General features: G+C 63.0%; 239 protein-coding genes, 2 pseudogenes and 1 riboswitch (1 of these 242 only partly in view). Of the genes and pseudogenes, 100 read left to right on the top strand and 141 right to left on the bottom strand.

Annotated elements, in window-relative coordinates; genetic code table 11:
• From fumC to ACWTU9_RS19695, 3 genes are all read left to right on the top strand, one after another.
• Nucleotides 1-533, top strand: partial view of a class II fumarate hydratase gene (gene fumC, locus ACWTU9_RS19705; protein WP_455859710.1) — the 3' portion only. Its footprint begins 865 nt before the window's first position; the window shows 533 of its 1398 coding nt (coding positions 866-1398); the start codon falls outside the window, past its left edge; it ends in the stop codon at nt 531-533.
• 237 nt (nt 534-770) lie between these two features.
• On the top strand, nt 771-1193 hold the full coding sequence (locus ACWTU9_RS19700) for a DoxX family protein (protein WP_454588812.1): 423 nt from the start codon (nt 771-773) through the stop codon (nt 1191-1193).
• 168 nt (nt 1194-1361) lie between these two features.
• The gene (locus tag ACWTU9_RS19695) at nt 1362-1775 is read left to right on the top strand and encodes a DoxX family protein (protein ID WP_455859709.1); all 414 of its coding nucleotides are present in this window, start codon (nt 1362-1364) and stop codon (nt 1773-1775) included.
• 3 nt (nt 1776-1778) lie between these two features.
• Here the strand turns inward: ACWTU9_RS19695 and ppx are convergent, their stop codons facing one another.
• Entirely contained in the window at nt 1779-3311 is a 1533-nt protein-coding gene (gene ppx / locus ACWTU9_RS19690) for an exopolyphosphatase (protein ID WP_455859708.1), read from the bottom strand.
• A complete protein-coding gene (locus tag ACWTU9_RS19685) occupies nt 3311-5512 on the bottom strand; it encodes an RNA degradosome polyphosphate kinase (RefSeq protein WP_455859707.1) in 2202 nt (733 codons plus the stop codon). The genes ppx and ACWTU9_RS19685 overlap by 1 nt, the downstream gene beginning before the upstream one ends.
• Before the next feature lie 237 nt (nt 5513-5749).
• Between ACWTU9_RS19685 and ACWTU9_RS19680 the strand changes: the two genes are divergently transcribed.
• Complete coding sequence (locus ACWTU9_RS19680) at nt 5750-5995, top strand: zinc-finger domain-containing protein (protein ID WP_455859706.1); 246 nt, start codon at nt 5750-5752, stop codon at nt 5993-5995.
• Nucleotides 5996-6014: 19 nt separating this feature from the next.
• On the top strand, nt 6015-7250 hold the full coding sequence (locus ACWTU9_RS19675) for an FAD-dependent monooxygenase (protein ID WP_455859705.1): 1236 nt from the start codon (nt 6015-6017) through the stop codon (nt 7248-7250).
• Nucleotides 7251-7278: 28 nt separating this feature from the next.
• On the opposite strand, the gene ACWTU9_RS19670 is transcribed toward ACWTU9_RS19675, so the two are convergent.
• From ACWTU9_RS19670 to ACWTU9_RS19645, 6 genes are all read right to left on the bottom strand, one after another.
• Nucleotides 7279-7944: a TIGR02117 family protein gene (locus ACWTU9_RS19670; RefSeq protein WP_455859704.1), complete on the bottom strand. Its 666-nt coding sequence runs from the start codon at nt 7942-7944 to the stop codon at nt 7279-7281.
• Nucleotides 7945-8044: 100 nt separating this feature from the next.
• Entirely contained in the window at nt 8045-8848 is an 804-nt protein-coding gene (locus ACWTU9_RS19665) for an amino acid ABC transporter ATP-binding protein (protein WP_454577905.1), read from the bottom strand.
• A 21-nt stretch (nt 8849-8869) separates the two neighbouring features.
• Nucleotides 8870-10027 carry an amino acid ABC transporter permease gene (locus tag ACWTU9_RS19660; RefSeq protein ID WP_352590239.1) on the bottom strand — a complete coding sequence of 386 codons (1158 nt, stop codon included), beginning with the start codon at nt 10025-10027 and terminating at the stop codon, nt 8870-8872.
• 4 nt (nt 10028-10031) lie between these two features.
• A complete protein-coding gene (locus tag ACWTU9_RS19655) occupies nt 10032-11219 on the bottom strand; it encodes an amino acid ABC transporter permease (protein WP_455859703.1) in 1188 nt (395 codons plus the stop codon).
• 62 nt (nt 11220-11281) lie between these two features.
• Nucleotides 11282-12310 (bottom strand): amino acid ABC transporter substrate-binding protein, encoded by a 1029-nt coding sequence (locus ACWTU9_RS19650; protein ID WP_352590233.1) that lies wholly within the window; start codon nt 12308-12310, stop codon nt 11282-11284.
• 91 nt (nt 12311-12401) lie between these two features.
• Nucleotides 12402-12593, bottom strand: a complete 192-nt coding sequence (locus ACWTU9_RS19645; RefSeq protein ID WP_455859702.1) for a hypothetical protein — start codon at nt 12591-12593, stop codon at nt 12402-12404.
• Nucleotides 12594-12782: 189 nt separating this feature from the next.
• On the opposite strand from ACWTU9_RS19645, the gene ACWTU9_RS19640 reads away from it, so the two are divergent.
• From ACWTU9_RS19640 to ACWTU9_RS19630, 3 genes are all read left to right on the top strand, one after another.
• Nucleotides 12783-13952, top strand: coding sequence for a cystathionine beta-lyase (locus ACWTU9_RS19640; RefSeq protein WP_455859701.1), 1170 nt, complete (start codon nt 12783-12785; stop codon nt 13950-13952).
• Between the two features lie 224 nt (nt 13953-14176).
• The gene (locus ACWTU9_RS19635; protein ID WP_455859700.1) at nt 14177-15256 is read left to right on the top strand and encodes an HPP family protein; all 1080 of its coding nucleotides are present in this window, start codon (nt 14177-14179) and stop codon (nt 15254-15256) included.
• Nucleotides 15257-15358: 102 nt separating this feature from the next.
• Nucleotides 15359-15802, top strand: coding sequence for a hypothetical protein (locus ACWTU9_RS19630; RefSeq protein ID WP_455859699.1), 444 nt, complete (start codon nt 15359-15361; stop codon nt 15800-15802).
• Here ACWTU9_RS19630 and ACWTU9_RS19625 read toward each other — a convergent pair.
• Both ACWTU9_RS19625 and ACWTU9_RS19620 read right to left on the bottom strand, forming a co-directional pair.
• Complete coding sequence (locus ACWTU9_RS19625) at nt 15799-17025, bottom strand: anion transporter (protein ID WP_455859698.1); 1227 nt, start codon at nt 17023-17025, stop codon at nt 15799-15801. The two genes, ACWTU9_RS19630 and ACWTU9_RS19625, sit on opposite strands and share 4 nt — an antisense overlap.
• Before the next feature lie 803 nt (nt 17026-17828).
• Entirely contained in the window at nt 17829-18065 is a 237-nt protein-coding gene (locus ACWTU9_RS19620; protein WP_454588796.1) for a hypothetical protein, read from the bottom strand.
• Between the two features lie 346 nt (nt 18066-18411).
• On the opposite strand from ACWTU9_RS19620, the gene ACWTU9_RS19615 reads away from it, so the two are divergent.
• Nucleotides 18412-18666, top strand: coding sequence for a hypothetical protein (locus tag ACWTU9_RS19615; RefSeq protein WP_454588795.1), 255 nt, complete (start codon nt 18412-18414; stop codon nt 18664-18666).
• A 27-nt stretch (nt 18667-18693) separates the two neighbouring features.
• On the opposite strand, the gene ACWTU9_RS19610 is transcribed toward ACWTU9_RS19615, so the two are convergent.
• Complete coding sequence (locus ACWTU9_RS19610; protein ID WP_455859733.1) at nt 18694-20346, bottom strand: PAS domain S-box protein; 1653 nt, start codon at nt 20344-20346, stop codon at nt 18694-18696.
• Between ACWTU9_RS19610 and ACWTU9_RS19605 the strand changes: the two genes are divergently transcribed.
• From ACWTU9_RS19605 to ACWTU9_RS19595, 3 genes are all read left to right on the top strand, one after another.
• Nucleotides 20337-20504 carry a Thivi_2564 family membrane protein gene (locus tag ACWTU9_RS19605; RefSeq protein WP_202292706.1) on the top strand — a complete coding sequence of 56 codons (168 nt, stop codon included), beginning with the start codon at nt 20337-20339 and terminating at the stop codon, nt 20502-20504. The two genes, ACWTU9_RS19610 and ACWTU9_RS19605, sit on opposite strands and share 10 nt — an antisense overlap.
• Before the next feature lie 100 nt (nt 20505-20604).
• Nucleotides 20605-20814, top strand: coding sequence for a hypothetical protein (locus ACWTU9_RS19600; protein ID WP_455859697.1), 210 nt, complete (start codon nt 20605-20607; stop codon nt 20812-20814).
• Between the two features lie 137 nt (nt 20815-20951).
• A complete protein-coding gene (locus ACWTU9_RS19595; protein WP_455859696.1) occupies nt 20952-21431 on the top strand; it encodes a GFA family protein in 480 nt (159 codons plus the stop codon).
• Between the two features lie 622 nt (nt 21432-22053).
• On the opposite strand, the gene ACWTU9_RS19590 is transcribed toward ACWTU9_RS19595, so the two are convergent.
• Nucleotides 22054-22305, bottom strand: coding sequence for a hypothetical protein (locus ACWTU9_RS19590; protein ID WP_455859695.1), 252 nt, complete (start codon nt 22303-22305; stop codon nt 22054-22056).
• 168 nt (nt 22306-22473) lie between these two features.
• On the opposite strand from ACWTU9_RS19590, the gene ACWTU9_RS19585 reads away from it, so the two are divergent.
• Nucleotides 22474-22668 carry a hypothetical protein gene (locus tag ACWTU9_RS19585; RefSeq protein ID WP_455859694.1) on the top strand — a complete coding sequence of 65 codons (195 nt, stop codon included), beginning with the start codon at nt 22474-22476 and terminating at the stop codon, nt 22666-22668.
• 74 nt (nt 22669-22742) lie between these two features.
• On the opposite strand, the gene waaF is transcribed toward ACWTU9_RS19585, so the two are convergent.
• The 9 genes from waaF to ACWTU9_RS19540 form a co-directional block, all read right to left on the bottom strand.
• Entirely contained in the window at nt 22743-23765 is a 1023-nt protein-coding gene (gene waaF / locus ACWTU9_RS19580; RefSeq protein WP_455859693.1) for a lipopolysaccharide heptosyltransferase II, read from the bottom strand.
• A gap of 636 nt (nt 23766-24401) precedes the next feature.
• Complete coding sequence (msrA, locus tag ACWTU9_RS19575; RefSeq protein WP_455859692.1) at nt 24402-24920, bottom strand: peptide-methionine (S)-S-oxide reductase MsrA; 519 nt, start codon at nt 24918-24920, stop codon at nt 24402-24404.
• A 68-nt stretch (nt 24921-24988) separates the two neighbouring features.
• Nucleotides 24989-25312: a hypothetical protein gene (locus ACWTU9_RS19570; protein WP_454588841.1), complete on the bottom strand. Its 324-nt coding sequence runs from the start codon at nt 25310-25312 to the stop codon at nt 24989-24991.
• A gap of 4 nt (nt 25313-25316) precedes the next feature.
• Nucleotides 25317-25508, bottom strand: a complete 192-nt coding sequence (locus ACWTU9_RS19565; protein ID WP_455859691.1) for a hypothetical protein — start codon at nt 25506-25508, stop codon at nt 25317-25319.
• The gene (locus ACWTU9_RS19560) at nt 25493-25732 is read right to left on the bottom strand and encodes an ABC transporter permease (RefSeq protein WP_455859690.1); all 240 of its coding nucleotides are present in this window, start codon (nt 25730-25732) and stop codon (nt 25493-25495) included. The genes ACWTU9_RS19565 and ACWTU9_RS19560 overlap by 16 nt, the downstream gene beginning before the upstream one ends.
• Before the next feature lie 96 nt (nt 25733-25828).
• Entirely contained in the window at nt 25829-26032 is a 204-nt protein-coding gene (locus ACWTU9_RS19555) for a hypothetical protein (protein WP_455859689.1), read from the bottom strand.
• Nucleotides 26029-26712, bottom strand: a complete 684-nt coding sequence (locus ACWTU9_RS19550; RefSeq protein ID WP_455859688.1) for a glycoside hydrolase family 108 protein — start codon at nt 26710-26712, stop codon at nt 26029-26031. The genes ACWTU9_RS19555 and ACWTU9_RS19550 overlap by 4 nt, the downstream gene beginning before the upstream one ends.
• Before the next feature lie 168 nt (nt 26713-26880).
• Nucleotides 26881-27825, bottom strand: a complete 945-nt coding sequence (locus ACWTU9_RS19545) for a glycosyltransferase (protein WP_455859732.1) — start codon at nt 27823-27825, stop codon at nt 26881-26883.
• A 35-nt stretch (nt 27826-27860) separates the two neighbouring features.
• Entirely contained in the window at nt 27861-29684 is a 1824-nt protein-coding gene (locus ACWTU9_RS19540) for a portal protein (RefSeq protein WP_455859687.1), read from the bottom strand.
• A 101-nt stretch (nt 29685-29785) separates the two neighbouring features.
• Between ACWTU9_RS19540 and ACWTU9_RS19535 the strand changes: the two genes are divergently transcribed.
• Complete coding sequence (locus tag ACWTU9_RS19535) at nt 29786-30895, top strand: acyltransferase family protein (protein ID WP_455859686.1); 1110 nt, start codon at nt 29786-29788, stop codon at nt 30893-30895.
• 27 nt (nt 30896-30922) lie between these two features.
• Here ACWTU9_RS19535 and ACWTU9_RS19530 read toward each other — a convergent pair whose 3' ends face one another.
• The 4 genes from ACWTU9_RS19530 to ACWTU9_RS19515 form a co-directional block, all read right to left on the bottom strand.
• Nucleotides 30923-32116, bottom strand: coding sequence for an acyltransferase family protein (locus ACWTU9_RS19530; RefSeq protein WP_455859685.1), 1194 nt, complete (start codon nt 32114-32116; stop codon nt 30923-30925).
• Between the two features lie 405 nt (nt 32117-32521).
• Nucleotides 32522-32671, bottom strand: a complete 150-nt coding sequence (locus tag ACWTU9_RS19525; RefSeq protein ID WP_454577933.1) for a hypothetical protein — start codon at nt 32669-32671, stop codon at nt 32522-32524.
• Nucleotides 32658-33185, bottom strand: coding sequence for a hypothetical protein (locus tag ACWTU9_RS19520; RefSeq protein WP_455859684.1), 528 nt, complete (start codon nt 33183-33185; stop codon nt 32658-32660). Before ACWTU9_RS19520 ends, ACWTU9_RS19525 begins: the two co-directional genes overlap by 14 nt.
• 254 nt (nt 33186-33439) lie before the next feature.
• Nucleotides 33440-33631, bottom strand: coding sequence for a hypothetical protein (locus ACWTU9_RS19515; RefSeq protein ID WP_455859683.1), 192 nt, complete (start codon nt 33629-33631; stop codon nt 33440-33442).
• Between the two features lie 289 nt (nt 33632-33920).
• On the opposite strand from ACWTU9_RS19515, the gene ACWTU9_RS19510 reads away from it, so the two are divergent.
• Nucleotides 33921-34292 (top strand): nuclear transport factor 2 family protein, encoded by a 372-nt coding sequence (locus ACWTU9_RS19510; protein WP_455859682.1) that lies wholly within the window; start codon nt 33921-33923, stop codon nt 34290-34292.
• Nucleotides 34293-34483: 191 nt separating this feature from the next.
• Nucleotides 34484-35287, top strand: a complete 804-nt coding sequence (locus tag ACWTU9_RS19505; RefSeq protein ID WP_455859681.1) for a hypothetical protein — start codon at nt 34484-34486, stop codon at nt 35285-35287.
• 60 nt (nt 35288-35347) lie between these two features.
• Here the strand turns inward: ACWTU9_RS19505 and ACWTU9_RS19500 are convergent, their stop codons facing one another.
• Nucleotides 35348-36103, bottom strand: a complete 756-nt coding sequence (locus ACWTU9_RS19500; RefSeq protein WP_455859680.1) for a phage terminase large subunit family protein — start codon at nt 36101-36103, stop codon at nt 35348-35350.
• An 881-nt stretch (nt 36104-36984) separates the two neighbouring features.
• Here ACWTU9_RS19500 and ACWTU9_RS19495 point away from each other — a divergent pair.
• Nucleotides 36985-37779: a hypothetical protein gene (locus ACWTU9_RS19495; protein WP_455859679.1), complete on the top strand. Its 795-nt coding sequence runs from the start codon at nt 36985-36987 to the stop codon at nt 37777-37779.
• Between the two features lie 161 nt (nt 37780-37940).
• On the opposite strand, the gene ACWTU9_RS19490 is transcribed toward ACWTU9_RS19495, so the two are convergent.
• The 5 genes from ACWTU9_RS19490 to ACWTU9_RS19470 all read right to left on the bottom strand — a co-directional run bounded on the left by ACWTU9_RS19490 (nt 37941) and on the right by ACWTU9_RS19470 (nt 40654).
• Entirely contained in the window at nt 37941-38813 is an 873-nt protein-coding gene (locus tag ACWTU9_RS19490; protein WP_455859678.1) for an MBL fold metallo-hydrolase, read from the bottom strand.
• A 143-nt stretch (nt 38814-38956) separates the two neighbouring features.
• On the bottom strand, nt 38957-39697 hold the full coding sequence (locus tag ACWTU9_RS19485; protein WP_455859731.1) for a terminase large subunit domain-containing protein: 741 nt from the start codon (nt 39695-39697) through the stop codon (nt 38957-38959).
• The gene (locus ACWTU9_RS19480) at nt 39591-39974 is read right to left on the bottom strand and encodes a hypothetical protein (protein ID WP_455859677.1); all 384 of its coding nucleotides are present in this window, start codon (nt 39972-39974) and stop codon (nt 39591-39593) included. The genes ACWTU9_RS19485 and ACWTU9_RS19480 overlap by 107 nt, the downstream gene beginning before the upstream one ends.
• Nucleotides 39967-40236 carry a hypothetical protein gene (locus tag ACWTU9_RS19475; RefSeq protein ID WP_455859676.1) on the bottom strand — a complete coding sequence of 90 codons (270 nt, stop codon included), beginning with the start codon at nt 40234-40236 and terminating at the stop codon, nt 39967-39969. The genes ACWTU9_RS19480 and ACWTU9_RS19475 overlap by 8 nt, the downstream gene beginning before the upstream one ends.
• A gap of 211 nt (nt 40237-40447) precedes the next feature.
• Nucleotides 40448-40654: a hypothetical protein gene (locus tag ACWTU9_RS19470; protein ID WP_455859675.1), complete on the bottom strand. Its 207-nt coding sequence runs from the start codon at nt 40652-40654 to the stop codon at nt 40448-40450.
• 201 nt (nt 40655-40855) lie between these two features.
• Here ACWTU9_RS19470 and ACWTU9_RS19465 point away from each other — a divergent pair, with 201 nt between their 5' ends.
• From ACWTU9_RS19465 to ACWTU9_RS19450, 4 genes are all read left to right on the top strand, one after another.
• Entirely contained in the window at nt 40856-41296 is a 441-nt protein-coding gene (locus ACWTU9_RS19465) for a MucR family transcriptional regulator (protein WP_455859674.1), read from the top strand.
• Between the two features lie 39 nt (nt 41297-41335).
• Entirely contained in the window at nt 41336-41530 is a 195-nt protein-coding gene (locus ACWTU9_RS19460) for a hypothetical protein (RefSeq protein ID WP_454588769.1), read from the top strand.
• Between the two features lie 140 nt (nt 41531-41670).
• Complete coding sequence (locus ACWTU9_RS19455) at nt 41671-41940, top strand: hypothetical protein (protein WP_455859673.1); 270 nt, start codon at nt 41671-41673, stop codon at nt 41938-41940.
• 86 nt (nt 41941-42026) lie between these two features.
• Entirely contained in the window at nt 42027-42332 is a 306-nt protein-coding gene (locus ACWTU9_RS19450) for a hypothetical protein (RefSeq protein WP_455859672.1), read from the top strand.
• A 45-nt stretch (nt 42333-42377) separates the two neighbouring features.
• On the opposite strand, the gene ACWTU9_RS19445 is transcribed toward ACWTU9_RS19450, so the two are convergent.
• The 3 genes from ACWTU9_RS19445 to ACWTU9_RS19435 form a co-directional block, all read right to left on the bottom strand.
• Nucleotides 42378-42731 (bottom strand): hypothetical protein, encoded by a 354-nt coding sequence (locus ACWTU9_RS19445; RefSeq protein WP_454577950.1) that lies wholly within the window; start codon nt 42729-42731, stop codon nt 42378-42380.
• Between the two features lie 130 nt (nt 42732-42861).
• Nucleotides 42862-43275 (bottom strand): DoxX family protein, encoded by a 414-nt coding sequence (locus ACWTU9_RS19440; protein WP_455859671.1) that lies wholly within the window; start codon nt 43273-43275, stop codon nt 42862-42864.
• A 137-nt stretch (nt 43276-43412) separates the two neighbouring features.
• The gene (locus tag ACWTU9_RS19435; RefSeq protein ID WP_352593134.1) at nt 43413-43886 is read right to left on the bottom strand and encodes an Lrp/AsnC family transcriptional regulator; all 474 of its coding nucleotides are present in this window, start codon (nt 43884-43886) and stop codon (nt 43413-43415) included.
• A gap of 113 nt (nt 43887-43999) precedes the next feature.
• On the opposite strand from ACWTU9_RS19435, the gene ACWTU9_RS19430 reads away from it, so the two are divergent.
• Nucleotides 44000-44593, top strand: a complete 594-nt coding sequence (locus ACWTU9_RS19430) for an RBBP9/YdeN family alpha/beta hydrolase (protein WP_455859670.1) — start codon at nt 44000-44002, stop codon at nt 44591-44593.
• Between the two features lie 2 nt (nt 44594-44595).
• Here the strand turns inward: ACWTU9_RS19430 and ACWTU9_RS19425 are convergent, their stop codons facing one another.
• Nucleotides 44596-44760 carry a hypothetical protein gene (locus ACWTU9_RS19425; RefSeq protein ID WP_455859669.1) on the bottom strand — a complete coding sequence of 55 codons (165 nt, stop codon included), beginning with the start codon at nt 44758-44760 and terminating at the stop codon, nt 44596-44598.
• A gap of 81 nt (nt 44761-44841) precedes the next feature.
• Nucleotides 44842-45813, bottom strand: a complete 972-nt coding sequence (locus tag ACWTU9_RS19420; protein WP_455859668.1) for an SDR family oxidoreductase — start codon at nt 45811-45813, stop codon at nt 44842-44844.
• Nucleotides 45814-46002: 189 nt separating this feature from the next.
• Here ACWTU9_RS19420 and ACWTU9_RS19415 point away from each other — a divergent pair, with 189 nt between their 5' ends.
• Both ACWTU9_RS19415 and ACWTU9_RS19410 read left to right on the top strand, forming a co-directional pair.
• On the top strand, nt 46003-46179 hold the full coding sequence (locus ACWTU9_RS19415) for a hypothetical protein (RefSeq protein ID WP_455859667.1): 177 nt from the start codon (nt 46003-46005) through the stop codon (nt 46177-46179).
• Nucleotides 46180-46285: 106 nt separating this feature from the next.
• Complete coding sequence (locus ACWTU9_RS19410) at nt 46286-46666, top strand: DUF982 domain-containing protein (RefSeq protein WP_455859666.1); 381 nt, start codon at nt 46286-46288, stop codon at nt 46664-46666.
• 29 nt (nt 46667-46695) lie between these two features.
• On the opposite strand, the gene ACWTU9_RS19405 is transcribed toward ACWTU9_RS19410, so the two are convergent.
• Nucleotides 46696-47415: a Crp/Fnr family transcriptional regulator gene (locus ACWTU9_RS19405; RefSeq protein WP_455859665.1), complete on the bottom strand. Its 720-nt coding sequence runs from the start codon at nt 47413-47415 to the stop codon at nt 46696-46698.
• 195 nt (nt 47416-47610) lie between these two features.
• Here ACWTU9_RS19405 and ACWTU9_RS19400 point away from each other — a divergent pair, with 195 nt between their 5' ends.
• The 3 genes from ACWTU9_RS19400 to ACWTU9_RS19390 all read left to right on the top strand — a co-directional run bounded on the left by ACWTU9_RS19400 (nt 47611) and on the right by ACWTU9_RS19390 (nt 48848).
• Nucleotides 47611-47841 (top strand): DUF6894 family protein, encoded by a 231-nt coding sequence (locus ACWTU9_RS19400; RefSeq protein ID WP_454588758.1) that lies wholly within the window; start codon nt 47611-47613, stop codon nt 47839-47841.
• A 114-nt stretch (nt 47842-47955) separates the two neighbouring features.
• A complete protein-coding gene (locus ACWTU9_RS19395; RefSeq protein ID WP_455859664.1) occupies nt 47956-48465 on the top strand; it encodes a hypothetical protein in 510 nt (169 codons plus the stop codon).
• 65 nt (nt 48466-48530) lie between these two features.
• Entirely contained in the window at nt 48531-48848 is a 318-nt protein-coding gene (locus tag ACWTU9_RS19390) for a plasmid stabilization protein (protein WP_455859730.1), read from the top strand.
• A gap of 29 nt (nt 48849-48877) precedes the next feature.
• On the opposite strand, the gene ACWTU9_RS19385 is transcribed toward ACWTU9_RS19390, so the two are convergent.
• The 3 genes from ACWTU9_RS19385 to ACWTU9_RS19375 form a co-directional block, all read right to left on the bottom strand.
• Entirely contained in the window at nt 48878-50974 is a 2097-nt protein-coding gene (locus ACWTU9_RS19385; RefSeq protein WP_455859663.1) for an EAL domain-containing protein, read from the bottom strand.
• 140 nt (nt 50975-51114) lie between these two features.
• On the bottom strand, nt 51115-51672 hold the full coding sequence (locus ACWTU9_RS19380) for an RNA polymerase sigma factor (RefSeq protein ID WP_455859662.1): 558 nt from the start codon (nt 51670-51672) through the stop codon (nt 51115-51117).
• A gap of 149 nt (nt 51673-51821) precedes the next feature.
• Nucleotides 51822-52211: a DUF427 domain-containing protein gene (locus tag ACWTU9_RS19375; protein ID WP_455859661.1), complete on the bottom strand. Its 390-nt coding sequence runs from the start codon at nt 52209-52211 to the stop codon at nt 51822-51824.
• Between the two features lie 826 nt (nt 52212-53037).
• Between ACWTU9_RS19375 and ACWTU9_RS19370 the strand changes: the two genes are divergently transcribed.
• From ACWTU9_RS19370 to ACWTU9_RS19355, 4 genes are read left to right on the top strand one after another with little or no spacing between them, the layout of a single operon-like run.
• Nucleotides 53038-53529, top strand: coding sequence for a Csu type fimbrial protein (locus ACWTU9_RS19370; protein WP_455859660.1), 492 nt, complete (start codon nt 53038-53040; stop codon nt 53527-53529).
• A 24-nt stretch (nt 53530-53553) separates the two neighbouring features.
• Nucleotides 53554-54276 carry a fimbrial biogenesis chaperone gene (locus ACWTU9_RS19365; RefSeq protein WP_455859659.1) on the top strand — a complete coding sequence of 241 codons (723 nt, stop codon included), beginning with the start codon at nt 53554-53556 and terminating at the stop codon, nt 54274-54276.
• The gene (locus ACWTU9_RS19360; protein ID WP_455859658.1) at nt 54248-56656 is read left to right on the top strand and encodes a fimbria/pilus outer membrane usher protein; all 2409 of its coding nucleotides are present in this window, start codon (nt 54248-54250) and stop codon (nt 56654-56656) included. Before ACWTU9_RS19365 ends, ACWTU9_RS19360 begins: the two co-directional genes overlap by 29 nt.
• Before the next feature lie 14 nt (nt 56657-56670).
• Nucleotides 56671-57624, top strand: a complete 954-nt coding sequence (locus ACWTU9_RS19355) for a Csu type fimbrial protein (protein ID WP_455859729.1) — start codon at nt 56671-56673, stop codon at nt 57622-57624.
• On the opposite strand, the gene ACWTU9_RS19350 is transcribed toward ACWTU9_RS19355, so the two are convergent.
• The 8 genes from ACWTU9_RS19350 to ACWTU9_RS19315 form a co-directional block, all read right to left on the bottom strand.
• Nucleotides 57618-58598, bottom strand: a complete 981-nt coding sequence (locus ACWTU9_RS19350; RefSeq protein ID WP_455859657.1) for a branched-chain amino acid ABC transporter permease — start codon at nt 58596-58598, stop codon at nt 57618-57620. The genes ACWTU9_RS19355 and ACWTU9_RS19350 overlap by 7 nt on opposite strands.
• 1 nt (nt 58599) lies before the next feature.
• Complete coding sequence (locus ACWTU9_RS19345; protein ID WP_112566970.1) at nt 58600-59487, bottom strand: branched-chain amino acid ABC transporter permease; 888 nt, start codon at nt 59485-59487, stop codon at nt 58600-58602.
• A 4-nt stretch (nt 59488-59491) separates the two neighbouring features.
• Entirely contained in the window at nt 59492-60196 is a 705-nt protein-coding gene (locus ACWTU9_RS19340; RefSeq protein WP_455859656.1) for an ABC transporter ATP-binding protein, read from the bottom strand.
• The gene (locus ACWTU9_RS19335) at nt 60193-60954 is read right to left on the bottom strand and encodes an ABC transporter ATP-binding protein (protein ID WP_455859728.1); all 762 of its coding nucleotides are present in this window, start codon (nt 60952-60954) and stop codon (nt 60193-60195) included. The genes ACWTU9_RS19340 and ACWTU9_RS19335 overlap by 4 nt, the downstream gene beginning before the upstream one ends.
• Before the next feature lie 44 nt (nt 60955-60998).
• Complete coding sequence (locus ACWTU9_RS19330) at nt 60999-62207, bottom strand: ABC transporter substrate-binding protein (RefSeq protein WP_455859655.1); 1209 nt, start codon at nt 62205-62207, stop codon at nt 60999-61001.
• A gap of 214 nt (nt 62208-62421) precedes the next feature.
• Nucleotides 62422-63126 (bottom strand): SDR family NAD(P)-dependent oxidoreductase, encoded by a 705-nt coding sequence (locus tag ACWTU9_RS19325; protein WP_455859654.1) that lies wholly within the window; start codon nt 63124-63126, stop codon nt 62422-62424.
• A 14-nt stretch (nt 63127-63140) separates the two neighbouring features.
• Nucleotides 63141-63740 carry a YdeI/OmpD-associated family protein gene (locus ACWTU9_RS19320; protein WP_455859727.1) on the bottom strand — a complete coding sequence of 200 codons (600 nt, stop codon included), beginning with the start codon at nt 63738-63740 and terminating at the stop codon, nt 63141-63143.
• Between the two features lie 257 nt (nt 63741-63997).
• On the bottom strand, nt 63998-64909 hold the full coding sequence (locus tag ACWTU9_RS19315) for a S1C family serine protease (RefSeq protein WP_454577848.1): 912 nt from the start codon (nt 64907-64909) through the stop codon (nt 63998-64000).
• Here ACWTU9_RS19315 and ACWTU9_RS19310 point away from each other — a divergent pair.
• Both ACWTU9_RS19310 and yghU read left to right on the top strand, forming a co-directional pair.
• Nucleotides 64908-65036 carry a hypothetical protein gene (locus ACWTU9_RS19310; RefSeq protein ID WP_455859653.1) on the top strand — a complete coding sequence of 43 codons (129 nt, stop codon included), beginning with the start codon at nt 64908-64910 and terminating at the stop codon, nt 65034-65036. The two genes, ACWTU9_RS19315 and ACWTU9_RS19310, sit on opposite strands and share 2 nt — an antisense overlap.
• Before the next feature lie 345 nt (nt 65037-65381).
• Entirely contained in the window at nt 65382-66251 is an 870-nt protein-coding gene (gene yghU / locus ACWTU9_RS19305) for a glutathione-dependent disulfide-bond oxidoreductase (RefSeq protein WP_454588745.1), read from the top strand.
• A gap of 175 nt (nt 66252-66426) precedes the next feature.
• Here yghU and ACWTU9_RS19300 read toward each other — a convergent pair whose 3' ends face one another.
• Complete coding sequence (locus ACWTU9_RS19300) at nt 66427-67632, bottom strand: aminotransferase-like domain-containing protein (RefSeq protein ID WP_455859652.1); 1206 nt, start codon at nt 67630-67632, stop codon at nt 66427-66429.
• A 258-nt stretch (nt 67633-67890) separates the two neighbouring features.
• Between ACWTU9_RS19300 and ACWTU9_RS19295 the strand changes: the two genes are divergently transcribed.
• Nucleotides 67891-68631 carry a sulfotransferase family protein gene (locus ACWTU9_RS19295; protein ID WP_455859651.1) on the top strand — a complete coding sequence of 247 codons (741 nt, stop codon included), beginning with the start codon at nt 67891-67893 and terminating at the stop codon, nt 68629-68631.
• Nucleotides 68632-68836: 205 nt separating this feature from the next.
• Here ACWTU9_RS19295 and ACWTU9_RS19290 read toward each other — a convergent pair whose 3' ends face one another.
• Entirely contained in the window at nt 68837-68992 is a 156-nt protein-coding gene (locus ACWTU9_RS19290) for a DUF1127 domain-containing protein (protein ID WP_455859650.1), read from the bottom strand.
• A 519-nt stretch (nt 68993-69511) separates the two neighbouring features.
• On the opposite strand from ACWTU9_RS19290, the gene ACWTU9_RS19285 reads away from it, so the two are divergent.
• Entirely contained in the window at nt 69512-70489 is a 978-nt protein-coding gene (locus ACWTU9_RS19285; protein ID WP_454588743.1) for a nucleoside hydrolase, read from the top strand.
• A gap of 30 nt (nt 70490-70519) precedes the next feature.
• Here ACWTU9_RS19285 and ACWTU9_RS19280 read toward each other — a convergent pair whose 3' ends face one another.
• Nucleotides 70520-71167 (bottom strand): class I SAM-dependent methyltransferase, encoded by a 648-nt coding sequence (locus ACWTU9_RS19280; protein WP_455859649.1) that lies wholly within the window; start codon nt 71165-71167, stop codon nt 70520-70522.
• 181 nt (nt 71168-71348) lie between these two features.
• Between ACWTU9_RS19280 and ACWTU9_RS19275 the strand changes: the two genes are divergently transcribed.
• On the top strand, nt 71349-73520 hold the full coding sequence (locus tag ACWTU9_RS19275; protein ID WP_455859648.1) for an adenylate/guanylate cyclase domain-containing protein: 2172 nt from the start codon (nt 71349-71351) through the stop codon (nt 73518-73520).
• Between the two features lie 12 nt (nt 73521-73532).
• Here the strand turns inward: ACWTU9_RS19275 and ACWTU9_RS19270 are convergent, their stop codons facing one another.
• From ACWTU9_RS19270 to ACWTU9_RS19240, 7 genes are all read right to left on the bottom strand, one after another.
• On the bottom strand, nt 73533-74036 hold the full coding sequence (locus tag ACWTU9_RS19270) for a YHS domain-containing (seleno)protein (protein ID WP_455859647.1): 504 nt from the start codon (nt 74034-74036) through the stop codon (nt 73533-73535).
• A gap of 12 nt (nt 74037-74048) precedes the next feature.
• Nucleotides 74049-74639 carry an ankyrin repeat domain-containing protein gene (locus ACWTU9_RS19265; RefSeq protein ID WP_455859646.1) on the bottom strand — a complete coding sequence of 197 codons (591 nt, stop codon included), beginning with the start codon at nt 74637-74639 and terminating at the stop codon, nt 74049-74051.
• Between the two features lie 146 nt (nt 74640-74785).
• Complete coding sequence (locus ACWTU9_RS19260) at nt 74786-75856, bottom strand: adenylate/guanylate cyclase domain-containing protein (RefSeq protein WP_455859645.1); 1071 nt, start codon at nt 75854-75856, stop codon at nt 74786-74788.
• 3 nt (nt 75857-75859) lie between these two features.
• Nucleotides 75860-76354, bottom strand: a complete 495-nt coding sequence (locus tag ACWTU9_RS19255) for a Rab family GTPase (RefSeq protein ID WP_454577858.1) — start codon at nt 76352-76354, stop codon at nt 75860-75862.
• 11 nt (nt 76355-76365) lie between these two features.
• The gene (locus ACWTU9_RS19250) at nt 76366-79044 is read right to left on the bottom strand and encodes an OmpA family protein (RefSeq protein WP_455859644.1); all 2679 of its coding nucleotides are present in this window, start codon (nt 79042-79044) and stop codon (nt 76366-76368) included.
• Between the two features lie 7 nt (nt 79045-79051).
• Complete coding sequence (locus ACWTU9_RS19245; protein ID WP_455859643.1) at nt 79052-79717, bottom strand: hypothetical protein; 666 nt, start codon at nt 79715-79717, stop codon at nt 79052-79054.
• 306 nt (nt 79718-80023) lie between these two features.
• On the bottom strand, nt 80024-80254 hold the full coding sequence (locus tag ACWTU9_RS19240; RefSeq protein ID WP_454588735.1) for a hypothetical protein: 231 nt from the start codon (nt 80252-80254) through the stop codon (nt 80024-80026).
• A 244-nt stretch (nt 80255-80498) separates the two neighbouring features.
• On the opposite strand from ACWTU9_RS19240, the gene ACWTU9_RS19235 reads away from it, so the two are divergent.
• Nucleotides 80499-81539: an aminopeptidase gene (locus ACWTU9_RS19235; RefSeq protein ID WP_455859726.1), complete on the top strand. Its 1041-nt coding sequence runs from the start codon at nt 80499-80501 to the stop codon at nt 81537-81539.
• Nucleotides 81540-81576: 37 nt separating this feature from the next.
• On the opposite strand, the gene ACWTU9_RS19230 is transcribed toward ACWTU9_RS19235, so the two are convergent.
• A complete protein-coding gene (locus ACWTU9_RS19230; RefSeq protein ID WP_455859642.1) occupies nt 81577-82722 on the bottom strand; it encodes an ROK family protein in 1146 nt (381 codons plus the stop codon).
• Between the two features lie 202 nt (nt 82723-82924).
• On the opposite strand from ACWTU9_RS19230, the gene ACWTU9_RS19225 reads away from it, so the two are divergent.
• The 11 genes and pseudogenes from ACWTU9_RS19225 (at nt 82925) to ACWTU9_RS19175 (ending at nt 93818) form a co-directional block, all read left to right on the top strand.
• Nucleotides 82925-84193: an ABC transporter substrate-binding protein gene (locus tag ACWTU9_RS19225; RefSeq protein ID WP_455859641.1), complete on the top strand. Its 1269-nt coding sequence runs from the start codon at nt 82925-82927 to the stop codon at nt 84191-84193.
• Between the two features lie 73 nt (nt 84194-84266).
• A complete protein-coding gene (locus ACWTU9_RS19220) occupies nt 84267-85202 on the top strand; it encodes a carbohydrate ABC transporter permease (protein WP_455859640.1) in 936 nt (311 codons plus the stop codon).
• Nucleotides 85195-86100: a carbohydrate ABC transporter permease gene (locus ACWTU9_RS19215; RefSeq protein WP_455859639.1), complete on the top strand. Its 906-nt coding sequence runs from the start codon at nt 85195-85197 to the stop codon at nt 86098-86100. The genes ACWTU9_RS19220 and ACWTU9_RS19215 overlap by 8 nt, the downstream gene beginning before the upstream one ends.
• A gap of 67 nt (nt 86101-86167) precedes the next feature.
• Nucleotides 86168-87270: pseudogene (locus tag ACWTU9_RS19210) on the top strand (ABC transporter ATP-binding protein).
• A gap of 22 nt (nt 87271-87292) precedes the next feature.
• Complete coding sequence (locus ACWTU9_RS19205; protein WP_455859638.1) at nt 87293-88060, top strand: SDR family NAD(P)-dependent oxidoreductase; 768 nt, start codon at nt 87293-87295, stop codon at nt 88058-88060.
• Nucleotides 88057-89079, top strand: coding sequence for a sugar phosphate isomerase/epimerase family protein (locus ACWTU9_RS19200; RefSeq protein ID WP_455859637.1), 1023 nt, complete (start codon nt 88057-88059; stop codon nt 89077-89079). Before ACWTU9_RS19205 ends, ACWTU9_RS19200 begins: the two co-directional genes overlap by 4 nt.
• Nucleotides 89079-89891, top strand: coding sequence for an SDR family NAD(P)-dependent oxidoreductase (locus tag ACWTU9_RS19195; protein ID WP_013897049.1), 813 nt, complete (start codon nt 89079-89081; stop codon nt 89889-89891). Before ACWTU9_RS19200 ends, ACWTU9_RS19195 begins: the two co-directional genes overlap by 1 nt.
• Nucleotides 89892-90332: 441 nt before the next feature.
• Nucleotides 90333-91175: a hypothetical protein gene (locus tag ACWTU9_RS19190; RefSeq protein ID WP_455859636.1), complete on the top strand. Its 843-nt coding sequence runs from the start codon at nt 90333-90335 to the stop codon at nt 91173-91175.
• Between the two features lie 464 nt (nt 91176-91639).
• A complete protein-coding gene (locus ACWTU9_RS19185; RefSeq protein WP_455859635.1) occupies nt 91640-92995 on the top strand; it encodes a selenium-binding family protein in 1356 nt (451 codons plus the stop codon).
• Complete coding sequence (locus tag ACWTU9_RS19180; protein WP_454573488.1) at nt 92992-93363, top strand: 2Fe-2S iron-sulfur cluster-binding protein; 372 nt, start codon at nt 92992-92994, stop codon at nt 93361-93363. The genes ACWTU9_RS19185 and ACWTU9_RS19180 overlap by 4 nt, the downstream gene beginning before the upstream one ends.
• A gap of 5 nt (nt 93364-93368) precedes the next feature.
• Nucleotides 93369-93818 carry a CoA-binding protein gene (locus ACWTU9_RS19175; RefSeq protein WP_454573511.1) on the top strand — a complete coding sequence of 150 codons (450 nt, stop codon included), beginning with the start codon at nt 93369-93371 and terminating at the stop codon, nt 93816-93818.
• A gap of 73 nt (nt 93819-93891) precedes the next feature.
• Here the strand turns inward: ACWTU9_RS19175 and ACWTU9_RS19170 are convergent, their stop codons facing one another.
• The 23 genes from ACWTU9_RS19170 to ACWTU9_RS19060 form a co-directional block, all read right to left on the bottom strand.
• Nucleotides 93892-95121, bottom strand: coding sequence for an NAD(P)-binding domain-containing protein (locus ACWTU9_RS19170; protein ID WP_455859634.1), 1230 nt, complete (start codon nt 95119-95121; stop codon nt 93892-93894).
• Nucleotides 95122-95180: 59 nt separating this feature from the next.
• Nucleotides 95181-95738: an OsmC family protein gene (locus tag ACWTU9_RS19165; RefSeq protein ID WP_023679231.1), complete on the bottom strand. Its 558-nt coding sequence runs from the start codon at nt 95736-95738 to the stop codon at nt 95181-95183.
• Nucleotides 95739-96083: 345 nt separating this feature from the next.
• Nucleotides 96084-96254 carry a hypothetical protein gene (locus tag ACWTU9_RS19160; protein ID WP_455859633.1) on the bottom strand — a complete coding sequence of 57 codons (171 nt, stop codon included), beginning with the start codon at nt 96252-96254 and terminating at the stop codon, nt 96084-96086.
• Between the two features lie 81 nt (nt 96255-96335).
• Nucleotides 96336-97643: a mechanosensitive ion channel family protein gene (locus ACWTU9_RS19155; RefSeq protein ID WP_455859632.1), complete on the bottom strand. Its 1308-nt coding sequence runs from the start codon at nt 97641-97643 to the stop codon at nt 96336-96338.
• A gap of 173 nt (nt 97644-97816) precedes the next feature.
• Nucleotides 97817-98785 carry a substrate-binding domain-containing protein gene (locus tag ACWTU9_RS19150; RefSeq protein ID WP_454588720.1) on the bottom strand — a complete coding sequence of 323 codons (969 nt, stop codon included), beginning with the start codon at nt 98783-98785 and terminating at the stop codon, nt 97817-97819.
• 127 nt (nt 98786-98912) lie between these two features.
• Nucleotides 98913-99965, bottom strand: a complete 1053-nt coding sequence (locus ACWTU9_RS19145) for an ABC transporter permease (protein ID WP_455859631.1) — start codon at nt 99963-99965, stop codon at nt 98913-98915.
• Nucleotides 99965-101482 carry a sugar ABC transporter ATP-binding protein gene (locus ACWTU9_RS19140; protein WP_455859630.1) on the bottom strand — a complete coding sequence of 506 codons (1518 nt, stop codon included), beginning with the start codon at nt 101480-101482 and terminating at the stop codon, nt 99965-99967. Before ACWTU9_RS19140 ends, ACWTU9_RS19145 begins: the two co-directional genes overlap by 1 nt.
• The gene (locus ACWTU9_RS19135; protein ID WP_455859629.1) at nt 101479-102492 is read right to left on the bottom strand and encodes a LacI family DNA-binding transcriptional regulator; all 1014 of its coding nucleotides are present in this window, start codon (nt 102490-102492) and stop codon (nt 101479-101481) included. The genes ACWTU9_RS19140 and ACWTU9_RS19135 overlap by 4 nt, the downstream gene beginning before the upstream one ends.
• A 347-nt stretch (nt 102493-102839) precedes the next feature.
• Entirely contained in the window at nt 102840-103295 is a 456-nt protein-coding gene (locus ACWTU9_RS19130) for a GFA family protein (RefSeq protein ID WP_455859628.1), read from the bottom strand.
• A 23-nt stretch (nt 103296-103318) separates the two neighbouring features.
• Nucleotides 103319-103852: an isochorismatase family protein gene (locus ACWTU9_RS19125; protein WP_455859627.1), complete on the bottom strand. Its 534-nt coding sequence runs from the start codon at nt 103850-103852 to the stop codon at nt 103319-103321.
• An 82-nt stretch (nt 103853-103934) separates the two neighbouring features.
• The gene (locus ACWTU9_RS19120; RefSeq protein WP_455859626.1) at nt 103935-105947 is read right to left on the bottom strand and encodes an amidase; all 2013 of its coding nucleotides are present in this window, start codon (nt 105945-105947) and stop codon (nt 103935-103937) included.
• Between the two features lie 207 nt (nt 105948-106154).
• Nucleotides 106155-107402: an ABC transporter permease gene (locus ACWTU9_RS19115; RefSeq protein ID WP_455859625.1), complete on the bottom strand. Its 1248-nt coding sequence runs from the start codon at nt 107400-107402 to the stop codon at nt 106155-106157.
• Nucleotides 107403-107442: 40 nt separating this feature from the next.
• The gene (locus ACWTU9_RS19110; protein WP_455859624.1) at nt 107443-108153 is read right to left on the bottom strand and encodes an ABC transporter ATP-binding protein; all 711 of its coding nucleotides are present in this window, start codon (nt 108151-108153) and stop codon (nt 107443-107445) included.
• 5 nt (nt 108154-108158) lie between these two features.
• Nucleotides 108159-108617 (bottom strand): hypothetical protein, encoded by a 459-nt coding sequence (locus ACWTU9_RS19105; protein ID WP_455859623.1) that lies wholly within the window; start codon nt 108615-108617, stop codon nt 108159-108161.
• A gap of 123 nt (nt 108618-108740) precedes the next feature.
• Nucleotides 108741-110483 carry an alkaline phosphatase gene (locus ACWTU9_RS19100; protein WP_455859622.1) on the bottom strand — a complete coding sequence of 581 codons (1743 nt, stop codon included), beginning with the start codon at nt 110481-110483 and terminating at the stop codon, nt 108741-108743.
• A gap of 212 nt (nt 110484-110695) precedes the next feature.
• Nucleotides 110696-111451: a WD40 repeat domain-containing protein gene (locus ACWTU9_RS19095; protein ID WP_455859621.1), complete on the bottom strand. Its 756-nt coding sequence runs from the start codon at nt 111449-111451 to the stop codon at nt 110696-110698.
• Nucleotides 111452-111477: 26 nt separating this feature from the next.
• Nucleotides 111478-112275 (bottom strand): WD40 repeat domain-containing protein, encoded by a 798-nt coding sequence (locus tag ACWTU9_RS19090; RefSeq protein ID WP_455859620.1) that lies wholly within the window; start codon nt 112273-112275, stop codon nt 111478-111480.
• Nucleotides 112276-112393: 118 nt separating this feature from the next.
• Nucleotides 112394-113164, bottom strand: coding sequence for an exodeoxyribonuclease III (gene xth / locus ACWTU9_RS19085; RefSeq protein ID WP_455859619.1), 771 nt, complete (start codon nt 113162-113164; stop codon nt 112394-112396).
• 3 nt (nt 113165-113167) lie between these two features.
• Nucleotides 113168-113812 (bottom strand): alpha/beta hydrolase family protein, encoded by a 645-nt coding sequence (locus ACWTU9_RS19080; RefSeq protein ID WP_455859618.1) that lies wholly within the window; start codon nt 113810-113812, stop codon nt 113168-113170.
• Nucleotides 113813-114004: 192 nt separating this feature from the next.
• Nucleotides 114005-115141 carry a tetratricopeptide repeat protein gene (locus ACWTU9_RS19075; protein WP_455859617.1) on the bottom strand — a complete coding sequence of 379 codons (1137 nt, stop codon included), beginning with the start codon at nt 115139-115141 and terminating at the stop codon, nt 114005-114007.
• Nucleotides 115138-116058, bottom strand: a complete 921-nt coding sequence (ku, locus tag ACWTU9_RS19070; protein ID WP_455859616.1) for a non-homologous end joining protein Ku — start codon at nt 116056-116058, stop codon at nt 115138-115140. Before ku ends, ACWTU9_RS19075 begins: the two co-directional genes overlap by 4 nt.
• 354 nt (nt 116059-116412) lie before the next feature.
• Nucleotides 116413-118899 carry a DNA ligase D gene (gene ligD, locus ACWTU9_RS19065; protein WP_455859615.1) on the bottom strand — a complete coding sequence of 829 codons (2487 nt, stop codon included), beginning with the start codon at nt 118897-118899 and terminating at the stop codon, nt 116413-116415.
• A gap of 247 nt (nt 118900-119146) precedes the next feature.
• Nucleotides 119147-119371: a hypothetical protein gene (locus ACWTU9_RS19060; protein WP_454588702.1), complete on the bottom strand. Its 225-nt coding sequence runs from the start codon at nt 119369-119371 to the stop codon at nt 119147-119149.
• 258 nt (nt 119372-119629) lie between these two features.
• Here ACWTU9_RS19060 and ACWTU9_RS19055 point away from each other — a divergent pair, with 258 nt between their 5' ends.
• Together ACWTU9_RS19055 and ACWTU9_RS19050 are read left to right on the top strand one after the other, a co-directional pair.
• Complete coding sequence (locus ACWTU9_RS19055) at nt 119630-120637, top strand: aldo/keto reductase (RefSeq protein WP_455859614.1); 1008 nt, start codon at nt 119630-119632, stop codon at nt 120635-120637.
• A 67-nt stretch (nt 120638-120704) separates the two neighbouring features.
• Nucleotides 120705-121202 (top strand): N-acetyltransferase family protein, encoded by a 498-nt coding sequence (locus ACWTU9_RS19050; protein WP_455859613.1) that lies wholly within the window; start codon nt 120705-120707, stop codon nt 121200-121202.
• A gap of 10 nt (nt 121203-121212) precedes the next feature.
• Here the strand turns inward: ACWTU9_RS19050 and ACWTU9_RS19045 are convergent, their stop codons facing one another.
• The 6 genes from ACWTU9_RS19045 to ACWTU9_RS19020 form a co-directional block, all read right to left on the bottom strand.
• The gene (locus ACWTU9_RS19045) at nt 121213-121455 is read right to left on the bottom strand and encodes a hypothetical protein (protein WP_454588699.1); all 243 of its coding nucleotides are present in this window, start codon (nt 121453-121455) and stop codon (nt 121213-121215) included.
• A 147-nt stretch (nt 121456-121602) separates the two neighbouring features.
• On the bottom strand, nt 121603-122232 hold the full coding sequence (locus ACWTU9_RS19040; protein ID WP_454588832.1) for a glutathione S-transferase family protein: 630 nt from the start codon (nt 122230-122232) through the stop codon (nt 121603-121605).
• Between the two features lie 93 nt (nt 122233-122325).
• Nucleotides 122326-123336 carry a LacI family DNA-binding transcriptional regulator gene (locus ACWTU9_RS19035; protein ID WP_454578305.1) on the bottom strand — a complete coding sequence of 337 codons (1011 nt, stop codon included), beginning with the start codon at nt 123334-123336 and terminating at the stop codon, nt 122326-122328.
• A 142-nt stretch (nt 123337-123478) separates the two neighbouring features.
• Nucleotides 123479-124486, bottom strand: a complete 1008-nt coding sequence (locus tag ACWTU9_RS19030) for a zinc-dependent alcohol dehydrogenase family protein (RefSeq protein WP_454588698.1) — start codon at nt 124484-124486, stop codon at nt 123479-123481.
• 41 nt (nt 124487-124527) lie between these two features.
• Nucleotides 124528-125298, bottom strand: a complete 771-nt coding sequence (locus ACWTU9_RS19025) for an L-iditol 2-dehydrogenase (protein ID WP_454578292.1) — start codon at nt 125296-125298, stop codon at nt 124528-124530.
• A gap of 197 nt (nt 125299-125495) precedes the next feature.
• A complete protein-coding gene (locus ACWTU9_RS19020; protein WP_455859612.1) occupies nt 125496-126815 on the bottom strand; it encodes an ABC transporter substrate-binding protein in 1320 nt (439 codons plus the stop codon).
• A 324-nt stretch (nt 126816-127139) separates the two neighbouring features.
• Between ACWTU9_RS19020 and ACWTU9_RS19015 the strand changes: the two genes are divergently transcribed.
• The 3 genes from ACWTU9_RS19015 to ACWTU9_RS19005 all read left to right on the top strand — a co-directional run bounded on the left by ACWTU9_RS19015 (nt 127140) and on the right by ACWTU9_RS19005 (nt 130064).
• Entirely contained in the window at nt 127140-128120 is a 981-nt protein-coding gene (locus ACWTU9_RS19015) for a tagatose kinase (protein WP_455859611.1), read from the top strand.
• A complete protein-coding gene (locus tag ACWTU9_RS19010) occupies nt 128117-129394 on the top strand; it encodes a D-tagatose-bisphosphate aldolase, class II, non-catalytic subunit (protein ID WP_455859610.1) in 1278 nt (425 codons plus the stop codon). Before ACWTU9_RS19015 ends, ACWTU9_RS19010 begins: the two co-directional genes overlap by 4 nt.
• A 79-nt stretch (nt 129395-129473) precedes the next feature.
• Nucleotides 129474-130064: a DUF922 domain-containing Zn-dependent protease gene (locus tag ACWTU9_RS19005; protein WP_455859609.1), complete on the top strand. Its 591-nt coding sequence runs from the start codon at nt 129474-129476 to the stop codon at nt 130062-130064.
• Between the two features lie 92 nt (nt 130065-130156).
• On the opposite strand, the gene ACWTU9_RS19000 is transcribed toward ACWTU9_RS19005, so the two are convergent.
• Entirely contained in the window at nt 130157-130861 is a 705-nt protein-coding gene (locus tag ACWTU9_RS19000) for an SDR family oxidoreductase (protein WP_455859608.1), read from the bottom strand.
• A 121-nt stretch (nt 130862-130982) separates the two neighbouring features.
• Between ACWTU9_RS19000 and gcvA the strand changes: the two genes are divergently transcribed.
• Nucleotides 130983-131888: a transcriptional regulator GcvA gene (gcvA, locus tag ACWTU9_RS18995; RefSeq protein ID WP_455859607.1), complete on the top strand. Its 906-nt coding sequence runs from the start codon at nt 130983-130985 to the stop codon at nt 131886-131888.
• A 14-nt stretch (nt 131889-131902) separates the two neighbouring features.
• Here gcvA and ACWTU9_RS18990 read toward each other — a convergent pair whose 3' ends face one another.
• Complete coding sequence (locus ACWTU9_RS18990; protein WP_455859606.1) at nt 131903-133006, bottom strand: flavin-containing monooxygenase; 1104 nt, start codon at nt 133004-133006, stop codon at nt 131903-131905.
• Nucleotides 133007-133064: 58 nt separating this feature from the next.
• The gene (locus ACWTU9_RS18985) at nt 133065-133727 is read right to left on the bottom strand and encodes a GntR family transcriptional regulator (RefSeq protein ID WP_455859605.1); all 663 of its coding nucleotides are present in this window, start codon (nt 133725-133727) and stop codon (nt 133065-133067) included.
• Nucleotides 133728-133859: 132 nt separating this feature from the next.
• On the opposite strand from ACWTU9_RS18985, the gene ACWTU9_RS18980 reads away from it, so the two are divergent.
• Nucleotides 133860-134312 (top strand): FAD-dependent oxidoreductase, encoded by a 453-nt coding sequence (locus tag ACWTU9_RS18980; RefSeq protein WP_455859604.1) that lies wholly within the window; start codon nt 133860-133862, stop codon nt 134310-134312.
• A gap of 35 nt (nt 134313-134347) precedes the next feature.
• Here ACWTU9_RS18980 and ACWTU9_RS18975 read toward each other — a convergent pair whose 3' ends face one another.
• On the bottom strand, nt 134348-134794 hold the full coding sequence (locus tag ACWTU9_RS18975; protein WP_455859603.1) for a winged helix-turn-helix transcriptional regulator: 447 nt from the start codon (nt 134792-134794) through the stop codon (nt 134348-134350).
• 119 nt (nt 134795-134913) lie between these two features.
• Between ACWTU9_RS18975 and ACWTU9_RS18970 the strand changes: the two genes are divergently transcribed.
• Nucleotides 134914-135498: a dihydrofolate reductase family protein gene (locus ACWTU9_RS18970; protein WP_455859602.1), complete on the top strand. Its 585-nt coding sequence runs from the start codon at nt 134914-134916 to the stop codon at nt 135496-135498.
• A 92-nt stretch (nt 135499-135590) separates the two neighbouring features.
• On the opposite strand, the gene ACWTU9_RS18965 is transcribed toward ACWTU9_RS18970, so the two are convergent.
• Nucleotides 135591-136019 carry a VOC family protein gene (locus tag ACWTU9_RS18965; RefSeq protein WP_454588831.1) on the bottom strand — a complete coding sequence of 143 codons (429 nt, stop codon included), beginning with the start codon at nt 136017-136019 and terminating at the stop codon, nt 135591-135593.
• A gap of 235 nt (nt 136020-136254) precedes the next feature.
• Here ACWTU9_RS18965 and ACWTU9_RS18960 point away from each other — a divergent pair, with 235 nt between their 5' ends.
• Nucleotides 136255-137466: an MFS transporter gene (locus tag ACWTU9_RS18960; protein ID WP_454588686.1), complete on the top strand. Its 1212-nt coding sequence runs from the start codon at nt 136255-136257 to the stop codon at nt 137464-137466.
• A 139-nt stretch (nt 137467-137605) separates the two neighbouring features.
• Entirely contained in the window at nt 137606-138235 is a 630-nt protein-coding gene (locus tag ACWTU9_RS18955; RefSeq protein WP_455859601.1) for an ankyrin repeat domain-containing protein, read from the top strand.
• A 148-nt stretch (nt 138236-138383) separates the two neighbouring features.
• On the opposite strand, the gene ACWTU9_RS18950 is transcribed toward ACWTU9_RS18955, so the two are convergent.
• The 3 genes from ACWTU9_RS18950 to ACWTU9_RS18940 all read right to left on the bottom strand — a co-directional run bounded on the left by ACWTU9_RS18950 (nt 138384) and on the right by ACWTU9_RS18940 (nt 139931).
• Nucleotides 138384-138686, bottom strand: a complete 303-nt coding sequence (locus ACWTU9_RS18950; RefSeq protein ID WP_142868601.1) for a DUF1330 domain-containing protein — start codon at nt 138684-138686, stop codon at nt 138384-138386.
• A gap of 15 nt (nt 138687-138701) precedes the next feature.
• Nucleotides 138702-139238: a GNAT family N-acetyltransferase gene (locus ACWTU9_RS18945; RefSeq protein WP_455859600.1), complete on the bottom strand. Its 537-nt coding sequence runs from the start codon at nt 139236-139238 to the stop codon at nt 138702-138704.
• A 102-nt stretch (nt 139239-139340) separates the two neighbouring features.
• Complete coding sequence (locus ACWTU9_RS18940; protein WP_455859599.1) at nt 139341-139931, bottom strand: hypothetical protein; 591 nt, start codon at nt 139929-139931, stop codon at nt 139341-139343.
• 244 nt (nt 139932-140175) lie between these two features.
• Between ACWTU9_RS18940 and ACWTU9_RS18935 the strand changes: the two genes are divergently transcribed.
• The gene (locus ACWTU9_RS18935; RefSeq protein WP_454588682.1) at nt 140176-140364 is read left to right on the top strand and encodes a hypothetical protein; all 189 of its coding nucleotides are present in this window, start codon (nt 140176-140178) and stop codon (nt 140362-140364) included.
• A gap of 39 nt (nt 140365-140403) precedes the next feature.
• The gene (locus tag ACWTU9_RS18930) at nt 140404-140628 is read left to right on the top strand and encodes a hypothetical protein (protein WP_455859598.1); all 225 of its coding nucleotides are present in this window, start codon (nt 140404-140406) and stop codon (nt 140626-140628) included.
• Between the two features lie 56 nt (nt 140629-140684).
• On the opposite strand, the gene ACWTU9_RS18925 is transcribed toward ACWTU9_RS18930, so the two are convergent.
• The 8 genes from ACWTU9_RS18925 to ACWTU9_RS18890 all read right to left on the bottom strand — a co-directional run bounded on the left by ACWTU9_RS18925 (nt 140685) and on the right by ACWTU9_RS18890 (nt 149958).
• On the bottom strand, nt 140685-141353 hold the full coding sequence (locus ACWTU9_RS18925) for an ATP-dependent DNA ligase (protein WP_455859597.1): 669 nt from the start codon (nt 141351-141353) through the stop codon (nt 140685-140687).
• A 273-nt stretch (nt 141354-141626) separates the two neighbouring features.
• Nucleotides 141627-141965 carry a slr1659 superfamily regulator gene (locus ACWTU9_RS18920; RefSeq protein ID WP_454577313.1) on the bottom strand — a complete coding sequence of 113 codons (339 nt, stop codon included), beginning with the start codon at nt 141963-141965 and terminating at the stop codon, nt 141627-141629.
• A gap of 18 nt (nt 141966-141983) precedes the next feature.
• Complete coding sequence (locus tag ACWTU9_RS18915) at nt 141984-142544, bottom strand: slr1658 superfamily regulator (protein ID WP_454577314.1); 561 nt, start codon at nt 142542-142544, stop codon at nt 141984-141986.
• A gap of 2 nt (nt 142545-142546) precedes the next feature.
• The gene (locus ACWTU9_RS18910) at nt 142547-144913 is read right to left on the bottom strand and encodes a SpoIIE family protein phosphatase (RefSeq protein ID WP_455859596.1); all 2367 of its coding nucleotides are present in this window, start codon (nt 144911-144913) and stop codon (nt 142547-142549) included.
• Complete coding sequence (locus ACWTU9_RS18905) at nt 144910-146088, bottom strand: methyltransferase domain-containing protein (RefSeq protein WP_455859595.1); 1179 nt, start codon at nt 146086-146088, stop codon at nt 144910-144912. Before ACWTU9_RS18905 ends, ACWTU9_RS18910 begins: the two co-directional genes overlap by 4 nt.
• The gene (locus ACWTU9_RS18900; RefSeq protein ID WP_455859594.1) at nt 146085-146606 is read right to left on the bottom strand and encodes a ubiquinone biosynthesis methyltransferase UbiE; all 522 of its coding nucleotides are present in this window, start codon (nt 146604-146606) and stop codon (nt 146085-146087) included. Before ACWTU9_RS18900 ends, ACWTU9_RS18905 begins: the two co-directional genes overlap by 4 nt.
• 175 nt (nt 146607-146781) lie before the next feature.
• Nucleotides 146782-148524: a putative bifunctional diguanylate cyclase/phosphodiesterase gene (locus ACWTU9_RS18895; RefSeq protein WP_455859593.1), complete on the bottom strand. Its 1743-nt coding sequence runs from the start codon at nt 148522-148524 to the stop codon at nt 146782-146784.
• 291 nt (nt 148525-148815) lie between these two features.
• Nucleotides 148816-149958: a helix-turn-helix domain-containing protein gene (locus tag ACWTU9_RS18890; protein ID WP_455859592.1), complete on the bottom strand. Its 1143-nt coding sequence runs from the start codon at nt 149956-149958 to the stop codon at nt 148816-148818.
• A gap of 302 nt (nt 149959-150260) precedes the next feature.
• Here ACWTU9_RS18890 and ACWTU9_RS18885 point away from each other — a divergent pair, with 302 nt between their 5' ends.
• The gene (locus ACWTU9_RS18885) at nt 150261-150563 is read left to right on the top strand and encodes a hypothetical protein (RefSeq protein WP_455859591.1); all 303 of its coding nucleotides are present in this window, start codon (nt 150261-150263) and stop codon (nt 150561-150563) included.
• A 483-nt stretch (nt 150564-151046) separates the two neighbouring features.
• Entirely contained in the window at nt 151047-151778 is a 732-nt protein-coding gene (locus ACWTU9_RS18880) for a DUF2270 domain-containing protein (protein ID WP_455859590.1), read from the top strand.
• Nucleotides 151779-151906: 128 nt separating this feature from the next.
• On the opposite strand, the gene ACWTU9_RS18875 is transcribed toward ACWTU9_RS18880, so the two are convergent.
• Nucleotides 151907-152569 (bottom strand): sulfotransferase family protein, encoded by a 663-nt coding sequence (locus ACWTU9_RS18875; protein ID WP_455859589.1) that lies wholly within the window; start codon nt 152567-152569, stop codon nt 151907-151909.
• A 367-nt stretch (nt 152570-152936) separates the two neighbouring features.
• Here ACWTU9_RS18875 and ACWTU9_RS18870 point away from each other — a divergent pair, with 367 nt between their 5' ends.
• Nucleotides 152937-153242 carry a hypothetical protein gene (locus tag ACWTU9_RS18870; RefSeq protein WP_454577323.1) on the top strand — a complete coding sequence of 102 codons (306 nt, stop codon included), beginning with the start codon at nt 152937-152939 and terminating at the stop codon, nt 153240-153242.
• A 42-nt stretch (nt 153243-153284) separates the two neighbouring features.
• On the opposite strand, the gene ACWTU9_RS18865 is transcribed toward ACWTU9_RS18870, so the two are convergent.
• A complete protein-coding gene (locus tag ACWTU9_RS18865) occupies nt 153285-153917 on the bottom strand; it encodes a Vgb family protein (protein WP_455859588.1) in 633 nt (210 codons plus the stop codon).
• 34 nt (nt 153918-153951) lie between these two features.
• Nucleotides 153952-155172 carry a helix-turn-helix domain-containing protein gene (locus ACWTU9_RS18860; protein WP_455859587.1) on the bottom strand — a complete coding sequence of 407 codons (1221 nt, stop codon included), beginning with the start codon at nt 155170-155172 and terminating at the stop codon, nt 153952-153954.
• A gap of 375 nt (nt 155173-155547) precedes the next feature.
• Here ACWTU9_RS18860 and ACWTU9_RS18855 point away from each other — a divergent pair, with 375 nt between their 5' ends.
• From ACWTU9_RS18855 to ACWTU9_RS18835, 5 genes are all read left to right on the top strand, one after another.
• Nucleotides 155548-156300, top strand: a complete 753-nt coding sequence (locus ACWTU9_RS18855; RefSeq protein ID WP_455859586.1) for a DUF899 domain-containing protein — start codon at nt 155548-155550, stop codon at nt 156298-156300.
• Between the two features lie 103 nt (nt 156301-156403).
• Nucleotides 156404-156676: a hypothetical protein gene (locus ACWTU9_RS18850; RefSeq protein WP_455859585.1), complete on the top strand. Its 273-nt coding sequence runs from the start codon at nt 156404-156406 to the stop codon at nt 156674-156676.
• 37 nt (nt 156677-156713) lie between these two features.
• Nucleotides 156714-157718, top strand: a complete 1005-nt coding sequence (locus ACWTU9_RS18845) for a zinc-dependent alcohol dehydrogenase family protein (protein ID WP_455859584.1) — start codon at nt 156714-156716, stop codon at nt 157716-157718.
• Between the two features lie 264 nt (nt 157719-157982).
• Entirely contained in the window at nt 157983-160532 is a 2550-nt protein-coding gene (locus tag ACWTU9_RS18840; RefSeq protein ID WP_455859583.1) for a caspase family protein, read from the top strand.
• A 12-nt stretch (nt 160533-160544) separates the two neighbouring features.
• The gene (locus ACWTU9_RS18835; protein ID WP_455859582.1) at nt 160545-160826 is read left to right on the top strand and encodes a hypothetical protein; all 282 of its coding nucleotides are present in this window, start codon (nt 160545-160547) and stop codon (nt 160824-160826) included.
• A 24-nt stretch (nt 160827-160850) separates the two neighbouring features.
• Here the strand turns inward: ACWTU9_RS18835 and ACWTU9_RS18830 are convergent, their stop codons facing one another.
• Nucleotides 160851-161213, bottom strand: coding sequence for a hypothetical protein (locus ACWTU9_RS18830; protein WP_455859581.1), 363 nt, complete (start codon nt 161211-161213; stop codon nt 160851-160853).
• Nucleotides 161214-161347: 134 nt separating this feature from the next.
• Between ACWTU9_RS18830 and ACWTU9_RS18825 the strand changes: the two genes are divergently transcribed.
• The gene (locus ACWTU9_RS18825; protein WP_455859580.1) at nt 161348-163444 is read left to right on the top strand and encodes an alpha/beta fold hydrolase; all 2097 of its coding nucleotides are present in this window, start codon (nt 161348-161350) and stop codon (nt 163442-163444) included.
• Nucleotides 163445-163453: 9 nt separating this feature from the next.
• Here ACWTU9_RS18825 and ACWTU9_RS18820 read toward each other — a convergent pair whose 3' ends face one another.
• Nucleotides 163454-164080: a TetR/AcrR family transcriptional regulator gene (locus tag ACWTU9_RS18820; RefSeq protein ID WP_455859579.1), complete on the bottom strand. Its 627-nt coding sequence runs from the start codon at nt 164078-164080 to the stop codon at nt 163454-163456.
• Nucleotides 164081-164332: 252 nt separating this feature from the next.
• Here ACWTU9_RS18820 and ACWTU9_RS18815 point away from each other — a divergent pair, with 252 nt between their 5' ends.
• The 3 genes from ACWTU9_RS18815 to ACWTU9_RS18805 are packed head-to-tail and all read left to right on the top strand — an operon-like array spanning nt 164333 to nt 168104.
• Nucleotides 164333-164827 (top strand): (2Fe-2S)-binding protein, encoded by a 495-nt coding sequence (locus tag ACWTU9_RS18815; RefSeq protein WP_455859578.1) that lies wholly within the window; start codon nt 164333-164335, stop codon nt 164825-164827.
• Nucleotides 164824-165807 carry an FAD binding domain-containing protein gene (locus ACWTU9_RS18810; protein ID WP_455859577.1) on the top strand — a complete coding sequence of 328 codons (984 nt, stop codon included), beginning with the start codon at nt 164824-164826 and terminating at the stop codon, nt 165805-165807. The genes ACWTU9_RS18815 and ACWTU9_RS18810 overlap by 4 nt, the downstream gene beginning before the upstream one ends.
• Complete coding sequence (locus ACWTU9_RS18805; protein WP_455859576.1) at nt 165804-168104, top strand: xanthine dehydrogenase family protein molybdopterin-binding subunit; 2301 nt, start codon at nt 165804-165806, stop codon at nt 168102-168104. The genes ACWTU9_RS18810 and ACWTU9_RS18805 overlap by 4 nt, the downstream gene beginning before the upstream one ends.
• A gap of 173 nt (nt 168105-168277) precedes the next feature.
• On the opposite strand, the gene ACWTU9_RS18800 is transcribed toward ACWTU9_RS18805, so the two are convergent.
• Nucleotides 168278-169288 carry a zinc-dependent alcohol dehydrogenase family protein gene (locus ACWTU9_RS18800; protein ID WP_455859575.1) on the bottom strand — a complete coding sequence of 337 codons (1011 nt, stop codon included), beginning with the start codon at nt 169286-169288 and terminating at the stop codon, nt 168278-168280.
• Nucleotides 169289-169385: 97 nt separating this feature from the next.
• Between ACWTU9_RS18800 and ACWTU9_RS18795 the strand changes: the two genes are divergently transcribed.
• The gene (locus ACWTU9_RS18795; protein ID WP_455859574.1) at nt 169386-170315 is read left to right on the top strand and encodes a LysR family transcriptional regulator; all 930 of its coding nucleotides are present in this window, start codon (nt 169386-169388) and stop codon (nt 170313-170315) included.
• A gap of 72 nt (nt 170316-170387) precedes the next feature.
• On the opposite strand, the gene ACWTU9_RS18790 is transcribed toward ACWTU9_RS18795, so the two are convergent.
• The 3 genes from ACWTU9_RS18790 to ACWTU9_RS18780 all read right to left on the bottom strand — a co-directional run bounded on the left by ACWTU9_RS18790 (nt 170388) and on the right by ACWTU9_RS18780 (nt 173746).
• Nucleotides 170388-171515 carry a hypothetical protein gene (locus ACWTU9_RS18790; RefSeq protein WP_455859573.1) on the bottom strand — a complete coding sequence of 376 codons (1128 nt, stop codon included), beginning with the start codon at nt 171513-171515 and terminating at the stop codon, nt 170388-170390.
• 90 nt (nt 171516-171605) lie between these two features.
• Nucleotides 171606-172367 carry a slipin family protein gene (locus tag ACWTU9_RS18785; RefSeq protein ID WP_455859572.1) on the bottom strand — a complete coding sequence of 254 codons (762 nt, stop codon included), beginning with the start codon at nt 172365-172367 and terminating at the stop codon, nt 171606-171608.
• Nucleotides 172364-173746, bottom strand: a complete 1383-nt coding sequence (locus tag ACWTU9_RS18780) for an NfeD family protein (protein WP_455859571.1) — start codon at nt 173744-173746, stop codon at nt 172364-172366. Before ACWTU9_RS18780 ends, ACWTU9_RS18785 begins: the two co-directional genes overlap by 4 nt.
• Nucleotides 173747-173949: 203 nt before the next feature.
• Here ACWTU9_RS18780 and ACWTU9_RS18775 point away from each other — a divergent pair, with 203 nt between their 5' ends.
• The 7 genes from ACWTU9_RS18775 to ACWTU9_RS18745 all read left to right on the top strand — a co-directional run bounded on the left by ACWTU9_RS18775 (nt 173950) and on the right by ACWTU9_RS18745 (nt 180453).
• Nucleotides 173950-174447 carry a hypothetical protein gene (locus ACWTU9_RS18775; RefSeq protein ID WP_455859570.1) on the top strand — a complete coding sequence of 166 codons (498 nt, stop codon included), beginning with the start codon at nt 173950-173952 and terminating at the stop codon, nt 174445-174447.
• Nucleotides 174448-174598: 151 nt separating this feature from the next.
• Entirely contained in the window at nt 174599-175201 is a 603-nt protein-coding gene (locus ACWTU9_RS18770) for a CDP-alcohol phosphatidyltransferase family protein (protein ID WP_455859569.1), read from the top strand.
• Nucleotides 175202-175242: 41 nt separating this feature from the next.
• On the top strand, nt 175243-177024 hold the full coding sequence (locus tag ACWTU9_RS18765; RefSeq protein ID WP_455859725.1) for a bifunctional alpha/beta hydrolase/class I SAM-dependent methyltransferase: 1782 nt from the start codon (nt 175243-175245) through the stop codon (nt 177022-177024).
• A gap of 4 nt (nt 177025-177028) precedes the next feature.
• The gene (locus ACWTU9_RS18760; RefSeq protein WP_455859568.1) at nt 177029-178375 is read left to right on the top strand and encodes a phosphatase PAP2/dual specificity phosphatase family protein; all 1347 of its coding nucleotides are present in this window, start codon (nt 177029-177031) and stop codon (nt 178373-178375) included.
• Nucleotides 178372-178803: a hypothetical protein gene (locus tag ACWTU9_RS18755; protein WP_455859567.1), complete on the top strand. Its 432-nt coding sequence runs from the start codon at nt 178372-178374 to the stop codon at nt 178801-178803. Before ACWTU9_RS18760 ends, ACWTU9_RS18755 begins: the two co-directional genes overlap by 4 nt.
• A gap of 8 nt (nt 178804-178811) precedes the next feature.
• Nucleotides 178812-179480 carry a lysophospholipid acyltransferase family protein gene (locus ACWTU9_RS18750; protein WP_455859566.1) on the top strand — a complete coding sequence of 223 codons (669 nt, stop codon included), beginning with the start codon at nt 178812-178814 and terminating at the stop codon, nt 179478-179480.
• Between the two features lie 40 nt (nt 179481-179520).
• Nucleotides 179521-180453, top strand: coding sequence for a phosphatidate cytidylyltransferase (locus tag ACWTU9_RS18745; protein WP_455859724.1), 933 nt, complete (start codon nt 179521-179523; stop codon nt 180451-180453).
• A 16-nt stretch (nt 180454-180469) separates the two neighbouring features.
• Here ACWTU9_RS18745 and ACWTU9_RS18740 read toward each other — a convergent pair whose 3' ends face one another.
• The 6 genes from ACWTU9_RS18740 to ACWTU9_RS18715 form a co-directional block, all read right to left on the bottom strand.
• Complete coding sequence (locus ACWTU9_RS18740) at nt 180470-182077, bottom strand: FGGY-family carbohydrate kinase (RefSeq protein ID WP_455859565.1); 1608 nt, start codon at nt 182075-182077, stop codon at nt 180470-180472.
• A gap of 156 nt (nt 182078-182233) precedes the next feature.
• Entirely contained in the window at nt 182234-182962 is a 729-nt protein-coding gene (locus ACWTU9_RS18735; RefSeq protein WP_455859564.1) for an SDR family oxidoreductase, read from the bottom strand.
• A gap of 81 nt (nt 182963-183043) precedes the next feature.
• A complete protein-coding gene (locus ACWTU9_RS18730; RefSeq protein ID WP_454577348.1) occupies nt 183044-184303 on the bottom strand; it encodes a sugar ABC transporter permease in 1260 nt (419 codons plus the stop codon).
• Nucleotides 184300-185121, bottom strand: coding sequence for an ATP-binding cassette domain-containing protein (locus ACWTU9_RS18725; RefSeq protein WP_454577349.1), 822 nt, complete (start codon nt 185119-185121; stop codon nt 184300-184302). Before ACWTU9_RS18725 ends, ACWTU9_RS18730 begins: the two co-directional genes overlap by 4 nt.
• Nucleotides 185122-185273: 152 nt before the next feature.
• The gene (locus ACWTU9_RS18720; protein WP_455859563.1) at nt 185274-186338 is read right to left on the bottom strand and encodes an ABC transporter substrate-binding protein; all 1065 of its coding nucleotides are present in this window, start codon (nt 186336-186338) and stop codon (nt 185274-185276) included.
• A gap of 230 nt (nt 186339-186568) precedes the next feature.
• Entirely contained in the window at nt 186569-187453 is an 885-nt protein-coding gene (locus ACWTU9_RS18715) for a helix-turn-helix domain-containing protein (protein WP_455859562.1), read from the bottom strand.
• Nucleotides 187454-187783: 330 nt separating this feature from the next.
• Here ACWTU9_RS18715 and ACWTU9_RS18710 point away from each other — a divergent pair, with 330 nt between their 5' ends.
• Together ACWTU9_RS18710 and ACWTU9_RS18705 are read left to right on the top strand one after the other, a co-directional pair.
• A complete protein-coding gene (locus ACWTU9_RS18710; protein WP_454588646.1) occupies nt 187784-187969 on the top strand; it encodes a hypothetical protein in 186 nt (61 codons plus the stop codon).
• A gap of 9 nt (nt 187970-187978) precedes the next feature.
• On the top strand, nt 187979-189001 hold the full coding sequence (locus ACWTU9_RS18705; RefSeq protein ID WP_455859561.1) for a LuxR family transcriptional regulator: 1023 nt from the start codon (nt 187979-187981) through the stop codon (nt 188999-189001).
• A 109-nt stretch (nt 189002-189110) separates the two neighbouring features.
• Here ACWTU9_RS18705 and ACWTU9_RS18700 read toward each other — a convergent pair whose 3' ends face one another.
• Nucleotides 189111-190658, bottom strand: a complete 1548-nt coding sequence (locus ACWTU9_RS18700) for a winged helix-turn-helix domain-containing tetratricopeptide repeat protein (protein ID WP_455859560.1) — start codon at nt 190656-190658, stop codon at nt 189111-189113.
• 204 nt (nt 190659-190862) lie between these two features.
• Between ACWTU9_RS18700 and ACWTU9_RS18695 the strand changes: the two genes are divergently transcribed.
• The 5 genes from ACWTU9_RS18695 (at nt 190863) to ACWTU9_RS18675 (ending at nt 195532) form a co-directional block, all read left to right on the top strand.
• Entirely contained in the window at nt 190863-191177 is a 315-nt protein-coding gene (locus tag ACWTU9_RS18695) for a hypothetical protein (protein ID WP_455859559.1), read from the top strand.
• A gap of 501 nt (nt 191178-191678) precedes the next feature.
• Nucleotides 191679-192740, top strand: a complete 1062-nt coding sequence (locus tag ACWTU9_RS18690; RefSeq protein WP_455859558.1) for a maleylacetate reductase — start codon at nt 191679-191681, stop codon at nt 192738-192740.
• Between the two features lie 259 nt (nt 192741-192999).
• A complete protein-coding gene (locus ACWTU9_RS18685) occupies nt 193000-193881 on the top strand; it encodes a metal ABC transporter solute-binding protein, Zn/Mn family (protein WP_455859557.1) in 882 nt (293 codons plus the stop codon).
• Between the two features lie 42 nt (nt 193882-193923).
• On the top strand, nt 193924-194718 hold the full coding sequence (locus tag ACWTU9_RS18680) for a metal ABC transporter ATP-binding protein (protein ID WP_455859556.1): 795 nt from the start codon (nt 193924-193926) through the stop codon (nt 194716-194718).
• A complete protein-coding gene (locus ACWTU9_RS18675; protein ID WP_455859555.1) occupies nt 194702-195532 on the top strand; it encodes a metal ABC transporter permease in 831 nt (276 codons plus the stop codon). Before ACWTU9_RS18680 ends, ACWTU9_RS18675 begins: the two co-directional genes overlap by 17 nt.
• A 531-nt stretch (nt 195533-196063) precedes the next feature.
• Here the strand turns inward: ACWTU9_RS18675 and ACWTU9_RS18670 are convergent.
• Nucleotides 196064-196312, bottom strand: a complete 249-nt coding sequence (locus ACWTU9_RS18670) for a hypothetical protein (RefSeq protein WP_455859554.1) — start codon at nt 196310-196312, stop codon at nt 196064-196066.
• 117 nt (nt 196313-196429) lie between these two features.
• A complete protein-coding gene (locus ACWTU9_RS18665; RefSeq protein WP_455859553.1) occupies nt 196430-196783 on the bottom strand; it encodes a cupin domain-containing protein in 354 nt (117 codons plus the stop codon).
• A 187-nt stretch (nt 196784-196970) separates the two neighbouring features.
• On the opposite strand from ACWTU9_RS18665, the gene ACWTU9_RS18660 reads away from it, so the two are divergent.
• Entirely contained in the window at nt 196971-198779 is a 1809-nt protein-coding gene (locus ACWTU9_RS18660) for an acyltransferase family protein (RefSeq protein ID WP_455859552.1), read from the top strand.
• The gene (locus ACWTU9_RS18655; RefSeq protein ID WP_455859551.1) at nt 198752-198925 is read left to right on the top strand and encodes an SGNH hydrolase domain-containing protein; all 174 of its coding nucleotides are present in this window, start codon (nt 198752-198754) and stop codon (nt 198923-198925) included. Before ACWTU9_RS18660 ends, ACWTU9_RS18655 begins: the two co-directional genes overlap by 28 nt.
• A 176-nt stretch (nt 198926-199101) precedes the next feature.
• Here the strand turns inward: ACWTU9_RS18655 and ACWTU9_RS18650 are convergent, their stop codons facing one another.
• The 3 genes from ACWTU9_RS18650 to ACWTU9_RS18640 all read right to left on the bottom strand — a co-directional run bounded on the left by ACWTU9_RS18650 (nt 199102) and on the right by ACWTU9_RS18640 (nt 201326).
• The gene (locus ACWTU9_RS18650) at nt 199102-199983 is read right to left on the bottom strand and encodes a transglutaminase family protein (RefSeq protein WP_455859550.1); all 882 of its coding nucleotides are present in this window, start codon (nt 199981-199983) and stop codon (nt 199102-199104) included.
• An 87-nt stretch (nt 199984-200070) separates the two neighbouring features.
• The gene (locus ACWTU9_RS18645) at nt 200071-200247 is read right to left on the bottom strand and encodes a hypothetical protein (protein WP_455859549.1); all 177 of its coding nucleotides are present in this window, start codon (nt 200245-200247) and stop codon (nt 200071-200073) included.
• Between the two features lie 227 nt (nt 200248-200474).
• Nucleotides 200475-201326, bottom strand: a complete 852-nt coding sequence (locus ACWTU9_RS18640; protein ID WP_455859548.1) for a hypothetical protein — start codon at nt 201324-201326, stop codon at nt 200475-200477.
• Between the two features lie 179 nt (nt 201327-201505).
• On the opposite strand from ACWTU9_RS18640, the gene ACWTU9_RS18635 reads away from it, so the two are divergent.
• Nucleotides 201506-202804 carry a DUF763 domain-containing protein gene (locus ACWTU9_RS18635; protein ID WP_455859547.1) on the top strand — a complete coding sequence of 433 codons (1299 nt, stop codon included), beginning with the start codon at nt 201506-201508 and terminating at the stop codon, nt 202802-202804.
• Nucleotides 202805-203040: 236 nt separating this feature from the next.
• Entirely contained in the window at nt 203041-203349 is a 309-nt protein-coding gene (locus ACWTU9_RS18630; RefSeq protein WP_455859546.1) for a hypothetical protein, read from the top strand.
• Between the two features lie 67 nt (nt 203350-203416).
• Here the strand turns inward: ACWTU9_RS18630 and ACWTU9_RS18625 are convergent, their stop codons facing one another.
• From ACWTU9_RS18625 to ACWTU9_RS18615, 3 genes are all read right to left on the bottom strand, one after another.
• On the bottom strand, nt 203417-204016 hold the full coding sequence (locus tag ACWTU9_RS18625) for a DUF6456 domain-containing protein (protein WP_455859545.1): 600 nt from the start codon (nt 204014-204016) through the stop codon (nt 203417-203419).
• A 248-nt stretch (nt 204017-204264) separates the two neighbouring features.
• Nucleotides 204265-204954 carry a GcrA cell cycle regulator gene (locus tag ACWTU9_RS18620; RefSeq protein WP_455859544.1) on the bottom strand — a complete coding sequence of 230 codons (690 nt, stop codon included), beginning with the start codon at nt 204952-204954 and terminating at the stop codon, nt 204265-204267.
• 82 nt (nt 204955-205036) lie between these two features.
• On the bottom strand, nt 205037-205378 hold the full coding sequence (locus ACWTU9_RS18615) for a hypothetical protein (RefSeq protein ID WP_455859543.1): 342 nt from the start codon (nt 205376-205378) through the stop codon (nt 205037-205039).
• An 80-nt stretch (nt 205379-205458) separates the two neighbouring features.
• Here ACWTU9_RS18615 and ACWTU9_RS18610 point away from each other — a divergent pair, with 80 nt between their 5' ends.
• The gene (locus ACWTU9_RS18610) at nt 205459-206121 is read left to right on the top strand and encodes a LexA family transcriptional regulator (protein WP_455859542.1); all 663 of its coding nucleotides are present in this window, start codon (nt 205459-205461) and stop codon (nt 206119-206121) included.
• Between the two features lie 27 nt (nt 206122-206148).
• On the opposite strand, the gene ACWTU9_RS18605 is transcribed toward ACWTU9_RS18610, so the two are convergent.
• From ACWTU9_RS18605 to ACWTU9_RS18590, 4 genes are all read right to left on the bottom strand, one after another.
• Nucleotides 206149-207156, bottom strand: a complete 1008-nt coding sequence (locus ACWTU9_RS18605) for an ABC transporter substrate-binding protein (RefSeq protein WP_455859541.1) — start codon at nt 207154-207156, stop codon at nt 206149-206151.
• The gene (locus ACWTU9_RS18600; RefSeq protein WP_455859540.1) at nt 207153-207935 is read right to left on the bottom strand and encodes an ABC transporter ATP-binding protein; all 783 of its coding nucleotides are present in this window, start codon (nt 207933-207935) and stop codon (nt 207153-207155) included. Before ACWTU9_RS18600 ends, ACWTU9_RS18605 begins: the two co-directional genes overlap by 4 nt.
• Nucleotides 207932-208729, bottom strand: coding sequence for an ABC transporter permease (locus ACWTU9_RS18595; protein ID WP_455859539.1), 798 nt, complete (start codon nt 208727-208729; stop codon nt 207932-207934). The genes ACWTU9_RS18600 and ACWTU9_RS18595 overlap by 4 nt, the downstream gene beginning before the upstream one ends.
• A gap of 174 nt (nt 208730-208903) precedes the next feature.
• The gene (locus ACWTU9_RS18590; RefSeq protein WP_454577374.1) at nt 208904-209512 is read right to left on the bottom strand and encodes a YkoF family thiamine/hydroxymethylpyrimidine-binding protein; all 609 of its coding nucleotides are present in this window, start codon (nt 209510-209512) and stop codon (nt 208904-208906) included.
• A riboswitch (TPP riboswitch) is annotated at nt 209503-209615 on the bottom strand. (Overlaps the previous gene by 10 nt.)
• Before the next feature lie 195 nt (nt 209616-209810).
• Here ACWTU9_RS18590 and ACWTU9_RS18585 point away from each other — a divergent pair.
• Nucleotides 209811-210176 carry a hypothetical protein gene (locus ACWTU9_RS18585; RefSeq protein WP_454588626.1) on the top strand — a complete coding sequence of 122 codons (366 nt, stop codon included), beginning with the start codon at nt 209811-209813 and terminating at the stop codon, nt 210174-210176.
• Between the two features lie 136 nt (nt 210177-210312).
• On the opposite strand, the gene ACWTU9_RS18580 is transcribed toward ACWTU9_RS18585, so the two are convergent.
• The 3 genes from ACWTU9_RS18580 to ACWTU9_RS18570 all read right to left on the bottom strand — a co-directional run bounded on the left by ACWTU9_RS18580 (nt 210313) and on the right by ACWTU9_RS18570 (nt 211281).
• Entirely contained in the window at nt 210313-210552 is a 240-nt protein-coding gene (locus tag ACWTU9_RS18580) for a DUF2934 domain-containing protein (RefSeq protein ID WP_454588625.1), read from the bottom strand.
• Between the two features lie 92 nt (nt 210553-210644).
• Nucleotides 210645-210848, bottom strand: coding sequence for a hypothetical protein (locus ACWTU9_RS18575; RefSeq protein WP_454577377.1), 204 nt, complete (start codon nt 210846-210848; stop codon nt 210645-210647).
• A 103-nt stretch (nt 210849-210951) separates the two neighbouring features.
• The gene (locus tag ACWTU9_RS18570; protein WP_455859538.1) at nt 210952-211281 is read right to left on the bottom strand and encodes a DUF1236 domain-containing protein; all 330 of its coding nucleotides are present in this window, start codon (nt 211279-211281) and stop codon (nt 210952-210954) included.
• Between the two features lie 211 nt (nt 211282-211492).
• Here ACWTU9_RS18570 and ACWTU9_RS18565 point away from each other — a divergent pair, with 211 nt between their 5' ends.
• Nucleotides 211493-211852 carry a DUF982 domain-containing protein gene (locus ACWTU9_RS18565; RefSeq protein ID WP_455859537.1) on the top strand — a complete coding sequence of 120 codons (360 nt, stop codon included), beginning with the start codon at nt 211493-211495 and terminating at the stop codon, nt 211850-211852.
• Here the strand turns inward: ACWTU9_RS18565 and ACWTU9_RS18560 are convergent.
• Nucleotides 211812-212111 carry a hypothetical protein gene (locus ACWTU9_RS18560; RefSeq protein WP_455859536.1) on the bottom strand — a complete coding sequence of 100 codons (300 nt, stop codon included), beginning with the start codon at nt 212109-212111 and terminating at the stop codon, nt 211812-211814. The two genes, ACWTU9_RS18565 and ACWTU9_RS18560, sit on opposite strands and share 41 nt — an antisense overlap.
• Nucleotides 212112-212298: 187 nt before the next feature.
• Between ACWTU9_RS18560 and ACWTU9_RS18555 the strand changes: the two genes are divergently transcribed.
• The 3 genes from ACWTU9_RS18555 (at nt 212299) to ACWTU9_RS18545 (ending at nt 213204) form a co-directional block, all read left to right on the top strand.
• Complete coding sequence (locus ACWTU9_RS18555; protein WP_455859535.1) at nt 212299-212571, top strand: hypothetical protein; 273 nt, start codon at nt 212299-212301, stop codon at nt 212569-212571.
• A gap of 97 nt (nt 212572-212668) precedes the next feature.
• Nucleotides 212669-212953 carry a PRC-barrel domain containing protein gene (locus ACWTU9_RS18550; RefSeq protein WP_455859534.1) on the top strand — a complete coding sequence of 95 codons (285 nt, stop codon included), beginning with the start codon at nt 212669-212671 and terminating at the stop codon, nt 212951-212953.
• A gap of 101 nt (nt 212954-213054) precedes the next feature.
• The gene (locus ACWTU9_RS18545; protein ID WP_142870100.1) at nt 213055-213204 is read left to right on the top strand and encodes a hypothetical protein; all 150 of its coding nucleotides are present in this window, start codon (nt 213055-213057) and stop codon (nt 213202-213204) included.
• A 101-nt stretch (nt 213205-213305) separates the two neighbouring features.
• Here ACWTU9_RS18545 and ACWTU9_RS18540 read toward each other — a convergent pair whose 3' ends face one another.
• The 4 genes from ACWTU9_RS18540 to ACWTU9_RS18525 all read right to left on the bottom strand — a co-directional run bounded on the left by ACWTU9_RS18540 (nt 213306) and on the right by ACWTU9_RS18525 (nt 215814).
• Complete coding sequence (locus ACWTU9_RS18540; protein ID WP_455859533.1) at nt 213306-213524, bottom strand: hypothetical protein; 219 nt, start codon at nt 213522-213524, stop codon at nt 213306-213308.
• Between the two features lie 270 nt (nt 213525-213794).
• A complete protein-coding gene (locus ACWTU9_RS18535; protein ID WP_455859532.1) occupies nt 213795-214202 on the bottom strand; it encodes a hypothetical protein in 408 nt (135 codons plus the stop codon).
• A 186-nt stretch (nt 214203-214388) separates the two neighbouring features.
• Entirely contained in the window at nt 214389-215138 is a 750-nt protein-coding gene (locus ACWTU9_RS18530; RefSeq protein ID WP_455859531.1) for a hypothetical protein, read from the bottom strand.
• Nucleotides 215139-215577: 439 nt separating this feature from the next.
• Nucleotides 215578-215814 carry a hypothetical protein gene (locus ACWTU9_RS18525; RefSeq protein WP_454577387.1) on the bottom strand — a complete coding sequence of 79 codons (237 nt, stop codon included), beginning with the start codon at nt 215812-215814 and terminating at the stop codon, nt 215578-215580.
• A gap of 230 nt (nt 215815-216044) precedes the next feature.
• Here ACWTU9_RS18525 and dinB point away from each other — a divergent pair, with 230 nt between their 5' ends.
• The gene (dinB, locus tag ACWTU9_RS18520; protein WP_455859530.1) at nt 216045-217286 is read left to right on the top strand and encodes a DNA polymerase IV; all 1242 of its coding nucleotides are present in this window, start codon (nt 216045-216047) and stop codon (nt 217284-217286) included.
• A gap of 3 nt (nt 217287-217289) precedes the next feature.
• Here the strand turns inward: dinB and ACWTU9_RS18515 are convergent, their stop codons facing one another.
• Complete coding sequence (locus ACWTU9_RS18515; RefSeq protein ID WP_455859529.1) at nt 217290-217559, bottom strand: excalibur calcium-binding domain-containing protein; 270 nt, start codon at nt 217557-217559, stop codon at nt 217290-217292.
• A gap of 208 nt (nt 217560-217767) precedes the next feature.
• On the opposite strand from ACWTU9_RS18515, the gene ACWTU9_RS18510 reads away from it, so the two are divergent.
• The gene (locus ACWTU9_RS18510; protein WP_455859528.1) at nt 217768-219144 is read left to right on the top strand and encodes a sensor histidine kinase; all 1377 of its coding nucleotides are present in this window, start codon (nt 217768-217770) and stop codon (nt 219142-219144) included.
• Nucleotides 219141-219243, top strand: a pseudogene (locus ACWTU9_RS18505) (DNA-binding response regulator); the annotation flags it as partial. The gene ACWTU9_RS18510 and the pseudogene ACWTU9_RS18505, both read left to right, overlap by 4 nt.

The following is a 219243-nucleotide window of genomic DNA, read 5'->3' as shown; positions in this document are numbered from 1 at the left end:
CACTCTTCAAGATCGCCAACGACATCCGCTTCCTCGGATCCGGCCCGCGCTCGGGCCTCGGCGAACTGTCGCTGCCGGAAAACGAGCCGGGCTCCTCGATCATGCCGGGCAAGGTCAACCCGACCCAGTGCGAGGCGATGACGCAGGTCTGCGTGCAGGTCTTCGGCAACAACGCCTCGCTGACCTTCGCCGGCAGCCAGGGCCATTTCGAGCTCAACGTCTACAACCCGCTGATGGCCTACAATTTCCTGCAGTCGGTGCAATTGCTCGCTGACGCCTCGATCTCCTTCACCGACAATTGCGTCGTCGGCATCGAGGCGCGCGAGGACAACATCAAGGCGGCACTCAACCGCTCTCTTATGCTGGTGACGGCGCTGGCGCCGACCATCGGCTACGACAATGCCGCCAGGATCGCGAAGACCGCGCACAAGAAAGGCACCACCTTGCGCGAGGAAGCGCTGGCGACCGGGCTGGTCAGCGAGGCCGATTACGACCGGCTGGTGCGGCCGGAGGACATGACCCATCCAGGATAGGCGATTCCGGGGGAAGTGCGTAGCGCTTCCCCTTGTGGAACTGCGTCGCCAGAAGCCAGGGATTTGGTGGCGGGAGAATTTGCTCCCGCTTCGCCATTGCCCGACATGAATTTCGCGTCCGCAGCCCGATCACCAAAATGTGCGAACTGTGAACAATGTGTCGCCCGATAGACGGCTTTGGTGAACAGTCGGCTTACTCTACATGATGGGTCATTCAACCCTATCTGGAGTACCGCCATGACCATCAGCTCTTCCACCGCAGGCGCCGGCACCGCGTCCAACAGCTCCACCACCATCCTGCTCGGCCGCGTCCTGCTCGCCGCCATCTTCCTGCTTTCCGGCTTCGGCAAGCTCACCGCGATTGCCGGCACCGCTGGCTACTTCGGCAGCCTCGGCCTGCCGCTGCCGACCGTGACGGCCATTGTCGTCGGCCTCATCGAACTCGTCGGTGGTCTCGCCATCCTCGTCGGCTTCCAGACGCGGATCGTCGCCTGGGTGCTGGCCATCTTCACCGTAGCCACCGGTCTGGTTGCCCATATGAACTGGGCCGATCAGATGCAGATGATCAACTTCCTCAAGAACCTCGCCATTACTGGCGGTTTCCTCGTGCTGGCCTCCTCGGGCGCCGGCGCCTATTCGATCGACGCCAAGCGCGGCTGAGCCGTCTCGAAATAGCTGGAACAAGAAGGCGGCGCGGAATTTTCCGCGCCGCTTTTTCGTTATCTGTCTAGCCACGCATCCCGAATTACCTGCATTTCTGCTAGGATCGGGACGTACGGAGGAGGGACAGAGCCACCCGGCCCTGCCCTTCGGCATCGGAGGTACGGCATGCCCCGCGACGTATTGCTTCTGCTTTCCAGGCTGCTGCTCGCCGCCCTGTTCGTTCCTTCCGGCTACCACGCGCTTGCCGACATTGCCGGCACGACCGGCTACTTCTCCGGCCTCGGCCTGCCACTGCCGGCGCTGGCCGCCTGGGGCACGGGCTTGTTCGAACTGATCGCCGGCCTCTTGATCCTGGTCGGCTTTCAGACACCGCTGGTCGCGCTGCTGCTTGCCGCTTTCTGCATCGTCGCGGGTTCAATCGGCCATTACGGCCAGGGCGGCGACGATCCAATGCTCGCCTTTATGCACCAGCAGATGCTGATGAAGGATATAGCCATCGCCGGCGGCTTCCTGGCGCTGGCCATGGCTGGTGCCGGCGCCTGGTCGATCGACGGACGAATGGCTGCTGGCCGCGCCTGAAGCTTACTTCACCGACACGCTCGGTCCGCCCTCGACTGCCAGCACCAGCCGGCGGTTGGTGATCCGTGCCAGTTGCGCCAGGCGACCGGCCGGTCGCTCGCCATAAAGATCAGAGAGTGATGCCGGCAGCACCAAGGCTAGCGCGCCATTGGGGCGGCTTTCCCATTTCAGCCGCGGCATGACGCCAGGCATTGCCGCGGTCAGCAGGTAGACGACGCGCAGCATCGCCGCCAAGGTGCGAGCCCGCTCCAGATAGCGCGGCGTCGCCAGCCCGCGGATTTCCGGCGCTGCCTCGTTGAACACACCCTCGTGGCGGAACAGGCCGACCAGCGCCAGGAAGGCGCGACCGGGATGGTCTACGCCGATGAAGGAGGCGTGGGCGATGATGTTGAGCGACTGCTTGCCGCGATATTCCGGGTGCGCGCGCCAGCCGATATCGGCCAGCAGGCACGCGGCATGGCGATAACGCGCCTCGTCCTCGGTCTCGTCGATGCCGAAAGCGGCAAAGGCCCTGCCCGTCCATTCGACAAGCTCATGGGCATGGGTGACCGAGCGCGAGCGCAGCTGGGCCAACTCCTCCGAAGCCGAGATCAGCGGATCGGCCTTCTGCTCGGCCGCACCCAGCAGCGAATAGAGAAAGCCCTCGCGCACGCCGAGCGCCGAGACGATGATCTTCGACGGCTGCATTGCCGCCATGATTTCCTGGAGCACGATGGCGCCATAGGGCAGCAACGAGCGGCGGTTCTTGGAAACGCCTTCGATACCCCTGACCTTCTCGATCTCGGCTTTCGCGACCTGTTTGAGGAAGTTCGCCGCACTGTCGGCGCTGATTTCGTAGTGGTGCATGACACCGAGCGGATAGTTGCTCATTTCCATGTGCAGCCGGGCGAGATTTCGCCAGGTGCCGCCGACCGCATAGAAGGCCCTGCCCTGCCCGCCCTTCAAGAGCTTCGCCCGCGCCAGTTCCTCGCGCGTGATCTTTGCCGCCTGGGCAAGCGAGTTCTTCGCCATGTCCTGCAGGCGCAGGCCGCCGAGCGGCAGCGTGATGCCGTCGCCGATCGCCTCACCGCTGACGTCGATCAGTTCCAGGCTGCCGCCGCCAAGGTCGCCGGCAATGCCGTTGGCCGGGTGGAAGCCGGAAATGACACCGAGCGCCGAATAGTGGGCTTCCTGGCGGCCGCTCAGCACCCGGATCTCGGTCTTGAGCACGTCTTCGGCGCGGTGAATGAAGTCGGGGCCGTTGACCGCCTCGCGAGCGGCGGCGGTGGCCAGCACATATATATGCTCGGCGTCGACTTGATCCGAAAGGGCGCGGAATCGCCGAAACTCCTCCATCGAGCGCGTTACCGCCTCGGGATCGAGCTTGCCGGTCGAAACGATGCCGCGGCCGAGGCCGGCCAGCATCTTTTCGTTGAACAGCGTGGTCGGCGAACGCGCCAGGCCTTCATAGATGACAAGGCGGATCGAGTTCGAGCCGATGTCGATGACGGACAGCGGTCGGCGATCCTGAAGCCGGCCCTGGGAAGTTGCAATCATCAGCCGGACGCTGCAGCGTTTTTCTTGCGGCGCTTGAACTGCGCGATGCGCTTGGGCGCATGCGACTTCAGCGCATCGCCACGTCCGGACAGGCTAGGATTGGTCATGAAATATTCCTGCGCGTTGAACGGTTCCTCACCCTCCTCCAGCACCACGCGCCGGGAGGTTCCGTCAGCCAATACGTCGAAACTTTGCTGGTTGTCCATGATGTTGCCCAGCATGATCTGGCCAAGTATCTGTTCATGCACAGTTGGATTGGTGATCGGCACCATGGTCTCGACACGGCGGTCGAGATTGCGCGGCATCAGGTCGGCCGAGGAGATGTAGACGATCGCCTCGTCTGAGGGCAGGCCATGGCCGTTGCCGAAGCAGTAGATGCGGCTGTGTTCGAGGAAACGGCCGACGATCGACTTGACCCTGATGTTTTCCGACAGGCCCGGCACCTGCGGCCGCAGGCAGCAGATGCCGCGCACGACGAGGTCGACCTCGACGCCGGCGCGGCTGGCGTCATAGAGCGCGTCGATGATGTTGGGATCGACGAGCGCATTCATCTTCATCCAGATGCGCGCCGGCCGGCCAGCCAGGGCATAGGCGATCTCATCGGCAATGTGCTTCAGGATGCGGCTGCGCAGCGTAAACGGCGAGATCGCAATCCGCATCTCGTCGGTCGGCTCGGCATAACCGGTGATGAAGTTGAACAGCTGGGCGACGTCGCGGGCAATCGTCGGATCGGTGGTGAAGAAGGACAGGTCGGTGTAGATGCGCGCGGTGACCGGATGATAGTTGCCGGTGCCCAGATGCACATAGTTGCGCAGCTTGCCGTCTTCCCGCCGCACTACCAGCGACATTTTCGCGTGCGTCTTCAGTTCGAGGAAGCCGAACACGACCTGAACGCCGGCGCGCTCGAGATCGCGCGCCCAGCGGATGTTGGCTTCCTCGTCGAAGCGCGCCTTGAGCTCAACCAGGGCGGTCACCGACTTGCCGGCCTCTGCGGCATCGACCAGCGCGCGCACGATCGGGCTGTCGTTGGAGGTGCGATAGAGTGTCTGCTTGATCGCCACCACTTCCGGGTCGGCCATCGCCTGGCGCAGGAACTGCACCACCACGTCGAAGGATTCGTAGGGGTGGTGGACGACGATGTCCTTCTCGCGGATGGCGGCAAAACAATCGCCGCCATGCTCGCGGATGCGCTCGGGAAAGCGCGGATTGTAGGGCCTGAACTTGAGGTCGTCGCGCGGCACGGCGACGACCTCGGAAATCTGGCTAAGCGCCAGCGGGCCGGTCAAAACGCTGATGCGGCTCGAAGAGACGCCAAGCTCGCCGGCAACGAAATCGCGCAACTCGCCGGGCATCAACTTGTCGAATTCGATGCGGATGACCGAACCGCGGCGGCGGCGCTTCAGCGCCGTCTCGAACAGGCGCACGAGGTCCTCGGACTCCTCCTCGACCTCGATATCGCTGTCCCGGATGATGCGGAAGGTGCCGGAGCCCTTGACCTCATAGCCGGGGAACAGCTTGCCGATATAGAGGCCGACCGCTTCCTCGAGCGGGATGAAGCGGACATGCTGCTTGCGGTCGGGCAGGCGGATGAAGCGCTTCAGCGCCACCGGCAGGCGCAGAAGCGCGCTCATCTCCTCGCCATTCTTGCGATGGCGCAATTGCAGCGCCATCGAGAAGCCGAGATTGGGAATGAACGGGAAGGGATGCGCCGGGTCGATCGACAGCGGGGTCAGCACCGGGAATACCTGGTCCTGGAAATGGTCCTCCAGCCAGACCTTCTCATCCTTGGTCAGTGCATCGCGGGTGATGCTCTCAATACCTTCCTTGTTGAGCAGCAGCATCAGCGCCGACAGGCTGTTCTGCTGGTCCTCCTGCAGCCGCTCGACCTCGCGCAAAAGCTGTTCGAGTTGCTGCTCGGGCGTGCGCCCGTCGGGGCTCTTGAGCGCGATGCCTTCGCGCACCTGGCCGGCAAGACCAGCGACGCGGACCATGAAGAATTCATCGAGATTGGCGGCCGAGATAGACAGGAAACGGACACGTTCGAGCAGCGGGTGGTGCTCGTTCTGCGATTCCTCGAGAACGCGCCGGTTGAACTGCAGCCAGGAGAATTCGCGGTTGACGAAACGGTCGGGATTGCCGCCCTCGGGGCTCGCCACCTCGACATTGATGAATTCGCTCTGCACCGGCTTCAGTTCATTCATGGTTTCCTGCCCGCAACCGTTCCTTTTGGAGCACCGCATATGCCGAGATGGCCACGGACGCTCTAACATCAATTTGTGACGCGTGATCCGTCGCGGAATCGCTCGGCTTCCGGGGTCATGCGCTTAACCGGCTCAACTTATCCTCTGCCAGCCTTTTGCGACAGTTTCATTTCATCGATCTTGCAAACAGAGCTGTTATGATCCAGATGCAGACGAGACTGCGTTAAGGAGACGATGATGGCAGGCGGTTCCATTCCCCATTTCCAGAACGATGCCGGCCATCCGGCGATCGACATCGGTGTCAGGGAATTCATGTGCACCGGTGCCAACCCACCTTTCGATCATCCCCACGTGTTTCTCGACATGGGCGACGACAATGAAAAGGTCTGCCCCTATTGCTCGACGCTCTACCGCTATTCGGCGAAGCTGAAGGCGACGGACACCCAGCCGCCCGGCTGCCTCTATATCGACCAGGCCGCCTGATCTTCCGCGGCAAAGCCCGATGGAAGACGTCAGGTCCCGGCAGGTCATAATCGCCGGGGCCGGCGTCGCCGGGTTGACGGCAGCCCTCGCCTTCGCCGAACGCGGGTATCCGATAAAACTGTTGGAACAGGCGTCGCACCTCGAAGCGGCCGGCGCCGGCATCCAGCTTTCGCCCAACGCAACACGCATTCTTCGAAAACTCGGCGTGCTCGACCGGCTGCTGCCGGCGGCCTTGCGGCCGGAAGCGGTGGTGCTAAAGGACGCGGCGACGCTGCGCGAACTGGCGCGGGTGCCACTTGGGCAAGCGGCCGAAGCGCGCTGGCAGGCGCCGTATCTTGTTGCCCACCGCGCCGATCTGCAGGCGGCACTGCTGGCGCAAGTCGCAGAACAGCCTGGGGTTGAGCTCGTCACCGGCGCGCGGGTCACAGGTATCGCCGTCAACGCGCAAGATGTTGCCGTGACCGCCGAGGTGGATGGCCGCGCGATCGAGGCACGCGGCCGGCTGCTGGTCGGCGCCGACGGCGTCTGGTCGTCGGTCCGGGCGCAGCTTACGAGCAAGGAACCGGCTTTCGGCAAAAGCCGCTTCTCGGGCGAACTCGCTTGGCGGGCCACGGTCGCGGCCGAGGGTGCCGCCGGAGAAGCCTTTGCCGCCATCGCCGCCGCCGACTGCGTCACCACGTTCTTGCATCCCGGCTTCCACATGGTCGCCTATCCCGTCAGCGAAGGTCGCGCCTTCAATCTCGCCGCCTTCACCAAGGGCGAGCGTATTGCGGAGAGCTGGTCGGGCCGTGCCGACCCAGCTGTTCTCGACGGCGCCACGCGCGGCACAACGCCGGGCCTGGCGAGGCTTGTGGCGCTGGCCGGCCCCTGGACGGCGTTTCCGATCCACACCGTCGAACGAACGCGGTGGACGAGCCCGCAAGGCATCGCCCTGATCGGCGACGCCGCGCATGCAATGACGCCGTTTGCGGCACAAGGTGCGGCCATGGCGATCGAAGATGCGTTCACGCTCGCCGCTGTCATCGCCGATTTCCCCGCCGATCTAGCGGGAAGTCTTCAGATCTGGGAAAACCTGCGGCGGCCACGGGTCGCCAAAGCCGCACGTCGCGGCGCCGTCAACCGCCTGGCCTGGCATGCCTGGGGGCCGGTGGCTGCCGCCCGCAACCTGTTCCTGTCCATGCGCTCGCCCGAAAAGCTCGCGGCCGATCTCGACTGGCTCTACGGCTGGGAGCCGCAGAAAACCATCCGGCGCTAGACGTCGCCGGGATGCCTATCGTTTTCAGCTAGTTATACAACCGCATCGACAGGCCGAGCGAGGCCGGTAGCGGGTTCCACCAGCCGGTGCGAAGGCCGGCGGTGCGCAGACCCGCAGCCGTCCAGGTGTTGCAGCCGACCAGCGCGTTGAAATGGCCGTTCGCCTCGTAGAAGCGGTCAAAGCTGGAATAGGCTGCGTTCTCGATGACGATCGGACCGTTCGGTCCTTGCTGGAAACTCGCGTCGATGTAATCGAGCAGTGCCGCAAAACGCTTCTCATCAATGTCGAAGCCGGCGACATCAGGGTGCGGTTCGGCGATGGCGCCCGCGATATCGACATGCATGACCGAGGCATCCAAGGTCAGCGCTTTGAGCACCGGCACTGCTTTCAGCTCAGACCAGCTCGGCGTCTCCAGATAGAAGGCGCGGCCACCCCAGCCAAAGACGATGTAGCGCACCTCGGGAGCGTCCGCAGGGATGCTGGCATCGACCAGAAAACGAAAACGCTGGCGCACGGCATCATCGACGGGAATGGCGATGTCGGTGTGGATCGGGTTCTTCAGCACCAGAATGTGGCGCGTGCCCTCACCCGCAGCGGCCGCCGGCCAGAGCGGGCGCGGCACCAAAGTGCCGAGTGTTGCAGCAAGCACGACCGCGACAACCAGCAAGGCCAGGAAACGCAGGGCTTTTCTCATGCGGCGGCGGCTTTGCTGTTTCCCGACGTCATCGTCCGGCCCAGATAGCAAAAAAGCCCGGCCGCATTGCGGCCGGGCTCTTTGGTTTGGATGAAAATGCTCAGTGCAGGATCTGTGACAAGAAGAGCTTCGTGCGCTCATGGCGCGGATGGTCGAAGAACTCGGCCGGCGTGTTCTGTTCGACGATCTGGCCCTGATCCATGAAGATCACCCGGTTGGCGACCTTGCGGGCAAAGCCCATTTCGTGGGTGACGCACAGCATGGTCATGCCTTCCTCGGCAAGGCCCACCATCGTCTCCAGCACTTCCTTGATCATTTCGGGATCAAGCGCCGAGGTCGGCTCGTCGAACAGCATGATGCGCGGGTTCATGCAAAGCGAACGCGCGATCGCCACGCGCTGCTGCTGGCCGCCCGACAGCTGGCCCGGATATTTGTTGGCCTGCTCCGGGATTTTCACGCGCTTGAGGAAGTGCATGGCGATTTCCTCGGCCTGCTTCTTCGGCGTCTTGCGCACCCAGATCGGCGCCAGCGTGCAGTTCTCGAGGATGGTCAGGTGCGGAAACAGGTTGAAGTGCTGGAACACCATGCCGACCTCGCGGCGCACCTCGTCGATCTTTTTGAGATCGTTGGTCAGTTCCTTGCCGTCGACGATGATCTTTCCCTTCTGGTGTTCCTCCAGCCGGTTGATGCAGCGGATCATGGTCGACTTGCCGGAGCCCGAGGGACCGCAGATGACGATGCGCTCGCCGCGCATCACCTTCAGGTTGATGTCCTTCAGCACATGGAACTCGCCATACCATTTGTGCATGCCGATGATGTCGATGGCGACATCGGTGGCCGAGATGTGCATCTTCTTGGCGTCGACCTTGATCTCTTCGGCGCTGACGGCGTTTTCTATGGCCATGGCAGGTTCCCCTTTTTGTTTTTAGCGTTTGTGGCCGGTGTCGAGCCGGCGTTCCGTGTACATCGAATAACGCGACATGCCGAAGCAGAACAGCCAGAAGACGAAGGCAGCGAAGATGAGGCCAGATCTCGCGGTCTGCGGCGTCGCCCAATTGGCGTCCGCGAAGTTCTGCTTGACGACGCCAAGCAGGTCGAACATCGAGATGATGATCACCAGGCTGGTGTCCTTGAACATGCCTATGAAGGTGTTGACGATGCCGGGAATGACCAGCTTCAGCGCTTGCGGCAGTACGATCAGCGTCATCTTCTGCCAGTAGCCTAGGCCAAGTGAATCCGCGCCCTCGTACTGACCCTTGGGGATCGCCTGCAGACCACCGCGTATCACTTCGGCCATGTAGGCAGCGGCAAACAACGACACACCGATCAACGCCCTCAGGTACTTGTCGAAGGAAACGCCCGCAGGCAGGAACAGCGGCAGCATGACGCTGGCGAAGAATAGAACTGTGATCAGCGGGATGCCGCGAACGAACTCGATGAAGATCACGCACAGCGTCTTGACGATCGGCATCTTGGAGCGTCGGCCGAGCGCCAGCACGATCCCCATCGGCAGCGACACGGCAATACCGACAAAGGACAGGCTGAGCGTCACCAGCAACCCACCCCACAGCTGCGTCTCGACATGGGGCAGGCCAAACATACCGCCAACCAGCAGCACGAAGGCGACGATCGGCAGCACCAGGAACAGAAGAATGGCGTTCAATCCCTTGCGCGGCACGCGTGGGATCAGCAGCGGCACCAGCAGCGCCACGAACAGGATGGCGACCAGGATCGGCCGCCAGCGTTCTTCGATCGGATAACGGCCAAGCATCAACTGACCGAACTTGGCGTTGACGAAGGCCCAGCAGGCGCCGGACCAGCCGTCCGGCTGGATGCCGCCTTGCGCTGCCGTGGCGCATACCGTGCGATCCGGCCCCACCCATTGGGCGTTGATGAAGGCCCAGTTGATGATGGGCGGCACGATCATCACCACCAGCGCAATGGCCAGTACAGTCAGGATGACGTCGCCCACCGAACCGACCAGGTTCTTGCGAACCCATGCCAAAGGCCCCCGCACTCCGGCCGGCGCCTGTTGCGCCAGTGCCATTTCGGTGCGTACCCAGGAGGTATCATGTTCCTGCATGGCCTTACCTCTCCACCAGCGCCATCCTGGCGTTGACCACATTCATGACTGTGGAGGTCACCAGGCTGATTATGAGGTAGACGACCATCATGATCAGCACGCCCTCGACCGCCTGGCCGGTCTGGTTCAGCACAGTGCCGGCGATTGCCGTCAGGTCCGGGTAGCCGATGGCGATGGCCAGCGACGAGTTCTTGGTCAGATTGAGATACTGACTGGTCAACGGCGGGATGACGATGCGCATGGCCTGAGGAACGACGACAAGCCGCAGGATCGATCCCGGCCGCAGCCCAAGCGCGCCAGCGGCCTCGGTCTGGCCCTTGCTGACGCCGAGAATGCCTGCGCGCACGATCTCGGCAATGAAGGAAGCCGTGTAGAATGACAGCGCCAGATAGAGCGACAGGAACTCGGGTCCGATCTGGAAGCCGCCGGTCAGGTTGAAGGTCGACTGTTTGGGAAAATCGAAGCTCAGCGGAAAGCCGCTCAGTGCGTAGGCCAGCAATGGCAGGCCGACGATCAGCGCCAGCGAAGTCCACAACACCGGGAATTGCTGGCCGGTCGCCATTTGCCGCTGGCGCGCCGTGCGGGCTACGAACCACGCCATGGCGATGCCGACAAGCAAAGCGACGAAGATCAGCCAGGAACCTTCGCCCCAGATCGCCCGTGGAAAATAGAAACCGCGCTGGTTGAGGAAAGAGCCGAACGGCAAATTGAAACTGTCGCGAGGCGCCGGCAGCACCGCCAGCACGCCTGAATACCAGAAGAAAATCACCAGCAGCGGCGGGATATTGCGGAACACCTCAACATAAACGGTGCAAATCTTGCGAATCAGCCAGTTTCGCGACAAGCGGCCGATACCGATGACAAAGCCGATGACGGTCGCGGTGACGATGCCGGCAACGGCGACGATGATGGTGTTGATCAGCCCGACAATGATGGCATCGCCATAGGTCGAGTCCGAGGTATAAGCGATTGGCCTGACTGGGATGTCGAACCCGGCGCGGTTTTTCAGGAAGCTGAACCCGGAAGCGATATGCAGGCGCTGCAGATTCTCGATAACGTTGTGGACGATCCACCAGACGCCCGCCACCAGCAAGATGACAACCACCGCCTGGAAAAAAATCCCGCGGACTTTTGGATCGTTGATGAAGGAACCTCGGCTCGGCTCCTCGCGAAGAACTTCCTGCGACGCCATTGGACCATCCCTGGAAAGAGAAACCGGAAGGCAGACGATCTGCCTTCCGGATCACATTTCGATCAGCGGATCGGTGGCGCGTATTGAAGGCCGCCCTTGGTCCACAGCGCATTGATGCCGCGCGCGATCTTCAGCGGGCTGCCGGTGCCGACATTGCGCTCGAACATCTCGCCGTAATTGCCCACGGCCTTGACGATGTTGACGACCCAGTCATTGCTCACGCCGAGGTCGGTGCCGATCTTGGTTTCGGCTTCCTGACCGAGCACGCGCTTGATCTCCGGATTATCCGAGGTCTTCAGTTCCTCGACATTGGCCTGCGTGATGCCCAGTTCCTCCGCCTGCAACAGCGCGAAGTAAGTCCACTTGACGATGTGGTACCACTGGTCGTCACCCTGGCGCACTGCCGGACCGAGCGGCTCCTTGGAGATGATCTCGGGCAGCACGACATGATCGGCTGGCGCACTGAGCGTCAGGCGGATGCCGTAGAGACCCGACTGGTCGGTGGTGTAGACGTCGCAGCGGCCGGCGTCATAGGCGGCGTTGACCTCTTCCAGCTTTTCGAAGACGACCGGATTGTACTCCATCTTGTTCGCCTTGAAGTAGTCGGCGAGGTTGAGCTCCGTCGTCGTGCCGCTCTGCACGCAGACCGCCGCGCCCGAAAGCTGCAGCGCGGAATTGACGCCCGGCAGCTTCTTGGCGTTGATCATGAAGCCCTGGCCGTCATAGTAGGTGACGCCGATGAAGTTCAGGCCGAGCGCCGTATCGCGATTGATGGTCCAGGTGGTGTTGCGCGACAGGATATCGATCTCGCCCGACTGCAGCGCAGTGAAGCGCTCCTTGGCGCTAAGCGGGGTGAACTTGACCTTGGTGCCGTCGCCGAAGACGGCAGCCGCGACAGCGCGGCAGAAATCAGCATCGATGCCTTTCCAGTCGCCCTTGTCGTCAGGCGCCGAGAAACCGGCCAGACCAGTCGAGACACCGCACTGGATGAAGCCCTTCGCCTTGACGTCATCGAGCGTGGTCGCCGACGCAGCCGAAGCCATCCATCCAAGCGCAGCGGCGCCGAGAATGCCAATTGCAATGTGTTTCATAACCCACAGACCCTTTTCTGTTTTTCAGGTAAACCCTGATCCTCAGGCAAATCCTGATCTTTTTCCCGCGTGAACCCGGCTCCCATCCGGCTCATTCCCGGAACCCCGCGTCGTAACCGACGCCCGGCCCCTCCCATTCACGAACTGCATCGAAGGCGATTATTCCTGTGAGGTCAAGGGAAATGACCGATTCACGACAGCTTTGAAAACCAATTGCCGCGAATGCCTGAAATGCGCACAAGAGCACCAGGAAATCGGCAACCCGTGCAAACAAATCAGTCAAAGAAGCAGCCGCACAAGTCTATAGCTCGCGACAGACTCCGCCGTCACTATAGCGATGCTTTGTTGGAGGCGCGAACCGCGATGGATTGGCCCATGTAAACCCCACCGCTTGGCGGGTCCACGGCTGTTGCGCGGGCTTTGCCACCGCTTTATGGCTGATCTCCTGACATCCTTTGACAGGCGGCAAACCATGACGACAGACGGCAGCGAACTAGGCATAAACACGCGGCTTGCCCATTCAGGCAACAATCCGCACGACTATTTCGGCTTCGTCAATCCGCCTGTCGTGCATGCCTCGACCGTGCTTTACCCCAACGCGACGACGATGGCGGCGCGCAGCCAGAAATATACCTACGGCACGCGCGGTACGCCGACCACCGACGCGCTGGCGCATGCGATCGACGCGCTGGAAGGCTCGGCCGGCACCATAATTGTGCCGTCGGGCTTGGCGGCGGTGACGATCCCACTGCTGGCTTTCCTTTCGGCGGGCGATCACGTCCTGATCGTCGATTCGGTCTATCACCCGACGCGCAATTTCGCCGACACGATGCTGAAGCGGCTGGGCGTCGAGGTCGAGTATTACGACCCGCATGCCGGCGCCGGCATCGCCAAGCTGATCAAGCCCAACACCAAGGTCGTGCTCACGGAATCGCCGGCCTCAAACACCTTCGAGGTGCAGGACGTCCCGGCCATCGCCAAGGCAGCGCACGCGGCCGGCGCCATCGTCATGATGGACAATACCTGGGCGACGCCGCTCTATTTCCGCCCGCTCGACCATGGCGTCGATATCTCGATCCATGCGGCGACAAAGTACCCGGCCGGCCATTCCGACGTGCTGCTGGGCACGGTGTCGGCCAATGCCGACTGCTGGAAGCAGCTTTGCGAGACGTTCTACACGATGGGCTGCTGCGCCGGCCCAGACGACGTCTACCAGGTGCTGCGCGGCCTGCGCACGATGGGTGTGCGGCTCGATCACCACCAGAAGAGCGCGCTTGCCATCGCCGCCTGGCTGGAAGGCCAACCCGGCGTTGCGCGCGTGCTGCACCCCGCGCTCCCCAGCCATCCCGACCATGCCGTGTGGAAGCGCGATTTTTCCGGCTCGAGCGGCATCTTTTCCATCGTGCTCAAGGGCGGCGGCCAGAAACAGCAGCATGCATTCCTCGATGCGCTGAAGATCTTCGGCCTCGGCTATTCCTGGGGCGGCTATGAGAGCCTTGCCGTGCCGGTCTTCCTCGGCGACCGCATCGTCGCCAAAGGCCCCTATGACGGCCCGCTCATCCGCCTGCAGATCGGGCTCGAGGATGTCGAGGATCTCAAGGCCGACATTCTTCGCGGGCTGACCGCTGCCGCAGCTGCCTGAGCGGCAGCCTGCCGCGCTGAATCCGCAAACCGGCACAGGGACTGAAAAGACTGGCCACGAGGCTTATGAGACGCCCGATGTCGCAAAGCCGCTCATTGCATGATCGCGCGCAATGTTATTTCCCCAATACGCGCTTTTCCGGATTGGATTGACTTTCAAAGTCGACAGTCGAGCGTCATTGCAGAGCGCTTCGAGCCGCACTTTCCGCTAATCCCGAGCTTGCCATGGCCTTTCGTCTCTTTGTTCCCATTCTCGCAGGCGCGACGCTGCGCGAGCGCATCATCGCCTGTATCGGCGCGATGATCGGGATCGCGCTGACCGGCGCGATTGGCGGGCTGGTGTTGGGCAGCGGCCCGCATGTGCCGCTGCTGGTGGCCCCGATGGGCGCGTCGGCGGTGTTGCTTTTCGCGGTGCCGGCGAGCCCGCTGGCGCAGCCGTGGTCGATCATCGGCGGCAATACTCTATCCGCGCTGGTCGGCGTGATCGTGGCGCATTTCGTGCACGAGCCTGTCCTGGCCGCCGGCATCGCCGTGGCGCTGGCGATCGCCACCATGTCGTTCGCGCGCTGCCTGCATCCGCCGGGCGGGGCAGTGGCGCTGACGGCGGTGTTCGGCGGACCGGCCGTGATCAGCGCCGGCTTCCTGTTTCCCTTCGTGCCGGTGGCGCTGAACTCGATGGTGCTGGTGGCGCTCGGCTACGGGTTCCACAGGCTGTCGCGACGCAGCTACCCGCACCGGCCCGCGCCTGCCGCCAACAGCCACGGAACGGCAGACCAGCCGGCTGTGCAGCGCGTGGGCTTCCGGCCCGAGGACGTCGATGCCGCACTCAGCACATTGGACGAGACCTTCGACATCGACCGTGGCGATCTCGAACGGCTGCTGCGCCAGGTCGAACTGCAGGCGATGGTCCGCTCGCACCGGACGTTGCTTTGCGCCGACATCATGTCCCGCGATGTGGTGTCGGTGCCTGAACAGGCTTCGGTCGACGAGGCCCGGCAGCAACTCCTGGATCACAATATCCGTACCTTGCCGGTGGTCGACGCAGAGGCGAAGCTGGTTGGCGCCGTTGGCCTGCGCGAGTTGACGAAGGCCACCGACACGGTGAAGGGGGTCATGTCGAATGCCGCAACCGCTTCGCCCGACACACCGGCGATGCGCCTGCTTCCCGTGCTCACCGACGGACGCAGCCATGCCGTGGTCATCATCGACAGCGAGCGGCGCATCCTCGGCCTGATCACGCAGACCGATCTCCTGGCCGCAGCGGCGCGGGTACAGGCGGCAGACAAAGGACTGGCAGCGGCCTAGTATAGGCGGCTTTAGGCAGACTGGCAGAAACAAGCCGGGAACCTTTCCCTGGCCTGCGAGTCCAATGTCCAGGCCAACCATCTGTCTAGAGGTCCGGTCACGATGAACAAGTTTGCAACACAAGCCGCGGCATCCGACACTGTGTCAGGCGACATGGCGCTGGTGCGCCGGGCGATGGCGCGCGAGGCCGGCGCCTTCCGCGCCAAGGTCGAAGCGATCTTCACCAATCTGGCGCGGGTGGCGAAGAATCCGAAATGGAAAGGCTGCGGCTTTCTGCGCACAGCAGCCGAACTCGCTTCAATGCCCGGACATCCCGCCGTCAAGGCCGGGTCACGGCACAAGAAGAATTTCGAGACCTGGCTGACCGGTGAGCTCTCCGGCCACGGCGTCGCAGAGCCGCAGACCCTGGCGCGCGAAATCGTGCTTTTGATGGACGGCGCCTTCTCGATCATGCTGATCCACCGCAACCCCGACTATGTCGAGGCGGCGGGATATGCCGCTGCAACGCTGGTTCGGGCACGGTCGGGACGAAACACCGGCTCCTAAAAGCCAGCCGCCAGCCAGGCCGTGCCGGCAGCAAGGGTCAGCAGCGTCAACGGCAGGCCGACCTTGAAGAAGGCTGTGAAGGACAGCTGTTTGCCGGCGGCCCGCGCCTGTTCGGCGACGATCAAATTGGCGACCGAGCCGAGCAAGGTGAAGTTGCCTGCCAACGTTGAACTCATGGCCACCACCAGCCAGGCCCGCTCGGGGTTTTCAAGGCCGGGTATGAACGGCCTCAGCGCCAGTACCGCCGGAACATTGCTCATGATGTTGGAAAGCACAGCCGTAAAGCCCGACAGCCGCCAGACGTCGTCCAGCCCAAGGTTCTTGGCGGAAGCGATGATATCAGGCGTAAGCAGCGTTTTCTCGGCGCCAGCGACAACAATGAACAGGCCGGCGAACATGAACAGCAGCGGCCCGTCGATCTCACGGTAGATTCGTGCGGGCTTGATGGCCCGGGTGAGCAGCAGGATGGCGCCGCCGATGAGTGCTGCCTTGGCAACCGGAACGCCGGCGAAGAACGCGACCGCCAGGCCGAGGCAGACAATGACTGCCTTCAGCACCTGTCCGGGCAGCATGCGGCCGCGATAGACTTCCGGACTGAGTTCGGCACTGCGCGCGAATTCGCTGCGGTAGACGATGCGCACGATGATGATGACGGCGACGAGGCCGAACAGGGCAACCGGCGCAAGTGCTGCCGAAAAGGCCGGATAGGAAATTCCCGACAGCGCACCAATGACCATGTTCTGCGGGTTGCCGGTGATGGTAGCGACGCTGCCGCAGTTGGACGCGGTGGCGGTAGCGATCAGATAGGGAATGGGATTGCGGTTGATGACACGGGTGACGTGGACGACGATTGGCGCCATGACCAGGCAGATCGCGTCGTTGACAAGAAACGCCGACAGGACGCCGGTGAGGAGTGTCACCATCACCAGAAGTATGAACGGCGCATGCGCATGCTCGATAGCGTAGGCGCCGAGGGCGCGGAAGGCACCCGAAACCTTCAAATGTGCAACGACGATCATCATACCAAGCAGCAGCGTGATGGTGTCGAAATTGATGGCGCGATAGGCCTCTTCCATACTGAGCGCGCCGATGGCGATCATCGCCGCACCGCCGAGCAAGGCGATCCCTGCCCGGTCGAGACGCAGGCCCGGGATGCGGCCGATGGCGACGCCGGCATAGGTCAGGATGAGGATCAGCAATGCCGCGGCGCCCATCGATGTCATTGGCTGACCATTCCTGTTCAAACGAACCGACGCCGGAATGGATTGTTCCCGCTCAGGCATTGGCCGCGCAGCTTTAACGCCGCTCCAGCAAAGCGAAAGCGCCTATGATCATCCGGATGTGAAAATCGGTGGGCAAAATCATGGGCCGACCGACGCCGGGAGCGGCCGGAACATTGTCCTGACAACGGCCGAGATTGCGAATGAGACAAGCGCTGTGGCCTGCCGCGGCCGGACATCGCCATTCGCGAAACGTCACTGTTGCCAAGGTCATGGTTTATATAATTAAATTCTAATTTATCCTTTCCGGGTATGGATAGTTTAGCCGTATTTAGGCCTTGGGGTTTTCACATGGTCCTTGAGAGGGAATGCCGCGTTTCGGAGAACGACACCTTTCTGGCGCGCCCGATGGAATGTCCGCGTTGCCAGGGAGCCCGCAAGATCTTTGTTTGCGCCCGGTGGATGAGTTCGAATGGCCATTGCTGCCCCGGAGGAACGCACCGGCTTAGCTGCCCAGGTCACAGTGTCGCGTGCCTGGAGTGCGGCGGACGGGAATCGTGAGCTGATTTGAAAACGATCCTGACAAGGCTGGCCGGAGACGTCCGGCATGTTCCGTTTCCGCATGCCTGTGAGCAAGTCTCCTGGAAACGAAAAAAGCCCCCCTCGGCGAACCGGAGCGGGCTTGCAGCCATAGCGGTAAGTTTTGTTTCGGTGCGAGCAGGCCGCGAGCGTTTTCCGCTCCACGGCCGCATATAGCCCATAACGGCACTTCCAGACGAGGCGATTGATGGTTGGTCGCCGCCGGATTATTCGCCCGACGATCCGTCGCCATTGGCGCTGCTGCCCAGAATTCCAAAGTCCTGCGACTTCGCTCCTTGGCCAGCAGTCAGGAACCCATCCGCATCCAGGCCGCGCCGCAGCAATTCCCGCACGGCCGCGGACCGGCTTGGCATGCGCTTTTCGAAACGCCAGTTTTCCAAGGCAGCCAATTCCTCGGCTGTCAGCATGATCTGCAATCGCTCCGGTCGTTCCAGATCGGCCATTTTGCGCTCCAACCGCCGGGACCAAAATAAGACGAGTTAGTATGTACCTCAGGAACAGTATAGTTAGTGGTCGCCGCATAGCGCGTCAAGAGCGGCTGATTGGCAACCCACATTCAAGACCAACGATGCGAACGAAGCGTCGATTGCACAACCCTCATCATCTACTAACTAATTGATTTATTTATGAATATTGACGATTTTTCTTGCCATCCGATTTTGATGGGCGCATCTTGATCAAGAAGGACAAATAGCTCCTGAAAGGGAGGGTTCCATGAGATACGGATATTCAGCTCAGCTACGCGAGGATCTCAATTCACGGGTCCTGGCGGCCCTACGATCCCGCGGAATGGTCAACATCGCCACTGTGGCAGAGGACGTGCGAACGCATAATTTGGACGAGAACATTGCTCTTGAGGACGTCGAGCGGCTCGTGATGCAAGTGGCCCAACTCTATGGCGCGGCGATGGAACTCGACGGCCTGACTGCCGTCGAGGCGGGGCGATTCACATCGCTTCCGGACAATCCGCACGAACTGCATGGCATCGACAGATCCGACGTCATCAGTGGCCAGGCTGCGCCACCTGCCCGGTTGGAAGGATAAGCGCGTGCGCTCGGAGCGCGAGCCGCTTTAATCCGCTACAATATCGGCGAAAGAGGTTTGGACGGAGGCCAACGGCGCTTCGAGAGTCCAGACTACACCGTCTTCCTTGAACTCCAACAGTCCGGTGCCGCTGAGAGCCAGTGGCGCAACCCGCTTAAGCACAACAGAGCCGAAACCACGGCGCGCAATTGCGCCCAAGCGCGGCCCGTCCAGTTCACCCCATATCAGACGAAAGATTTCGGCGCCGTTGGCTGCCCGGATCACGTCCCATTCGACTTCGACTCGTCCGCCGTGGCGCGAAAGTGCTCCGTGCTTTGCCGAATTGGTGGCCAGCTCGTGGAAGGCGATGCCGAGATACTGGACGGCATTTGGCTGAAGTGTGATCGCTGGTCCAGCCATCGACAGGCGATCCTGCGCCGCAAAAGGCTTGAGTTGCGCTTTGATCAGGTCGCCAACGGTGGCGCCGCGCCATTCGGCGTCGACCAGGAGATCATGGGATTGCGAAAGGGCCGAGATGCGCTCTCGCACCTGCTCTAGGAAAATCGCCGGCGTGCCAGCCGATTTGCTGGTCTCGCGGATCATCGAAATGATGACCGAATATTGGTTCTTCACGCGATGGTTGACTTCACGCATAAGCAGGCGGATACGCCGCTCGCTTTCCTTGTGGGAGCTGATGTCGCGGGCGATCTTGGAAGCGCCGATGATACGCCCGATGCCATCGCGGATCGGCGAGATGGTCAGCGAGACCGGGATCGAGGTGCCGCCCTTGCGTAAGCGGATGGTCTCGTATGTCGGCACGCGCTCTCCGGCACGTATGCGGGAGATAATCGAGGTCTCCTCGCCGAGGCGGTCAGGCGGAATGAGCATTGTCACCGGCCGGCCGATTGCCTCGGAGGGCGTGTAGCCGAACAAATGTTCCGCCGCATCGTTCCAGCTGGTGATGATGCCGTTGATGTCTTTCGAAACGATCGCGTCCATGGACGATTCGACAATCGCGGCCAGTCGCATTCGCGCCTCGTCGGCCTGCGTCTGCATGCGCAGATCGAGCAGCGTGTTGATGGCGCCGACAACCTGACCCGATTCGTTGCGAAGCAGGCGAGGGTAAGCCCTGAACGGAATGAGTTCGCCATCTGGCTGCTCCGCAATTGCCTGGCCCCACGGAATATCGCGTTCCTCCAGCATGGAAACTGCCATTGGGCACTCGCCGTGCGCCATCGGCCGACCGTCGAAATGACGGAGCTTCCACGAGCCGCACCAGAGATCTCGGCCGATGACCGGCTTATGTCCCCACAAATCGGCCGCGGCATCGTTGAAGAATGTGATACGGCCCTGTCTGTCGATAGTGTAGACAGCGACCGGGAGAGCCCGCATCAGATCGGCGGAGGAAAATCCCGCAATTCCTGCCTCCATTTGTTGGATGGAGTCCGCATGTTCCCCTGCCACGTAATCCCCTGTCTGTTCGATTTTCAACGGCCTGCCTCGACCACTGAATGCGCGCGAGAGGTTTCGGTTCCACTCGCCGACACCAACTCTGGTCTCGGCAGCGGCAATTGGGGTCGCCGGACCTTGCTTTCGCAACCATCCCCTTCGCGCTGACAGGAACCAATCGATAAGTCCAAGCGTTTGCCGCTGCGTACTTTTTTCATACATAGCCAAACGGAGTGAGGGACATGGCTTCATCAGCACTTATCGGCATCCTGATCACCTTTCTGGTGATCATCCTGGTGCTTTATCTCGTCCAGCGCCTGCCGCTCGATGGCCGCACGAGGCAGATCGCGCAGATCGTTGTCATCATTATCGGCATCATTTCGTTGCTGAAATATCTGGCGGTGTTCTAGTATAAGGACCGCTATGACATTCCAAAGGCTCGCATGGTCCGTCGCAACAGCGTTGGTTGCCGCAACAACCACGGCATACGCGCGACCGGACACGCGCACGATGACTTGCGATGAGACGCAGCGCCTGATCCAGAGCCATCGCTCGGCGGTGCTGACGACAGGCCGAAACACTTACGATCGCTACGTCCGCCAATTCGGCAACGACTGCGACTGGCCGGAGGTGCCGGTTGCCGCCTCCGTTCCAACACGTGATGGGCAATGCCGCGTCTATTGGTGCCGGGAGCCGGTGTTCGACTTCCCGAACGGATAGAACCAACTGGGTGCTGAGGGCGCCAGCAAACGCAGTCCGGGCGGCGACATGGAACCCTTGCGCTCCGCGTGAATTGATTCTGCGCATGGCGCTGCGGGGTGTAGCGGTGTGATGCCCAACAAGTCGGAGGAGCGGTCATGGCCACTGATACGAGGCGAAGCGGCAGCTGCCTTTGTGGCGGCATCCAGTTTTCGGTGATGGGAGACCCGTTTCGGGTTGGCCTTTGCCATTGCAAGGACTGCCGCAAGGCGAGCGGGTCGACTTTTTCGGCATTTGCGGTGTGGCCGCTCGAGGCGTTTGAAACGGCGGGTATCGTCAGCAGCTATGGTGACAGAAGCTTTTGCCCAACCTGTGGCGGCCGGGTCCCTTTGGTTCGTGAGAATGAGGTGGAGGTGACGATTGGCAGCCTCGACGAGGTCCCCACCGAAGGACTGGAGCCCAGCTATGAACTCTGGGTCAACCGCCGCGAACACTGGTTGCAACCGTCGCCAGGTGCCCGGCAGTTCGAGCATGACCGTGAGGAAGACGAGGCGAAAAACGATGGCCTGACAGCCGATCTGATTCCTGACGGGGCCGAGACACTCGCAAGCAACTTGCCGCAACGCAAATCGGCCTAGCGCACGCGATGCAGACGGCCTTGGCCGGTCGACAAGTAGGAATTCGTTCTCGAACACCGCCCGATGCGCTGTCCGATCGCCGCGCAACCATGGGATGGCCCATGGCTCGCTCCACGCAAGTGTCCTTTTGCAACCGGCGATCGATCTACTGGGTGGTTGGCTCCGCTCACTTGGATTTCGTCTTGCGGTTGCAGAGCGGCGCTGCGTTTTGTTTAAAAACGAGAGCTTAGACCACGCAAAATGGTCACGTCAATTAATCTGTCCAAGTATGTTTTTGGCATGACATAACGAAATCTTGTCACCTCGTACAAAAGGACAATTTGTTTATTTCCTTTTTTGTTACACAGTGTGGCGAATCTTGAGGCCGAATGGGGCGGTTTTCATGCAGCCAGCGCCTGGGCAGCGTCGCGGTCCGCACGTGCAGCATCCACCGATTGACGGGTTCTGGACCTGGGATATCAAGCGCAGCCGTGCTTACGGCGACGCCAATCTTTCCGACTATCTCGGGCTGACGCTCGACGAGTTTTCGCATGGCGCATCGACCGAAAGATGCATGCAGAGCGTCGACGCCGAGGATCGTCTCCGGGTGCATGAGGCGCAAATCGACTTGGAGCAGATCTTGTTAGCTTGTGCGGGAGCGGAGTTCAGCCGTCACCATGCGGGCAAAATGGCTTTGAGGCGAGCGGCCCTCCAGCAGGCTGGCGCGCTCAAGAGCAGCGTCGCCGTAAAACTTCACCAACACCGCCGCGGCGCTGGCGGCGTCGACCCTGAGCCGGCCAAGATCGTGCCCGTCCCGACTGGACGATACGCTGTCGGCAATGACATCCAGCATGGCCTGCAACTTGTTGGAGAAACTGCCCTCGTCTTCGTGCATCGTCGCGGTCCGATTGGCGGCGTAAAATATCGACATTTTTGCAAAAAGCGCAATAGGGTCGTTGATCGAGCGCTAATACAACCTGATACAGCTCCACCGTGAGCTTCACCGCAATCTTCATGCAAGCATAGCCGGCGCAAAGTTCATGCGCAGACATTGGGGGCACCGATGGACCAGCCGAGCAAGATGGAGAATCTGCAGTTCGCGCAAGGGATACTGCGGGAACTTCGGCAGAAAGCCGAAGCCGATGGCGAGAAGCTTCTGACCTATCTCATCGACATGGCTTACCTTGAAGCCAGCGATCGCATCCGCGCGCACTGGATCGGCAATCACGAGCCCGAAAGCCGCAGGGCGAAGGGGTAACGCCGAAACGGAGCGATGGTGGCGCCCCTCACGGGCGCGTTTTGGATGAGGCGCTGGAGCCCTCCAAACCACCGTCAGTTGTGAATGCCGGATGAAAGGCCAGCCAGCGCCTCCCTCACCCGGGTTTCGCTGATCCCGCGCGTATCCTTGACCCAGCTGGGCGTCGAGAGCGGTGGCTCGATAAAGCGAACATGGTTGTTTACGGGACCGTGCACATAGGGGCGATTTAGCCCGTAGATAAGCGCACATGGAACGTTCAGGGCAGCGGCGGCGTGCGAAATGCCGCCATCAACCCCGAGGAATATGGTCGACGCCGCGATCTGGCACATTGCGTCAGCAATCGACGGGGTCGAGGTGAAGTCGATTGCCGCAGGAATGGCGGCGCGGATTTTTGCAGCGCCGGCCCGCTCGCGCGGTCCGCCGACAATCCAGATTGCCCAGCCGCGATCATGGTGGTCTCTGGCGACGGAGATGAAGCGCTCGATGGGCCACGAGCGGAAATTTTCGATGTCTGCCGTATAGAGTGCCAGCGCCGGCTGGCCGGCATCGATCTTCTGGCGCCGGCGCCATTCGTCCAGCTCGGCCGGATCGACGACAAGCCGGGGCGCCGGCCATTCTGTGCCCGCAGCCGGCTTTTCGCCAAGAGAGGCAATCGAGCAGACCTCCTCGAAGAGCCGCGTCTTGCGCGGGCCGAAAGCCCATAGATGCGCCAACCAGCCGGCGGGGAAACGATTGAGGAGGCCGAATTGCAATTCCTGCGGATAGCCGACGCGCTCCTCAATGCCGGCCATGAACGCCATCAGCGCCGCCTTGGTGCTGCTGGTCATCAGATAGGCCGTCCCGTAGTTCTCCTTTCGCAACTCGCCGACAAGGCGGCCGCGCTCTGCAAAACCTGGCCGCTGATGACGCTTGGCAAGCGCCCAGCCCTTCCGGACGTGCGGCATCAGACGCGCCAGCGGCGCGGCGACCGGCGAGGTGACGACATCGATGGGGCGATCAGGAAATCGCTCGGCAATGATCTGGATAGCGGAGTGGCAACGGACGAAGTCGCCAACTGCCGGAAAGCCGACGAAGAGGATTGGATCACCGGTCGTCAAGGAAGCGCTTCGCCGTAGGAGACGCGGAGTGTAGAGGTCCGGCGGATCGGTTGCGCGGCATTGGGGATTGGTCGACGCGTGCTGGATCCCGTAAAGCGCTGGGCTTGCACCGACAGACGAACCATCTCCGTTGCCAGCCATTCGACCTGACGCTGAATCCCGCCGTAACCCCGGCAGGGTATTACGCCCTTCAAAACGAGCGTCACCCGCATTGACCTTGCCTCACAGTCCTCTCAAAGACGGTTCAGTTGCGTCACGGGCTTGGCATTGTCAAGGTCACGCCAGAATCGCGAAAAGCCGCGCCCACTGTCAGTGTTGCGCCTCTATCACCGAGTTACGGAATCGTTAATCAGCGCTTGCTACTATGCCCAATGACCAAGAATCTCGGCAATGCATCCAGGACCATCCCCAGGCAACAGCCAAAGAGTTCCGCTCTTGGTCGGCTGGCGCCTGCGCTGTTTCCGCTGGCCGTCGTCGCGCTTGGATACATGATCGGCCATCAATTCTTCGGCTTCTAGGCCAACCCTCTCCAGATGCGCTCGCGGCGGAAACGCCGCGAACAAACGCAAAAAACGCCACACCCTTCGGGTGCGGCGTTCTCAACTCTGATACCAGTATCGGCCGGTTGTGGCTGGGCTATGAAACTGCCTTTTCGCGGACCGGAAGCTTCCAGCCCGGCCTGACAAAGTGGCAGGTGTAGCCGTTGGGATATTTCTCGAGATAGTCCTGATGCTCGGGCTCGGCCTCCCAGAAATCGCCCACCGGCGCCAGTTCGGTGACGACCTTGCCCGGCCATAGCCCGGAGGCATTGACATCGGCAATGGTGTCCTCGGCGACGCGCTTCTGCTCGTCGCTGGTGTAGAAGATCGCCGAGCGATAGCTCATTCCGACATCATTGCCCTGACGGTTCCTGGTGGTTGGATCGTGGATCTGGAAAAACGATTCGAGCAGCGTGCGAAAGCTGATCCTGGCGGGATCGAAAACGATCTCGATGGCTTCAGCATGGGTGCCGTGGTTGCGGTAGCTGGCGTTGGGCACATCGCCGCCGCTATAACCGACTCGGGTCGAGTTCACGCCGGGATAGCGCCGGATCAAATCCTGCATGCCCCAGAAACAGCCGCCGGCAAGCACTGCACGTTCGGTGGACGTCGCCATATCATACCTCCTTTGGATTGCTCCTTAAGTAGGCATTGTCGCTGGCTTCTTCCAGCACCTCAAGTGGATCACTCGTTGCCTGCCGAGCCGAACCGCCGCACGATCACCTCGAAGACGATGTCGGAGATCCACATGGCCGAGACGCCGATCAAGAAGGCGGCGGCGAGCGTCGTGGTGTCGTCGGCGGGATCAGGGATAGGCAACCCTGTCGCCTTGAACCAGGCAACGGCGGGCAGCGTCAGATAGGCGGCCGCCAGCGCGCCGCAGATCGGCGAGGCGATCATCTCGCGCAGCTTGTAGCGATGGCGCGACAGCGCTCGCAGCACACCGCCGGCTAAACCGGCGGCGACGACAGGGCCCTTGATGCCAAGCATGTCGAAGAGGTCGTGCATCGGCTTAAGGCCTCCACCCGCAAAGTTTTTGTCCTTTGCGGTTGTGCGTCAAAAGCGCCCGCGCCTCGGCATCCGAGAGCGCATCGACGGCTTTGGCCGACAGGTGCAACGGGCTCGAGACCGTGCAGAAGCCGCCCGGAGCAGTCGTGCATCCGGCCAGCGCCACGAGCAGCGCAATCATCAATCCCTTGCCCATGATTTCAGCTCCTTTCGAACGGCGTCCGCCGGGAGTGCGCCGATATCGTTCTGCACCTGGTCGGCGACCGCGCGCGCCGCGGCTTCGGCGGCCGCCTGTCTGCCGCGCTCGGCCCTGGCCCCAGCCAGACGCTGGTGAAAGCCCCAGCCGAGGGCGGCAATGACGGATGCGAAGAAGCCCAGCAGCGCTTTGTTGCCGAGCAGGAAGGCCAGCAGCGCGCTCACAGCAGCCACCCGGCGATGATTCCGGCCGCAAAGCCGATCGCATAGGGTCTGGCGGCTTCGAGATAGGCGATGAGCAGTTGTTGAAACCCTTCCATGTCAGTGCTCCCAGCCGAATTTGCGAGAAAGCCAGCGCCAGGTCTCGGTGACTGAGGCGATCGCAAGACCGGCGGCGATTTCCAGACCGGCCTGAATGTCGGGGTCGGAAGAAAGTGCTGCCGCGTCATCTGCGCCAAGCAGGCCGCGCGCCACCAGGACACCGGCGCCGTAGCGCAAGATAATGCGGATGAGAACGGCGATCATGTCGGGCTCCTTGCGAAGATGGATTGCAGGATCTGAAACAGCGCCCGCCAGAGGCGTTCAGCAGGGGGCACGGCGGGCGCGGACGACGGCATGATGTCGGGCACGGATGACAGAATGGCCGGACTGGCTGGACCCCGTGGATCCGCCGAGGACGCCGAAGCGGACTGAGAGGCAGACATCAGCAGCGCCTGCGAACGGACCGACCGGACGCGGTCGCTCCAGCCCTTGCCGAAAACCGGCCAGGTCGGCAGCCGTCGCAGGAATGCCAGGCGGGCGTCGCAAAGGTCATCGATGACTGCGCCCGTCGGCCTGGCGCCGACGGCGCTCAGCGTGGCCGGGCCGACCCTGCCGTCCTGCACCGCGCCTACCGCAGCCTGCAGAAATTTCGTCGCCCTGCCCGGCCCGCTGTTCACGGCAAAGTCGAACACGGCATAGTCGACGCCGCCGGGAAGCTGGGCACCGGCAACGGCGTCCCAATAAAAGCGGCGATAGACGGTTGCGACCTGCTCGTCGCTGATCCTGCGCAGATCGGCCTTGCTGGCATCCGCCTTCACATAGCGGCGGAAGTTGGCCAGCGTCACACCCTTCATGGTGGCGCCGCCCGGATCAGCCGGATTGTCGGACCAACCGCCTTCCGATTTGAGGACGAGCGAAAGCGCCCGCGCGAAATTGCGGTCCATGGAAGTGCCTCTTTGGTTGTGGGATTTAGCTAGGAGACTTTAGCTGGTCACAAATCGAAGAAAGGAGACGAGTGTCCCATCAACCCGTATCTGTGCAGACCGCCATGTCGGTCCCACCAAAAGGCTTCCTTGCAGGATAGGAATTTGGATGGAACAGCTAAAGAGGGTTCACGGAAGCGCTTCGCCATCAAGGATGCGTTTATAGAGTTCCAAGTAGGCCTTTGCGGTCTTCTCGATCGGAAATCTTTCGGCAGCCGATTCACGGCATGTTCGCGCGGAAATACTGTCGATCTCATTGAGAACGCGAGCAAACTCCTCATCGGTTTCAAAGAAACGCCCGCTGTCTGCATCAACCGTTTCTGCAAGCGCCCCCCACCGTGTGGTTAGCACGGGGGTCCCGCACAGCATTGCTTCGACCGGGGCCATGCCGAACGGCTCTACCCAAGAGATCGGGTTAAGGAATGCGCGCGCCTCGCCGAGCAATCGCAGTTTCTCGTCGCCATCGACGGTGCCGTGGAAACGGTAGCGCCACGACAAGCTCTTGAAGAAAAGGCCGTCTTTCCGGGTCTGGCTGCGCCCTAGCAACTTCCATCTCGATCCGCCCGCAATATCGAGTTCGAAGTTGAATTTCTTCGCCAGACCAACGGCCCGGTTGAGGCCTTTCCCGGCCCTTGCGATGCCGCCTAGAAACAACAGCCGGTCAACTTTTCGATCAGCGAGCCGGTAGGCATCCACCGGGAAGCCGTTATAAACAAACGTTTCTCGGTTGTGCTGGCGCGCGTGGCTGGCGCTGACAAAGCTGAAATTCAGCCCCTCCCTCGGGGCGTTCGGAACATAGCCGTGCAGGGTGTAAAGCGCACGATATGGGCACTCTACATCATACCAGCCATTGAAATGCACGATGTCAGTATTAGCAGGGATCGCCGCCAGGCATTCTGCTTGTGACGAAGCCTGTCGCACCTCGCAACGCGGATGGCTGGACCCCACTCCGGCAATCAGTGTGATTTGATGTCCGAGAGATACGAGTGCGCTAGCTAGCCAATCGATTTGCCGCTGGGTGCCGCCATAGCCTCTGGAGGGTATTTTGCCTTGCACCGCAATAGTAATATGCATTTCCAACGTTTAGACCGTTGCTCATATTTGGCAAGCTAGGCCCACGCCCTCACAACGAGTTTCCAGCTCGCGTTCGTTATATCGTTAAAACCGGCTCCAGCCTTGTTGAGGATTTTGATTGAGCCAGCAGCGCTGCCAACCCGTACATTTAAATTGGTTGCATCCGGCACAATGCTAATAGCTTGAACGGTCGCATCAGTTGTATTGAGAGCAGGGTTGATGGGTATCTCATCACCAACCGCGTACCCCGAATTGGCCGTAGTACATTGGATGAAGGCTGCATAGAGCGGCGGCTTGACTCCAAGTCCATGGGCAAGGATGAGAGAGCCGCCGGCCGTCAGCGTTTGTGGGGCGCTTTCGAACGATTTGGTAAACGGTAGCGTCCCCCACTGCGGGGCTGACCCGCCGCTGTTCATTAGAAGGGCCTGACTTGCCGTTCCCTTAGCGAGGCGCCCCCAGGTTCCCACACCTGTCCCGTAGATGACGTCTCCGGCAACTGCCGTGCCGATGCCGGCCAGAGCGCTGAGAACGGCCGAAGCCGACTGATACACTGTTGACAGAGCTGCAACGGCAGCCGCGACAAACCCTGTCGTCGCAAGTTGCGTCGTGTTGGTGCCCGGCGCCGCCGTAGGTGCAGCCGGCACTCCCGTGAAGGTCGGGCTCGCTTTCGGCGCCAGGCTCGATACCGCAATCCCGCTGTCTTTGGCCGACTTGCCGGTAGTTCCGTTGAAGGTCGCGATGTTGTCGGCGACGGCGGAGGCCGGGCCGGCGATGAGGTCGCTCGCCTTGACCCCGCCGTCCTTCCCCACCTTGCCCGTCGTGCCGGCGAAGGTGACGATGTTGTCGGTCACCGAGGACGCCGGCCCTGAAAAATCCCCCGTCCCCGTCCCGTCCGCTCCCTTGTCTCCGGCGCGGTCGAACATCAGCCAGATGCCGTTCACCGTCGTCGGCAAGGTGCCGGCGCCGCTGATGTAGGTGAGCGTCAGTTTGCGATAGGAATCGCCCTCATAGCGGCGCCAGTTGAAGGTCGACACCGGGAAGGAACGGAAACCGCTTTCGCGCACGATCTCCTCCTCCTCCTCGATGACGTGCCAGGAGCCGAACGCCATGTCGAGATATTGGGTGCGGCCACCTTGAGCGTACATCTGGCGCTCGTCGCGCGGCTGGATGCACTGGATCAGCGAGATCTTGGTCTCGCATTTTGCGGGATCGTCGACCAGCGCCTTGATGCGCGCCGGCAGCTTGTCGTAGCCGAGCAGCTGTGCGGCCTGCCTTGCGGTGCGCTCGTAGCGGCGGTGGAAAATATCGACTTGGCCCCAGCGGTTGCGAGCCAGATAGCCTTCGGCCACCGGGATCGAGGCATAGCGGATCAGCGTCGCGCCAAAACCCTCCTCGGCATAGAGATAGGCCGGGCCATAGCGCACGACATTCCTGAGGCAGGCCTGCGTCGCCGGCACGAAATTCGAATTGGCGGAGTAGCGCAGCGCAAACAGGAAATCGCGCAAGCCTTCAGCCCACTCCTTCTCCTCATCGGTCTCCTCGTCATTCATCTCGGCGGTGGTCAGCCCGTGCCATTTTTCCGACTGCGGGATGATCAGGCTTTCGAGCCCGGCGGCGAGCCGGTTGGCGGCCGAGTTGATGGTGTTGGCATAGACGCGGGACCCGCGCCGTTCCTGCCGCTCGGCCTGCGAACTCAGCCCGCCGGTCCGGCGGCCGCTCCAGACTTCGGGCGCGTCGGGGTCGCAAAATTCCGCCACCTGCTCCCACACCGCCTCATACTGGCTGCGCTCGGTCTCGAGCTCGGACTGGCGGGAGAGAATATCGCGGGCACGGCTGATCGAGCCCTCTGCATTGGCCATGTGGGGCTCCTGGGTGTGAGTTGAGTGTGCGCCGCAAAACTTTCTTGTGCATCGCAGCAATCGGTGCGTAGATAGGCACAGTAAAAACTGACGGAAACGGGATGACCGAGACGCGAGATTCAAGGACCGCCCACTTCGACGCCCTGCATGGACTTAGGGGCATTGCTGCTGTCCTGGTGATGCTAGGCCACTTCGCCGAATATACGGGCCGGCGATATGATCTGGCGCCTTCAGGGTTCCTTGCCGTGGACCTGTTTTTTCTGCTGAGCGGATTCGTGATCGCCCACGCCTACGACGACAAGTTCCGAAGAGGGATGTCATTCCGGGACTTCGCGGAGACCCGTCTTCTCAGGCTCTACCCGCTCTACTTCGCCGCACTCGGCCTGGCCATGATCGGCGTCGCTGCAGTCATCGCAACACAAGGGCTCGGTGCTTATTCGCGGCTGGATTTGCTTGCAACCCTTGGGTTTTCCGTTCTTTTTCTGCCCACGCCGCCGTCGCTCTCGACGGCTCCCGACCTGCTTTTCCCGCTTGATGGCCCGGCATGGTCGCTGTTTTATGAACTCGTCGCCAATGCCTTTTTTGCCGCGTTGGCCACAAGGCTGGTTGCGCGCTCGCTGGCCGTCATCGTCGGCGTTGGCTTACTGGCCCTGGTGCTGATGGCCTGGCATGGTATCGCACTTGGCGGCGGCGCCTACTTCGACAACACGATCGCGGCTCCCGCCCGGATCGTCTTCTCGTTCTTTCTCGGGGTCTTTCTCAACCGGTATGCGACCGGGGACAGCCGGGACGGCAATCTCTATATGATGTTCCTGCTGGTGCTGTGCGGAGCGCTGATGACCTTCGATCCCGGCGAACATGTCCAGCTATACAGCCTGGTGGTTATCGTCCTGATCTGGCCCTGGCTCGTTCTCGTGGCCTCGCGCCTGCGGCTTTCCGGTTTCTGGCGCTGGATTGCGCTGTTCTCCGGCAACATCTCCTACGCCATCTATGTCCTTCACACGCCCCTCATCCGCCTTTCGAACGCCGCGGTCGAAGCCGTGACCGACATCTCATGGAACGAACACGGCCTGCCGTTCGTCCTGGCGACATCCACCCTGATCATCGTCGTCTCGGCATTCGCCCATTATGTCTACGACAAGAATATCCGCGCCCTGCTGCGGCATTGGCTTTCGCTTCGCCGCGCACGCGAGGGCGTGACCCAGTTCTAGTTCGAGGAGATCGGCTGGCTTCGCGCCCTACTCCGCCGGCGTCCTCTCCAGCGCCGCCGTGCCGCCCTTGCGGCCAAAGCGCTGGACGACGAAGCGGCCCGCCTTCTGGCCGGGGACCTCGATCAGGTTGTAGGTGATCCAGGACATGAGGGTCACCGTCGGCAGGACAACGGCAACGACGATCGCGAAGCGCAACGGCGCCGCCAGTTCGTGGCCGTATTGGCTGATGACGAAGGCCGCGACGGGCTGCAGCACCAGCAGGTGGATCAGGTAGATGCTGAAGGAAAGCTCTCCCATTAGATGGAAGAACCGGTTGCTGAGCGTCACGGCGATCGTCCGCGCCAGCATTCCCGCCTTTCCCGGCAGCATGCGGTAGAGAACCAGCGCAAAGAAGCCCGCCACCAGCGCTTCACGCACCAGAAGCTTGCCGAGCCCCTGCTCGCCGCCAAAGGGCAGCGCCGCCAAAAGCAGCGCCAGTGCCAGGTACAGGATAGGCCGGGGCTGGCTCTGATGCACGATGCCGGCAAGCAGCATCCCGCACAGGAATATCTGCATCTTCAGCGGCAGAAACGACGGCATCGGAAAATGGATCGACAACAGCCGCATCGCAAACACGATGGCGCAGCCGACGGCCGCGACCAGGATGGCGCTCCTGATCCAGTCCAGCCTGCGCACCAGCAGCATGACGGCCGGGAACACGGCATAAAACTGCATCTCCAGCCCCAGGCTCCAGTCGGGCAGCGGCGTGCGGTAGGCGAGGTTCGGCACCAGACCGAACAGGAAGGTGAGATGGGCAAGGATGTTCTTCAGGCTGCCGTCGAGGTAGCGTTCGGGCGCCTGGTGCGATCTCGAGAGGAAATCGTCGATGATGATCCTGCAATCGTAGACATAGGGGCCAAGCGCCAGCGCCAGGAAAAGCATGACATAAAACAGCGGCGCGATCCGGAAATAGCGGCGCGTCCAGAATTTCAGCCAGGTTTGCGGCCTTTGCCAGGGTTCCTTGTCCTGGCGCAGCTGATAGTGGAACACCATCAGGAAGCCGGACAGCATGATGAACAGGTCGACGCCAAGATCCGGCTCGCCGACGATCGGAATTCGCCAGCCGGTCAAAAGCAGGCAGTGCCCGACCAGCACCCAGATCGCCGCAAGCGCGCGAAGCCCGTCCAGGCATTCGATGCGCGACGACCTGATATCCGTGATGCTGGTTTCGTAGCTGGCCATGTTGCACTGCAGCATGGCGCTTGAGGAGCGATTGTCAACCCGTGGAGAGATGACGAATTGCGGTTGGATGTTATGGTTTAGGAGATCGTGTTCTCCCATAGCGTTGGCCATTGCGAGATGAAGAGGAAGCGCGGCGGTGATTAGCAATCTCCCCCCTTGTGGGGGAGATGTCCGGCAGGACAGAGGGGGGCGTGAAGGATCGCAGCGTCACCGCCCTTTCAGATGCAATGCCGTGGAAGGCTAAGCGGATAGGTCGGCGGGACAGCGCCCCCCTCTGCCCTGCCGGGCATCTCCCCCACAAGGGGGGAGATCAGGCTCACCGCCGCTTCAGCAGCCTCGCGTGCCGCCGCCAGTACCACCACGCCAGCACGCGCTTCCTGAAACTGCGCTTCATCGCGGTCATGGTCATACCCCCAGAAGCACGCGGCGCTGGCCGGTGAGGTCGCCGGGCGCGAGGTCGGTCTTCACCGTGCTTGCCGTGCCCTGGTTGCGTTCGAGCTCGGCCCTCAGCGCCGCCTCGCGCGCCTGCACGTCCTTGTCTTCAGGTGTCGGCACCGGCGGCAGCGGTTTCAGTGCGGGTGGTTTTTGAAACAGACACATGGTTCCAGCCTTCTCTTGTCCAGTCATAGAGGAAAAAATCTTCGCCGTTCCTGCCGTAACCCGGCAGCCGGCAGCGCTGCGTGGCGCCCAGCCGGCCGAGCCAGCGCAGCGCCAATTCATTGGCGGCCAGCGCCCGCGCCTCGACCCGCCAGGCGCCCCGCGCCGCCACCTGCGGCCCCAGCACGGCATGGAAGTGCGCGGTGATGCCAGGCACGCAGCGCCTCATCCGGCGCGTGCCCCAGCTCCAGGCGATCCACAGCCCGCTGCGCTGTTCGGCAGCGCCGAAGCCGGCCTCCGGATTGCCGTCGAGCTCGGCGACCCAGGCAAAGCCCTGCAGCGCCGTCAGCGCCAGCAGGGCCGGCGACCAATGGTCGAGCTGGCAGTCGATCTCGGCCCGATCCTCGGGGCGCAGATTGGCGGCGATGTAGGAGAGATCGCGCAGCGTGGCGGGAATGATGCGAAGGGTCATGGGCGGACCTTCGTCAGTCGGAGGCCAGGCCATCGTCAAACAAAAGGAAGTGCGACGTCTCCACCCTTCGTCATCCTATGGCGGAGCAAGGAGCGAAGCGACGCGGCGCAGACCATAGGATCCATGCCGTGACCTGCGAGCGAAGCGGCGGTGCAGAATTCTGATGCGCCGCATCCGTCGGCGACGGTCGCGGCATGGATCCTCGGGTCAAGCCCGAGGATGACGAAGCGTGAGGCATCGCCCCGAGTGAATGCTCAGTCTCGGCTCAGCTTGGCGGACATACGGTTGTCCATGTCGGTCAGCTTGGCCAGAATGCCTTCCTGCGCCCGCACCATCGCCTGCTGAACGTGGATGAGTTTGAATGTGAGCCAAATTTGGATTGCGAGATAAATCAGGAATGGCAGCCAGGAAATGAAGTACGCGAGCAGTGAATTTTCAGATTCCATAATACCCCCGAATTATTGATGCCGTGACATGCTCTATTGCCGACTGGCACGCGTGAAGGCAACAAGCTTCCATTATCGAATTACGGAATTACGGTGACAGTGCACCTATTTTCAGTCCCTCAGTGTCGAGGTTCAATCCAGCAACATCGCGCGACCAAAAAACGTACACTGCCACCGCAATTCGAATGCGGGTCCCGCTATCCGATGGAGTGTCGAAGGCCTTGACCGGCCCCGCCGCCAGTGACCTACTTCGGACGCGCACGCTATCGGTTATCCAGGAGACGGGCGAATGGACATTCGATCGACACTGACGGAGCTATGCGAAGCCTTCAACGCGCACGACCTCGATCGCATCATGGCGTTCTTTGCCGACGACTGCGTCCTGGAAATGCCGAGAGGAAGCAACCCCTGGGGCTCGCGCTTCGAGGGCAAGCAGAACGTGCGCGCCGCGCTGGCGACACGCTTCGAAGGCCTGCCCGATGTCCACTACGGCGACGGCGAGCATTTCGTCGATGCGGCTGCAGATACCGGCATGTCGAAATGGCTCCTCACCGGCACCACCCGCGAAGGCGTGAAAAAGGAGGTCCGGGGTTGCGACTTCTACACATTTCGCGACGGCAAGGTGATCCGCAAGGATTCTTACTGGAAGATCGTGGAGTAGAGTCGGATGTTGGCGCGCTGACGAACCCAGTCGGCCGGGTGCCAAAACCACCTTGCGCATGACGCTAGTGATTTCCATCAACCACTCTCAATAATTGTGTGAAATGATGATAATCCTGCCAAGACTCTCCTGCGACATAGCCAAGGTCGCTTGTATCTGCTGAAATGCGGGTTGCTTTAGAGGGGCAGCAAATGGTCAGTGATATTGATGAATTTTTCGAAGAATATGGCGAGCTGGCAGATTTTGCTGCCCAAGCCCATTGGCAACAAGTTCCACAACAACTTAGACGCTTTCTTGCGTCGCTCGACGTCTCTCCTTATCCGATCTCTCAAAGAATCAAATGGCTTCAATCCCTTACAAATTGGGAAGAAATTCAAAAGAATTACCTTAAAAAACAGAGCGGAATAGGCACCGGGCATGTCACATGGCCAGAACAGCAAGAGATGCGGCTGGCTAGCCAACTGCTTCTTTTTGAGCAGATGGCGCTTGAGAACCTACGACCTGAGCTTTTCGCTCGAGAATTTTACTCCTCCGCTCGGAATGTGAACGAGGGAACGCAAGAAATGCTAAATCAAGCATTTCGACCGTTCGTGTATGAGCTTAGGCGTTATCTTAAGCGAAACATCGACATAGCAGTACCTGAGATAGAGGAGATTTCGTTTCCCAAGCCAATTTTCGTTCCAGCCTCCGATAGGACTATCACTGTTGATCACAATTCACCTGATTACGCCGAAGTTTCTAACACACTTAAGAATTTAGAGGCAGCAATTCGAGAAAGTAACAACTATGATGATATGGACGACAAGGATCAGAGAATAGCGGAGATCCGCGCTGGGAGACGTCTCTTGGAAGCAGTGAAAGTGCGCGCCGATGCTTTACACGCACTCCTCTATCAAGGACTCAAATATCTCGCCAAAAAATTTGCAGACGTCACAATTGGGAAGATCGCAACAGCAGCCCTTCTATTGCTTGGTAGGTGGACCGGGCTGTGGTAATTGCAGTTTTTACGGACTCTGAGTTCCTACGCGGAGGCGGCGAAGGGGTAGTATAGATCCTCACCGAAAAGCCCCCAGCGGATCGCTCTGTCCCGCTGGCCGCCGCGCGCTCTTGAACTCCGCCGGATCGACCACCGCTTCGCGCAGCATCATCACGCCATAGCGGGTGGCGGCCATCAGGTCGTCGCGCAGTTTCACCACCTGGCCGTGCTTGCGATGGTAAAGGCGGAATTCCTCAAACCAGGGCAGCAGCGTCGAAAACACCTTGAAGCGGCCGGACTGCATGCGGTCGAGCATGTCCATCAGCCCGGCCTCGACCGAGACCGAGCCGTCGGTGAAGCGGGCGTGACCGGTGAGCATGTTCAGCCCATGCGCGGCATATTGCCTGGCGAGCGCTGTGCCCGCCCCTTCCAGCGTCTCGCGGCGGCCGTCGCGCGGCCAGGCCCATGGCAGCCATTCGCCCCACGGCTTCAGCGCCAGCACCTGCATGGCCGGGGTCTGCTGCGAAGCGCGGGCCGCCTTGGTGACGTAGACGACATCAGCCTCCGTATCCCACGCGAGCTCGACGGCAGCGGACGGATGATCCCAGCCGAAATCGAGCGCGCCGAGCCTCGGCCACCAGCGCGGCAGCCGGAACGGCTCGCAGGCGATCATGTCCTCGGCGACCGGAAAGATGCGGCCGGAGCCGAGAACCGGAATACCCTTGGCCCGGGCCTCGCGCTCATGCTCAGGATAGGCGGCAACGATCGCGGCGCGCTCGTCCGGCGAATAGTGCCCCGCATCGTCGATGGTCATGAAGGTGACGTGACGGCTCATCTGCACACCCGATCCACCAGCCAGTGGTTGAACCGGCAGGCTGTTGTGTCATGCATGGGAAATCGCGACGAGGATAGCGAGCTTCGGAGCATTCATCCGACGTCTCGGTGTTGGGTCAATTTGAAATTGGTGAGAGCAGAAGCTGCGCGAGCTGACCGTCGATAGGAAAGTGGATTTGCGGCGTGGACAGCATGTGGATTACCTCTTTCGTCCGTTCGTCCGCGAACTCGATGTCATCTCGCATTTCAACGAGTTCGGCCCACTGCTCTACGTCCTTCGCGTCAAGGTTCCCCGCCAGAAAGCGTAAGAGAACGCTTCTAATGTGATTGTAGGTTAGCCTGACGAGCGATTTTGGATAATCCCAGGGAAGCGGCGCCAGGAGCGCCTTAATCTCAGTAACCGGCCGATCCAAGTCAACCAATGATCGAATGATAGAACGCCGTTCTTCCTCTCGCATGCTCAAGTGCCAACCGATGCTTGTTGCGCTAACGCTCCATCTTGTCGATGCGTTCGCTGAGGGCCTTCACCGCTACCGTATTTTCCCGAATGTCTTTGGCGATCTCGTTCGCGGCATTTGCCATGACGGTCCTGGATTGGCCGCCTGTTCATGAATCTGAGCCCTCGGTTAACCCGTGGCGCCAGTCTACTTGCGGATCGCGATTCCACAACTGCCGAGACGGCAGCGCGGCGGAGGGCGTGGGTTCAGGTCGGAAGTATCGGAAGGAAGCTGCTCCCACTCATCTTCCCCTTTGCGGTTTCATGCGGTAGGTCTTGCCCTGCATCGGCGACGCCGATGCGTATCGGGCCGGAGCATTGAGCGCGGCCTCTCCTCTACGCGGGTGGGAAAGCCACTCTTTGCCATGACAGATTTATTCGAGGCGATGCGCCTGTCCGCCGAGGACAGCGAGACCGCGCATCTTTTCTTCAGCGAAGGCGGCAAGATTCTGGTGCCGCTCGGCAAACCGACAAATGCAATGACAGGTCAGGAGATGCTGGAGCGGCTGCTCTCCGGTGACGACGACGGCACGCTTGCCAACGATCTTCTTGGCGAGCTTGGCAAGACGGTTCCGTTGGAAAGCCTGCGTCTCCTGCTCATATCGGACAATGCCGAGACACGATCGGCGGGCGCGTTTATCGCCACGTTTCAAAACCAGAACATAAGTTCGATGGTGGGCGAGCTAGCTGCGCTGCTTGGCCATGACAATCCGCGCACGCGCTTCGATGCCGTGGAGTGTATCTTGCGATGCAGCACGCGTGAACATGGCGACCATCTCGCCCGGGCGTTGTTTGCACTTGCGGATGAGCATGACGGTGTGCGCATGGGGGCCGTCCAGTTCGTGAGCTTTGCAAAGGATTGGCAATTGAAATTTGCGCGCCAGCAGGCCGCACGGCTCAGGCCGCAAACAGCGTTTTCGGCGATAGAAGACGTTTCCGGGCAATGGCGAGACGATGCCTCAGGCATGATCCGTGCGATGCTCGACCATGCAGAGCCTGTGGTGCGGCGTTACGGCCTGGGGCTGGCCAGTCGGGCGAGATTGGTGGTCGTTGATGCCTATGTCGAATGGGCGCGCGCGTCCACCGATCCTGAGATCAGCAAACTGGCGACGGATTGCCTCGAGCACAACCAGATATCGCACCATGCCGTCTGGCATTCATCATTGCCGGCAGTCGCCTGAATTGCCGCTGCCGAGCGGTGGCACAGGAGGCGAAGTGAGCTTCGCAGAACCTGGTTCCTCGCCCCCACGAATGTGGGGGAGAGGTGGCTCGGCGAAGCCGAGACGGAGAGGGGAATGGCGCTGCCCGCCGTTCGGGTTCGCATGGTCGGCGTCCTCGGCGACTACGGCGGCTGATCCTCGAACCAGAACGATGACTGGCGTCGCGAGATAGTTCCCACCGACGGTAAGGGAAAATGCGATGTCATGACGAGGCGGCCATTGTCCGAGCAAGCCTCCAGGAATGCCCACCGCGTCCGACGTGCCTGGTCAGGCTCTGCGTCGTACCGAAAATTCCAGTCGGGGTATATGCACTGCATCGGCCAATGCATGAGGTCGCCGGAAAACACGGCCTCCACTCCTTGCGATTTTATTCTGATGGCTACGTGCCCCGCAGTATGGCCGGGCGTCGGCTCCAGCCACACCTCGTCATCGAGCGCATGATCCATGTCGACGAATACAGCTCGACCAGCCTCGACAATGGGCAACACGTTGTCTTCATAGGTCCGTTCGTCAGCATCGCCGGAGGCCGCCTGTGCGACTTCAAACTCGCGCCGCGCCATAATGTAGCGAGCATTCGGAAATGTTGGGACCCAGCGCCCGTCGACCAGTCGTGTATTCCAGCCGCAATGGTCGATGTGAAGATGGGTGCACAGGACATAGTCAATCTGTTCGGGCGTCACGCCTGCATTCTTCAACTGCTCGAGAAAGGTGTCATCGTTGCGGTTGTGCCAATGCGGAAAGTACTTGAATGTCTTGTTGTTGCCGACGCAGCTATCGACGAGGATGATGTGGCGCCTGGTGCGAACTAGATAACTTTGGATGGGAATAATAAGTCGGCCGCTTGCCGGGGATATCGACCGAGGCGTGAGCCAGTGAAGATGCGGTTTGATTGCCTCGTCTGTGCAATCGGGGAACCATTCCGACGGCGTCCGCAGAGGGTCGCACATCTCCAGAATTCTGGTTACCCTGATATTCCCGATTCTCCAGTCATCCACTGATGCGATCCTCCTTCGAACGAGGACGGATAGCTAAAGATAACATCCGCGGCAGCTGGCGTCAGAAATTTCTGCCCAGGAGAAGGAGGCGCTCGCGATGTAGCCGCGCTTGCGATCGGGTACCAAGCGTTAGATCCTAACCACTAGTCCTTTACCAAGCTGTTGACGTGGTCGGCCGACAAAAACCGCAGCACCACATCGCTCATCCCCAGCAGCGGCGTAAACGTCACGATCGTAATGCCGCCGGTAGCGTTGGTGCGGGTCAGGCCTTCTGAATAGATGTCGAGCGGCGGTTCTTCATCGAACCAGACGCCGTGCAGCGTTTCGCCCTGCCATTTTTCGCGGCCCTTCTCATAGCTTTTGAACGACAGCACCGATTCATCGGCCTGCACGTCGCCGCCGCCGCCCCAGCGCACCACGATGCTGTCGAGCGCACCGGGCGCACTGCGGCCCATGGTGGTGTGCAGGATGGCATCGGCCGGGATCATGCCGGTGCCCCAAGCTGCCTGCTGCTGCGGCGGGCCGACCAGCACGCGCTGCGGATTGTCGCGCGTGCCCTCGCCGGTCACGCCGGCCGCCCAAAGCCGCACGGCGGTGTCGAAGGTCTTGCCTTGCCACCACCAGGGATAGCGCCCGGTGAGGTGCATGGCCCATTCGGCGCCGCCGGCCCGGGTCTTGCCGAGCTGGTTGCCGGCCATGAACAGCCGTTCGCGGTTGATTGCGCCAGCGGCGTGGAATTCCGCCTGGCGTTCATACGGGCGGTAAGCCGCGAGCTGGTTATTCCTGCGCCTGCGATCCAGCTCCTGCAGCAGCGCCAGATAGTGCCTGCGCGCCGCTATCGCCCGGCTTGTCGCCGAACGGCCCGAGAACGGCTTCAAGGCCACGGATGCGGCGGCGGATCTCGTCATCGCTCAGGGCTTCCAGATTGTCGGTGGAGGCATGAATATCCCTGGCCAGATCCTTAGGCAGCACCGATTGCACGATCTTCAAATACTGGTCGGGCTTGTCGGCCCTGACCGCCGCAATGACACCGGCGCCATGGGTGCGGAAATCGGCGCGCACCGCGTCGAGAAAATCATCGCCAAGCGTCTTTTTCGTCCGCTTCGCGCCGGCGGCCGGCTTGCGGTCATTGCCGGTACGCGGTTTTGTCCGCTCAGCCATGATCGGAAATCCCGACCGGCTCCGCCTGGGCGGCCGGCCTGGTCGGTCGCTTGGTCTTGCCGGACCTGCGCCGCTTTGCCTTCGCCGGTTTGCGGGTGGCCTTGCGGCTGGCAGCATCGGCTGCCGCGTCGCCCCGTTTTGCGGGCACTGCTTTAAGCTTCGCCCGGGCAAGATCGATAGCCCTGCCGCCGCCCGCGCCGCGCGGGAAGCCGAAGCCGCCAATGGCATCGACAGGACCGCCGCGAACCATGCCGATCAGCACGCCAGCTACGACCGGCTCGATGCGGCCGGCACGCGCCTGCGGGCAGCGCCTTCGAACACGCCGATGGCGCTGACGACCTCGCGTCCGTCATCGTCGACGATGATGGTGGCATAGCGGCTGGACATGGGGGCCTCGCAGATACAATGAACCGAAGATGGCGTTCCTTCGCGCCCCCCTGTCCTGCCGGACATCTCCCCCACAAGGAGGGAGATCAGATGTCACGACGGCTTTCGCCAATTGCCGGCGTTGCAGGCATGATCGGTGGGCCGAAGCTGCCAATCTCCTTGGGGGGGGAGATGTCCGGGACGACACACGAGCGCGCTGTCCCGCCGATATTGGACTGCGCGAAAAGCGGCGCTTTTGCTTCCGCATGGCCTGAAAAAACAAAACCCGCCTCGGCGGCGGGTTGTTGGCGCAAATCAGCACCATGGAGAAATCATACGATAGCTGCCCTCACCCGTCAATAGGAAATAAGAAACAATTCCTACATCAGCCAGAGACTCTGCGATGTTAGCGCTACCATATTCGGCGTCAAGTCATATGCATATGTGCTAAAGTGCCATCCCGCCGGCGGGCTTTGTCTGATAGTTTATAGTTTGGCATCATGGGGGTAAAAGCCATGTCTGACGACAAAATCCGAAATATAAATTTGACGGCCGACATCGTCGCGGCATTCGTGCGCAACAATTCAGTGCCTCCGGAAGGCTTGCCGGCGTTGATCGAGAGCGTCAATTCCGCCCTGGCGGCCGTGGACAATCCGGTTGCTCCCCCGCAACCTGCACAGGAGCCCGCCGTCAATCGCAAGCGTTCGGTGACGCCGAATTTCATCTACTGCCTCGAGGACGGCAAAAAATTCAGGTCGCTGCGGCGCCATCTCGGCTCGGCCCATGGCATGACGCCGGAGGCCTATCGCACCAAATGGGACCTGCCCGGCGACTATCCGATGACGGCGCCCAGCTACGCCGCCAAGCGATCCGAGCTGGCAAAGGAGTTCGGGCTCGGCATCCGGACAGAGGCGCCGGCCGCCAAAGCGTCGGCCAAGCGCAAGACCAAGGCGTAACGCGACGTCCCTGCGCCGTTCGCCGTCCGGAGGTCGATCATGGTGGCCGACGAGCCCAATGACGTTCGTGTCGAGCGCGTCGATCGCCGTCAATGGGCGGTGCTGGTTGCCGAGAATGGCACGGTGACCCAGCGCCTGTTCGAAGCCCAGGCCGCGGCCGAGGATTTTGCCGATGGCGAGCGGACAAGGCTCGGCCTGCCCGCCAGGCCGCCGGCGGAGGATCCGCTGGCCTGAGCGTGATGATCGTCAGCTGGCTGCGGGATATCGCCTGAATTTGCGGCGGATCGGTGGGACAGCCTTCCAACAGGCATCGACCGACTGGTCATTAGCTGGCGCTTATGGGATCATTCCAATCCGACTCGGGGGAGTGCGGGATGGACAAACCAGCCATGGCATCCGTGTTCAGGATGCGGCATGCGCCAGCCACTGTTTCGGGCGTTCGCAGCGTCGGCCAGGGACAGGCCGATCCGGTCATCGGCAGACGGCCGCTCGGCGACGCGATCCGCTTCGTCATCGACGCCCACCCCCACTACGACATCACCGCCGTTTCGATCGCCTATGGCGACGGCTCGGCCCCGCGCCTCGGCAGCAGGGAGGTCAAGGCGCTATGGGCCGAGTATGGCCGCCGCTGGATGGAAGAATAGGATCGCGCCCGAGCCTTCCCGGCAATCGTCACCCTGGATCGGAACGGAGGCTCGCGCGTTGAGCCTGAAACAATGGGAGCAAAGCCATGAATGTCGCCAATCTGCAACTCGAGGGCCTGCTGATGGCCGTCGCTTCGATCAACCAGGTGCTGGTGCGCAAGGGCGTGCTTACCGTTGAGGAGATCGACATCGCGCTGCGCAAGGCCGAAGCCGGCGAAACCGGCGAAGAGCGCTCCAACGGCATGTCGGCGTCGAGCCGCGATGCCGTCAACTTCCCGATCCGGCTCCTGGAGCTGGCCAACCAATGCCAGCCGGAGACCGACATGCCATCCTTCTCCAAACTGGCCCGCATGGTCGGCCAGATGAAGGAACCGTATAACGATCAGATGTGAGGCGGCCCTACCCGCAGCCGTGACCAGCCCGCGAGGCGGCTGATCTCAATACCGTCCCTGCAGGATCTTGATGAGCTTGCTGTTGTCAGCGCTGGGCGAGAGCATCTTGCGATAGTCGGCGTAGGTGATCTTGCCATTGGCCAGCGCATTGAGGAGCCGGTTGCAGAAGGCGGTTTCATATCTTGCCGGGCTGACATTCATGAGTGCAGACAAATTGTTCTTGTCGGACTGCGGAGTGGCTCGTTGGTCGGCAACGCAATCGTTGATGACAGAGCGCTTGGCGGCCGGGCTGCCGAGACCGGCATGCATGGTTTCGAACTCTCCCTCCGTCATGGAGGTGCAACCGGCAACCAACGACATTCCGACAACAACGACAGCAAAACGTATGGCTATGTTCATGAATTCCCCCTTGGACCTGGCACCGTGCTTATCGCGCCAAAACACGCAAGTACAGTGACAATATCGTCGTATTCGGCCGCAAGGCTTAGGGCAGGCTAGTCGCCGTCGCTCCGGCCTAGGGGAGAGACATTCACGCCCTGCCGAGCTTCGACGCCAGAACGCTGCCCGGTCCATGCACCGCGGCAAACAGCAGGCCGGCGGCGAACGGGAAATGGGACATGAAGGCGCCGAACTCGGCCTGGTCCGCGGCCCAGTGCGACGGACCGTGGAAGGCAAAGCCGAGGAAGACCACGTAGACCGCGCCGATCAGCGCTGCCGGGGTCAGGAAGGCGCCGGTCAGGAAGGCGATCACCAGCAGCGTTTCGAGGATCGCCGCGCACCAGGCCAGAAACAGTGGGAACGGGAAGCCGGCGGCGGCGATGTAGCCGGCGGTCGCTCCCATATCCATGAACTTGAAGGCCACGGCCATCACGAACATGGCAGCGAAGATCAGGCGGGCGATGAGGATGACCGCGGTCTGCCACGGCGATTGAACGGTTTCCATAATGTCCTCCAAGGTTTGCAATGGGTTTCGCTCCAAGGACGGGCGGCACGCCGCCGATCCGACATCATCCGGCAAAAAACTTGGCGGGCAAAGCCAGGAGTCTCGCAGGCGCCATCTCCCGACAGCCGGCACGTTGCTCAGAGCTTCGCCATCAACTCCCGTCCCAGCCGCTTCGGCGGCTCGGCCCGCAGCACCACATTCGTGGTCACCGCGCCGTAGCGGCCAATAGCATCGACGATGCTTTCAAGATCGGGCGGCGAAGGGACGACGACCTTGACCAGAAAGCAATCCTCGCCGGTCACTCGCAGCACCTCGACCACTTCGGGCATGGCAGCGAACTTCTTCAGGCAGGTCTGGATATGCTCATGCGTGGTGCGCAGGCGTATCATCGCCATGGTGCCGAGACCAAGGGCGGCGGGATCGATCGCCGCCCGGTAGCCGGCGATGATGCCGCGCTCCTCCAGCCGCTTCACCCTTTCCGAGGTGGCGGGCTGGGACAGGCCGACGCGCCGGCCGAGTTCGGAAATGCCGATGCGGCCATCCTCCTGCATGATCTCGATGATCGCCATGTCGGTGGGGTCGAGCCGCGGCCGATAATCGCCATTTGCCATGAGTACCTTCAATCCATCGGAATTCTTCGTCGTTTTCCGATGATCTCTCATTCCGCCGATCAGGAGAAGACCTAGAATTGGGCGCTATCGCACCCAAGGAGACACGACTTTCCATGACCGACTTCATCATCCTGCCGGGCAGCGGCGGATCGGGCGAGGCCCATTGGCAGACACGCTGGCAGCGGACCAACCCGGCGATGCGCCGTTTCAGCCCGGCAAGCTGGGACCTGCCGGATTTCGACGACTGGGTGGCCGCTCTCGACGCCGCGGTATCACAGGCAACAACGCCGCCGGTTCTCATCGCCCACAGCCTCAGCTGCCTGTTGGTGGCGCATTGGCAGCTGGTGTCGAGCCGCCCGGTCGGCGGCGCGTTTCTGGTTGCGGTTCCCGATCCGGCGTCGCCGGTGTTTCCCGCTTACGGAATTCCCTTCGCCGACGCGTCGCGCGGTCCGCTCCGCTTTCCTTCGCTGGTCGTCGCCAGCACCGATGATCCTTACGACCCGCATGGCTATGCCAAGGCGAAGGCCGGGCAATGGGGCAGCGCGCTGCACAGCGCCGGGCCGCTCGGCCATATCAACAGCGACAGCGGCCTTGGCGAATGGCCGGAAGGAATGGAGCTGCTTATGGCTTTCGTCGGAAGCATCGAGTTGAAGGGCGATTGTCGAGCATCGCCGCCAAAGGCCGACGATCTTCGCACAATGTCCTGAATTCAGGTGGCTGGAAATCTCTCACGCACAGAGCCCTGCCCCTCCTGCTCCTCGCGCTGGCGCTCGGCGTCGGCTTTACGCTTCGGGCAATCCTCGTAGTCGTGGTCGCGCGAGCCGCAGTAGGAGCAGCATTTTGCCGGCGGGTCGGGGCGCAGCGTCGTGGCCATGCACTAGAATGCACGAAAAGTCATCCGGTTGCAGCAGCGCCCGCGACGTCACTGCCCGGATGCGTCACCGCCAGCCAGCCCTCAATACCCGCCGACGATCGGCAGGATCTCGCCGGTGATGTAGCTTGAGCATTGCGGCGAGGCCAGGAACACATAGGCCGGCGCGATCTCCTCCGGCTGGGCCGGGCGCTTCATCGGCGTCTTGGCGCCGAATTGCGAGACATCGGCTGCCTGTTTGTCGGACGGATTGAGCGGCGTCCAGACCGGCCCCGGCGCCACCGCGTTGACGCGGATGCCCTTGCCTATCAGATTGCCCGACAGCGCCCGGGTGAAGGCATGGATGCCGCCCTTGGTCATCGAATAGTCGACCAGCTCCCTGGAGCCGTCGATGCCGGTGACCGAACCGGTGTTGACGATGGCCGAGCCCGGCTTCATATGCGCCACCGCTTCCTGGGCCATATGGAAATAGCCGTAGAGGTTGGTCTTCAGCGTGGTGTCGAAATGCTCCTCGGTGAGGTCGGCAAAGTCTGCCGAATGGACCTGGAAGGCGGCATTGTTGACCAGCACGTCCAGCCTGCCGAGCTGCTTGACCGTGCGCTCCACCGCGCGGCGGCAGAAGGCTCGGCTGGCGACATCGCCGCGCAGCGCCAGGCAGCGCCGGCCCTCCGCCTCGACCGCCTGCTTGGTCACCTCGGCATCCCTGTCTTCGCTGAGATAAACGATGGCGACGTCGGCGCCTTCACGCGCAAACAACAGTGCCACGGCGCGGCCGATGCCGGAATCGCCGCCAGTGATCAGCGCCACCTTGCCGTCAAGTTTCTTCGAGCCCTCCCAGAACGGCGCGTCATAAAGCGGCGCCGGCTTTATCTCGCCTTCCTCGCCGGGCTTGGGATGATGCTGCTTGGGAAAAGGCGGCTCCGGATAGAGCCGAGCGCCGGCCTGCATGGCGGCCGATGATTTAGCCTTCGGCTTGCGGCGATCGTCGGTATCGACCTTGCGCTGCACGCTGCGCTGCTTGTGCACCGCCTTCGAGGTTTCCGATTTGGTCAGCATGGGATTCTCCTTCCGTGTCGAAGGACAACGCGTGTCAGCCAAAAAGGTTGGCCGAGCAAAAAGGTCGCGGCAGGTGCTGCGCGCCCGCGAGCGCATTCGTCCGGCCTACATCAAAGTTAAATGCGAGGCACAGGCATCAGGTGGTAGGTGGGTGCGACAGGGGGACTCTAAAACTCTCGGGAGGAGTCCATGGACGTTCTAGATCTGGTTGCCAAACTGTCGGCCGCGGTACTGCGCCGGCGCGCCGCATCTCCGCCAATACTGTTCCGGCCGATCCGCCATTCGCTCGCCGACATCCCGTTGAAGACGCAGTCGCGACCGCCCTACCGGCCACGCCAACCGATCCGGCCGGCAAGCAATATGTAGCTTGCGCAGGCCGCAACCACTTCGCGGTTTCCTCGTTTATGGCGATCCCGTTTACGGAGGCTATGCATGAAATCAATACGGACAAACAATCCCATTCTCGTCCTGGGTGCAGCTGCATTTCTGGCCGCGCCTTTCGCCGGGCTTTTGTGGCGGACGCGCGAATGGTTCGGATGGTGAATTTCTCATGAGCCGATTTCTTCCCCTGACGATCAAATTCGTGGACTACAGTACGATGACGGTGTCGTCGATCGCCGACGCCAGGAAGGCGCTGGGCGGAACATGGAAAAACAAGGAAGCAGTTGCCTACAAGGCGGCCGTCAGGCTGGTGGATGACGCTTTGAACGGCATCTGCCGCCCCGACATTGCCTTTGCCGCTTTCAAGAATGCCGCCGCCCAACAGGGCCTGCTGAAGCCGGCGAAGCCAAGTGCCGCCCTTGCCATGCTCGACGAATTGGCGTCGCTGGACGGTCAGACAAAAACCGGCTGAGACGTTGCGTCCTCACCGCTCTGCGATCCCTACCTCGGCTCGCGGTTCATGCTGAGGTAGGTCGGGTCGAACTCGGCGATCTCGACAAGCCGCTGCCAGTCCACAATCGTCACCGTGTAATTTGCCCAGCCAATCACGCCGAGCCTTCGCAACGCGCCGATGACCCGGTTCATATGGACGATCGACAGCCCCAGCACGTCAGCCAGCTCGGCTTGCGACAAGGGCAGCCGGAAACTCATGCCGCTGGTCTGCTTGACCACCTGAAGCCGAACGAACAGCTCGCACACCAGATGCGCCAGATGCGAGGTCTTGGAGCGCCGGCCCATGGCCACGATCCATTCGCGGTGGATGGCGCCGTCGACGAGCGTGTCCAGCCACAGCAACCTTGTCAGATGCGGCGCCTGTTCGGTGATGGCCCGCAGCCGGCTGTGATCGGCAGCGATCACCCGGCATGGCGACAAAGCGATGATGCCATGGTCCATGGTCTTGAGCAGAAAGGCGTGCAGGTCGACAAAATCGCCGGGCACCTGCAGCGAGGTGAACTGCCGGCCGCCATCCTCCAGCACCTTGTAGCGAGCAGCCAGGCCCTCGATGATGAGCGTGCTGTAGCCGGGTCTCGATCCCTCGGCAACGATGTCCTGGCCGGTGGCAAAATCGAGCTCGACGGTCATGGCGCCGGCGAGCAGCCCCTTCTCCTCCTCGGAGAGGGCGTCATGCTGGCCAAGGTTCAGATAGAGCGACTCTAGCATCGATGGTTTTTCCATCCCAATGGGTGGAGAAGAACTGGTGGGCCTAGCTCAACGCCGCAGCTCGGGTGCGGTTGCATCTATGATGGCGCGCCGGCATCTTGCTCAGACGATTGCGAGAAATCTGTTTGGGAATCAGGCGGATGGAACCATGAGCGAGAAGGGGGATTTACCGTTCTCATGCAGGGAATGCCGCACATGGAACGGTTCTACTTCGATCTGTATAATACCGAAAACCAGTTCGATGAGGTGGGACAGCTGTTTCCAAACCGAGAGCGCGCGGGAGCAGAGGCCCTGCGCATATTGCATGATGTCGCCCGGGACGAGATGCCGGAAGGCGAGCACCGGCGGATCACCGTCAAGATGCTGAACGAGAACAGGCAACAGATCTTCGAAGCATCGTTGACGATGGAGTCGCTTTGGAGTTGAGCGTGGCGGCCTTGTCGACCACCGCATGGAACCTCTTGCCCTCCCCCCAGTTTCCTAAGGAGGGCCCAGCGGCAGAAGCTGCTGGCCCAGTTGATTGGCTGGAGGCACGAACCTATGTCCTTGCAAAAGCTTCATCCCGAGCAGGTCGACGCGACACGCGACCATGCCTATTCGACCTTTGCCCCGGTGCTCATCGGTTCGCTGACCAAGCGGCTGGCGCGCTGTCAAGGAACCAAGGAACTCGGCGGTCTGGAGAAGTCCCTGATCCGCCTGATCGAAAACTCCGACGTGTCCGACGTCAATGAGCCGCAAGCCGAGGCGATGAGAGAGTTCGCCATCGAGCTGGTGGTGTCGACGATATCAGAGGCCCGCGCCCACCCAGACAGCAAGAGCGATGTCGAGGCGGTCAGCGAGCGCCGCGCGGAAGGCCGCTCGGAGAATCCCGACACGCTCGAAGAACAGCTTCAATCCGGGCTCGAGGACAGCTTTCCCGCCAGTGATCCGCCAGCCGTTGTCTCGACCTCGATTTCCGGCGGGTCGAAGGATCTTGTCGGCACCGACGAGGTGTTGCGCCGCAAGAAGGAGGCCGCGCAGCGCAAGCAGGAAAAGGCCGACGCCAACTAGGCCGAGGATTGCTCTCAAGCGGGCATGCGGATGACGACTGTCCGCATCATGTAGACGAAGGGACAATGCCGCGTGGAGATAAATCGAAATATACCGACAAGCAGGAGCGTAAGGCCGACCATATCGCCGAAGGCTACGAGCATCGAGGCGTCTCTGAAAAAGAGGCCGAACGTCGTGCTTGGGCGACGGTGAACAAAGACGATGGCGGCGGCAAGAAAGAAGGCGGTTCGGGCCGCGGCAAAGACACCGGTCATCCGGCCGCGCACAAGGGCGGCAAGCTCGGCGGCAATGCGTCAGCCTCGCGCTCTTCGACCAGCAAGTCGGCGTCGGCAAAGAAGGCCGCAGCAACTCGCAAGCGCAACGATAGCCACGCGCACCGCTGAGTGCCGATCTCCCACAAGGGCTTGCCCGTTCAGCCGAACCGCTTGTACGGCGCCTTCGCGGTCGCCCTTTCAACGATCCCCTCCAGCGGCTCCGGCCGGTGCAGCAGAAAACCCTGGCCGTAGGCGACGCCCATGTCGCGCAAAATGTCGAGCGCGGCCTGCTGTTCGATCTTTTCGGCAACCACCGAACAGCCAAGGCTCCTGGCGATGCCGGATATGGCCGAGGCGATCTCGCGGTCGAAGCGGCTTTGCGCAATGTTCTGGATGAACGAGCCGTCGATCTTGATCTGATCGACGGGAAAGCGGCGCAGATATTCGAACGAGCTCATGCCGGCGCCGAAATCGTCGAGGCTGACACGGCATTGCCGCTCGCGCGCCTTGCGCACGAACTGTTCGGCGGCGTCGAAATTCGTGACGGCCGCCGTCTCGGTGATCTCGAAGCCGATGCCGGAGTGCGGCGCCCCGGTCTCGGCGATGACGGCGTCGACGAAATCCCACAAAAGCGGGTCGCTCAGCGTCTGCGCCGACAGGTTGAAGCCAAGCGTGATGACGCCCGATTTCATCGCCGGGCCGTGCTGCGACAGTGCGGTCCTGATGATCCAGCGGTCGAGCCGCGAGGCGATGCCGAAGCGCTCGGCAACCGGAATGAACTCGCCCGGCGGGATAAGCTTGCCATTGCGCCCGGCAAGCCGCGCCAGCACTTCGACATGGCGGCTCTCCCGCCAGGGCAGACCCAGCAGGTGGATTTCCTGGCCGAACAGTTTCAGCCGCCCGTCATCCATGGCGTCGACCGTGTCGGCGGCGACGCGGGCGGCGTTGAGGCCGCCGGAACCCGACGCGGCGTCGGCCGAAAACACCGCAAAGCGATTGCGCCCCGCTGCCTTGGCGGCGTAGCAGGCGTCGTCGGCGCAGGCCAGCGCATCGGCCACCGTCGTGGTGGTGTCGTCGACAAAGGCGATCCCGATGCTGGCTGCGAGCTTGCGCGACGTCACCGGCAGGCCGAGGTCGGCATCGCTGACCGCTGCAAGAATGGCCTCGGCCAGCGTCTCCGCCGCGGCCGGTTCGCAATTGGGCACCAGCAGCGCGAACTCGTCGCCGCCAAGGCGGGCGGCACGCGCCGATGCCGGCAGGCAGCCCAGGATGCCGGCGGCGATGCCCTTCAGCGCCAGGTCGCCGGCGGCGTGGCCGGCAAAGTCGTTGAGCGCCTTGAAGTAGTCGAGATCGACATAGAACACCGCCAGCGGCAGCAGCCGCTTCGCTGCGATGTGCTCGGCCAGCAGCCGGTCGAAGGCGGCGCGGTTGAACAGGCCGGTCAGCGCATCGTGGTGCGCGGCGTAGGCGAGTTCGCGTTCGCGCTTCTTGTCCTCGGTGATGTCGCGCACGGTGCCGAGAATCTGGCCCGCGGAGTCCGGGTCCGCGATGAAGCGCACCAGCGATTCGACATGGCGGACTTCGCCATCGCGCCTGATGATGCGGTATTGCGAGGCAACGACTTCATCCGACACAACCGGCGCCAGATGGGCGCGCTCGGTGGCGACCTTGTCGTCGGGGTGCAGATAGGTGTGCCAGAGTTCGGCAGCCACCTCGTCGGTATCGGCGACGAGGCCGAAGATCTCCCTGGTGCGGGCGTCCCAATAGCTCTTGTTGGCATCGATATCGTGATGCCAGATGCCGGTGCCGCTGGCCGCCAGCGCCAGGCGGAAGCGCACATTGACACGCTCCAGTTCGGCTTCGGCTTCCTTCTGCCGGCTGATGTCGGTCTGGACGCCCATCAGCCTGACTGGCTTGCCTGTTTCGTCACGCTCGACAATGCCGCCGCGGTCCAGCACCCAGATCCAGTGGCCGTCCTTGTGCTTCAGGCGCAGCTCGGTCTCGATCGATGCGGTCAGGCCGGCAATGTGGCGCTCGCCGCTGGTCAACGCCCGCTCGCGGTCGTCGGGATGCGTCAGCTTCAGCCACAGATCGCTGGTGTTGGCAAGCTCGCCATCCTCATAGCCGAGCATGTGCGACCAGGTCGGCGAATAGAAACAGTCGCCGCTCAAAATATCCCAGTCCCATACGCCGAGATGAGCGCTTTCGAGCGCCAGCGCCCAGAACTCGCTGTTGCGTCTTTTCTCTTCAGCCATGCCTTGGTTTCGTCCACCCCATTCCCGCCAATATGCACAGAAGCAGACAAGAAACCGTTACCGGCGCACCCGTATGAGGCCGCAATGCCTGCAATCGGGCCTTGTCATGGGGCGTGGCGTGATCGTGCGATGGGGGTTCGTCATGCCATGGGCGCTCTGATGGGACCCGTCCGGCCCGGACCGGGCTCGACGATCCTTATCGCGCGGCGGCGCGCATTGTCCTCGAGCAGGCCGCGCAGTTCCTCCCGGCCGCGCGCAATGCGCGACATCAGCGTGCCGGCCCGTACGCCGAGCATCTCGGCGGCCTCGGCATAGGAAAAGCCCTCGATGGCAACCATGGTCAGCGCGGCACGGCGGTCGGGGCTGATCGCCTGCAGCGCGTCGATGATCTCGCGGGCCGCGACATTCTCCAGCTGGTCGGCGGGAGAGGCCTGCACCTCGCCGGCTTCCAGCGGCAGCATCGAGGCTTCGCCGCGCCGGTTCACCTTGCGCATCTGGTCGATGAACAGATGATGCATGATCGTGAACAGCCATTTTCGCGGGCTCTCTCCCGTCTGCCAGTTGTCCAGCCGCAGCAGCGCCCGTTCCAGGCAGTCCTGGACGAGATCGTCGGCGGAATCGCGATCGCGCAGCAGCGAGCGCGCATAGCGCCGCAGACGCGGGATTTCGTCGAGAATAGCTTTCTGCTTTTCGTCCATGACCTTTTGTCTTTGTCGGCATGCCGTTGCCGCAGAACCGCAGCGACCTTGGGTCAGGGCAACTTTGGCTGGCATGAAAGTTCCTCTGTTCATGCCTGTCGTTGGCTCCAAAAACGCGAAGCACTTCTGGACGACAGGCACGACCCCGCTCAGCGCGGCGCAGCATCGATGGTGACCCGGTCGGGATAGAAGGCGCCGTGGTCGCGTATCTCAGCCATTTCGTCGAAAGGCCGCTCGTAGGCCCACATCGCGTCCTTGCCGGCTTCACCCGCCGGCAGCACGTTCCAGTAGCTGGCGTCGCCCTTGTAGGGGCACAGCGTCGACAGTTCCGTCCTCCTGAGCTTGCGGAAGTCGATGTCCTCGAACGGGATGTAGAAGCTGAAGGGATAGGGCGGCTCGGTCACCAATTTGGCTTTCGCCGAGGAGGCGATGATGGCGCCATTGGCAAACACGACGACACGCCCCTTGAAGGACACGATGGTAATCACCTTGCCGGGATTGCGCCTGAAGCCCGGTGACGGGTTCACATGCCGATCCATGGCCATTCTCCTTGTCCCGTTGGTTCGAAATCTTGAAGGCATCTCAAGCTCAGAGCTCGCCGGCCGGCGGCGCGGCCATTGCCGTCCCGGAGGACAGCTTCCGGCGTTTTTCGAGGCTTGGCTTTTCACAGGTCTTCTTCATCGTTCTTCCTTGACGTCTGGCAGTCGGCCGGCGCTCCTGCCAGCCTTATGATCATGGCTCCAAGGGACAACAGGCGCATCTCCCGTCCGGGCGATGCGCGGCCGCCGGAAATCGGGGCGGGCGTGACAGCAATGAGTCGCATGTGTTCCCCCGCGACCGGACGGCGGTGGATTTATCTCAGCCGGGACGGCGATGCTTGGGCTGGGCGGAACACGGTTTTGGGGAATGCGGCCCTGTCAGCACGATTGCCAGGCTTGAGCAGGCCGGGTGCGGTTGGGCACCCAGCGGCGCGGCGACGGCGATGGCCGAATGGCGTCGGTAGAGGCCGCGAAATAATCGATAATAAGAGACGACAGGTCAGACTCTATCAAATCAAGATGATTTTCCAATGTTTTCGCATTTTCGTCAAAAAGACCAAAATAAATTATCGATAGACAATTCTTCACTTTCAAAATATGTCAATTTTACCCCTGTTAACCAAATATTAACCAAAGTTATCTGATAGTCTTTGAGTTATCCGCCTATTGTAATTCGAATCTAAGTTGCAATAATCATTTCGCAGTTCGCTTTGATATTGCCGATATGGTTGATGTCTTTGCGAGGTATGCAGCGGGAGGAGCTGCAGGGGTGAAATCCGGTCAGGACTGTTTGCGAGGAACGGTCTGCCCGACGGAGGACATACGCATGAGATTGCTGAAATACGCATTGCTGCTAGGGGCATCGCTTCTTCCCGCCCTGCCCGCGATCTCGGCGACCGCGACAGGCAGCATGAATGTCAAAATTACCATTACCGACGAATGCAAGGTGCAGACGGCAAGCGATCTCGATTTCGGCACGCATGGCGTCATCGATGCGGATATCGACCAGACCAGCACCATCAATGTGCAATGCACGACCGGCAAGTCTTATAATGTAGGTCTGAGCGCCGGAGGCGGCTCGGGCGCGACCGTGGCGGTCCGCAAGATGACCGGGCCAGCGGCGGCGACGATCAACTACACCATCTACAGGGAAAGCACCCGCACACAGCTCTGGGGCACCACGATCCCCACCGAAACGGTCGGCGGAACCGGCAATGGAGCTGTTCAGCCCCTGACGGTCTACGGGCGCGTTCCGGCCCAGACGACGCCGGCGGCAGGCCTCTACACCGACACCGTTGCGATCACCATAACGTACTGACCGACGACGCCATACGAGGACGACATGCGATCCATGCTTTCATGCATCGGCGCCACGGCTGTGCTGTTGCTGTGCGCTGGCCTTTCACACGCCGCTTCGCTCCGGGTGGCGCCGACGAATCTCGAGCTCACCGCGCCCGACAGCGCGGCGGTCCTCAACCTCGGCAATGACGATGCCAAGCGGCCGATCAACGTGCAGATCCGGGTGTTCGCCTGGAGCCAGGCCGGCGGGATCGAAACGCTGACGCCGACCTCGGACGTCGTCGCCAGCCCACCGTCGACCAAACTGGCGCCCAATGCCCAATACGTGGTTCGCGTCGTGCGCGTCTCGAAGGCGCCGGTGCGGGCCGAGGAGAGCTACCGCATCATCGTCGACGAGCTGCCCGACCCCTCACGCCGCAAGGCCGGCACGGTTGCGTTGGCGCTGCGCTATTCGGTGCCGGTGTTTTTCCGCAATCCCGATGCGGCGGCGCCGGCAGTTGCATGGAGCATCTCGCGCAACGGAGGCAGCCTCGTGCTTAGCGCCAGCAACAGCGGCGAGAGCCGCTTCCGCCTGTCCAATCTGTCGGTGACCCAGAACGGCAAGAAGCTCGGCAGCCGAAACGGGCTGGTCGGCTATGTGCTGGGAGGCGCGACCATGCAGTGGCCGATCGGCAGCTCAAAATCGCTGTCGGCGGGCTCGGTGCTCTTGAAGGCACAGAGCGATGTTGGACCCTTCGATGCAAAAGTTGCAGTCAAGGGCAAGTAGCATCGCTGTCATCGTCGCGTTCGCGACTTTTACACCCTGCTCGGCGGTGCGATCGCAAGAGTTGCCGGCCGGTACCGACATTGAAGAGCCCGACCAGGGACGCAGCCTCTATCTGGAGGTGTTCATCAACGACGCGCCGACAAAACTCATCGGCAACTTCACCGAGATGCCGGATGGCGGCCTGGCGGCGACGCCGCAAGAGCTGAAGGAGGTCGGACTGAAACCGCCGGAGGGTGCTGCCGACGCCGGCGGTCTGGTCAGGCTCGACCAGCTGGCGGACGTGTCGTTTCAGATCGACGAGGCGGCGCAGCGCCTCTATGTCACCGCCGCCAATGACAGCCGCGAGGCGCGCATGGTCGATCTCGGCTTGCGCTTGCAGGACCGGCCGGCGCCGCAATCGGGCTATGGCGCGGTGCTCAACTACTCGCTGTTTGCCAGCTCAAACACACTGTTCGATGGCGACAACGAACTGTTCCAGGGCATCTCGGGCGGCTTCGACGCGCGCGCGTTCAGCCCGTGGGGAACGCTCGGCCAGTCTTTCATCGCCGGCTATTCCGACGGCCGGCTCAGCGGCTTCACGCGGCTGAACACCACCTGGAGCTATTCCGACCCCGACCGGCTGATGACCTACCGGGCCGGCGACTTCGTTTCGGGCGGATTGTCGTGGACGCGTCCAGTCTATCTCGGCGGCATCCAGGCGCAGCGCAATTTCAGCCTGCGCTCGGACCTGGTGACATTGCCGCTACCCTCCTTCGGCGGCACGGCGGCGGTGCCGTCGACGCTCGAGGTCTATACGCAAAACGTGCGAACCTATTCCGGCGACATCCAGGCCGGGCCGTTCCAGGTCACCAATCTGCCGGTGTTCACCGGCGCCGGCCAGGCGCAGGTGGTGCTGCGCGACAGCCTCGGCCGCGAGATATCCGCCACCTTGCCGTTCTATGCCTCCAGCATGCTGTTGCGTCAGGGGCTACTCGATTTCTCCGTCGAGGCAGGCATGGCGCGGCGCAATTTCGGCATCTCCTCCGACGACTATGACGGCCGCGTCATGGGCGTCGCCACCGCGCGCTACGGGCTGACCGACCAGCTGACGCTGGAGGCCCATGCCGAGGGCGGCGCCGATCTGATCAATGGCGGCATTGGCGCGGCCTTTCCCCTCGGGCCTTACGGTGCCGCCTCGGTGGCGATGGCCGGCAGCCATCATGACGGGCGCACCGGCTCGCTGGTCAACGCCAGCGTGGAGTTCGGCTATGACGGCTGGGCTCTCAACGCCCGCATGCGGCGCGCCTTCGGTGGCTATGAGGACATCGCCTCGGTGACGGCACTGCCGGTCATTGTCGACCCCGACGATTTCAGCCGGTTCAGCGCTGGCGTGCCGCGCGCCGTCGACCAGGTGACGCTGAGCGTGCCGACGCCGCTCGATTTTTCCAGCCTCAACCTGTCCTACACCCATCTCAAGACCGCCGAGGGCGAGACCAGCCAGATCGTCGGCCTGTCCTACAGCCAGTCAATTTTCAGGCGCAGCACGGTCTATGCCACCGCCTTTGCCGATCTCGACGACAATGACTCCTATGGCGTGTTTGCCGGGATTTCCATCCCGTTCGACAATGACGTGACGGTCTCGACCGGCGTCGAGCAAGGCCCTGACGGCGTCAACATCGTCGCCGACATCGCCAAGTCGGACCGGGCCGAGGACGGCAGCATCGGCTGGCGATTGCGCACCTCGGAAGGCGAAACGCCGAACCGCTCGGCCGCGGTGAGCTACCGGGCGCCGTTTGCGCGTTTCGAGGCTGGCGGGCAGCAATTCGACAAGGACTTTCGCGTCACCGGGCAGATGGACGGCGCCATCGCAGTCGCGGGTGGCGGTGTGTTCGCCACAACCCGCATCGACGATGCCTTTGCCGTGGTCGATGTCGGCACGCCCGATGTCGAGGTGCTGCACCAGAACCGGCCGGTCGGAAAGACCGACAGCAGGGGCCGCATCCTGGTCACCGGGCTCAATTCCTATGAGCTCAATACGGTGTCGATCGACCCCAAGAATCTGCCGGTCGATGCCGACGTTCCGGCCACCAAGGAGACCGTCGTTCCGGCCGACCGCAACGGCGTGGTGCTGAAGTTCGGCGTGTCGGAGGCGGCGCAGGCAGCGCTTGTCACGCTGTTAGATGCAAGCGGCACGCCGCTCGAGGCCGGGCTTTCCGGACGGCTGGAGGGTGGCAAGGAAGACTTCGTCGTCGGCTATGACGGGCAGGCCTACATCAAGGGTCTGTCGCGGCAGAACGCCGTCCAGGTCGATCGCGTCGACGGCACGTCGTGCCGGGCAAGTTTCGCCTTCGAGGCGGCGCGCGGCCGGCAGGTGACGATCAAGGATGTGGTGTGCCAATGACGATGCGAAGCCAGATGCTGCGCGCCGTACTCGTCGCCTTCCTGGCGCTGCTGCCGTCGCTTGCCCTGGCGCAAAGCTGCAGCTTTACCGTCACCAACTTGAATTTCGGCGCCGTCGACACGCTGTCGGGCAGCGCGGCCACATCGACGGCCACCCTCAGCGTGACCTGCAGCGGCAGCCTGCCGTTGCTGCTGCCCATCCTCGTCTGTCCGCATCTCGCCGCCGGCACCGGCGGCGCAACCTCGGCGGCAGCAAGGCAGATGCTGAGCGGCGCCAACAGCCTCGACTACCAGATCTATTCGGACCCGGCGATGAGCGTCGTCTGGGGCTCCTATGCCTGGGCCTATGCCTCGCGCCCTCCGCCGCTGCTGCTGAGCCCCAGTATCCTCGGCAACTCATCCGGCACCTTGACGCTCTATGGCCGGGTCCCCGGCGGGCAGGCAACCGTTCCGCCCGGCACCTATCTGTCGACGTTTTCGGGCGGGCATGTCGAGTTCCGCTACCGGACAACCCTGCTGGGCAGCAATTGCGACACCGGCTTGGGCACCCTGGCCGCCTCTCCGACCTTCACCATCAACGCCACGATTGCGGCCAACTGCCTGGTCACCACCCAGAACATCGATTTCGGCTCCAAGGGCGTGCTCGACGCCAATGTCGATGCCACCGGCCAGGTTTCGGTCACCTGCACCCCGTCCACCGCCTATACGGTCTCGCTCAATGGCGGCACCACCGGCGGCACACCGACCACTCGCAAGATGTCGAAGGGGGCTGAGCGGGTAACCTACGGCCTCTACAAGGACAACGCCCGCTCGCAGCCCTGGGGCGACGCAGGAACGCCGGGAAGCACGGTCGCCGGCACCGGCACCGGCATCGCGCAGCCCCTCACCGTCTATGGCCGCGTGCCGCCGCAGACAACGCCCTCGGCCGGCGTCTATACCGACACGGTGGTGGTCACGATCACCTATTGAGCGCGGCTGCCGTCAGCCGGCGTTAGCCAGCGCGCATAAAACTCGCCGACGATGCCGCGGCGGAAGACGAGCACGCAGATCATGAAGATCAGGCCGGTGGCGATGGTGACCGGAAACCCCGAGGTGGCGAGCGTGTTTTCCAGGCCGACGACGAGGCCGGCGCCGACGACAGGACCGACCATGGTGCCGATGCCGCCAAGCAGCGTCATCAAGATCACCTCGCCCGACATCTGCCAGGTGACGTCGGTGAGCGTGGCGAACTGGAAGACGATCGCCTTGGTCGCGCCGGCAAGCCCGGCGAGCGCTGCCGACATGACGAAGGCGGCGAGCTTGTAGCGGCCGACCGAATAGCCGAGCGAAATGGCGCGGTTCTCGTTCTCGCGGATCGAACGCAGGATCATGCCGAAGGGCGAGTTGACGATGCGCCAGACGGCGAAAACGCCGATGAGGAAAACGGCAAGCACGAAAAAGTACATGTTGAGCGTGACGTTGAGATCGACGACGCCGAAGAGATGTCCGCGCGGCACGCCCTGGATGCCGTCCTCGCCTTCGGTGAACGGCGCCTGGACACAGAAGAAGTAGAACATCTGCGCCAGCGCCAGTGTGATCATCGAGAAATAGATGCCCTGCCGGCGGATGGCGAGGAAGCCCATGACCAGCCCGAGCACAGCCGCGCCGGCGGTGCCGAGCAGGATGCCGGCTTCCGGTGGCCAGCCCCATGCCTTGACGGCGTAGGCACAGAAATAGGCGGCGGCGCCGTAGAAGGTGGCGTGGCCGAAGGACAACAGCCCGGTATAGCCGAGCAACAGGTTGAAGGCACAGGCAAACAGCGCGAAGCACAGCATCTTCATCAGGAAGATGGGGTAGACGAAGAAGGGCGCGGCGATGAGCGCCAGTATGGCCAATGCTATCAGTACCCGCTCAAGCCGAACGGAAGCGGCGGTACGCTGTTCGTGAAGGGTCGCCTCGCTCATCTCAGGCATCCCTTCCAAACAGGCCGGCCGGGCGCAAGAGCAGCACGATCGCCATGATGACGAAGACGACGAGGTTCGATGCCTCGGGATAGAACACCTTGGTCAGGCCTTCGGCGAGACCGAGCATGTAGCCGGTGACGATGGCGCCGAGGATCGAGCCCATGCCTCCGACCACGACGACGGCGAAGACGACGATGATGAGATCGGAGCCCATCAGCGGGCTGACCTGGTAGACGGGTGCTGCGAGGATGCCTGCCAGGCCGGCAAGGGCCGCACCCAGCCCGTAGGTGAGCGTGAGCAGCAACGGCACGTTGACGCCGAAGGCTTGCACCAGCTCCGGGTTCTCGGTCGCGGCGCGCAGGTAGGAGCCGAGCCTGGTCTTTTCGATCAGCAGCCAGGTGCCGATGCAGACGATGAGCGAAGCCACCACCACCCAGCCGCGATAGTTGGGCAGGAACATGAAGCCGAGATTGGTGCCGCCGGCGAGTTGCGACGGCACGGCGTAGGGATTGCCGGACACACCGTAGTAGAAACGGAAGACGCCTTCGATGACCAGCGCCAGGCCGAAGGTGAAGAGCAGGCCGTAGAGCGGATCGAGACGGTAAAGCCGCGACAGCGCCAGGCGCTCCACCGCCATGCCGAATACACCGACGACGAGCGGCACCAGGACCAGCGCCGGCCAGTAGCCGATGCCCAGATGAACGAGCATCAGATAGCCGATGAAGGCGCCGAACATGTAGAGCGCGCCATGGGCGAAATTGATGATGCGCAAGAGGCCGAATATAACGGCCAGTCCAAGGCTGAGCATGGCATAGAAGGAGCCGTTGATCAGCCCGACCAGCATCTGGCCGAGCAAGGCCTGGACGGGGATGCCGAAGATCATCGTCATGGCGTCATACCCCAAGCACCTCGTGCAGCTGTTCGGTGTGAGCGGAAAGCTCGCTTACGGCAAAACCCTCCACCACCTTGCCATGCTCCATCAGGTAGAAGCGGTCGGCGATGCGGGCGGCGAAGCGGAAATTCTGCTCGACGAGCAGGATGGTCATGCCGCGCTTTTTCAAGGTGGCCAGCAATTCACCGATGCGCTGGACGATGACCGGCGCCAGGCCCTCGGTCGGCTCGTCGAGCAGCAGCATCTGCACGCCGGTCCGCAGGATGCGGGCGATGGCCAGCATCTGCTGCTCGCCGCCGGAGAGTTTCGTCCCGGGGCTGCTGCGACGCTCCTTGAGGTTGGGGAAGAGATCGAAGATTTCCTCGACGCTCATGCCGCCCTTGGCCACCACCGGCGGCAGGATCAGGTTCTCGTCGACGGTGAGCGTGGCGAAGATGCCGCGCTCCTCCGGCACGAAGCCCAGGCCCTTATGGGCAACACGATGCAATGGCAGGCGCATCAGGTCGCTGCCGTCGAAGGTGACGCTGCCGCTGCGCTTGCGTACCAGCCCCATGATGGCGCGCAGCGTGGTGGTCTTGCCGACGCCGTTGCGGCCGAGCAGCGTCACCGTCTCGCCACGGAAGACGTCAAGGTCGACGCCATGCAGGGCATGGCCCTCGCCATACCAGGCGTGGAGTTCGCGCACGGCCAGCAGCGGCTCACTCATGCCCGGTCCTCTGGCTCGGTCCCCATGTAAGCGACGCGGACGCGCTCGTCGCTGCTTACAGTCGCATAGTCGCCGGCGGCGAGCACCTGGCCGCGCTGCATCACCGTTATCCAGTCGCAGAGATCGGCAACGACGGTGAGATTGTGCTCGACCATCAGCACGGCGCGCTCCCTGGCCAGCGAGCGGATGATGCCGGAGATGGCGCCGACATCCTCGTGCCCCATGCCGGCCATCGGCTCGTCGAGCAGCAGCACCTTCGGATCGAGCGCCAGCGTGGTGGCGATCTCGAGCACGCGCTTCCTGCCATAGGAGAGATCGCCGGCCAGACGATGCGCGACATCGTCGAGGCCGACGATGGCGAGCAGTTCGCGCGCCCGTGGCGTGAGTTCGTCGAGCGCTGACAGCGAGCGCCAGAACTGGAAGCCCAGCCCGCTCGGCCGCTGCAGGGCGACGCGCACATTGTCCAGCACGCTGAAGTGCGGAAAGATCGCCGAGATCTGGAACGAGCGGACGAGGCCCATGCGCGCCACCTTGGCCGGCGCGGTGCGGGTGATGTCGTTGCCGAGCAGTTCGATCCTGCCGCTGCTCGGCTGCAGGAATTTGGTCAACAGGTTGAAGATCGTCGTCTTGCCGGCGCCGTTCGGCCCGATCAGCGCATGGATCTGGCCATGGTGGACGTCGAGGTCGACATTGTTGACGGCAACGAAACCGGCAAAGTCGCGCCTGAGACCGCGGGCGGAAAGCACCACCCGCGGCATCTGATCTTTGCCGTCCGCGCGGACGGCGGCTGCGGTCTCCAGCGTCACTTGGTGACGAGCGGGCAACCGCTGTCTTCGGCCTTGATGAAGGCCTTGTCGCCCGGAATGGTCGCCAGGTAAGTGTAGTAGTCCCAGTCCTTCTTGCTCTCCTCGGGCTTTTTGACCTGATAGAGATACATGTCGTGCACCATCGAGCCGTCAGCCTGCACCTTGCCGTTGGCGGTGAAGACGTCGTCGACCGGCAGTTCGTGCAACTGCTTGGCCACCGCCTCCGTCTCGTCGGTGCCGGCCTTGTCGATGGCCTTCAGATATTGCAGCACAGCCGAATAAGTGCCGGCCTGGACCATGTTGGGCATGCGGTTGGTGCGCTTGAAGAAGCGGTCGGCAAAGTCACGGCTTTTGTCGTCGCGGTCCCAGTAAAAACCTTCGGTCAGCACAACGCCCTGCGCCGCCTGCAGGCCGAGCCCATGCACTTCGGCAAGGGTGAACAAAAGCGCCGCCAGCCGCTGGCCGCCGGCGACGATGCCGAACTCGGCCGCCTGCTTGATGGTGTTGGACGTGTCGAGACCGGCATTGGCGAGGCCGACGACCTTGGCGCCGGAGGACTGCGCCTGCAGCAGGAAGGAGGAATAGTCGGTGGAGCCCAAGGGATAGCGCACCTCGCCGAGCACCTTGCCGCCGCTTGATTCAACCAGCTTTGTGGTCTGCTCCTTCAGCGAATAGCCGAAGGCATAGTCGACGGTGATGAAATACCAGCTGTCGCCGCCCTGCTGGACCAGCGCGCCACCGGTGCCGACCGCCTGGGAATGGGTATCGTAGACCCAGTGGAAGCCATAGGGCGAGCACTGCTTGCCGGTGAGATCGGCCGATGCGGCGCCGGTGACGATGTCGATCTTCTTCTTTTCCTTGGACAGCCCTTGGACGGCCAGCGCCACCGAGGATGTCGTCAGCTCCATGATCGCATCGACTTGTTCGGTGTCGTACCACTGGCGTGCAATGTTGGAGGCGATGTCGGGCTTGTTCTGGTGGTCGGCGTTGACGATCTCGATCGGCGCGCCTTGCACCTTGCCGCCAAAATCCTCGACCGCCATCTTGGCGGCCTCGACCGACCATTTGCCGCCGAAATCGGCATAGACACCCGACTGGTCGTTGAGGATGCCGATCTTGACCTTGCCGTCGGAAATTTCGCCGGCCGCCGCCGGCATCGCAGTCGCCGCAAGCAGCGCGGCTGAAACGAGATAGGATGCTTTCACAGGTAATTCCTCCCATATGGCCAACCACGGGGAACGCGGTTGCCTCGCAATGGTTCAACAGTTCTGTCCCGATTCTCGCTGAAAGTTCGGGCGGTCGCGCCCGCCACTCCTCCTCTAGCGCCCTCCGCCCTGGGTGCATCGGGAGCCTAGCATCACATATCGCAAGGCGAGAATGCTATTTTGGTAGCATGGCGCAGGGTGCGCGGCGGCTTCTTCACCACGGCAATCTTTTGCCGTCGCGGAAGAAGCCGCCAGTCGGGCCGTCATCCGGCAAGGTGGCGGCCCAGACGATGCCCGCTGCGCCTTGCGCCACCGGGCGGCCGCCAGGACCGCCCATGTCGGTCGCCACCCAGCCGGGGCAGATGGCGTTGACCAGCACGCCGGCGCCTCGCAATTCGGCCGCCAGGATCAAGGTCAGCGCGTTGAGCGTCGCCTTGGTCGTCGAATAAGCCGGCGCGCCGGCGCCCATCGAAGCGAGCGAACCGCCCTCGGAGGAGATGTTGACCAGCCTGCCATGACCGGACGTGCCGAGCAGCGGCGCACAGGCGGCCGCGACGCGCCAGGCGCCGAAGACATTGGTCTCGAAGGCTTCGCGGATCACCGTCCAGTCCGGTTTGAGCGCCCGCGAGCGTGGGTCGTAGTGGATGGCGGCATTGTTGACCAGCACATCGAGCCGGCCGAAACGGCGCTCGATTTCAGCCGCCGCAAGTGCTGCCGCGTCGACTGCTGCGACATCCAGCGCGATCGCTTCCACCTTGCCGCCTAGCTGTCTTGCCGCCGCCTCGCCCTTGGCGAGATCGCGCGAGCCGAGCAGCACGGTGAAACCAAGCGCTGCGAGCTGTCGGCCGGTCTCCAGGCCAATGCCGCGATTACCGCCGGTGACGAGTGCGACCTTGCCGGAATGGAGTGCGGTGGTCATCGCTCGGTCCTCAGTCACTTCTTCCCTTGCGGATAGATCGTCTCGCCGCGCTTCAGCATCTCGACGAAAGCCTCGATCTTCTTCTTGCGGCCCGCCTCGGTTTTCATGTTGTGGGTTCGAAACGCCAGCGCGAAGCGGTTCTGGGCGGAAAGCTTCGCCAGCATCTCTTTCGCCTTGGGTTCGGCATCGATGGCGGTCTGCAATTCGTCGGGGATCTTCATGTCCTTGCCGCTGGCATAGGCGCGATCCCAGCGGCCGTCGGCCTTGGCCGCTTCGACCTGTTTCAGTCCGTATTCGGTCATCCGGCCCTCCTCGACCAGGCGAGCGACATTGTCGATGTTGATCTTGCTCCAGATGCTCTTTTTGCCGCGCGGCGTGTAGCGCTGCAGAAAGCTCTTGTCGTCGAGCGACTTGCGCACCGCATCGATCCAGCCGAAGCACAGCATCACGTCAATGGCCTGCTTGGGCGTGATCGAGGCGAGGCCCGAGCCGACCTTGTGCACCTTGATCCAGACCTCGGTCTCGCTGGCATGGTTCTCCCGCAGCCAAGCGTAAAAGCTTTCCGGATCGGGGAATTCGCAAACCTTGCCAGGATCGACCTTGATCGGCGCCATCATCACCTCGTTCGTTGCCGCACCTGATATACCGGCGGTCGATGCCAGTTTTCGTCAGCAGACCTCCGCAGGGCAAGCATCGGGCCCCCTTCCCTTCTCCCCTGTGGGAGAAGGTGGATCGGCGCTTTAGCGCCGAGACGGATGAGGGGTGTTCCAGCGGAGTGAGACGTCGGCGTTCCCTGGAACACCCCTCATCCGTCTTGCCGCTTCGCGGCAATCCACCTTCCCCCACAAGGGGGGAAGGATGAGGCGCTCATTCACTGCAGATGCGGCTTCTTCAGAAAGCTGTTGCGGTCGGCGGATTTGACACGCAGCCAGGTTTCGCGGCCGTCGCGCACCACCCTTAGCGGGATCTCCGACCCGGCGGGGTTCTGCCATAGCTTGCGGTAGAAATCGGCGAGCCCATCGACCTCGCCGTCGCGCACGTCGGAGATGATGTCGCCCTGGCGCAGACCGGCCTTGGCGGCTGGGCCGCCTTCGGCAACGCTCATCACTATCACGGCGCCGTTGGACTCCGCCGAGAAGGCGCCGAGCCACGGCCGTGGCGGCTTCGCCACCTGGCCGCGCGTCAGGAGGTCGTCGAGGATTGGCGTCAGAAGATTGATCGGCACGACCATGTTGATGTCGGCGACCTCACCATTGCGGCTCATCTGCAACAGCAGCGAGCCGATGCCGAGCAGGCTGCCATCCTGGCCGATCAGCGCCGCCCCGCCCCAGGACGGATGCGCCGGCGCGATGAAGATCGCCTCGTCGAGCAGGTATTCCCAATAGCCGGCGAATTCCTGCTTGGTGACGATGTGCGCCTTGACCGAGCGGCCGGTGCCGTCGGCAAACACCACGGGGTCGCCGACCTTGGCTTTTTCGGCGTCGCCGAGCGCCACCGCCGGCAGGCCGAGCGGCGCCAGCGCCTGCACCAGGCCGAAGCCGGTTTCCTGGTCGTAGGCCAGCGCGTGCGCCGGCACGACGCGTCCATCCTGATCTGTCAGCCAGACTTCTTCGGCCTCGGTGATGAGGTAGCCGATGGTGAGCACCAGCCCGTCGCCGCGGATAACCACGCCGCTGCCTTCCCGGCGCGTGCCCAAGGCGTTCGCCGTAAAAGCGTCATCGGGAACCGTGGCACGCACGGCGACGACCGAACGCAAGAGCGGGGAAAGAGGATCTATGGGCATGCTTACATCCTGGCAGGCGGAGATCACCCTCTATAGGTATGCCACGATGGGCGAGGCGCAAGGGCGAGAGCGGCTCGCGCAGCGAACGAAAAGCCAATTGCTCGGCTTTTCGAGCTTCGAGCGGTGAAGGCCCGGTCCGCCTTCGGGCGGATCAAAAGGTCCAGTGGACCTTTTGAAGGGGCTGAACGCCTGAAGGGCTGGGAGCCTTGCGAAGGGCCGGGCGTCGAGACAATCATCTCCGGACATCATTTTCAGAGGCCAGCGCTGCCCCTCATCCGCCCTTCGGGCACCTTCTCCCCGTGAACGGGGCGAAGGAAAAGGCACCGACATTGATAATAGTTCAACGGAAGTTGAACCTTTCTGAATTGCACCTATCTCTGTCAGTATCTACGTTCCGCCGACTTTTTCCGCCATCAGTCTCGCGCCGTCGCGCACGCCGTTTCCGCCCCGTCAGATCCAAGGAACTCCTCGCATGACCGAATACACCCCGCCGAAAGTCTGGAGTTGGAAGAAACCCAATGGCGGCACGTTCGCCAGCATCAATCGGCCGATCGCCGGGCCGACGCATGACAAGGTGCTGCCGGTGGGCAAGCATCCGCTGCAGCTCTACTCGCTGGCGACGCCGAACGGCGTCAAGGTGACTGTCATGCTGGAGGAACTGCTGGCGCTCGGCCACAAGGGGGCCGAATACGACGCCTGGCTGATCCGCATCAACGATGGCGACCAGTTCGGCTCGGGCTTCGTCGACATCAATCCCAATTCCAAGATCCCGGCGCTGCTGGACCGCAGCGGCAAGACGCCGGTTCGCGTCTTCGAGTCCGGCTCGATCCTTCTGTACCTGGCGGAAAAGTTCGGCGAGTTCCTGCCGACCGAACAGCCGGCGCGTGCCGAGACGTTGTCCTGGCTGTTCTGGCAGATGGGTTCGGCACCCTATCTCGGCGGCGGTTTCGGCCATTTCTACGCCTATGCGCCGGAGAAATTCGAATACGCCATCGACCGCTTTTCCATGGAGACCAAGCGCCAGCTCGACGTGCTCGACCGGCGGTTGGCGGTATCAGAATATCTCGGCGGTGCCGGCTATTCGATCGCCGACATGGCGGTGTGGCCCTGGTATGGCGGGCTGGCGCTCGGCCGCATGTACAATGACTCCGGCGAGTTCCTGTCGGTGCAGGACTATGAGCACGTGCAGCGCTGGGCCAAGGCGATCGACGCCCGCCCGACGGTGCAGCGCGGCCGCATGGTCAACCGCGCCTTCGGCGACCCGACCATGCAGCTGCACGAACGCCACGACGCCAGTGATTTCGAGACCAAGACGCAGGATAAGTTGGTGGCGGCGGAGTGAAGCTGTCGATCTCCCCCCTCGAGGGGGAGATGTCGCCGAAGGCGACAGAGGGGGTCGGTCCGACCGGGCTCGGCCCCCACAACAAATGAAGGCTGGGGTAGATAAGGGTCGGCGCCCTGTGCGCGGCGACCCCTTCTGGCCTGCCGGCCATCTCCCCCTCAAGGGGGGAGATTAGCTACCCCATCAACCTCGCCAGTCTCGGCACACCCTCGCCCACCGCCCGGCTGTCGGCCAGCGTAAAGCTCATCCGCATCGTGTTGCGTCCCGAGCCGTCGGCGTGGAAAGCATTGCCCGGCACGAAGGCGACGCGGGCTTCCTTGACCGAGCGGGCGAGCAGCGCTGTGGCGTCCGCGCCTTCGGGGAGCGTCAGCCAGACGAACATGCCGCCTTCGGGGCGGCTCCAGCTCACGCCGTCGGGCATTTCGGCCTCGAGCGCGGCAAGCAGAGCGTCGCGGCGACCGCGGTAGGCGCCGATCAGCTTTTCCACCTGGCCGTCGTATACGGCCTCGGAGACGCGGTGCATGACCAGCTGGTTGATCGAGGGGCTGTGCAGGTCCGACGCCTGCTTCATCAGCACCAGGCGCTCGACGACGCGGCGCGGCGCGCAGACCCAGCCGACGCGCATGCCCGGCGACAGAATCTTTGAGAACGAACCGCAATAGAGCGTGCGGGCATTGTCGATACCGCCCGAGCGCTCGCAGTCGAGCGCCAGGATCGGCGGCTCGCCTTCACCGTCATAGCGCAGCGCGCGATAGGCGGCGTCCTCGATCACGGCGATGTCGAGCTCACCCGAGAGATCGAGCACCGCCTCGCGTTGCGCGCGGTTCAGCGTCTCGCCGGTCGGATTGGCGAAATCCGGCACGAGATAGGCGAACTTTACCTTGCCGCCGGCAGCGGAAGCCGCCGCCTGGTAGGCGGCCGGCGTCATGTTGCCGCCGTCCGGCGTCAGCCGGTCGTAGCGCGGCTCATAGGCGTTGAAGGCCTGCAGCGCGCCGAGATAGGTCGGCCACGTCACCAGCGCGGTGTCGCCGGGCGACAGAAACAGTTTGCCGAGATAATCGAGCGCCTGCTGCGAGCCGGAGGTGATGAAGATGTTGTGCTCGTCGCAGCCGATGCCGAGCTTGCCCATCTGGCCGGCCAACCAGCGCCGCAGCGGCAGATAGCCTTCCGAGACCTGGTATTGCAGTGCTGTGCCCGCATCCGGGCCGCCGAGCACCGAGGCATAGGCATCGGCGATGGCCTGCGAGGGAAACAAAGCCGGATCGGGAATGCCGCCGGCAAACGAGATGATGTCGGGCTGGTCGAGCAGTTTCAGCAGCTCGCGGATTTCCGACGCCTTCATGCGCGAGGCGCGCGATGCCAACAGGTCCATCAAACTCATCAGCCCACCTCCCGGGATACGGCGTCTGGTCCGGCATGATCGTTCCGGCCATGCGAATTTAGGTCAATCTAGCTGACCTATTATCAGGCTCCCTCACCCGCTGGAATAGCCAGAAAGCCGTTCCGCGTGGCCCAGGCGAAAAAGCAGAGACATTTTTATCGCTGCGCGGGGAAAATTGTTGCGCGCATGAAAGGGCGGATGCAACCTTCGTTTCGATCGGGACGGCGTAAGAAGAAGCCCGATCCCAGGGGGGATAAAATGACACTCGAGCTTATCGGGGCCGGCTTCGGCCGCACCGGCACATGGTCGACCTTTGCCGCGTTGAACAGACTCGGCCTTCCCAGCTACCACATGCAGGAAGTCATCCTCAACAAGGCCAACAAGGGCCATCTCGACTTCTGGCGCAAGGTGGCGAACAGCCCGCCCGGCAGCCAGCATGACTGGAACCGGGTCTTTGCCAACTACAAGGCGACGGTCGACAATCCCGGCTGCTGCGTGTGGCGCGAATTGATGGCCGCGTATCCCGACGCCAAGGTGCTGCTCACCCTGCATCCGCGCGGTGCCGAAGCCTGGTACGACAGCACCATCGACACGATCTACTTCACCGAGACGCTATGGCAGTTCAAGGTACTGGAATGGCTGACGCCGTTCGGCCGCAAGTTCGGCGACATGTCGCACAAGCTGGTGTGGGGCCGCACGCTTGCCGGCGTGATGGACGACCGCGCCAAGGCCGTGGCCCGCTACAACGCCTACACCGAAGAGGTGAAGGCCGCCGTGCCGCCGGAAAAGCTCCTGGTGTTCAAGGTCAGCGAAGGCTGGGCGCCGCTGTGCGACTTCCTCGGCGTACCGCTGCCCAACGAGCCCTTCCCCAACCTCAACGACCGCGAAAGCGTCAAGAAGATCATCGGCGACGTCATCAAGGGCAGCTACATCATGCTGGGGCTGTCGGTCGCGGCGATCGTGCTTGTGCTCGCGGCGCTGTGGTGGTGGCTGGGGTAGCGCTTCAGCTACTTGCGCGTGATCCACTCGAGGAGGTCCGGCTCGACGTCTTCGTGGCCGGTCAGGTCGCGCACTAGCGAGGCGGCAAGCGCACGCCACCGCTCTTCGGAACATTGCCTTCCACGACCGGACGCGACGATCCCGCCTTCCCTTTGCCAGAGGGCTGCGCACGTGTGCGATTTCGGCGCTGCGACCACTGCCTCGCCTAGAACGGCAGCCTTATCTCGTCGATCGCCTTCGACTCCGTCCAGCCAATGTCCTTCTGGATCTCCGTCGGCAACGCATTCAGTGCCCGCACGGTCTTCCTGTGCTTGCTGGCGCGCGCGAAGGCGGCGCCAATTCTGGTGAGACTTTCAAACATCGGTAACCCCTATGCAGCAGCAGAGCGTTGCCTCGGGCAGGCTCTTGAACCGCTGATGTAACCGATCGATTACGCGGCAACGGTGAAACGCTTCACGTAGCGATGCCGGCCGGAAACATTTGTATGCAAATTAGTTGGGGAATGTGAGAGGCGCTACGAAGGGCCAGAGAACCCACATCCAACGATGTCAGACACTTGGCTCGCTGGCCTGACGTGTCGATTCAACCGCCGTTGGCAAGCCCTTATTCCGGAGCCTGCGAATCTCCGGATGGGGCTTGCTGGGCGGTCTGGGCAGACAGCCGGCCTTTGCGGAAGAGCGTCGGTTTTGAATATTCTTTCTTCATGCCGGCATCCTCCGGCCTGGCGTTGGAAATAGCAAGGCCCCTCCCGCGACCTGGCCAAGCTGCCGGCGTCGGGCAGAGCGGGTTGGCACTACATCTGTTGAGAATCAGAACCTTGACGACGCAAACACGCCAGTCTCTTGTTCCGGCAAGCTCGGTCGAGGGAGGAGGTACCACCATGGAAAAGATCATCCTGGACTGCGACCCTGGGCATGATGATGCTATCGCCATCCTGCTGGCGGCAGGCAATCCAAACATCGATCTCCTCGGCATCACGACGGTTTCGGGCAACCACAATGTCGAGAACACCACGCGCAACGCGCTTTCCGTCTGCACCGCCTATGGCATCAAGGTGCCGGTGGCGAAAGGCTCTCCCGGCCCGCTCCTCATCGACCAGGTGCTGGCCATCGAGATCCATGGCGAGACCGGGCTCGACGGCCCCGTGCTGCCGCCGGCCTCTTTCGAGCTCGACAAGCGCCACGCCGTCGACTTCATCATCGACACGGTCATGGCGCATGAGCCGAAGACGATCACGCTGGTGCCGGTCGGTCCCTATACCAACATCGCGCTTGCCGTGCGCAAGGACCCGCGCATCGTCGAGCGGGTGAAAGGGGTCGTCGCGATGGGCGGCGCCTATACCAGGGGCAACATCACGCCCGCGGCGGAGTTCAACATCTATGGCGATCCGGAAGCAGCCGACGTGGTGTTCCGGGCCAAATGGGACGTCACCATGGTGGGTCTCGACCTGACGCAGACTCAGGCCCTGGCAAGTCCGGATCTTCAGGACAGGGTGCGCGCCGTCGGCGGCCCGATGGCCAAGTTCATCCTCGATATATGGGAGTTCATCGCGACCACCCATGGCGGCCTGCTGCAAATCGAGTATCCCGCCATACATGATGCATGCTGCGTCGCGGCCCTGATCGATCCCACCATCATCACCACCGAGAAAGCCGATATCCGCGTCGAGCTCGCGGGACGGTGGACCAAGGGCATGACGGTCTGCAATTTCGAGAAAATGGGCGGCATGCGCCATTTCGGAGGCTCGGCGAGCGAGCAGACCGACTTCCGCCACACCGTGGCGATGAAGCTCGACCATCCGAAATTCTGCGATCTGATTGTGGATGCGCTGGAGCGGCTCACCAGGCAGAAGGCGTGACGGCTGACCGTGGCCGCAGAAGAACCCGGCCTATAGCTTCCTGAAAAAGCCCGAGAGAATATTCGGCCCCGCCTCGCCCGGCCGCAGCCTGATCCCGTCCTCGAAGCCATTCAACGTCACGCATTCAAAGCCATGGTGCGCGAGCAGCGCCACCAGCGAGTCCCGGTCGAAATGGTGCAAATGCTCGTTGGGCAGACGCATGCGCCACGTCTCGAACCACGCGTCGCCATCGGCGCCGAGCTCACGCCAGCGGCAATAGGGCACGGCGATGGCCAAATGACGGGTCTGAAGGCGTGCGAGGAAACCCAGGTCGGGGATGTGCTCGAGCACGTCGAACATGGCGACGAGGTCCCACGAGCCGGCGAGCGCCTCATCCCAGTCGACAAAGCGCACGCCCTTGGGCAGCGGAAACCTGGTGACGTCGCAGCCGGCGCAATCGGCAACCCCGGTAATCTTCGCGGCTTCGATAAACGTGCCGGTGCCATAGCCGATCTCCAGCACGGACCGCGGTATTTCACCGGTGATGCCCAGCACCCAGCCAAGCCGCTGAAAGCCGAGCTTGATGGTGCGATCGCTCAGATCCTCGTAGTAGGACATGTATTTCTTGTCGTACTTGATCGGCGTGACGTCGATCTGGTGGATCACGCCAAACCAGTCCACCTCGTAATTGTCCAGCATTGGCGTACGGTCCCCCGGGAGTGCGAAGCCTTACATCGTGGAGCTAAACGCAAAGTAAGTGGCCAGGGGGTACGTGGTTGCATTGACCGCTGCCCCAAGGGGCCGAGCATGCTCGCAATCAAAGAAGTACTAGAATACGCTCGTCGGCGAAGCTTTGACTAGGGAGACGGGACACCCGCAAATGGAGCGACGGCTCACCGCAATCCTTGCTGCCGATGTGGTTGGCTACAGCCGCCTCATGGGCGAGGACGAGGTAGGCACGCTCGAACGATTGAAGGGTTGCCGTCGCGAATTGGTCGACCCCGCGATCAAGGAATTCCACGGTCGCATTATCAAGCTCATGGGCGATGGAGCGCTGGTCGAGTTCGCGAGTGTCGTCGATGCCGTCCAGTGTGCTGCCGCGATTCAGCGCCGGATGGCTGTCCGAGACCAGGGCACCTCCGGCGCCCGTCACATCCGGTTTCGCATCGGGGTCAATCTTGGCGACGTCATCGTTGAGGAAAATGACATCTACGGCGATGGCGTCAACATCGCCGCGCGCCTCGAGGCTATGGCCGAGCCTGGGGGTGTATGTATCTCGGGCACGGCATTCGATCATGCGGTCCACAAGGTGGAGGTCGGCTTTGCCAGTCTTGGCGAGCAGCGCCTCAAGAACATCGCCGATCCGGTTCGCGCATATCGTTTGCTGCTCGATCCCGCAGCATCGGGAAAGGTCACGGCCGCGCCACACCGGCCAGGCCCACGCGTCATGATCCTGGCAGCCGCCGCCCTGGCGATTGCCGCGCTTGCCGGCATTTTCGCGTGGCAGAAGTTCTCGATGCCATCGCGGCCATCCGTTGCCGTGCTGCCGTTTACAAACCTCGGCGGCGATCCAGGCCAGGACTATTTCGCTGACGGCATCACCGAGGATCTGATCACCGACCTCACCAAGCTTTCCGGTCTCGATGTCATCGCCCGCAATTCCGTCTTCGCCTACAAGAACAAGCCGGTGGCGCTGGCGGACGTCGCGCGCGACCTTGGCGTGCGCTACGTCGTCGAGGGCAGCGTCCGCCGCACCGGCGAGCAGATCCGCCTCAATGCCCAGCTCATCGATACGGCAACAGGCGACAATCTGTGGGCCAACCGGTTCGACCGTGGCATGGCCGGCGTATTTGCCGTCCAGGAAGAGATGAGCGGGGAGATCGCCAAAGCGCTCGGCGTGCAGCCTTCGGCAGCGGAAAGCGAGCGCATGGCACGCCCGCCGACCGAAAACCTCGAAGCCTACGACTACTATCTTCAAGCCGAGACGGCGTCACGCAGCGTCCTGCAGGCCGGGCTGCGGGAGGCGCTTGCGCTCTATGAGAAGGCGGAGGGGCTCGACCCAGCTTTCGCGGAAGCCTTTGCGGCCGACGCCCGCACGACAGTTTATATCTGGCGCGAGGCCATCAACGACATCATGCAGAGCGCGCCCGCGCGCAAGCGAGCCTACGAGAAGGCGAGCCGGGCTTTGGAGCTCGAACCGGACCTTTCGTCGCCCTATGCCATTCTCGGTATCATGCAAGTCGTGAATCGCCGCTACGAAGATGCGATTGCCTCTGCCAGGAAGGCTGTTTCAATCGGTCCGGGCGATGCAGAGGCGCAAGCAGCCCTCGGATATGTCCAGTTATGCGCCGGCAATTATGCCGAGGCAGCCGCAGCGGTCGAGACTGCGCTCAGGCTCGATCCCAACCTTTCACCCATCAACCGGGAAACCGCCGGGCTGGTTTTTCTGCTCCAGGGGAATGTCGAGAAAGCGATCGAGACTCTCGAACGCACCCGCGACGATGCGCCCACGGTTGGCAACTTTCGGTTTACACTCGCCGCGGCGTATGTCCTCGGCGGCCGTCTACCGGATGCGAAAGCCGAAATCGCGGCTGGGCTCCACCTCATAGCAGGGTCCAGCTACGTAGACTCTTTGGCCGGGTGGCAGATGACTCATGCACATTTCCGGAACCCGAAGGATCTGGCGATCCTCGTCGACGCACTGCGCCGGGCAGGCCTACCCCAATGGCGCTATGGCTTTACCCCGGACGAGCACGACCAGTTGAAGGGTGCCGAGATCGCGGCCCTCGTCGTTGGCCATACATTGCAAGGCCAGATCGAACCCGGTCTCCAACCAGCCTTCCTTCAGATCGGGAACGACGGCAAGGCAGCCTTCCGCACGACGACGCGGCTGGTCACAGAGACCGTCTACGTCGATGGCGATCTCTTATGCGAGCAGAGCGAGAACCTGTTCGGGCGCCCCGACTGCGGTCCCGTCTACAGACGCACTGCCGGCAAAGGCTACTCCTATGCCAACACAAGCAAGGTGTTTCACTTCACGGTCGTCCAGTAGGCGAACCTGGTGTCAGTGATACTTGTCGAGCTCCAAATTGGCCGCGACCTGCGGCCAATTTGCATCGGCTTTCGGAATGTTTTCAGCCGCATGCGCGGCGAAATCGTCCGCATTGTCGACGTCGTAGATCAGGTAGAGTTTGCCGTCGATAATCTTGAATGCTTCCGGATCGACATTGACCGTGACCCCACCGCCCACGACTTCGCCGGCACAGTAGCCGCCATATTGAGGAGCGTACTTGACCGGTTCGCTCATGAACATTTCCTGGTGCTTCTTGCTGGCGAAATGCCAAGGGGTCCCCAGCCATTCATAAGTGTATTCTTCGGAGCCCTTCACGGCCTTGCCGTCAGTGAAGTAAGCGACCGTGTCGTAGCCCATGATCGCCACACCGCCGAAATAGCCGGTGTTCACCGAATCGTCGGCCCGGGCCGATCCCGCGCCGGCAACCGCAGCGACTGCGACCAGGGCAGCCGCCCCCAGATTCCGAACCAGTCGTGACTTGATCATTGTGCTCATCTGCATCCTCCTTCAATCGTGGATCTCGGCGCACTTCGCCGCGTTCGCCTCGCCAAGGATTTTGGCTTGGCAGGTAGCACCATGGCGTTTCAACAGTCGTAAGATGTCCTTGTTGCCCTTCCAGAATGCGCGCGATGTCGGCATGTAGCCATGAGCCTCGGGATGGTTCACATCGGCACCTTTGGCGATAAGGAACTCGGCCAGTTCAAGGTGGTTTTCCTCGACGGCCACCAACAACGGCGTAGCGCCCGCCTTGTTAGCGGCATCGTCGAGCACCGCGCCTTTTTCCAAAAGCAGCCTGGCGATCGGCAGGCTGCCCGAGAAGGCCGCCGCATGAAGCGGGGTAAAGCCGCCCGAGTTACGCGCCATGACGTCGGCGCCCTTGCCCATCAGGAATTCGGCGATTTCGGGCTGGTTGTCGAGCGCTGCAGCGAGGAGCAGGGTTGCCTTGTCGCGTGCCCGGCTGTCGACCTCGGCACCGCCCGCCAAGGCTTGCTCCACCGCACCCTTGTCTCCGGCGGCGATGGAGTCGAACAAATGCTCACCTGCGGCTGCTGTCGTAGCCGCCAATACCAGCATACCAAGTGCCAGCATTCCGCGCATGACGTAGAAATAGCATATTAGCTTGGGGCCATACAAGCTGGATAGGGCTCACCGGGACAGATGCCGGCGGACGGCGCCGCCGGGCTGGCTGGCTGGCTGACTTCAGACGCTACGGGCTGCAGAGTCGGCAGTGCCAAGCGGTTAAATCAGGCCGGGAGCCGCCACATTCGCACGCGACCGGCGCCACGCAATTCCGTTTCCTCGAGTGGGTCGCAAGCAAATTTTGGTCCGAGCAGTTGGCGCGTTGCGTCAGAAATGCGGATTTCATCGGGCTCCGCGGACGTTTGAATACGTGAAGCGAGATTAACGGTCTCGCCCCACAGGTCATAAGCGAACCGCCTCTTGCCTATGACGCCCGCGACGATCGGCCCTGAGTGAATTCCAATTCTGAGCCTTATCGGTTCTCCTGCGAAACGTTCGCGCTTGACCGCCTTGCGCAGCTCAAGCGCATAGCGCGCGAGGGCCTTTGCATGATCGGATCGCGCGGTGGGCAGGCCACTGACCACCATCACACAATCGCCGATTGTCTTGATCTTTTCGCAGCCGTATCGTTCAGAGAGCCGATCCGCCGCCTTGAAGAAGTAATTCAGAATAGCCAGCGTCGTCACGGCTCCGACGCTCCGCGCTCTTTCCGTAAAACCGACGATGTCGGCAAAAAGCACACTCACCTCTGCGTGGTTGTCGGCAATCTTCTTGTGCGCTTTTAACCGCTCCGCGATCGACGCCGGAAGAATGTTGAGGAGCAGGTTTTCGGCGCGCTGGTATTCACGCGCCAATCCCTCCTGGCTCTTCCTCAACGCCTCGTTCGCCGATTGTAATTTCTCGTTGAGTTGACGCTCCCTTTCTTGCAGGAGCGTCATCTCATAAGCTTTCTGTTGAAGCCGCTGCCTGTTGGCGCGTTCGACGCTGGCGTCAAGAAAGAGCAGCCACACGTAGGCGTCGTCAGCAAAAAAATGAAGGTCCGCGACACGCCCGCTGGGCAGCTCGACCATGGGAATATGAAACGGAAGCTCCGGGCAAGGCAGCAGCCCTTCCATGAACTCAAGCTGCTCGGCAACAGGCTTGCCAATGCGAAGCGACGACAGTCCGTGATGTTCGACATTACCCCCCTTCGCAGCTACGCAAAGCTGGGCGTCGATTTTCACATAAGCGACAGAGTGCCCATTGTAGAAGAAACTGAAAATCCAATTTACGACTTCTTTTGGCAATCCATGCATGGTCTATTTTGCGACCATCAAAGCAAGTTGATGAAACGCATCATCAACATGCTGACCTGAGAGCGCACTTGTCAGATAGATTTGCCATCCACGCTGCCTCAGTTCGTCAATCTCACTATCCGATATTTCCCATCGATCGGCCAGATCGGATTTGTTGATCAGCAATACAAACGGCATAGCGCCGAACTCGGCCTCGACCCGTTCGCGCAGCGTGACCGCCACCGCAAGGGTGGCGGCGCGGGTTCCATCGACGACAAGGACGAGCCCGGTTGCACCGCGAACATAGCTGACGCGGAATGAGCCGATATCGTCTTCGCCGGCCAGATCCCACAAAATCAGATCCACGGTTTTGCCCGGGAGTTCGACACTCTTCTTGTCGATTTTCACTCCCACCGTGGTCAGGTAGGTTTCTGAAAAGATGCTTTGCACAAACCTGCGAACCAGACTCGTCTTTCCGACAGCGAAGCCGCCCAGCATGCAGATCTTTTTTTGCAACATGTCGGGCTCCGCTAGTCCAGGTTCACAGTAATCGAAACCCGGCGATTGGTGGAGCTCCCGTTTTGACTATTTTCAGGCACCAGCGGCTCAAACGTGCCCGCGCCCCGAACCAGCAGCAGTTCCGGAGCGACGCCGCGCTTGTTGAGAAGCGCACGAACTGTCTCGGCGCGGGCGGCGCTGATCGACGCGTTGGCCGTCTCGCGGCCCGTGGTGTCCGAATGGCCGGTCAACATGAACCGCGCTGTTACGCCTGACTTGCGGGCATTTTGGGCGAATACCTTTATTTGATCCGCCAACCTGTCGAGAACCGGCGTCTGCTCTGGCCCCGGCACAACCTTGCCGGAAGAGAAGAAGATATCGGTCGTCTGGATGGCCTCTCTCAAATAATTCAGTTCTGCAAGATTCAGCTCGCTCAGCTGCGAGACATCCAGAACCACTCCGTCCGCCGAAAGTTGTTCGGCGGCGGCCTGCGCCCGGCTGATCCAGCCGGCAGGAGCCTCACCGACGGCAACGATGCGACCCTGGACGATCGAAAGCTGAACCGATTTCGGCGGGTTTAGCGACGCCGTCAGCCGCTTCACCACGAACTTCGGATCAAGGCTCTGGTAGAATTGCCACTGTGAATGAACCCGGGCAGGATCAACCTGCGTTCCGGACAGCAGAGCTTGCGGGTCGACGGCAAGCGGGTCTCTCAGGCCAGAAATGTAGAAATGTCCGCCCCTTGCCGTTTGTTGGGCGACGATGATGCCCGGTTGAGCCTCAAGTCGCGAGACATAATACTGCCAGTGCTCCGCCGAGCGTGCATCGGGACTCACGTCACGAACCCTGGAGATGTCGAATTCCGGTCCGCCTGCCGAAAGCTGTCGAGCCGCTGCGCGCGCCCGATCTATCCAGGTGTCGGGGGCCTCACCCTCGGCAACGATGCGATCATTGACGACCGAAAGTCGTACTGTATCCGGCGGATACAGCGACGCCGTCAGCCGCTTCAACACGAACTCCGGCTCAAGGCTCTCATAGAACTGCCATTGCGAATGAACCTGGGCGGGATCGACCTGCGTGCCGGACAACAGCGACTGCGGGTCGGCGCCAAGCGGGTCTCTCAAGCCGGCGATATAGAATTGGCCATCGCGTATCTTTTGTTCTGCAACGATGATGCCCGGCTGGGTCTCCAGCCGTGACACATAGGCCTGCCAGCGCTCCGCCGCTCGTACTTCAGGGCTTACGTCACGGACCCCGGAGATATCGAAGACCGGCCCGCCTGCCGAAAGCTGCCGGGCCGCTGCGCGCGCCCGATCTATCCAGGTGTCGGGCGCCTCGCCTTCGGCAACGATGCGATCATTGACGATCGACAGTCGTACTGAATCCGGCGGAGCCAGCGACGCCGTCAGCCGCTTCAACACGAACTCGGGTTCAAGGCTCTGATAGAATTGCCACTGCGAATGAACCTGGGCGGGATCGACCTCAGTTCCGGACAACAGCGACTGCGGGTCGGCGGCAAGCGGGTCTCTCAAGCCGGCAATGTAGAATTGGCCATCGCGCACCTGTTGTTCGGCAACGATAATGCCCGGCTGGGCCTCCAGTCGCGACACGTAAGCCTGCCAGCGCGACACGTAAGCCTGCCAGCGCTGCGCTGATTGCCAGGAAAGAAAGTACCAGCCGCCTGCCAGACTCAAAAGCAGCAGAGCCACGGCCGCCACCAGCCACGGAAATCCCTCGTTTGATTCCTCCTGCTTCAGCTCGACGCAGGTCTGCAACTGCGTCTCTACGCCAATCAACTGCGAACCGTCGCCGTCAAACTGTTCTAGAGCCTGTGAGCTTTCCTCATGGATGCGAAGCAATACATCGCGAATTATGTCGTGCAATTCCTCCGGCGGATTTCCCCGGATCACCGAAACCAGGGTCGCAAACGGTCCAACTTCCGACCAGAGTCGAAGGTCGCCGAAACGAATAGTGTCCAGGCCGCTCTGCTCTTTCTCGTTAAACGAGTCCTTCACAAAATCCTGAATTGCACTAAGCATCGAGGAAATGAGCTGAGGATCTTCGCTCGTCGCATTATCGGCCGTCACATGCGCTATCAAAAGCCCGGAATTGCGATGAATGAGAAAGGCATGCTCTATACGATAGACAAGAGAATGCTTCAGAACAACTTGCGAGAAACTAGCGCCCGTTCTCCAAGCTTCAAATCTCCACTTGAGGCCATGCCAGGTAAATATATGCCTTAAAGTTTCATTCAGCGACTGAAAGGTCTGGTCGATCTTTTCCCCGATCGACTTGCGAATTGCCGGCAGAAACACCGGGTATAATATATCCGTCAGTGTGCGCGGGCTCTTCTGGATCGACCGCTGCACAGCCCTTTCGACAGCTGGCGCAAGCGCCTCGCCGAGTTGCGTGTGAGACGCTCGCGCTGTCGCACTGGGAAGAACGTCGCCCACTGCTGCCGCAAGCTGCTCCGGTTCGTCCAGCAGATGCGTGACTCGTGAAAGCTCCGAAATTTCGCGGCTGACCAGCAACTGGCGCAGCGTTTCCATGCGAGGATCGGCGGTTGGAACTGCCTCGAAACGCGCACGGTAGTCCGGATCAACGTTCCGGGCAATTTCGATCAAAAGACGAGCCAGAGCCTCGCGATCAATCTCTGTATCGTTCGAGGCTGTTCTTTTCGGTAGGTTGAGTGGGTCGACGGTTGACGTCAAGGTCCCATCAACTCACTTTCCAGCTACGGTCCGAGTTGCTCTTGCTGCCGACCGGATCCTGATTCAGAGCTTTTGCAACCTCGACAAACAGGCCAGCCAAAAGATTTCGGTCGGTCTTGACGTTGCTGAGATCGGCAAACATTTTCTCGATCAGCATCTGAACGCCTTCATTCTTCTGCTTGATTTCCTCACGCAGCGAATGATCGTTTCGATTTATCCGGTCCGAAACGTCGCGCTCAAGCGCGCTCAGTTGATCCGACAGAGCGCGCACCTGCTTTTCAAGTGCCTGGTTTTGCTCGCGAAGATTCCGGTCAATCTCCTTGTCGGCGTCGGCTCGCGAATCTTTTTCGGTCCGCAACTGCGCCGCAAGCGAATCGATCTGCTTCTTTGCATTCGACTCGTACATTTCGAGATTACGCTTGGCTTCGGATTCGACATCCTTGAAGCGCTGCAAGACCCGTTCTTCAAGCTTGGAAAAACGGCGGTCATAGTCCTGCATCTGGTTGCCGAACAGCAGATCACGTATCTTGTCGACACCTACGGCGTCGCCGGCGCCGCCGTTCTCACGAGCCTGGACTCCCAGGAAGTTCAGCCCGTTACCTTCTGCGTTACCTAGGAGATTTGCGTCCGCCTTCTTTTCTGAAGAAACGGTATTCGTAGATTCCTTTGCCATGCTTTTGCCCTTCCATCTGAACACCTGCCACGGTGTAAAACCCCATAAAAAACAGAGCATGTCAGCAAAATACCCGGCTCGCAAGCGGGTATCTCTTGACTTAGGCTGATTCGTGAGGCAGCCGGTTGCCGCGTCGCCGACTCAACAACGGACGTTTGGGGCGAGCCATTTCAAATGGCGGCGGCGACAACTGCAATATTGCGCTCAGTATTGCTCGGCAAGGAGTGCGTCACCAATTATACCGCAACACTGCGGGCGTTTCCGGCCTGGGTTTTTTCCAGGAGCTAGTCGACGCGTGCGGCTCTGCTAGTTCGAAAAGCTCACGCTCACGCCGCGCTGCCTAAAATAAGCCTGCATCAACTTGCGGCCCTGGCGGTTGTTCTGCGCCAACTTGCTGGGATCGAACACCGCCTGTTTTATCCCTTCCCGTGCCAGCGCCGCCTTGAGCGTCGCGATATGGGCGTCGATGTCGGCATTGTCGGCCCGAAGCGAGGCATAAATGCTCTCGGTCGCCTGGGCCACGGTCGGTTCGCTCACAGCTGTCGTCCTTTGGTTGATCGAGCGGCGGCTTAACACAGATTCGCGGCTCCGCCGATACCGGTGGACCTCCGTCCGTCGAAGGCGAATGGCCGCATTGCCAAACCTGCCGAAGTCGAAAGTCCGACCCCTGCCCCTGTAGAGCTTGACGAAAATCGGTGGGCCTGTTTGAGAGCGGAGGATCGAGACATCGATTCATGGGGAGATGGGCAAGGGTGGGCAAACCGTGAAGCGCGTTTTTCGGATGCTTGCCGCGGTGATTATGGCGTCCGCAGTGGCCGGCTGCACAAGCATTTCCTATTACGCGCAGTCGCTGGAGGGCCATGTGCAGATCATGGCGGCGCGCAGGAATGTCGGGAAACTCATTCATGATCCTTCGACGCCCAAGGCCTTGCGCGCCAAACTGACATCGGCGAGCGCCATAAGGCGGTTTGCGACTGATGAACTGGCGCTGCCCGACAACAGCAGCTACCGCAGCTATGTCGACATCCATCGGGACGCCGTGACCTGGGCGGTTTTTGCCGCGCCGCAATTCTCGCTCACGCCACGCACATGGTGCTTTCCGGTTTTTGGCTGCGTTCCGTATCGGGGTTACTTCTCGCGGAAATCCGCTGCTGAGAACGCAGTCGAGCTTCATCGACAGGGGCTCGACGTCTATGTCTCGGGGGTCACCGCCTATTCCACACTGGGCTGGTCCAGTGATCCGCTGCTGAGCACCATGCTACGTCAGGACGACACCTATCTGGCGAGCCTTGTTTTTCACGAGCTGGCGCATCAGCGCCTCTATGTGGATGGCGATTCCGCATTCAACGAGGCGTTCGCCGTTGCCGTCGAAACCACCGGCGTCAGGAAGTGGCTCCGCGCCGCCGGCGATCGGGCCGGATTGCGCCGCTACGAAGCCGATCGCAAGCGCAGCGCCGATTTTCTCGGACTGGTGTCGAAAACGCGCGACGAGTTAAGGCAGGTCTACGAAAGTCCCCGCACGCCGGAGCAGATGACGGCTGCCAAAGCAGCCGTCATCGACAGGCTGCGGATGCGCTACCGGCAGATGCGCAACAAAAACTGGGCCGGATACCGGGGATACGACGCCTGGTTCAATGCCCCGATCAACAACGCAAAGCTCGCCGCGACTTCTGTCTACGGTGAACAGGTTCCGGCCTTTCTTCGCTTGTTCGACTTGTGTTCGGGCGATTATCCCAGGTTTTACGCTTCTGTCCGGCGGATCGCGGATCTGCGGCAACCTTCCCGCTCCGAAGCGCTCAAGGCGGCCGATACGTGCAATTGATTTGAACGAGCACGGGGCTCCGGCCTGATGCTGACGATCAGCCCAGCGACAGTTCCTTCGTCTGGTGTCTCAGCACGAGGCCGACCGCGCCGAGCAAGGCATCGTTCTCGGTGTGCTTGCCGACGATTATGCGTGTGCGCAGGGCCGGAGCGACATCGCGGGACTTGATGAGCGTATGGCGCTCATAGGACGCGACCAGCGGCGTCAACAGAATGTCGCCTGCCAAAGCCATGTGGCCGCCGATGATGATAAGCGGCGGATTGAGCACCGAGCCGATCAGGCCGAGCCCGCGGCCTGCGGTCTCGGCGGTATCCTCGATCATCCGCAACGCCCTGACGTCGCCCTCTTCGGCCATGGTGATGACATCGTCCATGGTGACTTGCCGCCGCACGACACGTGAAATCTGTTCCAGTGGCCGGGCAAAGCTTGCATAGAGCTCCAGACATCCGCGATTGCCGCACCGGCAGAGATCGCCGCCGGGATCGATGCTGATGTGCCCGAATTCGCCGGCGCCGCCGGCGATGCCCGTCACCAGCCGGCCTTGCTGGACAATGGCTCCGCCGACACCCAGATCGATCTTGAACAGCACGAAATCGTCCTGGCCGACGGCCGCCCCCCACATCAGCTCGGCAATGGCCGAGCAGTTGCTCTCATTGTCGGCGAAGATCGGCTGTTCCAGGACGGGCCCGAACACATCCCGTATGTTGACGCCGGCCCATGTTGGAACCATGCTCGCGCGCAGCACAACTCCATCGCGGCTGACCGGGCCGGAGACGGAGACACCAACCCCCAGGAGCCCCGCCACCGGCAGACCGTTTTCCTTGTAAGATTGGGCAATTGCCGATTTGACCATCTGGGCCGCCTGTTGCGGCTGGTAGTCCAGAGGCATCGAGATAGTTTGTTCGGCAATGACGGAATGCGAGACATCGGCGACGATGAGCCGTATCTCCTGAAGAGCCAGGTGAATTCCGACGCAGGTGCCCGCTGTCGGATTGAGCGTAACGGCCGCGGCTGGTCTGCCGATACCTCTGATACCATCGCTGCTGGCGGGGGCTTCGATCACCATCCCCGACTTTCTCAAGCCGTTGAGCGCAGTCGAGACCGTCGAGCGCGCCAGACCGGTGACGCGTGCGATCTGCGACGCCGAGAGGCCGCCGCGCTCGCTCAGGCAGCGCACGATCATGCTCTCCGGCGACGCGGACGGTCTGTCGATCAGCCAGGTTCTAAGCGAAGGTTTTGTCATGGACCAACATAAACACCGTTGACTGATGGCTTCAATATGTCATCTTGGAAAGAACTCGAGATTAACGCATCTCGCCGGCAGCGGCTTCAAACCGCGGCCATAAGCGGTCGATACGAACCGTGCAACCATATGGGAGTGAACCATGAAATCCGTCATGACCGCCTTCGCGGTCGCTGCTGCTGCGTGCACCTTTTTCGCCGGGGCCGCCTTGGCCGAACCCAAGACAAACCTTTTGCATCAATGGGCGACCGGATCGGACGCCCAGGCGATCGCCAAGCTCGGCGAGATGTTCACCGCCAAGGGCGGCAAGTGGGAACAGACCTCGATCGCCGGCCACACGGCCAATACGCTGGCCAAGCTGCGCGCCGACGTGATCGCCGGCAATGCGCCGCCTGCCGTGCAGCTCAAAGGCCCGGAAATCGCCGAGTGGAACGAGACCGGCATGACCGCCGACCTCGATGAACTGGCGGCCTCGGAAGGATGGGAGAAAGTGGTTGCGCCGGAATTGCTTCCGGTGATGAAGCCGACCGGCAAATGGGTCGCCGCGCCCATGAACATCCACCGCATCAACTGGCTGTGGGCCTCGCCGAAGGTCATGCAGGCCGCCGGCGTCACGGAAATGCCCAAGACGTGGGCCGAGTTCAATGCGGCCTGCGACAAGATCGTCGCCTCGGGCAAGATCTGCATCTCGCATTCGACCGCCGACTGGACGGATTCGACGGTGTTCGAGGTCGTGCTCTACGGCCAGGATATCGATCTCTATCGCAAGGCCTTCGTCGAAGGCGATGTCGAATCCATGCGCAGCCCGGGCATGGTCAAGGCCTTCGAGCAGATGCGCCTGATGACGAGCAAGTACATGGATCCCGGCATGGTCGGCCGCGACTGGGATTCGATGTCGGCGCTCGTCGGCAAGGGCGACGCGGCGTTCCACATCATGGGCGACTGGACGATCGGCCTTTTGACCGCCGCCGGCTTCAAGGAAGGCACCGACTATGTCTGCGCCCAGGCGCCGACCGATTGGGGCAAACCCGGCTTCATCCTCAACTCGGACTCGGTCGTGTTCTTCAAGCAGAAGGACCAGGATTACATCGACGGCCAGAAGCTGCTTGCCAGCCTGATACTGTCGCCCGACTTCCAGACGGTCTTCAACCAGGCCAAGGGCTCGATCCCCTCACGCCTGGATATCGATCTGTCGAAGGGCTTCAATCCGTGCCAGCAGCTCTCGCAGAAGGATCTGCAGGCGTCGATCAAGGAGGGCACGCTGGTCCGCTCGATGGCGCACAACATGACCATCCCGCAGAAGATGCGCGGCGCGATCATGGACTCCATCACCGAGTTCGTGGCCACGCCCGACATGTCAGCCGAGGACGGCGCCAATGCGATGGCCGACGCGGCTGAAGCACAGAAATAGACGGGAACGGCCGGGCGCGCGATCCGCGCCCGGCCATCCTCCACATCAGTCCCGCGCCAGTCCAGTGCTCTGAATGTCAAACCACGACCTGATCCTGTCGGTCCCGCCGCCCGCCCGCCCCTGGCGCGAGCGGCTGGGCTCCTCGGTGCCCCTGCTGGTGCTCGGCCCCTCGCTTGTGGCGAGCTTCGTCTACGTCTTCGTGTTCACCGGCTGGACGCTCTACATCTCGCTGTCGAACTCCTCGCTGCTACCGACCTACGGCTTCGTCGGCCTCGACAACTACGCGTCGCTATGGGCGAACCGGCGCTGGAACATCGCCTACAACAACCTCTTTATCTTCAGCGGTTTCTACATTGTCGGCTCGATGGCCGTGGGACTGCTGCTGGCGATCCTGATCGACCAGCGCGTGCGCGGCGAAGCGGTCTGGCGCACGATCTTCCTCTACCCGCTGGCCGTCTCCTTCATCGTCACCGGCACGGTCTGGAGCTGGCTTTACAACCCGGTCGACGGCATCCAGGCGCTGGTGCGCGGTTTCGGCTGGACGAGCTTCAGTTTCGCACTCGCCAGCGACCGGCACTATGCGATCTACGCGGTGATCATCACCGGTGTCTGGCAGGCCTCGGGCTTTGCCATGGCGCTCTTCCTGGCCGGTCTGCGTTCGGTGGATCAGGACCTCGTCAAGGCCGCGCAGATCGACGGCGCATCGACCTTCCGCATCTATCGCAAAGTGCTTCTGCCAACGATTGCGCCGATCTTCCTGGCGGTCGCCGTCATCCAGATCCAGTTCGCCATCAAGACCTTCGACCTCGTGGCGGCCCTGACGAAAGGCGGCCCGGGGATTTCGACCACCTTCCCCGCCATCTACGTCTATGACCTGATGTTCCAACGCGGCCAGATCGGCGAAGGTGCGGCGGCCGCCATCATGATGCTTGCCGCTCTTGCCGTGGTGCTGGTGCCCTATTCGTTCTGGGTGGTCTGGCGGCGGCGCAAGGAAGCCGGCCATGGCTGACGTCGTGCTGGACCAGTCGCTCGATCGTCGCGCTGCCACGGTTGCGGCGCGCAGGCATTTCCTTGCCCGCTTCGTCATCTATGGGCTGCTGGTCGTCTTCGCGGCGATCTACCTGATCCCATTGCTGGTCGTGGTTCTGAATTCATTCCGCGATCAGCAGGAGATCGCGCGCAACGGATTGATCTCGCTGCCGCGTAGCTTCCGCCTCGAAGCCTGGGGCCAGGCCTGGAGCACCTATTGCATCGGCGGCACCTGCGAGGGCATGCAGCGCAACTTCTACAACTCCCTGAAAATGACGATCCCGGCGACGATCATCTCGACGGCGGTCGGCGCGATGAACGGTTACATCCTGTCGAAATGGCGTTTCAAGGGTTCGGAAGCGCTGTTCACCTGCATGCTGCTCGGCGTCTTCATTCCGGGCCAGATCTCGTTGATGCCGTGGGCGTTCATCCTCGGCAATCTGGGCCTCAGCAATTCGGTCTACGGGCTTGTCCTCATCCACGTCATCCAGGGCATTTCGTTCACAACCCTGTTTTGCCGCAACTATTACGTCAGCATCCCCGACGATCTCATCAAGGCGGCGCGCATCGACGGCGCCGGCTTCTGGCGCATCTTCCGCAAGATCATTCTGCCGCTGTCCTCACCGATCCTGATCGTCACGGTGATCTGGCAGTTCACCGGCATCTGGAACGAATATCTGTTCGGTGTCGTCTTCACCTCCGGGCAGCAACAGCCGATCACAGCCGCGCTCGTCGCGCTGACGGCAAGCGGCACCAACGTGCGCGCCTACGACGTCATGAGCGCCGCCGTGCTGATCGGCGCGCTGCCGCCGCTGCTGATCTATCTCTTCGGCGGCAAGTATTTCGTCCGCGGTCTGACCCAGGGTGCAATCAAGTGAGCCGCGATCAAGTGAATGGAGCCTGTCTCATGTCGCCTGTCGCTCCGTCCGCCAGGAAGGGCATCGCATGTCGACATTGACCATCCGATCCCTGCGCAAGAACTTCGGCGCGGTCGAGGTGCTGAAGGGCATCGATCTCGAGGCTGAGAACGGCGAGTTCATCGCGCTGGTCGGACCGTCCGGCTGCGGCAAGTCCACCTTGCTGGCGATGATCGCCGGGCTGGAATCTGTTACCTCCGGCGAGATCCGCATCGACGGAAGGCTGGTCAATTCGGTTGCGCCGAAGGACCGCGACATCGCCATGGTGTTCCAGTCCTACGCGCTTTACCCGACGATGACGGTGCGCGAGAACATCACCTTCGGCATGGAAAGCCGCCGCGTGCCGAAGCCGCAGCAGAACGAGGCGGTCAAGCGGGTCGCGGCCTTCCTGCAGATCGAACCGCTGCTTGGGCGCAAGCCCGGACAGCTCTCGGGCGGCCAGCGCCAGCGCGTCGCGATGGGCCGGGCGCTGGTGCGTGATCCGAAACTGTTCCTGTTCGACGAGCCGCTCTCCAATCTCGACGCCAAGCTGCGCGTCGACATGCGCACCGAAAGAAGCTGCATCACCGCGTCGGCAAGACGACGGTCTACGTCACCCATGACCAGGTCGAGGCGATGACGCTCGCATCGCGCATCGCCGTGATGCATCAGGGCGAGGTTCAGCAATTCGATGAGCCCGCCACGATCTACAACCGTCCGGCCAACATGTTCGTCGCCGGCTTCATGGGTTCGCCGGCGATGAATTTTCTGCCGGCCGAACTGAGCGAGGAAGGCGGTCGCCCCGCCGTTGCCTTGCAGACCGCCGACGGCAAGACGGCCAGCCTGCCGATCGTCCAGAAGCTTCCATCCGATACGCCACGACAGCTCGTGCTCGGCATCCGGCCGGAGCACATCTACCGGTTCGATCCCGATCTTGCGCGCCGCAAGCCAGGCATCGCGCAAATCGATGCCGTGGTCGAACTGGTCGAGCCAACAGGTGCCGAGACCATGGCCGTTCTGCGCCTGGGCGGCAAGGAGATCACCGGCCGTTTCGACCCCGACGGCACGCCGCTTATGGGCGAGACGGTGACGCTCGGCATCGACATGGCGCGCGCCTGCTTGTTCGACCCGACGACCCAACGCCTGATCTGACCTGATCTGAAAGAGTTCCGCATTGTCCTTCGCCACCTATCCGAGCCTGACTGAGCGTGTCGTGCTGATCACCGGCGGCGCGTCGGGCATCGGCGCCGACACGGTCCGCGCCTTCGCCGCCAATGGCGCATGGGTCGCGTTTCTCGATCTGCAGCAGGAGGCCGGCGAGGCGCTCGCGCGTGAACTCGCCTCTACGGCAGCATACGCACCATTGTTCCTGCGCTGCGACGTGACGGACATCCCTGCCCTCCAGGCCGCGATCGGCACGGTGCGCGACCGCCTCGGGCCTGTCGCGGTGCTGGTCAACAACGCCGCCGACGACAATCGCCACCCCGTCGCCGAAGTGACGCAGGAATATTGGGACCACGCCCAGGACGTGAATCTGCGGCACCACTTCTTTGCCGCCCAGGCCGTGCATCCGCACATGAAGCAGCTGGGCTTCGGTTCGATCGTTAATTTTTCCTCGATCGCCTGGCGTTTCGGCGCGGCTGACATAGCGCCCTATGCGACGGCCAAGGCTGGCGTGATCGGGCTGACATTCGCGCTGGCGCGGGCGTTCGGGCCTGACAACATCCGCGTCAACGCCATCGAGCCGGGCGCCGTCATCACCGACCGGCAAAGGCAGCTTTGGTTCAAGACGCAGGCCTCGGTCGACCAGGTCGTGCAGCGCCAGATGATCCGCCACGTTCTGCTCGGCGACGAGATCGCACGTACGGTGCTGTTCCTGGCCGCCGACGACAGCCGAATGATCACCAAGCAGTCGATCACCGTGGATGCCGGCCTTCGATGACCCAACGCGAAACAAAGGATCGCATCATGCTCGAGGTCGGCCTGAACCCCTACGGCTTGACCTATCATCTCGGCCTCCAGGGTCGCGGCACGCCACGCGCCAATCCCAGCCCGGCAGGGCTCGAAGGTTTCATCGCGCTGGCGACCGACCTCGGCGCGCGTGTGCTGGAGATCTGGGTGCCATGGCTGAGCGAGCTTTCCGACGACGCGGTGATCGCGCTGCGCGAGCGGCTCGCCGGCCTTGGCATGACGCCGATCGTCAGCGGCGGCCTTCTGGTGGGCGAACCGCTCGACGATGCCTTTCGGGCCGCGCGCCTGCTCGAGGCCAAGATCATCCGGACAGCGCTGACGCCGGTTCTGTGCGGCGACCGCAACGCCGCCGGCGCGAAGTGGAGCGAGTACGCCGGCATCATTCGAGACAGATTGAGGCAATGGGGTCCGCGCGCGAATGCCGAAGGCTACACCCTTGCCATCGAAAACCACCAGGATTTCACCAGCGGGGAACTCGTCGATTTTTGTGCGCTTGGCGGCGACGGCCTCGGCGTCACCTTCGACACAGGCAACACATTCCCGGTCGGCGAAGCGCCGCTCGATTTTACGCGGCGGATCGCACCCTATGTCCGCCATGTCCACCTCAAGGACTACCGCGTGCAGTTCACGAGCGAAGGCTACCGGCTGATCCGTTGCGCCATCGGCGATGGCGCGGTGCCGTTTGCCGAGTTGTTCGCGATTCTTGGCCAACACCACGATCGCATGACCGCCGTTCTCGAACCCGGCGCCCTGGAGGCGCGGCATGTCCGCTTCCTGCGCGACGACTGGTGGCACGGCTATCCGCAGAAGTCGGCGCGCGAGTTTGCCGCCTGTCTGGCGGCAGCCCAGCGCAACCGGCTGCCCGACGATGCCGACTACCGCACCCCGTGGGAGCGCGAGGACGACGTTTCACTGGTTTCCTATGAGCTCGACATGATCCGGCGCAGCGCCGCCAACATGCGCAACCTTGGTTTAGCGGAGAATATCTGATGACGACACGTGAACTCGATGGATTGACCGCCTTCGTCACCGGCTCCGGCCGTGGGCTCGGCCGCGTAATGGCCGAGCGCCTGGCGGAACTCGGCGCCAATGTCGCGATCCACGACATGGACGAAACGGCGCCGGCCAAATATGGCGAGTTCGCCAATCTCGGCGAGGTCGTCGAGCGCCTGAAACGGCATGGCACGAAGGTCACCTCGGTGACCGGCAACATTGGCGATCAGAAAGCGGTGGCCGAGATGAAGCGCAAGATCGAGGCCGATCTCGGCGACGTGCATGTGCTGGTCAATTGTGCCGGCGGCGACATCGGCGCCAAGGGCGGCAAGCCGAACCCGAACAACGCGCTGGACATCGAGCTGGACGACATCCGCGTGCTGACCGAGAACAATCTGATCGGCACGATGCTGGTCTGCCAGGCCTTCGTGCCGCCGATGAAGCAGCGCGGCGGCGGCTCCGTCATCAACATCGCGTCGGCGGCGGCCCATCTCGGCTGCTCGCCCGAGGTCGTCTACTCCACATTGAAGGCCGCGGTGGTGCACTACACGCGCTGCCTGGCCAAGGAACTGATCGACGACGGCGTGCGCATCAATGCGGTCAGCCCCGGCGCCACCAAGACGGCACGCTTCCAGGCGACCCGCGTGGTCGATCCCGAACGCATGGATTCGAGCAGGAAATCGCTGAACCGCTATGCCGAACCGGAAGAGATCGCCGAGGCGGTAGCCTTCCTCGCCGGTCCGCGCGCGCGCTTCATCAACGGCCAGGTCATCCGCGTCGATGGCGGTTTCACGATCTTTCCGGGGTGAGTCGTGCCACCGGCGGCCGCAGGGAAATCGCATATGGCGGCGCCAGCCCCCCTCCCGTCCGCTACGCGGCCACCTCTCCCCCACTTTGTGGGGGCGAGGAAACGCTAATCACGGATGTCGCGGCCTTGAAAAGCTTGGGTTCCTCGCCCCCACCAGAGTGGGGGAGAGGTGGCTCGGCGAAGCCGAGACGGAGCGGGGGAGCGCCATATACGATTGCCCTGCCCTGCTGCCCGCGTGAACTTACCCCCATCGAGCGCGTAGGACGGTACCATCGCCGCCCTGCCCCCGGGGTATGGACGAATCCAATCATGCGCCATATTGATGGTGACGCGGTCTGCCGTGGCGCTTTCCTCGCCAAAGCAGGCGACGTTCGTTCAATGACGCTGCGCCGGGCGCCTTTGACGCCGCCCTGCAAAAGTGTCGATACCGGGGGACCTGGTCATGACTGACGACAACAAGCCGGCCGCAGATGTTACCAAGGATTGGCAAGCAACGCAGGGCCAGAAGGCCGGCGCTACGCGCCTCCGGCTTTTCGCCGCGCTGTCATGGATCATTGCCATTGGCGGCGAAATCGCCGGGATTGTCCTGCTCTACAAGCACAAGTTCGACAACGGAAACCTGCCGCTGCTGATCGGCATTCTGGTCGGCATCGCGATTTTCGCCATCGCCGGCAGCATGCTGTGGAAGGCGGCCAACAGGAAGGACCCGGCTAAGGCATCCGAACCGTTCCGGTTCTTCGTCCAGAACCAGCTCGGCGCGATCATCACGCTGATTGCCTTCCTGCCGCTGGTTCTCTTGATCCTCAACGACAAGAACATGGACCCGAAGAGCAAGAAAATTGCCGGCGGCGTCGGCGCGGTGCTCGCCGTGGTTGCGACGCTGCTCGGCGTCAGTTACCAGCCCCCGTCGGTCGAGCAGTACACCCAGGACATGAACGCGTGCGCGACCCAGATCAAGGCGGGGCAGCCGACCACGGCCTGTTCGCCCGAGGTCGCCGCCCAGGCGCAGGCGATCGCCACCGACTCCACCACGGTGGCCGATGCGACGAAGGACGCGGCACACCCCAATGGCCAGGATGTCGTCTACTGGATCGCGCCGGAAAACGGCGCCGCGAAGTCCGACACGGAGCATGTCTTCCACCTCTGCGCAGCCGTCAGCCCGCTGAAGGACAAGACCGTCAACAGCGGCTCGGTGACGGAAGCCTACGCCCAGAACGCCATCCGCATCACCAAGCAGATCGAGATGGAACAGAAGCAGTGCGGGTTCACGACCACGGCGCCGTGAATGAGGCTGCGTTGTGGAGCTGATAGACAGCTAAGTGGCGTGCCCGAAGGCGGGCGAGAGAACAGGCACGTGCCTACAGGATGCCAGCCGCGCTATGAGCGGACATCTCGGAACCGAGGCTGAATGTCTCATTTGGAGCCGGAAGCGGACTGGCAGCTTTAAGGCTCGGAGCGGGAGAAGCGGACCTTTGAGCGCCGTGCGTATATCGACGTGACCTGACCAGTTGCTGACCTGCATATGGTTCGCTGCCATACGATCCGATGATGAGTGGGCCGCTGCAAGGGTTCTCAATAATCTTCGAGCGGTCAATACGTGGCGTCCACGGGGGCTCTGTCGCCAAGTTGTACGTCACCTGCGCACTTCACAAGCCACCCCGACCATAGCGCCAATGCCAAGCATGCACTAACATTCCAGTCGACCCCGTTGGGGCTGGCCAGTGATCTGTTCAAATTGGGGAAGTACCCATGACCAATCATTGCTGTGGACCGGGCTATGCTTCTCCAGCCGAGGCGATGACGGCACCTCGCGAAAAGCTGCTCTATACGATTGCCATCTACACCGGCACGGGCATTCAGAAGCCGGACTATCTGTGCACCATCGATGTCGACCCGGAGAGTTCGACCTACAGCCAGGTGATTTCGCGTTTGCAAATGCCGGGCATTGGCGATGAGCTTCATCACTCGGGCTGGAATGCCTGTTCGTCGTGCCATGGCGATGCGAGCATGGAGCGGAAATATCTGATCGTGCCGGGTGTGCGCTCGTCCAATCTGCATATTGTCGATTGTGGTACCGATCCCCACAATCCGACCCTGTTCAAGGTCATAGACGGCGCTGAAATCAAAGCCAGGACCAACCTGTCGGCACCACACACGGTGCATTGCCTCGGCTCGGACATCATCGTTTCCATGCTTGGTGACGCCCAGGGCAATGCCCCCGGCGGCTATTTGCAGCTCAGCAAGGAGTTCGAAATTGTCGGCCGCTGGGAAAACTCCATGGGCGGCATCAAGTTCGGTTATGATTTCTGGTACCAGCCGCGACACAACGTAATGGTCAGTTCGGAGTGGGCCGCGCCCAATACCTTCATGCCTGGTTTTGACCTGGAAGAGGTTGGCCATTTGAAATATGGCCGAGAGATCCATTTCTGGGATTTTGAGAAGAAGGAGCCAAGCCAGACATTCTATCTCGGTGAAGACGGCTTGATCCCACTGGAAGTGCGATTCCATCACAATCCCGACAGCAGTCACGGCTTTGTTGGCGCGGCCCTTTCTGCAAATATCATCCATTGGTGGAAGGACGCGGCGGGGGACTGGCAATGGGAGAAAATTGTCGATGTCGGCAATGAGCCGCATCCGGAATGGCCGATACCAATACCGGGCGTGATCTCAGTCATTTTGCTCAGCATGGACGATAGATACCTCTATCTGTGCAACTGGTTGCATGGCGACATTCGTCAATACGACATCTCGGACCCTCACAACGCCAAGCTTACCGGACAAGTGTGGATGGGCGGACTTCTCGGCCGTGCGCCTGAGGTCAATGGCGTGAAAGTGACTGGCGGGCCTCAGATGATACAGCTCAGCCTCGACGGCAAGCGCCTCTATGTGACGACCTCACTCTTCTCGACCTGGGATAATCAGTTCTATCCGGAAATCCGCACCAATGGCGGATGCATGCTAATGGTCAACTGCGATACGGAAAACGGCGGCATGGAAATCGATCCGCTGTTTGTCGTCGATTTCGGCAGGGAACCAAATGGACCAAGCCGCTGTCACGAAACCCGCTATCCCGGCGGTGATTGCACGAGTGACATCTGGGTATGACCAGCTTCACCATCACCCTCGCCAATCAAGGCGGTGCGGCCTTCGACGTCGATCACCGCAAGCCCCTCTTGCAAAGCCTGCGCGAGCACGGCGTGGATCTGCCGTATGGGTGCAAGTATGGCGGCTGCATAACCTGTGCAGCCAAAATAATCAGCGGCAAAGTCGATCAAAAAGCGCAGCGAGCGCTGAACAACCGCCAGATTAACAATGGCTATATAATCCTCTGCGTCGCCCGCCCTATGAGCGACTGCACGCTGGAGGTCGGCGTTGAGAGTCACGACAAGCTCTATCGCAACCCCTTCCTTGACCCGCTGGCCGCTCATGAATTGAAAGCCGATATCGCGACCCCGCTGGACGACAAGACATGACCCATATGAATCATGATGAGCCCTATTCGGAGGCTTATCTGCAAGACATTCTGAAATCGGTCAAAACCATCGCGATGGTGGGGGCCAGCCCCGATAAAACCAAATTTTCCTATGGTGTTCTCAGGGTGCTCCACGAAACCGGCTATGACATGATCCCGGTCAACCCCAGTTCCGGCCTGGATGAAATTCGAGGGCTTAAGGTGTACCCATCACTGGCGGCCATCGACCGGCCCGTCGATATGGTTGAGGTTTTTCGCCGCTCCGAAGATCTGCTGGAGGTTGCACAGGAGGCCATCGCGATCAATGCAAAGGTTCTGTGGGCTCAGATTGGGGTGCGCGACGACACTGCCGCCCGGTTGGCGGAGGAAGCGGGCTTGAAAGTGGTGATGAACCGCTGTCCCAAGATCGAGTTGTTCCGCCCCTTCTGGAAGCCGAAGCTGCATTTGGGAATATGACTGCAGGGGCGCAGATTTCGGGGTTGTCACGGCAACCAACCTGTTTCCTCTGGGGTCTCAGACGTTGATGCTGCTAGCAGACTGAATTTTGCCCGAGGTACGATGCCAGATGATCGCTGAGATCACGTGCGTCGTCGCCAGCGCCGTCGATCAGAGCAGACTTACGGCGGCGCAGAAATTGCGTCCCCATCAGGTACAGGCCCGGATGTTCCACTACACCGCCGTCGTGACGGACCTGGCCCTTGCGGTCGAGGACCGGCAGTTCCAGCCAGGAGTAGTCCGGCCGGTAGCCGGTGGCCCAGATGATCGTCCTGATAGCGCCTCCGGCAAGATCGAGGCCGAGCGGCGGGTTGTCCTCGACACGGGTCGGCGGCGGGCGATCCGGCGGCCCGACCGTAGCGTCCAGGCCGTTGGCGCGCGCCCATTCGTCGATGAGGTCGAGCAGCCGGGCCATCTTAAGGTCGGAAAGCGCGCACATGTTGCGCAACGACCCCGCAAACTGGGCCTTGCCGTCTTCGGTGATGCCGGCAAGACGACCGATGAGCCGGACGCCGAGGTCGTCGAGCGCATTGAGGTCGAGGGTGGTGCGGTCGGACGTGCCGGCAAGCTGCAGCGAAGGAACCCGTCGCGCCCGCCTGATGTCGTCCACCTCGTCGTAACGCTCGTCGAGCACGCCGGCGGCGTCCATCCACCATTCCAGGTCCTTGCCGCGATACACGCGGGGCGCCCGGATGTGCTCGCCCACCGACAGGGTCACTTGACGCCCCGAACGCTGCAGCTCCTGTGCGATCTGGGTGCCGCTCGACGACGCGCCCACCACCATCACGCCACCGTCGGCGACCTGACGCGGATTGCGGTAGGACTGTGCCGTCAGCATGGCGACCGACGGTGGCACGCGGCTGGCTACGTCGGGCAGGCGCGCGATGTTGCACGCGCCCGACGCCAGTACGACGGTCCGACACCGCCACTCGCCGCGGTCCGTGCGCACAAGATATCCCGCCCCGTCGCTGCGAACCGAGGTAACCGTCGTGTGGGTTCTGACCGGAGCCGAGATCACCTTGGCATAGTTCCCGAGGAAGTCGATCACCTCAGGCATCGTCCGGTAGCCGTCGGGATCGTCACCGTCATAGCGGAAGCCCGGCAGCCGGCTCTGCCAGTTCGGGGTGAGCAGCCGCAGTGAATCCCATCGCTCGGTGCGCCAGGTATTGGCGATCTCGCCGCGCTCCAGCAGCACATGCTCGATAGAGCGCTCCGCCAGGCAGCGGCTCATTGCGAGCCCCGCGTGCCCCGCGCCGACGATCACTGTGGTGACGGAACTAATCGCACCCTCTCATCAGAAGAGTCTACGGTTCGAAGCGCCTTTCAGTTCACCACGACCGTGACGTTCGTCGGATTGGTGACAATGTCATAGACCGCCGACCGCTTCTGCGACTGAGCGACGATAGCCTCGATGTCCTCGCGCTTGGCGTCGGCGTCGATGTTGTATTTCACCGTGATGCCGCTGAAGCCGTTGCGCACGTCGCTGTCGATGCCGAGTATTCCGGCGAGATCCATGTCGCCTTCGATGGTCGCCTTCACCGACTTCAACTGGATGTTTCGGTTCTGGGCAACCGCGGCGATGCCGGCGGTCAGGCAACTCGCCAGTCCGACAAGCACGTATTCAACGGGCGTGGCGCCCTTGTCCTGGGAAGCGAAGACCTCCGGATGGTCTGCGTCGAATGTGAAAGTGGTCTTGCGATGCTGGTCCTCGCCGAGACCGTAGAAGCTCTCGACCGACGAATGGCTGTGGGTGCCATCCTTCCATTCGCAGGCCGCGCGCCACTTGAACTGCGCCGCCTCCGGGGCGTTGGTAAGCGCTTCGCGTGCGCCGAGCAGCGCCTCTACGTTAACGCCGTTGTTTGCCTGTACTTCGGAAGCCATAATTATTGTCCTCCCTACCTTGCACTGGCTCAAAAACCCGACCGATCTCACTGACCTCCCGATCAGATTTTACCATGGCGCGGCATGCTATGGGTCGCGAAGCATTTCTTCAAGTTGTTTCCGCGGCGGAATGTTCGCCCTCGTGTACCGAGTTGCGCCTTTGCAGGCTCTGGCGCGACCACGACCTTCAGCGTGGTCAATTGCAGTGTCTGCTTCCGGACGGAGGCAAAGTTCCTATGGCCGACATGAGGCGCGTAGCGGCCATTACCCGTAACTTGCCGCAACGCAACAAGGCCCCTTCCGGGCCTTGCACATCAACCTCAGTGTCAGGCTCTAATCGCCCCCTCACTTCCCCATCATCGACTTCGCATTCTCGGCCGTGATCGCGGTGGTCTCCACCGTCACCATCGGCTCAACCTCCGTCGCGCAATCCAGCAGGATCTTCTTCGACATCTCGATCGCTTCCTTGGCACCCGTCGGGTAGGTGAAGGTCGCGGCCCAGTCGCCCTTGGCCACCGCCTCGATGCCGCCGGCCGTAGCGAGAGGACAAGGTGGCCAGTCCGCCTCGCCTCTTCTTCCGCATCAACATCTAGAAGATCACTGGTCGTCGTGCCCTCGTCTGACCGGCCCAGCCTCTTTCATGATGATCTCGCGATGCGGATAGGGGATGCTTATGCCGTTTGCCTTGAACGTGTCCCACAGCGCCAGCAGCACCTTGCCGCGCACGTTGGTCAGGCCTTGCTGTGGGTCGCGGATCCAGAAGCGCAGGACGAAGTTCAGCGAGGAGTCGCCGAAGTCCGTCAGCCAGCAGACAGGCCGCCGGTCGGCCTCAACCCGGCCGACGCTGATCGCGGCCTCTATCGCCAGTTCGCTGACCTTGTGCGGATCGGCGTCGTAGGAGACGCCGAAGTTCACGTCGAGGCGCACGAGGTTGTCGCTGAACGACCAGTTGATGACCCTCTGGGTGATGAAGTCCTCGTTGGGGATCAGGAATTCGCGGCCGTCGCGCGTCACCACCGAGACGAAGCGCGCCCGCAATTCGCGTATCCAGCCGAAGGTGCCTTCGAGCGAAATCGTGTCGCCCGGCTTGATCGACTTGTCGAGCAGGATGATCACACCGGAGACGAAATTCGAAACAACCTTCTGCAGCCCGAAAGCGAGACCGACACCAACGGCGCCGGAAAACACCGTCAGCGCCGTCAGGTCGAGGCCGACGGCCGAAAGTGCCACGGCGCCGGCCACCAGCACGAGGCCGATCTTGGCGACCTTGCCGACGAGGACGCGGATCGACGGTGTCAGCTCCTCGGAGAGGCGGACGCGCTCATCGATGTAATTGCCGGTGACCACCGCAAGCCAGACCGTGGCGATCAGGAGCAGCGCCGCCTTCAGCACCATGAGGGTCGAAAGGCGAACCGCGCCCAGAGGGATAGCCAGGCTGTCGAGGAAGGCGGCCGCCTCATTACTGATACCCAGTATGACAAGGGCCGCGTAGATCCAGGCCAGCCAACCCAGAGTGCGCGCGACGAGGCGGTTGCGAATGATGCGCGACAGCACGGTCGCAAACAGCCACGCCAGCGAGAGCAACAGCGCGACGAGCAGGAGATGGGTGCGGCTCGGCCAGGTGATGACGAGCAACAGGTTGAGCGCGGCAAACAGGAAGATAATGAACAGGATCCAGTCGGTGCGCCGCAACAGCGCGATGACGACCCTTAACAGTCCAGGATGACCCTTGATCTGGCGTGCCTGGTTCTCGACGAGAGGCTCGACCCGCAGCGCCGCCAGCTTCGCCACCACAAAGAGCGAGGCGATGATGCCGACCTGATAGACGAACCATGGCGTGGCGGCATAGTCGAACCATCCGCCGGCCCAGGCCAGCGCTCTATCGATGGCGTCGCGAAAATCCATTGCCACACGACCACTTGGCTAACGAACTGCAACTCGCGGCCCACAATGTCGTCGGCCTTGTGATTGGTCAAGTTGAGCTTGAGGACCGCTTTGTGAGCGGCAGCGGCGGAACAAACGTGGCAAGGCCCGCGAGGGGGGCCTTGCCACTGATTCTTGCAAGATGATCGCCAGCCCTACTTCCCCATCATCGACTTCGCATTCTCCGCCGTGATCGCGGTGGTCTCCACCGTCACCGTCGGCTCCACCGACGTCGCGCAGTCGAGCAGGATCTTCTTTGACATCTCGATCGCTTCCTTGGCGCCCGTCGGGTAGGTGAAGGTCGCGGCCCAGTCGCCCTTGGCCACGGCCTCGATGCCGCCGGCCGGGCCCGGCAGGCCGTCTGTGCCGATGATCTTAACGTCCTTGCCGGCGCCCTTGGCGGCGAGCAGCGCGCCGGCGGCCATCATGTCGTTGGAGGCGTAGAGCACCTTGATGTCGGGGTGCGCCTGCAGCATGGCGGCGAAGGCGACTTGCGCTTTGTCCGGCACCCAGTCGGCGGCCTGCTCGGCCACCACCTGGATCTTGGCGTTTTCCTTCACCCCGTCCTTGAAGCCGTTGAGGCGTTCGACCGCCGGCGTCGAGCTCGGCAGGCCTTCCAGCACCGCCGCCTCGCCCCCATCGGGCAGCAGGGTCTTAGCGGTGTATTTGCCGGCTTCCATGGCGATCTTGTAATTGTCGCCGCCGATGAAGGCGGTGTAGTCCTTGCCGGGGTCGCCGACCGTCTTGCGGTCGAGCTCGATGACCGGGATGCCGGCATCCATGGCGCGCTTCACCGCCGGCGTCAGCGGTGCGGCCTCGAAGGGCGAGATCAAGAGGATGTCGACCTTCTGGGTGATGAAATTGTCGACCTGCGAGGTCTGCGTGTTGACGTTGCCGGCGCCGTCGGCGATCTGCAGCGTGAAACCAGGCACTTCCTTGGCCGCCGCCTCCAGCTCGTCATTGACGTGCTGACGGTAGGGCTCGGCATTGTTGGCCTGCGAAAAGCCGATGATGAACTGGCCGTCCTTGGCGCAGGCTTTCACCATTGGATCGGCGGCGTAGGCCGTTCCCGCTACGCACAGGCACGAGCCTGCCAGAAGCACGGTCGATAAGATCGTTTTCATACTCACTCTCCTCCTCGTCGGGCCGGGGCCAGACCTTGGTTGACGTTCCTGCTTTTTGCCGTCTTCCTCCTTGTTTGTTGATGCATGTCGTTATCGCAAAACCGATGTCACTTTTGCGCGACATGCACTAACGACCCAACCCCTCGCGGCGGCGAACGAGGGATTGAAGCACTGCCGCCAGCACGATGATCGCGGCGGTCGCGAGCAGCTGCATGGCGGGGGTGATGTTGTTGAGCTGCAGGATGTTGGCGAGTGCGCCCAGCATGATGGTGCCGGCAACGGTGCCGACCATGGAGCCGGCGCCGCCGAACAGGCTGGTGCCGCCGATGACCACGGCGGCTATTGCCGTCAGCTCATAACCCATGCCGTCATTGGCGCTGCCGAAATTGAACTGGCCGGCATGCACGATGCCGGCAAGGGCGGCGGCAAAGCCGGTGATGGCATAGACCGAGATCTTCACCATCGACACCGGCACGCCGGAAATGCGCGCGGCGCGCTCATTGCCGCCGACGGCAAAGACATAGCGGCCGAAGCGCGTGGTGTTGAGCACGATGGTGGCGAGCGCGGCGAAGACGATGAAGACAAGCGTGGCCACCGGCACGGTGTTGTTGAACAGCCGCTCGCCCAGCACGGCAAACACCGGCGGCGCCAGGCCCGGCCCGTCGCCATAGGAAATGTTGATGTACTGGTTGCCCGAGACGACCAGCGCCAGGCCGCGTGCGGCCTGCAGGCCGGCCAGCGTGACGATGAAAGGTTCCAGCCTGAAGCGGGTGGAAATGGTGCCCTGGATGGCGCCGAAGACGATGCCCATGACCAGCACGGCGAGGATGGTGGGGATCAGCCCGAAGCCGCCGGAGATCATCATCGATGCGGTGACGACGCTGGACAGGCCCAGCACCGCGCCGACCGACAGGTCGATGCCGGCGGTGATGATGACGAAGGTCATGCCGATGGCGATGATGCCGGTCTCCGACACGGCGCGCACGATGTTGGCGATGTTGTCGGGGTTGAGGAACAGGATTTCGCCATGGCGGCGCGGCGAGAAGATGATGCCGCCGATCGCCACCAGCACCAGGCCGATCAGGCTCTGGAAGCGCACGATGAGCGCCAGCGGGTCGCGATGTTTTTGAGGCGCCGCCATCACGGGCGCGCTTGCCGCCGAAATCTTGTCGTCAGACATCAGGCCTCCCTGCCATTTGCCGCGGCCAGCACCGTGTGCTCGTCGACGCCGCCCATGAATTCCGCCACATTGCGCCCCTGGCGCAGCACCACGATGCGGTCGCACAGGCCGATCAGTTCCGGCATTTCGCTGGAGGCGACCAGTATGCCGAGCCCTTGCGCCGCGAGTGCCCTGAGCCGCGCGTAAATCTCGCCCTTGGCGCCGACATCGACGCCACGCGTCGGCTCGTCGAGCAGCAGCAGGCGCGGGTTGCCGAGGATCTCCTTGGCCAGAACCACCTTCTGCTGGTTGCCGCCCGACAGCGCGCCGACGGCGATGTCGGGGTTCTTCGGGCGAATATCGAACTGGCCGAAGGATTGTTTCACCGCTTCCGCCTGACGGCTTGGCGACATTAGGCCGGCCGGCGAGATGCGACGGATGACCGACATCACCAGATTGAGGCCGACCGCCATGCGCAGCATCAAGCCTGAGCCCCTGCGGTCGTCGGTGACGAAGGCGATGCCCGCGTGGCGGGCGGCCTTGATGGAATCGAGTCTCACCGCCTGGCCCGATATAGCGACCTCGCCTTCCCAGCGGCCCGACAGGCCGGTACCGTAGAGCGCGGATAAGAGTTCGGTGCGCCCTGCCCCCATAATGCCGGCGAGACCGACGATCTCGCCTTCATGGACATCGAGCGAAACGCCTTGCGGCGCCTGCCAGCCGGCGCTGTCGCGGGCGAGCTTGAAGCTGGCGTTCCTCAGGCTGAGCAGCGGCTTGCCCGCCCCTTTGGCGCGTTGCGGATAGAGCTCGTCCAAGGGACGCCCGACCAGCAGCCGCACCAACTCGGCCTGCGGCGCGTGCGGCTCGGTGATGCCGGCGACACGGCCGTCGCGCATCACCGTCACCCGGTCGGCAATGCCTGGCACTTCCTCCAGCCGGTGCGAGATATAGACGATGCCGACGCCGGTGGCGGCGAGCTTGCGCATGATGTCGAACAGACGCTCGACTTCGCCGACGGTAAGGGCCGCCGTCGGCTCGTCCATGATCAGCACGCGCGAGGCGTAAGACAGCGCCTTGACGATCGCCACCACCTGGCGCTGGCCGATCGACAGGTCGGCCACCATCGCCCCTGGATCGATGGCGATCTCGATCGCTTCCAGCCGCTTCTTCGCCTCGCGGCGCATCGCCGGCACGTCGAGGAAGCCGCCGGGACGCATCAGCTCACGGCCGAGGAACAGGTTGGCCGCGACGTCGAGCGACGGCACCAGGTCGAGTTCCTGGAAGATGGTGGCGATGCCCGCGGCCTGCGCCTCGCGCGGGTTGTTGAAGCGCACCGGTTTTCCGTCGATCTCGATCGTGCCTTCGTCCGGCGTGTAGACGCCCGACAGAAGATTCATCAGCGTCGACTTGCCGGCGCCGTTTTCGCCGAGCAGTGCGTGGATCTCGCCCGCCTTCAGGTCGAAGTCGACGCCGCGCAGCGCCTGCACGCCGCCGAAGCGTTTGACGGCGCCGGTCATGACCAGAAGCGGCGCGGTCATGTTGACCTCGTATCGGCTAGCCTCGCGCAGGATTGCCGCGCGTGCAAGGTCGCCTGCAGCCGCACCGAGCGCGGCGCGGATCCGATCGCCGCGATGCGGGCGCTGAGCAGAGCCGCCGCCTGCCTGCCGATCTCGGTGCAGGGCTGCTCGATCAGTGTCAGCCTTGGCTCGAAACAGTCGGCCCATTCGAAATCGTCGAAGCCGACCAGCGACAGATCGCGCGGGATGATGAGACCCTTTTCGCGTATGGCGCGGACTGCCCCGATCGTCGTCATGTTGTTGCCGGTAACCAATGCGGTGGGCGGCGTGGGCAGCGACAGAATCGCATGCGTCGATGCGGTCGCTGCCGCCGTGTCGACATTCTCTGGCGAGACATAGTGCGGCAGGGTCTCAAGTCCATTGGCCGCCAGCGAGGCCTGGAACGCCTCGATGCGCTCGCGCGTCGTCGCCAGCCCCGGCTGGCCGGCGATGTAGCCGATGCGCTTGTGGCCGAAGGAAGCGACATGGTCGATCAGCGCGCGCATCGCCGTGTCGTTCTCGACGCCGATCTGGTCGAAGCGATCATCGGCGAAACGGTCGATCAGAACGCATGGCACCTTCTTGTCGGCGAGATAGTCGATGGCGCGTTGCGGCGAACCCGACGGCGCCAGGATGACTCCGTCGACGCGGCGCTGGTGGAAGGCGCGCACGACCTGCAATTCGCGGTCCGGGTCTTCCTGCGTGTCGGAGAGAAACACCATCAGGCCAAGCCGCGCGCACTCGGCCTCGACCGCGCAGATGATGTCGGTGAAATAGGGATTGGAAATCGCCGAGATGGCCAGGCCGACGCTGTTGGTGGTCGACGCTTTCAGCGACCGTGCCAACTCGTTGGGCTGATAGCCCATAGCGGCAATGGCATCGTTGATCAGCTTCGCCTTCTCCAGCGAAACGAAGCGGGTGTTGTTGACGACATGAGAGACGGTCGACACCGACACGCCGGCGCGCCGCGCCACTTCAGCCATTGTCGGCAATAAAACTCAGCGCTTGCAAGCGCTCCTCCCTATGCCTTTCCCGTCCGCTCTGTCGGCGGATTTCGGGGAAGCTTAGGGTGATCGAAACGTTTGCGCAATCGATTCGATGGATTTTTTCCTTCTCCCCTGTGGGAGAAGGTGGATCGGCGCGCAGCGCCGAGACGGATGAGGGGTGTTCCAGCGGAATGAGACGCTGGCGTTCCTGTTGCCAAGCAGCGGATGCGGATGAACGTGTGCGCCAAGCTGGAGCACCCCTCATCCGACCTCGCTTCGCGAGGCCACCGCCCTGGGGCGAGCCACGGGTCTCGCCCCGTCCTTCGGACCCCCCAGGGGGAGAAGGTAGGCGCTCAGTCTTCAGCTTCCGCAAACTCCGCCACCAGCCCCTCATACGCCTCGAAGGCCGGCAGCGCTTCGTAGCTATGCACGGCCGGCGTCGTCGCCCAGGGCAGTTTCTCGCTGGTCCAGGTTTCGATGAATGGCGTGAACCAGCCGTGTTCGTCGAGCATGGTCGGGCGCAGATTGACGAACCAGTCGAGCCCTTCCGGACGGGTGAACATCCAGCTCATGCAATGCGGGCAGAAATAGTGGTGCGAGGCGCCGTGCAAGCCGCCGATCACCGGCTCGCCCTGCGTGATTTCGAAGCCGTCCGAGGGAATGGCGGCGCTTAGCGAATAGGCGCTGGCCGACATGGTCTGGCAGCCGGTGCAATGGCAGGCCATGGTGAGCAAGGGGGCTGAAGAAATCCAGAGCCGCACGCGTCCGCAGCGGCAGCCGCCTTCGGCCGGCAAGGTCAGGCTTGGCAAATTGGTCTCCTGTCTCTGGTCGCTCAGCCCGTCAACACCTTCGTCGTCACCAGCGTGACGCCATCTTCGGCGAAGGCCGCATTATAGCGCGCGACGATGTCCGGGGCGGTTTCGCCCTCGGCATCCAGCGTAGAGTGGGCGTCGGACACGATGGTTACGGCGAGGCCTTCAGCCAGCGCGCCCTTGACGGTGCCGGCGATGCAGAAATCGGTTTGCGCGCCGGCGAGCACGACTTCGCCAGCACCCTGCCCGGCCACCCATGCGCCAAGCTCGGGATTGGAGAAGGCGTTGCGGACGTTCTTGGAGAATGTCGGCTCGTCCTTGGCCTGGCCGAGTTCCGGCCATACCGGCCAACCCGGCTCGCCCGGCGCCAGCGGATCGCCGGCCGGCCCGTCATGCCTGACGAAGGCAACCTTGCGGCCCTCGCGCCGCGCCCAGTCGAGCAGCGAACGGGTGCGCGCGGCAATGCCCGGCGCATCATGGATCGGCGGCTCGACGCGCCCGTCGAACATGTTGGTCTGGAGATCGATGACGATGAGGGGAGCGAGATTTGACATGGCGCGAAGATAGCGCGGGAGGTGGATGGGTCAAGCGGCGAAGCTGCTGATCTCCCCCCTCGTGGGGGAGATTAGCTCAACCTCACCCGATCCCACCAGTTACCACATACGCACCGGCAGTGCGTCCATCCGGCAGACGCACTATTGCCGTGACAATTGATCCATAGGGGCCGCGCCAGATGCTGTGGGTTCGCGCATGCTCGACGGCCGGCACCAGGATGCTGCCGTGAAAGCTTCTGCCGCTTTGCTGCATGGCGACGGGTTCGCCGTTGACATGGACCTTGATGCCTTCCGTGTCGATGGCGGCATCGAGTTCAACCATCACGGCGATCTCCGCCTGGTCTCCTTGATGTCTCGTTTCGGCAGTTAGCGTGAGCACCGGCAGCGGCACATCGCTGGCCCGCGATCCACCGCGCGCTGCAAACACATCGCCCGGCAATTCGGGCGTGCGCGACGGACTGGTGCGGCGCTTCGCCGAGCGCTCGAAATCGCCGGCGAATTGCAGCAGCCGCACATCGTCATAGGCCTTGCCGGCAAATGTCAGTCCGACCGGCATACCGATATCGGCCATCGTGCCCATCGGCACGGTGACGGTCGGGATGCCGAGATGGCGCCAGACCAGATTGCCGTTGGCGACCCAGGTGCCATTGCGCCAGGCAAGGGCTGCCGAGGCGTCATTGACATCGGCATCGGCCAGCCCGACGTCGGCGACAGCCGGCAGCACCACGGCGTCGAGCCTGTTGGCATCCAGCCAATCCTCGAAGTCGATCCGGCGCGTTGCCTCCAATCCCTTGAGCCCTTCCGCCAGCGTGGGGATGTCCTGGAATGGCGTCACGCCCTGCCTGGCGCGGGTGACATAGTCGGCCAGATCGAACCCGTCATCGCCATAGCGGTCGGGCAGCGTGCCCGGCGGTTGCGGGAAAATCTTTGCGCCGTCTACCGCGGTCAGATCGGGGATGGCGGGATCGGCATTGGCGCGCAGAAAATCGTCCCAGGCCCAGATGCAGAGGTCCCAGATTTCGTGCTCCGCAAAACCTTCAGGCACCAGCCCGCGCTCGACCATGGTTTTCGCGCCCGGACGATCGCGCTCGTAATTGGAGACGACAGGGAAATCGACCTCGATCACCTCAGCGCCGAGCCGTTCGAGATCGCGCGCCGCCTGCTGCCAGAGGTCGAGCACCGAGGCGCGGGTCTCGATCGGCCGCGTGGCATCGGCATCCTTGCCGATATACATTTTCGGCACGCCGAGGCACTTGCCTTTAAGCGATCCTTCCAGCTTCAGCGCCGTGTACCTTGGCGGCCTGACATCCCCGCCGTTCGGGATCGTCACCCAAGGCTGCATACGCCAGAAATCGCCACGCGTCTCGTCATCGTCGGCGACGATCACATCGAGCAGTTCGAGCATGTCGGCCATGCTGCGCGTATGCGGCACCACCACATCCATGGTCGGCACCAGCGGCCAGTTGCCCCGAACCGAAATGACGCCGCGCGACGGCGTGTAGGCGACCAGCGAGTTGTTGGAGGCCGGCGCCCGCCCCGACGACCATGTCTCTTCACCCAGCCCGAAGGCAGCGAAGCTCGCGGCCGTCGCCGTGCCCGAACCGTTGGAGGAGCCGGAGGCAAAGGCGGCGGTCAGGTACTCGGCATTGTAAGGGCTTTCGGCGCGGCCATAGACGCCGCGCTGCATGCCGCCATTGGCCATTGGCGGTATGTTGGTCAGCCCGATCAGCACAGCCCCGCCGGCCCGCAGCTGGGCGATGGTGAAAGCGTCCTCATTGGCAACGAGATGCTCGAAGGCCGGCGATCCGGCAGCCACCGTCATGCCCCTCACCTTGTAGCTGTCCTTGGCGGTGTAGGGGATGCCGTCGAGCGGCCCGAGCGTGGTGCCCTTCGCGCGGCGCAGGTCGGAGGCGGCAGCCTCGTCGAACATTTGCGGATTGAGCACCGGCACGGCGTTGAGCGCGATGCCATGGCGGTCGTAACGCGCGATGCGCCTGAGATAGGCACCGACCAGTTCGACGCTGGTGACGGTGTCGGACTCCAGCGCGCTGCGCAGGTCGGCGATGGAGGCTTCGACGAGGTGGAGAGTGGGCATGGCAGGTTTGCTCGGCTGGCGTTCCTTCACACCCCCCTCTGCCCTGCCGGGCATCTCCCCCGCAAGGGGGGAGATTGGCTGTCATCCATGCTTTCGCCATTTAGCGGTATTCAAGATGGGCAGAGGCGCCCGAACTGCTGATCTCCCCCCTTGCGGGGGAGATGGCCGGCAGGCCAGAGGGGGGTGTTCAAGCGCCCAACCTCGGGCTCAGTTCCTCAGCGCCTGCGCCGGCGATTGCCGATAGGCCAGCACCGACGGCACCACCGCGGCCAAGCCAGCCACGACAAGCAGGATCAGCGCCGAGCTCATATCCTCGATGCGGAACATCACCGGCATCGAAAAGCCGCTCATTTCGCCCATCGTATGGGCGATGGTTCGAGCCGCGATATAGCCGAAGAGAAAACCGAGCAAAACCCCGGCGCCGACGATGACGAAGGTTTCCACCCAGACGATCCCGAACACCACCGAACGCGGCGCGCCGAAGGCGCGCAAGGCGCCGATCTGGTGCCGTCGCTGCAGAATATGGACGATGACGACCAGAAGGGTTGCCGCCGCGACGAGGAATTGCGCGCCGGCCGCCACCATGGACAGGATGCGCCTTGCATCACCGAGGGTTCCGTAAAGCCGGGTCAGCACTTCGCCGGGAAAGACCGCCAGCGTGCGGTCGCTGCGATACTGTTGGCGCAGCTTGTAGGCGTCGGCGACGGTGTGCGGTTTCACCACGATTGCCGGCAGGCCGGGCGCCGAAGGATCGAGAACGGCATCGGGGTTGATCGGCGCATCGAAACCGTGCGGTGCGGCACCGTCTTGTGCGTCAACCTGCTCGACAAGTGCTGCAATTCCGGCGCGTCCATTCTCGTGTTCATGGATATGCCAGACCGCCTCGATCGGCACGATGATCGCCCGGTCCCAGGCCGTACCCGTAGGGCTGAGGCGGCCGACAATCGCATAGGTGAAATCATTGTGGATCTCGGTCGCCGCATGGAGCTGTCCATGCGCGGGATGGAAGCGGGCGCCGACGCTTTTGGGAACCGAGGCGCCGACCAGCGCATCGCCAAGCAGCGCAAATGTGCGGCCTTCGGAGACGCCGCCCAGTCCGTCGACCAGCGCCTGCGTGGTGCCGACGATCGGGAAGTTTTCGACAAAGTCACCGAAACCGACCGGCGCTGCCCAGGCCACCCGCTTGTCCTTCACGAGACCGGCCAGCACATCGCCCGGCATCAGCGACAGCGGCGCCGCCTGCAGAAACACGGAGGACAGCACCAGCTGGGTTTCGCTGCCCGGCACCCCGATCACCAGGTCGAAAGCATCCGCCGCTTGCGCGCTGCCCAATCGCAGCGCCCGCTCACTGAGCGTGACGGCAACGCCGAGCGCGGTCGCCAGCGCAATCAGCAACGCCACGGCCGTCACGCCGATCCAGTGTCGCCTCAGATCCGCGGCGATGAAGCGGAGCATCGGCTATTCCTTTCTCCCACGGGCTTTTCCATCTGCGAGGTCAGAAAGCTTCATCGCGCTCGGCCATCTCCTGCGACGCGCCGGTATCGCGCGTCACCTGACCGGCTTCCAGGCGGATGATCCGGTCCAGCCTTTCGATCAGCCGTTTCTCGTGACTGGCGACGATGAGGGTGGTTCCCGCCTCTACCGCCAATTGCAGCAACAGGTTCGCCACCGCAATTCCGGAATCGGAATCGAGGCTGGCGGTCGGCTCGTCGGCGACGACAATGGCCGGTCTTGTCACCAACGCTCTGGCAACAGCGACCCGCTGCATCTGTCCCCGCGACATGGTTTCGACCGGCTGGCCGGGACGCTCAATTTCGACCCGTTCGAGCAGCCGCAGTCCTTCCGCCTTCAGTTCGGACACGGGGCGGACCCTTGACAACCTGCCGGGCAGCAGGACGTTTTCCAGCGCCGACAGGCCGGGGCACAGATAAAACTCCTGCATGACCAGGCCGACATTCGCGGAACGCCAGCGGTCACGCCTGGCTTCGGAGAGGCTGGAAAGTTCGGTGTCGCGCCAGCGCACCGAGCCATGGCGTATCCTTTCCAGCCCGGTCACGATGTTGATGAACGTCGTCTTGCCCGATCCCGAGGGCCCGGTGACGGCGACTTTTTCACCAGGTCGGATGTCCAGCGCGGGCACAGTGAGCGCAGGCTTCTCAAGGTCGCGGAAGGAAACCCGCAAATCGCGGACGGACAGGCCAAGCATGATCGCTACGCCCGGCGGAAATGCGCGTCGACGATGCGCAAAAGGCTGACGAAGCCGGTTTCTGGGTCGGTCCAGGAGCCGGTTTCCAGCCTGCCTGCCACTTCAATGAGGGCGTTTGCCTGTTCGAAGGTTTGCGCCTGGTCGAGATAGATGACGACGATGTTGTCGGGCCAGTCGGCGTCGGACGAGCAGAACGGACACAGCGCCATCGGTATCTCGGTCAGGACGAAGAATTTCGCCTCGGCTTTCAGCGGCGGCGCCATGAAACCCTGCATTGTGACGTCCTGGCCGGCAAGGCTTTTGACTTTGTCGGAGAAGGTCATGCCGAGCACGCCGATCTTGCCGTAGAGGTCATCGAAGGTGAGCGGCGCGGCGGCTGCGGACGCGGCGCGCAAAGCCCAGGAAAAACAGACCGCAGCCGAACCGAGCAGCGTGCCGCGGCGGGTAATCGGTCTGCACGCCATGATCCGCAGTCCTCCTTGTCAGGCCCGGGCGCCGTCAGCGCCCGAACCGCCGTCCCGGCCCGCTTCATCCGCAGCCCTGCGAAAGCGAATGGAGCGGCCGGAATCAATCATAGCCCGCGCGGCTCAGTTCGTCGCCGGCGCAAGTCCCAAGGCATCGGCCAGCACGCGGTAAACGTCGCTCTCTTCCATGTAGCCCTTGAAGCCTTCGGCGCCTGGGCCGGTGGCCTGCAGCACGACGTCATCGACGGCATGAACGGCGCTTTCGGCGTTCTTCGGCAAATTGCCTTTGCGCAGCACGGCGCCGGGTACGTCCTTGTACTTCTCGTTGGCGACGTATTCCTTGGCCTCGTTCTGCACCGTCGGCACGAACGGGCCGTCGAGCTTCGGACGGAAGGTCTCGTAATAGTCGGGGAAGTTGGCGCCGAAGATCGCCAGACGGCGCGAGACATCGACGCTGTCGGGATAGCCGTCGCCATTCTTGTCCTCGTAATTCGGGAAGCCCGCGTCGGCATAGACCCCGACCTTGTCGCGCATCTCCGGACCCGGCTTGTTGTCGTCGATGGTGCCAAAGATGGAGACGCTGTGGGTGTGGTCGCCGGTGACGACGATCATGGTGTCGGGGTGGGTCTTGGCGAATTCCATGGCAACGCCGACCGCCTTGTCGAACTCGATGACCTCGACCATGGAGCGCTCCCAGTCCATCGGATGCGACATCTTGTCGATCAAGGCGCCTTCGACCATCAGGAAGAAGCCGTCCGGGTTTTTCGACAGTTCACCGAGCGCGACATTGGTCATTTCGACCAGGCCCGGCTGATTGGGGAAGGTTTCCACAGTGCCCTTCTTGAGGAAATCGCGGTCGAGCGTGACGTCCATGTTGCCGGTGTGGAACAGGCCGAGGATCTTGCCGGTGTTGGTCTTGGACGCGGCCTCGAGTTCGGTTTTGTCGGTGGCAAGGGCGTATCCGGCATCCCGGAATTTTGCGACGTAGTCGGTGTCGTCCTTGCGCTTGGAGCCGGCCGTGCTCTGCGGCAGGAAATAGGCGGAGCCGCCGCCGAGGATGACGTCAGGCTGCGTCTGATAAAACATGCCGACGATGTCGGCCTTGTCGCTGCGGCTGCGCGTATGGGAGACGACGGCTGCGGGGGTGGCGTCCTCGACCTCGGCCGTCGAGACGACGCCGATCGACTTCTTGCCGGTGCGCCGCAGAGCCTCGGCGATGGTCTCGACCTTCGGGTCATCCTGGCTCGGCTTGGTGCGGTCGGCATAGACGCCGAGCGCGTTCACCGCCGTCTTGTGGCCGGTCATGTAGGCCGACATCGTGTTGGCGCTGTCGGTGGCGATGGCGTTCGTCGATGACGTGCCGATGAAGGCCATATGGTCGAGATCGTCCATGTTGAGCCGGCCGTTCGCCTTGCCTTCGGTCATGCCCTTGGACATGATCCGCGCGCCGGTGCGATGCGCGACGGAGAGGCCGTCGCCGAGCAGGAAGATGACGTTCTTGGCACGAGGCGTCGCGGACGTTCCGAACACATCCCATTTGACGGACTTGGTCTCGTCGCCGGCCTTGGCTTCGATCTCATAGGTGCCGGGCTGGCTGATGCTGGCGGCCCGGATCAGGATGGCGGAGGCATCGACCCCCTCTTCCTTGTTCACGAACTCGACCTTTTTGCCGAGGACCTCTTCGGCCGGCTTGCCGTTGATCGTCACCATGACCTGGTCGGGGGTGACGACCTTGTCGAATTCGACCTTCAGGTCGAAGGGAGACTGGGCGAGGATGGTGGCGCGGTCGAGAGGATAGATCGTGGCTGCGCCAGCAGCGCTGACAAGACTTGTCGTAACGGCGAGCGCGATGAGGGGGCGAAGCATATGTGACCTCCAAAATTGACTGGTAAAAGACAGTTTTTGGTATTCGCTGCCGATGTCTGTTGTATGACAGAATCTTGCTAGGACCGCTCACATTCTCGCGTAGTCCAAAGCCGGTTGAAACAGGATTGAACGAAGCTGGCTGCCGGCCTTCTCCCAGGTGTGGGGGATCAGCCGTTATGCACGCCTGCTCCAACCGACCAACACGCCCCCCGCTACTGCGGCGCTCCGGCGAACAGGATTTCGCTGTCGCCTGTTGCCGGCCAATCCCTGATGGTGCGGTCGTCGCCGCCGGTGAGCAGCGTGCCGTCGGGGGCGAAGGCGACGGCGTAGATCGGACCGGTGCGGCTGTCGAACATGGCGATCTGGCTGCCGGTGTCGACATCCCATAGCCGCGCCGTGCCGTCGAGCGAGCCGGATGCCAGGCGCTTGCCGTCGGCCGACAGCGCCAGCGTATAGACGGTGCCTTCGTGGCCCTCGAAGCGGCGCACCTCCTTGAAGGTGTCGAGGTCCCAGAGCTTGATCGTGTAATCGCCGCTGCCGGTGATGACGTGATGGCCGTCGGCGGTGAAGACGGCGCCGTAGGTGCCCTGCTCGTGGCCGTGCCAGCTGCGCAATTGCTTGCCGCTTTCGACGTCCCAGAATTTCAGCGTGCCGTCGATGGAGCCGCTCAGCGCGCGCGTGCCGTCGGGCGAGATGGCGACCGTGCTGATCGGCCAGTCGTGCCCGGTCATCACATGCAGCGCGGATTTGTTGACGAGGTCCCAGACGATGACGTTGCCGGTGTCGTGACCGCTGACAGCGCGCTTGCCGTCCGGGCTGATGGCCAGCTTGCGCACGCCGCCATTGTCGCCCGACGAGAAGACATGCAGCACCATGCCGTCGGCGAGTTTTCGCAGCACGATCTCGCCGTCGTCGCCGGCGGTCAGCGCGGTGGCGCGGTCGGGCATGAACAGCGCCGTGCGCGCCATGTCCTTGTGCTCACCGAGGTTGCGGATCAGCCGCTTGCGGCGATGTCCCAGAGCTTGATCATGTGGTCGGTGCTGGCGCTCATGATATCGCGGCCGTCAGCCGACACGGCGAGCCAGACGACGGCATCGCGGTGGCCGTCGGGCTCGGTCGGCAGCGGCAGTTCGGCCGGCGGCAAGGGCGCCACGGTTTCCGGTGGCGAAGGAAGTGCGGCTTGTGGCGGCGAGGCCGGAGCCGGCGGCGGTGCTGCCTCCGGCGGCGGTGTCGCCGGAGCAAGAGCGACCTCGGGCGGCGGCTCCGGCGCCGAAGGCGGTTGGACCGGAGGCTCTGGCGGGTTGGTTGCCTGTACGGGTGGCGGAGCGGCTTGCGCGGGTGGTGTCGGCGCAGCGGGCGGCGTCGCCGGCGCGCCGGCTATGTCCTTCGGTTCGTTGCTCTTGGGTTCGGCGGGCTCTTTCGGCGCGGCCACCTCACCGCCCGGGCCAGCACCACGCCAAGGGCCGAACCGATCGGCCAGCAACGCCAGGACGACAATCGCCGGTAGAACCAGGAAGGTTCGCCGCAGCTTTGGCCTGCCGGGGTTTTGCACCTCCGCCACCCGACCGAACAGCGGCGTGCCCGACAGGTGGTTCGGAGGTGCCGGCAACGCACCGGCAAAAAACAAGATCGCCCCGACCACGCAGGCCGCGCCCGCAACGAACAAGGCAACTGGGCGAATGGATGCGAAGGAAGCAGCAATACTTGCATCGCCTTGCGCCAGACGCTGCATGGCGAAACAGACCACGCCAATCGCCAGCAAGAGCAATGCAAGCGCCCTGTCCCTGTTCATTGGCTCTCCCCTCGGGCCGCGCACTTCGCGGCCCACCCGTTCATGAGACTAGCGACGAAATGCGTATGGCAAAATGCTTGGTATGAAAGTGGTTGAGATCACGCAGCCTCGGCCAAGCTCACTTCAACTCCACCCATACCGGCGCGTGGTCGCTGGCGCCGTCCTCACCCCTGATATCGCGGTCGATACCGGCAGCTTTGAGGCGGCGCGCCAGTGTCTTGGACAGCAAGATGTGGTCGAGCCTCAAGCCAGCGTCGCGCGGCCAGCGGTTACGGCGGTAGTCCCAGAAAGTGTAGAGCGTTTCCTTCGGGTATTTCTTGCGCAGCGCATCGGTCCAGCCCTGCTCGAGCAGCCGCCGGAACGATGCGCGGCTCTCCGGCTGCACCAACGCATTGTCGTCATAGGAGCGGGTGGCGTAGATGTCGCGTGGCTCGGGCACGATGTTGTAGTCGCCGACCAGCGCCACCGGCAGGTCGGTGTCAAACAGCTCACCGGCATGCGCCTCCAGCCTTTCATGCCAGGCCAGTTTGTACTGGAATTTCGGCCCCGGCTGCGGGTTGCCATTGGGCGCATAGAGGCAGGCGATGACGACACCGTTCACGGCCGCCTCGATGTAGCGGCTCTGCCTGTCGGCCTCATCGCCCGGCAGGGCGTCACGGGTCAGCACCGGTTCGGATCCTCGCGCGAGTATGGCGACGCCATTCCAGGTCGGCTCGCCCTTCCACACGGCGCCGTAGCCGGCATCGGCCAAGGCGGTGCGCGGAAACTGCGTGTCGCGCGCCTTCAACTCCTGCAGGCAGACCACATCGGGTTTGGCCTTTGCCAGCCATGCCAGCAGGTTTTGCAGCCGGTTGTTGATGTTGTTGATGTTGAAAGAGGCGAGTTTCATCGGTCAGGAGGCGATCCTGTCCGCCCATGCCTTCACAGTTTCCGCCAGCGTCTTCAGATGATCCGCCGTCGAGAAGCCGGAGATTGCCTTGCGCGGCTTCAGATCGTGGTCGCCGTCCTCCAGCCAGATGACCTCGATAGCATCGGAAAGACCGTAGGTCGCGACCTCTTCCCTGGCGCCGAACTCGTCGCGTGTGCCCTGGAAGATCAGCGTCGGCGTCTTCAAGCCGACAAGATGCTTCGTCCGCAGTTGCTCCGGCTTGGCCGGCGGATGGAAGGGATAGCCGAGGCAGATGAGGCCGGCGATCTCGCCCTTGGCGAACATCTCGTCGGCGACCATCGAGGCGACGCGGCCGCCCATCGACTTGCCGCCGATGATGAGCTTTCCGGTGACGCCCCTGGCGCGCAGGTCGGCGATCGCCTTGATGTATTCGGGGTTGACGGTCTCGGCGCGCGGTGGCGGCTTGCGCTGGCCATAGCGGCGCGCCGCCATATAGTGGAATTCGAAGCGTGCGACCTGGAAGCCGGCAGTGGCAAGCGCCTTGGCGGTAGCGGTCATCGAGGGGGAATCCATCGACGCGCCGGCGCCATGGGCAAGCAGGACGGTGACGGGGGCGGTGTCGTGGCCGTCGAAGAGGAAGCTGGTCATGGGGTGGCCTTCCTACTGAGGCCGAGTTCCGTCACACCCCCCTCTGCCCTGCCGGGCATCTCCCCCGCAAGGGGGGAGATTGGCGGGTCAGGCGCCTTGCCCAACCGCGCAACGATGGAGATAGGCGAAGGCCGCGAAGCGCTTGATCTCCCCCCTTGCGGGGGAGATGGCCGACAGGCCAGAGGGGAGTGCTCAAGCGCGAACATCTCTCTCCCCCGCCAGCTGCAAATCCACGAACTGTATTCCCTTCTGCGCAGTCCGCGCCCATTCGCTGTCCGCGTCGAGTTCGAGATAGCGCACCCAGTTCTTGCGAGCCTCCGCCAGATTGCCGGCGTCGAATTCCAGACGGGCAAGGTTGAAGACCGGATCGGCATAGGTCTTGTCGAGCGCGATCGCCTTTTGCAGGTGCCGGCGCGCCGACGCGATCTTGCCCTCGTCGCTCATCAGGCCGGCGAGGTTGAACCACGCCTCGACGAAGGCCGGGTCGAGCTTTATCGCCCTTGCATAGTCGTGCGCGGCCTCGCTGACACGGCCGGCGCCGCGCAGGCAGTTGGCGCGGTTGAAGGCGGCGATGGCGTCGCTCGGATCGATGCTAAGGCAGCGCTGGTAAAGGAACGCGGCCTGCTCGTGGTCGCCCTGCTCTTCCGCGCTTTCAGCCTCTGCGAACAAGTCCTCCAGCGTATCGTCGCCGGCAGCACTTGCGCTGCCGAGATCGAACAGCAACTGGCCGTCGAGTTCGCTCTGGCCGCCTTCGAGATAGATCGCATCGGGCCGGCCATGCTGCGAGCCGACATTGAGGGACTTGGCGGTGAGCGAGGCGACCGGACCGGAGCGGTGCACCGAGCGGGCAATCGCGCCCCATGAGGCGCCGCCGGCCACCAGCCCGGCATATTTGCGGGCGAGGATGAGGTCGCGGAAGGAGTAGGGTTCGCCATCATGCTCGAAAGCGTCGAAAAGGCTGAGCAGGTCGAGGTCGGCGCCCGACAGTTTTGACTGGTCGATGAGTGACTGCCTGGACAGCGAGGACGCCTCCGGCGTCTTCATCAGGCTGAGCAGGCGTAGGAAGCCATTTTCGCTAAGGAGCGTTCGCCCGGCGGCGCGCTCGGCCGAGACGCGGCGCTCTATCTCGGCATCACCGGCCTTCGCCATGCCAGCCTTGGCAAGCAGCGTGCGTCCGAAGACGACGTGGGTGGTGCGCCGGGTGATGCCGCGCCGCAATTGGCCGTGCCGCCGTTCGACCTCGCGCGCGGCGAGCCGCAGCGGAAATGCCGCCAGCGCGCCGATGGTGCCGAAGTCGGCGCCGGAGGTTATACCGGTGGGCGCCGTCACCCCTTGCTCTTGCCGACGGCCTTGAGCAGGTTGGCCTTCAACGGGTTTTCCTTGGCGGCACCTGCTCCACTCTTTGCAGCGCTTGCCTTGGCGGCCGGCTTCTCAGTCTCATCGGCTTTGCTCTTCGACTTGGCAGGCGGCTTGGCCGATTGGGAGAGGCTGGCCTTCAGCGCATCCATCAGGTTGATGACATTGCCGCGTTCGGGGGCGGCCGCAATGATCGGCTTGTGGCCCTTGAGCTTCTCGCGGATCATCGACATCAGTGCGATCTCGTAGCGGTCCTCATAGTTCTTCGGGTCGAAGGTGGTTTCCTTCTGCTTGATCAGCGCTTCGGCGAGCTGCAGCATTTCGGCGTCGGGTTTTCCCGCCGGGATATTGCCGAAATATTCAGCCGTGCCGCGTACTTCGTTCGGGTTCCTCAAGGTACACACGAACATGCCGTTTTCGCGGGCACCGATCGTCACCACGCGCTCGCGGCTGGACAGGACAAGGCGGGCGATGGCGAGCTTGCCGGACTTGCGCATGGCTTCGCGCAGCACGGCGAAGGTTTCCTCGGCCATGGCGCCATCCGGAGCCATATAGTACGGCGCATCCTGGTAGATGACGTCGACCTCGTCTTCATCGACGAAGGCCTCTATGTTCATCGTGTGGTTGGATTCGATCCTGACCGTATCGAGGTCGGCATCATCGATGATGATGTACTGCTTGTCCTCGTACTCGTAGCCCTTGACCAGATCCGAACGCTCGACCAGCCCCAGCTCAGGGTCGACCGGCTTCATGTTGATGCGATTGTGGGTCTTCTTGTGCAGCTGATTGAACGAGATCCGCTCGCTGGTCGTCGTTGCCGGATAGAGCCGGACCGGACAGCTGACGAGGCTGAGCTTGAGGTAACCTTTCCAACTTGCCCTGGGCGCCATGAACTCTCTCCTACGCGGCCATGCACTGACACACCGATGCAGCGCTTCGTCCGGAGGACGAATGGCGCTGCCAAAATCCTACATCGATCCCTGACGCTACATCAAATTCCTGACTAAATGTTTCAAGGGCTCAGGCGAGAGGATAATTCAAATTGTCTGGAGCGTCGATGGCGCAGCACCGGTTCCTCGCCCCCGCGGAGCGGGGGAGAGGTGGCTCGGCGAAGCCGAGACGGAGAGGGGGATGGCGCAAGCCTGAGTGTTTCCAAGGGGCGTCTGAACCTTGGAGCGTCGGCGCAAGCCCCCTCTCCGTCCGCTACGCGGACACCTCTCCCCCACGTTGTGGGGGCGAGGAACCTAGATTTTGAAGGCTGGCAAGTCCCGGGCAAAATCATCGATGTCCGCCCAGGGATCGCCCGAAGTCGCCAGGAGGCCCGGCAGCGAGGAATAGTTCAGATCCTGCGGCGCATCGATGGTCTCCAGGTCGCTCCAACTCACCGGCGTCGAGGCCGGCAGGTTGGTGCGGGCGCGCAGCGAATAGGGGGCGGCGGAGGTGTGGCCGCGCGCGTTGCGGTGATAGTCGATAAAAATGCGCCGCTTGCGGTTTTCCTTGCCCATGGTGGTGGTGAAGGTGTGGGGCGCGCTGGCCGCCAGATGGGTGGATATGGCGCTGGTCGCCTGGTGCAGCTTCTTCCAGTTCTGCTTGCCGGTCACCGGCACCGTGATGTGGATACCGCTGCCGCCCGATGTTTTTGCAAAAGGCACCAGCCCCAGCCCCTCCAGCTCGCCCTTGATGTGGACGGCGGCTTCGACCACTTCGCGCCACGAAATTCCCTCGCCCGGATCGAGGTCCAGCACGATCTGGTCGGGCTTGTCGAGATGGGTGCGATGCGTGCCCCAGGTGTGGAACTCGACGACGCCGAACTGCGCCAGCGCCAGATAGCCTTTGGCGCCTTCGACCGACAGATAGGACTTGACCTCGCCTTCGGAATTGGCGGTCTCGAAAGTGACGACGGAAGGCGGCATGCCGGTGAAGGCGTGGCGCTGAAAGAAACAGTCCTTCGGCAGGCCGGTCGGGCAGCGCACCAGCGACACCGGGCGGCCCATAATGTGCGGCAGCATGAAGTCGCCGACCAGCGCGTAATAGACGGCGATGTCGAGTTTGGTCGGCCCTGTCTTGCCAAACAGCCGCCGCTCCGGATTGGTCACCCAGATTGTGGCGAGGTCTGCCTCGGCGATCAGCCGTCTGCGCTTCGGCGACACCGGCGTCGACAGGCCGACATCGCGCAACCCACGGAACACGCCATGGCGCAACGCATTGTCGGCCGTGCGGTTGGCATAGTGGATGCGCGCCGACAGCAGCGGCCGCACCCATTTCATCTCGCGCATGATCTCGCGCGGCACGCCGTCGGGCGCCGTCGCGCCATCGCGCAGCGGTTCCAGCCTTGCGAGCAATTCCGCTGCCGTCGCGGCATCGAAGCCAGTGCCGACCTTGCCGCGATAGTGCAGTTCGCCATCCTCGAATTCGGCCATACCGAGCGCGGCCAGCCCTTCGGCCGCGTCGGAGACGGTGTAGCCGGCAATGATGAAATCGCCATTCTGCAGCGCCTTGACCTTGGTCCAGCTCTTGGTGCGGCCACTCTGGTAGATGGCGTCGGCGCGCTTGGACACGACGCCTTCCAGCCCAAGATTCGAGGCCTGCTCGTAGAGCCCTTGCCCGTCGCCCTCGACATGATCGCTCAACTGGATGGCGGAGTTGGCGCCGAGGCCGGCAAGCAGTTCGGCAAGCAGCGCCTTGCGCTTTGCGAGCGGCGCCCTGCGCAGATCCCAGCCGTCGAGATGCAAGAGATCGAAGGCGTAGAAATGCAATTTGGAGCCGGCACCCGCCGACAGCGCATCCTGCAGTAGGGCGAAACGGGAAATGCCCTTGCCGTCCAGCACCATGATCTCGCCGTCGATGATCGCCTGGTCGAGAGGCAGCTTTGCAAAGGCCTGCGGCAGGTCGCCGTAGCGCTTCGTCCAGTCGATACCACCGCGGGTGATCAGCCGGACCTCACCACCCGCAATATGCGCCATGGTGCGATAGCCGTCGAATTTTATCTCATGCAGCCAGAGCTCGCCCGTATCCTCCACTGGCCCGCCTGGTGGCTTCGGCACCTGGGTTGCGAGTTGCGGCTCGATGCGCGACGGCGGATCGCCTCTGACAGCGCCGGGCAGCGCGCCGGGTTTCAGCGCGCCGGGTTTGGGCGGCAGGCGGGCCGGCTTCTTCGGCGGCGCCACCAGCTCCTCGATGCGCTTGCCCGATTTCACGCTTTCCGGCCGCGCTTCCAGGATATCGAGGCTGGTATCAGCGGCGAGGTCGCGCTCCTTGAACAGCAGCCAGTTCTTCTTGTTCTCGTCTTCGCCGGGCTTGGGCTTCAGCCGGGTCAGCATCCAGCCGCCATTGAGTTTTTCGCCCGCCAGCCGGAACTTGAACGCGCCGGTGCGCAAACTCTTGTCGACATCGTCCATCGGCGCCCAGGTGCCGGTGTCCCAGACGATCATCGGCCCGCCGCCATATTCGCCTTCGGGAATGACACCTTCGAAGTCGATATATTCGAGCGGATGGTCCTCGGTCTCGACGGCGAGCCGCTTGTTGGCCGGGTTGAGCGAAGGCCCGCGCGGCACCGCCCAGCTTTTCAGCACGCCGCCGACCTGCAGGCGCAGATCGTAATGGTCGGCGGTGGCGTGATGCTTGTGCACGACGAAGCGGTTGCCGTCGCCGGAAATGAGCCCGCCAGCCGGTTCCGGGGTGCGGCTGAATTCGCGCTTGGCGCGGTAGGATTTGAGCTTGGAGGGAGGCATGAGTTAGACGGGAGCGGCGGCATGGCCGGCTTGCAGGCGTCGCGTTCCTTCACACCCCCCTCTGGCCTGCCGGCCATCTCCCCCGCAAGGGGGGAGATCGGATGACGCGTATGCCTTCGTCAATTTCCAGCGATGCAAAAAGGGAGCCGGCGGCAAAACGGCTAATCTCCCTCCTTGTGGAGGAGATGTCCGGCAGGACAGAGGGGGGTGCTGTCCCGCCAACCTTGCCCTCTTCATCCTGGAATGCTCAATCGTCGGCGGCTGGCATCAAGTCCAGCTCGGCCGGAGTCAGCCCCTGTTGCAGCTGGCTCAGCCGGAATTCATCGACCCAGTAGGCCTCGCCATCGACCAGCACGCGGGCCGAGTAGACCCCACCGGAAAAGCTTTGCGCGGTGATGTACACCTTGTGGCGGTCAAGCGCCTTGCGCACCGCGGCGCGTTTGGACTTCTGGCTGGCGACGGGACTGACCATGAACCGCTCACACACAACAACCGCAAGACATGGCGGCCCCTCAAGGATGCTGGAGATCGGCTGTTCTGTCAATTTTGGACTGCCAACCAGTCTGGCGGCAGCACGATCCGGCGGCAGCAAAAAAGCCCGCTGCGGGCCCCACATGCCCGGGGACGCTGGGCGTGATGCCCTATGCTATCGATCCTGAATCGGCCGAGCGTCTCTGGAAATTGAGCGAGCGGCTTCTATAGTTTCTCCGTGCTCTCAAGGAGAACAGCAATGACCCTCAGAACCCGCAAACTCGGCAGCCAAGGGCTGCAAGTGTCGGCGATCGGCCTCGGCTGCATGGGCATGAGCCAGTCTTACGGTCCGGCCGACGAGGCAGAATCGATCGCCACATTGCACCGCGCCATCGAACTGGGCTGTACCTTCCTCGACACGGCGGAAGTCTACGGCGCCTATGCCAATGAAGAATTGCTCGGGCGAGCGCTGAAGGGCCGGCGCGATGAGGTGACCATTGCCACCAAATTCGGCTTCCGCATCGAAAACGGCAGACAGGTCGGCACGGAGCGGGACAGCCGGCCCGACCATATTCGCGAGGCGCTCGAAGGCTCGCTGAAGCGGCTCGGCACCGACCATGTCGACCTCTACTACCAGCACCGCGTCGACCCTGCGGTACCGATGGAAGACGTCGCCGGTACGATCGGCCGCCTGGTTGCCGAAGGCAAGGTGCGCTTCTTCGGCCTGTCGGAGGCAGGCGCGGCCAACATCAGCCGCGCGCATGCGGTGCACCCGGTGTCGGCGCTGCAGAGCGAATATTCGCTTTGGGAGCGCAACCTGGAGCCGGAGATCATCCCGTTGCTCGAAAAGCTCGGCATCGGCCTGGTGCCGTTCGCGCCGCTCGGCCGCGGCTTCCTCGCCGGCGAGGTCAAGCGCGCCGAGGAGTACCCCGAAGGCGATTTCCGCCGCGGCGACCCGCGCTACCAGGGCGCCAATTTCGACACCAACGTCGCCGCAGCCGCCGCGGTGCAAGAGGTCGCAGCTGCGAAGGGAGTGAAACCCGCACAGATCGCGCTGGCCTGGGTGCTCGCCAAGGGCGACAGGTTCGGCATCGACATCGTGCCGATTCCCGGCACCAAGCGGCGCAAGTATCTGGAGGAGAATGTCGCGGCGGCGGCGATCAAGCTCGAACCCACCGAAATGGCTGCGCTTAGCGCGGCGCTTGCGCCGGGCAAGGTCGCAGGCCCGCGCTACAATGAGCGGGTGATGACGACGATCGATCGGTAGGACGATCCTTTTTTCGCACCCTGCGCGGCTCTTGATTGCCGGCGCGATCTCGGCATGATCGCAGGCGATGACCCAGATCAGAGCCATGACCGCAAAAGACGTGCCGTCGGTGTCGCGCCTGTTGGGCGAATCCTGGCGGCGCACCTATTCACCGATCATGGGATCCGAGACCACCGCGCGGCTCTCCGACGGCAGGCACGCGCCTGAGCGGCTGGCTGAGGAACTCAGCGATGACAACAAGATGTCGTTCGTGGCCGAGCGGCCGGACGGGTCGATCGCCGGTTATGCGATGGCGGCGATGGACGATCGTGGCGATGTCATGCTCGACCGGCTGCATATCGACAAGACCGAGTTCGGCAGCGGGCTCGCCACCGACCTGCTGCACGCCGTGCTCGCCGCCCATGCCGGCATTCCCTCGATTGCGCTGGAAGTGATCGAAGGCAATGACCGGGCGATCGCCTTCTACCGCAAGCACGGCTTCGAGGCGGTCGAGCGCCGGCCGGCCGCGCACGGCGTCGCCGGCCACGCCTCGCTGATCATGCGCAGGCTGCTGTCGAGGGCGTAGAAGTGAGGCCCTACTGAAACCCCATCGCCGGCGCCACCGGGCCATCCTCGTCCTCGGGCATGTCGAGGATCTCGATCAGCCGCGCCACCTTCGTTCCAGGCAAGGGGCGGCCTTCGTTGACCAGCGCCTCGTCGGCGCCAAGCCAGGCGAAGGCCTCGCGCAGTTCTTCAAGGCTAGCGCCGGTCAGCGCGATGTCGGCAATGACCGCCTCGTCTACCGGGCCTAACACCGAAATGATGTCGTCGCGTGTCATGGTCACCTCCATGCAAGGTGCCGGCCTGTCGTCGAGATGACGCCGGGATGCGGCATCCAGCCGGCGGATTGCGAGCTCGAACCCCGCCGACAGACAGAATCTGGGTCTTGTTTTCGGTGAGACAAGGTGAACGCGCGGCTTTTGCCGTCAGGCATTGGAATGCGGATCGATGCCGTAGGCATGCACGGGATAGCCGGGACCGATGGCAGCCGCCACTCGATCCATCCAGGCGAGGACAGCCGGATAGTCCGCCAGCGCGAAGGCGCAATCTTCGGCCAGGTGGCCGTAGGCATAGACGGCGATGTCGGCGACGGTGAGCGTGTCGCCGACAAGGAACGGCGTATCGTTCAGGCTGCGCTCCAGCGCGGCGAGCGTGCGGGCGCTGGCTTCGCGCTTGGCCGCGACCATCGCCTGGTTGCGCTCCAGCCTTCCGGTCAGCGTCCAGAAACGCAGCGACCCGATAACCGGCTCGACATGGTACTGTTCGAAGAACAGCCATTGCATGATCTTGGCGTTGACATAGCGGTCGGCCGGCAGAAACGGCGTGCCCTCGGCGAGGTAAATGAGGATCGCATTCGATTCAGCGATCGCGCGGCCATCCTCCAACTCAAGCACCGGGACGGCACCGGCCGGGTTGAGCTTCAGGAAGGCGTCGGTGTGGCTCTCACCCTCGAAGATCGACACCAGGCGGCTGTCATAAGGAATGTCGAGCAGCCCCAGTACAACTCTTGCCTTCCAGCCGTTTTGCGATGGCAGGTAATCATGAAGCGTGAGCATGGCTGTCCTTCGCTGCGGTCGCCGCCAGCCATGCATGGGATCCGCGACAGTTGCCACCCGAATCCTGCGATATGAACGCAGGAGATCGGCTACTTACGCCGAACTGCGCAGCATCAGCTCGGCGTTGAGCAGTATGCGCGCGCCTGCCCGCTTTGCGGCGGACGCGTCCTCATCCAGCCGCTCGAGCAGCAGGCCGATGGCGAGGCGGCCGATCTCGTTGTAATTCTGCGCTACTGTGGTGATCGGCGGGCAGGCATAGCGCGACAGCGGATGGTCGTCATGGCCGGCGACCCTGAAGTCGCAATCCGCCCCGTGGCCGACCTTCAGTCCGAGCTGGAAGGCGGCGCCGAGCACGCCGAAGGCGACGCGATCGTTGGCGCACAGCACGGTTTTGGTCGGAAAGCCGCTACTTTTCAGGATGCGCATCGCCTCGTCATAGCCGAACTTTTCGAAATCCCACGAGCGCACGTCCTCGACCGGCACGATCGACGGCGTCATCTTGAACTGCCGCATGGCCTCGACATAGGCGTCCTGGCGCGCCGAGGCATTGTTGTTGACCAGAGGCATGGCGAAGTAGCAGGGCGGCTCGCCGGAGCGGCAGAGATAATCGACGATCAGCCTGAAACTCTGCCGGTTGTCGGTGCCGACGAAGGAGGATGTCTCGTCGAGCGGCGAGTCGACATAGATCAGCGGGATGCTCGATCCGAGCTCGGCCAGGATGCGGTGGTGTGACTGCACGCCGAGCGGCGCGATAATGGCGCCGGCAATGTTCATCGAGCGAAACGTCTGGATCGCCTGGTCCTCCATTTCGGCGCGGCCGTCGGAGGACAGCACGAAGGCCAGGAAGCCGGCCTCGTTGGCGATCAGCTCGATGCGGCGGGTCAGCGCCATGTAGAACGGGTCGGTCGAGTTCGGGATGATGACGCCGAGGATGTTGCTGCGGCGGCGGTTGAGGTTGACCGCGAACATGCTCGGCCGGAAATCGGATTTCTTCAGCGCCGCCTCGATGGCGCTGCGGGTGTTCTTGCGGACGGAACTAGGGTCGTTGAAATATTTGGAGACGGTAGTGCGAGACAAGCCGACGAAGTCCGAGAAATCCTCCATCGTCCTTATCGTCTTTGCCATCTGCCGCCCCTGTTCGACCTTCCCGTCCCTGTCTACGTGAGTCACCCTGCCGCGCAAAGCAGCAAGGTTTCACCGGTGGTAGAGCCAGTTTGCCGGTTCATGACGTGCCGTGCATCCTCATTCAAATATCAGCCGCAAACTGGACTTTCATCGTCGCTGGATCGCCGCTCGTCTTGGCGAAGAAGGGCAGCATTTCGGCAAGCGGTAAGCGGTGGCTGACCAGCCTCGCCATGGTGCCGTCGTCGCGCTTGAGGATGTCGAGCGCCTGCGGGATGTTGCGGTTCAGCGAATGCGAGCCGGCCAGCCTGATCTGCCGGCGGAAGATCTCGAACGGCGCCACCGAGATCCTGGCATCGGGGGGGCAGACGCCGAAGACGAGTGCCGTGCCGCCATCCGCGGTGAAGCCGATCATGCCTTCGACCACTTTGGCGACGCCGGTGGCGTCGGCGACGAAATCGAAGCACCGCGCCTTTGCCGAAAGCACCTGCGATCCAGACATTAGCGGCTCTAGTCCGAGCGCCTCGGCGAAGGCAAGGCGCGGCTCGCTGAGGTCGGCGACAGCCACCTTTGCCACCCCCGTCGCCTTCAGCGACAGCGCCAGCAGCAGACCGATCGGCCCGGCGCCGAAGACCAGTGCGGTGGCTGGCATGCGCTGCTCGATGCCGGCGGCGCCGAGGCCGTTGAGCACGCAGGCAAGCGGCTCGGCCAATGCGGCGGTGGCGAAGCCGAGTTCGCCGATATCATACAGATGATCGACGGCGACGAGGCTGAACTCGGCGAAGCCGCCGTCCTCGGTCACGCCATAGGCTTTGAGCGAAGCGCACAGATTGGCGAGACCCTTCCTGCAGCTGGCGCAATGGCCGCAAGGTATGTTGGGGTCGACGGCGACCCGGTCGCCGGGCCGCACGGCGGTGACGTCTCCCGCGACGGCTTCGACGACACCGGCATATTCATGGCCGGGAACGAGGGGGAACGCTCCCTCGCCATAGCGGCCATGCAGCACCTCGATGTCGGTGTGGCAGAGGCCGGCGGCACGGACCCGCACCAGCGCATGCCCGGGCGCGATGTCTGGCAAATCCAGCTCCGCCATGCCGGCAATACCAGCGCCGGAAAATCGGATGGCTTTCATTGTGTCCTCTCGTCTTGACGTTCCGAGTGGGCGCCGGCGTCTCAACTCATCCAGTTGCCGCCGTCGACATTGTAGGTCTGGGCCAGGATGTAGTCGCTGTCGGAAGAGGCGAGAAAGACGGCGAGGCCGGCAACGTCCTCGGGCCGCGCGAAACGGCCGATGGGCACGGATTTCGCCACCGCCGCTTTCTTCTCGCCGGGCTTCAATCCCTCCCAGCGGGCGAAGTGGGCATCGACGACTTCCCAATGTTCGCCGTCGACGACGCCGGGGGCGATGGCATTGACGTTGATGCCATGCTTGACCAGCGCCAGTGCCGCTGATTGCGTCGCCGAAATGATCGCCGCCTTGGAGGCGCAGTAAAGCGTCACGAGAGCTTCACCGCGGCGGCCGGCCTGGCTCGCCATGTTGATGATCTTGCCGCCGCGGCCGCGCGCGATCATGACATTGGCCACCGCCTTCATCACGAACAGCGGGGCCTTGAGATTGATGTCGAAGACACGGTCATAGCTTGCTTCGGTGATATCGGTGATCGGCGCCATGTCGAAGATGGCCGCGTTGTTGACGAGTATATCGATGCCGCCGAATTTCTTATCGATCTCGGCCACGACAGTCTCGATCGCATCGAGGTCGGTGACGTCGAGCCAGACGGCGCTTGCCGCCGGACCGATTGCGGCGGCCGCCTTGGTCGCGCGATCGATGTCGATGTCGGCGATCACAACTTTGGCGCCTTCGCGGACAAAGGCTTGCGCGAAGCCCAGCCCGATGCCGCGCGCGCCGCCTGTGATCAGGGCAATCTTGTCGGTCAGCTTCATTGCGATTTTTTCCCGAGTTTCAAGAAACGATATCCGGGCCGCCAGGCGGCGGCCAGTGCGTGGCCTTTTGGAGAACGCACGGACCCTAAAATGCTCTGGCGGGGTCCGTGCATCCTCCCGGCCTGCTGCAACGGGAGGTCTGGACAGGCCGGGATCGCCAGGAGCGGCACACGCTCCGCTCCTGGCGTTGCTATTGCCTATTTGATGTAGCCGGCCTCGGTCATGGTCCGCTCCACTTCGGTCTGAGCGCCGGCCAGCACGTCGTCGACCGACTTCTGGCCGGTGACGGCGGCGGCGACCGCCTGGCCGACCTCGGTGCCAATGCCTTGGAACTCAGGGATGGCAACGAACTGGATGCCGGTATAAGGCACCGGATCCTTGGTCTGCTTGGTTGGGTCGGCGGATTCGATCGCCGAAAGCACCGTCGCGGCGAAGGGCGCGGCCTTCTGGTAGTCCGCGCTGGCATAGGTGGATTTGCGCGTTCCCGGAGGTGCCGCGACCCAGCCCTCGGTCTCGCCGACGCGCTGGACATAGGCTTTCGAGGTCGCCCACTTGACGAAGGACTTCGCGGCGTCCGCCTTCTTGGACGAGGCCGGGATGGCGAGGCTCCATGCCCAGCCCCAGGCCGAGCCGTTGGGCGTGACCGCCACCGGCGCCTTGGCGAAGGCCACCTTGTCGGCGACCTTGCTCTGCTTCGGATCGTAGACGCGGCCCGCCGCCGAGGTGGCGTCGATCCACATGGCGCAATGGCCCGACGCGAACAGCGTCTGGTTCTCGTTGAAGCCGTTGGAGCTGACGCCCGGAGGACCGTCCTTCTTCATCGTGTCGACATACCAGCCGATCGCCTTCTTCCACTCGGGCGAATTGATCTGCGGCTTCCAGTCCATGTCGAACCAGCGGCCACCGAATGTGTTCACCAGCGTGCCGACGAAGGCCATGTTCTCGCCCCAGCCCGGCTTGCCGCGCAGGCAGAGCCCATATTGTTCCTTCGACTTGTCAGTGAGCTTGTCGGCGAATTCCGTGATCTGGTCGTAGGTCGGCTGCTCCGGCATCTTCAGGCCGGCGGCGTCGAAAAGGTCCTTGCGGTAGAGCGTGAACGAGCTTTCGGCATAGAATGGCACGGCATAGAGATTGCCGTCGACTGTCAGGCCGCTGCGCACCGGCGTGATCAGATCGTCATAGTCATAATCGTCGCCGAGATCGTTGAGGGACGTCAGCCAGCCTGCCTTGCCCCAGATCGGCGTCTCATAGCCGCCGATAGTGAGAACATCGAACTGGCCGGCCTTGGTGGCGATGTCGGTTGTGACGCGTTCGCGCAGAACGTTCTCCTCCAGCACCACCCAGTTGACCTTGTTTCCGGTCGCCTTCTCCCATTCCGGCGACAGCTTCTGCATGATGATCATGTCGCCATTGTTGACCGTGGCAACCGTGATTTCCGTGGCGAGCGCCGCGCCCGTCGCGAGCGCCGAAGCAGCGGCCGACACGGCGAGAATTCCGATAAGCTTACACGTTGGCATTTGCGATTCCTCCCTTACGAATGCGCATGAATAACTGAACATGCGTGTATATTTCATTGCGCTACAAAACATCCACTGTCAAGGCATAAATGGCGGGAATTTTGTCACGACGGCCACGCTTCATGCATGGCTGTGCGCAGACAGGCGCGTTGATAAAGTCACCGACCCGCCACATAAAATGTACATGCGTATAGTTTTGCCTTGACTTTGCTTTCGCCGCGATTTACCTCGACCCACAGCCAGGCGCTATCGTGCGGTCCACCGCGGACCGCATCGCGTGCGGCTCTGGGAGGGAAGGCTTTGGGGGAGACGAAATTGCAGGCAATGAGCCGCCGCAGGGAGATCGCCGCCGAGGCCGTGGGACCAACGATTGTCGCCGGCGAAATCCTGGTCGAGATCATGGCGATAGAACGGGGTTTTGGCTTCGTTGAGCCGCAGACCCTGGTCGGGCCATTCCCTAGCGGCGCACCGGCAATCTTCATTGACCAAGTGGCAAGGCTGGGCGGCAGCGCCGGGCTGATCGGCTGCGTCGGCCGCGACGATTTCGGAACGACCAATCTGGAGAGACTGAAGCGCGACGGCGTCGACGTTTCGGCCGTTGATGTCAGCGACCGCTACCCCACCGGAAGCGCGTTCGTACGCTACCGACCCGATGGCGGCCGCGACTTTGTCTACAACATCGCCGAATCCGCCGCCGGGCAGATCCGCCTTACCGCCGCTGCACGCCTGCTGGCGGATAGAGCCGGCCATTTGCACATCATGGGATCGACGCTGTCGGTTGCCGGGCTGAGGGAAATCGTCACCTACGCCGTGCAAGCAGTGCGCGCCCGCGGCGGCTCGACTTCTTTCGATCCGAATATGCGCAAGGAGCTGATCGCCGGCGCCGATGGCACGCTGTTTTCAGCACTGGTCGACGATGCCGACCTGCTGCTGCCGTCCGGCGACGAGCTCTCCGCCGCGGCCGGCGTCGATGACGAACGCCAGGCGGTGGCGGCGCTGATCGCCAGGGGGGTCGGCGAGATCGTACTGAAGCGCGGCGCTGCCGGCTCTTCCTATTTCGGGGCCGACGGCACCAGGATCGATTGCGCGGGCTTCGTGGTCGAGGAAGTGGACCCGACCGGCGCCGGCGACTGTTTCGGCGCGACCTACCTGACCTGCCGGCGCGGCGGGATGGAGCCGGCCAAGGCGCTGTTTTATGCCAATGCGGCCGGCGCCCGCAACGTCACGCGGCAAGGCCCGATGGAGGGCGTTGCCGGCTTCGACGGGCTTGACGACTTCATCGCCGGTACAGCGAGGCAGACATGACGATCAATTCGCTTGCAGGGCTCGCCAGCGCGCGGGCAAACGGATCGCCTTACGGCGTAACCTCGATCTGCTCGGCGCATCCGCTGGTGATCCAGACGGCGATACGGCGTGCGGTCTCCGACGAACAGGCCAGCCTGCTGATCGAGGCGACCTGCAACCAGGTCAACCAGTTCGGTGGCTACACAGGGATGACGCCCGACCTGTTCGTCGCCTTTGTGCTGGAGATCGCCGGCAAGGAGGGGCTGGAGGCCTCGCGCATCATCTTCGGCGGTGATCACCTGGGACCCAACCCTTGGCGCACCGAGCCGGCGGCGCAGGCGATGGCCAAGGCCGAAGCCATGGTCACGGCTTACGTCTGGGCGGGCTTCAGCAAGATCCACCTCGACGCCTCGATGGGCTGCGCGGGCGAGCCCGCCGCGCTCGACGACGAAACCATCGCCACGCGGGCGGCGCGGCTCGCCAGGGCGGCCGAAAAGGCAGCGCGCGAATCCGGCGGCGTGCCACCCGTCTACATCATCGGCACCGAGGTTCCCGCGCCCGGGGGCGTTGACCACGCGATCAGTGACCTGAAACCCACCGAAGCGGCGGCGGCGCGCCGCACGATAGAGGTTCATCGCGAAATCTTCGCCCGGGAGGGCGTCGCCGAAGCATTCGGCCGCGTCATCGCCGTGGTGGTGCAGCCAGGCGTGGAGTTCGGCAGCCGGAATGTCATCGCCTACAGGTCCGAGGCGTCGAAGGCGCTGACCGGACTGCTCGACGAGGAACCGACGCTGGTCTACGAGGCGCATTCCACCGACTACCAGAGCCGCGCGGCGCTGACGGCGCTCGTCCAAAGCGGCTTTCCCATCCTCAAGGTAGGCCCAGGCCTGACATTTGCCTTGCGCGAGGCGCTCTACGGGCTCGACCTGATCGCCTCCGAAATCGTCGCGGACTATGGCGAGAGATCGCTAGCACGCACAATGGAGCGGGTGATGCTGGCGTCGCCCGGCAATTGGCACAGTCACTATCATGGCGATGAGAAGAGCCTTCGTCTGCAGCGCCACTACAGCTACAGCGACCGGATCCGCTATTATTGGAGCAACCCCACTGCTGTCGCCGCCGTTGGCCGCCTGCGCGCGGCTTTGAATGGCATCGCCATTCCGGAAACGCTGATGCGGCAGTTCCTGCCGACGCTGCCGGCCGGACTTGGACCGGCTGGCAATCCCGAGGCGATTTTTCACGCGGCGATCGGTCAGGTGCTCGCCGACTACGACGCCGCCTGCCGCGGCGGTTGAATCCTGCAACGGCTTTGTCAGCTGCCGCGCCCAATGCTAGAGCGAAGTGCATAACCCATGGCAGCCCTTTGACATCAGCATGAAACCAGTCGTTTTGTTCGTCCAGCTCGCGGCCTTGTCCCTCGCCTCGCCTGCACGCGCGGACTGGAAGCCGCTCGAGAAGGTCGAGACCTACGCCATATCGGGCCAAAGCGGCCCCGAACTCTATGCATCGATCGGCGAAGCGGGCCCGTTGCTCGGCAAAGGGCGGGTCATTGCGCACACCAATTTCAAGCTGACCTGGACCAGGGACTACAAGCCGCAAGGCGGCGCCTGCATGCTGCGATCGGCGCGACCGAAACTCATCATCACCTACACCTTGCCCAAACCCGCCGCGTCGCTGTCGCCTGCCGTGCAAAAGAGCTGGGAGACTTTCGCCGCCGGGCTCGCCGCCCATGAAAAGGTGCATGGCGCAGCCATCGTCGAGATGGTGCACAAGATCGAAGCCGTGAGCGTCGGCCTGACGATCGCCGATGACCCCGGCTGCAGCAAGATCCGGGCCGAGCTGACCCGGCAGCTTGCCAAAATCTCGCTGGCGCAGCGGCAGGCCAGCCGGGACTTCGACAAGGTCGAATTCGGTCCCGGCGGCAATCTGCGGCAGCTGGTTTTCAATCTGATGACCGGGAAATAGCGCCCATCGCGAACAGAGTCAGAATGCCGCTCTATCTCCTTGTTTGATCGCGATCTTTTGCGATCTGGTGATTACGTCTTGACCTGCTTTGATCAGATGGCGCGGATGATGCCGCCGTCGACGCGGATGTTCTGGCCAGTGATGTAGCCGGCGCCTTCCGAAGCGAGGAAGGCAATGGTGGCGGCAATTTCCTCAGAGGTGCCATAGCGCTGCATCGGCACCGAGTCGCGGCGCTCCTCGGTGGCCGGCAGGCTGTCGATCCAGCCGGGCAGCACATTGTTCATGCGCACGTTGTCGGCGGCATAGGTGTTGGCGAAGATCTTGGTATAAGCGGCGAGACCGGCGCGGAACACAGCGGATGTCGGGAACATCGGGCTCGGCTCAACCACCCAGGCCGTCGAGATGTTGATGATGGCGCCGGCCTTCTGCTTGACCATTTGCGGCGCCACGATGCGCACCGGGCGGATGACGTTGAGCAGATAGACGTCCATGCCGGTGTGCCACTGCTCGTCCGTGATCTCCAGGATCGGCGCGCGCGGCCCGTGGCCACCGCTGTTGACCAGCACGTCGATGCGTCCGTAGCGCTGGAGCGTCAGGTCGACAAGCTCCTGCAGATCGTCATTTGACTGGTTGGAGCCGGTGACGCCGAAGCCGCCAAGTTCCTTGGCCAAGGCCTCGCCCTTGCCGGAGGAAGACAGGATCGCAACCTTGAAGCCATCCGCCGCCAGGCGCTTGGCCGCTGCCGCGCCCATGCCGCTGCCACCGGCCACGATCACTGCCACTTTTTCTACACTCATCTGATTTTCCTTCATGGGTTGGCGAGACGTGATGTTTCCGGGCTTTGACCAATGCTATAATCGGTTTTGTTAGCTGGTGCGAACCAGAAAGCCTGAAATCAAGCTGTAGAAAAACTCCTGCATGCCCGAAGCATTCTTGAGCCTGCCGCCGTTGAATGCGCTGCGCGCCTTCGAAGCCGCCGCGCGTCACCTCAACTTCCGCATCGCCGCGGAGGAATTGAACGTGACGCAAGGCGCGGTGGCGCAGCACATACGCGGGCTGGAAGCCGATCTCGGCGCAAAACTGTTCGAGCGGCTGCCGCGCGGGCTGGCACTGACCGATCAAGGCCGCGCGTATGTGCCCAACATACGCCGCGCCTTCGACCTGATCTCGGAGGCGACCTTGCTGCTGCGGCCCGAACCGGCGCGGCTGACGATCAGCGTCACGCCGAGTTTTGCGACCAAATGGCTGATCCCGAAACTGCCGGAGTTCGTCGCGCACAATCCGCTTGTCGACCTCAGGATTCTTGCCAGCGAAAGCCTGTCGAGTTTCCAGGCTGATGGCGTCGACATTGCCGTCAGGCAAGGCCGTCCGCCCTTCGGCGCCGGGCTGATGGTCGACCTTTTGTTTCCACAGCAGATCGTCGCCATCTGCAGCCCTTCGCTGCTGCCGACCGGCGCGAACGAGATCGCGCCGACCGATATCCAACATCACGTCCTGCTGCACGATGGGCACAATCTGTGGCCGGAGTTCATGGAAAAAGCGCTCGGCTTGAAGATGGCCACTGAAGCGAAACGCATGCGCTTCAACCAAACCGGCCTGGCGATCGACGCGGCCATAGCCGGCCAAGGCATCGCACTGGCCAGCCGTTTTCTGGTCGCAGCCGACATTGCCGCCGGCCGACTGGTGCAACCAATCAAAGCGGAGATGCGCGGCACGCAGGATTTCCATGTCGTGGTGCCACGCAAGCAGCGCCACCCCGAGCCGACGCAAGCGGTGCGGCAATGGCTGCTGGATGAGGGGGATCAGTTAGCGCCCTCGTTGTGAATGCTGCCTCTCGTTCATCCCCGCCGCGCAATGTCAGCCGCCACCGCCTTCGCCTCCCTGCCAATCTCCCGCAACAGGCCGGTGACCGGGTTGTAGAAGCCAACGAGATAGAGGCCGAGTTCGGACGACCTTGCATTGACGCCGCTGCGCTCCGGCCGCAGTTCCGCCGGCAGGAACTTTTCGTAGCCCGGACGGTAGCCGGTGGCGAGGATGACGGCGTCGAAATTCTGCTGCCTCCCGTCGGCGAACTCCGCGCCACGCTCGGTGAAATGCGCTACATCAGGCGCGATCTTGATGGCGCCTTTGGTGATCGCGTCGACCGTGCCGACATCGATGACCGGGATGCGGCCGACCTCGTCGATCTGCTGCAGGATGCCTTGCTTGGGTCGCACGATGCCGTATTTTTCGAGCTTGCCCAGCGCGAAATCGAGAATGATCGGGAACATCCAGTCGTTCAGCGCCTGCGGCATTGGCCGGCTGGCGATGCCGACCATCTGGATCGGCACGCCGAACAGCTGGCGCGGCACGATGTGGACGCCCTTGCGCACCGAAATGGTCGGCCTGGCGCCATTCTCGGCAAGGTCCAGCGCGATCTCGGCGCCGGTGTTGCCCATGCCGACAATCAGCACCGAGCGGCCGGCAAAGGGCGCGGCCTCTGTGTACTCGGCGCTGTGCAGCACCTCGCCCTTGAAAGCCTCGATGCCGGCGAGCCGGGGCACGATCGGCTCGGCATTGTTGCCACTGGCGACGACGACATGGCGCGCGCTCAGACTGTCCGATTGTGTCTCGATCCGAAACCGGCTGTCCTCGCGGCGGATGGTTTTCACCGTCTCGCCGAAGCGCGGCTCGAGATCGAATTTTTGCGCATAGTCGTCGAGATAGCGGACCACCTGCTCGCGCGGCACGTAGCGCGGATAATCGCGCGGGAATGGCAGGAACGGCAGTGAGGAGAAAGAGTTAACCGTATGCAGATGCAGCCGCCGATAGTGCCGTCGCCAGGCGGGCGCCACCTGCCCGGCTTTTTCGAGGATGACGAAATCCACCCCTGCCCGCTTCAGGCAGGCGCCGACCGCCAGGCCGGCGGGGCCGGCGCCGACAATGACCACAGGCGTGTCCAAGCGATTCTCCTCCCGCAAGCCTGGCTGAGGCTATGCGCAGAGGCGCAGGCGGGACAAGTCACCCGTTCCGCAATATCCCGGCCTTGGCCAGCGTTTCCATGCCATCGCGGAGATGTTTCTTCAGCACGCGCACGGCTTCCGCCGCGTCGCGCTTGCGGCAGGCGGCGAGCAGTTCGCGGTGTTCAGCCTGCGAGACGCCGCGATAGTCGAGGCTGGACAGGAGCATACGGACATAACGGTCGGCGGCATTGTGGTGCGCTTCGATCAGGCCGAGCAGCCGGGCGTTGCCGCAGGCGCTGTAGAGCGCCAGATGGAAGGTCCGGTTCAGCACGCCCCAACGGGTGACATCGGGCTCAGCGTCGATGCGGGCGAGCACCTGCGCTGCCTCGTCGAGCTTTTCACTGCCAAGCACTGGGACAGACAGGTTGAGCGCCTGGCTTTCGAGCAGGTCGCGCAAGGCAAAGATCTCCCTGATCTCGGTGGCGTCCATGCAGGCAACATGCGCACCTTTGGTCGGGTGGATCTGGACGATGCCTTCGGCCTCGAGCTGGCGCAGCGCGTCGCGGATCGGCATCCGGCTGAAGCCGAAGCGCAGCGCAAGCTCGTCCTGGCGCAGCGCCGTGCCGTCCGCCAGGCTACCGTCGACGATCGCCTCGCGCAGCACATTGGCGACCTGTTCGGCCACCGTCTGCGGCCGCTGCATTTCGGCAAATCCAACCATGCGATCCCTCCCAGCTGCTTCAGCGGCTCCTGCCGCCAACGTCCTGGGCGCTGCCCTTCATCCGCCTGCCGCCGCCAGACGTTCGAAAGCCAGGCCATTGGCTCTTCATCCGTACGCGTACACTCCGAGATTGTGACGGAGAGAAGGCCAAAGCTGCTGCCCCGGCACTCGCTCCCCAGTTCCTCAAAGGAAGGCAAACGCCGCCGACGGCGGCCACCTTACATAACAAACATGAGCTTGCGCGAATATATCCAGACTCGGCGCCAGCCTACCTTTCGCGATCTGGTGCGCAACACCGATATGGCTGCCTGCATCGCGGCACGCACGCTGCGCATGCTGCCCGGTCTCGGCTTACCCCGGATGACGAATGTCTATCCCGGCAACCGCCCGATGCTGTCAGACGGGCTGCCAGTCGACGGCCGCACCGCTATCGAGGGGCTCTATGTGCATTGCGGCATGGGCTCGATCGGCAGGCATGCCGCCCCCGCCACAGCGCGCTGGGTGGCAGACGCCGTGCTTTCGGGCGACGACAATCCGAAGCAGATATGGCTCAGGCCACAGCGATTTGCGGGATGGGAAGGATGAGGCTGGGCGACATCGTGTCGATGTAGCCCGGGCCGTCACCGCGAAGAGGAAGCCAGCGTTGCGCCCTGGCCGATATGCTCGGCGCGCAGCTTCTTCTTCATCTGCTCGAGCGCCGCCTCGCCGCCCGCCGCCAGCTCCTCGGCGATCCTGGCCAGTTCGTTATCGGCGTTGCGGTATTTGCTGCCCCAGGCGCCGAGGGTCGCCAGCACCGGCAACAGATCGATGCCGGCCTCGGTCAGCCGATAGATCGCCTTGAGCTTGTGGGTGGGGTCGTCGCTTTTGGTGACAATGCCCTCATCCTGCAAGGTCTGCAGCCGCTCGGCCAGCGTGCGCGACGAGATGCCCTCGTCGGACAGCAAAAACTCCCGGAAGTGAGTCTTCCCCGCGAAAATCAGGTCGCGGACAATCAGCAGCGTCCAGCGGTCGCCAAGCAATTCGAGTGACAGGCTGATGGGGCAACCGGATCTTTCCCTTGTCGACATATCTGTGGTTCCATTTTTAAATCACTTTACTATTGACATCATTTTTTCCTTGCGTCAATGATTTCAGAAGTAAACCATATCCACCGAGGCGTCGCGCCGATCGAATGAGGAGAGAGACGATGGGAAAGCTGATCCTGCAAATGCAGATGTCGGTCGACGGTTTTGTCGGCGCTGCCGGCGACGAGCACTGGCAGCTCTGGGAATGGGGCGACAACTGCCCCTGGGACGACGAATTGAAGCAGGATTTCAACGCCGTATTCGCCGGCATCGACACCATCCTGCTCAGCCGCAAGATGGCCGAAGAGGGTTACCTCACCCATTGGGGCAATGCGGCGAAGAACTATCCGCGCGACGGCTTCTACGCCTTTGCGCAGCGCATCGTCGAGGCGCGCAAGGTGGTGCTGAGCGACAAGCTCACGGCGTCGCGGTGGGAGCGAACCACGCTTGCCAGCGGCGACCTGCCGCGCGAGGTCAAGGCGCTGAAATCCGAGGGCGGCCGCGATATGGCGGTGTTCGGCGGTGCGGGCTTTGCCTCGGCGCTGATTGCGGCGGGACTGGTCGACGAATTCCAGCTGTTCATCAATCCGGCAGCGCTCGGCGACGGCGAGCGGATTTTCGACCAGGGCGGGTTCAGGAAACTGCGCCTCGTCGGCTCGAAAGCCTATGCCTGCGGCATGGTGGTCAACCGCTACGCCCCGGCTTGATCTGGTTCAATGTCTGAATCGGTAAACCGCTGCAACTCCTTGTTTTCAAGAGAATTCTGGTGGAGACCGCCGGGAAATTTCTTGGAACTGCCCTAGAAATTGATCTCGACCGAAGCAGCGCTCCGCTTGGCCTGACCGTGAAACACCGCCTCGATGTTGTTGCCGTCGGGGTCGAGCAGAAAGGCTGCGTAGTAGCCGGGATGGTAGGGCCGCTCGCCTGGCGCACCATTGTCGGCGCCGCCGGCATCCAGGCCCACTTTGTAGAAGGCATCGACCATGGCGCTGTCCCTGGCCTGGAAGGCCAGGTGATGGCGCCCGGTCAGTTGTCCCCTCGCTGCCCGGCTGTCGAGACTGGAGATGAACAATTCGTCGGCCCAGAAATAGTCCTCGGCCTCGCCACCGATCGGAACACCAAGCACCTTGAACACCGCTTCATAGAAGCGCCGGCTGGCTTTGAGATCTCTGACCACCAGCTGGATGTGGTCGATGAGGCGGCCGCGATGCAGCTCCATGAGCGATATCTCCCGTTCACGAGACCCACAAAGCTAGCGCCGCAGATCGGCTCGTCAATTCGGAAGGGAATTTTTGGCGCTTGCGCCGCCTGCCTTCGCCATTCCGGATGGACTTCCGCGCAGACTGGATAAAAAATGCAACCGGATTGTCGGATTCGATGTCGGACCAACGTCCTTCGGACGCAAGCGGCGCAACGGAGCTGGAAAAAGTCGCGCCGCATCGAACCGATTTCGGGAGAAGACCATGAACAATTCCTACCGTTGGGTGATCGTCGCCGCCGGCGCGCTGATGACCTGTGTGGCGCTCGGCGCGATGTTTTCGCTGGCAATCTTTCTCGAGCCGATGGCGCTCGACACCAACTGGTCGCGCACCGGCATTTCCACTGCCATGACGCTGAACTTCCTGGTGATGGGCGTTGGCGGTTTCGCCTGGGGCGCGGTCTATGACCGCGTCGGTGCCCGTCCCGTCGTCCTCGCCGGCGCGGTGCTGCTCGGCCTGTCGCTGGTGGTGGCGAGCCGCGCCCAATCGCTGCTGGTCTTCCAGCTGAGCTACGGCGTGATCGTCGGGCTGGCGGCCAGCGCTTTCTTCGCGCCGATGATCGCGCTGACCACCGCCTGGTTCGACACCCATCGCAGCCTTGCCGTGTCGCTGGTCTCGGCTGGCATGGGCGTGGCGCCGATGACCATCTCGCCCTTCGCGCGCTGGCTGATCACCGCCTATGACTGGCGTACCGCCATGTTCGACATCGGCATCATGGCCTGGGTGCTGTTGCTGCCCGCCGTCTTGCTGGTGCGCCAGCCGCAGGTGGCGGCCGCGGCAGCGGATGGCGGCGCGCCCGCGCCTGTCGCGGACGATCCCGGCTTTAGCGTCGGCCAGGCGCTGCGCTCGCCGCAGTTCCTGGTGCTGGGGATGACCTTCTTCGCCTGCTGCGCGGCGCATTCGGGGCCGATCTTCCACATGGTGAGCTATGCCATGTCCTGCGGCGTGGCGCCGATGGCCGCGGTGTCGATCTACAGCGTCGAGGGCCTTGCCGGCCTTGGCGGCCGCGTGCTCTACGGCGTGCTCGGCGACAGGCTGGGCGCCAAGCCGGTGCTGATCGTGGGCCTCGTCATCCAGGCGGTGGTGATCGCCGCCTACCTCGCCGTCGGCAATCTCGAGCAGTTCTATCTCTTGGCCATCATCTTCGGCGCCACCTATGGCGGCGTCATGCCGCTCTATGCGGTGCTGGCGCGCGACTATTTCGGGCCGCGCATCATCGGGACGGTGCTTGGCGCCGCGACCCTGTTGTCCAGCCTCGGCATGTCGTTCGGGCCGCTCGCCGGCGGCATGATCTTCGACGCCTATGCCAGCTATTCCTGGCTGTTCATCGGCTCGGCACTGATCGGCCTGGGCGCGGCCGGCATCGCCATTGCCTTCCCGCCGCAGCCCAGCCGGGAACGGCTGCAGGCGGCTTGAAATCCCTGGTTCCCGCGCTGGCAGCGCGGAAATCTGTTTGCCCCACGCATGCGATTGTGAAAGGCTTCCGGCAGAAATACCGCACGCCGGCCATGTCGGCGTGCGAGCCTAGCCAAGTCTGTTCACGGAGGCAGTTGCAGTGGGCCTGGAAGCCGAGGACGCGAGAGGCTGGTCGACCCTGTTGGGTGCGGCGGAGAAAGGCGACATCGAGACCCTCCGCGCCGAGTTGGTGGCCGGGGCTGACATCAATCAGACCGATGAGGGCGGCTGGTCGGCGTTGCATCTGGCGGCCCACAACGCCCGCGGCCCGGTGCTCGAAGCGCTGATTTCGCATCCGCAGATCGACGTGAATTCCAGGAACAAGTGGAAGAGCACGCCGCTCAGCCTCGCCGCGGCCAAGGGACACCACGCAGCCGTAACGGCACTGGTCAAGCATCCCGACATCGATATCGACGCACGCGCCGACTATTATGGCCGGACGGCGCTGATCGAGGCGGCAAGGACCGGGCATCTGGATATCGTCAAGCTGCTCGTCGAACACGGCGCCGACGTCAATGCGGCCGACAAGACCGGCCGCAACAGCGCGCTCATCGAGGCGATCAAGGGCCGACATTACGACGTGGCGCAATATCTGCTGGAAACGAGGAAGGTGAACTTCCTCAACAAGGACATGCGGCTCAATGCCTTGATCTGGGCCGGAAGCACCCGCAACGCCGAGCTTATCGAGAAGCTGGAAGCCGCGATCCACGCTTTCTTCGAAGGCAAGTAAGCGCGGCTGATCGCTCCGCCACATTTCTCCCAGCGCGACAGATCATGGCCTAGAGCTTTTCACCGTTTCACGGAAACGGTGAACCGCTCTATCTCTTTTTTTACGCAATTCCGGGCGGAAAACCACACACATTTTTCCTGGAATTGCTCTAGGTCGGCGACAAAGCGATCCCTTCGACAGCCAGGATGCGTGTCCTGGCGCTGCGAAAGCGGATCTCCTTCAAACGCTCGTATTCCGGTGAATCATACCAGGCCGAAAGCGATGCCATGTCGGGAAATTCGATGATGACGAGGCGGTGCGGGTGCCAGTCGCCCTCGAACACCTTGGTCGCGCCGCCGCGCGCAAGATAGCGGCCGCCGTAGCGCTCCTCGGTGGCCGGAACCTCACGCCGGTATTGATCGAATACGGCCGCGTCGGTGATATCGACATCGGCAATCAGATAGGCCGCCATCGGCGTTCTCCCCTCTCAAATCGTCTTCCACATTTTCAGGATCGGAACCGGCGCGCCGCCGCTGCCGTCGAAGAACTTTTCGCCCGGCTGATAGCCGCAGGCCCGATAGAGCGGCTCCCCGGCCATGGTCGCCCCGAGCTCGACGCGGCGAAAGCCTTCCTCCCTTGCCGCGCTCTCGCAAATGGCGAGGATCAGTCGGCCAACGCCACGCCGAACGAAATCGGGATGCGTATACATCGCCCTGACACGCGCCGTGTCCTTGGCGGGATCGAGCAATGCCGCATTGCGTCCGTGCGACTGATCGCCACCATATAGCGTCGCGCGCCGGCTCCAGCCGCCGCAACCAGCAAGAGCCCCACTGCAGGTCACGACAAAATAGGTTCCATCATCGATGAGCTGCGTGTCCAGGCCCATGATCGTACGGCTGGATTCGATCTGGGCGTCGTCGAGGAAGGGTTTCTGCAGCTCGGCAATCGCCAGCGCCATCAGCGCCGAAATTCCCGCGATGTCGTCGCGTGTCGCTCTCCGGTACTGCAACTCCTGGCCAACCATCAGGGCAATCCCAAGGCCCGTAGACAATGGCGATACTATATTAGAATTGCTTATACTGAAGCTGAATTCGGAAGACGGACTGCCAGAATATGGATTCCCGCCCTATGGAAGTGGGGTAGGATCCCGGCCTCCAACGCCGGCCTCCACCGTCCTTGCGACCACCCAGCGGTGCTTGCCGATCTTGCGGACGCGCTGAAAACCTTGGCGTTCAAACATCGCCAGCGTGCCATTGTGCAGGAAGGCTCCAGCGACCGAGCGGCCTTCCGCATCCTCGGGATAGCTTTCCACCGTGCCGCCGCCGAGGCGGGCGATCTCGGCGAGCGCGCCGGCCAGCGCCGCTGCTGCGATGCCCTTGCCGCGATAGGCCTTGTCGGAGAAGAAGCAGGTGATGCGCCAGTCCGGCAGGCGCGTCAGCCCTTCCTCATAGGCGCGCCGGTGCTTTATGCGCGGCAACTCCTGCGTCGGGCCGAACTGGCACCAGCCGACACAGGCCGCGCCGTCGAAAACGAGGGCCGCATGTGCATGGCCCTCGCGGACCCGGGCCTCCTTCTCGGCGCGGTTCCCGGCAGCGCCGACGCCTTTGGCGTGGAAGGCCATGCACCAGCAGCCGCCCCAGACGCCATTGTGCCGCTCGACCAGCGTGGCGAATTGCGACCATGTGGTCTCGTCGAGGGGTTTTGCGCTGAAGCTCATCGTGACCTCGTGAGCGACGAAGAATAACCGATCTGAAAAAACTTTGAAGCAAGGCGTCGAAAGCTCCGACATCTTCCTGCCGGAACAACGGCTGCGGCCGACATAGGTTGTAGTACAGGTTTCTCGCCATCCAGCACGTCCGGTGAGGTCAGGACAATTCGATTCAAATGCGGCTGTGGATGTTTGCTTTCGGGTAAAGCGAGTCGCACATGTTCGGCGCACGGCGGGCAACAAGGAGAAGCTCATGAAAAGCGACTTTGCCGCCGCCCGGCTGCATCTGGAGCGGGCCTGCCACTATCTGCGCGGCGACGGCGAAACCAGCAGAGAGGCCCTTGCGGCGCTCGACCTGTTGATCGAGAGGATCGTTGCGGCCCAGTACACACCGCCGGTCGCGGAGGTGTTGGATTTTCCACGGTCGGCAAGGCTGCGGTAGTCCCACGAAGAGGCCGCTTCGGATAGGAGCGGCCTCGGCATGCCATCGGCTGACGAGGCGCTCAAGCAATTCATGGAGCACCAGCATCGCCGCATCCGTCGGGATTTCCTGGTCCTCGAGCGCAACAAGAACGTCGTAGCCAATGCCGCCGACGAAGAGCACAAGATCGGCGAAAAATTCGAACACGATCCCCGCAATGAAATCGGCCAGACGCTGGAGCAGCTGGTATCGGCCGCGAAAGCGAGTGTGGACATCAAGGGCTGAATGCTGCCCTGGCTGTCCGAATTGCAATCAGCTCGGCCGATGTACCTCTCTCGCCGTCACGCGTGGCCATCAGGGCCATTGGAGCCGTGCCAGGCTCGCGGATGACGTCCGGCAATTCGGAAATCGCCTTCCTCGAAATATCCGACCTTCAGCCATGTGGTCGACGGTCCGCTCCGGTAGCGGCTGTCGGCGCGCTTCGAGATGATGCCCTCAAGCCCGATCTTGTCGATAGTGCGGAGGATCGCCAGTGCATCGCCGTCGAAATGCTCGCTGTACCGGATCTTGCCGGCGCCAGGCTCAACCAGTTGCCACAGCGCCTGCTTGCGCTGCAGTAGGCGCAAGGGAGCAAGATTGTGCCCATCGAGATGGAGGATGTCGAACGCCACGAACACCAGCCGGCTCGGCTCATTCCAGATCGCGGCTTCCAGCGCAGGGCAATCGGGAGCGCCCTGCTCGCCGGCTACAATGACCTCGCCGTCGAGAATGGCAGCCCTGCATGGCAGCTCGACTGCCAGCGCGATGGGCCAGTATTTTGCCGTCCAGTCATGGCCGTTCTTGCTGAAAAGACGCACGCCGCCTTGATCGATGATGAGCTGCGTCCGATAGCCGTCGAACTTGACCTCGTGAACCCATCCCTCATCATCGGGCGGTTTCTCGACCAGAGTCGGGATCTGCGGCGGAATGAACTCCAGCCGGCCGCCGGTGACCTTGCCACGCTTACTCAATAACGGACACCTTTGATAGCGTAGCGGGAGGCGTTGTCGGCACAGGCAGCGACACCCCAGCTATCTGGACGCCTGCCGCCTGTGCCGAGCCCCCGCCAGACCCATATTGGGAGCATCTACGGACGAGGCCGGAATGTCGTTAGCTTCGCATCCTAATACTTGTCCTGGCGTACATATCTCGCTCGGCGCGGCGCTGTTGCGCCGTCCCCACCTTGGCCTGTGCTATCCAGAATTGTCGCAGCCTACGCAGTCCTTTGACTTCGGACGACTAGGTCAGTCCATCAAAAGCACCACAGCGGGATGCAGCTTTTTCAGATTCGGCAATGATTTCGACTGCCAGGGTATGTCGGGCGTCCCACGCACGACAAGTCGAACATCAGGATGCTTGCGCACCTCGATGGTGAATTTCGCCAGCAGGTTGATGCCGGAAGAGTTGAGAAAGTGAAGGTCCTTCAGATTGAGTGTAATGGAAGCGGGATTTGAGGCAAGAACACTGGTCGCCAAGGCCGTGATGGGCGCACCGGCCTCGGAGCTGGCAAGCCGCATTGCGCCGTCGAAGAAAATATCGCTTCCTTCGTTCCACACGCGGTAGTCGTCTGTCTTGATTTCCATGGCCTGGCTTCGCTTCTTCTAGTTGCGCGTTTGCGAGATCGGAATGGAGGCATAGGTTTCCAGGCAAATCCGATCGCCTTCGTCGGCGGAGCTGAATATCCAGGCCAGGCGTGCGCCATAGTCGCTCATCAACGTCAGCAATCCGAGTCCGGAGCGTGACACGTCGGGGCTCGCTGCATTCTCTTCAATTCGCTGTATCAGCAGGTCTCTGGGGTCGCCAACCGTGATGTCCGCCAGGAGGTTCTTGAACTCGGATGCGTTTTCACCATCGACGTCATTCGAGACCTTGAGCTTGAAGCACTCCGAATCCATCGACGCCTCGATCACGATCTCACCTGGTGCGCGAAATTTGACGGCGTTCTCGATGAGCTCGTTGACCAGATATCCTATGCTGTGCCGCACTTCGAGGTAGTCATTGCGGGACGACCGGAAGCGCAACGCGAAAAGATCGGCGATGAAGTCCGAGGTCGTGGCACAATGACGCCAACTCAAGTCGAGAGGTCCGTCGAACAGCCGCACGCGACTGACGCTCTCCTTCATCCCGATTGCGATGTCAGGGGTCCCGAACAACGTTGTCATTGCTATGTGTGCCTTATGATCACGAGGGTGATGTCGTCATGGATCTTCTGGACTCCGATATGGGCCATCAGATCGTCGATGATCCCGGTCTTGATGTCCTCGGCGCTGCCGCCTTGACGTTTTCTTGCGCTCTGGCAGAGGCGCTCGAACCCGAATAGCCTTTTGTCCTGATCCTCCGCCTCGGTCACACCGTCGGTGTGCAGAACGATCACGTCGCCACTCTCGAACAGGATGTCACGCGTGTCGATGAACTTCGAGATGTCATTCTCCAGGCCAACCGGCATACCCAGGTCAAGCGTATCGATGCGTTCGACTTCCCCGTCCGCACGCACGACGAGAACGTCCTCATGCTGGCCGGATAGCGTTACCCGCTCATCCTCGAAGTCAAGGAAGGCCAGCGAGAGATGCTTGTCGGTGTTCGTCCGCTCGATGTTCTTGTAGATCGCCCTGTTCAGCCGATCCAGAAACTGATGCGGATTCTCTTCGTTGGTCTCCTGCAGCGCGCGTGCGACAGATTGGACCATCAGCATCAGCACGCCACTCTCGAGACCATGACCGGTCACGTCGCCAATGCCGATCTTGACCCGTGACCCGTTCTGCAGGACGTCGTAGTAATCACCGCCGACCTCGTCGGCCGGCCGCATGTAGGCGGCGATCTCCAGCCCCGGAATCGCTTGGAGTTCGATTGGTTTCGGCAGGACCATCATCTGGATCTGCCTGGCAACCGCGAGTTCGGCACCGAGGCGGACGTTCTCGTCCCGCAACTTTTCGTTGAGCGCGGATATTTCCTGGTTTGCGTCCCCGAGTTCCCTGGTTCGATCGTCGACGAGCTGCTCGAGGTTTTCGGTGTGAAAGCTGATTTCCTCAGCCATCCGGTTGAAGGCGATCCCTGCCGCTCCAACCTCGTCGCGCGTCGGAATGCTCACCCGGACGGAATAGTCCTTGGACTGGAGCCGCTGGGCGGCGCCGGCAAGCGCCCTGAGGCCCGCAGTGATCCGCTTCGAAATTCCGAGCACGGCCGCGAAAACAATCAGAAGCGAAACGATGATCGCCCCGATCTGAAACGCCAGGATACGATTGGTTGCGCGAGAAATACTCTCCTGCGCGGCGAACAGGGATGCATAGATCTCCCGTTCGGGCACGACGATCCCGACCGACATCGTTTCGGACTTGATCGGTCCCGAACTCCAAAGATTGGTCGGCTTCAATCTCTTGAGGACAACAATGTAGGGAACGTGCTCGCCCTTGTTGTCGAGCATGATATGCTGGATGACACCGTCATTGTTCTGGTCGAGCGGCAGCGACGCGATAGCCGGCTGCGTACTTCCCCGCAGCGACCTTTCCAGACCGGTGACGCCCTGCGTGCCCGCATCGCTCGAGGAAATCAGGCCGATGATCGCCTGGCCCGACGGATTGATCGCCACCACGTTGCCAGTCGACATCGTGAGGAAGCCGAACCCGGTTTCAGCGATCTTCACCTTTTCGACGACTTCCGCGAGCTGATCGAGAGTGATGTCCGCCCCTGCCGTACCGGCGATACCGGTGCGATCGCGCGTCCACAACGGGTGGAAAAAGCTGACGATCAGCTTTCCCGTGATTGCATCGGTGTAAGGCGCTGTCTGGGTGATATCGTCGGCGACCGGACGCGAGGCTGGATCCCTGGCCCATTGCTGCCATGAACCATAGATTCCCGGAAAGAAGAACTCCCAGAACTCCGCCTTGTTGTGGCCCGGATAGAGCTTGTCGAAGGTCTGTGCCTGGTCCGTATACGGCACTGTCCTGAAGATCGGCCGTTCTTTTGGACCAATATAGTACATTTGCAGTTTGGACGACCCGCTGGCCATGAGAGTCGGCGCGACGAGATCGATGACGGTACTGTCTTCTATCTCCTTCTGAACGCCCGGCAGCGGTGTGTGGTCGGCGCCCAGCAGGTAGCCCCAGACACTGACCACGGAAGGCGCGCCTGGCAGATTCTGCGCCCAATCGCCCTGCGCGTCGTAGACGATTTTCACGGAGTCGGGCGCCTCATGCGACAGCGTCGCGCCGACCTGTTGCTGCCGCGCCGGATCGTCGATCTGGGCCTGCAGCACGCCGGCCAGCGCCTTGACGTCGCCATGAACCCGATCGAGCAACAGGTCGACGCTCAACGCCGTCGATTGGGCATAGGAACGAATGTATTCCTGGTTCGCGGTCGTCAGGCCCTCACCGACTTCCGATGTGGCGTCGCGCGACAGCTTTTGAACGTTCCAAAGCGCCAGACCACCGCTCAGCAGGAGGTCGAACAGGACGGCGCCGCCAACGACCAATACGAATTTCGCTCGAAAGGAGCGCAGGCCGAAGCGCGGTGTAGGCTCAGCGTCGGCTTTCATTGCGGTCGTCGCCCCGATGCGACCCAGATCGGCCAGCCCGCATAACCCTTGGGGTGGAGCGCGGCGAAAATGTGGTCCTGGAAGCCCTGCCGGAACCGTGCGACGAACTCCGGTCCGTCACCACGTCTGGTCGCCATCTCGCCCGCATAGACATCCGCCCAGGCTACAATGACATCGGCGAAGTCCTGCGGATCGCCGTCCAGGTTGGTGACCATGAAGGTCTCGACACGTATATCCTCGAATCCGGATTCGATCAGGTATCGCCGACTCTTCGGCCCAAGCTCGACGTCCATCTCGAAATGTCCGAACAGTTTCGCCACCTCGTTGTAGGTCCAGCGAATGCTTTCAGAGCGCGGCTCGCCAAGGCAATGCGAGTTCTTCTCGTTGGTGATGTAGACCCGCCCGCCCGGCTTGCATATGCGGTAGAGTTCCTTGAGGATGAGTTCAGGCCGGTTGAAGATCTGAAGGGAATGCCGGCAGGTGACCAGGTCGAACTGGGCCTCGTCGAGCAGCATCTCCGACGCATCGCCATAGGTATATTCGATGCCCCGGATATCGAATTCCCGCATCACGCGTCGAGCATAGCTGAGGCTTGACATGGAGTGGTCGAGGGCGACGATCCGCGATGGCTGGAACTCCTTCTGCACAAGCACGGCGAAATCGCCGATCCCGCAACAGATGTCGGCCATGACGATGCCGGGCCTCATGCCGTGTCGCGGCAAGATTGCGCGCTCGTGGCGCCAGGTCATCTTTGTCTGCGTGCGGAGGATCGGAACGAACCCGCCCTCCTCGAGGAAGCCCTGCCCCGGATAGAATTCGCTGTCATACTCCTCGACCGTGATATTCGGTTCGATTCCGCCCAGGCGACCGAATTTTCGCGAGGTCCATCCGACGACGCTTGACGTGATGACGACGAATTTGAGATCGGGCCGAGCGCGGCAGGCGTCGATGATGATCCTCGAAAAAGCGTGAAACGCGGCGTTGTTCATCTGCGTCAGTCGTCTGACATTGACGTAAAGGACGCCGCGCACACGGCCGATCGCATCGCGGAGCAATGCTATGCTGGGCCCAAGCTCATCGATCGCCTGAGGTCGGACCACCCCGGATATGGAGAACTCCTGGTTGTTGGCGTCGTATTGCGCCTTGAAGCGTGGGAGGAGGTCGTAGGGGTTCAATGTTGCAGCCCCTCAAGCGGAAGATCCACGACAAGCTTGATTGCATCACCATCGGCTTCCTCGACCCTGAGTGTGGCGTTGTACTCGACGGCCAGTTCCAGGAGCACGACCTCCCGGCTGGCCGAGAGGTCGCCAGACACCGAATTGAGGTATCGCTCCCTGGCCTCCGTTCCTGCGACGTGTGACACGGCTTCTTCGTAGAATTGGCGCTCCTCTGGCACGCATGGGAGTGTCAGCTCGATCCTGTCCGTCGCGCCGTGGCGGGACACCCTGCATGCCAGTTCACCACCGGCATGGCGCGTACGAAAGGCGACTTCCAGCAATTCATTGAGGGCAGAGGAAAAGAGATTTGAATGCCGAACCGAGTCTGATCTGTTTTGACTGATCATCCGGGCCAGGTATGTCGAGACATAATCGCAGTGTCTCCAGGCGGAGACGAAAGCTTTGATGTCCATGTCGATCTGGATCATGGGCGCAAAAGTCGGCTCGCCAGCCAGCTCATGATGAACAGGTCCCATCGGCATCCTCCCCTTGTTCCATCAGCATTGAATCCTCGGGGGGGATGGCCTCCGCGAGGACAAGGTTCAGCGCGCACCTGATGAGTCAGTCTCGCACCGACTCGAAGAATTGCGCGGTATCTGCCTTGATCGTTCTATGAATCTCCACTTCACCGTTAACAAAAGGTGCAAGGCGCTAGAGCGCCCGATTTGATCCCTCCATGGCCCGTACCACTCTCAGCGGGGACCGCCTGATGAAATCGCTGATCGCGTCGACGCCAAGTGGTCGCCCCAGGAAATTACCTTGCAGACAATCGCAATTTTCCTTGATCAGCCACCTTACCTGTGCCGACGTCTCGACCCCCTCGGCAGTGACATTTATTCCCAGGCCGTGTGCCAGATTCATGATTGATCGCACGATCGTTTGGCTTTTGAGATCGGTCTCCAGGTCCGCAATAAAGTACTGATCGATCTTCAAGGTATCGAAGGGAAAGTTCTTAAGGTAGCTTAACGATGAGTAGTATGTTCCGAAATCGTCCAGAGAAATTCGTATTCCCAAGACGTTCAGAGTATTCAAGGTGTCGATATTGTCGATCGTCTTCTCAAGCAGGACCGTCTCGGTTATCTCAAATTCAAGTCTGTCGGCTTCGATTCCGACTGCGTCGATGATCTGAGCGACGGTGTCCGTCAGCGAACCGCTAAGGAACTGAGCTGGTGACAGGTTCACTGCGACGGTCAGCGAGGAAGGCCACGTCAATGCCTGGCGACAAGCTTCCTCGAGCACCCATCGTCCAATGTCGTCCATTAGCCCGTCGGCTTCGGCGATCGGTATGAACACGTTGGGCGGAATGATTCCGACCTCCGGGTGCCGCCACCGCAGCAGCGCTTCGAAACCGATCACTGAGGAGGGAGGCCGAATGAGCGGCTGATACTCCAGATAAAGCTCGCCTCGCTCCAGCGCGGTTCGAAGGCTGCGTCTCAGATTCTCGCGTTGCTCGAGCAAGAGCAGCATCGAGCGGTTGAATGTTCGAGCGCAGCCGCGTCCGTCTGTCTTGGCCGCGTAAAGAGCAATGTCTGCGGCTTTCATCAACTGTTCGCCATCGGTCCCGTGCTCCGGCCCGAAAGCAATCCCGATACTCGAGCCGACGAAGACAGGAATGCCGTTGATGACGAACGGGTTCTTGAAAGCGTCGACCAGCGATCCAGCGAGGCGCTCAGCCTCTGCGGGCTGCTCCTTTCCCAATTGAATGACAGCGAACTCATCCCCGGCATACCGGTATGCGGATTCGCCGTCCTGTAGCGCGTCGCGGATACGACCCGCCGCGAGTTGAAGAAGAGTGTCGCCTGCGCCATGGCCAAGCGTGTCGTTGACCGCTTTGAAATCGTCAAGGTCGATTTGCAGAAGGGCGGCTTTCGGCTCTGATCCGCCGAGGGCGGCCATTGCGAGCTGCAGCCGATCGCCGAATCGCCGGCGATTCTGCAGTCCGGTCAGCACGTCGTGTGTCGCTTGATGGAGCAGAGTTACATGCTCTTGCTCCTCTACCACGCTCCGCCCTTCGCGCCCCCTTGATTCGATGATTCCCACGCCATTTGCAGTGGCGAAGACGAAAGCGGACCGTGGCGATTCATCCGATGATCGCGGCAAATCAATGCTTGCCGGTGAGCCGCCATGGAACACACGAAGAAATTCGTCACGATACTTCGCATCGAGGAAGCTCGGGTAAATCTCCCAAACGGCGGCACCCGGCACCACCGCGCCTCCGTACACGCCTTTGAGTTTGGCTGCGTAGTGCGTCAGACAGAAGTCGCGATCATAAAACGACAAAAATTCGGTCGTGTACGCCAAAAGATCAGCGAGCAGCGCTTCGGCGGGACGTGATGCATCGCCTGCGGAAGGCCTCTCACTCTCCGTGCCGACCCCTGTTGCCTCCGGATGCAATAGCCACCTCCATAGGCGGTTAGAATCTAGGCCCCCAGTTCAGAAATAGCATAACTGTCAAGCTTCGCAAGCATTCAACTCGCAATCTCAACAACAATCGCGTGCTGCGTAGTTGCAATGCATGCTTCCTGTGATTGGTAGCGATAACGATGAACAGTTGGTTAATAAACCGGAATTGGCTATATGACTGATAGCGCGGTGGACGGGCCACGGATATTCTGGTTCATGTGGCGGCGTGATCTTTCCCGCCCCTGTGTGACTCCGCCCGCATCAACCCATTCCAATCGGTAATCAGCTTCCGAGCGCCTTTAGCCAACCTTCAAAGGAAGGGGCCTCGTCGTGCCCAGCAGGCGAAACGAAGTGGGCAGGGCGCGGCAACACCACAGTAGTGCGGCCTTCGCGCGGGCTGTAACCGAATTCCTTGCTGAATGCCCGGCTGAAATTGGCGGCTGAACTAAACCCGAAGGCTTCGGCAATTTCAACAATGCGCCGGCTGTCCGCCGGATCGCTAAGGGCAATATGGGCTGCCAGAAGCCGGCGGCTTTGTATGTAATGGAGAACACCACCGCTTGGTTCGAACAACTGATAGAGACGAGAGCGCGATACGCCGAGCGCCCGGCACATTGAATCCGGTGTCAGATGAGGCGTATCCAGATTGTTTTGGACGTATCGGCGCGCTCGCTCCATCAGCGCGACACCCGCCAATTGTTCAGCGGCGGCAGCATGTTCCGCCGGTGGCGCGAGGCAGGCAATGATCATGCTGCGTGTTGCGTGAACGATGCGGGGCAGATCTTCGGCCGTGAGACTGCGCAGTCTTGCTTCGACGCTGTTGACGTAGTCAACCAAGAGGCTGGCAAAGTTGCCGAGCAGAATTGAATTGTTCTTCGCGTCGAGGGTTGCTGCCACATCAGAGAACAAATCACGCGGCAGATAGAGAAAGAGACTTTCGGAGTCCGTTGTCCTCCCGCGAAACGGATAGCCAAGCGACCTGATCTCCAATCTGCCCGGCTGGCCTTCTGCAACGCGGCGATCGACCTCCGTCCAAGACCGGCCCGTACGTGGCAAGGCGATATACCAGTGATCGATCGAACTGGAGCGAAGCTTGGCGGCAGAACGGATGTAACTATGTGCCGGAGCGTGCTGTTGGACGATGAGCATGCCACCGAGGTTCCAAGCCGTGTGGTCGGCGGGAAAGCCATCGTCCGGCGACTTGTCATCCGGCAACTTCACCTCGACAAGCGGAGCCAAGTGCGCTTGCCAGGTGGCGAATTGATCCTCTGGCGCCAGTTCGAGCGTTGAAAAGGACAAAGGCTGGAGCGCCGGTCCGAGTGGCGAAGTTGACTCGTTATGAGATTGAGCTTCGCGCGGCCAACGACGTCGATCACGCTCCGGAGGCTGCTTCGCAGGAGTCTTGCCTTGCCTTTTTGCGTCCATCGCGTGGTGCCATATCCGAATCGGGTATGCCCATGCCCCTCGTAATCATGTGGTGTATCCGGGGCATCTGGCAAGACTTTGAGGCCTATATCGACAACCAGCCGGATCAGGCCGTTCGGTGACCACAGCCGAAACGACCGCCAACGGCAGCGGAACTCGCTTCGACAGAGCAGGCGATCACGCTGAGTTACAGCAAGAAATGCATTCCGAGATAAGTTTCTGGATGCGTCGCTAACGACACTCTTCAGCCCGCTGCATATACATTTGACCATTGTGGAAGCGTATTTGGGGAGACCGTCGAAATGAACGCAAAGCTCAACAGCGAAGCTCGTCGCAAGATAATTCTTGACGGATACATCAACAACGAGCCGTTGAAGGATATTGCGGCCAGGATCGGATGCTCACTGGCAAGTTTGAAAGTCACAGCCAGTAAAATCGGCTGCACTCGAACTCCGAAGGAGGCGGCCGATTTTAGGCGCGGCTTTCGTATCCCCGAAAACAAGCGACATGATTACTACCAGTTGATGAACATTGGTCAATATAAAGCTCGTGAGTGCGCGCAAATTTTGGGACTGCTAACCGTTCAATCGTCAGGAAATGAGTAAACTCACCGCAATACACTGTCGACGATATTATCGCTGGAGCATTCCATCGCCTCAGCGGCTCGTCGGACAGCGGGCCCTGAAAGGTTCGCACAAATGCCGCATGGGCGCTTCAACCGCACCTGCCTCAGCCCCCACGATCTGGCTATTTGCGAACACGTGTTCAATCAGGTCTGCGCGGACGAGAATCTAGACCCTTTGGACCCGGACGCCGAAATCCTGGCGATGATGGTTGTGGCCATTTTTCGAAATGCTCACACCAACGAGCACGAATTGCTGGAAGCGGTCAGGTCTCGTCGGCGAAGAGTTGCGGGAGGCGGGCGCTAGCGCACCGCATTCGATCGCGTAGCCGGGCGGGCCGGGCTGAGCATAAACCCCTCCAAGGAAAGAGGCTGGAACGTTTCGGACCGCCGCGCGTTGCGTTTATTGGGGTGAAGGCCGGCTTGTTTCGGCCGGCCACGGCGTTAGGGAGGCGCGTGGCGGGGAATGTCGCAGGTCAAGACCTTTAAGCCCGACGAAGCAGCGGCCGCGCCGCGGGTCTCCGATGCGTTCGCGCTGAAGCTCACCTCATCGGAACTCGCGACCACCATGTCACATTTCCACCGCGCTGAAATCGCCCGCATGGCCGGCTGGCGCGACAGGCTCGACCGGACCAGCAACTGGGCGATCACCGTCGTCGCCGCAATGCTCTCAGTCTCGTTGTCGACACCCAGCGCCCATCACGGGGTGCTGCTGTTCGCCATGCTCTTGATCACGCTGCTTCTGTGGATCGAGGCGAGGCGCTATCGCTTCTTCGACGTCTACCGGGCCAGGGTGCGCCAGTTCGAGCGCTATTATTTTGCGCAGATCTTCTCGCCGCAACCCGACTACGCCTCTAACTGGCTGGCCATCGTCGGCGAAGGCCTGCGTGCGCCGCGCTTCCTGATCTCGCAGCGCGCGGCTTTGGTACGCCGGCTGCGCCGCAACTACGTTTTCATGTACACGATCCTGATGCTGGCCTGGGTGCTGAAAATCACCACGCCCAGCCTGCAGCGCGAAGGATCGCCGATCGGCTTCGGCGCGTCATTCCTCGACGCCGCGCGCGTGGCGCAGCTCGGCCCTGTTCCGGGCATCTATGTCGTGTGCATGGTCGGGTTGCTCTACGTCGGCATGCTTGCCGCCGCTTTCCTTATCTCGAGCGACGAGGGCGAGCTGTCGCATGGCACCGTGCACGTCTGAATCATAGTCCCGAAGGCGCAATCCGGTTTCTGCTGCGCTGATCTTCAGCAGATATTGTCGACCATCATTGCGGTCGGTTGCGGCGGGGTTGAAGACCCATCTCAACCCAAGCGCGTGCGCGACCTTGCTCAGGGTTGCCGGTTCAGCCCAAATTGCGCCCGAAACTCCCTGGTGTCGTTGCGATTGGGATAGGGCTGGTCGGGCACTGGAACGCGCAGATGCGCGCACAGCGTGTCCCAGCCGTCGCCCAGTTTGTGGACCAGCAGCCGCTCCGGCGGCACCGTCGCCATGACCGCGGCGACGTTGGCTTCGTAGATGGCAATCGCGGTCGCGCGATCCTGCGCCCTGCCGCCGAAGACCTGCTTGGCGATCAAGGAAATGCCCAGCGCCTCCTGATCCTGGAGCTGGCTGATGCCGGCCAGGATGGTCTTCTCGAAACTCTGCCACCAGCTTTCCGGCGAGCGCCAGGTGAGGATGACCGGGGCGTCCGGATAGACCTCGACCAGCTCGCGCCAATAATGCGCCGATGGCCAGTCCATGCAGGAGGCATAGCCGGCAAACAGCTCGCTCCAATCAGACGCAGCACCCTTCGCCAGCGCGCGCCAAAGCCGCTTCTGCTCCTCGTTGGCGATGACTTCGGACATGTGATGACAGGGGCCAAGGCCCAGGATGGTCAGCGCTTCGCGCATCGAATCTGTTCCGGTGCGGCCAAAGCCCGCTCCAATCACCTTGATCGACATGCCCATTTCCCTGGTTCGAACCGCCGAGGTCGGCTGATCGGCCTCGGCCACGAAGGCACTGTCTTGCCTGGGCAGCTAGAATGCAGGCCGCCGGAGGACATGGCAATCGACAAAGCCGAGCGATGCGGGCACGGCGTCCGCCCACTGCCATACTCATATCGGGGCCAATTCGATCGGCGGCGGCGCGGTGGTCAAAGTCAGCGAGCGTCTGCGGCTACGGACCGAATATCTCTTCGACCGGTACAAGTCGATCGACATCGCCGTCGACGGCGCCGTCTCGCCGCGTAGCGGACGAAGTGCCAGCGCCGGACGCTTGTCCGGCGTGCGTTCGCCAACGATATCTCATCTTGCACAAAGTTCGGGTTGACCGCTGCCGGGCACGCGGCGACTATCGTTGCAACGTGCAGGAGGATACGCAATGGACGAACCCGATCGCTGGCGGCACATGGCGAGCGCGCCCAAGGACGGCAGCCGCATCCTGGTTACGGTGCGACCGTCCGAGCAGGGACCTGCGGAGGTTGACCTCGCTTACTGGTCGCGCGCCGACCAGTTCGGCACAGAAGGCTGGCGCTCCTCCGATTCGTCGCCGGGACGCGTGATCGAATATCCCGAACCGGAGCTGAAATGCTGGATGCCGCTGCCGACGGCCAATCTGAGCCGGGCTTCGATGCCGGCGCCATGGGCGGGCGAAGACGCCCAGCAACTCGACGGCTCAGGGATTTGATGCCGGCAGACAGTTACACGGCCTAAACGCCGCCGCAGCAGCCTATTTCGGGCGACGTACCGCGCGCACCATGCCGCCGGGACCGCTGCCGCAGAAGAAACGGTCGCCGCCGTCGGATTCGAGCCCCGACACGCCTTTCCCCGCCGGCATGTCGAGCCGCTCCAGCACCTTTCCGGTCTGCGGGTCGACGCGCCGGACATCGCTATGGTCACCCTCCCAGGTGCCGTGCCACAGCTCACCATCCACCCAGGTCACTCCGGTGACGAAGCGGTTGGACTCGATGGTGCGCAGGATTTTCCCGGTTTCGGGATCGATCTGGTGGATCTTGCGCTCACGGTTCTGGCCAACCCACAGCGTGCCCTCGGCCCAGGTCATGCCGGAATCGCGGCCGCCGCCGGGCGCCGGAATGGTGGCCAGCACCTGCCCCGTGTCGGGGTCGATCTTGTGGATGCGATCCCTGGCCAGTTGAAACAGATGCCGACCATCATAGGCGGTGCCGGCATGGGCGGCGACATCGATCGAGCGCAGCGTCTCACCGCTTGCCGGATCGAAGGCGGTCAGCCGGTCGCCGGCGGCAAACCAGACATTTTGTCCGTCGAAGCTCACGCCATGCACGGTGTCGACATCAGGAAAAGGTCCGTATTCGCGCAGGATTTCAGCTGCTGAATGTTTCATGTCTTGATCCTCGACCATGGCCACAGAACCCTATCTAGCCGTTCGGCAGGGGTGCCGGGAGTAACAAGGTGGTCGTGAAGCCGGCCACGGGCGGCGTCATCCAGCGGCGCGCGGGACCATGGCCGAACGACTGCACCTTGCCGGCCTCGGCGAGCTGATCGAGCGCTCGCTGCACGCTGCGCTGGCCGGCGCCGAGTGCCAGCGCCAATGCCGAACTTGCCCAGGCTTCGCCATCAGCCAGGAGGGCCAGCACCGCCGCGTGCCGCTCCTCGATCGGCCGCGCCAGCACCGCCACTTCGCCTGCCTGGCGCGGCGCCAGCGCAAAGCCCTGGCTGGTCGCCCCGATGGCGGCCAGCGGCCGCAATTCGGCGCGCAGGCGGCCGATCTCGACCCGCAGCCTGGCGCGGTGCGATTCATCCGCGTGCCTGCCGCCAAAGGCGCGGGCAATCAGCGTCGCCCTCGACACATCCGCCGGCCACGCTTCGGCAAGCGCGCGCGCCAGCGCAAACAGCACCGGGCGCGTCGCCAGCGAGACCGTGGTTTCCTGCTTGCGCACGACATAGCGGAACGTATCGACGACCAGCGCCGACGACGCCACCAGCGCCTCGACATCCTCGAGCAGCAGCAGGCGTTCCTCGCCACCAGCGATCAGCCGGGCCGCCGGCGTGTCCAGCGCCAGGAAGGCGCGGTCGACCTCGGCCATAAGGCCCGGAATGCCGGCCCGGCGTGCGGCATGGCGCGCCCACTCCAATGCCTGGCGAGCGGCTTTCGTCTTCAGACGTCGCATGGCGATGCCGGCAACAGCCAGTTCGTGCGCGGCGCGTGACGCCGGCGGAAGCGGCGCCGGATCGAGGCCGGCCAGCACGTCTTCAGCCTCGTCGAGCCGACCGATGAGCAGCAGGCGCCGCACCTTGAGATGCCCGGCATGCGCGGCGTTCAGCCGGTCGCCATGCTTTTCCAATGTCGCCCGCGCCGCATCGAGAGCCTTCGCCGGCCAGCCGAGGTCGCGCGAGACCAGCGCGATCTCGGCTTCGGCGACGACGCATCTGGCGCGCGCCACCGCCTCCTTCGTACCGAAGGCACGGGCGGCCCGCCGCAGCAGTGCTTTGGCGCGATCGAGATCGCCGAGCTGCGCCATCGCAATGCCGCGCAGCGCCAGCGCCGGCGCATCCTCGCGCAAGGCGACGCGGTCGAGTGCGGCCAGCGGATCACCCGCGGCCAGCGCCAGCCCTGCCGCGGTGATCAGCGAGTCCATTCAAATCCCGTCACACTTGTAACTCCCACCCCGGCGTTGCTCGGCCCTAACTTAAGTCACCGTCGCCAAGCAGCAAGTCGGGACGAGACCCTAGCCATCTGGACTGGCAGGAGACACCCCGGGCGACGTTGACGGAAATATGGGCATTCGTTAGCCTGAGCATCTCAGATAAACGTATTAAGCTTCTCAATGAGGAAAACCGACTATGCCTACTTTCGAGGATCTTGAGCACACTGCGCGCCCCCGCCACCCTTGCTGCGGTGGCCCGCCTGCAAATCCCGTCACATTTGTAACTCCGCTCTCGCCGCCCCGCGGCCCTACGCTACCTCACGATCAGCAGACAACGACGCGCCGCAACGGCAAAGGAGACGAGCAATGACCAAGCACGTGGCAATGAAGACCCCGCCAATCGTTTCAAGGCAGGAATGGGAAGCCGAGCGCGAAAAGATGCTGGTGAAGGAGAAGGCGACGATGCGCGCCAGGGATGCGCTGTCGGCCGAGCGCCGGCGCATGCCTTGGATGGAAGTCGACAAGGCCTATGTATTCGAAGGCCCCAACGGCAAGGCAAGCCTGCTCGATCTGTTCGAAGGCCGCCGTCAGTTGATCGTCTACCGGGCTTTCTACGAACCCGGCGTCCATGGCTGGCCCGAACATGCCTGCCGCGGCTGTTCGCTCGGCGCCGACCAGGTCGGCCATCTCGCCCATCTCAACGCCCGCAACACTACGCTTGCCTATGCCTCGCGCGCGCCGCAGGCTGATATTGTAACGCTGAAGAAGCGGATGGGCTGGGGGATGCCCTGGTACACCATCACCGACAGCTTCGACAAAGACTTCGGCGTCGACGAATGGCACGGCCACAACGTGTTCATCCAGGATGGCAAGAAGGTGTTCCGCACCTACTTCATCAACAGCCGCGGCGACGAGCAGATGGGAACCGTCTGGAGCTATCTCGACGCCACGCCGCTCGGCCGCCAGGAAGTGTGGGAAGATTCGCCCGAAGGCTATCCGCAGACCGAGCTCTACAGCTGGTGGAACTGGCATGACAATTATGACGCCGGGCCCGACAAGAGATGGGAAGAAGTGTCCGCAGCCGGCGAGGCCGCGTTCCGGGACAAAGACGGCAAGTAAGGACTTATAGCGACGCCCATCCAGCGTCGTTTCCTCTCCCCGCCTATGGCGAGGGAGAGGAAACCAGGTCCACAAGGCACTGACCATCAAGGGAACTATGGCCATGAGCGACATCGGCACTGGAATCAGCAGCGAGATTCCTCAAACCACTGGCGCGGCTCATCTTGGCATCGCCGACTGGCTATGCCTCGCCGCGGCGCCGACATTCGCTGTAATGGCGCTGCTCACCTGCATGCACACTGGCGACGGCGTCATATCGTGCCTGGGCGCCAATGCCTCCATGCTGACCGGCATGCCGCTGATGTATCTGCTGATGAGCGCCTTCCATCTGGCGCCATGGCTGCGCGTGATTTCCGGCCGGCCGGTCCGGCAATAGCACCGCATTCTGCCCCCCGGCACGTCGGAGAAAGGCAATGAAGCTGGTCAGGCTGAGAGCGCCGGGCGGGTTGGACAGGCTCGACCTGGTCGAGGAGGATCATCCGCAGCCCGGGCCTGGCGAAATGCTGGTCAGGATCCGCGCCTGCTCGCTCAACATGCGCGACGATTTCGCCGTACAAGGCAAGGTGCCGCTTGCCGACCGCCGCGTGCCGCTGTCGGACGGCGCCGGCGAGGTGATTGCTGTCGGCGACGGCGTCGACACGTTCAAGTCCGGCGACTGCGTCGTCAGCACCTTCTATCCCGGTTGGCTGGGCGGCGACATGGCATCAGAGACAAGGCGCGACATTCCGGGCGACAGTTTCGACGGCTTTGCCAGCGAGTATGTGTGCATGCCGGCGCAGGCCTTCACCAGGGCGCCGGCTGGCTATACGCATGCCGAGGCGGCAACCCTCACCTGCACCGGCGTCACCGCCTGGCGAGGCCTGGTGACATGCGGCAAGGTCAAGCCCGGCGATACCGTGCTGATCCTCGGCACCGGCAGCGTGTCGCTGTTTGCGCTGCAATTTTCCAAAGCCGCCGGCGCCCGGGTCATCGCCACGTCGTCCGACGGAGAAAAGCTGGAGAAGCTGAGACGTCTCGGGGCCGACAGTGTCATCAACTACAAGGTGGTTCCGGACTGGGGCGGCAAGGCCAGGGAACTGACGGACGGACGCGGCGTCGATCACGTGATCGAGGTCGGCGGACCCGCGACACTGACGCAGTCGATAGCCGCCTGTCGGACAGGCGGACACATCGCCCTCATCGGTGTCCTGACCGGCTTTGCGGCCGAGGTTTCAATCCCGGCGCTCTTCTCGAACCAGATCCGCATCAGCGGGATTTCCATCGGCAGCAAAGCCGACCAGGAAAACATGATCCGGGCGATCGAGGTCAACCATCTGAAGCCTGTCATCGACAGCAGCTTTCCACTGCAGGACATCGCCGCAGCGTTCAGGCACTACGAAGCGCAGAAGCATTTCGGCAAGATCTGCCTCGACGTTTGACCCTCGCTCCCTGGCCGCAGCCCGACAGTCCCTGGCGTCGGACGGCGCATTCGGCACGTCGATGCGAACTGTGAGACTTGTCACATACTCGCTCCTGAAGCGCGTGCTAATGCCACCATGATCGGCGCCGAAAGAAATCGCCTGCCATGGTCTGGCGGTGACGGGCCTTTCACTTTATCCTGTGGCAGGTTGCATACTGTCAACGGACCCTGATGCCGCAAGCGGTGTTCTCGTCGGCGTCAGGCAGCGGCCAGGGGTTTTGCCATGCTCCGACTTTGCGGATTCATCGCTGCCTTCATCCTCGTCAGCCTCACAACCTTTGAGGCCTGCGCCGATCGAAGGGTCGCTCTCGTCATCGGCAATTCCGAATACCGTGACATCCCGGCACTCAAGAATCCGGCCAAGGATGCCGAGGATGTGTCGGCCACGTTCCGGCTGGCGGGCTTCGAGGTTTTCGTCGCTGAGAACCTCACCAAGCAGCAGTTCGAAGGCCAGTTCCGGGACTATCTGGCCGCCGTCGATGGCGCAGATCTCGCCGTCGTCTACTATTCCGGGCACGGCTTTCAGATCGGCGGCGAGAATTTCCTGATACCGGTCGATGCCTCGCTGAAGAAAGCGGCCGATATCGAGGTCCAGGCTATCAAGCTCAACGATGTGCTGGAGCAGTTGCGCTCGAAGTCGAAAATCCAGGTGATCATCCTCGACGCCTGCCGCAACAATCCCTTCCCGCGCAACAATTACTGGCTGCGTGACCAGCTTGTCACCGCCGGCAACACCGGGCTGGCGCAGGTGCGCAGCTCGCTCAACACGCTGATCGCCTTTGCCACCGAACCGGGCGCCGTCGCCTATGACGGCAGCGGTGACCTCAGCCCGTTTTCATCGGCCTTTTCGCGGCGCGCGCTGGCACCGAACCAGGAAATCCGCACGGTCATGTCGGCGGTGCGCCGCGATGTCGTGCAAGCCACCAACGGCATGCAGGTGCCTTGGGAAAACTCCTCGCTGATCGACGACGTGGTGCTGGTGCGCCGCAGCAACCGGCCTTCGCTGCCGCCAGTGCTGGAGAAGGTGGTGCTGTCGGGGGTCGGTCCTGTCGCCCTCGGCCTGCCGGAGCCAGTCGATGTCGATGGCGGCGCCATCACCGTCAGCATCGAAAGGCCACCCGCAATGGGCCGCCTGATCCTGGACGGCAAGGAGGTCGCGGTGGGCGAACCGATCGCGGGCAAGGACCTGCCGCGCCTGCAAATGGATGTCCCCAAGGGAGCCGCTACGCAGGACGAGGTGGATATGCTGGCCTATGCCACGCATGACAATTGGGGCGGCGGAAGCCAGGGCATATTGGTGTTCCGCGTCAAGAGCGGCGAAGGTGCCGCAGGCCAACAGATCATGGCCTCGCTCGAGGCCGAGCAGCAGCAACAGGTGCTGGAGCGCGGCATCCACATCACGGGTGCTGCCGAAGCGATCGAGAACCGCAAACTTGATGTTCCCGTCGGTGTCGGACCGGTTGCGCTCAATCTGGATTTCCCGACCGACGATCCGGCGGTCAGCCTGAAGGTCTCGGGATATCCGGCAACGGGAACGCTGTCGCTGCCGGATCGGACGCTCTCGCCACAATCGAGCTTGTTGGCCGGTGAAGTCGACCATCTTCGTTACGAGCCGCAGATCGGCGCCAACGCGCCGATCGTGGTTGGTTTCGAAATCCGCGCCGATAACAGTTCGTCCAAACCGGCGACGATGAAGATCTCGCCTGCGGTCGATGCCTGCGATACCGCGGCCGGCGAACCGCTCGACCTGCAAGGCGTGGTGCCCGGCCTGCTGCCGAACGAGATCGGCACCGGTGCCGTGGCGGCCTGCGAGGCCGCGGTGAAGACCTATCCCGATGTCGCCCGCTTCCGCTACGAACTCGGCCGCGCACTGCTTGCAGCCGGCAGGGTCGGCGAGGCCAAGGCAGCCATCGAGGACGCCGCCAAGAAAGGGCATGTTCGCGCCGTCTTCGAACTCGGCTACCTCAACGCGACGGGAACCGGAACGGCCATCGACCGCACCCAGGCCAACGCCCTCTACAAGGCTGCCGCCGACAAGGGCGATCCCTACGGTATGACGTCGTGGGGCCGCGCTTTGTTCAACGGCTATGGCGTCAACCGCGATACGGCCAAGGGCCTGGACCTGCTGCTCAAGGCGGCGGCCATGGGGCACACTTATGCCATGAACGATCTTGCCGCGATCTTCACCGAGGGCCGCAACGGCGTGCCTGCCGATCCGGCCCGCGCCGTCGCCTTCCTGCAGGCCGGCGTCCAGCGCCAAGACATGTATTCGATGAACCTGCTCGGCCGCAATTACCTCGCCGGCCAGGGCATCGACAAGGATCCGAAGACAGCGCAGGCGCTATTCCAGCAGGCCACCGATCTTGGCCAGCCCTACGCTCCCGGCAGTCTCGCCCGCATGTACAGGGACGGCGTCGGCGTGCGCCAGGACCCGGCGGAAGCGCAACGACTGTTCGAACTGGCGACCGCGCGCGGCGATCCGTCCAGTGCCTATGATCGCGCGGCGCTTGAAATGGCGAAAGGCGACACGGCCGATCAGGCTGTCGCGGTGCGTTTCCTGGCGTTCGCGGTCGCGCTCGACCTGCGCAAGGAACTTCCGGACGCCAAAAAGGGCCTGGCGCAGTTCGGGACGAAGCCGAAAACGGTAGCCTTGGACGCGCTGCGTCAAGAGCTCAAGTCGAAGATCCCCCCGTCCGGTTCGCTGGACACGCAACTGGTCAATGCGGCCCGGGGGGTCTGGGAAGAAGCCAATCCGCGTCGGGACTTGTTCTGAACAATGGAGGCCATGGTGGGCAAGGCATTGAAGCAGATTTTCATCGGAACAATTTTCTCCGGTATCCTCGCCGGGCTCATGGGCTGCACGTCGGTGTCGCCGATGTTTGAGCCGGCGCCGCCGGTGAAGCATCCCAAGGTGGTCCGCGTAGCGCCTCAGCCGAAGGTGATCCGATACAAGAAAGCGGCCACCGGCAAGGTGATCAAGCCGACGGAAGAGACTCCGCCAAAGCCGCCTGTCATTCCGGCTCTCGGCGGTGGCGGTGGCGGTGGCGGTGGCGGTGGCTGGGGTTAACGTCAACCAAAGCAGGCGCCCTGCTCACCGGCCCCAAAGGGTCTTGCTGAATTCCGCATGGGCCTTGGACAACGTCAAGCCGACGTCCTCCATCCAGGCCACGGCATTGGCCGGGCCGCGGACATTTGGGCGCAGTGCTGCACGGAAAGCGCAGCGGACGAACGCTGCCAATGCGGAGGCTGTGACCGCCGCCGGATCGAGCCTGCGAGCCATCGATGCCCGATGGGCCTGTTGCGTTTCGAGATAGCGGGCCAGCGCAATGTCGTGCCGCGACGGCGCGCCAACCTCCTGCCGGTCGCGCTCGGGGTGGTCATGCCAGATGGGCCATTCCGTCGAGCCGGGGTGTTGCACGGTGTCCTCCTGCGAAAAGAGATCCAGTGCGGACAATCTCCTCAACCGTCGTGAGAAACGCGTGCGAACCGGCGTGATGGAATCGTGAAAAGCGCTTCGGCGGCGGAAATAAGTGTTGAAATGGCGTAAGCTTGAGCGGATCGTCGGCGGCAGTGACCGTGGCGGATCCGATGACCGGGCCTTATCTTCACCTGCTGGGTGGTTTCGACTTTACGGGCGTGGGGGACGCGGTTCCGGCCATCAGCCGCAAGGCACGTGCGATGGTCGCCTATCTCGCACTCCAGTCGGGGCATTCGCAGTCGCGCGAGAAGCTGGCGACCCTGCTCTGGGGCATCAACAGCGAGGCGCAGGCGCGAATGAGCCTGCGGCAAGCGGTATCGTCCGTCAGGAAGGCCATGCAGGCGTGCGGCGGCGGCCGCTTCCTCACCGAGGGCGACAGCGTCGCTCTGCATCTCGACGGCCTTGATTTCGATGTCGCGCGGTTCGAGGCGCTGGTCGCGAGCCCGGCACCCGAAGACCTCGAACTGGCGCTCAATGTCTACCGCGGCGACCTGCTCGACGGTTTCGGTCTGAAGGAGGAGCCATTCGAGGACTGGCTGAGGATCGAACGCGAGAGGCTGCGGGCTTTGGCCGTCGCAGCGCTGGACAGGCTCGTCGCGCATTATGCCGCAACGAACGATCCCGCCGCATGCGTGCGCGTGGCGACACGCCTGCTGGCCATGGAGCCGCTGAGGGAGGACGTCCACCGCGCCCTGATGCGCGCCTATGCGGCGCAAGGCCGGACCAATCTCGCGCTGAAGCAATATGAGCAATGCCGCACTGCGCTTCTACGCGATCTCAAGCTGCACCCCGAGCCGGAGACGCGGCAATTGTTCGAGACGCTGCGGACACGCCGCACGATAGAGCCGGCACGCCCAGGCACGGCCGATATGGATGATGCTACCGGCTTCGCCGACCAACTCACGCGGCCGCAGACCCGCTACGTCAAATCGGCCGGGATCAACATCGCTTATCAGGTGACCGGCGACGGGCCGATCGACCTGATCTATGTGCCGGGATGGGTCTCCAACCTCGACCATGCCTGGGCTTCGCCGCGGCTTTCGCATGTACTCCGGCGGCTCGGCACTTTCTCGCGCCTGATACGCATGGACAAGCGCGGCACGGGGCTGTCCGACCGCAATGTCGGTTTACCGACGCTGGAAGAACGGATGGAAGACGTGCGGGCGGTGCTGGATGCGGTCGGCTCGAAGCGCACGGTGCTGTTCGGCAGTTCCGAGGGCGGCCCGATGTGCATGCTGTTCGCGGCGACCTATCCCGAGCGCACCGCGGCACTCGTGCTCAATGGAGCCTACGCCAGCGGCAGATGGTCGAAAGACTATCCCTGGGCGAAGACAAGCGCGCAGGTGGAAGGAGATCTGGCGCTCGTCGAGAGAGAGTGGGGAGCGGCGGCGGATATGAGCAACGCAGCGCCCAGTCTGATGAGCGACACGTTCGAGACAGAATGGTTCGCGACCTATCTCAGGAATTCAGCCTCGCCCGCCGACGCGATCGCGCTGTGGCGCTGGGGAACCGAAATCGATGTTCGCGACATTCTGCCTGCCATCCATGTTCCCACGCTGATCGCGCAGGCGACAGGCGACCGCTGGGTAAAGCGGGAAGAAGGACGCTACCTGGCGACACATATCGAATGCGCCAGATACGTCGAGTTCGCCGGTCGCGACCACGTGATCTGGGGAGAGAATTCCGATCGCCTTGTCGACGAAATCCAGGCTTTCGTCACCAGCGCCTTGCCGGCGGCTCCAGGCGAACGGCTGCTGGTGTCGGTGCTGTCCCTCGATATGACGGGCTCGCCTTTCGGCATCGAGCCGGCCGAGCGCCACGCCGAGGCGCTCCATGGTGAAATCCTCGCGGCCGAAGGCAGAGAGATCAGCCGATCGAACGGCAAGGTGCTCGCGGTGTTCCAGCGGCCAACGCGGTCGATCCAGTGCGCGATCTCCATTCGCGATCGCTTCCGGCGATCCGGTGTCGAAGTCCGCTCGGCGGTGCATATCGGCGAGTGCGAGCAGCGCGGCCACCAATTTTCCGGCGCGGCGATCGAGCTGTCGTTGCGGCTGCTCGATCATGCGCAGCCAGGCGAAATCATCGCGTCACGCACGGTGCGCGATCTCGTGGTCGGCTCCGGCCTTCGGTTCGAAGAGCGTGGCGAAATGGCAGCAAGTGGGCTGCCCGGCGCGTTTCTGGTCTATTCGGTCGATGGAGCGGCTTGAGCCGACAAGTCACCTCTTCCTCGCCCCAAATCGCAGCCCGTCCATCAGCAGCTTGACCAGCCGGCGCGAGCGGTCGCGCCAGTCCTTGGTGTCGGGGGCCGAGTAGATGCCGCCGAGCGCATGCAGCACGTCGGAAGCGTCGACATCGCTGCGGATCGAACCTTCGGCCGCCGCCGCCTCGACCAGTTGCCGCAACGCCAGCGACACCCGGCCCGACAAGTCGGAAAACACGGCGGAATTGGTGTTGAACAGGATGCGCAGGCTGGCCGCCAGGCCGCGCTTGGTGGCGATGTAATCGACGAAGCGCTGCATCCACTGTTCCAGCGCCATGTCGGCCGGATGGTGGCTGGCGAGGTCGTCGGCGGCCGCGCAGAGTGCTTCGACTTCCCGCCGATAGACCACTTCGACCAGATGCTCGCGGGTTGGGAAATGCCGGTAGAGCGTGCCGATGCCGACACCCGCCTGGCGCGCGATCTCCTCCAGCGAGGCATCGACGCCCTGCTCGGCAAAAGCCTTCGCTGCCACTTCGACCAGCCGATCGCGGTTGCGCTGGGCGTCGGCACGCAGCGGCTTTGGCGCTGCGGCTTCGCGCTTCTCGTCGGCGGTTTTGTGCAGGTCGTCCAATTTTTTCTCCACTCAACGCACATATGGGGCTTGAACCATGACAGTTCAGCCCCCACGTTAAATAAACGGAGGCGCCTCCGCTTTAGTGGAGTGCCTTTATCATATAACCAGGGGATGCGGTATGTCACGTGCTGAAGGACCGAAAGCTTCCCCTGCCCGCTGGAGAACCGGCGCGGCGAAGCTGGCGCGCTCTTGCCGCCCTTGCCGTCGCCCACCCAACCCATTTCAAACCCCTAGCGTCAAGCAACTGGAGCCAGACGCCTCATGACCGACCAAACCACCTCCACCACCATCCCGATCCATCTCACCGTCAACGGCCACGACCATAAACTGCAGGTCGAGCCGCGGGTCACCCTGCTCGACGCGCTGCGTGACCGCCTCGACCTGACCGGCACCAAGAAGGGTTGCGACCAGGGCCAGTGCGGCGCCTGCACAGTGCATGTCGACGGTGAACGTGTGCTCGCCTGCCTGACGCTTGCCGCACAAGTCGAAGGCCGCGAGATCACCACCATCGAAGGGCTGGCCGGTAAAGATGGCACGCTCAACGCCGTGCAAGCCGCCTTCCTCGACCGGGACGCCTTCCAATGCGGTTACTGCACGCCGGGACAGATCATGTCGGCGGTCGCCTGCATCCGCGAAGGCCATGCCGGCTCGGATGACGAAATCCGCGAATACATGGCCGGCAATCTGTGCCGCTGCGGCGCCTATCCGCACATCGTCGCCGCCGTGCGCCAGGCGGCACTGGAGGTCGCGTCATGAGGGATTTTTCGTACGTTCGCGCTGCTACACTCGATGCCGCACGGCAGGCAGCCGCCCTGCCTGGCGCCATACTGCTTGCCGGCGGCACGACGCTGGTCGATCTCGCCAAATGCGGCGTCGCCGAACCCGACAACCTGGTCGACATCACCCATCTCAAAGGGCTCGACGCCATCAAGGTCGACGCTGACGGTGCCCTGATCGGCGCGCTGGCCAAGATGAGCCACGTTGCCGACCACGCCGAGATCAAGAGCAGCTTTCCCGCGGTCTCCGAGGCGCTGTGGCAGGCGGCCTCGGCGCAACTCCGCAACATGGCGACCATTGGCGGCAATCTGATGCAGCGCACGCGCTGCCCCTACTTCCGTGATCCCACGAATTTCTCCGCTTGCAACAAGCGCTCACCCGGCAGTGGTTGCTCGGCGATCGGCGGCGTCACCCGTGGCCATGCCGTGCTCGGCACCAGCGACGCTTGCATCGCCATGTATCCCGGTGACCTCGCCACCGCGCTGGTCGCCTTCGACGCCACCGTGCATCTTGGCGAACGCCAGGTCGCGGTCGACGACTTTTTTCTCCTGCCCGGCGCCACGCCCGACAGGGAACACGCCATCGAGCCGGGCGAGATGATCACCGCCATCAGCATACCGGCTTCCGCCTCCGCCAGGCGTTCGACCTATCTGAAAGTCCGGGACCGGCAGTCCTATGAGTTCGCCGCTGCAAGTGCGGCGGTCGGCATCGACTTCGAAGCCGATGGCCGCACCATCCGCGACCTGCGCGTCGCGCTCGGCGGCATCGCGACAAAGCCGTGGCGGGCGCGTGCCGTCGAGGCGGCGCTTAAAGGCAAGGTGTTGGACGAAGACACGGTGCGCACCGCCAGCCTGCTCGCCGTCGAAGGCGCCGTCGACCACGGCGCCAATCACTACAAGATCGAACTGGCGCCGCGCGTCGTCGCCCGCGCCATCCTCAAGACGGGAGCCATGGCATGACCATTCACGACCCCAGAACCCGGCACGGCGACGCTTCGGACGGCACTGTCGATCAGGTCGGTGGGCGGCTGTCGCGCGTCGACGGCCCGGCCAAGATCACCGGCGCGGCGAAATACGCGGTCGAGCAGCAGCTGGAGGGCCTCGCCTATGGCGTGCTGGTCGAAAGCACGATTGCCTCAGGCAAGGTCCGTTCCATCGACACGTCAGCCGCCGAGGCAGCCCTTGGCGTGCTCAAGGTGCTGACACCGGACACGATCATGAGCCTCAAGACCGCATCCGATTGGTTCGGCACACCGCCGCCGGACAAGCCCTACTGCCCGCTGGGGCGCGACATCACTTTTTCCGGCCAGCATGTGGCGGCCGTTGTGGCAGAGACCTTCGAGCAGGCGGTCGCTGCCGCGGCCCTGGTCAAGGTCAGCTATGACGAGGCACCGGCCATCGTCGACCTCAGCGACGCCAAGGCCGGCGACGGCATCGCGATCGCCGCCATGACCAAGGAATGGGGCGACGCCCAGGCTGCCTTCGCCGCCGCTCCGGTGCACGTCTGCGGCGCCTATAACACGCCACGCGAATACCAGGCGCCGATGGAGCCGCATGGCCTCATCGCCCAATGGGAGGGCGACAAACTCACCGTGTGGGAGCCCAGCCAGTGGCTGGACGGCATGGCGCGAACCTATGCCGAATGGTTCGGTATTCCTTTCGAGAATGTGCGGCTGATCTCGCCGTATATTGGCGGCGGCTTCGGCTCCAAGGCGCTGGCGCTCGGCCATGGCGCGGTGGCTGCGGCTGCGGCCAAGATGCTGGGACGGCCGGTGAGGGTCGTGATGACGCGGCCGCAGACTTTTACCGGCTATGGCGGCCGCGCCGCGACCCGCCAGACGGTGACGATCGGCGCGGACCATGACGGCGTGATACAGTCGATCGTGCATCGCGGCGTCAATGAAACATCCATAGACGGCATGTGGGTCGAGCCGCTGGGCGTGGTCACCTCGATCATGTATGCGACGCCGAACTTCTCCTCGAAGCAGAATGTCGTGCGGGTGAATTCGGTGGTGCCCGGCGCCATGCGCGCACCCGGTGAAAATCCCAGCGCCTTCGGCATCGAGAGCGCCATCGACGAACTTGCCTATGAGGTCGGCATCGATCCGCTGGAGATCCGGCTCAGAAACTATGCCGAGCAGGATCCGGAAGCGAAAAAGGCCTGGTCGACAAGGCAGTTGCGCGAGGCCTTTGCCGCAGGTGCGGAACGCTTCGGCTGGTCGAAGCGCACGCCCGAGCCGCGCTCGATGCGCGACGGCAACCAGCTGATCGGCTGGGGCGTGGCGGCCGGAACCTACCCGGTGCGGCGCGCCTATGGCGAGGCCAAAGTGCGCATCCTGGCCGACGGTTCGGTCGAGGTCGAAAGTTCCTCGATCGACATGGGCCAGGGCACCTACACGATCCTGGCGCAGACGGCGGCCGAGACGGTCGGTGTGGCGGCCGACGATGTCGTGGTGAAGCTCGGGGATTCCCGATATCCCCGCGCCGGCGTCGCCGGCGGCTCGCGGCTCGCCGGCGTCATGACGGGCGCGGTCTACAAGGCGGCGACATCGGCGCTCGACCAATTGGTCGGGCTGGCGATCAGCGATCCGCGCTCACCCTTCCATGCGCTGCAGGCCAACACGCTGGTCGTCGCCGATGGCCGCATCACCGCGCCGCGCGGCGACGGTCCTGATGTCTCCATTGCGGAACTGCTCAGCAGTGTCGGCCGCGACCGGATCGAGGCCGTCGGCGATACCATGCCGGCCAATTCGAGCGCGCAGGATCGCTACAAGAACTACACCACCATCGCAACATCGGTGCCGCACACCGAGGGCGACTATTCGCGTCACTCCTGGTGCGCGCATTTCATCGAGGTGCGGGTTGACGAGGATTTCGGCACGGTGCGCGTGTCGCGCGTGGTGTCGGCGCTGGATTCCGGCCGGCTCTACAACCCGAAATTGGCCGAAAGCCAGTGGAAAGGCGGCATCATCATGGGCATCGGCCAGGCGCTGCTGGAAGAAGGCATCGTCGACCGCAGGCATGGCCGCATCGTCAACAACAACCTCGCCGAATATCTGGTGCCGACCAACGCCGATATCCCCGATATCGAGGTGATCTCGGTCGGCATTCCCGACCTGCATTCCTCGGTGCTCGGCGGCAAGGGCGTGGGCGAACTGGCAATCGTCGGCGTGGCGCCGGCGATCGCCAACGCAGTGTTCCACGCGACAGGCAAGCGCGTGCGGGATCTGCCGATCACGCTGGAGAAGCTGATCTGAGTTGAGCGAGCAATCTCCCCCCTCGAGGGGGAGATGGCCGGCAGGCCAGAGGGGGTCGTCTCGCGTGGAGCGCCGACCTTGATCTGCCGGCGACAAGAGGCCGCTTCCGGTCGAACCGACCCCCTCTGTCGCCTTCGGCGACATCTCCCCCTCGAGGGGGGAGATCGGCAGCTTCACCATTCCAATCCGAACGCCAGCTTGCCGAAATGCAGGCCGCCGGCGGCCATGTGGGCGTAGGCTTCGGTCGCTTGATCAGATGAAAACACCTTGTCGACCACCGGCTCGATCCCGGCCGCGCCGATGGCCCGGGCGGCGTCGCGAAGGTCGGACACCGATCCGGTGTTGTTGCCGATCACCTTCAGCGCCTTGATGATGATCGGCAGCAGATTGATGGTGGCCTCGGCGCCGGTGACGAAGCCGATGGTGAACAGCGTGCCGCCGGGCGCGGTGGCGTTGACCGCACGCGCGAAGGTGGCGGTGCCGCCGGTCTCGACGACGAGGTCGGCGCCGAGGCCATCGGTCAACTCCAGCACCTTGCTGTCCCAGTCCGGCGTCGCGCGGTAGTTGATGAGATGATCGGCGCCGAGCGCCTTGGCCCGCTCCAGCTTCTCGTCCAAAGACGAAGTGATGATGACGGTGGCCCCGGCCGCCTTGGCGAGCTGAAGAGTGAAGATGGAGACGCCGCCGGTGCCAAGCAGCACGACGACCGAGCCCGGCCCGACATCGGCGGCGCGGATGGCGTTCCAGGCGGTGGTGCCGGCGATCGGCAGCGTCGACGCCGCCTCGAATGAGAGATGCGCCGGGACTGGCACCAGCGAGTTAGCCGGCAGCGCGACATATTCGGCCAGCGACCCCGGCAGCGAGATGCCGCGCATCTGCGTCATCTCGTCAGGCCGCGGCCGACCGCCGATCCAGCGCGGCTTGGCATGCGCGACAACGCGGTCGCCCGCGCTGAACCTCGTCACGCCCTCGCCGAGCGCGACGATCTCGCCGGCGCCGTCGGCGACCGGAATGAGCGGGAAGCTCGGCCCGGGATAATTGCCGCTGGCCACGGCGACATCGACGAAATTGAGGCTCGCCGCACGCTGGCGGATCAGCACCTCGCCGCGCTGCGGTTCGGGGGTTGCGACGGTGGTGGCGCGGAAGGCGTCCAGCCTGGGCTGGCTCAGTTCGATGGCTTTCATGGTTTCACTCCAGAGGGACGATTGATGGATTGAGTGAACCTAGTTCCTGCGCTATTGCTGGATAATCCTTGCTTTCCGCAATTGAGAACTGTGAATCATGCAGCAATCCCATGAACCCGTGGCCCTTGCGGAAATGGCGGCCTTCGCCGCCATCGCCGAGGCGCGCTCCTTCACCAGGGCGGCGGCGCGTGTCGGACGCGACGCGACCATCCTGTCGCGGCGCCTGCAGTCGCTGGAGGCGCGGCTGGGCGTAAGGTTGCTCTCCCGCACGACACGCAGCGTGTCGCTGACCGAAGCCGGCGCCGAATTCCTGGTGCGCGTGCGCGCCATTCTCGCTGCCGTCGACGAGGCCGAGGCTGCCGCGTCGGCCCATGCCGGCGGCGGCCCGCGCGGCCTGCTCAGGCTGGCGCTGCCCGGCACGTTCGGACGCATGTGGATAGGGCCGCTGCTGCCTCAATTCCTTGCCGAATTTCCCGATGTCCGCATCGAGGCCGAATTCTCCAACCGCTTCGCCGATCTGGTCGCCGAGAATTTCGACGTCGCTGTGCGGCTCGGCGCGCTGGAGGATTCGCGCCTGGTGGCGCGCAAGGTGGCGACGCGGCGGCGGCTGCTCTGCGCCGCCCCCTCATATCTCGCCCGCAGGGGCAGGCCGGATACACCGCGGGCGCTGCTCGACCATTCCTGCCTTGGCTTCTCGGGCTTCCAGACCTTTCCGGCCTGGGAGATGACCGACCGCGAGGGCCGGCGCGCGCGCGTCGAGGTTTCGGGGCCGTTGGTCACCGACGATGCCGAGGTGCTGGTCGAGGCCGCCGTGCAAGGCGTCGGCCTGATGATGAGCACCGACTGGCTGGTCGGCCGCGAACTCGCCGACGGACGGCTGGTGCCAATCCTGGAAGACTGGACGCTGGCCGACGAAGGCGCGATCTATGTGGTCACGCCCTCAGCCAAGGGACAAGCCGCCAAGACGCGCGCCTTCGCCGACTGGATCGCCAAGCGCTTCGCGCCGGAGCCGCCCTGGCGGCGGTGAGAACTGAGGGCGAACCGCGGAGCTGCGGATCCCCCAGCTCGTGGGGGAGATGTTCGTCATGCCGGCTTTCACTTACCTATCCGGAATGTCCCAGTTCGACCGCTTAAGAACGTCGCTTGGTGGAAGGATCTCCTCGGTCTTGAGGTCCCGGCGCTGGATCTCATCGGCGACAAATTCCTCACGCGCTCCCCACGCCCCACCAATGCCGATTTCCAACGGGATCTTGTCTCGCGTCAGACACTGCGAGAAGTTGATATCAAATGTTCGCGGCGCCATGTCGAACCACTCGCATACCTCGCCGAGAATACTTTCCGTGCGACCGATGCTCTCGGGGACGATCCCATGGCCAGGGACAATCGACATTAGACCTCCGGGCCGGCATTCCCGGCACAGGAAGAGGCGCTCAAACGCGCCTCCCTTGGCGGCACTGAAGGACAGGCCCTGTCCCGTTCGGGCGTTCTGGATGCTTAGTTTTCGTCGGCCATCCGGATAGGATGTTTCATCGTAGATCCACGGATCGTGCCGCCGCATTACCCTGACCGCACCTCTCCATTGCATCTGAATGGCGAAATCCGGTGGCTGCTCGACGGCCGTTGCAGCCGGCTGGTCGTCGAAGTGCAGCCATTGGGCGACGTCGAGCAGGTTGGCAGGCAGAGCGACCTCTTCCGCGGACACAGGTCGGCGTTCGAGTTTGACAAGCGTTGCCTGAAGAAACGGCGAACCGTTCACAAACACCCTGGTGGCAATCTCGATGCCATCGGCTGTCAGGCAACTCAGCCATTGCGGTCCGGGGTTTCGCGTGCCTGGATCGCGGCGCAGGATTTCCCGTACATCGCATCGCTCGCCACCGTGCGTCTCGGTCTGTCCGGTCTCGATCACCCCGCGAATTCTCTCATAGGATGTCGATGTCTCACGACTTATCGAAACAGGCGAATAGCCGGTCTGCGAATCCCCGCCGAAAGTGACTGATATCTGGTTTGCCGGATTTCCATAGGTTGTGGCTTGCATTTCGTCGACACGGACCCAGCCGCCATGATGCGTGACGATCCTCGTATGGACTCCGGTCGATCCTGCCGATGGTTGGACCGTCATAATCGCGACATAGTCGGGGACATCAGCGGAGGGCGAATAGGGAATGTCACCTGCCCTCGCCATGGAACTTGCGAGCACCAAGCCCATCATGAACGATAGTCTCGTCATGGCTCTCCCCCACGCGGCTGCTGGCCACAAGATTTCCGGCAAGAGCGGCGATTTTGCGACGGCCTGCGAAGGGCGCAGCCGGGCCCTGCCCTACTTCCCACCCTGCCCCTTCATGAACTGGCTGAGTAGATCCACCGGCAGCGGGAACACCACCGTGGACGAGCGCTCCCCGGCGATGTCGTGCAAAGCCTCGAAATAGCGCAGCTGCATGGCCTGCGGCTCGGCCGCCAGCATCTTGCCGGCCTCGACGAGTTTTGCCGCCGCCTGCTGCTCGCCATCGGCATTGATCACCTTGGCGCGCCGCAGTCGCTCGGCTTCGGCCTGCTTGGCGATGGCGCGGATCATGCTTTCGTTCAAGTCGACGTGCTTGATCTCGACATTGGACACCTTGATGCCCCAGGCATCGGTGCGCTGATCGAGGATCTCCTGGATGTCGCTGTTGAGCTTGTCGCGCTCGGCCAGCATCTCGTCGAGCTCGTGCTTGCCGAGCACCGAGCGCAGCGTGGTCTGCGCCAGCTGGTTGGTCGCGGCCATGAAGTCCTCGACCTGGATGATCGCCCGCTCGGCGTCGACGATGCGGAAATAAAGCACCGCGTTGACTTTCACCGAGACGTTGTCGCGCGAAATGACGTCCTGCGGCGGCACGTCCTGCACCACCACGCGCAGATCGACCTTCACCATCTGCTGGACGAAGGGGATCAGGATGATGAGGCCCGGTCCCTTGACCCCGGTGAAGCGGCCGAGCGTGAAAACCACGCCGCGCTGATATTCCCTGAGGATGCGGATGGCCGCGGACAGGAACATGATCACGACCAGCGCCAGGATCAGATAGGCGACATAACCAACCATCATTGTCTTGCTCCATTCCTTCCCGCGTCGCGGCGCCGCACCGTCAGCACGAGGTCGCTGATGTCGGTCACCTCGACGCTGTCGCCGGCCGCGATCGGCTCGTCGGCCTTTGCGCGCCAGCGCTCGCCCAAGGCCAGCACATGGCCCTCGCCGCCCTGCCAGTCGAGGATCTCGGCCGGCACGCCGCGCATCGCCTCGCCGCCGACGCGCGCTGGGTTCTTGCGCGCCGCCCAGACATAGGTGCCGGTCAGCAGCGCCAGCCCAAGCGTCAAGGCTGCGGCGGGACCAATGACGGCCCACGACATGGCAAAGCCCGGCCCCTCTACCCTCAACAGCATGGCCGCCCCGAACAGGAAGGCAGCCACGCCGCTGAGCCCAAGCACGACGGTGGGGTTGAAGGCCTCGATGACGAGGAAGGCGATGCCGAGCAGCATCAGGGCAAGGCCGGTATAGTTGATCGGCAGGAGGTCGAGCGCATAGAGCCCGAGTACCAGGCAGAGGGTGCCGATGACGCCCGGCGCCACGGCACCCGGGCTGGTGAACTCGAAGACGATGCCATAGACGCCGACCAGCATCAGGATGACGGCGATGTTGGGATCGGTGATGACGGAAAGCAGCTGGATGAACCAGCCGGGTTCCAGCGCCTCGACCGGCAGCCCTTTGGTCGCCAGGACCACTTTTTTGCCCGCCACATCGACCGTGCGCCCATCGGCCAGTTGCAGCAGCTCGGTGGTGTCGTGGGCGATGAAGTCGATCACATGTTCCTGCAGCGCCGCATTGGCCGACAGGCTCGCCGCTTCGCGCACGGCCTTCTCGCCCCAATCGCCATTGCGGCCGCGCAGTTCGGCGAGCGAACGGATCAAGGCAACCGCGTCATTGGTCACCTTGGTCATCATCGCGTCGCCCGCTGGCCGTCCGGTGGCGTCCTTCTCGTCCTTGGCCGGGCCGTTGTCCTTCTCGCCACCAGGAAGCGCCGGCAGCCCGCCCATCTCGACAGGCGTCGCGGCGCCCAGATTGGTTCCCGGCGCCATCGCCGCGACATGGGTGGCGTAGAGGATGTAGGTGCCAGCGCTCGCCGCATGGCCGCCGGCCGGCGCGACATAGCCGATGACGGGCACCGGCGAGGCGAGGATGTCGGCGATCATCTCGCGCATCGAGGTGACCAGCCCGCCAGGCGTGTCAAGCTGAAGGATGAGGACCGCGACATCGCGCTTGGCGGCGACGTCTAGCGCTTCCTCGAGCTGCCTTGTGCTTGCCGGCCCGATGGCGCCGTCGATGGCGACGCTCAGCGCGACCTTCTCGCTCCCGGCTGATGAGAAGGGAGAAACGACAGCCGCGACAACGAAGGCCGCAGCAAAAAGGGCCACCCGCGCGAAGGTCACGCTCAAAGCTCCATAGATTCAATATGGGTTGTATTTTGGCGAAGTCCATGGGGAGTGGTGCCGATGATTGGCGAACGCGGCTAAGCGCAATCTCAGGGGGAGATTGCGCCCGCGGTCGTTTTCGCCAACTATCGGCGTAACGCCCGGCTTCGGTTATTGTCTGTGATCCGGGCCGCGGATGCCTGGGTGGCCTGGGGGAGATCATGAGAAGCGGATTGGCGAAATTCATCGTGGTCGTCGCGGCCACACTGCAGGCCGCGCAGCCGGTGTTCGCGGCGCCGTGCGGCTGGACCGCGAAGATGGAGGAAGACGAGGGCGGAAGCGTGCTGACGGCCTCGGTGTGCGGCGGACCGAAGGCCGATGCGCATCTGATGCTGGTCTGTTTCGAGAAGCCGGTGCTGAGCTACGATCTTGGCCCCTCCGGCCAGCAGCTGGAGCCTGGCATCAGCGGCTCCTTCACCTTCAAGGCCGGCGACAAGAGCGTCACCAAAACACTCCAACTCGAGGCGATGTACAATTATTTCACGCTCGAATTGTCAGGTGCGACCGATCCGCTGCTCGCTTTGTTGCGAGGCAAGGGCGACGTCACGGTTACAGCCGACAAATACGGCGAGAACAGCTTTCCGTTGACGGGGTCGAGCGCTGCCATCGGCAAGGTGCTGGCGCAGTGCGGCAAAGGTTCAGCCGGCGACGCTGACTGAGGCCATGGCCCTGACCGAATTACTGCATGGAGATGGCGGGCTTTGAGCCCGCCATTTTGTTTGCCGGTGAAGAGGCCCTGCCCTTGCGTCTCGCCCGCCGATTGACCAATCTCGCCGACACTGTCACGAGCCGCGGTCGGGGGGATCGCATATGCCTACGCTCTATGCACTGAAACCGGCCTTTCAGACCAGGCTGCGGCCGCTGGCCGACCGGCTGGCCGGCGCCGGCGTCACCGCCAACCAGATCACGCTTCTTGCCGCCGCGCTGTCCATCGTCACCGGCCTGGTGGTCGCCGCCTTTGCCGGCCATCGCGCGATTTTCTTTTTGATGCCGGTGGTGCTGTTCATCCGCATGGCGCTCAACGCCATCGACGGGATGCTGGCCAGGGAACATGCGCAGGCGTCGAAACTCGGCATGTATCTCAACGAACTCTGTGACGTCGTCTCCGACCTGGCGCTGATCCTGGCCTTTGCAAGCCTGTTCCCAGCCTGGGGTGTCGTGGCTTTCGCCATCGCCGCCATGCTTGTCGAGTTCGCCGGCGTGCTCGGGGTCGCCGCCGGCAGCGGGCGCAACTATGCCGGGCCGTTCGGCAAGAGCGACCGGGCGCTGGCGCTCGGCGTCATTGGCTTCCTCATCGCCTGCGGCCTGTGGGTCGAGGCGATCGCGCCCTTTGTGTTTCCGGTCTTGGCTACACTGTCGGTCGCAACCGCCATCAACCGGATACGCAGCGGCCTTAGAGCGGGCGGCGCCTGATGCCCAAGCGTCAGCAGCCCGACCGCCAGAGGGGAACCATGATCCACCAGACCATCAATGGGGCAGCACCAGCAAGCATCACGCGCGTGGTGCAGGAGCGGACCTTCAAAAGCCATGACGGCACCGAGATATTCTACCGCTACTGGCCGGCCGCCGGATCGACGCCCAAGGGTGCGATCCTGCTCTTCCATCGCGGCCACGAGCATGGCGGCCGCATGGCGCATCTGGTCGACGAACTCGCCATGCCCGATCATGCCTTCTACGCCTGGGACGCGCGCGGCAATGGCCGCTCGGCCGGCGAGCGTGGCTATGCGCCATCCTTCGCCGCCCTGGTGCGCGACATCGACTGCCTGGTGAGCGAAATCAGACGAGATGGCTTTGGCCAGCGCGACATCGCATTGATCGCGCAATCCTTCGGCGCCGTGCTTGCCGCCGCCTGGGTGCATGACTATGCGCCTGACATCCGCGCGCTGGTGGTGGCCTCGCCGGCCTTTTCGGTAAAACTCTATGTGCCCTTCGCCAAGGAGGGCATTGCGCTGTGGCAGAAGCTCAAGGGCCGCTTCTTCGTCAATTCCTACGTCAAGGCGAAGTTCCTGACGCATGACGCCGAGCGCATCGCTTCCTTCGACGCCGATCCGCTGATCACAAGGCCGATCGCCTCCAACATCCTGGTCGAACTCTACGACCATGCCGCCCGCATCGTCGCGGACGCCCGCGCCATCACCGTGCCGACGCAATTGCTGATCTCGGGCAGCGACTGGGTGGTGCGGCATGGGCCGCAGCACGAGTTCTTCGTCAATCTCGGCAGTGCCGCCAAGGAGCGGCATGTGCTGCCCGGCTTCTTCCACGACACGCTGGGCGAGCGCGATCGCAAGCTGGCGCTGGACCTGATCCGGCCGTTCCTCGAAAAGCAGTTTGCCGCGCCGGAAAAGACTATCGACCTGACGTCGGCCGATCGTTCCGGCTATACCCGCGACGAAGCGGACCGGCTGGCCTCGCCGCTGGCGCTGCTGTCGCCCAAGGGCCTCTACTGGGCGATGAGCCGCGCCTCGATCCGCATGGGCGCCTGGCTGTCTTCGGGCATGAAGACGGGCATTGCCACCGGCTTCGATTCCGGCTCGACGCTCGACTATGTCTATGAGAACGAAGCGCGCGGCACCGGCTTAATCGGCCGCATGATCGACCGCACCTTCCTCGACGCCATCGGCTGGCGTGGCATTCGCCAGCGCAAGCTGCATCTGGAAGAACTGATCGGCAACGCCGTCGCCAGCCTGAAGGCAGCCGGCCGTCCCGTCCATATGCTCGATATCGCCGCCGGCCATGGCCGCTACGTGCTCGATGCCGTCGCCAAATGCGCCGAGTTGCCGGCGAGCGTGCGGCTGCAGGATTACTCCGAACTCAATGTCGGCCTCGGCTCGAAACTGATCGCAGAGCGGAATCTGCCAACCAGCGTCAGCTTCCACAAGGCCGACGCCTTCGATGCCGAGATACTGGCCAGGCAAAAGCCCGCGCCGGATCTCGCCATCGTCTCCGGGCTTTACGAATTGTTCGCCGACAATACGATGATTTCCCGCTCGCTCGGTGGACTGGCCAGCGCCATGCAGCCCGGCAGCCTGCTCATCTACACCAACCAGCCATGGCATCCGCAGCTGGAGATGATTGCGCGCAGCCTGACATCGCATCGCGGCGGCCAGGCCTGGGTGATGCGGCGGCGCACGCAAGGCGAGATGGACCAGCTGGTGAAGGCGGCCGGTTTCGAGAAGATCGACCAGCGCATCGACCAGTGGGGAATCTTCACCGTTTCAGTCGCACGGCGCGTCTGAGACCATGGGCCTGCCTGTCACCGACCCTGCCCCCGCCCCGGCGCGGGAACCCTATTCCGGTGTCGTGCTGAGGGCCGCCCTTTGGCTGGCGCTGCTGGCGCCGACCTTCTATTCCACCTATGGCTTTGCCAACTGGCTGGCATCGCGGCGCGACCATGTCGGTAGTGTCGTGTTTGGCTGGGAACACGCCATCCCATTCATCGCCTGGACGATCGTTCCCTACTGGTCGATCAATCTGTTCTATGGCCTGTCGCTGCTGCTCAACACGACCAGGCGCGGCGTCGACCGGCTCGCCGGTCGCTATCTGACGGCGCAGATCATTGCGGTCTCCTGCTTCACCGCGTTTCCGCTGACGGCGACCTTCGTGCGGCCGGCAACCACCGGCCTGCCGGGCTTTCTCTTCGCCGTGCTCGGCGGCTTCGACAAACCCTTCAACCAGGCGCCATCCCTGCACATCGCACTCCTGGTGATCATCTGGGACCACTGGCGTCACGTTCTGGTACGCCACCGTCTCGGCGCCATTCTCGGCCCCATCTGGCATGTCTGGTGTTTTCTCATCGGCGCTTCGGTGCTGACGACCTGGCAGCATCATTTCATCGACATTCCGACCGGCGCATTACTCGGCCTGTTTGCCTTGTGGCTGTTTCCAGGCAAGGGTGAATTGCCTTTCTGGAGCTTCAGAGCGACCCCCGACCCAAAGGCGCGGCGACTGGCGGGTTACTATGCGCTCGGAGCCGCCCTCGCCCTGGCCGCCGCTGCCGGCGGGGCATTTGCCTCCGCCGTCTCGCTCATCTTGTTGTGGCCGGCGCTGGCACTGGCCATCGTTGCCTTTGCCTATGCCGGGGCCGGCGCGAAAGTATTCCAGAAGGCGGCCGATGGCAGCGTCTCGCTGGCCAGCCGGATCCTGCTCCTGCCCTACCGGCTCGGCGCCCGGATCAATGTGTGGGCCTGGACCCGCCAACTGGCGCCACAAGCGGAGATCACCGACGGCGTTTCCTTCGGCCGGTTTCCGAGCCGAGTGGAGGCCAACCGCTTCGGCACCGTGATCGACCTTGCCGGCGAGCTGGAACGGCCGCGCGGCGTGACCTGCCGGTGGATCAGCTATGCCATGCTCGACCTCGTGGAGCCGCCGCATGACAGGCTGGAGCGGGCGGTGGCGGCGATCGAGCTGGCGCGCCGGCGCGGCAGCGTGCTGGTCTGCTGCGCGCTCGGCTTCCAGCGCAGTGCGGCCATCGTCGCCGACTGGCTGGTTGTGACCGGGCGCTCGCAAACGGCCGCTCAGGCGCGCAAAAATCTCGCTGCATCGGGCCGGCCGGTGCATCTTCATGGCGAGGCGGACGAAGCGGCATGACTGGCGAGTATCCCGAGAAAGCCGAGGCGTTTGCCAGCAGGCTGATGGTGCAGGCCGCATGGCCGATCCTGCTGGTGGTGGCCGCCATCATGGCAGCGCCGGTCATCGGTCTGGTCGCCGCTCCGCACACAACAGCGCTGTCGGCGGCGGCTTGGCTGGTAGCGGCGGCGAATGCCGTGGTTACGCTCGCTCTTTCGGCCTTGCTTTTGTTCGACGCGCTGCTCTTCCGACTGATGGCAAGCCACGCCACCGAGGCCGCCGGCGGCGCCGCGGTCGACGATGTGCTGGCGCGCATGCGGCTGAAACCCACAGCTGCCGGCGGCCGTACGCTCGATCATCGCATCGCAGGCACGCGCCGTCTGCTGGTGAAGCAGCGCATCGCCTTCGGCCTGTTTGTGGTGGCGTCATTCGTCGCGGCATACTTTTGAGCCCGGCCATGACAAAGCTTCGCATTCGCGCCAACACCTTCACCTTGCTGCAGACGGTGACCTCCGTCGGCCTATCGGCGATGGCCTGGGTGGTGACGGGCGTCAGGCCTATCTGGAACGGCAGCCAGCCATCGGAGAGGCAGCGCATCTACTTCGCCAACCACGCCAGCCATGGCGATTTCATCCTGCTGTCGGCCTGCCTCAGCGAGAAGGTGCGCGCACGTACGCATGCCGTCGCGGCGGCCGAATATTGGGGCAAGTCGCGGCTGCGTCGCTTCATTGCCGAGGACATGTTGTCGTCCGTTCTCATCCACCGGCAGTGGACCGACGAGACGCAGAACCCGATCTCGATCATGCTGTCGGTGCTCGATGACGGCCATTCGCTGATCCTGTTTCCGGAGGGCACACGCAACACGACGGAGGCGGATCTGCTGCCGTTCCGCTCCGGCCTCTACAATCTGTCGATGGCGCGGCCCGACGTCGAACTCATCCCGTGCTGGATCGAGAACATGTCGCGCGTGTTGCCCAAGGGCCAGTTCCTGCCGGTGCCGCTTCTTTGCCGCGTCGTCTTCGGTCCGCCGGTGGCGATCGAGCCCGGCGAGGAGCGCCGCGCTTTCCTGGAGCGCGCCCGCCAGACACTGCTGTCGCTCGACCCTCGCCCCGATCGGGACGACTAGCCATGACCAGGCATAGAGACTTCGCATGATGCTGCCGCCAATGCATGAAACCGTCATCCTGCTGGTAGGCCTTGTCTGCGTGCTGACCACGGCGAGCGTCGTTGCCGGCATCCTGTCGTGGCGGGCGCCGAAGCCGCTGCCCTCGACACTCGTCAACCTCAACCAGCGCATCAATGCCTGGTGGGTTATGGTGCTGGCGATCACCGTCGCCTTCTTCTTCGGCCGCACCGGCATGACCATCCTGTTCGCGCTGATCTCGTTTGCGGCGCTGCGCGAATTCGTGACGCTGACGCACAGCCGGCGCAGCGATCACTGGGTGCTGCTCGGCATGTTCGGCATCATCATCCCTTTCCAGTACTGGCTCGTGTGGACCGCCTGGTACGGGCTCTTCACTATCTTCATCCCGGTCTACTGCTTCCTGCTGATGCCGGCGATCACGGCGCTCAACGGCGACACCGAACGCTTCCTCGAGCGCGTGTCGGCGCAGCAATGGGCGGTCATGATCTCCGTCTACTGCGTCAGCCACGTGCCGGCATTGCTGACGCTCGACGTGCCAGGGTTCGAGGGCCGCAACCTGTTGCTCATCGCCTTCCTGATCATCACCGTGCAAGGCAGCGACGTGCTGCAATACATTTTCGGCAAGCTGTTCGGCCGGCATCTGCTGTCGCCGTCCGTCTCGCCGTCAAAGACCTGGGAAGGGTTGGTCGGCGGGCTGGTGGCGTCGAGCCTGCTCGGCGCGCTGCTGTCGTTCCTGACGCCGTTCTCGCCGCTGGCGGCGGCCGGCGTCGCCTTCATTGCCTGCCTGATGGGATTTCTCGGCGGGCTGGTCGCGTCGGCCATCAAGCGCGACCAGGGGGTCAAGGATTGGGGCCACCTCATCGAGGGCCATGGCGGCATGATGGACCGCGCCGACAGCCTGGTCTTCGCCGCACCGGTGTTCTTCCACATCGTCCGCTATTTCTGGACGGTGTGAGGGCGGCGCGCTCTGGTCAGCCGCGGATCGCGCGTCCCGCCTGCTGCAGCAGTTCGAAGGCGGCGAAACGCTTGTCGTGCCAAGGCATGAGGTCGCCGCCCGCCGGGCGATAGATGTCGCCGATGCGCGACATGGCGATCATCGCAGCGATTACATCCGGATAGGTTCCGGCCGCCACCGCAGCCAATATGGCCGAGCCGAGCAGCACCGGCTCGGGCGAGGTCGAACCGGCGACGGTCAGGCCCGTTGTGTCGGCCAGCAGCTGGCGGACAAGGTCGCTCTGCGCGGCGCCGCCACTGACGACGATGGTGTCGATGGCGATGTTCTGTTTCGCCATTGCCGCCACGATCTGGCGCACGCCGTAGCCGATCCCAAGAAGGCCGGCGATATAAAGCGCAGCTAGGCTGTCGAGCGACGTGTCCATGCCAAGTCCGGCGATGAGCGCCTTGGCCTCGGGATCGGCGAAGGGCGAGCGGTTGCCGAGGAATTCGGGCACGACATGCAGCCCTTCGGCAAGCTGAGCCACCGAGGACAGGTCAGCTGACTTCGTTGCCGCCTGCCGACTGAGCCAAGTGGTCAGGCCGAGACCTTCCGCCTTGGCTTTGGCGGATGCTTCGGCCGAAGCGGGATGGAAAGCGACGAGATGGTCGATCGCCGCGCCCGCTGCCGACTGGCCGCCTTCGTTGAGCCAGAGGCCCGGCACCATCGAGGAGAAATACGGACCCCAGACACCGGGCACGAAGGCCGGTTCGCTAGTGCTGGCCATGGTGCAGGCAGAGGTGCCGAAGACATAGGCCATGCGCGATTGCAGCGTGCCGACCGAGCCCTGCCCGCCGACGGTTCCGACACCGCCGGCATGGGCATCGATCAGGCCGGCCGCGACCGGCGTTCCCGGCAGCAGGCCGAGATCGGCCGCGGCAGCTTCGGTCAGGCCCTTCGCCAGCGCGGTGCCGCCCTCGACCACTTCGGTGCCGATCCGGGCAAAGCCTTCGTCGGCCAGCGCGCCGAGGCCGACGGCACGGAAATAGGCATCGTCCCAGCGGCGCTCATGGCCGAGATAGGTCCATTTGCAGGTCAGCGTGCAGATCGAGCGTGCCAGGCTGCCGGTCGAGCGCCAGGTCAGATAGTCGGTCAGGTCGAAGAAATGCTCCGCTGCATCAAAGGTGGCAGGCAGGTTCTCGCGCAGCCACAACAGCTTCGGCGTTTCCATTTCCGGCGAGATGGTGCCGCCGACATAGTCGAGCCCGGCGTGCTTACCGGCGTTGATGCGCTGCGCCTGGTCGAGCGCGCGGTGATCCATCCAGACGATAATGTTGCGCTCGCTGTCCCCCGAGCCGCCGACAGCCAGTGGCGCGCCGCCCTTGCCGACCACGACCAGCGAACAGGTGGCGTCGAAGCCGATGCCGCCAATGTCGCGCCCAGCGAGCCCCGACTTCGTTACCGCCTCACGCACGCTGGCACAGACGGCGCGCCAGATGTTCTCGCTCGACTGTTCGGCGATCTCGCCGGGCTCGAGGAACAAAGCGATGTCGCGCTTGGCCGAGGCGAGCATGGCGCCCTTGCTGTCGAACACCCCTGCCCTGGCGCTGCCAGTGCCGACGTCAATGCCGAGGAAGTGGGACATGGGGGAACCTCAGAGGTGGGCAGTAGGGCAGTAGGGCAGTAGGGCAGTAGGGCAGTAGGGCAGTAGGGCAGTAGGGAGATTGTCAGCAGTGAATAGTCCGCCGCAAGGGCAAAGCTCCCTCACCTACTGCCGTACTGCCCTACTGCCCTATTCCCCTCACAAATCATTGCTTTGCGGCAGGATCACCAGATCGCGAATGGTGACGTTCCGCGGCCGCGTCAGCATGAACAGCACGGCTTCGGCCACCTCGACCGGTTGAATCAGGCCGCCCTTGGCCAATTCATCGTCAAGCTTGTCCTTCGGCCAATCGCTGATCAGCGCTGTCACCACTGGCCCCGGCTGCACCGCGCCGACGCGTAGGCCGTGCGGGGCAACCTGCCGGCGGACCGTGTGGACGAAGGCCTGCACGGCATGTTTGGAGGCGGTGTAGATCGGCTCCCAGACCACCGGCACTAGTCCGGCGATCGAAGAGGTGACGATGATGTCGCCGGTCTTGCGTTCGACCATGTGTGGCAGGACGGCGTGCACGGATCGGAACACCGCGTTGATGTTGAGGTTCAGCACGCGGTCCCATGCATCGGGGTCGCCGTCGAGCACAGGCCCGCCGACATAGGCGCCGGCATTGGCGTGGAAGATATCGAGCTGGCCGGCTTTCTCCAGGATCTGCGGCATCATGGTCGCGACGCTGGCCGGCTTCATCAGATCGATCACCAGCGGGATAGCATTCGGGCCGAGCTCGGCGCAGACGCCCTTCAAGGCGTCTTCCGCGCGATCGACGAGCACGACGCGCACACCGGCGGCAATCAGAGCCCGGGCGCATTCCAGCCCGATGCCCGACGCGGCGCCGGTGATCGCCGCGACTTTTCCACTCAGATCCTGAGCCATGCTTTTCGTCCTATCTTTCTTGCGCATGATCTTGTCCGAAAACCGGGTTCCACTTTTCGGGATCATGCTTTCTCTGTTGGTTCAGGCGCGGCCGTGAGAAACCCGCGAGCGCCGTGCCAGGGAGTCGACGATGACCGCGATCGCCAGAACGGCGCCGGTGATCATGTATCGAAGCGACGACGACAGATCGAGCAAGGTCAGCCCGCTGGCGATCGACTGGATGACGATGATGCCGAGCAGCGCGGAGTAGGCGCTGCCGCGGCCGCCGAACAGGCTGGTGCCGCCGATGACGGCCGCCGCGATGGCGTTGAGGTTGACGTCGCCGGTGCCGGCCTGCTGGCTGGCCGAGGCCAGCCGCGCCGCCGACAGCACGCCGCCAAGGGCGGCAAACATCGAGCACATGACGAAGGCGCTGAGATAGATCGAGCGCACCTTGATGCCGGCCCGGCGCGCTGCTTCACGGTTGCCGCCGACGGCAGTCATCGAGCGGCCCCATTGCGTGCGGGTCAGCGCATAGTTCATCGCCACCACAAGACCGACGAACAGGCCGAACATCCACGGTATGCCCCGCGCCTGGTTGAGGTAGCCGACGATCAGTTCTAGCAGGATGGTCAAGGCGGCGACGCGCACGATGAGGCCGCCAACCGACGGCGCCGACAAATTGACGGCGCGGCGGCGGCTGACGGTGCGCAGGCCGGTGATCAGCATGACGATGCCAGGAACTGCGGCCAGCGCATAGGACAGCCAATCCGGCATGACCAGCAACTGGCCGAAATTCACCAGGTTCGAACCGTAAGGCAGATTGATCGAGCCGGTGGAGCCGAGGATGTAGAGCTGCAGGCCGAGCACAGCGAGCAGACCGGCGAGCGTCGAGACGAAGCTCGGCATGCCGAGCCGGTTGAACAGCAGAGCATAGAGCGCGCCGATGAAGCCGCCGACGGCGAGTGCCGCGAGGATGGCGAGCGCCACCGGCCAGCCCTGATTGACCCACAGCGTGCCGACCATGGCCGAGGCAAAGCCGCTGATCGAGCCGACCGACAGGTCGATCTCGCCAACCATCAGCACGCAGACGATGCCGAGCGCGATGACGCCGACGGTCGAGCAGTCGAACAGAAGATTGACGAGGTTGCTCGACGAGACGAACACCGGATTGAGGGCGGTGAACACGCTCCAGATGATGACCAGCCCGACGATCACCGGCAGCGAGCCGAGGTCGCCGGAGCGGACGCGGTCGAAGAAGGCGCTGATCGCGCCGCCGACGCCGGCCTGGTGCTTGACGCGCACGTCGCTGCGGTCGAGCGCCGTCGATGCGGAGGTGTCCTGCTTTGGCTCTGCGCTCATGGCCGCTGCTCCTGTGATTGCGCCTGTGCTGCCTTGCGCCGTTCGGCGCGGCGCGACACCGCATTGTTGGCGGCGCCGGTGATGGCGCTAACCAGTTCCTGGTTGGAGGCGTCGGGTTCGAAGACACCATTGTTGCGGCCTAATCTCAGCACGACGATGCGGTCGGCGACGGCGCGGACGTCCTCCATATTGTGGCTGATCATCAGCACGCCGAGGCCGCGTTCGCGCACCCGGTCGATAAGGTTCAGCACCTCCGCCGTCTGGGCGACGCCAAGGGCGGCAGTCGGCTCGTCAAGCAGGATGACCTTGGGGTCGAGCAGCAGCGAACGCGCAATCGCCACGGTCTGGCGCTGGCCGCCGGACAGCGAGGCGACCGCCTCGCGGACGCTCGGAATACGCGCCGACAATTCGTTGAGCAGCGTCCAGGCCCGGATCTCCATCGCCACCTCGTCCAGCCGCAGCGGGTTGAGCTCCTTGCCGAGGAAGATGTTGGCGACGACGTCGAGGTTTTCGCAGAGCGCCAGGTCCTGGAAGACGGTGGCGATGCCGAGTGTCAGTGCAGCACTCGGGTCGGGCATGGTCACCTGCTTGTCGCGGAAATTGATGGTGCCCGAGGTCGGCTGGTGGACGCCGGCGAGGATCTTGACCAGCGTCGACTTGCCGGCGCCATTGTCGCCGACCAGCGCCACCACCTCGCCGGCATGAACATCGAGGTCGATGTCGGTGAGCGCCGAAACGGCGCCGAAATTCTTCGAAATGCCGCGCAGGCTGAGCACCAGCTCCCCTGCCGAAACCGGTCCGTCAGAGATGTCAGACATAGTGGCAAACCTTTCCGGATGACCGGTCAAGAGTGACTGCGAACTTCCGGCCACCGCAGGGGCGGCCGGAAGGCAGGATCAGGATTCTACGTCTTCCTTTTATGCATGTCCTTATCCCAAAACCGCTGGGCACTTTTGGGCGACATGCATTGTCAGTTGGTGATGCCGAGCTTCTTGCAGCCTTCGGCATAGCGGTCGACGCAAAGCTCTTCGGCGGTGTTGATCTTCTTGTCGATGATCTCGGCCTTGAGGTTTTCCTGCGTCACCACAGCCGGAGTGAACAGCTGCGAGGGCGTGTCGTAGAGGGTCATTTCGGCCTTCGGCGTCTCGCCCGACAGAAGCTGGACCGCGACGTTGGCGGCAGCGGCCGCAACGATCTCACTCGGCTTTGAGATGGTGTTGTACTGATCGCCGGCGATGATCAGCTGCAGGGCGGCGATGGTCGCGTCATTGCCGGTGACGGGCGGCACCGGATCGACGCCGGCTGCCTTGAAGGCGGCGATGGCGCCACCGCCCGTGCCGTCATTGGCGGCGACGACGCCGACGATCTGCGTGGAGAAGCGGGTGATCTGGCCGCTTGCCCATTGCTGCGCCTTCGGCGGCGCCCATTCCGGCGTGTCGAACTCGGCCAGGATCTTGTAGCCGCTGTTGTCGAGGCTCGAATGGATGCCCTTCTTGATCAGCCCGGCGGCCGCGTCGGTCGGTGAGCCGTTGATCTGCAGCAGACCACCGCTGGCCGGATCGACCTTCAGCGCCTTGAGATGCTCGACCAGCGAGTCGGCGATGGCCTTGCCGATGCCTTCATTGTTGAACGAGACGTAGAAGTCGGCAGGTGCCGTCGGGATCGGCCGGTCATAGGCGATGACCTTGACGCCCTGGCTCTGCGCCAACTTGACCAGCGAGGCGGCGGCGGTCGAGTCGACGGGGTCGAGCACGATCGCCTTGGCGCCCTGCGAGATGACCGAATTGAACTGCTGCTGCTGGCGCGACGCGTCTGCATCGGCATTCTGGTAGATCACCTTGCAGCCGGGGCAGAGCTTTTTCATCTCGGCGGCAAAGCCAGGATAGTCGTGCTGCTCGTAGCGGGTCGAGGCCTGGTCGGGCATCAGGAAGGCAACCGTGGCGTCGGTGACCGGAGCGCCAAAGGCGGCGGTGCCGCTGAGAAGCGAAAGCGCCAGCGCTGCGGCGCCGGATGATTTCCAAGCAAATCTGGTCATTCTGATATCTCCGTTTGAAGGAATGGTTTCACGAAGCCCTGTCACCACAATGGCGCCAGGCCTTGACTGCAAGTCGGTCTGTTGCGAGGAATGACGTCGCACTTGATCCGTGCCACGCATCCTCTTGATATCGCTGGATTTCAGGACAAGCGATCTCCAGCACGGGGTGCCTCCAACGCACCCCGCGTCCTTTCTTCCCAAATGTCTAAAGCTCCTCCCGGTCCTCCCTGTTAGGCGGCAATCTCCGCACTGATGTTTTCCGCCAGCAAAGCCCTGAAGCGCGAAGGCGACATGCCTTTCTGGGTCAGGAACTGGCGGTTGAAATTCGAGATGTTGTTGTAGCCGGCGGCGTAGCAGATCTCGGTGATCGGCATGTCAGCCTCGCTCATCAGCAATTGGCAGGCGAGGTTGATGCGGAGCCGGTTGACGTACTGCACCAGCGCCATGCCGGTGTGACGGCGGAAGCTCCGCGAAAACGCGCTCGGGCTGCGTCCGGCAATCGCCGCCAAATCGCTTTCGCTGAACGGCTCGGTCAGGTTGGCGTTGATGTAGGCAAGCGCCTTGTTGACGCCGGCCGACATGAAGCCCGAGGGATCAGGCAGATAGCTGGCGCTGGTCAGGGTCCGCACATCGGCGGCGCGGCTCAGGATATCGATCGTTTCCATGAACAGCGCGATGCGGCGCACGCCTTGCGCCTCGACCAGTTCGGCCAGCACCGGCGCCGCGAGCTTCGCGGTTCCAGCCGAGAACAGCGCGCCGCGGCGGCTAAGCTCGAGAATGTTTTCACAACCGGCAAGTTCGGGTAACGCCGCCGTGGCATCGGCGATGAACTCTTGCGAGAATTGTACGACGCGGCCGCGCAACGGCACGCTGGTGCCGGCCGGCACGTCGCTGACCCAGTTGTGCGGCAGGTTCGGGCCGGTGAGCACGAGATTGCCGGGCTCGAACTCGCCGATGAAATCACCAACGAAATAGTGGCCATTGGTGGCGACGACATGGTGGATTTCGTATTCGGGATGGAAGTGCCAGCGCACGGTGTGGAAGGGATAGCCGTGGGCCCAGGCCTTGAACGACTCGCCACGTCTGATCTGGACGACTTCCAAGTCCGGATTCATGTCAGTTCCTCCCGGCGCCGGTCCGGTCATGCGACCAGTTGCAGTGCCCTCTGCCGCAGGCCGCGTTTGCCGCTCTCTGCAGTGATCAAAGCTTAGGCGGCAATCCTTGCCGCCGCCACCACGGTGTGTCCACCTGACTGATACTTTTTTGACATTTTTGCGGCTGGGGCGACGTGTTTGCGGGTACCGTAAACCGATTCCCAATCACAGCCGATCGCCGGGGCCTGAAGGACCTGCTGGTTCCTTGGGTGTCGTCCGTACGCATGACAGGCCAGGGTGCCTGTCCGTGCAAGGATGCCTGAGATGAGAGCGCAAGGACCGGAGGACGTTATGGACATCTACAGTCTCGCCGCCACACACATTCATGCCGGTGCCCGACCGGGGCCGATGAGTGCCCAGGCAGAGGATCGATACTACTCAAGCCAGATCGTCCTGCCGCACTTGAGCCCGGGGCTGCTTGGGTCGTTCGCGATGACGGCCGGGCTGATCCTAATCCTCGGCACAACCCTGATCTGAGGCTGCCTTATGCTGCAAGATATCAGCCGTGTTATGTTGCGACCCGACCTCACGGGAGATCACGGGATGGGCGAAAGCGAGGACGACAAAGCCGCGATCCTGGCAGTGATCCGGGCCGAGACCGAGGCTTGGTTGCAGCGAGACTTCGAGGCGTTGGCGAGCCACTGGGTGCAGACGCCGCAGACCCGGCGGATGGAGGCCTTCGCCTCGCTGGGCATCCGGGTAGACGAAGGCTGGGACGCTATCGCGGCTCGACTTAAGAAGATCGTGGAGCGCTTTCCAGAGAAAAAGGCTTTCATGCAGCGCGTCCGCTGGGAGAAGGTCAACGTCGTCGTCGGCGGGAATATGGCTTGGGTTACCTACGACCAGATCGGGACCGATACCGGCGATGATCTGAAGCGCGTGCTCAAAATAATGCATCGGACCGACGGTGCTTGGAAAATCGGCTGCATGGTGATGATGGAGAGCACCGTCGAACAGGCGAACTGTCCGCTGATCGAGGTCGACGCGGATGCGCGGATCCTCTGGACGAACCGGCTGGCGCGGGAGCGGATGCGCAGCCATCCGGGGCTTGTCGCCAGCGCTGGGCGCCTGCGCGCCAGGCGGCGCGAGCGCGACCTGGCGCTTCGTGACACCGTGCGCATGGCCTTTGACGAGCTGCAGGGCCAGAGACCGCTGAGCGTTGCACCGAAGCAGGCCTGGGCGGTGGCACTTGGCGAGGACGCGGCGGGGGTGCCGCTCCACTGCTGGGTCCTGCTTGAGGACGGCAAGGCGCTGGTGTCGTTCGAGGATGCCGAGACGGTCGCACGCCGGATCGATGGAGCGCGGGAGATCTATGGTCTCTCACCCGCGCAGGTCAGACTTGCCCGCTTGATCGTCGATGGCCACGACCTCGCGGGCGCCGCCAACCTCCTCGCTGTCAGCGTCAACACGCTGCGCACCCAATTGCAGCGCATTTTCGACAAGACCGGAGTGCGCAGCCAGGCTGCATTGATGCGTTCGCTGCTCAGCGCTGAGGCGCCGAACAAGTAGCACGGTGACGGCATCCCGGCTTGCGGCAGGCCGGGACGACACGCTTTCAGAACACTTTCAGCACCCCTTCAGGACATGGGGATCGAACCGCCGCCCGGGCAGTGGTCATCTAGTCCGGCACTCCAAGGCTTCTCAGGGCTTTTTCGTGTCGGTCGAGAATTTCAGCTGTGAAGGGCATCGAGTAGCGAACCGCCCGCAAGGTGAGTTCCGGATATTCCTGGCGACAACGCGTCATATATTGCTGGGCTTCATCCAGACGTCCCGCTTCGACAAGGGCCGGGATCAGCGTTCGCAGGATCCACAAGGCATTGGGATGCTCCGCCAGGACACGCAGATACAGATCTGCCGCCTGGCCGGGTCGCCCAGCGCTGAAATGCACGACAGCCATTCCCAAATGACAGGTATAAACCATGGGATCGAACGGCCCCAGTCGCAATGACCGCTCGAAACATTCGGCCGCCCGCTCGACCTCATCTCTGTAGGCCGCAACCCAGCCGCTCCTGTTCCAGGCGAAGGCAGAGTTTGGATCGATCGAACACGCCTTTTCCAGCAGCGCCCTGGCGGTTCCGAAATTGCTCGACACGGTATGGGCAGCACCGAGCACGGCCAGGGAGAACGGATCCTCACCGTTGAGCTCGGCAGCTCGCTCCGCCAGCTCCAGCGCACGGCGCCGGTCGGCCTCCGGCGAGGTCGACCAACTGTAGATCTTGCGCTGCGCATGGCACCAGGACAGCAGCGACAGGGCGAGCGGATAGTCGGGGTCGCCCAGCAAAGCCTTCTCCAGCGTCTCGATGGCGATCGCGTTGTCCTGGCGGCCGAGCGCCCAGACATGCGGCAGACTGCGCATCACCAGATCGTAGGTTTGCAGGTCGCCCGGCCGCTTGCGGCGCGCACGCTCGATTTCCGCCATCTGGATGGACGGCAGGATGGCGCCTGCAACACCCGCCGTCACATTGTCCTGCAGTGCAAACGCGTCCGCGATGTCACCCTTGAAGCCTTCCGCCCAGATCAGGCTGCCGGTCTCTGCCTCGACCAGTCGCGCCGAGATGCGGAGCTGGTCGAGATGCCGGCGCACGCTTCCTTCCAGCACGTAGCGGACACCGAGCTCGCGGCCGATGCGCGACAGGTCGAGCGCCTGGCCACGGTAGGCCAAGGCCGAGTTGCGGGACATGACGAACAGGCCGCGAATGCGCGCCAGCGCCGCCGTGATCTCCTCTACCGTGCCGTCGGCAAGGTAGGATTGCTCCGGATCCGACGACAGGTTCTCGAAAGGAAGCACGACGAGCGAGGGCTTGTCGGGGACCTGAGGCGACGGGCGCGCGTCGACAGCTGGCGGTCCCTCCAGCACTTCGCCGGGCAGCATGTAGCCACGGCGCGGCATAGTGCGGATCAACATCTGCGCTGTGTCGCCCAGCGCGCGGCGAATGTCGCTGATGCATTGTGTGAGTGAATCCTCGGTGACGACGACGTCGCTCCACACCGCATGCAGAAGTTCGTCCTTCGAGACCAGCCGGCCGGCGTTGCGGATGAGAAAAATCAACAGATCGAGCGATTTCGGCCGCAGCGCGATCTCGCCAGAACCGTCGCGCAACACTCCGGCGCGCGTGTCGAGGCTGAAGCCGGCGAAGCGGTAGATCGGCTGTGGCTCAGCGTTCATCGCGATCGTCTGCTCCTCGCAATTTTCAGGGCTTCGTCAGCATTCTTTCAGGCCGCTTTCCGGACACGCATTTCGAAAGGGCGCAATCTCGCACTCAACGATGAAGGTGGCAAGAAACCGAAGTCGAAACGTCGGGCGAGATCGCTGCAACGATGCGGAGGCCAAGGTAGCGCCGAACGCCGGAAATCACAGCAGGAGGCAATCATGTCCAGCAAGGAGATAAATGCCATGACGACGACGTATCATTTCATTGATGCCGAAAAAGCCTACCCGCGGCGCGCTTCCTTCCCGCTTTCCCGGCTGTACGAGGCGGCGAAATGGACGCTGCTGTGGCTGCCACGCTTCTGGAAGGCGCGCAGCGAACTCTCAGGTCTGGCCGCCATGAGCGAGTGCGAGCGCCGCGATATCGGCCTCACCGGCTGCGACATCGCGAACGCCCTCGCCTTACCCGTCGACCGCGACCCGACAGAGGTCCTGGCGCAGGTGGTGGCAGATCGCCGCCTTCGCCGCGAACTCTGACGACACCGAATATTGCCTTGCGGTTCTCCTGGGATATTCGACATGCCCTGTACTGAACGCCGCCGCAGGCGGCGCATACCTTGCGCAACCTCGACACCCCCAAGAGTCAGGCGCCCCAGATTACCGCCTGCTCATGGCACTTGATCGGGTGTTTGAAGTTGTCGAAACTCTGGCGGATGTGCCTGGAGAAAGCGTCAACGGCCGGCGCTCGGCGTGTCTCAGCAGGCCGAGCCAATATGGTCTATTAAATCGGGCGGAAATGATCATCTTAGATCCTGCCTGCGCGCTACTGTCCCTGGTGGGACGAACCTGGAGAGAGACATGCCCCAGACCGGCAATAGGATCGTTCAAAGAGGCCTATTCCGCCAGCAGAGTCGCCCTGCCACGTTAGAGGCCAGACCGGACCGGTCGGCGATTTCAGGCGTGTCGCCGGCAACAACGGTGACGGCTGGTCGCCCGATTTTGGCTCATGGTGATGGTGCTTAAGGGGAGCCGGACGGCATGACGCAGCAGTTCACCTATTCCGGCAGCCCGGCGCATATCGTTTTCGGCAATGGCGCCTCGTCGCAGGTCCCGGCCTGGATCGAAAAGCTCGGCTGCAGGCGCGCGCTGGTGCTGTCGACGCCGCATCGAGCGGCGGATGGCGAGGCGCTGGCGAAGCGGCTCGGACCGTTGGCGGCAGGCGTGTTCTCGGGTGCGGCGATGCACACGCCTGTCGAGGTTACGGACGCCGCCATCGGCAAGGCAACGGAGGTTCAGGCAGACTGCGTCGTCGCCTCGGGCGGCGGCTCGACCACGGGCCTCGGCAAGGCGATCGCGTATCGAACCGACCTGCCGCAGATCGTCATTCCGACCACCTATGCCGGCTCGGAAGTGACGCCGATCCTCGGACAGACTGAGAACGGCGAAAAGACCACGGTGCGCGATGCAAAAATCCTGCCGGAGGTGGTGATCTATGATCCGGAGCTGACCGTCGGCCTGCCGGTGGCGATGAGTGTCACCTCCGGCCTCAACGCCATGGCGCATGCGGCGGAGGCGCTCTACGCACAGGACCGCAATCCGATCTCGACGCTGATGGCGACCGAAGGGCTGCGCGCCCTGAAGGCGGCGCTTCCCGTCCTGGTGAACGAGCCGAGAAATCTCGACGCGCGCGGCGATGCGCTTTACGGCGCCTGGCTGTGCGGCATGGTGCTCGGCACTGTCGGCATGGCGCTGCATCACAAGATCTGCCACACGCTGGGCGGTTCCTTCGACATGCCGCATGCCGAGACCCATGCGGTGATGCTGCCGCACACGATCGGATTCAACGCGGTGGCCGTGCCCGAGCTGCTCAAGCCTGTCACCGAGATCTTTGGCGGCAGCGCCGGCGGCGGCCTATACGATTTCGCCAAGGCGGTCGGCGCGCCGCTGTCGCTCAGGGAACTCGGCCTCAAGCAAGCCGATCTCGACCGTGCCGCCGAGATCGCTACCAGGAACCCATACTGGAATCCGCGGCCTTTCGACCGCGCCGCAATCCGCGCCCTGTTGCAGGACGCGTGGGAGGGAAGACGCTCGAAAAACTGACCACGGGTTAGGTAAAGCTGCAATCTGCTACTGCCGCGCGCCCAACCCCTGCCCTTTCGCGCATCGGTGACAGGCACGGCCGGCCCCGCATGATCGGTGCGCGCCACTCACGTTTTTGTGCGCGCGAAAACGTGCGCCGCTCAAAAAGCCCATTGACATCGGCCGTGCTTTCAACGCAAACGTTATATTGTTACTGTAATACAGTTACACAGCCCCGCCTCTCCGGCGACGTACCTTTCAGACTGCAAGGAGACCATGGATGCGTCCCATTCCCTTTCTCGCCGCGCTGCTGGTTGCGGTGCCGCTGCTGACCGGCACGGCCGCCCGCGCCGAAGACAAGCTCACCATTGTGGCGGCGGAGAATTTCTATGGCGACCTCGCTCGCCAGATCGGCGGCAGCAATGTCACGGTCACCAGCATCCTGGCCAATCCCGACGACGATCCGCATCTGTTCGAGACCAGCCCGTCGACGGCGCGCACCATCGCCGACGCCAAGATCGTCATCTACAACGGCGCCGATTACGATCCGTGGATGGACAAGCTGTTGTCGGCCTCGACCAGCAAAGACCGCACGACAATCATTGCCGCCGACCTGATCGGCAAGAAGTCGGGCGACAATCCGCATCTGTGGTACGACCCGGCGACGCTGCCGGCGATTGCCAAGGCGCTGAGTGCCGATCTTGCCAAGCGCGATCCCGCCAATGCCGTGCACTACGAAGCCAATCTCAAGGCCTTCCAGACCTCGCTCGAGGCGATCAACACGGAAATCGCCGACGTCAAGAAGGCCTATGCCGGCACCGGGGTGACCGCCACCGAGCCGGTGTTCGGTTACATGGCCGAAGCGCTCGGCCTGAAAATGCTGAACTATGATTTCCAGGTGGCCCTGATGAACGACGCAGAGCCGAGCGCAACCCAGGTGGCGGCGTTCGAGAACAGCCTGAAGGACGGCTCGGCCAAGATCCTGTTCTACAATTCGCAGGTGACCGACGAGGCAACGACAAGGCTGCTCGACATTGCCATACAAAACAAGGTAACCGTCATCGGCGTCACCGAAACCGAGCCGGCGGGACAGACGATCCAGTCCTGGTTCGGCGGCCAGATCGACGCGGTCCAGAAGGCACTCGCCGCCCGCACACAGTGAACGTGACTGCCAATGAACGTGATTGCCAATGAACGTGACTGAATGAACGCAATCGAGTTTGACAAGGTCACGCTGACCTATGGGGGACGCCGGGTTTTATCCGACGTCTCCTTTTCGATTCCGCAAGGCGCCTTTGTCGGCCTGCTCGGCGCCAATGGCGCCGGCAAGACGACGATGCTGCGCGCCATACTCGGGCTGATCAAGCCGGCCGGCGGCGCCATCTCGGTGCTCGGCAAACCGCCGACGCGCGGCAATGCCGCAATCGGCTACATGCCGCAGGCGCGGCGTGCGCTTGGTGATGTCGGCATCAGCGGGCTCGACTTCGTGCTGAGCGCCGCCGGAGGGCATCGCTGGGGCTGGCCGGTCGCGTCTGCCGCCGAGAAGGAGGCCGCGTGGAAGGCACTCGAAGCGATCGGCGCCACCGATCTTGCGCGGCGGCCGCTGGCCGAACTTTCCGGCGGCGAGCGTCAGCGCATCCTGATCGCGCAATCGCTCATCGGCGATCCGCAACTGCTCCTGCTCGACGAGCCGCTGATCAGCCTCGATGCCGCGCACCAGCGCGCGATCATCGATCTGGTGCATGAGATCGGCGAGCGGCTGGGCATCGCCGTGCTGTTCTGCTCGCACGAGATCAACCCGCTGCTGCGCGCCGTCGACCGCGTGCTTTATCTCGGCAATGGCAAGGCGGCGATCGGCTCCGTCGACGAAGTCATCAGCGGCCCGGTGCTGTCGAAACTTTATGGTACCCACATCAATGTGGTGCGGGTTGCCGGCCGTATCTTCGTCATGGCCGACGATGTCGAACTGGAGAGCGGGGCGCATGTCCACGATCTTTGACTATGAATTCATGCGCAACGCTTTCTATGCCTGCACCATCGTCGGCATCGTATCCGGCGCGGTCGGCTATTTCCTCGTGCTCAGGGGGCAGACCTTCGCCGGCCATGCACTTGCCCATGTCGGCTTTCCCGGCGCCACCGGCGCCGGACTGATCGGCCTGTCGCCGTTTTTCGGCCTGACCGTGTTCACCATCGTCGCCGGCATCGGCATCGGCCTGCTCGGCGAGCGTGCGCATCGCGACGTCGCCATCGGCATCGTGCTAACGCTGTCGCTCGGCCTTGGCCTGCTGTTCCTGCATTTCTACACCGCCTTTGCCTCGCAGGCGACCAACGTGCTGTTCGGCAATGTGCTGGGCATCAGCCTGCGCACCGTCATCGTGCTTGCGGTGCTGGCGGTGGCGATCCTCGCCGCTTTGGTGCTGATCGCCCGGCCGCTGCTGTTCGCCAGCCTGCAGCCGGAACTGGCCGAAGCGCGCGGCGTGCCGATCACCCTGGTCTCGATCCTGTTCATGGTGCTGGTCGCCGTCGCCACCTCCGAGGCGGTGCAGATCGTCGGCGTGCTGCTGGTCTTCGCGCTGATGGTGGCGCCCGCCGCCACCGCGCTCAGGCTGACCAGCGGCGTCGCCGCCGGCGTGCTGGCCTCGATCGCGCTCGCCGTGGTCATCGCCTGGATCAGCCTGTCGCTCGCCTTCCTGACCGACTGGCCAACGAGCTTCTGGATCACGGCGCTGGGCGCTGCCGCCTATGTCATCAGCGGCATGGCGCGGCGCTCCGCAGCGGCGCCGAAGCCTCGATTGGCCGACGGCAATTCATGACCGAACCCTCTGCGTGACAGACCGGCGTGACCGGCTTGCGGGCCAAAAGTGACCCTGGGGCAAATACACCCAAAAAAAGTCAGGTTGAAAACCGCCTTTCCTGAAACGTTTCAGCCGGGAAAAACAAATCGATTCAAGCGCCTAGATGACGACCTGCAGGTCGCATTTCGCTTAGCCCCGAGCTCTCAAAAAGCCCAGAAAACCGCCATTTCCACCACTGTTCGCAGCGACGAATGGCACCCGTGCGCCGGATTTGAAAAGGCACCGGCAAGGGTGAAGATCGACCATCCGGCGCCTTGGCGGCCGCCGTTGACAGGTCGCGGGGATGCATGCGTATACCAAGCCATGGGTCACGCCATGGCCGTGGCGGTTGAGACGGGGCTGGGGGGTTTCGTTACAACAGCATTGACGGCCCGGCGCCGGACGAGCGGCATGCACTCAGCGGAGTGCGCCGCTCGCTCTTGGCTAACGCGCCGCCGACCCGACAGCAGTCCTGGCCCTGCGAAAAGTTCCGGGCATTGGCTGCCAAACCTACCCGCGCGATCTGGGTTCAGGCTTGTCCGACGTATCCGATGGATTTGCTGACAGTCTGGCGGAACGCTGATCATCAAGCTGATCGTGACGTCGCACCGCCTTCTTCTTGGCCTCAGCCGCAACAGCAGTGCCAGTCAGCTTCGGCTTTGCCGCAATCGCATAGTCGGCTCTATTCGTTCGGTAGTCCGTTTGAATGACCATCTGTTTTTGATACTCCTGATGGACATAAACGCGGTCGAGCGCCAAGACGTTCCAACTGCTGTAGCGCCCTCATTGGCGACTGGCGCCCCATCGTCCTCTCGGGCCGACGACGTCGATCAGGCAAGCTTGAGGATGTCGATCAGGCAAGCCTGACGACGTCGATCAAGCAAGCTTGACGACGAAATGCTTGGTCACCGGCTCGAGGATCTTCCATGTGCCCTTGAAATCGGCTTCGACCACAAACGCATCGCCGGGGCCAACCTCGACCGGCGCGCCGCCATCCGGCGTGATGATGATGCGGCCGGCGATCATGTGTACGAATTCGTAGTCGGTGTAGGTGGCGTGGTAAGTGCCGGGCGAGGCCCGCCAGGTGCCCGACATCACCTTGCCGTCGGCGGTGGTGTGCTGCACGGCGGTCTGCATGGTCGGGCTGCCCTCGACAGCGACCCAGCCCGGCAGGTCTTCGCCATCGGCATGCTCGACGGCGCCGAATTTGAGGATGGTGGTGTTGGTCATGGAGGGCTCCGTTCTGCCGGCATTGGCTGCCGGTTGGATAGCCGATGCCCATGACAGGAGCAACGTCGGCGGTGAGCCGATCTCCCCTTATGTTGCACTGCGTTAGATTTGTTGCATTGCGATATCGGCGCATGGGGCCGACCCTTTGCCAGGGTGGGATTTTAACGAACTACACGAGGTTTCGATCGTGTCAGCATCGTTCCGGCCTGATATCGAAGGGTTGCGTGCACTGGCGGTGGCGGGCGTGATCGCCTTTCATTTCGGCCTCAGCGGACTGCCCGGCGGCTTTGCCGGCGTCGACATCTTCTTCGTCATCTCGGGCTATCTGATCACCCGCCACCTGCTCGCCGAACTCACCGAGACCGGCCGGCTGAACCTGTGGCGCTTCTACGCCAGGCGCGCCCGGCGGCTTTTGCCGGCGTCGCTGTTCGTCATCCTTGCCACGCTGGTGGCCGGCGCCTTCATCCTGTCGCCGGAGGAACAGTCGCTCTATTCCAAGGGCGCCATGTACGCCTCGGCCTACATGATCAACCTTTGGCTGATCCGTTGGTCGTTCGACTATTTCGCGGCGGATGCGACCAGCAACCCGTTCATCCATTTCTGGTCGCTGTCGGTGGAGGAACAGTTCTATCTCGCCTGGCCGGCGCTGCTGCTGCTGGCGGCATGGCTGCGTCCCGGCAAGCGCGGCGCGATCCTGGTGATCGGCATTGCCGGCCTCATTTCGTTCGCCGTCTGTGCCTGGCTCACCACCATGGCGCAGCCCTGGGCCTTCTATTTCTCGCCGCTGCGCGCCTGGGAATTCGCCGCCGGCGGGCTGGCGACCATGGTGCCGCGGAAATTCTGGCAGGACCGCCCGCTTCTCGCCGCGCCGCTGGCATGGCTCGGCCTGGCGCTCATCGGCGGCGCCTATCTCAGCTTTACCGAGGACGCCCCCTTCCCCGGCTTCATGGCGCTGATGCCGGTGGCCGGCACCGTGCTGTTGCTGCTGGCGGGAGCGGCCGGCGTCAGGAATGGCCCCAGTGCCGTCCTGGCGCTGCCGCCCCTGCAGTGGGTCGGCAAGCTCTCCTACTCGCTCTATCTCTGGCACTGGCCGGTGATCGTCTTTGCCGCGACGCTGGTGCCCGAGCTTTCGCCGCTGCAGCGGCTCGGCTGCATGGCGCTGACGCTGGCGCTGTCGCTGTTCACCTACCATGTCATCGAAAACCCGATCCGCCGCAACGGCTGGCTGATGGCCAACGCGGCGCGGGCGCTGGTGCCGGCTGTCCTCCTCACCGGCACCGGCGTCGCAGCCGCCTACGCCAATGCCAGGCTGGTCGTCCACGATCTCGACCCGCAGCAGCGCAGCATCGCCGCCAGTGCGGAGCGCCCCTCCACCGCTCGCAAGGCCGGCTGCGTTCTCAGCTATGAGACGGTGACGCCAAAGCCTTGCATGTTCGGAACCACAACCGCCGGGCACACGATTGCACTGTTTGGCGACTCGCACGCCGACCACTGGTCGACGCCGCTGATCGAGGCGGCTGAGAAAAACAACACCAGGGTCGTCACCTGGCTCAAATCGTCCTGCCGGGCCTCGCGGATGACGGTCTGGGTGAGCAAGCTGAAACGCGACTATACCGAGTGCGACCAGTGGCGCGAGCGATCGATCAGGCAGATCATCGCCGCGCGGCCGAGCCTGGTGGTGATTTCGGAGATCGCGCAGTCGAGTTTGCGCAAGATGTCGGTCGGCATGCAGATGCCCGAAAGCCGGGATGCCGAGGCGCGGACCGGCCTGCGCGCGACGCTGGAAGCGTTCAGCCGGGCCGGGCTGAAGGTCGCCTTCATCCGCGACGTGCCGTTCAACGACGACCATGTCGACACCTGCGTGGCGCGCGCGCTGTGGCGCGGGCAGACGCCGTCGATGTGCGACCAGAAACGGACCGAGGCCGCCAACGACGCCGGCGCGGCGATGGAGCGCGACATCGTGGCACCGTGCCCGGCGCCAGCTACATCGACCTGACCAACCAGTTCTGCGACCAGAACACCTGCCACGCCTTCATCAACGGCAAACTCGCCTACCGCGACCGCCACCACCTGGCGACCCCGTTTGCGGAATCGCTGGAGCCGGTGGTGGAACGGGCGGTGGTTGAGAGGGTGGTGAGATGAAAACAGCGGGGGCGCTGGCGGCCTGACCTTTCTCCTCGAGGGACGGGTCACATTGCTCCGATCCGTCCCCTCCCGGATCGGGCAAATGCGGGTGAGAGGTGTTCCCCAGGCTGGAACACATCTCACCCGGCTCCAGCCTGTCGGCGGCCACTATACGAACGCCACGCCGAGCGCGCCTATGCGCCGGTTTCCTTGGCCACCTTCACATCAACGGTCATCCCCAGAAAACTCGACGCACTGCCGGAGTAGCTTCCAGAAAGCGGTATGGCTTGTCGAGGATGCCGGGCCACGGCCACCCTGATCAAATCCCGGTTGCCGACAATGCCATTGGTGGGATCGAACTCGACCCAGCCGGCGCCGGGCAGGTAGACTTGGCACCAGGCATGCGTCGAGCCTCCGCCGCGCACATCCGCACTGTCGCGGCTCGGCACATAGACGTAGCCGGTGACGAAGCGGGCGGCGAAGCCGAGCGAGCGAACCGCCTCCATCATGAAAAGCGCGAAGTCCCGGCATGTGCCTTTGCGCAGATGCAAGGTCATCAGCGGCGGCTGCGTCCCGGTTTCGACCCTTCGGGAATAGACGAAGCTCTCGTGGATGGCGTAGCAGAGCGTCATCAGCAATTTGCCGGTCTCGGTGTGTCCCGTGGCACTGACGAACTGTCGCGCCCATTTGCCGACCTCGTCGCCGTCGTCGAGATGATGGCGCTCCATGGTCTGAGCGAGGTCGGCCGCCTCGTCGGGATCGTAAGAGAATGGATAATTCAGCGCGGCCTCGTCGATGCGGAAATCCGGCGCATGCTGCGGCGTGTGATCGAGCCGGATGTCTGTGGCAAAACGGAGTTCCTTGGCTGAACCCTCGAAATCGATCACCGCAACGCAATTGCCAAAAACGTCATGGATCCAGCCAACCGCCTTCGGTTCGGGGGCCACGGACAAAGCGTGGTCCAACAGCCGCTGATCGAAACTGTCGCGCGGCCGACACATCACCCGATGCTCGCCAAAGCTCACGGGCTGGCGATAGCGATAGACGGTCGTGTGTTTGACTGAAAAAATCGGCATCGGCACTCGTCGGCAAATTCACCTGCGGCGCGATCATATAGTGTTTTCCTCATACTTCCGATGGGTCCTGGTCGGAGCCGACCCGACCTATTCCGCTGAGGGCGCCCCCTTCCGGGATGAGTCGCGAAAGAGCGACGCCTTGCCGAGAGACGGCTCCATGTAGAAGCCGAAAGATTGGTTGCCGCCTTCGTCAGTACGGTCCCGCAACAGATAGACCGATGTATAGGCGTAGCCGCGCTTGAACTGCGCTAGGTACAAGCTCATCAAATTCAAGCCGTGCATTTGTTCCGTGACCGCACCCCGATCGTGGTCCCGGTCTCGGTCGTGACACGTGACCAACCAGTTCGCGACGCCAAGACTGCCATGTCTTCATTAGCGGCCGGCTCGCCTACCGCGACCGCCACCATCTGGCGACGCCGTTTGCGGAATCGCTGGAACTGGAACGGGCGCTATTTTAGGAGGGGGCGGTAGAATGAAGAGAATGGACGGCGCTACCCACCCCGCCCCATCATCCCCTCGAACCCGTCCGCCAAATTCGCCGCCGCCTCCACCAGCATCGAGCGCACGCTTTTCGGGCGGCCGGGGGTCGGGTTAGCGTCGAGCAGCACCGACTGGCCCTGGTGGATGACGAAATCGAATTTGCCGTAGTCGAAGCCGAGTTCTTTGCGCAGAAGGCGCAATTCGTCGGGAACCGGCACCGGCTCGCGCCTTATCGTCTCGGAGGCTTTGACCACGGCGTTGGGCGAAACATAGCGCGCGCAGCGTTCGCGGGTCCCGCAGAACACCCAGATGCGGGTGCCGAAACCATCGGCGACGATTTCCGGGATGAATTTTTCCACCACCAGATCAGGCCGTTCGAGCAGCTCGGAGGGCACGTCGCCGCGCGTGGTGAAAACTTCGTAGTGGGGCATTTCGCGAGCGCCGGGAAAGGGCAGTTCGCGGCCGTGGCGCGCGGCGCGCAGATTGAAGCGCGCTTCGGGCAGGCCGTGGTGGTTGAGGTTGCTTTTGACGATCACCGGCCCGCGCCAGTCGTCACCGTTGCGCAGCAGCGCCTGGCTGATGCGGCGCTTGGAAATGTCTGAGACAGCAAGGTTCAGGCAGAACGGAAAGCGGGCGGCATAGTCGACATAGGCTTGCGGCACGATGGTGGCGTCGACATGCAGGATGGCGAGGTCGGCATCGGGCGGCTGCGACAGGCCGCAAAGCCGCCTCACCCGGTGGCCGCGCCGCTCGAGCTCGGCCAGGATATCGAACAGCATGTACGGGCTGTCGCGCCGGCGCAGCGGGCGCCACGGCGTCTGGAACCGGTCATATTCATGCGTGACCACAGCGATATGGGCCACGTTGCTCCCCCAAGCGGCGACGCGCATATTCAAACGGTTTTGGTGGGATCGCAAGGATGGGTGCCGGCGGGGACAACCGAGCGAAAGGCGCTGCGCCTGCCCGGCTTGCAAATCTCCACCCAAATGCCATCTAGATCACAGGCGCACCGTCGGTGCGCCGCCATCCACGGAGAGAACCTTTGACGCAGCGAAGCGGCAGTGCGGACCTGCCGCTGCATGGCGGGCGGGTTCCGAAATGGTTGGGCGACCGCATGACGCGGCTGGGCGCGGTGCTGTGCGAGGCGATCATCCATCACTATGGCCGCGACGTGCTGTTGCGGCGGCTGGCGCATCCCTTCTGGTTCCAGTCCTTCGGCGCCGTGATGGGCATGGACTGGCATTCGTCGGGCATCACCACCTCGGTCGTCGGCGCGCTGAAGCGCGGGCTGAACCCGATGTCGCGCGAGCTCGGCATCCATGTCTGCGGCGGGCGCGGCGCGCATTCGCGCAAGACGCCGCAGGAGCTGACGGTGATCGGCGATCGCGTCGGCATCGATGGCGCGGCGCTTGCCACCGCCAGCCGCCTTGTCGCCAAGGTGGACAGCGCGGCCGTGCAGGACGGTTTCGACCTCTATCTGCACGGCTTCATCGTCACCGACGACAGCCGCTGGGTGGTGGTGCAGCAAGGCATGAACGGCGACAGCCGCCAGGCGCGGCGCTACCACTGGCTGTCGGAAGGGCTGACCAGCTTTGTCGACCAGCCGCATGCGGCGATTGAGGGCGAGACCCAGGGTGACATCGTCAACCTCACCGATCATCGCGCCGAGCCGTCGCGGACCGGGCAGCTCGACCTGTTGAAGACCATGAGCCCGGAGCGGATCCTTGACGAGCTTGCCGTGCTGGAGCCGCCGACGAACGCAGCGCCCGCGAAACCGGCCGCGCAGCCGATGCTGCCCAATCTGGTGATGCCGGCACACCACGACGTGCGCGAGAGCGACATCGTCATGCACCGGCTGCACGGCAACATCTCGGCCGCCATCGAAAGCGGGCCGGCCGATTTTCCCGGGCTGCTGCTGGTGCCTGGCGTCGGCGCGCGCACGGTGCGGGCGCTGGCCATGGTGGCCGAAGTGGTGCACGGCGCGCCTTGCCGCTTCTCCGATCCGGCGCGCTTCTCGCTCGCCCATGGCGGCAAGGACCGCCACCCGTTCCCGGTGCCGCTGAAAGTCTATGACGAGACGATCGCGGTGCTTAAATCGGCCGTCGGCAGGGCGAAGCTCGGCCGCGACGAAGAGCTCGGCGCGCTGCAACGGCTGGATGGCGAAGCGCGGCGGCTGGAGCGCTACGTCACCGGGCCGAGCCTGAAGGAGATTGTCGCCGGCGAGTTCGACCAGTCGCATCTGCTTGGCGGGCGCAGTGTGTTCGGGTGGGAGAAGGCGCCGGATGCTGGCGAGGCGGCGAAGCCAGACAAGAAAGGCGCCTGGAGTAGGTTGAGAGATTGATTCACTGAACCGCCCCAAGCGCTTGTTTTTATACGGTTCCTTGCTGGTTCACATGCCGGGTTTGATAGCTGGACAGCTAAGGGTTCAAGATCGAAGGGATGATGCTGACAGGTGGCTATCGTGGCTACCCTCATCCCGCGTGCACCCGAGCGCAGGGGTGTTCACATCTTGCAAAACTTTGGAACGAGGTTGCGTCTCGGGGATTGTATTCGATCAACCTTGAACAGGAGGCAGCCATGAAAAAGCTTCTGCTTGCTTCGATTGTCGCTATCGCGGCAGCCTCGGCGATGGTCGTCCCGGCGAGTGCCGGCGGGCGCGTCGTGATCGGCATCGGTAACGGCTACTATGACGATTACAATGGCGGATATCGCGACTATTACGGCGATCGCTACGCACCTCGCCGCTTGTATCAGTATGATACGTACGACAACAGCTACAGGTATCACAGGTACCACAGGCATCATCGCCGCTGCCATATAGAGCTGGTCAAGCATTGGCGCCACCATCACAGGATCATTGAGGAAATCCGTGTTTGCGAACGGTGATCCGATAGCGTGAACCTGTCCGGCCGGCATCTGTCGGCCGGCCGCTTTCCTGCGCGGACCGCCGGCCTTATCGCGGCTTGCGCATCAGCATTATCCCGTAATGCACGGCCAGCAGGTCGAGCCCGACCTTCAGCAGCTTCACCACCACATCGCGTCCCTCGCCGGTGCGCTCGGCGAGCGCCTTCACCGACTGGCCTTCGAGGCAGATCTGGCGCACGGCGTCGGCCAGCTCCCAATGCGCCAATGCGGCATTGGCGCCGGCATGGGCGCGGCCGGCGTTGAGCATGCGGTGGGGGACGCCGCCATTGATGCGGCTTGAGTCAACGCGTTCTTCCCACGGCATCGGCCGCAGCCCTTCGCGCGAGGCGCGCTCGAAATCATCGCGAAAGCGCTGACCGGCCTCGCGCTGCTGACGCGTCAGCGACGTGATCCCCACCAGCGGATCGACATTGCGCACCCGGACGATGCCGCCGGTCGTGGTGTAGCCGTCATTGGAGACCTCGTAGACGCGACGCGCCTCTTCTGTGCCCACGCTCAGCCGCTTGCGGCCGAAGCGGTCGTCCTTCAGCGCGAAATCATGGCCGATCTCGCGGCGGATACGCACCTGCTCGGCCTCGTCTTTCGGGAGTTTTGGCGGTTTTGCCTTCTGCGCGGCTTTTTTGCTCATTGGGTGGTCCTTGTTGGAATTTGTGTTGAGCTGGACTTGGGTTCCTCGCCCCATGAAATGGGGAGAGGTGGCACGGCGAAGCCGAGACGGAGAGGGGCAGCGCGGCGGCTGTGAACCAGCTCTCACCGAGCACGAAGCCCTCGTTCCTCACCGGTTCTGGCTTCGCGGACGTCGTCCCCCTCTCCGTCTCGGCTTCGCCGAGCCACCTCTCCCCCGCGTTGCGGGGGCGAGGAACCGAGTCTCGCCGCCTAAACCATCTCGGCCACAGGCCGGTGGAAGCGCGCCTGGTGGTAGGCGCAATAGCTCTTCAGCGCCCTTGTGCGAAGGCCGCAGCACAACATCTCCGGCCCCGGCCGGCTGCCGGGCGCATCGTTTTCGGGATCTTCCTCCAGCGTCAGGTCGAGCGGCGCGCGGCAGCGGTCGAACAGGCAGTCGATGAGGCGCATGGCGGCGACATGCGGCTGGCGCCCGATGGCGGCAGAGCGCGGCGCCGGGATATTGAAACGGCAGATCTCGCCATCCACCACCAGCCGCCCCTCACCTGGGACCGAACGTGCCGGCTGAGGCGACAGCGGCTTGGCCAGTGGCCGACAGGCCGGTTTGGCGACCGGCATGGTTGGTATTGCGTGCTTCGAAGCGTCTGGCCGCCTTGTGAGCCTGCTCGGCTGCACCGGCGCAGTCTTCCTGGCTGTATTCTCGTTGGCCGCAGTCTTGTCTGTGGCATTCTTCCTGGGCCGGCCACCGGATCGGCCGCCCTTGGGATTGGCGAAGCCGATGGTCTTCAGCGCAGCGTTGCGGTGGACGATGCCGATGATGGCGTTGCGTGACACCGGACTGCCGCGCAACGCCGTAAAGCGGACGGCAATTCTTGTCGCCGACAGGCCGTCTCTGAGCCAGACGGCAATCTCCTGTAATTCGGTGTCGGTATAGGCAGTCATGTCGTATCCATTGATTTGCGGGCAAAGGCGAGCGCTCGGCCTGAAGGCCGGGCAAGGTTCAAAAGAGTGTGGTTTGGTGTTGTCAGGCGGCTGGCAGGGCGCCGGCGACGAGACGCCGCAATCCGGCTTCGGCCGCCACTCTGGTGAGGCCGGAAACCGCTCTGCCCGTCAGCCGGTCGAACAGGATGACGGTGCCGTCTTCGGTGCGGATACAGGAGACGCCGCCGGCATCGGCGGCGCCCTGAGGCAAAGAGGTGGCCGGAACCGGGAGAGGAACGGCTCCGGCCGTTCCGGTCGACAGGGTGAGTTCGACCGGATCCGGGGCAAAAGCCCCGGTTTGCGTCCGGACCGGGGAGGAGGACAGCCCGGACGATTGGAGAAAGCTGACGATGCCTGCGGAAACGCTTGCGGTTTGTTCGATCATGCGCTAAGCGTACGATATGTACGAAATATGCGCAAGCGAAATCGTACAATACGGACGATAAATTTCAGGCAATTTGTACGATGCAGGAACCGAGGCACAGATTGCAGCAGGCACGGGCGGAGGCGGGTTATGCCTCGCCGAGCGATGCCGCGCGGGCATTGCGCGACATCAACAAGAACACGCTGATCAGCCACGAGAACGGCAACCGGCCGCTGTCGCGCAAGGCGGCGGAGAAATATGGCCGCCTGTTCGGCGTCGATCCCGGCTGGCTCTTGTTCAATGGCGAGGGCGGCAGCCTTTCGGGCGGCCATTTCGGCTTTGACGAGGCGGGCCGGCAGATCCCGATGCCGTCGCTGGCCACGGTCGACGTGCCCATCGTCTCGTGGATCAGCGCCGGCGAACTCGGCAGCCAGGACATGGTGGTCAATCTCAGCGACTATCCGACCATCCCCACCACCGATCTCGAGCAGGGCCAATGGATCGCGCTGCGCGTCGACGGCCCGTCGATGAACAAGATCTCGCCGCCGGATTCGATCATCTTCGTCAATCTGCGCGACAAGCGTCTGGTGACCAATGGCTGCTATGTCATTTCGGACGAAAGCGGCCAGGCCACCTACAAACGCTATCGCCCCAACGAGAACCCGCCCTTCCAGCCGGCCTCCTACATGGACATCCCGCCGCCGGCGCTCGAAGGCGCCATCACCATCATCGGCCGGGTGAAGCGCTCGATGATCGATATGTGAGGGCTAATCTCCTCCTCGAGGGGGAGATTACGCCCCCAGAAACTCGTTCGTGAAATACGCTTCAAAATCCGGCTTCTCCTTCAGCGCCTTGCCGTCGGCGTCGAGCAATATTCCGGCGTTGAAGAGGTAGGTTCCGATCGCCTCGATCTTGGCCTTGTCGATGGTGCCGATGACGCCGGCCTCGCTTCTGAGGAAGTGACCGTCGACCAGCATCTTCAGCGAGGCGTGGATCAGGACCGGGTCGGTCAGAGCATCCTTATTGGAAGCGATCAGCAGATCGCCGGCTTCCTGCGGGTGGTCGACGGCAAACTGATAGCCGCGCCGCGTTGCCTCGACGAAGGCAGACGCCCCCTTAGGGTTTGCCTGGAGATAGGCATCGCTTGAGGCGATGACGGTGGTGTGCTCGTCGGGCACGCCGTAATCGGCGTAGCGGAAGCTGCGCTGCCCGATGCCTTTCAGCTCGGCGTCGACGCCTTCCCAGGTCGAGACCTCCAGCGTGAAATCGACAGAGCCGTTGGCCAGCGCCTCATAGGCCGAGGTGCCGAGCGTCACCGTCTCGAAACTGCCCTTGCCGCCATCGTGGCGGATGATGGTCGAGATCAGAGTGTTTTCCCAGGCGCTGCCGAAGCCGCCATAGGTCAGGCCGTCAAGATTCCTAGGGCTCTTGATCTCGCTGCGATCCGCGTTGAAGACCAGCCGACCGGTCTCCTGCTGCACCACGGCATAGACCGCCTTGAGATCGGCGCCGGCGGCGCGCTGGGTGAACAGGCCAACGCCGGCAATGCCGAAATCGGCGACGCGGCTGGCGACCAGCGTGCCGGCGCCGGTATCGCCATAGGGCAGGATGTCGACGTCGAGCCCGGCCTCGTCGTAGAAACCCTTGTCGCGGGCCACGAACAGGCCGATGTGGTTGGTGTTGACGGTCCAGTCGAGCGCGACGGTGATTTTTTGCGCAGCCGCATGAGCGCGCGAGGCCAGCGGCAGTCCGGCAGCCAGCGTCAAAAGCAGGGCTTGCCGGCGGGTGAAGTCGGTCATGATGATCTCCTTTGGAGGGTCTGCGGGAATGAGGCTCGGTCAGCCCCGGGGTTGAGCAGCGTGTCGAGGATTTCGGCTTCGAGCACCGCTGCGTGGCGCGCGGCATCGCCGCCGGTGGCGCGCGGGCGCAGCAGCGGCACGGCGATCTCGCTGATGATGCGGGCCGGCCGCGCCGACAGCACATAGATGCGATCGGAAAGGTACACGGCTTCGCGCACATCATGGGTGATCAGCAGCGCCGTCCAGCGGTGGCGCCGCCACATGCCTTCCAGCCAGCGCTGCATGGCCGCGCGTGTCAGTGCATCCAGCGCGCCAAAGGGTTCGTCGAGCAGCAGCATGTCGCGCTGTTGCACCACGGTGCGCAATAGGGCGGCGCGCTGGCGCATGCCGCCGGAGAGTTCCGCTGGCCAGGCGCGCTCGAAGCCGGCAAGGCCGAACTCGGCAAACAGCGGCTCGACCTGCTCGCGAGCGGCCCGGCGTGGCACGCCCTGCACTTCCAGTCCCAGCGTCACATTGTCGATGACGCGCCGCCACGGCATCAGCGCATCGCGCTGCGGCATGAAGGCGAACGGGCTGCCCTGCAACGGCGCGCCGTCGAAGCGCATTTCGCCCTCGCCTTTCAGTGCGCCGGTCAGCAGTTGGAACAGCGTCGACTTGCCAGCGCCGGAGGGACCGAGGATGGAGACGAACTCGCCGGCCGCGACATGGAGCGAAATGCCGGCAAGCACCTCCAGCGCACCGAAGTTTTTTCTGACATCGCGGAGTTCGAGCCGCGTCATTGGCGGCTCTCTCCCGAAGGCTTGCGGTCGCGGCTCTCGTTCCCCGCATTTTCCCAGGGCATGGCGAGGCGCTGGATGAGCACCGCAAGGCCGAACAACGCAAGCGTGAGCGCCGCGCTGACGGCGACCGCGGCCAACACCAGATCGGGGCGAAAATTGTTCTTGGCGTTGAGCATGTAGATGCCCAGCCCCTTCGCCGCCCCCGCATATTCGGCGAAGATCGCGCCGACCGCGGCATAGGTGATGGAGATGCGCAGCCCGGCGAAGAAATAGGGCAGCGCCGAAGGCAGCCGCGCCAGCCAGAAGATGCGCCAGCGCCCTGCCCCCATGGCGGCGAGCATCTGGGAAATCTCCTTGCTCGTCGTGGCAAACCCCTCGACCAGCGCCACCATCATCGGGAAGAAGGTGACGAGCGCGACCAGCAGGATCTTTGGCATCAGCCCGAAGCCGAACCACAGCACGATGAGCGGCGCGATCGCCACCAGCGGCAAGGTCTGGCTGACGATCAGAAGCGGAAAGAGTGCGCGGCGCAGCGGGGCCAAGAAATCGACCAGCGCCGACAGCACGAAGGCAGCCACCAGCGAGCAGGCAAAGCCGGCCGATGTGGCGCGGATGGTGGGAAGCGTGTTTTCGGCGAGTGCTGCGCGGTTATCCCAGGCCTGCAGCAGCACGCGCGACGGCGCCGGCAGCATGGTGGGCGCTGCGCCGCCATAGCGGGCGTAGAACTCCCAGGCCACGAGGAGCAGGGCGAAGGAAAGGGCGGCGGGTGCGAATTTGGCGATGACCGAGGCCATAGCTGATCTCCCCCCTTGTGGGGGAAATTGGATGTCGCATCCGCCTTCGCCGACCGCCGAAGCTTCCCCTTCGCCCTGCAGCTCAAGGTCAGATGTGAAGGCATCTCCTCCACGCAATGGGTTGGGCAAAACAGCCACGGCAATTTCCCTCGACGGCACGCGAAAAAGCGCGGCTCAGACGGCGCTCGGGCTGTTCGCCGAAATCGTGATGTCGAGGGTGACGTGGCCGGCGCCCGGGCCGAAGCGGCAGAAGGCCTCCGTGAGCGTTGCAAACACCGCGCCGGCATCGCCACGCAGTTTGGTGCAGAAGTTCTTTGAGCGATCAAAGACGCCGGACTGCTTCAGGAAATCGATGCAGCCATAGATCTCATCCATATGGTCGCCCGTGCCCATCACATAGAGCGAGAACTGCGCTGCCACCGGCTGGTCGGTCGATGGCGTCGCCTGGACGGCACGGATCGCGGCGACCTTGCGCTCGTCCAGCGGAATGGCGGGTCCCCCGGTCTGGTCGGAGCGGCAGATCGGATCGTCGGGCTCACCCGGACAGCCGCGCGAAACCGCAGCCGAAAGCACGCAGTGCCTGCCGCTTTTGGCCGCCGCCACGAACAGGTCGCGCATGGCGGGGAACAGCACTTCGGGCGGCCCGACCAAAAGCGTCGAGATGTCGTCGGTCTCGATCCGCAGCCGGTCACGCCAGGGATCGAGCGCGCCAAGCGCGCCAAGGATGACGCCGACGAAATCGTCGGTCATGGGATAAAGGGAAATCTGTGCGCCTGAAAACATCGCCCGCCTCGCTCCGCTGGTATTATCCAGATCAGCTTTAGGGTCCGAAGGCTTGGCGCCCTCATCTCAGCCCCGACCATACGGAGCACCCCTGTGGATGAGCGGGTTAAAGCACTGTTCGACGCATTGGGGAAGAGTCTTTTTGAAACGTCACGGTGGGAGTGTTGGCCAGATTTCGCCTTCTCCCTTGTGGAAGAGGCAAGTCACGTCCCGCGCTGAACAGTTCAAATTGTACGAAGTCGGCTTGACGTTATTTCGTACATAAAGTACGATAATCTTTTCAACAAGGGGGAATTCCGTGAGCACAGCGAACCATGCCGCCTTCGCCGACCTCTCCCGCCCGCTGTTGTCACTGCCACTGCTGCCGCCCTTGTCGCTCGACCAACGCGAACGCCTTGCCGGAGCCTGGCGAATGGCCAGCCAGGACATCGCCGACGATATCCGTTTCATCCGACAGTATCTGAAGGTGATTGCCGAGAAGGAGGAGAGGCTGTCGACCGGCACGCTCGTTCACAGCCGCGCCTATGTCGAGGCCTGCGCCGGCTGGCTGCCGCAGACGGTGGCGCGCTATCTTCGGCACCTACGCCAGATCACCGAATGCGAACTGGCCATGACAGCTGCCGGTATCCGCTTTGCGCTGTCGAGTTATGCTTGGGAGGCATGAGACGCGGTTAGCCAAACAAAACAAATTGCGCTGCCCGTTGCAGCCGCAATTCGTGAGGTTGAGAGGCTCAAGCTCAACGGCGGGCGCCAAGGATGGCCCCGCCGGGCGACTTCAGCCTTGCCCTATTTCGATTGGCCTATTTCGACTTGGCCTTGCCGGACTTTGCAGCCGCCGGCTTTGCGGCCTTTGGCTTGGCGTCGGCCTTGGCGGGCTTCGCGGCAGCCTTCTTCGCCGCCTTCTTCGGCTTGGCGGCTGCGCCATCGATTTCAGCCGTCGCCTGTTCCCAGTGCTCCTGATGCGCACCTTCGGGCCGGCCGGCGTTTTCCCAAATCTCGTGCGCCCGCTGGCGAATACGGTCCTGTTTGTCGTCCGTCACTTAAGCCTCCGTGGTTGGGTCCGATCGGTTGGTCCAGATTCCACGAAAACATTAGCCGAAAATTCAGCCGGCGTCTTGAGGGACGAGACGTCTCAGTGCTGATCCGAAACCACGGCGACGCCCAGTAGCGCTGCCTTCTTGACAATCAGCCCGGCGAGGTCGGCATCCGAACGATCCGTTCCGGTGCGCTCGCGCAGGAGCGCGATTGCTTCCTTCATTGACAGCAGCGCGGTGCTGCGCTCGGCCAACAGCTTGTCACAACACGCCGCCACATTGGTCTCGACATGCGGCAACATGGCAATGCTCCTTTCTTTCGTCGTTCGGCCCTGCCGCCCTTCTTGGGAAGAACGACAGGGCCTGTATCACCGATAAATGGTCAGGTCGGTCGTCGAGCGTTACTCACTCGACCACCTCGACAATCCTGCGCGTACTGGGATCGACCAGGACGGTGTGGTTGTCGACGACGGCGTATCTGTACTGAACGTCAGGAACCTCCTGCAACTCGACAGTGTCGGGCAAGGCGGAGCCGACATTCAATTCGACGCCGAGCAGATTGATCGACGCAAGCGGATGTTTCTTTACGTATTGGCGCACGACCGTGCGCTGTTCGGGGGTGATGATCACCTGCTGCTGTGCCGGCTGTGTGACGATGACCTCATCGGCGGCGGCAACGCCGAGGCCGGCAATCATGGCGAGCCCGGCGACAGCGGGAATATGGACGGTTTTCATCTTCGTCTCCTGTCGTTGTGTGCGAGCTCCGCCGTGTCCCCGCACGAGGCGAAAACAGCACAAATCGAGATGGCGGGCTCCTGGAGGCAAACGCCGCCAGTACGGTCTTGTTCCGCAAGCGGCTACTAAATTGATCGCCTTTCAGGTCATGTCAGCTGGAACCGCATCGGCATGATTGGCATTGAAGACGATCCCTCAGGAGACTTTCAATATGGACGATTTGCGGCTCCAAACTCCGGTGGCGATTGCGGTGGGCGCCGGCTTCAAACGCAACATCGCGACGTTGGCCGAGATGCATAATTTTCTTAAGGAATGGCCGCAGGCCAGACGCGGCAAAATCTACGACACGGCATTGAGGGCTTGCGAAAAGGCCAGGGCCGGACACTTGACCAAGGACCAGGCGCGGCGGGCTTTCACAGCCTTTGCCGAAACGGCCGGCATTGCCTGGACCGGCATTGATCCGGTGACTGCGCTGCGTCTTGCCAAGGCTGGAACCGGCCGGCTTCGGTACACAAGGGCCTCAACCGAGATCATTGCTTCGGCGGCTGCACAGGCACCTCGCCGGGCTTGATCACCGGCGTCTTGCCCTGATCCGGCGGCGGCTGCGTCATGCCCTGGTCACCGCTGGGCGGCGGCTGCAGCACGCCGCCGCAAGAACCAAGATCGGTGGTCGAATTGCCATTGCCGTCATCGCCGGGAGGTGGCTGCTGGCCGCCATCCTGGGGCTGCGCCTGGCAAGGCACGGCAGGAGTTCCCTCGCCGCTGTCTTGCGCGGCGGCAGGGCCTGCAAGGGCCAGCAGCGCGCACGGCAAGAAAACAAGAATCTTCATTGTCCGTCTCCGTCTGGAATCGTCTTCGTGTTGGCAAATGCCGCCCAGCGGCAATTGGTTCCCCCAAGTGGTTCCCCCAAGTCGTTCCCCAAGTCGTTCCCAAGCAAGGTGGACCGGTTTCGGGAACCTGCTTGCCGGCGGCGAGTTCCACTTTCTCGATACAGGCACCGACCCAGGGAGAAAAATTATGGACCCGCGTAGAAAGCGAAGCGACGAAGTGGAAGCGCCGGCACCGCGCCAGCAGGACTGGGATGCGCTGCGCGGCGCAAGGATCCTGCCCGACGGAGCAGATGAGGAAAGCCTGCCGGACACCACCGGTGTCGAGAAGGAAGGCGACCTGCCCGAGGAAGACGACGACAACCCCTATCAGGACAGTGACGATACCTTGCCCGACGATGCCGAGGAAGCCGCCATCGGTCGCGACCCGGCGCGGCGCGGTGGTCCTTTCGACGAGGTGTAGTCCCGAAGCTGTCTGCGCCGAAGTTTCGTGGTGTTTTACCGGAACCCTTCGCCTGTTCGCTGGTTAGGAAATTGTCCGAACCCAGAGGAGATCGATCATGGATCACACCAATCACGCACGACTTGCCAGCACGGAACTGACGCCCGACATACTCGAAGGCGCGACCATCTATGGTCCTGACGATAAGAAGATCGGCTCTGTCGATCATCTGCATGGCAGTCAGGTTGTCATCGACGTCGGCGGCTTTCTTGGCATCGGCGCCAAGCCGGTGGCTGTCGCCGCCAGCCAGCTTGACTTCATGCGCGACGAGGATGGCGACGTCCACGCCGTCACCAGTTGGACCAAGGAGCAGCTCAAGGCGATGCCGGAGCATCGAGACTGATATTTTTCGAAGGGTCGGGCTGCGGCCGGCCCTTCGTTCGTCACGCCAGTGCGCCCTCGCGGCTTGGCTTCAGCGGCGCCCTGGGGATCAGGGAGAGACCGATGATCCGAAAACTCAAATCAGGAAAATACCGCCTCTATTCGCGCAAGGTCGATGAAAAGACCGGACGGCGACGCAATCTTGGCACTTTCGACAGCCGCGAGGCGGCCGAGAAGCACGAACGCGAAGTCCAGTATTTCAAGCGCCATTGAAAGCGCTCATCTGGCCTCTTCAAGCGCGCAGGTAATCGCCCGAGCGTGCGCGTGCACGCTTCGGCAGCGCTCGAAAAGCCGACGGTCGCGCGATCGGGCCTTCAGTTCGCGGAATCGCCAAGTGCTTCGGTGACGAAGGACGCGGCGATCAAATCGTCCGCGTCGAGGCGTAGGGAGCCTTCGCTGCCCCCCATGATGGCTGCGACCTTCTGGAATGTCTGCATCTCGTATTCGGTAATCCTGGCGTTTCGCATCCTGGCTTTCAGATCGGCGACGCGTCTGCCCAGTGAGGCGGACGCCCCGATTTCTCTTTTCGACATGGTGTCGTGCTCCTCCCTCAACCCTGTTTTGCCCCTTGCCCGCTCGGACGTCGTACTCACAGCTGCCCAAATATAAGGCAGCACGAATACAGTCGCGGCAACGCGCGGTACCAGGGAAGGTTCCAGCGCCGAATGGTCACTAAATAATACGGGAGGGCCGGCAGCCGAGGCGACGGCACGCGCTGCAACCGCTGGCTGCAGCCATCAGGCAAACCAACCCGCGTCGCTATTCGCGACGCGGGTCAGACTTCAATTGCCTTGCGCGGACAGTCAGCGAGAAACCGACGGCACGGCTGCGGCCGAACGTGCCGTTTCGGGTGAGAACACCACGAAAGCAAAGACCAGAACAGCGGCGGCGACGATGAGCGAGCCGCCGGCAACAACAGGCTCAAGTGCCGGATTTCCCTGCAGCATCACGTAGAGGGCAGGCAGCATGATCACCACGCCAACCGTATAGAGCCAGTAGTGGATGATGGCGACGCGGCGTGCCGCCTTTTGCGGATTGAGCGCGTAGTAGCCGCCGAAGATGGCGCTCGTCACCCAGCCCAGCAGGTTGATATGCGCATGCGCCGGGAAGGCGCTGTGATCGCCTGAGATCGCCATCTGCAGGCCAGCCGCAATTCCCAATATCAGGAACACGATGGCGGTTTTAAAGAAAAGTTCCGAAACCCTAGGCATATCGTTTTCCCCCTAGCCGTTTACCCCGACATTGCGAAGGCTACACTCGGCAGCGAAGATTTTCCATGCCGTACTTGGGGTTAGCACCGCTTTTCCCTTGATATTGGCAGTTCCCTCGTGCCGGCAAAAAAACCGCCGGGGCGAACCCCGGCGGCATGTAGATTGGGCCGTTTCAGCCGGTGGGCGTTACGGCGTTGGCGCAGGTGCCAGCTTGGCCGCCATCTGGTCGATCTTCTCGGCAAGCACGCCGTTGGCCCAGTCGGTGACCTCGGCGTCGACCGGCTTGTTGGCCATATCGGCGAGTGCGTCATCGAGCGATGGGATGTTGCCGGTAGCTTCGGCGGCCGCATCCTTGGCATCCAGTGCCGCCTGAGTGGCGTCATCCACCGCGGTCTGCGCGGCGTCGAGATCGGCCTGGGTCGGGACCTCGTCGGGCGGGGTAAGCGGGTCAGCCGCTTTCGCTTCTAGCGCGTCGAGCGCGGCCTGGGCGTCGAGGACCGCCTGATCAGCGGCATCTACCGCGGCTTGGGCGTTCTTGGCAACTGCCGAAGCAGTCACATAAGCCTGAACGCCGGCGAACTTCTTGCTCTTCGAGTTCAAATAGGCGTTGATGTTGCGTTGCAGCGAGTTCAGCCGGCCGAGCTTGGCGTGGATGTTCTTTTCCTTGGGCGTCGCGGCGACCTCAACGTCATCGACGTCGGCCTCGTCGTCGGTCGAGGCCTTTTTGCCGTGAGCCGATGCCGACTTGCCATGCGAAGCGCTGTTGCCGGATTTGCCGCTATTGCCGCCGCCATGGCCGTTGCCGCCGCCGTTACCGCCACCATGGCCGTGGCCACCACCGTTACCGCCACCGTTGCCACCGGCACCAGCCAGGGCCGGAGAGGCCAGGAGCGCAAACGCGGCAAGCGCCGCCAAAAGAGTTTTTCGGGATGTCATGATACCTCCTCGGGGGATAGCCGCCACCGCTGACTCGCTATAGCAGCGCCATATGAGAATTTGCTAATTCGATGGAGTAAACTTTAGATAAATGTGGTTGCGATACGCGACAATCGGCTTGCAAACAGGTTGGGCAAATCTTGTAACCAATTGATATATAAATATAAATATGAACACCCTTGGGCGAACCGGCCCTTTGCGCGACTGACGCCCTATACTGATCAGACCTTAGGCCTAAATGCTGGGATACTTAGGTCGCAACCAGTGGAACCCATGACCGTCGTCGCATAACTTATCGAGCAGTATCGAACACAGATTTAACATCACCAGCCATCAACTTAATGATAAAGCTTCCAGAACGGAGCCTTCGGCGCATCGGTGATGGTCAATTGTCGCCCGGGACGGACGGCCTTTTTTTCAAGCGCTTGCGGCATTGAGCCTATGGCATCAGCAGGATATCGGCGCCCGGCTGTTCGTCGAACAGCACCGCACAGCCGCGTCCCAGCGCGACCGCCGACAGTGCGTTGGCGACAGCCTCGTCCGGCGACACAAAATCACCGGTCAGCACCCGCAACTCTTCCACCGCCTTGGCCATAGACACGCAGTGTCCGGCAACGCGATCGCTCGTACAGGCGTCAACGACGCTGACGAGGTCGCTCATCTCGAACTGGCCCATACCGGCCTCCACGAAACAGTGTCCCATCGAGACAATGAACGCCGTGGCGAGAGACAATGTTCCCTGCATCCGGCGGCAAGGCAGATCAATCGACGGCCGGATCTCCGGCGAATTCACTGGAGGTTAAGCACCGCGCTTGACAGCGGACCCTGTTTGTTCTCTATTTGTTCCTAAAACCCACTCTCGCAATAGGCGCGGCTAATGCTGCAATGCCTAAAGGAACGGCCGGGATGGAACCCACCATCCTGCATGCGGATCTCGATGCCTTCTATGCCTCGGTCGAGCAGCTGCTCGACCCGTCGCTCAGGGGCAAGCCGATTGCCGTCGGTGACGGCGTCGTGCTGGCCGCTTCCTACGAGGCCAGGGTTTTCGGCGTGCGCGGCGGGATGCCGGGACGACGCGCGCGGGAGCTCTGCCCGCAGTTGATCTTTGTTGGCGGAAATTTCGGCGAGTACCAGAGGCTGGGCGATGCCGCGATAAAAGTGCTCGACGATTTTACGCCGCTGGTCGAGCGCATCTCCATCGACGAGGCCTTTGCCGATGTCGCCGGCTGCACGCATCTGTTCGGGGCGCCGGCCGAGATCGCCGCCACGGTGCGGCGGCGTGTGCGGGCCGAGCTCGGCCTGCCGATCTCGATCGGCGTGGCGCGCACCAAGCACCTGGCCAAGATCGCCTCGCAAGTGGCGAAACCCGACGGGCTGGTGGTCGTCGATCCGGCAACGGAGCTCGCCTTCCTGCACGACCTGCCGGTCGGCTTGATGTGGGGCGTCGGCCCGGCGACCAAGGCGCGGCTGGCAGAGGTCGGTGTCGAGACCATCGGCCAGCTGGCCAAGACCCATAGCGGCGCGTTGCGCCGGCTGCTCGGCCCCGCCGCCGGCGAGAAGCTGGCATCGCTGGCCTGGAACCGCGACCCGCGAAAACTCGAGACGCACCGGCGGGCGCACTCGGCTGGCGCACAGTCGGCACTCGGCAAGCGGCCGGCCGAGGCCCATGTCTTCGGACCTGTTCTTCTGCATCTGGCAGACCGGGTCGCCAGCCGGCTCAGGGCGAAATCGCGGCCCGGCCGCACGGTGACGGTGCGGGTGCGTTTCGCCGATCTGCATGCGGTCACGCGCTCGGTGACGCTCGATCAGCCGATTTCGGCAACCGCGATGCTGGCCGAAATCGCCGAGGAGCTGGTGCGCGGCGTGCTGGCCGCCAACCCGCGAGAGAAGACTATCTCGCTGCTGGCGATCTCGGTGTCGCAGTTGGAAGAAAGTGCCGAGCTGCAGCTCGAGTTGCCGCTCGGCCTCGATGACGAGAAGCAGCGGCCCGGCAGCAAAAAGGGCCTGGCGCGCTTTGGCGCCGACCGCGCCATCGACAAGATCCGCCAGCGCTTTGGCAAAGAGGCGGTCGGCTACGGCGCGGTGGCGCTGGAAGCCCGGCGCTCGGTTCCCGACGCCTTCCGCGAACTGGCGGAGAAGGAACTGTGAGACCTATCGGCCGGTGCGCCAATAGCGATGCACCTTGACGCCGCTTGCACTTGCCCCATTCCAGGGCTCGCAAGCTATGCCGTCACGGTCGGCGTCGTGTGTCGGCCAGTAGCCCGGTTCTCCCACATGCGCGGGGGCCAGGCCGACTGCACGGGCAGCGCTACAGTTCGGAAATGCCGCGAGGTGCCTGAGCACGGCCCATGGCTGTTCGAACCGGACGCCCAGAAAGCCGTAGACGATGTAGCCGAACAACAGGATGAACGGGGCCAGCATGGCCAACCATCTCAACCTGCCCGACCCGCCGTGGCGGCGATGCATTGGCCAACGCAGGAACGGCAGGAGCATCACCCTTGGCCGCCAAAACTTTCGATGGGGGGAAAAACGTGCACAGGCAATGTCCCAAACGCTGCACTGCCTCTATAACAAGTACGGGTAGGAAAGGTAGAACGTGCGATTGCTTGGGGTTTTCCTGGGAGAGTTCTTGCAGCGGTGGGGCAGACTATCGCTGGCCCTGCAGTTCCTCATTGCCGGCGGTATCGGGCTGCTGGTGGTGATGCTGGTGGTTGGCCTGTGGGTGACTTCGCAGATCCGGCAAGGCGTCATGCGCAATTCCGCCGCGACCACGGCGCTCTATGTCGACAGCGTGATCGCGCCGCTGTTGCCCGACATGCGCAAAAGCCGCGAGCTCGACGACACCGTCAAGCGGGCGCTGGACGAGACGCTCGACCAGGGTGCACTCGGCAAGCGGCTGGCGTCGTTCAAGCTGTGGCGGCGCGACGGCACGATCCTCTACGCCAAGGATACGACGCTGATCGGCAAGGTGTTCGAGCCGAACGCCAACCTGGTCGCCGCCTTCAGCGGCAATGTCGTGGCCGAGTACAACGACCTCGATGACGACGCCGAGAGCCCATACGAGAAAAAGACGGTGGCTGGACCGCTGCTGGAAATCTACAATCCGATACGCGAACCCTGGTCGGGCGAAGTCGTTGCCGTTTCAGAGTTCTACGAGGTTGCCGACGACTTCGAATCGACTCTGAACGTCGCCCTGTGGCAAAGCTGGCTGGTGGTGGCCGGCGCCACGGCGGCGGCATTGGCGCTTTTGTCAGGCATCGTCTTTCGCGGCAGCCGCACCATTCAAACCCAGCGGACGGCGCTTGAGGCCAAGATTGCCGAATTGCGGGCGCTGCTGTCGCAGAATTCATCGCTGCGCCAACGCGTGCAGCACGCCTCGCGCCGCGCCGCCGCGCTCAATGAACGCTATCTCAGGCGCATCGGCGCCGATCTCCACGACGGGCCGGCCCAACTCGTGGCGCTGGCGGCACTCAGGATGGACAGCCCGATCCTGCTTGATCCCGGCGCCTCCACCGCGCTGCGCGAAGCCGAGATCGCCGACATCCACAAAACGCTTGACGAAGCTATCCACGAGATACGCGGCATCTGCAACGGTCTCGTCCTGCCGCAGATCGAGACGGCGGCGGTGCTGGACATATTGCGGCTGGCGGTCGCCGAACACCAACGGCGGACCGGAACCTCGGTTTTGCTGACGCTGCCGAAGCGCTTGCGCGAACCCGGTCCTTCCGAGAAGATCAGCATCTATCGTTTTGTCCAGGAAGGCTTGAACAATGCCTATCGCCATGGAAAAGGTCGGGATCAGGCGGTGAAAGCGGCAATGAAAGGTGGCAAGCTGTTCGTCGAGGTGCTGGACGGCGGTCCCGGATTCGACCCGGCAAGAAGCGAGGGCCTTGGGCTTGCCGGTCTGCGGGAGCGTATCGAGAGCATAGGCGGCCAGTTCGAAACCGTATCCGGCCCACAAGGCACACGACTGGTGATATCATTGTCCATCGAGGAGCAATCGTGACCCACGCCATCCGCATTGCCATTGTCGACGATCATCCATTGTTTCGCGAGGGCGTAGCGCGCAGCCTCGGCGAGATCGGCGGTTTCGAAGTGGTCGGCG

It is taken from the genome of Mesorhizobium sp. 128a, assembly GCF_053848025.1.
The sequence above is the reverse complement of the archived record's forward strand: the minus strand, read 5'-3'. Positions and strand labels throughout refer to the sequence as shown.

Coding starts and splice junctions, on each gene's coding strand:
- ACWTU9_RS18555 (WP_455859535.1), top strand. CDS start 212,299: ATGGACCCGCGTAGAAAGCGAAGCGACGAAGTGGAAGCGCCGGCACCG.
- ACWTU9_RS19600 (WP_455859697.1), top strand. CDS start 20,605: ATGACTTGCGATGAGACGCAGCGCCTGATCCAGAGCCATCGCTCGGCG.
- ACWTU9_RS18835 (WP_455859582.1), top strand. CDS start 160,545: ATGGTGGGCAAGGCATTGAAGCAGATTTTCATCGGAACAATTTTCTCC.
- ACWTU9_RS19120 (WP_455859626.1), bottom strand. CDS start 105,947: ATGCCCACTCTCCACCTCGTCGAAGCCTCCATCGCCGACCTGCGCAGC.
- ACWTU9_RS18795 (WP_455859574.1), top strand. CDS start 169,386: ATGCAGCAATCCCATGAACCCGTGGCCCTTGCGGAAATGGCGGCCTTC.
- ACWTU9_RS18665 (WP_455859553.1), bottom strand. CDS start 196,783: ATGACCAACACCACCATCCTCAAATTCGGCGCCGTCGAGCATGCCGAT.
- ACWTU9_RS19370 (WP_455859660.1), top strand. CDS start 53,038: ATGAGATTGCTGAAATACGCATTGCTGCTAGGGGCATCGCTTCTTCCC.
- ACWTU9_RS18880 (WP_455859590.1), top strand. CDS start 151,047: ATGTCGCAGGTCAAGACCTTTAAGCCCGACGAAGCAGCGGCCGCGCCG.
- ACWTU9_RS18650 (WP_455859550.1), bottom strand. CDS start 199,983: ATGCCGATTTTTTCAGTCAAACACACGACCGTCTATCGCTATCGCCAG.
- ACWTU9_RS19025 (WP_454578292.1), bottom strand. CDS start 125,298: ATGAAGCTGACCGACAAGATTGCCCTGATCACAGGCGGCGCGCGCGGC.
- ACWTU9_RS19110 (WP_455859624.1), bottom strand. CDS start 108,153: ATGCTTGGCCTGTCCGTCCGCGATTTGCGGGTTTCCTTCCGCGACCTT.
- ACWTU9_RS19020 (WP_455859612.1), bottom strand. CDS start 126,815: ATGCCAACGTGTAAGCTTATCGGAATTCTCGCCGTGTCGGCCGCTGCT.
- ACWTU9_RS18870 (WP_454577323.1), top strand. CDS start 152,937: ATGGACGAACCCGATCGCTGGCGGCACATGGCGAGCGCGCCCAAGGAC.
- ACWTU9_RS19630 (WP_455859699.1), top strand. CDS start 15,359: ATGAACAAGTTTGCAACACAAGCCGCGGCATCCGACACTGTGTCAGGC.
- ACWTU9_RS18560 (WP_455859536.1), bottom strand. CDS start 212,111: ATGAAGATTCTTGTTTTCTTGCCGTGCGCGCTGCTGGCCCTTGCAGGC.
- ACWTU9_RS19405 (WP_455859665.1), bottom strand. CDS start 47,415: ATGCTAGAGTCGCTCTATCTGAACCTTGGCCAGCATGACGCCCTCTCC.
- ACWTU9_RS19515 (WP_455859683.1), bottom strand. CDS start 33,631: ATGGAATCTGAAAATTCACTGCTCGCGTACTTCATTTCCTGGCTGCCA.
- ACWTU9_RS18525 (WP_454577387.1), bottom strand. CDS start 215,814: ATGGGCCAGTTCGAGATGAGCGACCTCGTCAGCGTCGTTGACGCCTGT.
- ACWTU9_RS19030 (WP_454588698.1), bottom strand. CDS start 124,486: ATGAAAGCCATCCGATTTTCCGGCGCTGGTATTGCCGGCATGGCGGAG.
- ACWTU9_RS18775 (WP_455859570.1), top strand. CDS start 173,950: ATGAGAAGCGGATTGGCGAAATTCATCGTGGTCGTCGCGGCCACACTG.
- ACWTU9_RS19270 (WP_455859647.1), bottom strand. CDS start 74,036: ATGAGCACAATGATCAAGTCACGACTGGTTCGGAATCTGGGGGCGGCT.
- ACWTU9_RS19545 (WP_455859732.1), bottom strand. CDS start 27,825: ATGCATATTACTATTGCGGTGCAAGGCAAAATACCCTCCAGAGGCTAT.
- ACWTU9_RS19180 (WP_454573488.1), top strand. CDS start 92,992: ATGACCAGCTTCACCATCACCCTCGCCAATCAAGGCGGTGCGGCCTTC.
- ACWTU9_RS19540 (WP_455859687.1), bottom strand. CDS start 29,684: ATGGCCAATGCAGAGGGCTCGATCAGCCGTGCCCGCGATATTCTCTCC.
- ACWTU9_RS19005 (WP_455859609.1), top strand. CDS start 129,474: ATGAAACCAGTCGTTTTGTTCGTCCAGCTCGCGGCCTTGTCCCTCGCC.
- ACWTU9_RS19415 (WP_455859667.1), top strand. CDS start 46,003: ATGGACGTTCTAGATCTGGTTGCCAAACTGTCGGCCGCGGTACTGCGC.
- ACWTU9_RS19045 (WP_454588699.1), bottom strand. CDS start 121,455: ATGACACGCGACGACATCATTTCGGTGTTAGGCCCGGTAGACGAGGCG.
- ACWTU9_RS19450 (WP_455859672.1), top strand. CDS start 42,027: ATGAATGTCGCCAATCTGCAACTCGAGGGCCTGCTGATGGCCGTCGCT.
- ACWTU9_RS18545 (WP_142870100.1), top strand. CDS start 213,055: ATGATCCGAAAACTCAAATCAGGAAAATACCGCCTCTATTCGCGCAAG.
- ACWTU9_RS19195 (WP_013897049.1), top strand. CDS start 89,079: ATGACGACACGTGAACTCGATGGATTGACCGCCTTCGTCACCGGCTCC.
- ACWTU9_RS18675 (WP_455859555.1), top strand. CDS start 194,702: ATGTCCACGATCTTTGACTATGAATTCATGCGCAACGCTTTCTATGCC.
- xth (WP_455859619.1), bottom strand. CDS start 113,164: ATGAAACTCGCCTCTTTCAACATCAACAACATCAACAACCGGCTGCAA.
- ACWTU9_RS19320 (WP_455859727.1), bottom strand. CDS start 63,740: ATGGCGCCGATCAAGGTCGATCCTGGCAAGGTTTGCGAATTCCCCGAT.
- ACWTU9_RS19200 (WP_455859637.1), top strand. CDS start 88,057: ATGACCCAACGCGAAACAAAGGATCGCATCATGCTCGAGGTCGGCCTG.
- ACWTU9_RS19435 (WP_352593134.1), bottom strand. CDS start 43,886: ATGGCAAATGGCGATTATCGGCCGCGGCTCGACCCCACCGACATGGCG.
- ACWTU9_RS19395 (WP_455859664.1), top strand. CDS start 47,956: ATGTCCTTGCAAAAGCTTCATCCCGAGCAGGTCGACGCGACACGCGAC.
- ACWTU9_RS18755 (WP_455859567.1), top strand. CDS start 178,372: ATGACTGGCGAGTATCCCGAGAAAGCCGAGGCGTTTGCCAGCAGGCTG.
- ACWTU9_RS19585 (WP_455859694.1), top strand. CDS start 22,474: ATGGACCAGCCGAGCAAGATGGAGAATCTGCAGTTCGCGCAAGGGATA.
- ACWTU9_RS19480 (WP_455859677.1), bottom strand. CDS start 39,974: ATGGCTGAGCGGACAAAACCGCGTACCGGCAATGACCGCAAGCCGGCC.
- ACWTU9_RS18715 (WP_455859562.1), bottom strand. CDS start 187,453: ATGAATCCGGACTTGGAAGTCGTCCAGATCAGACGTGGCGAGTCGTTC.
- ACWTU9_RS19015 (WP_455859611.1), top strand. CDS start 127,140: ATGAGCCGCCGCAGGGAGATCGCCGCCGAGGCCGTGGGACCAACGATT.
- ACWTU9_RS18920 (WP_454577313.1), bottom strand. CDS start 141,965: ATGGAAATCAAGACAGACGACTACCGCGTGTGGAACGAAGGAAGCGAT.
- ACWTU9_RS18725 (WP_454577349.1), bottom strand. CDS start 185,121: ATGTCTGACATCTCTGACGGACCGGTTTCGGCAGGGGAGCTGGTGCTC.
- ACWTU9_RS19100 (WP_455859622.1), bottom strand. CDS start 110,483: ATGCTTCGCCCCCTCATCGCGCTCGCCGTTACGACAAGTCTTGTCAGC.
- ACWTU9_RS19280 (WP_455859649.1), bottom strand. CDS start 71,167: ATGCTGGACAATTACGAGGTGGACTGGTTTGGCGTGATCCACCAGATC.
- ACWTU9_RS19090 (WP_455859620.1), bottom strand. CDS start 112,275: ATGAACAGGGACAGGGCGCTTGCATTGCTCTTGCTGGCGATTGGCGTG.
- ACWTU9_RS18535 (WP_455859532.1), bottom strand. CDS start 214,202: ATGCCTAGGGTTTCGGAACTTTTCTTTAAAACCGCCATCGTGTTCCTG.
- ACWTU9_RS18710 (WP_454588646.1), top strand. CDS start 187,784: ATGGACATCTACAGTCTCGCCGCCACACACATTCATGCCGGTGCCCGA.
- ACWTU9_RS19620 (WP_454588796.1), bottom strand. CDS start 18,065: ATGGCCGATCTGGAACGACCGGAGCGATTGCAGATCATGCTGACAGCC.
- ACWTU9_RS19165 (WP_023679231.1), bottom strand. CDS start 95,738: ATGGCTTCCGAAGTACAGGCAAACAACGGCGTTAACGTAGAGGCGCTG.
- ACWTU9_RS19150 (WP_454588720.1), bottom strand. CDS start 98,785: ATGAAAACGATCTTATCGACCGTGCTTCTGGCAGGCTCGTGCCTGTGC.
- ACWTU9_RS18550 (WP_455859534.1), top strand. CDS start 212,669: ATGGATCACACCAATCACGCACGACTTGCCAGCACGGAACTGACGCCC.
- ACWTU9_RS18985 (WP_455859605.1), bottom strand. CDS start 133,727: ATGGTTGGATTTGCCGAAATGCAGCGGCCGCAGACGGTGGCCGAACAG.
- ACWTU9_RS18575 (WP_454577377.1), bottom strand. CDS start 210,848: ATGTTGCCGCATGTCGAGACCAATGTGGCGGCGTGTTGTGACAAGCTG.
- ku (WP_455859616.1), bottom strand. CDS start 116,058: ATGGCGCCCAGGGCAAGTTGGAAAGGTTACCTCAAGCTCAGCCTCGTC.
- ACWTU9_RS18760 (WP_455859568.1), top strand. CDS start 177,029: ATGGGCCTGCCTGTCACCGACCCTGCCCCCGCCCCGGCGCGGGAACCC.
- ACWTU9_RS19680 (WP_455859706.1), top strand. CDS start 5,750: ATGGCAGGCGGTTCCATTCCCCATTTCCAGAACGATGCCGGCCATCCG.
- ACWTU9_RS19595 (WP_455859696.1), top strand. CDS start 20,952: ATGGCCACTGATACGAGGCGAAGCGGCAGCTGCCTTTGTGGCGGCATC.
- ACWTU9_RS19500 (WP_455859680.1), bottom strand. CDS start 36,103: ATGAGCCGTCACGTCACCTTCATGACCATCGACGATGCGGGGCACTAT.
- ppx (WP_455859708.1), bottom strand. CDS start 3,311: ATGATTGCAACTTCCCAGGGCCGGCTTCAGGATCGCCGACCGCTGTCC.
- ACWTU9_RS19505 (WP_455859681.1), top strand. CDS start 34,484: ATGGTCAGTGATATTGATGAATTTTTCGAAGAATATGGCGAGCTGGCA.
- ACWTU9_RS18740 (WP_455859565.1), bottom strand. CDS start 182,077: ATGTCCCACTTCCTCGGCATTGACGTCGGCACTGGCAGCGCCAGGGCA.
- ACWTU9_RS18840 (WP_455859583.1), top strand. CDS start 157,983: ATGCTCCGACTTTGCGGATTCATCGCTGCCTTCATCCTCGTCAGCCTC.
- ACWTU9_RS19310 (WP_455859653.1), top strand. CDS start 64,908: ATGCTTACATCCTGGCAGGCGGAGATCACCCTCTATAGGTATGCCACG.
- ACWTU9_RS19265 (WP_455859646.1), bottom strand. CDS start 74,639: ATGCGCGGAATGCTGGCACTTGGTATGCTGGTATTGGCGGCTACGACA.
- ACWTU9_RS19615 (WP_454588795.1), top strand. CDS start 18,412: ATGGTCAACATCGCCACTGTGGCAGAGGACGTGCGAACGCATAATTTG.
- ACWTU9_RS19190 (WP_455859636.1), top strand. CDS start 90,333: ATGACTGACGACAACAAGCCGGCCGCAGATGTTACCAAGGATTGGCAA.
- ACWTU9_RS18790 (WP_455859573.1), bottom strand. CDS start 171,515: ATGACGAGACTATCGTTCATGATGGGCTTGGTGCTCGCAAGTTCCATG.
- ACWTU9_RS18700 (WP_455859560.1), bottom strand. CDS start 190,658: ATGAACGCTGAGCCACAGCCGATCTACCGCTTCGCCGGCTTCAGCCTC.
- ACWTU9_RS19695 (WP_455859709.1), top strand. CDS start 1,362: ATGCCCCGCGACGTATTGCTTCTGCTTTCCAGGCTGCTGCTCGCCGCC.
- ACWTU9_RS19040 (WP_454588832.1), bottom strand. CDS start 122,232: ATGCTCACGCTTCATGATTACCTGCCATCGCAAAACGGCTGGAAGGCA.
- ACWTU9_RS18615 (WP_455859543.1), bottom strand. CDS start 205,378: ATGATCGAACAAACCGCAAGCGTTTCCGCAGGCATCGTCAGCTTTCTC.
- ACWTU9_RS18805 (WP_455859576.1), top strand. CDS start 165,804: ATGACCATTCACGACCCCAGAACCCGGCACGGCGACGCTTCGGACGGC.
- ACWTU9_RS19555 (WP_455859689.1), bottom strand. CDS start 26,032: ATGATCGCCGTTCTCATCCGCATTATCTTGCGCTACGGCGCCGGTGTC.
- ACWTU9_RS19655 (WP_455859703.1), bottom strand. CDS start 11,219: ATGGCGTCGCAGGAAGTTCTTCGCGAGGAGCCGAGCCGAGGTTCCTTC.
- ACWTU9_RS18540 (WP_455859533.1), bottom strand. CDS start 213,524: ATGTCGAAAAGAGAAATCGGGGCGTCCGCCTCACTGGGCAGACGCGTC.
- ACWTU9_RS18625 (WP_455859545.1), bottom strand. CDS start 204,016: ATGAGCAAAAAAGCCGCGCAGAAGGCAAAACCGCCAAAACTCCCGAAA.
- ACWTU9_RS19355 (WP_455859729.1), top strand. CDS start 56,671: ATGCTGCGCGCCGTACTCGTCGCCTTCCTGGCGCTGCTGCCGTCGCTT.
- ACWTU9_RS18530 (WP_455859531.1), bottom strand. CDS start 215,138: ATGACATCCCGAAAAACTCTTTTGGCGGCGCTTGCCGCGTTTGCGCTC.
- ACWTU9_RS18860 (WP_455859587.1), bottom strand. CDS start 155,172: ATGGACTCGCTGATCACCGCGGCAGGGCTGGCGCTGGCCGCGGGTGAT.
- ACWTU9_RS18910 (WP_455859596.1), bottom strand. CDS start 144,913: ATGAAAGCCGACGCTGAGCCTACACCGCGCTTCGGCCTGCGCTCCTTT.
- ACWTU9_RS18685 (WP_455859557.1), top strand. CDS start 193,000: ATGCGTCCCATTCCCTTTCTCGCCGCGCTGCTGGTTGCGGTGCCGCTG.
- ACWTU9_RS19570 (WP_454588841.1), bottom strand. CDS start 25,312: ATGCACGACCTCTTCGACATGCTTGGCATCAAGGGCCCTGTCGTCGCC.
- msrA (WP_455859692.1), bottom strand. CDS start 24,920: ATGGCGACGTCCACCGAACGTGCAGTGCTTGCCGGCGGCTGTTTCTGG.
- ACWTU9_RS19115 (WP_455859625.1), bottom strand. CDS start 107,402: ATGCTCCGCTTCATCGCCGCGGATCTGAGGCGACACTGGATCGGCGTG.
- ACWTU9_RS18945 (WP_455859600.1), bottom strand. CDS start 139,238: ATGGTTGGCCAGGAGTTGCAGTACCGGAGAGCGACACGCGACGACATC.
- ACWTU9_RS18745 (WP_455859724.1), top strand. CDS start 179,521: ATGCATGAAACCGTCATCCTGCTGGTAGGCCTTGTCTGCGTGCTGACC.
- ACWTU9_RS19335 (WP_455859728.1), bottom strand. CDS start 60,954: ATGCCGCGGGTGGTGCTTTCCGCCCGCGGTCTCAGGCGCGACTTTGCC.
- ACWTU9_RS18845 (WP_455859584.1), top strand. CDS start 156,714: ATGAAGCTGGTCAGGCTGAGAGCGCCGGGCGGGTTGGACAGGCTCGAC.
- ACWTU9_RS19175 (WP_454573511.1), top strand. CDS start 93,369: ATGAATCATGATGAGCCCTATTCGGAGGCTTATCTGCAAGACATTCTG.
- gcvA (WP_455859607.1), top strand. CDS start 130,983: ATGCCCGAAGCATTCTTGAGCCTGCCGCCGTTGAATGCGCTGCGCGCC.
- ACWTU9_RS18680 (WP_455859556.1), top strand. CDS start 193,924: ATGAACGCAATCGAGTTTGACAAGGTCACGCTGACCTATGGGGGACGC.
- ACWTU9_RS19010 (WP_455859610.1), top strand. CDS start 128,117: ATGACGATCAATTCGCTTGCAGGGCTCGCCAGCGCGCGGGCAAACGGA.
- ACWTU9_RS19220 (WP_455859640.1), top strand. CDS start 84,267: ATGTCAAACCACGACCTGATCCTGTCGGTCCCGCCGCCCGCCCGCCCC.
- ACWTU9_RS19650 (WP_352590233.1), bottom strand. CDS start 12,310: ATGAAACACATTGCAATTGGCATTCTCGGCGCCGCTGCGCTTGGATGG.
- ACWTU9_RS19185 (WP_455859635.1), top strand. CDS start 91,640: ATGACCAATCATTGCTGTGGACCGGGCTATGCTTCTCCAGCCGAGGCG.
- ACWTU9_RS18970 (WP_455859602.1), top strand. CDS start 134,914: ATGGGAAAGCTGATCCTGCAAATGCAGATGTCGGTCGACGGTTTTGTC.
- ACWTU9_RS18705 (WP_455859561.1), top strand. CDS start 187,979: ATGCTGCAAGATATCAGCCGTGTTATGTTGCGACCCGACCTCACGGGA.
- ACWTU9_RS19605 (WP_202292706.1), top strand. CDS start 20,337: ATGGCTTCATCAGCACTTATCGGCATCCTGATCACCTTTCTGGTGATC.
- ACWTU9_RS19125 (WP_455859627.1), bottom strand. CDS start 103,852: ATGTCAAATCTCGCTCCCCTCATCGTCATCGATCTCCAGACCAACATG.
- ACWTU9_RS18900 (WP_455859594.1), bottom strand. CDS start 146,606: ATGGGACCTGTTCATCATGAGCTGGCTGGCGAGCCGACTTTTGCGCCC.
- ACWTU9_RS18800 (WP_455859575.1), bottom strand. CDS start 169,288: ATGAAAGCCATCGAACTGAGCCAGCCCAGGCTGGACGCCTTCCGCGCC.
- ACWTU9_RS19675 (WP_455859705.1), top strand. CDS start 6,015: ATGGAAGACGTCAGGTCCCGGCAGGTCATAATCGCCGGGGCCGGCGTC.
- ACWTU9_RS19235 (WP_455859726.1), top strand. CDS start 80,499: ATGCTTGCCGCGGTGATTATGGCGTCCGCAGTGGCCGGCTGCACAAGC.
- ACWTU9_RS19700 (WP_454588812.1), top strand. CDS start 771: ATGACCATCAGCTCTTCCACCGCAGGCGCCGGCACCGCGTCCAACAGC.
- ACWTU9_RS18750 (WP_455859566.1), top strand. CDS start 178,812: ATGACAAAGCTTCGCATTCGCGCCAACACCTTCACCTTGCTGCAGACG.
- ACWTU9_RS19050 (WP_455859613.1), top strand. CDS start 120,705: ATGACCCAGATCAGAGCCATGACCGCAAAAGACGTGCCGTCGGTGTCG.
- ACWTU9_RS18600 (WP_455859540.1), bottom strand. CDS start 207,935: ATGACGCGGCTCGAACTCCGCGATGTCAGAAAAAACTTCGGTGCGCTG.
- ACWTU9_RS18940 (WP_455859599.1), bottom strand. CDS start 139,931: ATGAGCTTCAGCGCAAAACCCCTCGACGAGACCACATGGTCGCAATTC.
- ACWTU9_RS18735 (WP_455859564.1), bottom strand. CDS start 182,962: ATGGCTCAGGATCTGAGTGGAAAAGTCGCGGCGATCACCGGCGCCGCG.
- ACWTU9_RS18770 (WP_455859569.1), top strand. CDS start 174,599: ATGCCTACGCTCTATGCACTGAAACCGGCCTTTCAGACCAGGCTGCGG.
- ACWTU9_RS18950 (WP_142868601.1), bottom strand. CDS start 138,686: ATGGCGGCCTATCTGATTGCCGATGTCGATATCACCGACGCGGCCGTA.
- ACWTU9_RS19145 (WP_455859631.1), bottom strand. CDS start 99,965: ATGTCTGACGACAAGATTTCGGCGGCAAGCGCGCCCGTGATGGCGGCG.
- ACWTU9_RS18975 (WP_455859603.1), bottom strand. CDS start 134,794: ATGTCGACAAGGGAAAGATCCGGTTGCCCCATCAGCCTGTCACTCGAA.
- ACWTU9_RS19455 (WP_455859673.1), top strand. CDS start 41,671: ATGGACAAACCAGCCATGGCATCCGTGTTCAGGATGCGGCATGCGCCA.
- ACWTU9_RS18605 (WP_455859541.1), bottom strand. CDS start 207,156: ATGACCGACTTCACCCGCCGGCAAGCCCTGCTTTTGACGCTGGCTGCC.
- ACWTU9_RS18825 (WP_455859580.1), top strand. CDS start 161,348: ATGACCGGGCCTTATCTTCACCTGCTGGGTGGTTTCGACTTTACGGGC.
- ACWTU9_RS19530 (WP_455859685.1), bottom strand. CDS start 32,116: ATGGCCAGCTACGAAACCAGCATCACGGATATCAGGTCGTCGCGCATC.
- ACWTU9_RS19060 (WP_454588702.1), bottom strand. CDS start 119,371: ATGGTCAGTCCCGTCGCCAGCCAGAAGTCCAAACGCGCCGCGGTGCGC.
- ACWTU9_RS18960 (WP_454588686.1), top strand. CDS start 136,255: ATGAACAATTCCTACCGTTGGGTGATCGTCGCCGCCGGCGCGCTGATG.
- ACWTU9_RS19430 (WP_455859670.1), top strand. CDS start 44,000: ATGACCGACTTCATCATCCTGCCGGGCAGCGGCGGATCGGGCGAGGCC.
- ACWTU9_RS19390 (WP_455859730.1), top strand. CDS start 48,531: ATGCCGCGTGGAGATAAATCGAAATATACCGACAAGCAGGAGCGTAAG.
- ACWTU9_RS18890 (WP_455859592.1), bottom strand. CDS start 149,958: ATGGACGCAAAAAGGCAAGGCAAGACTCCTGCGAAGCAGCCTCCGGAG.
- ACWTU9_RS19365 (WP_455859659.1), top strand. CDS start 53,554: ATGCGATCCATGCTTTCATGCATCGGCGCCACGGCTGTGCTGTTGCTG.
- ACWTU9_RS18620 (WP_455859544.1), bottom strand. CDS start 204,954: ATGACTGCCTATACCGACACCGAATTACAGGAGATTGCCGTCTGGCTC.
- ACWTU9_RS19035 (WP_454578305.1), bottom strand. CDS start 123,336: ATGGAGGATTTCTCGGACTTCGTCGGCTTGTCTCGCACTACCGTCTCC.
- ACWTU9_RS19535 (WP_455859686.1), top strand. CDS start 29,786: ATGACCGAGACGCGAGATTCAAGGACCGCCCACTTCGACGCCCTGCAT.
- ACWTU9_RS19155 (WP_455859632.1), bottom strand. CDS start 97,643: ATGGATTTTCGCGACGCCATCGATAGAGCGCTGGCCTGGGCCGGCGGA.
- ACWTU9_RS18610 (WP_455859542.1), top strand. CDS start 205,459: ATGCAGGAACCGAGGCACAGATTGCAGCAGGCACGGGCGGAGGCGGGT.
- ACWTU9_RS19000 (WP_455859608.1), bottom strand. CDS start 130,861: ATGAGTGTAGAAAAAGTGGCAGTGATCGTGGCCGGTGGCAGCGGCATG.
- ACWTU9_RS19255 (WP_454577858.1), bottom strand. CDS start 76,354: ATGTTGCAAAAAAAGATCTGCATGCTGGGCGGCTTCGCTGTCGGAAAG.
- ACWTU9_RS18515 (WP_455859529.1), bottom strand. CDS start 217,559: ATGCTGGCCCCGTTCATCCTGTTGTTCGGCTACATCGTCTACGGCTTT.
- ACWTU9_RS19565 (WP_455859691.1), bottom strand. CDS start 25,508: ATGGGCAAGGGATTGATGATTGCGCTGCTCGTGGCGCTGGCCGGATGC.
- ACWTU9_RS19610 (WP_455859733.1), bottom strand. CDS start 20,346: ATGAAGCCATGTCCCTCACTCCGTTTGGCTATGTATGAAAAAAGTACG.
- ACWTU9_RS19670 (WP_455859704.1), bottom strand. CDS start 7,944: ATGAGAAAAGCCCTGCGTTTCCTGGCCTTGCTGGTTGTCGCGGTCGTG.
- ACWTU9_RS19635 (WP_455859700.1), top strand. CDS start 14,177: ATGGCCTTTCGTCTCTTTGTTCCCATTCTCGCAGGCGCGACGCTGCGC.
- ACWTU9_RS19140 (WP_455859630.1), bottom strand. CDS start 101,482: ATGACCGCGCCGCTTCTGGTCATGACCGGCGCCGTCAAACGCTTCGGC.
- ACWTU9_RS18565 (WP_455859537.1), top strand. CDS start 211,493: ATGGACGATTTGCGGCTCCAAACTCCGGTGGCGATTGCGGTGGGCGCC.
- yghU (WP_454588745.1), top strand. CDS start 65,382: ATGACCGAATACACCCCGCCGAAAGTCTGGAGTTGGAAGAAACCCAAT.
- ACWTU9_RS19445 (WP_454577950.1), bottom strand. CDS start 42,731: ATGAACATAGCCATACGTTTTGCTGTCGTTGTTGTCGGAATGTCGTTG.
- ACWTU9_RS19440 (WP_455859671.1), bottom strand. CDS start 43,275: ATGGAAACCGTTCAATCGCCGTGGCAGACCGCGGTCATCCTCATCGCC.
- ACWTU9_RS19300 (WP_455859652.1), bottom strand. CDS start 67,632: ATGAGTTTGATGGACCTGTTGGCATCGCGCGCCTCGCGCATGAAGGCG.
- ACWTU9_RS19590 (WP_455859695.1), bottom strand. CDS start 22,305: ATGCACGAAGACGAGGGCAGTTTCTCCAACAAGTTGCAGGCCATGCTG.
- ACWTU9_RS19385 (WP_455859663.1), bottom strand. CDS start 50,974: ATGGCTGAAGAGAAAAGACGCAACAGCGAGTTCTGGGCGCTGGCGCTC.
- ACWTU9_RS18885 (WP_455859591.1), top strand. CDS start 150,261: ATGAACGCAAAGCTCAACAGCGAAGCTCGTCGCAAGATAATTCTTGAC.
- ACWTU9_RS18810 (WP_455859577.1), top strand. CDS start 164,824: ATGAGGGATTTTTCGTACGTTCGCGCTGCTACACTCGATGCCGCACGG.
- ACWTU9_RS18930 (WP_455859598.1), top strand. CDS start 140,404: ATGCCATCGGCTGACGAGGCGCTCAAGCAATTCATGGAGCACCAGCAT.
- ACWTU9_RS19345 (WP_112566970.1), bottom strand. CDS start 59,487: ATGACGATGATCTTCGGCATCCCCGTCCAGGCCTTGCTCGGCCAGATG.
- ACWTU9_RS19080 (WP_455859618.1), bottom strand. CDS start 113,812: ATGACCAGCTTCCTCTTCGACGGCCACGACACCGCCCCCGTCACCGTC.
- ACWTU9_RS19295 (WP_455859651.1), top strand. CDS start 67,891: ATGACACTCGAGCTTATCGGGGCCGGCTTCGGCCGCACCGGCACATGG.
- ACWTU9_RS19375 (WP_455859661.1), bottom strand. CDS start 52,211: ATGGATCGGCATGTGAACCCGTCACCGGGCTTCAGGCGCAATCCCGGC.
- ACWTU9_RS19685 (WP_455859707.1), bottom strand. CDS start 5,512: ATGAATGAACTGAAGCCGGTGCAGAGCGAATTCATCAATGTCGAGGTG.
- ACWTU9_RS19340 (WP_455859656.1), bottom strand. CDS start 60,196: ATGAGTGAGCCGCTGCTGGCCGTGCGCGAACTCCACGCCTGGTATGGC.
- ACWTU9_RS19360 (WP_455859658.1), top strand. CDS start 54,248: ATGCAAAAGTTGCAGTCAAGGGCAAGTAGCATCGCTGTCATCGTCGCG.
- ACWTU9_RS18720 (WP_455859563.1), bottom strand. CDS start 186,338: ATGACCAGATTTGCTTGGAAATCATCCGGCGCCGCAGCGCTGGCGCTT.
- ACWTU9_RS18915 (WP_454577314.1), bottom strand. CDS start 142,544: ATGACAACGTTGTTCGGGACCCCTGACATCGCAATCGGGATGAAGGAG.
- ACWTU9_RS19520 (WP_455859684.1), bottom strand. CDS start 33,185: ATGACCCTTCGCATCATTCCCGCCACGCTGCGCGATCTCTCCTACATC.
- ACWTU9_RS19095 (WP_455859621.1), bottom strand. CDS start 111,451: ATGGCGCGCACGGCGCTGTTCATGCCCGACCGCGCCACCGCGCTGACC.
- ACWTU9_RS18865 (WP_455859588.1), bottom strand. CDS start 153,917: ATGAAACATTCAGCAGCTGAAATCCTGCGCGAATACGGACCTTTTCCT.
- ACWTU9_RS18570 (WP_455859538.1), bottom strand. CDS start 211,281: ATGAAAACCGTCCATATTCCCGCTGTCGCCGGGCTCGCCATGATTGCC.
- ACWTU9_RS18595 (WP_455859539.1), bottom strand. CDS start 208,729: ATGGCCTCGGTCATCGCCAAATTCGCACCCGCCGCCCTTTCCTTCGCC.
- ACWTU9_RS19510 (WP_455859682.1), top strand. CDS start 33,921: ATGGACATTCGATCGACACTGACGGAGCTATGCGAAGCCTTCAACGCG.
- ACWTU9_RS19350 (WP_455859657.1), bottom strand. CDS start 58,598: ATGAGCGAGGCGACCCTTCACGAACAGCGTACCGCCGCTTCCGTTCGG.
- ACWTU9_RS19465 (WP_455859674.1), top strand. CDS start 40,856: ATGTCTGACGACAAAATCCGAAATATAAATTTGACGGCCGACATCGTC.
- ACWTU9_RS19260 (WP_455859645.1), bottom strand. CDS start 75,856: ATGCATGGATTGCCAAAAGAAGTCGTAAATTGGATTTTCAGTTTCTTC.
- ACWTU9_RS19665 (WP_454577905.1), bottom strand. CDS start 8,848: ATGGCCATAGAAAACGCCGTCAGCGCCGAAGAGATCAAGGTCGACGCC.
- ACWTU9_RS18815 (WP_455859578.1), top strand. CDS start 164,333: ATGACCGACCAAACCACCTCCACCACCATCCCGATCCATCTCACCGTC.
- ACWTU9_RS19460 (WP_454588769.1), top strand. CDS start 41,336: ATGGTGGCCGACGAGCCCAATGACGTTCGTGTCGAGCGCGTCGATCGC.
- ACWTU9_RS19230 (WP_455859642.1), bottom strand. CDS start 82,722: ATGATCGTGCGCTGCCTGAGCGAGCGCGGCGGCCTCTCGGCGTCGCAG.
- ACWTU9_RS19215 (WP_455859639.1), top strand. CDS start 85,195: ATGGCTGACGTCGTGCTGGACCAGTCGCTCGATCGTCGCGCTGCCACG.
- ACWTU9_RS19660 (WP_352590239.1), bottom strand. CDS start 10,027: ATGCAGGAACATGATACCTCCTGGGTACGCACCGAAATGGCACTGGCG.
- ACWTU9_RS18935 (WP_454588682.1), top strand. CDS start 140,176: ATGAAAAGCGACTTTGCCGCCGCCCGGCTGCATCTGGAGCGGGCCTGC.
- ACWTU9_RS19055 (WP_455859614.1), top strand. CDS start 119,630: ATGACCCTCAGAACCCGCAAACTCGGCAGCCAAGGGCTGCAAGTGTCG.
- ACWTU9_RS19420 (WP_455859668.1), bottom strand. CDS start 45,813: ATGCTGACCAAATCGGAAACCTCGAAGGCGGTGCACAAGCAGCGCAGC.
- ACWTU9_RS19225 (WP_455859641.1), top strand. CDS start 82,925: ATGAAATCCGTCATGACCGCCTTCGCGGTCGCTGCTGCTGCGTGCACC.
- ACWTU9_RS19625 (WP_455859698.1), bottom strand. CDS start 17,025: ATGACATCGATGGGCGCCGCGGCATTGCTGATCCTCATCCTGACCTAT.
- ACWTU9_RS19315 (WP_454577848.1), bottom strand. CDS start 64,909: ATGCCCATAGATCCTCTTTCCCCGCTCTTGCGTTCGGTCGTCGCCGTG.
- ACWTU9_RS18730 (WP_454577348.1), bottom strand. CDS start 184,303: ATGAGCGCAGAGCCAAAGCAGGACACCTCCGCATCGACGGCGCTCGAC.
- ACWTU9_RS19550 (WP_455859688.1), bottom strand. CDS start 26,712: ATGGACCGCAATTTCGCGCGGGCGCTTTCGCTCGTCCTCAAATCGGAA.
- ACWTU9_RS19425 (WP_455859669.1), bottom strand. CDS start 44,760: ATGGCCACGACGCTGCGCCCCGACCCGCCGGCAAAATGCTGCTCCTAC.
- ACWTU9_RS19285 (WP_454588743.1), top strand. CDS start 69,512: ATGGAAAAGATCATCCTGGACTGCGACCCTGGGCATGATGATGCTATC.
- ACWTU9_RS18695 (WP_455859559.1), top strand. CDS start 190,863: ATGTCCAGCAAGGAGATAAATGCCATGACGACGACGTATCATTTCATT.
- ACWTU9_RS18855 (WP_455859586.1), top strand. CDS start 155,548: ATGACCAAGCACGTGGCAATGAAGACCCCGCCAATCGTTTCAAGGCAG.
- ACWTU9_RS19495 (WP_455859679.1), top strand. CDS start 36,985: ATGCGCCTGTCCGCCGAGGACAGCGAGACCGCGCATCTTTTCTTCAGC.
- ACWTU9_RS19290 (WP_455859650.1), bottom strand. CDS start 68,992: ATGTTTGAAAGTCTCACCAGAATTGGCGCCGCCTTCGCGCGCGCCAGC.
- dinB (WP_455859530.1), top strand. CDS start 216,045: ATGGAACCCACCATCCTGCATGCGGATCTCGATGCCTTCTATGCCTCG.
- ACWTU9_RS19275 (WP_455859648.1), top strand. CDS start 71,349: ATGGAGCGACGGCTCACCGCAATCCTTGCTGCCGATGTGGTTGGCTAC.
- ACWTU9_RS18590 (WP_454577374.1), bottom strand. CDS start 209,512: ATGTTTTCAGGCGCACAGATTTCCCTTTATCCCATGACCGACGATTTC.
- ACWTU9_RS18850 (WP_455859585.1), top strand. CDS start 156,404: ATGAGCGACATCGGCACTGGAATCAGCAGCGAGATTCCTCAAACCACT.
- ACWTU9_RS19325 (WP_455859654.1), bottom strand. CDS start 63,126: ATGACCACCGCACTCCATTCCGGCAAGGTCGCACTCGTCACCGGCGGT.
- ACWTU9_RS19105 (WP_455859623.1), bottom strand. CDS start 108,617: ATGGCGTGCAGACCGATTACCCGCCGCGGCACGCTGCTCGGTTCGGCT.
- ACWTU9_RS18785 (WP_455859572.1), bottom strand. CDS start 172,367: ATGATGGTTGGTTATGTCGCCTATCTGATCCTGGCGCTGGTCGTGATC.
- ACWTU9_RS19380 (WP_455859662.1), bottom strand. CDS start 51,672: ATGGACGAAAAGCAGAAAGCTATTCTCGACGAAATCCCGCGTCTGCGG.
- ACWTU9_RS19400 (WP_454588758.1), top strand. CDS start 47,611: ATGGAACGGTTCTACTTCGATCTGTATAATACCGAAAACCAGTTCGAT.
- ACWTU9_RS19245 (WP_455859643.1), bottom strand. CDS start 79,717: ATGGCAAAGGAATCTACGAATACCGTTTCTTCAGAAAAGAAGGCGGAC.
- ACWTU9_RS18690 (WP_455859558.1), top strand. CDS start 191,679: ATGACGCAGCAGTTCACCTATTCCGGCAGCCCGGCGCATATCGTTTTC.
- ligD (WP_455859615.1), bottom strand. CDS start 118,899: ATGCCTCCCTCCAAGCTCAAATCCTACCGCGCCAAGCGCGAATTCAGC.
- ACWTU9_RS18645 (WP_455859549.1), bottom strand. CDS start 200,247: ATGAGCTTGTACCTAGCGCAGTTCAAGCGCGGCTACGCCTATACATCG.
- ACWTU9_RS19640 (WP_455859701.1), top strand. CDS start 12,783: ATGACGACAGACGGCAGCGAACTAGGCATAAACACGCGGCTTGCCCAT.
- ACWTU9_RS18630 (WP_455859546.1), top strand. CDS start 203,041: ATGAAAAAGCTTCTGCTTGCTTCGATTGTCGCTATCGCGGCAGCCTCG.